Consider the following 229,805-nt stretch of genomic DNA (forward strand, 5'->3'; position numbering starts at 1 on the left):
CGACTGCTGGGCCGTCTCGGCCTCTCCACAGCGCTGCGACCTGACGCGGCGGGGTGGGAGATCGCAGCCGCGCTGCTGGCCGAGACGGACACGCCACCGCCACCAGAGGCCCAGCTCCCCCCTCGTATCGTCGCCGTCTGGGGACCACATGGGGCGCCGGGGCGGTCGACCCTGTCGATCCAGCTGGCCGTGGAGCTCTCCCGCACCGGACGCCGCACGGCCCTGGTCGACGCGGATACCGTCGCTCCTTCGCTCGCGATGCTCCTCGGTCTCGGCGACGACGCTCCCGGCATCGCCGCCGCCTGCCGGAGGGCCGAGCGCGGCGCGCTCGATCCGGCGGAGCTGACGCGACTGGCGACGACGGTGACGACGAGCGCGGGTGAGATCGAAGTGCTGCCGGGGATCAACCGCCCCAGCCGTTGGCCCGAGCTGTCATCCGCGCGCCTCGTCGCCGCGCTCGGCACCTGTCGCGAGTGGATCGACGAGACAGTGGTGGACGTCGCCGGTGCGTTCGACGCCGACGACGAAGTCACGTACGACCTTGCCGGACCACGACGTCACGCGGCGACCACGGCGGCGCTGCAGGAGGCGGATCTGATCGTGGCGATCGCATCGGCCGACCCGCTCGGTATCAGCAGGTTCATCCGCGATCATGCCGAGCTTCGCCACCTCACCTCCCCCACGCCCGTCATCGTCGTGGTGAATCAGGTGCGCCCCGGCCCCCTCGGGATCGATGCGCGCGGGCAGGTGCGACGCACCCTGGAGAGGTTCGCCGGCATCACCGACGTCTTCTTCCTCCCCTTCGACCTGCGCGCGGCGGATGCGGCTCTGCTGCACGCCCGGCCGATGACCGATGTCGCGCCCCGCTCGCCGTTCGCCGCCGCCGTGCGGAGACTGGCGGCATCCCTCTCCCCGCCGGCGACGGCTACTGCCGGTAGCTCGAGAGGAAGTTCCCCAATCGTTCGACGGCTTCGCTCAGCACTCGGGGTTCGGGGAGCGTGACCAGTCGGAGGTGGTCGGGGGTCGCCCAGTTGAATCCGGTGCCCTGGACCAGCAGGATGTGCTCCGAGACCAGCAGGTCGTACACCAGACGGGCGTCGTCCCTGATCTCGTGCACGTTCGGGTCGAGTCGAGGGAACGCGTACAGCGCACCCTGGGGCTTGACGCACGACACTCCGGGGATCGACTCGAGCCCCTTCCACGCGATGTCCCGCTGTTCATGAAGACGTCCCGTCGGCGCGATGAGCGCCTCGATCGACTGCACTCCGGAGAGCGCCGCCTGCACGGCGTGCTGCGCCGGCACATTGGGGCAGAGTCGCGTGGACGCGAGCAGCGTGATGCCCTCCAGGAAGCCCTTCGCGTGATCCTGCGGCCCTGTGATGACCATCCAGCCCGACCGGTATCCCGCGACCCGATAGGTCTTGGAGAGGCCGTTGAAGGTCAGGCACAGCAGGTCGGGAGCGAGCGTGGCCGTGGGGATGTGCACCGCTCCGTCGAACAGGATCCGGTCGTAGATCTCGTCGGAGAGCAGCAGCAGCTCGTGCTCCCTGGCGATCTGCACCAGCCCCTCCAGGATCTGGCGCGAATACACGACGCCGGTGGGGTTGTTCGGGTTGATGATGACGAGAGCCTTGGTCCGCGGTGTGATCTTCGAGCGGATGTCTTCGAGGTCGGGCTGCCACTCGTCTTCCTCGTCGCAGAGGTAATGCACCGGTGTGCCGCCAGCGAGACTGGTCATCGCCGTCCAGAGGGGGTAGTCCGGTGCCGGGATGAGGACCTCGTCGCCTTCGTCCAGCAGCGCCTGCATCGTCATGGTGATGAGCTCGGACACACCGTTTCCGAGGTACACGTCATCGGGGTCGAACCGGGGGAAGCCCTCGATCTCCTCGTACCGGCTCACCACGGCACGTCGGGCCGAGATGATGCCCTTACTGTCGCTGTATCCGTGTGCGGTCGGCAGCGCCGCCAGCATGTCGCGCACGATCTGGTGCGGGGCGTCGAAGCCGAAGATCGCCGGATTGCCGGTGTTGAGCTTGAGGATCTTGTGGCCCTCCGCCTCCAGCCGCGCCGCCTCGACGAGGGCGTTTCCGCGAATCTCGTACAGGACGTTCTTGAGCTTCGACGACTGGTCGAAGTTGCGCGTTGGGGTCATCGGCCAAGCCTACAGCGACGAAAGGAGGGCCAATCCACGCGGACTGGCCCTCCTCTGCGCACGCCCTACTTCTTCTTCTTGCCCTGGGCCCGACGCTGCTCGCGGTTGCCTGCGGCCGGAGTCGCTGCATCGGTGCGCTGGCCGAAGGCTCCTCTCGGCGCCTCCTCCGGCTCGCTCTGCGGAGCCTGAGCGCGGGCAGCGGCCTGGCGTACGCGATCCGTCGCCGCCTGCTGGACCTGGCCGCGGTCGTTGCGGACCTCGACCTCGCCCGCATCGTTGGCCGCCGAGTACTCGAGACGCTGCTCTCCCCCATCGGTGGCGAGCCCCTTGGCTTCGACCTCCGCCGTCTGGGAGTCGCCGGCACGACGCACCTCGACTTCGAGGTTGTAGAGGTAGCCGACCGACTCCTCCTTGATCTGCCCCATCATCGACTGGAACATGGCGTAGCCCTCGCGCTGGTACTCGATGAGCGGATCGCGCTGGGCCATGGCCCGCAGACCGATGCCGTCCTTGAGGTAGTCCATCTCGTAGAGGTGGTCGCGCCAGCGGCGATCGAGCACCTGCAACACGACGCGACGCTCCAGCTCACGCGTCGCCGCTTCACCGAGGGCCTCTTCACGCGCTTCGTACGCGATCTTGGCATCGGAGAGCAGCTCGCGGGTCAGGCCGTCGGCGTCGATACCGCCCTTGCGGTCGGCAGCCTCGGCGACGACCTCATCGATCGTCACCCCCACGGGGTAGAGGGTCTTGAGCTCGGTCCAGAGCGCGTCGAAGTCCCAGCTCTCGTTGTGGCCCTCGCCGGTGTGGTCACGGACGACACCGCTGATGGCGTCCTCGATGAAGTGCTGCACCCGGTCGGCGATGTCGTCGCCCTGGAGGATCTGACGGCGGTCGGCGTAGATGGCCTCGCGCTGACGGTTCAGGACGTCGTCGTACTTGAGGACGTTCTTGCGCATCTCCGCGTTGCGGGACTCGACCTGCGACTGAGCGCTGCGGATCGCACGCGACACGAGACCGGACTCGATCGGCACGTCGTCGGGGAAGTTGGTCCTGGCGAGGATCGCCTCGGCAGCGCCCGACTGGAACAGACGCATCAGGTCGTCGGTGAGGCTCAGGTAGAAGCGGCTCTCGCCCGGGTCGCCCTGACGTCCGGAGCGACCGCGGAGCTGGTTGTCGATACGGCGGGACTCGTGGCGCTCCGTGCCCAGCACGTAGAGGCCACCGGCCTCGATGACCTTCTCGGCCTCCTCGGCGACGACGGCCTTCATCGCTTCGTACGTCTCGTCCCAGGCGACCTCGTACTCCTCGGGCGTCTCCACGGGGTCGAGCCCCTTGCCCTTGAGCTCCTGGACCGCGAGGAACTCGGCGTTTCCACCGAGCATGATGTCGGTTCCTCGTCCTGCCATGTTCGTGGCGACCGTGACGGCACCGAGGCGACCGGCGCGCGCGACGATCTCGGCCTCGCGCGCGTGGTTCTTCGCGTTGAGGACCTCGTGCTTGATGCCCTTCTTGGCGAGCAGACGCGAAAGGTACTCGCTCTTCTCGACGCTCACCGTTCCGACCAGCACCGGCTGGCCTTCGGCGTGCCGTTCGGCGATGTCCTCCACCACCTGCGCGAACTTCGCTGTCTCGTTCTTGTAGACGAGGTCGGACTGATCCTTGCGGATCATCGGCTTGTTGGTCGGGATCGGGATGACGCCGAGCTTGTAAGTCGACATGAACTCGGCGGCCTCTGTCTCGGCCGTACCGGTCATGCCGGCGAGCTTGTCGTAGAGACGGAAGTAGTTCTGCAGTGTGACGGTCGCGAGGGTCTGGTTCTCGGCCTTGACCGGCACCCCCTCCTTCGCCTCGATCGCCTGGTGGATGCCCTCGTTGTAGCGGCGACCGACCAGGATGCGGCCGGTGTGCTCGTCGACGATCATGACCTCGTCGTTCATGACGACGTAGTCGGTGTCCTTCTTGAAGAGCGCCAGCGCCTTGATCGAGTTGTTCAGGAACGAGATCAACGGCGTGTTCGCGGACTCGTAGAGGTTGTCGATGCCGAGGTAGTCCTCGACCTTTTCGATGCCGGGTTCGAGGACGCCGACCGTGCGCTTCTTCTCGTCGACCTCGTAGTCCTCGCCGACCTCGAGGGTGCGGGCGATCTTCGCGAACTCGGCGAACCACCGGTTCGCCTCGCCCGATGACGGGCCGGAGATGATGAGCGGGGTGCGCGCCTCGTCGATGAGGATCGAGTCGACCTCGTCGACGATCGCGAAGAAGTGCTCGCGCTGGACGAGATCCTCCTTGCGCCAGGCCATGTTGTCGCGCAGGTAGTCGAAGCCGAACTCGTTGTTCGTGCCGTAGGTGATGTCGGCGGCATACTGCTCGCGGCGCACTGCCGGAGTCTGACCGGAGACGATGATGCCGGTGGTCATGCCGAGCGCGCGGAACACGCGCCCCATGAGCTCGGCCTGGTAGCTGGCGAGGAAGTCGTTGACCGTGATGACGTGAACGCCCTTGCCGGCGATCGCATTCAGGTACGCGGGCAGCGTCGCGACGAGGGTCTTGCCCTCACCGGTCTTCATCTCGGCGATGTTCCCGAGATGAAGGGCGGCCCCACCCATGATCTGCACGTCGTATGCGCGCATGCCGAGGGTGCGCTTGGCGGCCTCGCGCACGGCGGCGAAGGCCTCCGGCATCAACTGGTCGAGCGTCTCACCCTTCTCGAAGCGCGCGCGCAGCTCGGTGGTCTCGTTGCGCAGCTCGTCGTCGGTGAGCTTGGAGATGTCCTCTTCCAGTGCACCCACTGCCTTGACGACCTGATTCAGGCGGCGGATGACCCGCCCTTCGCCCGCACGCAGGAGCTTCTCAAGAGGATTGGCCACGGATGTCATCTCCCTGTCGGTGGGTGAACCGCCGGTCGTCGGTGAACCCGACGCCAGGCATACTTCGCCATGTTACCGGGCTGTGACCTGCACGTCGCCTGCATAGCCGTCCCGCGCGTCGAATCGGACGTTCGCGCGCCGACCATATACTCGGTATCGCATTCCCGGACGGCCACAGGAGACGAACGATGTCAGTACGCCAGAGTCTGCTCGCGATCCTCGCGCAGGGGCCGTGCTACGGCTATCAGCTCCGCCATGAGTTCGATCGCCGGACCGGTTCCATCTGGCCGCTGAACGTCGGGCAGATCTACAACACGCTCGAACGTCTCGAACGCGACGGCCTGGTCTCGCGCGGAGAGGCAGACGACCGGGGCCATGTGTACTGGCAGATCACCGACGCCGGACGGACGGAGGTCGACCGCTGGCTCTCCTCCCCCGTCATGCGCCCCCAGGGCACCAGAGACGAACTCGCCATCAAGGTCGCGGTCGCCGCCACGTTGCCCGGCGTCGACCCCGCAGCCGCGATCCAGTCCCAGCGATCCGCATCGCTCCGACAGCTGGAGGCGTTGCAGACGCAGCGACGCGCACATCGGGACGTCGACGCCCCTGAGGGACTCGCGTGGTCGCTCGTCGCCGACTCGATGATCTTCGCCGCCGAGGCCGAGATCCGATGGCTGGACCATGCCGCACAGCGTCTGGGCGCCCACCCTCGCCACGCGATGACGCTCGAGCTCACCGCCGATCGCCCGAAGCGGGGACGCCCGACGAAGGCCGAGACGGCGACGGCCGACGCGATCGCGGCGTCCTGACCCGGCCCGATGTCGCCCGGCTCGCTCACGCGGACCGGTTCCGCGTTCGCCCCGAGCGGATGCTCAGCCACCGCCGGCCCCCGGGAAACTAGGATCGGGTCATGGCTGGATTTTGGGGCAGACGCAAACGCGAACAGGAAGAACTCGCCGCTCAGGACGCCGATCTCGCGCGCCGTGCTGAGCAGGCCCTGGTCAGCGCAGACGAGCGGATCCGCACGACCTCCGATGAGCTCGCCTTCGCGGAAGCCGAACTCGGCGAGTCGCTCACAGCCGATCTGCGCAGGGCGCTCGCGGCTGTACGCACCCATCTGCGGGAAGCGTTCCAGCTCCACCAGCTGAACCACGACGAAATCCCCGACACCGACGAAGAGCTGCGCACACGCAACGCGCGCATCCTCCAGCTCTGCGACTGGGCGCAGGACCTTCTCGACGAGAAGACCTCCGTGCTCGCCGAGTCGGTCGCCAAGGTACGCCGCGCACCCGAGATCATCGCCCAGGTGCGGGCAGACGCGGCGGCGCTGAGTGCTCGCATCCCGCAGACCAGCGAAGCCATCTCCCGCCTCTCGTCGCGGTATGCGGACTCCGCCATGCATCAGATCACCGCGAGTGCCGCCGAAGCGGAACAGCTCATCAGCTTCGCGACCCACAGCGCCGACGTGTCGGAGCGCCGTCGGGCCGCGAAGCAGAACGAGGAAGCCAACGTGGCGCTCGAGACGGCAACCGAGGCCACCCGCCGTGCCTCCGCCCTGCTCGACGCCGTGGAGGACTTCGAGATCGAGGCACTTCGCGCGGAATCCACCCTCGCCGAGGTCGTCGCCGACTCGCGCGGCGATCTCATCGCGGCGCGAACAGCACCGAACGTCCCGGCCGTCGCCGACGCCGTCACCGCCCTCCAGAGAGCGTTGGCCGCGCTCACACCCTCTGGGCAGCCGAACGACCCCTTCGCCGAGCTGTCCCAGCTGCGTGACGCCAACTCCGCGCTCGACGAGGCGATCGCCAAGGCCCGTCACAGGGCGGAGAACCCGCTGCCGAGCCTCGCTCAGGTGCAGCATGCCATCGACGACGCCGACCGCCAGCTGGGCGTCGCGCGAGGCCTCATCTCCGGCCATCGGGGGTGGATCGGCGCGGATGCCCGAACCCGACTCGCGGAGGCGGAGCGGCTGCGGGTCGACCTCTCGGACCTGCTGCCCGCAGAGGACACCCGCGAAGCCGCGCTCGTCCAGGCGCGCCGCGTGGCTCATCTGGCTTCCGAAGCACTGCAGCTCGCGCAGCGCGACATCGACTCCTCCCGTCCGCAGGATCAGGACTGGGGCGGCGGTGGCGGCTGGGGCGGCGGCGGACGACGAGGAGGCGGAGGCGGAGACCTCGCCTCCGGCATCCTCGGCGGGCTCGTGATCGGCAGCCTGCTCGACGGCATCTTCGACTGACGCGCCCTTCTCGGCTTTCGCACACCAGAACGGCCCGGTCCCCTGCGGGACCGGGCCGTTCTGCGATTCTGCGATTCCGGATCAGGAAGCGAGCGCCTCGGACGGCGGAGCCTGGGTGCTCAACGCGATCACTCCGTAGTCCCAGCCCTTGCGTCGATAGACGACACTCGGGTGGTCGGTGCGGACATCGACGAACAGGAAGAAGTCGTGTCCGACCAGTTCCATCCTGTCGACGGCTTCCTCGACGGTCATCCACTCGGCATCGAAGCTCTTCGTGCGGATGACGACGGGCGAGTACTCGTCCTCCTCCGCCTGCTGCACCGGCACGCTGCCGGTCGCGACCGCACGGAGGACGTCAGCGGATGCCGGCTGGACGTCGATGCCCTCCAGCACCCCGCTCCCCTTCTCGAAGTGGGCGCCGCGCGGGTGCTGCCGTCCGTCGACCCGCTTCTCCTTCGCGCGACGCAGCTGCTCGGACATCTTGTCCACGGCGAGGTCGAGCGCCACGAACTTGTCGCCGTCCGTCGCCTCTGCGCGGACGACGGGGCCCTTTCCGATCAGCGTGAGCTCGACGGTCTCGTCGGGGATGCGACCGTTGCGATACACACGGTGGGTGACCTTCACATCCAGTCGCTGCGCACGGGACGCGAGCATCTGGATCTTGGCGATCTTCTCTTCGACAACGGTTCGGAAGCGATCGGTGATACCCACTCCGACGCCAACGATGCTTGTTTCCATTGCTGCCTCCTTGTCCCGGTCCTCCCGGCCAAGGGCGGACCGTGGTCGCCTTGTGTCCCCCCACCGTAGTCCGCCCGTCGGCGGATGTCACGGGGTCTTCCCCCTGTGTCGCCGATGCGTTCCCGATGAGGTTCATCCGAATCCGTCACGGCGCGGCGTGGCGGCCAGCGCGACCGCTGCCGAGACGTGGAAGCCCGCCGCGGTCAGCGCCCGTGTCGCCTCGTCGAAGGTCGCCCCTGTAGTGACGACGTCGTCCACGATCACGACCTCGGTGCCTTCGCCTGCCCGACGCACGCGCATCGCGCCGCTCACGTTCGTCGCACGCGCCCGCGCGCCCAGCCCGCGCTGGTCCGAGGTGCCGCCCACGACGCTGAGGAGCCTCTGCGGTTCGGCGTTCGCCCTCCGGATCAGGAGGTCGGGGACACGGTATCCCCGGCGCCGGAAGGCGCTCCGCGACGTCGGCACCGGCACGATCCACCTGCTCGCACTCTCCGTCGAGTTGAGCACGGACGCCAGCGCCGCGCCGAGTGGGCGCGCCAGGAGCGTCTCGCCCTTCCCCTTCAGACGACGGATGCACTGCGCCGCCACCCCTTCGAAGGCGAGCGCGGCCGTCACCGGAAGCCCCTGCGGCGTCGCGAGCCGCTGCGGGTCCGGTTGCAGCGCCTGCCGGCATCGGCCGCACAACAGGGTGCCGGGCTCGTCGCACCCCGCGCAGGTCGCGGCGAGGAGGAAGGCTGCGATCTCGGTGCCCAGATCCAGGAGGTGAGTCTTCGTCCACATCCGACGATTCTGCGGTCTGGCGGTCTGCCCCTCCCAGGATCTCAGGATGTGCGGGCGAAGAGCAGCACATCGCTCTCGCGTGCAGGGAGAGTCACTCCCCGACGCGCGTGGCGAGCACCGCGACGCCGGAGGCGACTTCCCGCCATGCCGACCCCGCGTGGGCGAACAGCTCACCGTTCGCCCCGAGGATGCGCACACCGGACGCCGTGCGCGCCCCGGCGATCGAGACGGCATTGTTCGGTGCGGCCTCCGTCGCCCCCGGCCCCCCGACCATCTGGGTGATCAGTCGCGGGCTGCTCGGATCGGCGAGCACCCCCACCCGGTCGAGTCCGAGCCACACCAGGCCTGTCGCCGGGTCGGCGAGCTGCGTCAGCTGCTTGACCTCTCCGAGTTCGATCGGAACACCGGCCGAGTCCCGGACGACCGCCGCGACGACGACCCACATCTGCTTGCCGACGGTCACGACGGCTGCCACCCTCGCGCCATCCGCCGAGACCCTCAGATGCGAGATCCCCGACGCGCTCGGCCACGCCTTCGCGATCGGATGGGCTACGGCGTCGCTTCCCGACGCCTGCAGGGACGCGGGGGAACCCGTAGGCACCGACCAGGTGTAGCCGTAGGGATCGAGCGAGGGATTGATGAGCCCGGGGCGGGCGTCGAGCTCGTCGAGGCTCCCCGCGCCGACGAGGTAGACGTGCTGGTCGGCGAGTCTGGTGGCGGCGTGGGTGTCGTCGGCGGCCACATCGATCGAGACGATCGGCTGCGGGATCGATGTGATCTCCCCGCTGATCCCGTCGAGCGGCGAGATCTCGTCCCCGACGATGCGCCCGAACGCGCCGTTCTGCAGCACGAGTGTGCCGATCTCGGTGGAGGGCTCCTTGACCTCGGCCTGCCCCGCGTCCAGGTCTCTCCCGTCCACCGTGAATCGCACCTGCGTGACGGCGACGCCGGAGGCCCTGAGGGTAGCCTGGAGCTGCGTGCGCATGCGCGACAGCGTCGTGGCATCCAGTCCGCTGGCCGGGCGCGTGAGCGCGACGTCAGCCACCTGTCCGACGATCGGCACCGCATCCTGCGCCAGCTGCACGTCGGCGGGGAAGGCGTTCTGCACTGCCGGGTCGAGCCATTCGCTGGGGGCACCGCCGATGAGCGCCCGTGTCACCGTCGTCGCGGGGCTCTGCCGCCGCGGGAACCAGCGGATGTCGGGCACCAGGCGCGACCAGCCGAGGTCGAAGTACTGCAGCGGGTACCCCTCGAAGACCTTCGTGAATCGCGTCTCGTCGATCACGACGCCGTCGGGCGCCTGCGTGATGCGCCATTCGCCGTTCTCCATGCGCTGCACGGTGAACGCCACCGCGGACGAGCCGACGGCCTCGGCGTATCCGCCGGAGTCGTCGACACTCGCGACGAGGTCCAGGGTCACCTGGACCTCCGCCGTGTCCGCGTCCTCGACCTCGTCATCCGGGACCGAGGACGTGACGGTCCTGGTGTCGGGGCCGATGTCGATCGACACGCCGGCGGAGGGGCTCCAGCTCCGCTGCAGCGATGGCGCGAGGAAGTCGCGCGCGGTGTCCCAGTTGTCGGTGGTCGTGATGCCGGCTTCGAGGAAGCCGTCGACGATCTCCTCCGGCCCTGCGCCCGTGATCGGCCCGGAGGCCACGGGAAGGATGTCGATGTCCTGTGGGGATTCGCCGAGCTTGAGGCCGACGGCGACGTCGCCGCTGGTCGGCAACCCGGCGCAGGCGGGAAGCAGCAGGGCGACGAGCACCAGCGCGAGTCCCCGCAGCCTTCGCTTACCTCGGTGCTCGGTCACGGCCGATCCTCCTCATCGAACATGCCGGTCGGCGCATCGGTCAGCGAGATCGGCTGGGTCGCGTCCCCGATCTCCGCGAACGGCTCCTGCGGCTCCACGGGGATGGGGCTCGGACCGTCCAGGACCCCCTCGTGTCGAGGAATCGTCAGGACGAAGTTGGTGCCGACGCCCAGCTCCGACCACACATCGAGCGTGCCGCCGTGCAGCGTCGCATCTCCCAGGGCGATGGAGAGCCCCAGCCCCGTGCCTCCGATCGTCCGCTGGCGTGAGGGGTCGGCACGCCAGAACCGGTCGAACACCCGCTCCGCATCCGCCGGATCCATCCCGAGCCCGAAATCCCGCACTCCGGCGGCCACCGCGTGCTGATTGCTGTCGATGGTGACGACCACCGGACGACCTTCTCCGTGCTCGATCGCGTTTCCGATCAGGTTGCGCAGGACACGCCGCACGCGCCGCGGGTCCATGTCCACCGGGGAGTATCCCCCAGGCGCCACGAGCCTCAGCTCGGTGCCGTGCCCCTCGGCGAGAGGACGCATCTGCTCGATGATGTCCTCGGCGAGGTGGGTGAGGCTCGTCGCCTCCAGTTCCAGCTGCACCGATCCCGCGTCGTACCGACTGATCTCGAGAAGGTCGGACAGCAGCGTCTCGAAGCGCTGCACCTGGGCGTGCAGCAGTTCGGCCGTGCGGGCGGTGGTGGGGTCGAACTCCTCGCGCTGATCATTGAGCATGTCGGCGGCGAGACGGATCGTGGTCAGCGGTGTGCGCAGCTCATGAGAGACATCGGACACGAATCGCTGCTGCACCATCGAGAGTTCGCCGAGCTCCTTGATCTGGGATTCGATGCTGTCGGCCATCGCGTTGAACGAGCGCCCGAGCGTGGCGAGCTCGTCCTCCCCGTGTACCTCGAGACGCACACCGAGATCACCTGCCGCCAACCGCGCACTCGTCTCGGCCGCCTGCACGATCGGGGTCGACACGGCACGGAGGACGATCCAGGAGATGGCGGCGACGATCGCCACCAAGCCGATTCCCGCGATCCACAGCGTCCGCTGCACGAAGACGAGGGTCTGGTCGGCATCGCCGAGGTCGTAGGCGAAGTAGATCGCGAAAGCCCCTGCCTCCGGGACCTGCAGCTGCTGCCCGACGATGATGCCCGGCACTTCGCCACCGTCGGCGGCCGGCAGAGCCACCGACTGCCAGGCCTGACGGTCGTCGAACTCGATGACACGCGCCTGGAGCTCAGGGCTCAGCAGACTCCGGCTCAGTCCGGCCTCGAACCCGTTCAGCCGCACGCCCTTGGCATCGTCGACCTTGAAACCGGCGAGCTGATCCGTGCTCGACGTGCGGGTGAGATTCGACTGCACACTGTTCCACAGTTCGGTGAGAGCCGCGGAGTCGTCGCCCACCTCCGCCACATCCAGGATCCCCTGGGCCTGGTCGACCGCGCGGCGGGAATCCTCGAGCGCGACGTCCTTGCGCGAGATGAAGAGATCGTTCTGGATCACCAGCGCCATCGTGACGCACGTGATGAAGATCGCGAGCGAGGTCGCCAGCAGTGTGATCGAGAGCGTACGGAAACGCAGCGAGCGGCGCCACAGGACCCCGAGCATCGTCGGCCAACCGCGCCAGTCGCGCAGGACAGCGACCGTCGTGGTGGTCGCTGTCGTCGCGGCCATCGTGCGCCTAGCCGACGCTCCCGGCGCGATAGCCCACTCCACGCACCGTCATGACGATCTTCGGGTTGTCGGGGTCGAGCTCGACCTTGGCGCGCAGGCGCTGGACATGGACGTTCACCAGCCGGGTGTCGGCCTTGTAGTGGTACCCCCACACCTGCTCCAGGAGCATCTCCCGGGAGAACACCTGCTGCGGCTTGGAAGCGAGCGCGACGAGAAGCTGGAACTCCAGCGGTGTGAGCGCGATCGGCTCGGAGCCGCGACGGACCTCGTGCGCATCGACGTCGACGGTGAGATCACCGACGCGAAGCTGCTCGCTGGTGGTCTGCGGCGTCGGACGGAGACGGGTGCGGATGCGCGCGACGAGTTCCTTCGGGTTGAACGGCTTGACCATGTAGTCGTCCGCACCGACCTCCAGTCCTCGGACGACGTCGGCCGTGTCGCTGCGAGCGGTGAGCATGATGATCGGCACGCCGGACTCCGCACGGATGCGCGTGCAGATCTCGATCCCGTCCATGCCGGGAAGCATCAGATCGAGCAGCACGAGATCGGGCCGCTGGGCTCGCCACTCATCGACGGCGCGCGCGCCGTCGGCGCAGAAAACCGGCTCGAAGCCTTCGGTCCGAAGCACGATCCCGATCATCTCGGCGAGCGCTGTGTCGTCGTCGACCACGAGAATACGTGAGGTCATAAGAGTTACCTTATGGCACCGAGTCCCAGCGATCCCAGGTCTGCGCTCCGTGCAGGGGATATGACACGATGGAGGCGCACGATGGAGAGGGAGTGCCTGTGACCGGACAGACGTGGACGCCTGCCCCGAAGAAGGGCATCATCCCTCTTCACCCGCTGTCGTTCGGGATGCTGCTGGGGAAAGCCTTCGCGGCACTGCGACACAACCCCAAGGTGCTCTTCGGGTTCGCCGTCGTCATCCAGCTCATCGTGGTCGTCATCACCGCTGTGGTGATGGGCGTGGTCCTCTTCACCACGTTCAGCCGCCTGGAGACCGTCTCCCCCTCTTCTCCGGACTTCGAGGCGGTGATGGCGGGCACCATCGCGGTGAACGTCATCGCCGGACTGGCCGTCGGTGTCGCCTCGATCGCCTTCACGGCCATGATGCAGGGGGTCGTCGCCGCGGAGATCGGGTACGCCGCGATCGGTGTGAAGGCCACGCTGCGGATGCTGTGGCGGCGGATGGCGCCCGCCTTCTGGAGACTCGCCGGTTTCGCCTCTCTCTCGGTCGCCGCCGTGTTCGGTCTCTTCATCATCGCCGCCGTCATCATCGCGGGCTTCGTCGCCGGAGGCCTCGGGGGGAGCATGGAGATGGTCGGCGTCGTCGTGCTCGTGGTGATCCTGATCGTGCTCGCCTGCATCCCCCTCGCGGTGTGGCTCACCACGAAGCTGCTGCTCGTGCCGTCGATCCTGGTCCTGGAGCGTGCCCGTTTCCGTGACGCCTTCGTCCGCTCCTGGCGGCTCACCCGCGGGCGGTTCTGGGTCGCGTTCGGCGTGACATTCCTGATCAGCGCGATCATGGGCATCGCGGCACAGGTGGTGAGCGTGCCGGCGACGTTGCTGGGATCGCTCCTCGGCTCCGTCGTCGCCCCCACCGGCGCAGCGGATCCGAGCGCTGTCGTGGCATTCGTCGTGACCCTGATCGCTCCCCAGATCCTGCTCCTGGTCATCCAGGCGATCACGCTCGTGGTGCAGAGCACCGGAGCCGCGCTCGTCTACCTGGACTGCCGGATGCGCTACGAGGGCCTGGATCAGACGTTGATCGCCTATGTGGAGCGCCGCGACCTCGGATGGACCGATGAGCAGCAGGAGGATCCGTTCCGCGTCGATCCCTCACGCGCGGTGACATCGGCTCCTCCGCCCCGCCAGGTTCCGGAACACGTGATGATGTCCCAGGGATACGCATACCCTCCGTCTCCGGCGACGCCCTATCCGACGCCTCCGTACCCGACGCAGGGATACCCGACGCAGCCGGCACACCCGACGCAGCCGGCACACCCGACGCAGCCGATGCAGCCGGCGGCAGGCGCATTCCCGCCGCCGCCACCACCCGCGGTGCCCGCCCCCGGAGACGCTCCGGCCGACAGCGGCTGGACAGCACCCGGCTCCGACGGCGCCGCATGATCCGACGCTTCGACGATCTCTTCGTGCCCGATGGCGACGAGGCTCGACGCTGGGCGGAGGAAGAGCTCTCCAACCCGCGCTACGCGGACGCGAAGCCCACCTGGTTCGATCTGGTGGCCCGCGACATCGGCCGCTTCCTCGCCGATCTGTTCAGCCCGGACAACGGTGCGAACGTCGGTCCGTCCGCCCTCATCATCGTCAGCGTCATCATCGCGGCTGCTCTGATCGCCGCCCTCATCATCTGGGGACGGCCGCGCAGTTCGAGGTCGATCAGGCGGGCGCACGGAGACCTCCTTGGTGCGGCGGACGACCGCACCGCAGCACAGCTGAGATCGGATGCCGAGCGCGCCGCACGCGAAGGCGACTGGGACTCCGCGACCGTCCTGCGCTATCGCGCCATCGCCCGCAGCCTGCGGGAACGCGATCTGATCGATCCGGCACCCGGCGCGACCGCTCAGGGGATCGCCCGCGAGGCCAGCACGGTGTTCTCGGACGAGGCCGAGGCGATGCGACGCGCCGCCCTCACCTTCGACGATGTCCGCTATCTCGGACATCACGCGACGGCGGAGGCGTATCGGGATCTCGTCGACACCGACGATCGGATCCGCGGACGCCGCCTGGAAGTGGTGCCGGCGTGAGCATCACAGACAGCGAGCGCACGCCCCTGCTCCCCGCCGCCTCCGACGCCGAACCGCTCTCCACCGCCGAACGCCGCCCGAGTCGCGCGAAGTCCATCATCGGCTGGGCCATCGTCGCGGCGCTCGTGCTGATCGTCACGGTGGTGGGTCTTCGCGTAGCCGCGACGGCACCCGGTGCGCGCGGCGCCCTCGACCCCGAGGCCCGCGACGATGCCGGCGCACTCGCGCTCGCGAACATCCTGCGCGATCAGGGCGTCGAGGTCGACGTCCATCGGTCACGAGTCGAGGCCCGCGCGGCGATCGACGCCGACACCACACTGGTCATGGCCAACCCCTACACGCTCACCGACGAAGCACTCGCGACGCTCACCGAACCCGCGGAGCGCGTGGTGTACCTGTCCACGAGCACGCATCTGCTGAACGAGCTCCGCATCGGCGACAACGCGCCGGGCACATCGTCGGCCGTGAGCGCGGAGTGCGATGTCGCGGAGTTCGCGAAGGTCGGCACGATCCGCGCCGACCGTCTCTTCGCCGCCGCAGACGGCGTGCAGGCCTGCTTCGGGGATGACGAGGGCGCAGCCGTCCTCGTCGATCGTCGCACCAGTCCTCAGCGCACCGTGGTGGAGGGATCGAGGCTCTTCGGCAACGCCTACCTCGCCGAGAACGGGAATGCGGCCCTCGGACTCGCCCTGCTCGGTCAGACCGACCGCATCGTCTGGTATGTCCCCAGCTTCGCGGACTCCGACATCGAAGCCGAGCCGGTCGACACACTGGGCAGCCTCACGCCCCCGTGGGTGACGCCCGCCATCCTGCTGCTGATCGCGGTGGGGGTCGCGACGGCGATCTGGCGCGGCCAGCGGTTCGGTCCCCTCGTCGCCGAGACGCTGCCGGTCACCGTGCGAGCCTCGGAGACGATGCAGGGACGCGCACGTCTCACGGCCAGAGCCGCGGACTCCGCACACGCCGCGCAGGCGCTCCGCGACGGCACTCGGCGACGTCTCGCCCGTCGGCTCGGACTCGCCGTCCACGCCGACGCGGATGAGGTCGCCGACGCGGCATCGGATCGGCTGCGGGTCCCGCGCGGCACGCTCCAGGTACTGCTGGCCGGGCCCCCGCCCGAGGACGACGCCGCCCTGATCGAACTCGCCAGACGCCTCGACCAGCTCGAGACAGCGGTGGACGAGACCGCCCGCACCGACACGACCGCCCATCCCCGAGAAGCAGAGGGAAACACGTGACCCCTGAGAACCATCCCACCGATGACGCCACGCTGCGTCAGGCCATGCACCGGGTGCGCACGGAAGTCGACAAGGCCGTGGTCGGCCAGGCCGGCACCGTCACCGGTTTGCTCGTCTCCTTGCTCGCTCGCGGACATGTGCTGCTCGAGGGTGTGCCCGGTGTCGCGAAGACGCTGGTCGTGCGCTCCTTCGCGCGGGCACTCGGCCTCGACACCAAGCGCGTGCAGTTCACTCCGGACCTGATGCCCGGCGACGTGACCGGCTCCCTGGTCTACGACGCACGCACCGGCGAGTTCGACTTCCGAGCCGGTCCCGTGTTCACCAACATCCTGCTGGCGGACGAGATCAACCGCACGCCGCCGAAGACCCAGGCTGCACTCCTCGAAGCCATGGAGGAGCGCCAGGTGTCGGCGGACGGGGTCAGTCGCCCCCTCCCCGACCCGTTCCTCGTCGCAGCGACTCAGAACCCGATCGAGCACGAGGGCACCTACTCGCTGCCGGAAGCACAGCTGGATCGCTTCCTGATGAAGCTCGTCGTCGGGATGCCGGAGCGCGACGCGGAGGTCTCGGTGCTGCGTCGGCACGCCTCGGGCTTCTCCCCCAGAGAGCTCACCGGAGTGGAGGCGGTGGTCACCGCCGAGGAGATCCGAGCGGCGCAGCACGCTGCTGCCGCGGTCGAGGTGACCGACGACGTCCTCGGCTACGTCGTCGATCTCGCCCGAGCGACCCGCCAGTCGCCCTCGGTCGAGCTCGGTGCCAGCCCCCGCGCCTCCACCGGACTGCTCGCCGCAGCGAAGGCCTGGGCCTGGCTCAACGCGTCTTCGGCGGTCACGCCCGATCATGTGCAGACGATGCTGGTCCCGGTGTGGCGCCATCGTCTCCAGCTGCGCCCCGATGCGCAGATGGAAGGCGTATCCGCCGATGCGGTGCTGACCTCGGTGGTGCAGCAGACCAGGGTGCCGATCTAGGTGTTCATCACCGGTCGCCTCGCCGTCGCCATCGCCGTCGGTATCGTCCCGCTCGTCATCGCCGGGCTCGCGGGCTATCCGGCGTACGCGGTGCTCGGCGCCTGGATCGCTCTGTGCCTGCTGCTCGTCGCCGTCGACGTCGCCCTCGCCGCGAGTCCTCGCTCCGTCACCGTGAGCCGCCGGCTGCCCGCACGCGCGCGGCTCGGCGAGCCGGTCCCGGTGAGCGTCGCGGTGCACAACCACGGCAACAGGGCACTGAACGCGACGCTCCGCGACGCATGGCAGCCGACAGCGGGCGCTCCGCTCGACCGGCAGCGTCTGCACATCGCTCCTGGCGAACGCGGCCGGGTCGCCATTCCGCTCCTCCCCCGCCGCCGCGGAGAACTCGTGAGCGATTTCGTGATGCTGCGTTCGCGCGGGCCCCTCGGCATCGCCGGTCGACAGGCCCGGCACGTCGTCCGCGGGGCGATCAGAGTGCTCCCGGCGTTCTCCTCCCGCAAGCATCTTCCGTCGCGACTCGCCCGGCTGCGCGAGCTGGACGGCAACACGAGCATCCAGGTGCGCGGTCAGGGCACCGAGTTCGACTCCTTGCGGGAGTACGTGCGCGGAGACGACGTGCGTTCGATCGATTGGAGGGCGACGGCTCGCGCCGGGACCACCATGCTGCGGACCTGGCGGCCGGAGCGGGATCGCCACGTCGTCATCATCATCGACACGGGACGCACGGCTGCCGCACGTGTCGGGGACGGCACCCGCGTGGATGCCTCACTGGAGGCCGCGCTGCTGCTGGCGGCACTCGCCTCCCGCGCGGGTGATCATGTGCACCTCCTGATGTACGACAGGGTGGTCCGCGCGCGGGTGACGGGCGTCGACGGCGCCGCGCTGCTGCCGGCACTCACCGACGCCATGGCTCCGGTGCACGCTCGGCTGGTCGACACGGACTGGCACGGCGCGTTCACCGCCGTCCGCACGCTCACCACACGCCCCTCGCTCATCGTGGCTCTGACCGCGCAGGATGCCGCCGAGTCGGCGCGCGGATTCCTCGGTGCCTTCCCGAACGCGTCACGCGCGACCACCGTGCTGGTCGGCTCCGTGACCGATGACGGCATCTCCGCGCTCGCGCGCCGACGCGACTCCCGGGAGGACGTGTACCTCGCAGCAGCGGCCGAGAGGACCCTCCGCGATGCGGAGAACGTCGCCGATGCGATCCGCAGGGCGGGCGGAGAGGCGATCGCCGCCGATCCGGAGGAGCTTCCTCCCCGGATCGCCGACCGCTATCTGGAGCTGAAAGCGGCTGGTCGGCTCTGAACCCCCGTCCACGATGAGATGTGGCGGCTCACCGTCTGTCAGCCCGCCACCAGACGCGGCGTACCCGCTTCGTACTCGACGAGGTCTCCCGTCTCACCCTGGCGGTGCGCGCGCCCGCCGATGACGAGCATGTAGATCAGGAACACGGCGAGTGCCGCGCCTCCGATACCGATCTTGACCGGCCACGGCAGTGCCCAACCGGTGACGAAACCTTCGACGAGCCCCGCGAGGAAAAGGGCGAAGACCAGACCGATCGCCACGGTCGCGAGCGCTCGGCCCTGCTCGGCGAGCGCTTCACCTCGCGTGCGTCGCCCCGGCGCCACCCAGGCCCAGAACACGTGCAGACCTGCGGCGGCCGCCACGAAGATACAGGTCATCTCGAGCATCCCGTGCGGAAGGATGTACAGCACCATCAGGTCGGCCTTGTCGTGGACGGCCATCACCGCGCCGGTGGTCCCGAGACCCATCGCGTTCTGCACGAGCATGTAGACCGGCCAGATCCCCGTGACGCCGAAGAGCACGCACTGCATCGCGATCCAGGCGTTGTTCGTCCAGACCATGCCCATGAACACGGCGGCGGGGTTCTCGGTGTAGTAGCCCGTGAAGCTCTCGTCCGCATACTGCTCGAGTGCGGACGGCGAGCCCAGAGTCGCCACGAGCGCGGGATCGCTCGCGATCCAGGCCGCGGTGCCGACGGCGACCGCGATGAAGGAGATCGCGATGACCAGGGTCGTCCAACGCAGGCGATACAGCGCAGCGGGAAGCTGCAGGCGGAAGAAGCGTCCGGTCTGCGTGAGGATGCTGTCCGATGCACCGGTCAGACGCAGGCGTGCACGGACCAGGATGGTCGACAGGTAGGCACCCTGCGGCGAATCGCCGACCGAGGTCTTGAGCTCAGCCAGGTCGGCGGAGGCGGCGCGGTATCGGACGATGAGCTCGTCGACCCCGTCCCCGTCGAGACGGGCGCGACTGAGTTGGTCCAGCCGCTCCCATTCGGCGCGGCGTGCATCTGTCAGCGCATCGGCATCCACCTGATTTACTGTACTCATGTCCACCCCGATCGATGCTGCAGACGAGGTGCTCTCCGGCGAGGCCGTGGCGATCGACGTGCAGCCCATCGGCTTCCTGCTCCGAGCGCTCGGCGCCGCGATCGACATGCTCCTCGGATACGCCGTGTTCCTCCTGTGGATCTTCCTGCGCATCTGGCTGCTCGACGCCGGCGTGCTCGACGAGACGACGGATCGGATCGCCGTGGTCTCGGCCTTCGTGGTGAGCTTCGTGGTGCTGCCGATCACGATGGAGGTCGCCCTGAAGGGACGCAGCCTCGGCAAGCTCGCGGTCGGCGGGCGCATCGTGCGCGTGGACGGAGGCGCCGCGGGGTTCCGACACGCCTTCATCCGCGCCCTCCTCGGCGTGCTGGAGATCTACATGACCTTCGGCGGTGTGGCGGTGCTCACCGGCGCGTTCAACGCGCGATCGCAGCGCCTGGGCGACCTGGTCGCCGGCACCTACAGTCAGCGCGTGCGCACCCCCGCTCTCGTCGCGCACGTACCCGTGCTTCCTCCGTCGTTGGGCGGCTGGGCCCAGATCGCCGACGTCGCTCGGCTCCCCGACCGGCTCGCGCGGCGCATCTCCCAGTTCCTGCAGAGCGCCCCCCGCATGATTCCTGCGGCACGGGCACGTGTCGCGCTCGATCTGCTGACCGAGGCGACCCCCTTCGTCTCGCCGCTGCCTCCGGCTCCGCCGGAGCAGGCGCTGATCGGGATCACCGTCCTGCGCCGGGAACGCGAACGCCGGGCACTGGAGAACTCCGACCGTCGCGCCGAACGGCTCACCGGGCGGCGCGTCGGCGTCTGAACGGCGCCGGTCACCGCGGCGTCCTCCGCACCTTCACGCGTGCGTCAGAAGCGGATCGCGTCGATCACCTTGACACGGAGAGCGACCAGCGCGGGGATGAACCCGGACACCGCACCGACGATGACCGACGCGAGGAGGCCGATGAGCGCCGCGCGCATCGGGAAGGGCGGGATGTCCTGGATCCCGTAGAACATCGACGTGATGATCCACTCCGAGCGCAGCACCGCGACGACGATCGCGATCCCGATCACTCCCGCGACCGTGGTGGCCACGAGGCTCTCCAGGAACACCGCGAAGAAGACCCGCCCCGAGCTGGCACCGAAAGCGCGCCTGACCCCGATCTCCCGAACGCGTTGACGCATCGCCACGAGCTGGATGTTGATCAGGCTGAGCGCCCCGAGGGCGAGGATCAGGGCCGCGATACCACCGGTGACCATCTCGAACGTCGCCTGCGCATCCAGAGCCCCCGGCTGCGCAGCCCAGTCGGACCTGCTCACCGACACCGTCTGGCCCTCGGGCAGCCCCGCCCTGAGGTCCATCGCGAGCACCGGCGCGATGCGATCCACCTGGCCGGTCCCCATCCAGATCTCGTACTGCGTCCACGCATCGGTCGGGAGCGCATCCACGCGGGCACGGTAGGAGTCGTACAGCACATCGACGCGCATCTCCTCGTCGCCCATCCCCTGGCGCGGAGTGATGCCGATCACCTGGTACGTCCCGCCGGCCGGGCCGCCGAGCGTCACGGTCGGGTGCTGCGACAACGGCACACGCCCCAGCCGGTCCCACAGGGGCTCCGTGATGACGACGGGCGGGGCCATCGCCTCGCTGTCGGAATCGAGGAACCACCGCCCTTCCAGGAGGCGCTCGCGATGGATCTGCGAGAACGCGGGATCCATGACGCGGGCCGGAACCTGCACGATCCCGTCGGGGAGCTGGACGTCGAGCATCACGCCCTGGGAGATGCGCGCCGTGTGGCTGAACCCGAAGCGCTCGGACACGCGGTCGAAGCGGGCATCGAACTCGTCGGCGTCGACGGGCGTGCCGTCGTCGCTGTTGACCGCGACGACGACGGTGGCCGCTCGTCCGCCCCACCGGTCGGACTGCTCGGCTTGGAACTGTCGCTGGTACTCGGAGATCGCGACGACCGCGGTGAGCGCGCCCACGGACACGGCGATCCCGATGAGGCTGAGCAGCACGCGCAGCTTGTGCACCCGGATCTCGGCCCAGGCGTCGGAGAGGGCGCCGAGGAAACCGGTCATGCGACCACCTCCGGTGCGGCTGAGGGCACGGGGGCGGCGAGCGTCGACGCCTCGAAGGCGCGGCTGAGGTCGGCGATCTCCAAGCGTCCGGCGTCGAGTCGGTAGTGGCGCCGCGCCCGCGCAGCGACATGGAGATCGTGCGTGATGGTCACCAGTGCCGCGTCGGTCTCCGTCGCCACTTCGTCGAGCAGCGACATGACCGACGCCCCGGTGTCGATATCGAGGGCTCCGGTGGGCTCGTCCGCGAGGATCAGGACCGGTCTGCGGACGAGAGCCCTCGCGATGGCGACACGCTGCTGCTCACCGCCGGAGAGCTTGTCGGCGATCTGGTCGACGCGATGCCCCAGACCGACGCGCTCGAGCATGTCGGCCGCGATCTGGCGACGGTTCCAGAACATCCGCCCCTTCGCGTGCCCGAGCGGCATCATCACGTTGTCGATCGCCGTACGCCCCGGCAGGAGGTTGAACTGCTGGAACACGAAGCCGACGTTGTCGCCGCGAAGGCGGTCGAGGCGACCGGAGCGCATCCGGCGCACCTCCCGACCTTCGAACGCGACGGAGCCGGAGGTGGGCGCATCCAACATCCCCAAGATGTTGAGCAGCGTCGATTTCCCCGACCCCGAGCGACCCACGATGGAGACGTGGTCCCCCGCTCCGACCTCGAGGGTGACGCCCCGAAGGATCTCCAGGCGCGAGTCATCGGCGAGCAGGACGCTCTTGGAGACGTCGTCGAGCGCGACCAGGCTCACCAGCTGGTCCCGGTGTCGCACTGCTCCACTCCCGGGGAGACCTCATAGCAGAACTCCTCGACCGGCGCGACGAAGCCGGGCACGAACTGACGGATGGTGTCGCCCTCCGCCAGGCCCTCCGTCACCTCGACCATGACGCCGTCGTTGACGCCGAGAGTCACCGCCCGCTCCTCGGGGTCGGAGCCGTCACCGGCGTCGACCCAGACCTTCCCCGACCCCGCACCGCCCTGGACGGCGGTGACCGGGATCACCAGCGCGTCATCCACCTGGCCGAGAGCGAGATCGATCTTCGCGGGGAGACCTGCGAAGACCGTCTGGTCGACCGGGATCGCGCAGCGCACATTCGCGGTGCCCTCCGCCGTCACCTGGACTCCCACACCGGTGCACGCGAACGGGGCAGGGCCGCCCGTGATGGTGACCGTGGCCTCGGTGGGAGCATTGACGAGCCGGTACAGCTGCACGGGGTCGACGGTGGCGAGCAGGTGGTAGCGCGCTGGCGTGAGCTTGTACGTCTCGGTGCCGACCGTGGTGGCCTGGCCCTTGACGACGGCGAACTCCGACACGTCGCCGGCTTCGGGCGCGAGAACGTCGATGTCCTTGCGCGGCTCCTCCTGACGCACGGTGTACAGCTTCTGCCCCGCGGTCACGGTCGCCCCCTCCCCCACGTGCACGGCGAGGACGGTGCCGTTGAGCTCACCCCGGACGGCGAAGTCGTCGTCGCGCGCCACGTTCCCGCTCAGGCTCAGCGCGTTCACGACCGAACCGCGCTCGACAGCCACGACGGGATCCGTGATCCCGGCCTCCGGACTGACGACGCTCTCCGCGCGGTCGGGGAAGAACGCGATCTTGACGAGAGCCGCGGCGCACGCGCCGAAGACCACGACGAGAAGCAGGGGGAAGATCCAGCGACGCCAGACGATCACGAATGCCTTTCCGGCCGCGCCGCCCTGGCACGCCTGCGGTCAGCGTATCCAGACTTCGGAATTCAGCGCTCGGCTGTGACCGCGTGTCGATCCACCGGTGTCAGGCGCGCAGTGCTTCGTGACGAACGACGAGCCACCCGGCGGGCACCGAGAGCCGGTCGGCGTGGGGCGAGCACAGATCATGCGCCTGAGGATCGTTCGCAGCGCCGAGCGGGCCGAGGGCCGCCATCTGATCGCCGTAGTCGTAGGTGAGGGTGGCCACGGCCTCTCGCGCGCAGCCGACCTTCGAGCACAGTCGTCCGTCCATCTCCGCCAGCGTACGGCGCACTCCGACGCGGCGACGGATGCCGCGCCGGGCGAGCCGCCACCGCCTAGACTTTCGTCATGCCTCGTCGACGCGCCACCCCCGCCACCGCCGCTCCTCGGCGCGGTGCGCGGCATGGGCGACATGGTCGCCTGGGCCGCAGCGAGGTCGTGCGTCCGCCGTTGGCTCCTCTCGACGGACGCATCGACCGGTTCGACCTCACGGTCGGCACGGCCGTCGAGTTCCTCCGCGGTACCTGGCCCGAACTGCAGGACGTCCGGTTCGAGATCGGCGCGATCCCGGGGTTCGACGCGACCGACGAAGTGCCCCGGTGGTATCTCGACCGCGAGAACCGGCGCATCGTGCTGTTCCGACTCCCCATCGAACGGCTCCTGCCCCCTGGGCACGACGATGCTGCGCACCGGCGCATGGCCATCGAGAGCGCGGTCTTCCGGGCAGCGGCCGAGTACGTCGGCCGCGAGCCGTGGGACCTCGGCCACGACCACTGACACCACGACTGACGCCACGACAGTCGTTGCCGGCATGTCGGCCCGAACGCGGTGCGCCGCTCAGGGATAGACCGTGATCGGCTTCTCTCCGCCGGCGCTCGTCTGGACGGGCATCACCGCGATGGCGCCGGGAGCCGTGAGCGCCACCGCAGCGTGCACGGGCGCCGTCGTCTGCATCCGATAGGTCGTACGCCCCGCGACGGCGACCCCGGCGGTCTCGCCTGCCGGGATGACGATCTCCTGCGCTTGCCCCCCGTCCACGGGTTCGAGTGTGACGGTGGCGTCAGCGTCGGACGTGTTGGCGAGCTGCAGTCTGGCCGCCGGACCGGACGGCACGGCGAACACCACATCGACATCGACCTCAGGAGCCGGCATCACCCAGGCGAAGTCCGAGTCGAGCCCGAATCCGTCCTGCTGTCGGACGGCGGCGATGAGCGGCACGTCCGCTTCCACCTCGACCGTGTACCGACCCGGCTCGAGACCGGACAGGGAAACCTGGGACGGGAGATCGGCTTCGATCGGGACGGTGAACTCATCGGCCAGACCCGCCTCCCCCTCGGCGTGGACCTTGACCTGGACGCGAGCGCCGACGCCCGGCGACAGAACGCGAAGAACAGTCATCTCGGAGTCGTCGCCGCTGGCCGGGAACGCCTCCACCCCGGTGAACACGAGCCTCTGCTGCGCCCCGGGGACCGAGTCCTGCAGGTCGATGCCCGCGGGATCGAGAACCCGCACCAGCGATGACTGCAGGGCTGCGCGCACCGGGGCTCCCACCGCGCTCACCTTCACCACGGGCACGTCGTTGCCGGTGGTGAATGAGGTGAGGGGAAGGGCCGTCTGCGAGCGCGCGGGGACGATCACCGTCCGCGTGCTCCGCGCGGGTCCGTACACCGACAGCGTGACCGTGGACGGCACATCGGCCGCATTCGTCAGCGTCACGATGTCCTCCGTCCCGGTGTCGATGCTTCCTCCGACGAGCCACGACTCCAATCGCGGCTGACCACACGGCAGGGCGGCGTATCCCGCGAGGTCGTCGGCCGCGATCGTGATCGACTCCGCTCCGGCGATCAGCGGTGCCGTGCGCCCGTCGACCCGCCCTGTGAGCCGTTCCGGTCCCTCGGCCTCCGGCAGATCCGTCACCGCGAGCCGATCCGCTTCCGGAGCTCCCGCGGTACCTCCTGTCGTCAGGGACGGGGAGGCTGCGGGGAGCATGTCCAGCGGGGCCGCGGCGTCGCGCCCGAGTGCACGGAGGTCACCGTTGCAGACGAGGATGCTGTCACCGGGGACCGGTGTGACCTCGACCTGTGCCGGATCGTGCGCGACGACAGGCCACGGGGCGTGCACCGCCGTCGCGACACCGATCACGCACGCGGCGATGACCGCCACGCCCGTGATGACCCTGGCACCGGTCGCGGCGACTCGGAATGCGCGGTTGCCACTGCTCATCGGTCCTCCTCGGTAGAGGTCGGGCGTCGTTCACCGCGGTCCGTCGACGCTTCTGCGCCAGACGAAGACGGCTCGTCGCTGGTCGGCTGGGCGATCGGCGCGAGGGCATCCTCGTTCAGTGCGGGCTCGTCCTGCGGGTCCTCGATCGTCCCCACCGGAGCTTCGTCGATGAGGTCAGCGTCCTCCCTGTGCCTCGGCAGGACGATCGGCTCGTCCGGCACACGACCGACGATCCGGGAGCGGGAGCGTGCGGCGCGGCGGGATGCCCTCGTCGGGATCGACAGCAGGAGGGCGGCGAACACCGCCATCAGCTGCAGGGTGATCACGAGTCGTGCCGTGCCCTGCTGGGCGGAGGTGAGGGAGGGCTGCTCGGCAGGTTCGGCCTCCAGCCGCCAGAGCACTCCACGGTCGGTGGTCCCCGCGTGCACCAGGCCGGCACGCTGGTCGATCGCTGCGACGGCCTCGGTGCGCAGAGCCCGCGCTTTGTCGCCCTCTCCCCGGACCTGGGCGACGAGCACGTAACTGATGCCCGTCTCGGCGAGGGCACCCGGCGCATCGAAGTCGCGCGCGGAGAGGAGATCCACGGCCAGCGTCGAGATGTCGGCGCCCTGTGGCTCGATGGCTGTGGAGGTCAAGGTCGACTGCGAACCGAGGGTCTCGCTCGCGCCCCACGTCACCTCAGCGGCGAGGCCGCCGTCGTTCTGCGGGGTCAGCACGAGGGTCGCGATCGGGCGATCGCCGGCTGCCTGCGCCGCCACGTACGCCGGCAACGTCGAATCGGGTCCGTTGGTCAGGACCGAACGGCCGGTGTGCTGCGCGCTGAGCGCGGGAACCGCGCACACCGCCAGTGCCACCGCCGCGACGACCGCGGCGGAGATCCGCAGTCGCGGCATGGTGAGAGCGGTGTCCAGGGTGACGACCGCGGCACCGACCACGCCGATCCAGGCCAGGCTGAGCCCTGCCCCTGGCCAGATCGCGACCGGAGTTCCCTGCGCGAAGCTCACGGTGACGCCGACAGCGAGGAAGGCCGTCGCGAGGCCGGATGCAGCGACGACGAGCAGGGTGATCCCCGCACGCCAGCGCGGCGCGACCGCTGCTCCGAGCGCGAGCACGGCGATGGGGGCGCAGAGCAACGGAGCCCATACGGCGATCGACGGCGGGACGATCTCCATCCATCCGGCCAGCGCCGGCGTCGGGAAGCCGCCGGCGAGCGCGAGACGCCCTGCGGCGTCGGCGGCGACCTGCGGGCCCGCCCAGATGAATCCGGGATCGGCCAGCAGTGCCAACGGCGTGCCGTGTGCGAGCTGCCAGAACACGAGCGGCGCAAAGAGGACGATCGTGGGCACCGGCAGCCACAGCAACCGGCCCGCGCCGCGGAACTGCGCGGTTCCCAGCACGATGCCGAGTGCGACGACCCACAGCAGTGCGAGGGCGGGGGCGAGCGAGGGAGCGCAGGCGACGACCGCGGCGAGGAGCAGCGAGGCGCTTCCCGCGGCACCCCAGGAGCGATGCGCGACCACCGCGCTGTGGAAGAGCCACGGGAGCAGGAGGTGTACCAGGACCGCAGTCGGGCGCCCGTCGACGAGCGCGGTGAGGAAGGTCGGGGCGAGAGCCCACGCGACTCCCGCGAAGATGCGCAGGCCCTCACGGTCGGTCACCCGCGTCGCGGCGAACCAGCCGCCGAGCACGGCGAGCGGGAGCGCGAGGATCCACAGCAGAACCACCGAAAACGAGGGGCCGGCCGGCCAGAGCGAGCCCAGCACCGCCACGACCGACGCGAAGGGGTCGGCAGGGCCGACCAGGTCGAGGGCGACGTCCCGCATCCCCCACGCGGCGTCGCTCCACAGCGCACCCACGGTCTGTCGGAGGGGCAGCAGTGCCCCTCCCCCCAGCGTCGGCCATGCCAGCAGGCTCGTGAAGGAGGCGATGCTGACCACCAGCGCTGCGAGCACGGCCCAGGCGCCGCCCCCCGAGAAGAAGCGCAGTTCGCTGACCGCACCGCCCTCGCTCCCGTGGCCGTCGTCCAGCCGTCGCCGCAACTCCGAAGACGTCACTCGCAGCGGCGCGATGCTGGCCCAGCTGGAGGTGCGGAACGCACGAATCGCTGCGCGCGAGCGCACGACGGCGCCAAACCGAGACATCGCCGTGAGCGCGGCACCCCATTCGGGAAGCACGGCTTCCGGGCGCTTCGCGACGAGATCGGTGATCGAGCGCCACAGCGCGAGGGGCAGCAGGCTGAGCCAGTGCAGAGGTACGGCTGCGGCAGGCGCATAAGCCAGGCGCCGATGGAGCTGGGCCAGCCGGGTGACGAAGGCGCGCCGGAATCGGCCGGACGGCAGCGCGGCAGGACCATCGGGGGATACGGAGACGCGCGCGCCTGGAGCGAGCACGACGCGCCCTCCGCCCAAGCGCGCGCGGACTCCGAGGTCGAGGCCCTCGTCTGCGCCGGCGAGCGCGGGATCCGGCCGCAGGGCATCGCGGACCTCGCCCCGGATGAGGAGACCTCGCACGTCCGCACCGAGTGCGTCGTCCGAGCGGTCGTGCTGTCCCTGGTCGAGTTCACCGGCCGCGAGTTCGACCGAGCGTCCGAGAGCGGTCATGCTGACGCCGAGCGACACGATCTCGCGGTCGTTGTCCGAGGCCACGAGCTTGGGAGCGATGATCGCGGCGGAGGGCGAGCGCTCCAGCATCCCGCTCAGGCGCTCGAGTGCCCGCGGGTGCGGCGTGGTGTCCTGAGCGAGCAGCCAGATCGCCGAGCCTTCCGCGACTCGGGGCCTCGCGAGCTCCACGGCCTCGGCGAAGGAGGTGGTGGCGCGCGCTTCGATGATCCCCTCGACGGTGCTCGCGACGGCCTCGCTCTCGCGCACTGACGATGCGTCGCCGCACACGACGAGCGTTACAGCGGCGGCGGGAGTGGTCTGAGCGCGGAGGGCGTCGAGAGTGCGGAGCAGTTGCGCTCGGGAGGACGATCCAGTGCGCGCGACGATGATGGCGTGAACTCGGGCTGGCATGACGTCGTCAGCCTATGCGCGCGACCCCCGACGTCTGCGTACTGGACGCGGCGCGCCCGCGAAGCCACGCATCCCTGCGGTTCTCGCTCCGGGAGCGATGGACGACTCAGCTGGCGCGGCGCTTGAGCTTGCGACGCTCGCGCTCGGAGAGCCCGCCCCAGATGCCGAATCGCTCGTCGTTGTTGAGAGCGTATTCGAGGCATTCGCCACGGACGTCGCACGAAGTGCAGATCCGCTTGGCGTCTCTGGTCGAGCCGCCCTTCTCAGGGAAGAACGCCTCGGGGTCCGTCTGGGAGCAGAGCGCGTCGCTCTGCCAGGCGAGGGCATTGTCGTCCTCTGCAGCGTCCGCGCGTCGCACCCCGGGAACACCGAGGTTGATCGGATCGACGAACCAGTTCTCCGGTACGTCTGAACGGTATCCCGTCATCTCGATCTCCAACCCTGTCTCCGCCCCCCGGCGGGCCGTGCGCATGACTAATTACACCCGTGTCATTCGCTCCGGTCAAGTCGCGGATCGTAAACCCTCAAGGAACTCTTTAAGGTTCTTGACCTGCCACCGGCGTGTCGGATCGCGTCCGATGAGCCCGTGTCAGCGTCCGGGTCCGGCGACGAACGCCTCACCAGCACCCGTGAGGGTGATCCCCTCCTCGGTGGAGTCCGCGAAGGCGACGGTCCCGACCGCGAGTGTGAGCGCCTCGCCCTGTGAAGAGGTCACCGTCACCTCACCGGCCGTCGCGAGGACCATCGTGGGCCCGGAGAGCCCGATCGTGAGCGGGGTGCCGTCGACGATGACCCGTTCGAGGGCGAAGTCGGGCACCGGAACGGGATACGGCGTGACGGGACCCTCATCCCGCGCCCGCAGCACCGGCACTTCTCCGGGGGCGGTGTCGAGGATCGCGAGAAGCTCGGGGACGTCGATGCGCTTGGGAGTGAGTCCGCCGCGGAGCACGTTGTCGCTGGCCGCCATGATCTCCACGCCGAGACCGGAGAGGTAGGCATGGAGGAGGCCGGCACGGAGGAAGATCCCCTCGCCCCGCTCGAGGACGACGTGGTTCATGAGCAGCGCCACCACGACGCCGGGGTCGCCAGGGTACGTCTGCGCCACGCTCGCTATCGCCTGCAGAGTCGTGCTCCACTCCCCTGCGTCTTCGCGGGTGGAGGCAGCGACGACCGCGGCGATGATGTCGTCGACCTCAGCGCGTGCACCGCCACCGAGCAGCCAGGCGATCACGTCGCGCAGGACGTCGCCTTCCGCGCTCAGGCGCGTCCGGAGCTCCTGGACGCCGTGGCTGTCCTCGAGAGCGCCGAGCAACGCGAGCGTCCGGGGAACGGGACGCAGTCCGCTCAGGGACTCGAAGCGCTCGCTGAGTGCGACGAGGAGTTCCGGCTTGTGGTTGGCGTCGCGATAGTTGCGCCGAGGGTCGTCCGCGGCGAGATCGCTCTCCCGCTCCCATCCTGCCTTGGCCTGATCGATCGTCGGGTGCACCTGGATCGAGAGCGGGCTCCCCGCGGCGAGCAGCTTGAACAGGTACGGGAGCGTGCCCCCGGTGATCTGGTCGAGCGTGCCGCCGCCCGCGACGTCGGCGGGGTCGCCGGGATGGTCCCCGAACCACACCTCGGCCTCCGGCGCACCGGTGGGCGTACGCCCCTCGAGTCCGGCGAGAAGCGAGTCCGACCCCCAGGCGTAGTCACGGGGCGTGTTCGAGAGGCGCAGCAGCATGTACCCCAGCGTAGAGCGGTGCTGCGGCGTTCAGCGACGCCCGGAGCACGGCGCGGTAGCCTGAACGCGATGGCCCAGTACACGAAGCATCCGGTGTCTGCCCCGCCCACCGCGCCGGAGCGCGAGTCGACGGGGCATCTGCTGCTGCGCGGGTATGCGATCCTCGTGCTCTTCGTGACCTTCGCCCACTCCGCGGTCTACAACCTGCTCGGGCGGGACGGGGCCGCCGTGACGCTCGCCGTCTTCACGCTCACGACTCTCGGCATCGGCATTCCGATGCTCGCCCGCAATCGCCCCCAGCCTTTCCGCTGGCGGCGCCTGCCCTGGACAGCCCTCGGCTACACCGCCTTCGCGCTCGTCTCCGTTGCGTGGTCGCAGTGGCGCGGTCCCACAGTCGTCACCTGGATCCTTCTCGCCGCCGTCACGGTTAACGCGCTCTTCCTGGCCCACGTGCTCACCTGGCACGAGATCGTCCGGGCCCTCTCGTCGGCATTCAAATGGATCCTCGGCCTCTCGCTGGCGATCGAGCTCTGGGTCTCGCTGGTGCTGCACGGGCCGCTGCTGCCCAACTTCCTCACCCTCCCGGACGGCAAGATCGATCCGCAGTGGTACTGGGTCCGCGACAACCTGTTCGACGGCGGCAGGATCCAGGGCATCGTCGGGAACGCGAATCTGCTCGCGATCATCTCGCTCTTCGCGATCATCACCTTCGGAGTGCTGTTCGCAGCCAAGGCGCGCTGGCGCACCACGCTGGCCCTGTGGATGCTTCTCGCCGCGTACTTCCTGTTCCGGACCGCATCGGCGACGGCCCTCGTGTGCGCGGCGGCGGTCGCCGTCGTGCTCGCTGTCGCGCTGCTGATGCGGCGGGCCCGCACTCCGGGAGCGCGCACCCGCATCTACGTGGTCTCGATCGGCGGCGCGGCGGCCGCCGCGCTGGGGATCTGGCTGCTGCGCGAGCCACTGCTGGGGCTTCTCGGTCGCAGCAGCGACCTCACCGGACGATCCGAGAAGATCTGGACCAAGGTGCTGGAGCGGGCGGCCGAGCACCCGATCGTCGGCAACGGGTTCTCGAGCCCGTGGATCCCCGATGATCCCGCCTTCGACCGGTGGATCACCGATCACGGGATCACCGTGTTCCACGCGCACAACATGTGGCTCGACGTCCTGCTCCAGCTCGGTGTGGTGGGAGTGGTGCTGATGGCGGTCGCCTACGGCACGCTGCTGTGGCGCTCCTGGTTCTTCGCGGTCGATCGTCCCCGCTGGGACCTCGATGACGCACGTCCGTTCTCGCCGTTGACCCTGCTGCCCAGTCTGTTCACGGTGGTCCTGCTCGTGCAGGGCTTGACCGAGTCGACGCCCATCATGCTGTGGGGCTGGATGCTGCTCGTGCTGCTGTCGTTCAAGCTCAAGTCGGTGCCCCTGGTCGGCGTCGGCGAGCGCGACCTGCTGTTCGAACGCGGCACTCGGCAGCGGCGGGTGCCGTGACGCCGGCACGCCCGATCGTGCGACTGCTCGGCTCCGTGGAGTTGGCACGCGCCTTCACGCTCGCAGCGCTGGCTGCCGTGTTCGGTTCCCATGCCATCCAGCAGATGACGTCGGCGACAACGCTGGCGACGATCATCGCCGCGCTCTGCCTGCTGGGCGCGGCCATCCTCTGGATACGTCGCGACGAGCTGTCGCTGCTGCGCATCGCGCCGTCGTCATTGCTCGCCTTCCTCGCCTGGGCGCTGGTGAGCGTCTTCTGGACCACAGACAAGTCCGACACGATCTTCGGATGGATGTCGCTCTTCGGCTTCGCGTTCCTCGCCATCACGATCGGCCACGTCCGCGACACGCTCCAGACGGTGCGCGCGATCGGCGACACGCTCCGGGTGCTCCTGGCCGCGTCCCTCGCAGTGGAGATCCTGTCCGGCGTGCTGCTCGATCTGCCTTTCACCTTCCTCGGGATCCAGGGGAACCTCGCCGTCGGCGGCCCGATCCAGGGCCTCTTCGGCAGCCGCAACATGCTCGGATTCATCGCGGTGATCGCGCTGATCACCTTCGTGATCGAGTGGCGCACGCAGTCCGTGAAAGCCCCGCTCGCCGTGGCGTCGATCGCTCTCGCGAGCTTCCTGGCGGTGCTGTCCTCCTCCCCGACGGTCCTCGTGCTCGCCGGTGCCGTCGGCGTCGTCACGATCGCCCTCACGATCGTCCGCCACACCCCGGCCGACCGGCGCACGATCGTGCAGTGGACGCTCGGCGTCGTCGTCACCCTCGCCCTTGCGGCGGCGTTCGCGCTGCGCCATCAGATCATCGCCGTGCTCGATGCGGGCTCCGACTTCTCGATCCGCGGCTCGCTCTGGAACACGATCCTCGATTTCGTGGCCGTGAAACCGGTCCAGGGATGGGGATGGTTCGGCGACTGGGCACGGGGCGAGTACCCGTTCACCTACATCAACTTCCAACTCGACGACCGCCATCAGAGCGCGCTGAACGCCTTCTTCGACGTGCTGCTCCAGCTCGGCGCCGCGGGACTGGTGCTCTTCCTCCTGCTGGGCGGCGTCGCTCTCATCCGCTCCTGGCTCGTAGCGAGCACGCGCCGCTCCGTCGTGTACGCCTGGACGCCGATCATGTTGGTGACGCTGGCGGTCGACTCCATGTTCGAGAGCTTCACCCTCGTCGGTGCGGGATGGTTCATGCTCGTGCTGTGCGCCCTGCGTGCAGGGCAGTCGCGTTCCTGGCGCGAGAACATCGATGCGGCACACACGGGAGCCATACCGACGCTCCGCCCTCAGGAGTAGCCGAAGGGCGCCGTCAGCGGATGGAGGGCAGCTTCTCCGCCCAGGTGATCGCGTCGCGGACCCCGTCGTCCACCGAGCGCTCGGCACGCCAGTCCAGCACCTCGGCCGCACGATCGACGATCGCGAACGCGCCGGCCTGATCGCCGGGACGCCGCGCGGTCTCGACGACGGCGAGAGCCTCACCCGTGACCCGCTCGAAGGCCGCCACCAGCTCGCGGACGGTCACGCCCTCCCCGGTACCGATGTTGATCACCCGATAGGGGTCATCGCCCGTCGCGACCTCGTCGAATCGCTCGACGGCCGCCACGTGCGCGAGCGCGAGGTCCCAGACGTGGATGTAGTCCCGCAGCCCGGATCCGTCCCTGGTCGGCCAGTCGGTTCCGGTGATCGAGAAGGCCTCGGCGGCGGCATGGGACTGCATGATCTTCCCGAGAGCATGCGAAGGCAGAGGGTTCTGCAACCCGGTGCGCATCTGCGGATCGGCGCCGATGGGGTTGAAGTAGCGGAGAGCGATCGCACGGAAGTCGCCGTTGGAGGCCGCATCCTCGAGGATCTGCTCGACCATCGCCTTCGTCGTGGCATAGGGACTCGAGGGAGCCAGCGGAGCGTCTTCATCGACCCCCGCACCGCTCTCCCCCTCGTAGACGGCAGCGGAAGAGCTGAACACGATGCGGGGGATCCCCGCGTCACGCAGATGCTGGAGCAGCACGATCGTCTTTCCCACGTTGGTCTCGTAGTAGCCGAGGGGATCCGTGACCGACTCGGGCACGACGATACGTGCAGCGCAGTGGATGACCGCATCGATGTCGGGGTGATCGGCGAGCAGACGTTCCAGGACCACCTGGTCGGCGATGTCGCCCTCGTAGAACGCGCGACCCTCGCAGAAGGCTCGGAGCCCCTTGGAGAGGTCGTCGAGGATGACCACGTCGATGCCCGCCTCGATGCACGCGGTGGCGACCGTGGATCCGATGTATCCGGCGCCGCCGGTGATCAGTACCTTCATCGCAGTCAGTCTAACCGTCGCCCCTTCGCCACCGAGGTGAGCCTCTCCGCTGATCCGAAGGGAGCGGACGGTAGGCTACTCTCTGCTCGTCGAGTCCGGCCGCTGTCCCCACGACAACCGCCTGTGACACCAACATCGGAGAAACCAACCCGTGGCATACGTCCTGCAGAACGTCGTCTTCCCCGGTGGCGACGACCCCGATGTGTTCCCGCTCTACGTGGACGCCGAGCATCGACCTGACACCGAGGACGAACGCGCGGCGCGTGCTGCTGTCACACCGATCGAGGGCATCCTCGACCGCTCCGGTGCGCGGGTCCCGGCGAAGAGCACGTGGTCTTTCAGCACCTATTTCAACGCCTTCCCCGCCGCATACTGGCGCCACTGGACGGGCGTGCGGGACGTGCGTCTCACCGTGCGCTCCACGGGATCGGGCACCGTGCTGCTGCATCGTTCGGATGCGCAGGGCGAGTCCCGCCGGATCGAGGCGCGCTCCGTCGTGGGAGACGCCACGACGACCTTCGATCTCGATCTCGGCCCCCACGAAGACGGCGGCTGGATCTGGTTCGATGTCGTCGCGGATGAGGAGCCCGTCGTCCTGGACGGTGCGCGTTGGGAGACCGAGCAGGAGCCGATCCGAACCGGCAAGGCCTCACTCGGGATCACGACGTTCGACAAGCCTGACTACTGCGTCGAGACCCTGCGGACGTTGGCATCGTCCCCCGATGTGCTGTCGCTCGTCGACCGTATCTTCCTCATCGACCAGGGCACGCGGCTGGTCGCCGAGCAGGATGGATACGAAGCCGTCGCCGAGCTCCTCGGCGACACGCTTCACGTGATCCGACAGGACAACCTCGGCGGGTCCGGTGGATTCGCTCGGGCCATGCATGAATCGCTCCTGCGTCCGGAGAGCGAGTTCGTGCAACTGCTCGACGACGATGTCCGACTCGAGCCGGAGGCCCTCCGCCGCTCGATCGTGTTCGCCCGCTACACGAGCGAGCCCACCATCGTCGGTGGCCACATGTTCGACCTGATGGCACGCTGCACACTGCACGGTTGGGCCGAGGTCGTCGACGAGGCGGCCTTCGCCTGGGGCGACGCCAACCCGGAGCGGATGCCCCACGACTTCGCGAAAGCGAGCCTGCGGGACTCCCCCTTCCTGCACGCGCGCATGGAAGCCGACTACAACGGGTGGTGGATGTGTCTCATCCCGCTCGAGGTGATCCGCGGAGTCGGACTCGCGCTGCCGGCGTTCATCAAATGGGACGATGCCGAGTTCTGCCTGCGCGCCCGCGAAGCGGGCTTCCGCACCCTCTCGCTTCCCGGTGTGGCGCTGTGGCACGTGTCGTGGGTGAACAAGGACGACATGATCGACTGGCAGGCGTACTTCCATGCCCGAAATCGGATCGTCGCCGCGCTCCTGCACTCGAACGCGCCCCGCAGCGGACGGCTCCTGGTGCACAGTCGTCGCGTCGACCTCAAACACCTCATGATGATGCAGTACTACCCCGTGGCCCTTCGCGCGAAGGCACTGCGGGACGTCCTGGCCGGGCCGCGTCATCTGCGAGAGAGCCTCGCGACAGCGATGCCCGCAGCCCGGGCGATCGCGTCCGACTTCCCGGAGACGGTCGTGCACCACGACACGTCGAACCTCGGGCGCCCGCGGACGGGACGACGCCGGTACCTGCAGGAACCGATGAGTCCTGAGGGGATGAAGCTGCGGTGGCTGACCCTCTCCACGCTCGTCTCGAACTGGTTCCACCGTCCTGCTCCGGAGAACGTCGCGGCGCCCCAGACGGAGTTCCGGAAGAAGGACGCCGTCTGGTGGCGGCTGGGAAGCGTCGACAGTGCGCTCGTGGAGACGGCGGACTCCACCGGCAAGCTCCTGTACATCCGTGACAGGCGCACGCACCGCCGGATGCTCCGCGATTCCCTCCGGCTGCACGCCGAGCTGCGCTGCCGTTGGCCCGAGCTGCAGAAGCACTACCGTGACGCGCTCCCCGAGCTCGTCTCCTCCACGTCCTGGCAGCAGATCTTCAAGGAGAAGGCATGACCGCGGCACCCGCTGCATTCGACCCGACCACGGCGACGATCGTCATCGTCACCTACAACCGCTCGCACCTTCTCACCGGACTGCTCACGAGCATCACCGCGATGGACCCGAAGCCGGGTCGCATCGTGATCATCGACAACGCGTCGGAGGACGACACCACCGACGTGGTCGACTCGTTCCGTGACGACATCGGTACCGAGATCGTGTACCGCCGTCTCGACACCAACACGGGCGGATCAGGCGGCTTCAGCGAGGGGATGCGCACCGCATACGACCTCGGCGCCGAATGGATCTGGATGATGGACGACGACGTCGAGGTCCTTCCGGACGGCCTGGCCAGGATGGGCTTCTGGACTCCGCGTTTCAAGAGCATCCAGGGGCGCCGGTACGACTACGACGGCAGCGAGTTCTACTGGCAGTACCGCATCGCCGAGCGCATGGGCATCCCGATCCCGTTCGCACCGTCCGGTTTCGACACTTCCGGCTACAAGGAGATGAACAGCGGCTGCTTCGAGGGCATGTTCATCCACCGTTCCGTCGTCGCCCAGATCGGGCTGCCCGACCCACGTTTCTTCATCTACTGGGACGACCAGATGTACGGCTGGCTCGCGTCTCGCAAGACGACCGCGGTGATCGTGGACGAGTTCGTGCTGCGACGCACACGGGAGATCAAGCAGTGGGACATGGGCATCCGGCACATGAACGCGTCGAGCAACGCCTACCGCTTCTACATCATGCGCAATCGCGCCTACATCAAGAACTACTACCGCGTGCACGGCGTCTACAACCCGGTGCTGTTCGGTCTGGGGACGGCGATGACCTTCGCGAAGGAGCTCATCCGACTGGTGTTCGTGGAGCGGACGGTGCGTGGCACCAGCAACCTGTTCCGAGGCCTGAGAGAAGGCGGCAGACTCGCCCGTGATCGGTCCTGGCAGCCGATGGCTCCCCTGGAAGGATGAGGCCATGACAGAGCAACCACAGCCGGAACTGCGTTGGGCGCCTCAGGAGCCGAAGCCGAACACCGCAGGCCGGACCTGGCTCATCGTCGGACTCATCGTCGCGGCTCTGATCATCGTCGGGGTCCTGCTGTTCTTCCTCCTCCCCCGCGGCGGATCCCCCGAGCCGGGCTCATCCGCCTCCGCCTCGCCGACGCAGAGCACGTCACCGTCACCGTCGCCCTCGTCCGAGCCCTCGATGACTCCGATCACCACTCCGCCGGCACCCGTGGACCCCACCGTCGAGGCATTCCGTGGACAGGTCGAGGGCTACCTCGACGACGCGGTCACCGGACTCGACATCGTCGCGGGATCCGACGGGCAAGCGGCGGGCGGCGTGGTCGACTTCCTCCAGGCGGACGCGCAGCGACTGTCCGAGATGGCTCCCCCGTCGTCGATCCAGGATGCGTGGAGTTCCACGCTTCGCGACTATGCGGACGACCTCGTGAAGCTCAGGAGCGCAGTGGATTCCGGCCAGGACCTCACGGGACCGCTCGCTGACGCACGGACGTCGGTCGAAACCGTTCGCCAGACGGTGGGACTCTGACCTGATGTGACCGAGGCTTCCCCCGGCTGGATCAGGCTTCGTCTTCTTCCAGCCGGCGGAGGCGCTCCTCATAGTGCGAGGCGAGCTCGAGGCGCATCCTGGCGCGCTCGTGTTCCTGCTTCGCCATCGCCAGGGCGCTGTCCGCGTCGATCTCATCGATCTGCAGCTGGGACCGGAGCCACTCGAAACGCTGCTCGAGTGCGGCGAGCTGCGGCGCGATGCGATCGAACTCGGACCGCAGGTACGAGAAGTCCGCCTGGGTACCGCCGAGACGGGCGTCGTAGTCTCGCTGCGCATGCTCGATGCTCTCTCGCGCCTCCGCGAGGCGCGGCCCCATGCGGGCGTCTACTCTGGCATCCACTCGGGCCGCGACGGCAGCGTCGAAGCGCCGCCGGAATCGGTTCAGCATTCAGTCCTCAATCATTCGGGTGATTGGCGATATTCGGGTGTTCGGCTCAGCGTTGATAGGAGATTCGACCGGTGTCGATCCAGCGACGGACCAGGACGGACTCGAGGTCGATGCGGTGCTCGGCACCGACCGCCGACGGGTCGCCGTAGGCGTGCTGCCAGGCGGTCTGCTCGGGCGCGTCGACGAATGAGAAGCCCGCCGCGTCGATCTCGGCGTCCGGAAAGAGCCTCGTCGCGATCCACAGCATCATCGTGCCGGTCGTCGCCCACTGCCCGCCGGCGCGGGGGTCGGCGCCGATCGCTTCGCCGAGCGGCAGCACCACTTCGCGGTTGGGCATCGTGACGATTCCGAGATCGGCGGGCCAGAACTCCGGAACCTTCGGGTTCTCCCAGAGAAGACGGCCCGGCTCCACCATGAGGTACAGACGTTCCGTGTAGTCCGCGAAGAACCAGGGCGTGGGTCGCACCCCTCGATTGAAGACGACGATGTCCGCCCTGCGTCCGACGGCAGCGGGTCCGTCGACATCGTCCAGACGGAATCCGTTGACCCGGAAGACCAGGTCGGCGGAATCGATCCGCTCGGCACGCACGGCCGACGGCTCCAGCGGCTGGTTGCCCACCACGGCGACGCGACGAATACGACCTGATGATCCGAAAGAGGCCGCGAGAGGACGGAGGCGATCGTAGAAGGCGACCTCGCCAGCCGTCGCTTGCTCGTCACCGACGAGCTCCGTTACGCGCCCCATAGACCACAGCCTAGGGCAATATGCCGGCTGGACCGGAACTGCACCCGGAGGTGGAGGATCGCATCGCCGGTACGACGCGTGCCGGGATCACGCATGACCGGTGCCGTCTAGAGTTATCGGCGTGACTTCTGCACAGATCATCGATCTCTCCTCGGCGAAGATCGGCACCGGCTCCCCCGTCTTCACCATCGCCGAGATGTCGGGCAACCACAACGGAGACATCGAGCGTGCGCTCGCGATCGTTGATGAAGTGGCCTCGACCGGGGCGCATGCCCTCAAGATCCAGACCTACACCGCCGACACGCTCACGATCGACTCCGACCGCCCCGAGTTCCGCGTGAAGGGCGACCACGATCTCTGGGGTGGACGCAATCTGTACTCGTTGTACCAGGAGGCGCACACGCCCTGGGAGTGGCACGCGCCCATCTTCGAGCGCGCCGCCGCACACGGCCTGATCCCCTTCTCCACGCCGTTCGATCCGACTTCCGTCGAGTTCCTCGAGGGTCTCGGCGTCGAGCTCTACAAGACGGCGTCCGCGGAGATCGTCGACCTTCCCCTCCTCCGCGAGGTCGCTCGCACGGGGAAGCCCATGATCGTATCGACGGGTATGGCCACGCTCTCCGAGATCGACGCCGCGGTCACGGCCATCCGCGACTCCGGCAACACGCAGCTGGTGCTGCTCGCCTGCACCGCGGCCTACCCGGCCATCCCCGAAGAGGCGCGACTGGGCAACATCCGGACGCTGCGCGACGCCTTCGACGTGCCCGTCGGCCTCTCCGACCACACCCTCGGCATCGGGGTCGCCGTGGCGGCGGCGGCTCTCGGGGCCGTGGTGATCGAGAAGCATGTCACCCTCGACCGGGGCGACGGAGGCGTGGACGCCGACTTCTCCCTGAGCCCTGCCGAGTTCGCCTCGCTGGTCAGCGCGTCGGAGCAGGCACGGATCGCCGCAGGAAGCGGAACCGCCTTCGGTCCCACCCCGCAGGAGCAGACCGTCCTCGCACTCCGCCGGTCCCTGTACGTGACGGCGGATGTCCGCGCCGGCGACGTCGTCAGCGCGGCGAACGTCCGCTCTATCCGCCCCGCCGGCGGTCTGGCACCGGAAGCCTACGGGCTGGTCGAAGGGCGCCGTTTCACTCGTGATGCGGACCGAGGCACCCCGCTGTCCTGGGACCTGCTCTAGTCAGCCAGCCGGCGAGAGACGCCACTTCGCGAACGTGGCGAAGCCGCCGGCGTCGGCGGGAAGGTGCGGCAGGTATCCAGCCCGCTGGAACAGCTTCGAAGAGGCCGTGTTCGTGGTGTGGACGGTCGCGAGGAGGCGACTCGGCGCGTCCACGATCAGTGCCTGTTCCGAGGCGGCGAGCACGGCGCCGGCGAGGCCACGTCCGCGCTGTTCCGGGGCCACCGTGATCGACGCCTCCCAGTCCGTCGGGGAACGCCGGTCCCACCGCGTCGAGGCCACCGGTCGTCCTTCCGACTCGATGACCAGGAGCCGGCGGTCCGGATCGGAGAGGGTGCGGTCGAGCCACGAGACGTGCGAATCCCATTCGAGAGCTTCGCTCGACCGGGAGTGCGCTCGAGTGGCTTCGTCGTTGCGCCAGTCGTAGAGCACCCTGACGTCGTCCCGCGTCGCCGGGCGCACGCTGATCGGAGACGAGGGACGGGGCTCGTCGGGCCCTGCATCGACGAGTTGCTCCCAGGATGCGACGATCCGCCATGTCCCGAGCCCGTCGACCGTGTCCCGAAGCGCGGCTGACTGCGCCGCCAGCGCGTCGCCGTCATGCAGAAGAGCACCCAGCTCGACGACCCGTGCCTCCAGATCGGCATGGGGCGGAACACCGAGCCCCACCGCGAGCCCCCGCCTCACGACGTTCGCGTAGCCAGGACGCTGATTGTCGACAGCGCACAGGACGGCCATCGGAACGCCCATGCACGCGAAGTCCCACACGGACGTCCCGGCCGCTGTCACCGCGAGATCATGCTCGCGCGCCAGGGCAGGCAGATCATCGACGAATCCGCGCACCTGCACGTCATGGACGGACGCGGCGGCAGCCTTCCGCACCTCCAGGCGGTCGCGCGGATCGATCACCGTGACACGAAGCGGCGCGGGCACACCGTCGAGCGCTTGCACGACATGCGCCGTGAGCCCCCGGGGGTCGGAGCCGCCCATGACGACGAGCACACGGGGCACTGCGCCTGGCCGGTGTGATGCGGCGCGCTGACGGAGCACCTGCTCGCGTACCACCGCGACATCGAGACCGGCCAGAGGGTGGCGGGTGAGGTCAGGACGCGCGAACGTCTCCTCGGCCCCGAGGTTCGCGTCGATCGAGAGATCGGCTTCCCGGACGCCGTAAGGGCCGTCCTGCATGTTGCTCACCAGAGTCCCGGAACCGCGAACATCGGGCACGTCGGTGTATGCGTCGATGTGCAGGACGTCCACCTCTCCGGCCACTGCGAGGATCGTTTCGGGAAGCTCGGCCGCTCCGACGGATCGGATGGCGAGATCGGGCTCGATGCGGTGCGCGGCGGCCGATCCGGCCTCGTCGATGTCACCGATGAGCAACACCGACCATCCGCGTTCCCTGGCGACGGCGGCGATCGCGAGCGTGCGCATGAGGTGCCCCATGCCGTACTCGACCCCGGCATTGCAATGGAGGAGGGCTCGTCGTCGACTCATCGTTCGCCCTTCATCACCGTCCGCAGGCACGCCCGTACCCACCCGATAGGATAGGCCGGGCGTGATTCAACCCGGGAATCCGCACCATTCCACGACGCTGAGGGAGACAGAGTGTCGGTTCTCGAGGGCTCGAGCATCCTCATCACAGGCGGCACAGGATCGTTCGGCAAGGCGTTCATCCGCCACGCGCTGACGCACCTCGATCCACGGCGCCTCGTGGTCTTCTCCCGCGACGAGCTGAAGCAGTACGAGGTACGGCAGCAGTTCGGCGACGACCCCCGGCTGCGCTGGTTCATCGGCGACATCCGCGACGAGCGGCGCCTCGCCCGCGCCCTGCACGGAGTCGACTACGTGGTGCACGCAGCCGCGCTCAAGCAGGTGGACACCGCGGAGTACAACCCGTTCGAGTTCGTCAAGACCAACGTGCTGGGCAGCCAGAACGTGATCGAGGCATCGATCGATGCGGGCGTGAAGCGGGTCGTCGCCCTGTCGACGGACAAGGCCTCCAGCCCCATCAACCTCTACGGCGCCACCAAGCTCACAGCCGACAAGCTCTTCATCACCGGGAACCACTACGCGGCCGCCTACGACACACGCTTCGCCGTGGTGCGGTACGGGAACGTCATGGGCTCGCGCGGCTCGGTCATCCCGTTCTTCGAGAGGCTCGGAGCCGAAGGCAAGCCGCTGCCGATCACCGACCTGCGCTGCACGCGATTCTTCATCACGCTGCCGCAGGCCGTCGAGATGGTCGTCGACACCTTCGAGCTCATGCAGGGCGGTGAGCTGCTGGTCCCCCGCATCCCGTCGATGAAGGTGACCGACCTCGCGCACGCCGTCGTGCCCGGTGCAGACCTCGTCGACGTGGGCCTGCGCCCCGGCGAGAAGCTGCACGAGGAGATGATCAGCCCCGAGGAAGGCCGTCGTGCCGTGGTGGTCGCCGACGGCAAGTACTTCATCATCCAGCCCGACCTCGCATCGTGGGGCTATCGCGTCCCGAAGGATGCCGTTCCGGTGCCCGAAGGCTTCGCCTACCGATCCGACAGCAACGACCGGTGGTACTCGCAGGCCGAGATCGCGGCCATCATCGAAGCGGGTATCTGAGGATGCTGCCGTACGGGAGACAGTCCATCTCCGAAGATGACATCCAGGCCGTCGTCGACGTCCTCCGCGGCGACTGGCTCACCACCGGACCCCTCGTCTCCGCCTTCGAGTCGAAGATCAGCGAGCTCACCGGCGGCCATCGCGCGGTGACGGCCACCTCGGGCACGGCGGCGCTGCACATGGCGTATGCGGCAGCAGGGATCTCCGAGGGCGACGTCGTCATCTCCACGCCCATGACCTTCATCGCGACGACGTCGACCGCGTCCATGCGCGGTGCACGGATCGTCTTCGCCGATGTGGAGGAGGACACCGCCCTCATCGACCCGGCCGCGGTGGATGCCCTCATCGACGACCGCACCCGGATCATCGCCGCCGTCGACTACGCCGGTCACCCCGCCGACTACGACCGGCTCACGGCGACGGCGGCGCGCTACGGAGCCCTCGTCCTCGACGATGCCGCGCACTCCATCGGCAGCACCTACAACGGCCGGCCGGTGGGCGATCTCGCCGACATCACGACGCTGTCGTTCTTCCCGACGAAGAACCTCACCACCGGCGAGGGCGGAGCGCTCGTCGCCAAGGATCCCGAGCTGGCACAGCGTGCGCACGAGTTCCACAACATCGGTCTCGTGCGGGATGCCTCGCGCTTCCAGGTGCCCGGCGAGGGTGCCTGGCATCAGGAGGTGCACGAGTTCGGCGTGAACTACCGACTCACCGACATCGCCTGCGCGCTCGGCCTGTCCCAGCTCTCCAGACTCGACGCGTTCAAACGTCGGCGCGCGGAGATCACGCGGCGCTACGACGACGCACTGGCCGATCTCGACGGCGTGCGCCGCCCGGTCCAGCGCGAGAACGTCGACGCGATGCGTCACCTCTACCCCGTGCGCATCCTCGACGGGCGACGTCGTGAGGTCTTCGATCGGATGCGGGAACTCGGCGTCGGTGTCCAGGTCAACTACATGCCCGTCTACTGGCATCCGGTGTACGCCAACGCGGGCTACCGGCGAGGGATGTGCCCGAACGCGGAGGCCTTCTACCGCGAGGAGCTGTCGCTTCCGATCCACCCTGAGCTGACCGATTCACAGGTCGACCAGGTCGTCGACGCCCTCGCGGAGGCGCTGCGGTGACACGAGTCGGGATCATCACGCAGGCGCGGATGACCAGCACCCGGCTCCCCGGCAAGGTCCTGCTCGCCGCGGGCGGACGCCCCCTGCTCGACCATCACATCGACAGGCTGCAGAAGCTCGACCTGCCACTGGTCGTCGCCACGACGACGAATGCGAGCGACGATCCGATCGCGGCGCTCGCGGTGTCCCGAGGAGCGCGCCTCTTCCGTGGCAGCGAGACCGACGTGCTGGGACGGTTCGCAGGCGCCGCGCGCGATGCCGGGCTCGACGTGGTCGTGCGCGTCACGTCGGACTGCCCCCTCATCGACCCCGCGCTCGTCAGGCGGGGCATCGAGCGGTTCGCCGAACTCGCGGACCCCACCGCACACGTGTCCAACGTGCTCGAGCGGACCTATCCCCGTGGCTTCGATTTCGAGGTGTTCTCCGCCGTTGCGCTTCTCGAAGCGGACGCACGGGCATCCCTTCCCGCCGATCGCGAGCACGTCACCCCGTTCCTCTACAGCGGCCGGGGAGCCGATACGAGCCTGCACGCCATCACCGGCACGCGCGACGCGTCGCGCTTCCGCGTCACCGTCGACACCCCGGAGGACCTCGCGGTCATCCGCGCCCTCGTCGAGACCTACAGCGCGGCTGACCTCAGCGCCGACGAGATCATCGAGGTCCTCGAAGCCCACCCCGAGCTGGTGGCCCTGAACGCGGACGTGGAGCAGAAGAAGCTCGGGGAGTGACTTCCCGAGCCGACGTGCGTCAGCGCGCGTTGTAGTCCTCGTTGTAACGGTCGAGGACCTCGGCGATCGGCGCGTCGAGGACCAGAGCGCCCTTGTCGAGGTAGAGGCCACGCGTGCAGAAACGGCGCAGGTCGCGTTCGTTGTGGCTGACGAAGAAGAGCGTGCGCCCATCGGCGAGCAGCTCGTCGATGCGTCGATAGCACTTCTCGCGGAACGCCTTGTCCCCCACCGCGAGCACCTCGTCGACGAGGAGGATCGGCTCGTCGAGCTGCGACACGACCGCGAAGGCCAGCCGCACCTTCATGCCGTTCGACAGGTGCTTGTAGGGAGTGTCCTCGAAGCCGGCGAGCTCTGCGAACTCGATGATGCCGTCGTAGCGCCGCGACACCTCCTCGCGGGACATCCCGTGCAGACCAGCGGTGAGTCGGACGTTCTCCCGCACCGTGAGGTCGCCGACGAATCCACCGGTGATCTCGATGAGCGGTGCGACTCCGCCGTTGACGGTCACCGTGCCTTCGTCCGGAAGGAGCACCTTCGCCACGAGCCGGAGCAGTGTCGATTTCCCCTGACCGTTCCGGCCCACCACGCCGATCGATTCTCCGGATCGGACCGAGAAGGACACGTCCCGAAGCGCCCAGAACTCTCCGGGTCGGGAGCGGCGGGAGGCGCCGCCGAACAGATCCTTGAAACTGCGGGACCCGCGTCGGTTGCGACGGAAACGCACTCCGAGGCTGCTGACTTCGATCGCGGTCGCCATCACAGCTCCTTCAGCACGGGTCGCTCGAGCTTGCGGAAGGCCCAGATCCCCAGCGCGAGGATCAGCAGGCTCATCGCGATGCTGATCGTCAGCGTGAACGTGTTCCACTGGTCGGGGAAGAACGGCATCCGGTAGAGCATGAAGATGCCGGCCAGCGGGTTGAAGGCTCCGAGGGTCTGGAAGATCCCCGGCAGATCGGTCACGTTGTAGATGATCGGCGTCGCGTAGAACATCGCCCGCAGGATCAGCGCCGTCGTGCGCTCCAGGTCGACGAAGAGCACGCACAGGGGCGCCACCAGCAGGCCGAGCCCGATGAGGAGGATGGTCTGCAGCACGACGGCCAGGGGAAGCCAGAGGACGCCCCACCCGATCTGCACCGTCCGGTTCGGATCGGCTTCGACCAGAAGGTTCACGACGATGAACAGCACGAGGACCGGCAGCGAGAAGAGGAACTCGATGCCCTTGCTCAGCACGATCCGGTTCACCCAGATCGATCGAGGGATGGCCGTCGAACGCACCAACCGCGAGTCCTTCTTGAAGGCCTTCGTGAAGTCGGAGACCGAGCTGTTGAACCACACCCAGGGCAGCAGCGCGCTGATGAGGAAGATGATGTACGGCTCTTCCCCGACGTCCCGCTTGAACACCTGCGTGAAGACGAACCAGTAGATCACACTCATGACGAGCGGATCGAGCACAGACCACAGGTAGCCGAGGATGCTCGTCGAATAGCGGACCTTCAGGTCTCGGGCCGAGAGCAGCCACAGCGAGTGAAGGTATCGCCGCGGCGTCCCCGGCGCCCCGACAGCAGCGTGACTCACAGTGCCGAGTCTAGGCGAGCTCGTTGTTCCACATCGACAGCGCAGAGCCGATGGCCATGTGCATGTCGAGGTACTGGTACGTGCCGAGGCGACCGCCGAAATGCACGTCGGTCTCGCCCTTGGTCAACTCGCGGTAGGCCAGCAGGCCGTCACGGTCGGTCGGCGTGTTCACCGGGTAGTACGGCTCATCGTCGCGCTCGGCGAATCGCGAGAACTCCCTCATGATGACCGTCTTGTCCTGCGCGTAGACGTCCTTGCGCTCGGGGTGGAAGTGCTTGAACTCGTGGATGCGCGTGTAGGGCACATCCATGTCCGGGTAGTTCATGACACTGGTGCCCTGGAAGTCGCCGACGCTGAGCACTTCCTGCTCGAAGTCGAGCGTGCGCCAGCTGAGCGCACCCTCGGCGTAGTCGAAGTAGCGGTCGACCGGCCCGGTGTACACGACCGGCAGCTGACCGACCGTGGCCTTCTTGTGCAGCGGCTGCGAGTCGTCGAAGTAGTCGACGCCCAGCTTGACCTCGATGTTCGGGTGATCGGCCATCCGCTCGATCCAGGCGGTGTAGCCGTCGGTGGGCAGACCCTCCCAGGTGTCGTTGAAGTAGCGGTTGTCGTAGGTGTAGCGCACGGGCAGACGGCTGATGATGTCGCCGGAGAGCTTGTGCGGATCCGTCTGCCACTGCTTGGCGGTGTAGTCGCGGAAGAACGCCTCGAACAGCGGACGCCCGACGAGGGCGATGCCCTTCTCCTCGAAGTTCGCCGCCGACTTCACGTCGAACTCCCCCGCCTGCTCCCGGACGAGAGCTCGAGCCTGGTCCGGCGTGTACGCCGCCTGGAAGAACTGGTTGATCGTGCCCAGGTTCACCGGCATCGGGAAGACCACGCCCTTGTGCGTGGTGTAGACGCGGTGGACGTAGTTGGTGAACGTCGTGAAGCGGTTGACGTACTCCCACACCGTGGCGTTCGACGTGTGGAAGAGGTGGGCTCCGTAGCGGTGCACCTCGATACCGGTCTGCGGCTCGGCCTCGCTGTAGGCGTTGCCGCCGATGTGGTGACGACGGTCGATGACCGTGACCTTGCGGCCGGCGTTCGCGGCGCGCTCTGCGATGGTGAGGCCGAAGAAGCCCGATCCGACGACGAGGAGATCCATGTTGCTGCTTTCCGATTGATTTTCCCGCCGACACGATCCTTGCGGCCGAGCGGCTTCCGCCTAGCGAGTCTATTCGTCCGCGCCTGACAGCCAACTCCAACCGTCGGGTGTCATAGAGTCTTTGCGGCGGGAAAAGAAGGTGGCGAGATCGACGAGCGCGAGCGCAGCATCGTCCCCCGCCTCACGCCGCCCCGAAGCCGTCGTTCTCTCGAAGGATCCCATGGCACACCACACCGCGACCACCGACGGCCCGGCGACGACGGAAGTCCCCTCGTCGAGCGAGCACGCGCGGGCGGGCGTACGCCCGGAGATCCAGGCTCTGCGTGCCCTCGCCGTCCTCTCGGTCCTCCTGTACCACCTCTGGCCCACCAGATTGCCGGGCGGTTTCGTCGGGGTCGACGTCTTCTTCGTCGTCTCCGGCTTCCTCATCACGGCGCACCTGCTGCGTGAGCACACCCGCACCGGCAGGATCGCCCTGACGAGATTCTGGGCGCGACGTGCCCGCCGGCTGCTCCCGGCCTCGATGCTCGTGCTGCTCGTCACCGCCGGCGCCGTCTATCTCTTCGTGCCCCCATCGCGCTGGCCCCAGTTCGGCGGAGAGATCATCGCCTCGGCGTTGTACGGCGAGAACTGGGCCCTCGCGTGGCAATCGGTCGACTACATGGCGCTTTCCAATGTGAAATCGCCGACGCAGCACTTCTGGACGCTCGGCGTCGAAGAGCAGTTCTACATCTTCTGGCCTCTGCTGCTCCTGCTGATCGCGATGCTCGGGCGATGGGCGGGCCGGCGGCGTTCCCTCGTGATGCCGCTGGGCATCGCCTTCGTCGTCGTCGTGTCGCTCGTGCACTCCGTGCTGTTCACCGCGGCAAGCCAGAGCATGGCCTACTTCTTCACGAGCACGCGTGTCTGGGAATTCGGCGCCGGTGCGCTGCTGTCGATCCTGCTGGCCAGGAAGTCGAGCTTCTCGCTCCGGCCGCTCACCGCCGCCGCCCTGTCCTGGCTCGGCTTCGCCTCATCGTCGCGGCCATCCTGCTCTTCGGCCCCCTGACGCCGTTCCCCTCCTACACCGCCCTGCTTCCGGTGGTCGGGACATGCCTCGTCATCTTGGCCGGCGCGCCTGCCTCGCGGGTCTCGACACGTTGGGCGATGGAACGACGCTCTGTGCAGTTCGTCGGCGACGTGTCCTACGGCGTCTATCTCTGGCATTGGCCTCTCATCGTCCTTCTTCCGTTCGCGCTGGCGCGTGACCTCTCGACCGTGGACAAGATCGTGATCCTGGGCGCTTCGATCCTGCTGGGATGGCTGTCGAAGGTCGTGGTCGAGGACCCGATCCGCACGGGACGAATCTCCTCCGGCTCTCGCCCGAGGTGGGTGTTCGCAGCCGTGGCGGTCGTGATGGCGGTGGTCGTCGCTGTCGCGCTTCCCCTCGCGACGTGGCGCCCCACGCCGGTGCCAGAGCCGGCTGCATCGCCCCAGCAGTGCATCGGCGCACAGGCGATGCTCGAAGTGGGGTGCGAGGACCCGACGTCCATCCCCCTGGTCGCTGACCTCTCCTCCTTCAGCGCCGATACCCCACCGTCCGATGTGCTCGAATGCGAGGTCTCGGCCCAGGCCGAGGCGGTGAAGCGCTGCGACTTCGGCGACGAGTCATCTCCGCGCCTCGCGATCATCGGTGATTCTCACGCCACCCGCTGGGTCGAGGCGTTCCGAAGCGTCGCCGACGACGCGGGATGGTCCACCTCGACGTTCCTGATCTCGGGATGCCCGGCGTTCGTGGATGAGCTCGTCAGCACCGCCTGGGGCTATCCCGAGACCGCGGAGAACTGCCGTCGGCTCTCGGACGATGCGCTCTCCCAGATCACCGCCGATCCTCGCATCAGCGCCGTCATCCTCACGAATCGGACGCGCCTCTACGTCAGCCCTCCCGGTGAAGAGCCCGGACTGAGTGAGACCGCGGTCGCCGCGACGATCAGCCGCCTTGAGCAAGCAGGCAAGTCGGTCGCCGTGCTCAAGGATCCTCCCGAGATGAACAGCGTCCCTCCGAAGGGGGGCGGGAGCGCAGCCGACTGTCTCAGCCGCGCGACCGGCCCCGAGGACTGCACCCTTCCTCGCGCGGATGCCGCCTTCCCCGACCCGGTGACTGCGGCGGCGGAGAAGTCAGCCGCGACTGTGATCGACCTGGACGACGCCTTCTGCGATTCCGCGCGATGCTATTCCCGGATCGGCGGCCTGGTCGTCTACTCGGATGACAATCACGTGACGAGGAGCTTCGCGGCAAGCAGTCGCACCGCGCTGGCCGAGCGGCTGGCTCCGCTTCTCGACCCGGCGAACTGAATCACGGCGAACCGCTCGACGCGTGGCCTTCGGATCACCGGTCACCCAGGATCCTTCGGTAGGCTGTTCAGGATCCGACGCCCGGATCGGTGCTCTCGAAGCGCTCAGAGCACGAAGGACGCGAGAAAGTATCCATGGCACTTCCGGACAACGGTGAGCTCGATCAGGACGCCCCCGACGGCCCGCTCCTGAGGCTCTTCAAAGACCGACGCGTCGCATTCATCATCGTGGGCATCATCAACACGGGTGTCGGTTTCGGATGGTTCATCCTCTTCGAACTCACGATCGGCAAGGTGTGGGGCTACATGGCGACCCTCCTCTTCGCGCATGTGGCCAGCGTCCTGTGCGCGTTCGTGCTCCACCGCCGCTTCGTCTTCAAGGTCCGCGGACACGTCTGGCTCGATCTGGCCCGATTCGAGTCCGTCTACCTCGTCGCGCTCGGGGTCAACGCCGTCCTGCTCCCCGTCCTCGTGGAGTTCGCGAAGATCCCCCCGATTCCGGCACAGGCCCTGATCGTCTTCGTGACGACGATGGTCAGCTGGTTCGGACACTCTCGCTTCTCCTTCCGCAGAAAGGCCGATTCGTGACCGGTCCCCGTGTCTCCGTCGTCATCCCCGCGTACAACAATGCGAAGGTCATCGGTGAGACCATCGATTCCGTCCTCGCCCAGGAGGGCGTGGACCTCGAGCTCGTGATCGCCGACCACTCGTCCACCGACGGCACCAGAGCGGTGATCGAGCAGTACGAATCCGACCCTCGGGTCACGTTGCTCGACACGCCCTCAGGCGGCGGCGCCCCCCGCAACTGGAATCGCGTCACTGCCGAGGCCACCGGTGAGTTCCTGAAGCTCGTCTGCGGCGACGACGTCCTGCGCCCCGGCGTCCTCGCCCGACAGGCCGAGCTCCTCCGCTCGTCGGGAGCAGTGTTCACCGCGTGCCGTCGCGACATCGTCGACGCCGACAGCAAGGTCCTGTTCAAGGGGTGGGGGCTGCGCGGTCTCACCGCGTCCATGCCCGGTAGCTCCGCTGTGCGTCGCGCCGTCCGCGCAGGGTCCAACCAGTTCGGCGAGCCGGCGTCGGTCATGATGCGTACCGCCGCGTTGCAGGAAGCCGGCGGCTGGTACGACCGGTTCCCGTATCTCATCGACCAGGCGTCGTATTCTCGCGTGCTGATGACCGGCGACTTCGTTCCCGATGTCGAGACCGGTGCGACCTTCCGGATGAGCACGACGCAGTGGAGCGTCGCGCTCGTGAAGGATCAGGCGACCCAGGCACATCAGTTCCATCGGTGGCTGCACGAGGAGTACCCCGATGCGGTGAAGGCTGCGGATGTGACCATGGGGAACGTCCGTGCAAGTCTCATGGCACGCGCAAGAAGACTCAGCTACAGGGTCTTGGAACGGAGGATGCGATGAGCGCGATCGACGCTGCGGAATCGCCGTACGTGCACCGGATCTCGATCGTGATCCCCGTCTACCAGGGCGAGCGCACGCTCGAGGCGATCATGGACGAGATCGCGCCGCTGACCGCCCCGTTCCTCACGCCTGATGGGAACCACGCCGTCGTGCACGAGGTGGTGCTGACCTTCGACCACGGGCCTGATGATTCAGCTCGTGTCATCCGTCGACTCGCGGCCGAGCGCTCGTACGTGAAAGCGGTGTGGCTGAGCCGCAACTTCGGACAGCATGCTGCCACGCTCGCCGGTATCGCATCGTCGGGTGGCGACTGGGTGGTCACCCTCGACGAGGACGGCCAGCACGACCCATCGGCCATCGGCTCGCTCCTCGACACCGCGATGTCGAAGCAAGCGGACGTGGTGTACGCCGAGCCGACGAACGCACCGCCCCACGGCTATGTGCGCAACACCGCATCACGTGCCTCCAAGCGGATCCTGGAGACCGTGTTCGGCGGCGGGCGCGCCTCGAACTTCAACAGCTTCCGCCTGATCCTCGGCGAGGTCGGACGCTCGGTGGCTGCGTATTCCGGCACCGGTGTCTACCTGGATGTGGCCCTCTCCTGGGTGGCCGCGAACATCGTGACCTCACCGGTCGAGTTGCGTGAGGAGGGCGACCGGCGATCCGGGTACTCGTACCGCCGGCTGATGGCGCACTTCTGGCGCATGATCCTCACCTCGGGAACCCGCGGTCTTCGGCTCGTCACAGCGCTCGGCGCCCTGTTCGCCGTCGGCGGCATCGTCTTCGCGATCTGGTTGACGATCATGCGGTTCGCCGGCGGCGACGTGCCGGAGGGATGGACTTCGCAGATGGTGCTGACAGCACTGGGCACCGGCGCGATCCTGGTCTCACTCGGCATCATCGCCGAGTACGTCGGCGTCGCCGTCAACATGGCGCTCGGGAAGCCGGCCTACCTCATCGTGCGCGACCCCAAGGCAGGGCCGCTCGGGCGCCAACGTGGCGACCGCTGACTGGGTGATCGGTCGAGGCCTTCTCGGCTCGGCGATCGCGTCACAGCTCGGGAGCACCCCGTTCGCGGCCTCGGTGAACTGGGCTGACCGCACGGCGTCGGAGAACGACCTTCGTGCAGGGCTCGAGAGCTTCATCGCCGGTGCAGACGGCGAGTGGAGCATCTACTGGTGCGCCGGCCGCGGCGTGACGTCGACGCCCCGCGAGCGCATGCTCGCCGAGGGCGCCGTCTTCAGTGCGTTCCTCGACGCCGTCGCCGAGCTTCCTGAAGATGTTCGGGCGCGAGGGCGGGTCTTCCTCGCTTCGAGCGTCGGAGGTGCGTACGCGGGAAGCTCCGCTCCCCCCTTCACGGAGGACACCCCCACGGTTCCGATGTCCGCGTACGGCGAGACGAAGCTGGCCATGGAGCAAGCGCTCCGCGATCAGGCGACGGCGCACGGCTTCCGCGGGTTCATCGCTCGCATCACGAACCTCTACGGCCCCGGTCAGGACCTCGGTAAAGGCCAGGGACTCATCTCGGTGATCGTCGAGAGCTACGTCACCGGACGCCCTGTCTCGATCTACGTCCCCCTCGACACGCTGCGCGACTACATCTACGTCGACGATTGCGCACGCGTCGTGCTCGCCGCGATGTCTCGCATGGCAGCCGAGCCGGCGGGCAGCGTCGTCACCAAGATCGTCGGGGCGATGGATGCCCTCTCCATCGGAGCGCTCATGGGTGAGATGTCGCGACTGCGGCGAAAGCCCGTGCCGATCGTGACGGGACAGGGAGATGCCACCGGCCAGGCCGGCGACCTCCGTGTGCGATCGATCGTCTGGCCGGAGTTGGACGCCTTCGTCTCCACCACCGTGCCCGAGGGCCTCGGCAACATCTATCGGGCGCAGCTCAGCCAGCACATCCTGCCGTCCTGAGCGGTCGCTCGGCCGGAGCCGCCGCTCGGCCGCCTCAGGCGCGCCGGCGGCGGAACCAGATCACTCCTGCGGCGATGGCTGCGAGCACGGCACCGCCCGCGGACGCGAGCTCGAGGTTCCACCCCGGAGGCCGGAAGGTCACCGTGATGTCCTTGCCCGCGTCCTCCTTCGACAGATCGAGCGTGAGCAGGAAGCCCAGGTCGGGGTCCGCGATCTGCCCGCCGTTGGCGGAGTAGCCGGGCCAGGCCAGGCGGCTGAACACGACGGACCCGCCGCGTTCGCCGACGGAGTCGACGTGGACGGTGACGCTCATGTCGTCTCGAGACACCAGGCTGACCTCCGCATCGCCACTGGTGCGTGCGATCCCGCCTGCACGGTCCACCGGCTCGTCACGCGTCAGCAACCAGGTGAACTCCCGGTCTTCCACCGACCACCCGGCCGGGGCGGATCCGATTCGCTCGAGCCCGTCTCCCTTGACGACGACGACGGTGTTCAGCGACATGTCATCTGCCAGGGTCTGGCCGTCCGTCTCCTCGAAGAGCGCGTCGAAGGCGTCAGGGCAGGTCCATCCGCGCAGATCGACACAGAGCTTCTCCGAGAACGCCTTGAACGGAAGCACCGTGTACACACTCGCCGCCTCCTTGCCCGTCACGTACCAGAGGTTCGCGAGGAGCGATTCCTCGTACGACCCCGGCGCTCCGAACTGCAACGAGTAGACGTCTCCGACAGTGAAGATGCCCGGATCCCAATCCGCCGCGACGTCGCGCATCGTCGACACCGACGACGGCACGTTGAAGTTGCCGAGCGGACTCGTCGGGTACTTGACGATCTGCGGCACCATCACGAGCAGCGAGGCCACGAGGAGCACCCCCGCCTTGCGCGGGCCGGACGAGACGAGCACACCGAGACGACCGCGGGCCGCGAGAAGCAGGAAGACCGCGCCCTGCAGGACGGTCGCGAGAAGGACCCATTTCCAGGAGGCCGGCTGGGCAGCCCAGGCGAGCCACCCCGACACCACGGTCAGGCCCACGGCGATCCAGGCCCTCCTCGGGTCGACGCGACGGGGCATTCCGTTCGATGCGACCACGGCGATGATCACGGCGACCGCGAGGACGACGTAGGGCATCATCCGTGCCGGGTACCGCAGCGGTCCGATGACGCTGGGGCCGACCACGAGAGCGACGCTGAAGACGAGCATGATCGCCGGGATCTTCAACGAGGCGAGCGAACGCCGCCAGGAACCGCAGAGCACGAGGAGGGGAATCAACCAGGACACGTACTGCAGCGGTACCGGAACGAGGTCGCCCCAGTATCCGCGGACGGAGCTGGTCGCCGTGGTGATGACGGAGGTGGCGAGGTCACCGAGATCCATGTTCAGGAACTGGTCGTTGAGGATGTCCGCGCTGGCCCTGGCCGTGACGGGCGACGTCAGCAGTCCCGGCAGATAGATCAACACGGCCACCAGCGCGGTGTACACGCCGACGAGAAGCACACGCGTGACGTTCACCCAGTCTCGAACGATCGCCCGCTCGACGACGATGGCGAGGAGCAGGACGGCGAGCTCGATCACGCCGAAGACGTAGCCTGCCGTGACGAGGAGGTAGGCGAAGAGGATGTACAGCCACGGGCCCATCTTGCCGTCGAGATGCCGTCGCAGCGCCCACCAGCTGAGTGCGAACATCGCGATGTTCTGCAGACCGGTCACCCAGGAGGGGGCATCCATGAAGATCGTCTGCCCACCCGTGGCCGCGATCACGCCGGCGAGGGCAGCCCACCAGGGTGCAGCACCGTATGACCTTGCCAGCAGGAAGGCTCCGGTGGCGAGCAGCAGCAGCAGCACGACCTTGACGATCGTCGTGTAGATGAGCGCGTTGTCGACGGCGTGGGTGCCGATGGCGATCAACCAGGTGAGCGGGTTGAAGATCCCCCACTGCCCCTCGGCGAGATAGTTCCCTCCCTGCCAGGAACCCGGCGAGAGCAGCGACAGATCGCCGTTCAGCAGACGGTCTCCGAGGCCGTACCACTGGCCGTACGCGCCCAGTTGCGAGTCGTCCCAGAAGAAGAAGCGCGGTGCTCGGACGACGCGGATGACGCAGATGACCGCGACCGTCAGCAGCGACGCAGCCCACCAGAACGTAGCGCTCGCGGTGACCGACGAGAGAGCCCGCCGCGGGCTTTTCGTGAGGTGGGGGGTTTCGACAGTGTTGAGCACCCTTCGAGGCTAGTCGATGCTCGCGAACAGGCCCCGCAGCCCCGGGTAGGCCGCCCCGCGTCGCGCAGAGACGCGCTGATAAGCTCGACCGGTGCCGAGAACTGATCGCCGACGCTTCCTGTCCCTGACCATAGCCGCCGCGATCACGGCGGGCTTCGCGATGGTCGTCCTGCAGCAGGCGGGCCAGATCGGCCGCGGGCGCAACCCGCTCACGGGTCTGCGCACGAACTTCTGGTACGACCAGCTCGGGTACCTCGCGATCTCGGCAGACGTCGCGAACGGACACCTCGATTCCACCGAACCGGTGTCGATGACCGGAGTCAGCCACTATCCGCGGTTCTACTACTCGATCGTCGGCGCCGTGGCTCGCGTGTTCGGCCTCCCCACCGTGACGGCATGGAATCTCACCTCCTTCGTCCTGCAGATCATGGCGGTGACCGCGATCGGGATCGTCGCCGCCGTCCTCGCCAAGCGCTGGTGGGTGGCGCTGCTCGCGCCCCTCCCCTTCTTCACCGGCACCTTCGCCTACATGCAGCAGGCCGACAGCTGGTACACGGTCCTACAGGCGCACGCGGTGCTGTGGGGCCCATACGGGGCACTGTTCTCCAACAACGGCGAGACCGCAGGGCTCTGCGTCGGTCTCATCGCGGTGTCGGCGTTGATCTGGGCGTGGTCCGGTCAGCGGCGCACGCGTACGCGCGTGATCGTCACACTCGTCGCCGCCGGCCTCGTCGGCATGCTGTCCAGCTTCCAGACATACTCGTTCCTCACCTTCACCTATCTCCTCGCGTACGGAGCAGCCATCGCCGCGATCGTGTTCGTCCGCGAACGCCGGAAGACGACGATCGTCACGGCCGTCCTGCTGGTCGCGGTGGTCTTCGTCGCCGGACCCCTCATCGCCGATCGCATCGGCCAGCTCCCGACCCTGATGTTCGGTCTGATCCCGGCGTTCCCCGGGCTCGTGAGCGCCATCGTGCGCACGCGCGGGCTCGTCGCTCTGGCGGGCACGGTCGCCGTCCTCACTGCGGCACCTCAGGTGCTCTTCACGCTGGGCGGCATGGTGTCGGGTGACCCGTTCCTCACCTACCGCGTCGCCTCGAACCACCAGCTGGGGATCGTGTCCTGGCAGGCGCTGGTCAGCGCCGCGCCCGTGCTCATCCCGCTCGTCCTCGTCCTCGTCCTCGCTTTCCGCCTCCAGGACCGACTGACGATCACCCTTGCGTCCACGGTGCTCTTCGTGCTCCCGTTCCTCTCCGTCAACGACGTCTGGGGCGCGAATGCGGAGCCGTACCGCTTCTGGATCGAGGGGCTGCTCGTCGGCGGAGTGTTCGCACTGTTCGGGTTCGCCCGGCTGTCGGCCCAGTTGACACGGGTGAGGGCGGAGGGCACCGACCGCGCGAAGAACGCGCCGGAGAAGACGATTCTCGTGGCAGCGGTCGCGGTGTCCATCGCCATCTGGGGCGTCTCGGTTCCCGACTGGATCAACTCGGTCAGGGACGGCACGATGCAGGCCTCGTGGAACCCGTCGACCGAACGGGAGTCAGCGATCACCGCGATGGCACGCGAGGGGAGCCTCGACGCGTCCACCGGGCTGCTCGTGACCGAGCGATGCGTCGACAACCGCACCGCCAAGGTGACGTCGGGCTCACCCTTCGCGTACTACCACCTGGGGATGGCGTGGCCCGCGGACAAGGATGCCATCGACGACATCATCAGCGCGCGGGACGCGGGGACCCTCGACTTCGAGGCGATGAAGTCCTCCGACACCCGGTTCGTGCTCACGGACTCCAACTGCGCCACCGATTGGGAAAGCGTCTATGCCGATCGCCTCGAGCGCGTCTCCACTGCCGACTACGGGCTGAGCGACGGCGAAGTCATCCTCGACGGCACGCAGGGAGACGGTCGGATCACGCTCTGGCGGGTCGCCGACTGAAGCCGGCGGCGCGGCGCCCCCGAGCCTGCTGAGGCCACGACCCGGCCCGGGATACGTCTGCGGGGACGCCTCGATGCGAGCGGAAGACAGGCCGGTGGACGCGAGTGCCGTCTTTCCGAGATCTTCGTCATCGGAAGGCCGGCATCCTCCCCCGCGGCCTGCGCCGCTAGCTGAGTGGGTGCCCCTGTCGGGGCACCCACTCAGGTCAGAGGGCAGCGCCCTTCGGGAGCATGGCGAGTGAGTTCGCAGAGAGAGTGAGGATCTGAGGAGACCCGGTGCCGGCCAGGGCGACGAGCTTCGCCCACGAGGTGACGTGCTTCGCCGAGCCGCCCTCGACGACATAGACGTCGCCCGAGGTAGCTGACTTCACGAAGACCCGGTCCTTCGCGCCGCCCGCTTTCAGATCGAGACGGGCGCAGGCCGCCGAGCTCAGCTGGACCACGGAGGTGGTCGGCATCACGGTCGCGGAGATCGGCCAGAGGCCTCCCGATGCCGCCAGATACGTCTGGCCCGCGCACGCGACGATCGGGCCGACATCCGGTCCCTTCGTCATGCCGCTGAACGCTTCGGCCGACAGCAGCGTGAAAGCGAGGCTCACGCCGAGATCGGCCGCGACGCCGGCCGAGGGGATCCGGAACGCGGTCTGTCCGCTGACGAACATGATGTCGGGTGAGGTGCTGAGCTTCACCACCTGTCCGTCTGCCATCGCCGGTCCGGTGGGGAATGCCGCAAGCGTCGCGGGCTGCACGGTCGCGATGCTGGGGGCCGCTCCGCCGTTGGCCTGCACGAGCAGGCTCCAGGCCAGGACCGGCCGCTGCTTGCCTGCTTCGATCACGACGACCGAGGGCGAGGCCGCGGTCTTCACCGCGAGCACGTTCCCCGCGCCGCCGATCGACGGCAGCTGCGCGCAGGTGGCCGCCCCGGCGTCCATGAGCGCGACACCGGCCGACGCCGGCGTGGCGATGGGGGCCAGGGCACCGCTCGCGACGAGGTAGCTCTGGGTGCCGCAGCGCAGCCCTGGCTTGATCGCCAGACCGCTGTCCCGGTAGCGCGACATGCTGCTGGCCGGGACCGTCACCATGGATGCCGGACCGACGCCGTACTCGGCCACCTCGGACCAGTTGCGGATCCACGCGAGCTTGTCGAAGTCGACGGTCAAATACACCTTGCTGTCGTTGTCCGCCTTGACCACGGATACCGGCGCGAAGTACGGAGCCGACTTCGTCAGTTTCGCGAATCGGTCTGCGGAGATGTACGGCGCGTACGGCGGCTTTCCCGGCGTGCTGTTGACCGCTGCGGCCGCCCTGGAGTCGAAGAGAGGCGTCGCCGTGGTCGCGGAGTCGAAACGGCCCCACGTGGACGAGCCGCGCACCTGGAAGTAGGTGCCGACCTCCGCGCCCATCGACAATCGGTTGAAGAGCGTCGACGTCACGGTCGTCGGCGCCGCACACGAGGAACCCCAGTACGCGACGAGTTCGCAGCTCGGAATGCGGTGCATCTGGCCGCCCTGGACCATGGCCATCGTCCCCGTCGCGGGGTCTCGCAGCACCGAACTGGTCGTCCCCCTCAGCGTGAAGGCGCTCAGGGTCGCGTCGCTGACGACTCGCACCGGGCCATACGCCGCGTTGAGCTCGCCGAACGACTCGAGATCGCCGATCCGCCAGCGCGACTTCTCGGAGATCAGGAAGACATCCGCACTGGAGTTGGTCTTCGCGATCGTCATGTTGGAGATCTGCGTGCTGCCGAACCAGTCGACGAAGTTCCGATAGAAGTTCCGGTTTCCGTACGCGGAGCAGCCGTCCCCGTTCCCGTAGGGGTTGTTGAGGGCGGCGGCGTTCGGCTGATACGGGGTGTAGTAGTACAGGGCGGCGGTCGCCTTGTTCGCGACGTACACCGGCGAGGTGCCACAGCCACGCTCCGGGTAGGGGCTGTAGAGGATGTTCCACGTCTTCCCCGGAGCGTAGTAGGTGAAGTAGCGACCCTCCGCATAGATCTGGAACTGTCGAGCCGCGCCGTACACCTGATTCTGGAATCCGGCGAAGCGGGGGTCGCACTTCCTGAAGTCCGGGCAGCCGTGCCCCATCGCGACCACATAGCGCCAATCGCTCGGCAAGCGGTTTGTGACGAGGCTCTGCTCTTTCTCCAGCGTCGCGAGGATGACCTGCGGGTTGATGCCGCACGAGATGGCGGTCTTGTAGATGATCCTGGCAGCCGGCTCGTTGGCCGCACCGGCATAGCCATCGCAGTACGCGTCGGCGGCCTTGGAGACCGTGCTCTGCGTGTAATCCTTCAGACAGACGTACCCGGACTGGCACGAAGGCACCTTGCTGCGCAGGAACGCGGCGATGTCCGACTCGGACATGGTCCCGGGGTTGAAGAAGACCTCGTCGGAGATGATGTTCCCCGCGTTGAACTGGCGGAGGTCCGCCGCGGGCACGATCAACGACTGCGCCGTGCGTTGAGACGCGGACTCGGCAGGAGTCGCAGCGGTCGCGACGCCCGGGGCGAGGGCGACGAGGAAGCCGGACAACACAGCCACGATGGTGACGGCGGCACGCACCCTGGGCGCACGAACGGAATCGGGTACACGCTGTCTCATGGGACCATTGTTGCGCATGTTAACGGGTGGGGCTACTGGGACTTCCGCGACGCGCCCGGACCCAGCGGACTCTCACCCGGGCTCTGACCCGATCACCACAGGTTCCGACACGCATCCCGGGCTCGCGCGCACACACCCCTCCGGGCCGGGCGAACCGCAGGTCAGCGAAGTCACAAGCCCGCTGGCGTGGATGTGGCACGATAGACGGGTGAAAGGCATTATTCTCGCGGGCGGCTCCGGTACCCGACTTCATCCGATCACCCTGGGCGTCTCCAAGCAGTTGATCCCCGTGTTCGACAAGCCGATGGTGTACTACCCGCTGTCGACGCTGATGCTCGCGGGCATCGACGAGATCCTGGTGATCACGACGCCGCACGACGCTCCGTTCTTCGAGCGCCTGCTGGGCGACGGTTCCCAGTTCGGGGTGTCGATCACGTTCGCGGTGCAGCCGTCTCCCGACGGACTCGCGCAGGCGTTCACGATCGGCGCGGATTTCATCGGCGACGACCGCGTCGCGCTCGTGCTGGGTGACAACCTGCTCTACGGCCCCGGCCTCGGCACCCAGTTGAAGCGCTACACCGAGATCGACGGCGGCGCCATCTTCGCCTACTGGGTCGCCGACCCGAAGGCGTACGGCGTCGTGGAGTTCGACGAGGAGGGCAAGGCCATCTCCCTCGAGGAGAAGCCGGCCGTCCCGAAGAGCAGCTTCGCGGTTCCGGGCCTCTACTTCTACGACAACGACGTCATCGAGATCGCGCGCAACCTGCAGCCCTCTCCCCGCGGGGAGTACGAGATCACCGACGTGAATCGCGCCTACCTCGAGCGCGGTTCGCTGCAGGTCGAGGTACTCCCGCGCGGGACGGCATGGCTCGACACCGGAACGTTCGATCAGATGACCGACGCGGCGGAGTACGTGCGGACGATTCAGCGTCGCACCGGCCTCTCGATCGGGGTTCCCGAAGAGGTCGCGTGGCGGCAGGGATTCCTCAGCGACGACGAACTCCGTCAGCGAGCCGAACCGCTCGTCAAATCCGGGTACGGCTCGTACCTTCTCGAGACACTGGAAAGAGGCCGTCGATGACTCGTCTGCTCGTCACCGGCGGAGCCGGATTCATCGGTTCGAACTTCGTTCACCATGTCGTCGAGAACACCGATGCACAGGTCACGGTGCTCGACAAGCTGACGTACGCCGGCAACACGGCTTCCCTCGAGGGGCTTCCGTCCGACCGCGTGCGACTCGTCCAGGGCGACATCGCCGACGCCGAGCTCGTCGACGGGCTCTTCGCGGAGGCGGATGCCGTCGTGCACTACGCCGCGGAGTCCCACAACGACAACTCGCTCCACGATCCGCGCCCGTTCCTCGACACGAACATCATCGGCACCTATACGCTCCTCGAGGCGGCCCGGCGCCATGAACGCCGGTTCCACCACATCTCCACCGACGAGGTGTACGGCGACCTCGAACTCGACGATCCAGAGCGATTCACCGAATCGACGCCGTACAACCCGTCGTCGCCGTACTCGTCGACCAAGGCGGGCAGCGATCTCCTCGTGCGCGCCTGGGTGCGTTCCTTCGGCGTGCAGGCGACGATCTCGAACTGCTCGAACAACTACGGCCCCTACCAGCACGTCGAGAAGTTCATTCCGCGACAGATCACGAACGTCATCCGCGGCATCCGGCCCAAGCTCTACGGAGCCGGTCAGAACGTGCGCGACTGGATCCACGCCGACGACCACTCGTCTGCCGTGCTCACGATCCTCGAGAAGGGTGAGATCGGCGAGACCTACCTGATCGGCGCAGACGGCGAGAAGGACAACAAGTCCGTCATCGAGCTGATCCTCACCGAGATGGGCCAACCTGCCGACGCCTACGACCACGTGACCGACCGCGCCGGCCACGATCTCCGGTACGCCATCGACTCCACGAAGCTTCGCACCGAGCTCGGCTGGGCGCCGAAGTTCGGTGACTTCGAGGCCGGTCTCGCCGCCACCATCGCGTGGTACCGCGAGAACGAGGATTGGTGGGCTCCGTCCAAGGACGCCACCGAGGCGTTCTACGCGGGCAAGGGACAGTAGGCGTGGACGTGGACACCGCATCTGGTGGGGGACATCGGTCGTGACTGAGTACGGAAAGACCCTGGGTTCGACAACGACTCCGATCCCGGGGCTCCTGGTCTGGGACCTCCCCGTGCACGGGGACAACCGTGGATGGTTCAAGGAGAACTGGCAGCGCGAGAAGATGGTCGCTGCCGGTCTCCCCGATTTCGGGCCCGTCCAGAACAACATCTCGTTCAACGATGAGATCGGGACGACCAGAGGGATCCACGCGGAGCCGTGGGACAAGTGGGTCTCCGTTGCGACCGGACGGGTGTTCGGGGCGTGGGTGGATCTGCGCGAGGGCCCTTCGTTCGGCGCGGTCTTCACTGCCGAGATCGATCCTTCGGTCGCGGTGTTCGTTCCGCGGGGCGTCGGGAACTCGTACCAGACCCTCGAAGTCGACACGTCCTACTGTTACCTCGTCAACGACCACTGGTCGCCGGACACCGCGTACAGCTTCCTCAACCTCGCCGACGAGACGGCAGCGATCGACTGGCCCATCGCCCTCGAGGATGCAGCCGTCAGCGACAAGGATCGCGCCCACCCGCGTCTCGCCGATGTGCGTCGCGTCGCACCGCGCAAGACTCTCGTCCTCGGCAGCAACGGACAGCTGGGCCGTGCGCTCCGCGACCTGCTGAGCGACAGGACGGATGTCGAGTTCACCGACCGGACCACGTTGGATCTGCTCGACCCGGAGCTATATCGTGCGCGTGAGTGGAGCGAGTACTCGACGGTGATCAACGCGGCCGCGTACACCGCGGTCGATCATGCGGAGACGCCGTCCGGACGACGGACGGCATGGGCGGCGAATGTGGACGGCGTCCGCCGCATCGCCGAGATCGCCAGGGCGCATCGGCTCACTCTGGTGCACGTGTCCAGTGACTACGTGTTCGACGGCACCAACGACGATGCGTACGCCGAAGGCGATGCGATCGCTCCGCTCGGCGTCTACGGCATGACGAAGGCGGCCGGAGAGACGGCAGCTGTGGTCGCGCCACGGCACTACATCGTCCGGACCAGTTGGGTGGTCGGAGACGGCGACAACTTCGTCAAGACGATGGCATCGCTCGCACGGCGCGGGATCGACCCCCGCGTCGTGGATGATCAGCGCGGTCGTCTGACCTTCGCTGACGAACTCGCTCGCGGAATCCTCCACCTGATCGAGTCGGCTCCGGCCTATGGAATCTACAATCTGACCGGCGCCGGCGATCCGCAGACCTGGGCCGACATCGCCCGCTCCGTCTTCGAGCTGACGGACAGTGATCCGACACGCATCACCGGCGTCACCACGGAGGAATACTACGAGGGGGCGGCACAGCCGGTCTCTCCGCGACCGAGCAACAGCGTGCTGGATCTCGCGAAGATCCGTGCCACAGGCTTCGTGCCGGCTGACATGCGCGCGTCGCTCGAAGCGTACCTCGCAGAGCTGGCTGAGTAGTACGGCTCCTCTTGGGTGGCGCATACGCGGCACCCAAGAGGACCTGTTCAGTGCGGGGTGTTCTCCGGGTACTCGATCTTCGGATTGAACGTGATCCCCCGCAGCCACTTGGCAAGCAGTTTGGCGCGCAGATCGAGAGCCACCCGTCCGCGGTGCAGACTCACGAACAGGCGGGCACCGAACTCGAGGTACTGCAGCAGCCCACGGTGGTGCAGCTGCCAGGAGGCCTCGTTGCGCACGCCGTAGGCGAACTTCCAGAGGCTCTTCCGATCCACCATCGCGAAGTTGACACCGCGATTGTCACCCATGTCGTGGACGACCTTGCTGTCGAGCACCTGCACTCCGGGGCAGCGGTTCGTGAGGCGCAGGGTGTATTCGCGGTCGTCGAACCAGATGAAGTACTCCGAGTACGGGAGCCCGTACTCGGCGATCGCCCACCGCGGAATGAGCACCGACACGAAAGAGCATGCCGTGACCATGACGTTCTGCTGACCTTTGACGAGGAGACGACCCCAGTCCCAGGTCGGCACGGGATTGTTCATCTCGCAGATGCTGCCGTCGGTGAACTCCACGACGGAGCATGCGAAGGGCACGTCTCCCCCGAGCTCTGCGACGGCTCCATCGAAACCGGCGATCAGAGCGGAGAGCGCCTCCGGCCGCGGGTAGCAGTCATCGTCCATGATCCACACGTGGTCCGCACCGGAGGCGTAGCCGCGGCGCATCCCCTCGGAGAAGCCACCCGCCCCGCCCGAGTTCCGGGTCATCGTGACGACCTCGAACGGGACCGCCAGCTCGAGCTCGGCCAGGTAGTCTGCCGTGCCGTCGGTGGAGGCGTTGTCGATGACGAACAGCGTCTCGACCGGATGCGTCTGCGCCGCGACCGAGGCCAGCACCGTCTTCAGCTTCTCCAGTCGGTTGAAAGTCACCACGACTGCTGCGACGCTCACCACGAGCTCACCTCTTCCTTGAACCACGAACTCGCGGACGGCTGCGACAGCAGCTTCTTCTCTGCTTTGCGTTCTTTGCGCCACAGCGCTTCTCTCGCCGTCTCGTCATCGATCAGCGGAGCGACCAGTTCTGCGAGTCGACGGGATCCGCGATGCGCATAGCGTGGGGCGAGCGCCGCCGCGGGGATGACATCGCGCTGCGCACCGACGTCGGTCGAGACGACGGGAACACCGTGAGTGATCGCTTCGAGCGTCGTGAGGGTGAGTCCCTCGTTGTGCGATGAGACGACGAGGACGTGCGCCTCGTCGAGAGTCTCCGTCACCGGAGTCGCCGAAGTGCGGCGCACGATGTCGGCCGTCATGCCTTCGGCGGCGATGACGTCGTCCACCCAGCCGGCGAGCTCCCCATCGCCGTGCATGATGAACCGGAGCCGGAATCCCTGACGCTTGAGGCGAGCGGCCATCGCGACGAAGACCTCCGGCGCCTTCTGCCGAGCCATCCTCCCGATGAACGCCACGGTGAACGGCTCGCCCTCGACACGTGGTCGGAACACCGCGTCCTTGGGTTCGACCGTCAGTCCTCCGAGCGGAGCCATCACGACCCGGTCGGCGGGGACCCCCTGCACCTCGATCATCCACCGCGCGAGACTCGGCGAGATGACATGGTGTGTGGAAATCGCGTTCGCCGCGATCGCGCTGCTGAGCGGGTACCCGCCACCGGTGTACTCGACGATGTGCGTGCTGTCGAGGATCGGAATCCCCGGACGGGACGCCGCGATCCACGCCAGGCGGTCGTAGAGCCACTGATTGTGATGGACGACGACACCGCGGACGTCGAACGTGCGCAGCAACGCGCGAAGGAGCTGCTCGATCCCCGGGGTCTGCGAATCCACGGTGGGCTCGGAGAACGGGATCACGAGTGCTCCGTCGAGTTCGGCTCGCGTGATCCAGGGCTGGTGCGATGCGCGGTTCGACAAGACGATGGGAAGGAATCCCGCTTCGCGGACCAGTCTGACGGCCTCGAAGGCCCAGATCTCCGCGCCGCCGAGCTGGAACCAGTGCAATCCCAGGATGACGGCCTTCGTCGCCCCCTCGGGTGCCGGCGCGGCCGGGACGATGACATCGTCCTCATGAGCGCCGCCGGGCAGGAACTCGGCCTCGTATGTCCGCGGAATCACCGGCGTGTTCAGACGCCGTCGGTGCCGAAGCAGCGCCAGGTCGCGGAGGTCGTCGTAGATGAGCGGGGCTCGTGCTTTGACCCGCCGGGCAAGACCACCGATGAGCCCACGGCGCGGCGGCTGGTAGGGGTCGTGGCTGAGAACCGCGTCGGACGAGACGTGGAGGTGACGCGTCGTGGATTCCACCAGTGCGGTGGAAAGGGCTTCGGAGGTCTCGACAGCACGGGTCTCGGACGCGACCGTGCTGGTGATCTCGAACGATTCGAGGCGGTGACGGTTGAACCGCGACATCCCGTCGAACGTGCTGTCATCGGTCAGGCGAGGGAAGGTCTCGGGCGTGCCGTCGTACAGGTGGACGCGAAGCGTGCGCCCTGGAGCCATCAGGGAATGGAAGTTGAGCGCTCCCACCAGCAGGCGTCGCTCGCGTTCGGACAATCCGGCACCGGTGTTCTCATCGGCGAACCGGAAGAGCGCAGGCTGATCGAGAGCTTGAAGAACTGTCACGGATACTGGTTGCTTTCGGATCGACGGAGGCACGAGGCTTTTCACCCTACCAGCGGGGTGCACGCGCTCCCTGGGGATCGCTGTCAGCGTCGGTGACGCACCGCGTTCATCGTCCTGCCAGGCAGCGAGGACGGTCACTCGTATGATTGTCTGCGGTGCGCGCGAGACGGTCGGCGCATACGGAAGGTGGATCCGCGGTGCAACAGGCTCGCACGCTCGAGGCGCAGAGGTTGACGACCCCCGGCGCGAATCGAGGACTTCTCGAAGTCTTCCGACAGCGCTATCTCCTCTCGCTCATCGTGCGGAAGGAAGTGCAGATCAGGTACCGGGGCTCGATCTTCGGCTGGCTCTGGTCGTACGTGAAGCCGCTCGTCCAGTTCGTCGTCTTCTTCGTCGCCATCGGCGTCTTCCTCGGTCTGAACGATCGAGTCGAGTTCTTCCCGATCTATCTGCTGTCGGGGATCACGGTCGTCACCTTCTTCAACGAGGCCTTCTCGAACGGCACCCGCTCCCTCGTCGACAATGCAGCACTCATCAAGAAGATCTATCTCCCCCGTGAGATGTTCCCCGTCGCGAGCATGATGATCGCCGCCGTCAACACGGTTCCGCAGATCATCGTCGTCGTGGGGATCTCCCTCTTCTTCGGGTGGGCGCCCTCCCTGGCGTCGGTGGCCGCGATCGTGCTCTCGCTGGTGATCATCGCCGTGCTGGCGAGTGGTCTCGGGCTGTTCTTCGGCGCGATCAACGTCACGTTCCGCGACGCGCAGAGCTTCGTCGAGATCATCGTCATGGTCGCGATCTGGGCGTCGCCCGTCATGTACGAGTGGACGCAGGTGGCCAGCGTCGCACCGGAGTGGCTCTTCGTGCTCTACCGACTGAACCCGATCACGGCGGCCGTCGAGCTGTTCCACTACGGCATCTGGTTCCCCCTCGGCCCCGACAACGCCTCCCCACTCCCCGACCTCTGGATGTACGGGCTGATCGCCCTCGTGACGTCTCTCGCCGCGCTGGTGATCGGCCAGCTCGTCTTCCGCCGACTGGAGGGCCGTTTTGCCCAAGATCTCTGAGCCTCTGACCCAGACGCTCCCCCGCGTCGTGATCGACGACGTGCACAAGACTTTCAAGCTTCGTCACACGCATTCGATCAAGGAGACAGCCCTCGCTGCCATCCGCCGCAAGCCGCTCACGACGAACTTCCACGCGCTCGACGGAGTGTCGTTCGAGATCGGCGAGGGCGAGTCGGTCGCACTCCTCGGCTTCAACGGCTCCGGCAAATCCACCATGCTCAAGCTGATCTCCGGAGTGCTCGAGCCCGACACCGGCACCGCCCTCACGCGTGGTCGAGTAGCCGGACTCATCGAGGTCGGCGCCGGGTTCCACCCCGATCTCTCCGGCAGGGAGAACATCTTCCTGAATGCCGCGATTCTCGGCATGAGCAAGAAGGAGACCGAGGCTCGCTACGACGAGATCGTCGCCTTCAGCGAGATCGAGAAGTTCATCGACACCGAGGTCAAGCACTACTCCTCCGGGATGTTCCTGCGCCTGGCCTTCTCCGTGGCGATCCACACCGAGATGGATGTGCTCCTCATCGACGAGATCCTCTCGGTGGGCGACGAGCCTTTCCAGAAGAAGTGCCTCGCCCGCGTCCGAGAGCTGCACGCGCAGGGGAAGACCCTCGTCGTGGTGAGCCACGACCTCAACATGGTGTCGAATCTCTGCGAGCGCGGCATCCTGCTCAAGGGCGGGAAGGTGCACTTCGACGGTCCGAGCAAAGACGCCGTCGAACTGATGCGAGCCTGATTCAGAGGTCCGCGTGCAGTCCCCAGAGGCGTTCGGCTGAACTCGCCCAGGAGAAGGCTCGCGACCGATCGGACGCGAGCACCTTGAGGCGTTCGGCGGATCCGCCTGCCGCATCCTCGACCGCCTCCGCGATCGCATCGACGGGGACGATCCGCCCGCCGTCGGCGATGACATCACGATGCGAACCGCTGTCGACGGCGACGACCGGCAGTCCCAGCGTCATCGCCTCCACGGCACGCCAGGGCCATCCTGCCGTGGCGTCGGCGGCCACATACACGGAGGCACCCTCGAGGACACCAGCACGGTCTTCGGCCGAGAGGGCGCCTCGCACATGCACACGGCGCTCCGGGAGTCCCGAGGCGGAGGCCGCCTCCACGTAGCGGGGCTCGGATCCCTCCGGTGCATCGATGACGAAGGCATCGAGACCGGCCGCCACCGCTCCGCGGAAGCCTTCCGCCGCTTCGGCGACAGACCCTGTGAGCACCAGGTACCCGCTGGTCGGCGACAGTGCACCGCGGGGAGCGGCACCCTCGGCGGCACCGCCGAAACCCTGCGGCGGGGCACCTGCGATCACGCGGATGCGGTCGCCGAGCTTCGCGATCTCGGTGAGTCTCTCGGCGACGGCATGAGAGGGCACCACCACGGCGTCGGCGTGTCTCACGGCACGTCTGAGCATGCCGCGCTGCCACGCAACGTTCCCCTTGGACAACTGCTCCGGAGCGTCCCAGGCACGCAGATCCCACACCGTGACGGTCGTCTGATCGTTGTCGTGCAGCCGGTCGTGTCTGACGAGCGGCGCCATCAGGGTCGGCGAGTGGATGAGCCCTCCGCCGACACCGGGGGCGATGCCGAGCTGCCAGGCCGCGGCGAGCTCACGCCGGCCCATGGCGAGCGTGCGCACGTCGGCGATCCCCGCCACCGGCACGGAAGCACCTGCGGGGACGATCGCATCGACCGCACATCCCGACGGCGCCGTGGCGACCAGACCGCCGACCAGCCCGACCGCTGCCTCGGCGTGGTCGGGATCGACGACGCTCGCGAGCTGATCCAGAACAACGCGTAGCCGAGCACCCATGGCCCCAGGCTATCCTCGCCATACCTCTCCCCCGCGGAGCACACAGCCGGAGACGCGCGAATGTCAGCGTTCGCACAGTTTCCGCCCACCACGGCAGCAGAGGTTCGTGCTTGAATGCTCGAGTGAGCGATGGTCGACTTCCCGTCCGACGCCGATGGATCGGGTGGACCGTCGGCGTTCTTCTGTCCCTTCTGGTCGTCGCGATCGGCTGGGTCGCCATCCGAGGGTTCGGCGCGGTGAGCGATCTTCAGCAGGTGGCCAAAGGCAGCGCGCAGCTGAAGGCGGCGATCGCGGCCGGTGACCTCGACGCAGCCAAGCCCCTCGCCAGGAGCATCGCGCACAATGCGGACTCCGCGCACGACCTCACCTCCGACCCGGTCTGGCACGCTTTCGGCGCACTGCCATGGGTCGGCCCCAACTTCAGTGCCGTCAGCGACATCGCCGAGATCGCCGACGACGTGTCATCCGACGCGCTGACGCCGCTCCTCGACGTGGCGGCGGACTTCGATCTGGCGAGCCTCGGCTTCACCGGCGGCTCCATCGACCTCGCACCGTTCGCAGAGATCGCGGGCCCACTGGGAACCGCCGAGACCGCGCTCACGGCCGCGCAGCAGCAGGCACGTCGCATCGACGCCGATGCGACGCTCCCCCCGCTGGCCGATGCCATCCGCACGATGCGTTCCTCCGCCACCGAAGCCGCGACGGTGGTCGGCTCACTGCACGGTGCTGCCGTGCTGCTGCCGACCATGCTCGGCGGCGAAGGCCCCCGTACCTACGTGCTCGCGATGCAGAACAATGCGGAACTGCGCTCCTCGGGCGGAATCATCGGGGCGATCGCGCTGCTGCACGCCGAGAACGGAAGGATCACCCTCCAGACTCAGGCATCGACTCGCGACTTCCCCCCGCTCGACACGGCCCTGCCGCTCAGCGACTCGACGACCGCCCTGTTCGAGGACCGTCCAGGTCGCTATCTGCAGAACATCACGAGCATCCCGGACTTCCGCGAAGCAGGTGCCGCGATCGCCACCCGGTGGCAGGGCCGATTCGGCGGAACCGTCGACGGTGTCGTCGCCGTCGACGCGGTCGTGGCGAAGCACCTGCTCGCTGCCACCGGCGACCTCACGTTCGGACCTTTCACGGCGAGCTCCGACAACGTCACCGACATCCTTCTCTCGCAGATCTACGCCGCGGTCCCCGACCCCGCGGTGCAGGATGAGATCTTCGCGCAGGCCGCAGGGGCGTTGTTCGGCGCTGCGCTCTCCGGCGCAGAGCCACGAGCTCTGCTGGGAGCACTCGCGGACTCCGCGGCAGAAGGACGCATCCGCATCTGGAGTGCTCACGAAGATGAGGAGGCCGTGCTCGCCGACTCCGACCTCGGCGGCACGATCCCCGCGGACACCGGCGATGCGACCTACGTCGGCGTGCTGATGAACGACACGACCGGCGGGAAGATGGACTACTACACCAGGGCGTCCCTCTCGACGTCGGTCGGCACCTGCCAGGGCCAGCCGACGACCCAGGTGCGCGTGACGTGGACCAACACCGCGCCCGCCGACGCCGCCACCTCGCTGCCCACCTACGTCACAGCCGACGGCTTCTACGGCGTGCCCGCCGGCACGGTGCGGACCCTGATCGCCGTGTACGGCCCGGAAGGAGCGACGCCTTCGCACATCGATCGTGACGGAGCGGAAGAGGGCGTTCAGACCGCGATGATCGGCGACCGCTCGGCGGTTCAGCACGAGGTGTCACTCGCGCCTGGCGAGTCGACGACGATCACCGTCGAGTTCCAGGGCACGGGTGCAGGGCAGAGACTCACCGAGGTGCTGCACACCCCCCTCATCGACACCCCCGAGACGACACGGGAACCGCTGCGATGCGCTTCGTGACTTTCGCCGCCCGATAGGGTATCGTCGACTCACTGGGGAATATCTGGCGTCTGTCATCCTGCCGTGGGGGCAGGAAGACGCCACGCAGTTGGATGCAGGGGTGTGTCCAAAGGCGATTCCGCGTGAAATTCTGGGGAGAAATCATGCTGAAGAAACTGGCTGCCATCAGCCTTGCCGCCGGCGCGCTCGTCTTCGTCGCGCCAACCGTGGCCACCGCTGCGCCGACTGCACCTGTCGCGTCGTCCGATTCCTATCCGACGCCTCCCGGCGCCAAGGTCGGCGACCCCATCATCGACATCTGCGAAGCGTCGACGATCGTGTTCGGCCCCGGCTACTTCGTTCCGTCCGAGAACGTCAACGTGGCGGTGTCCGGCTACAACGCCGCGAAGGCGGCGATCTCGGGCAACACCGCGGCCGCTGACGGGAGCATGACGCTCACGTTCCGCCCGCCGTCCGACGGCGAAGGCTCCTACGCGGTCGCCTTCAACGGCTCGCGCTCGTACACCGCGACCATCACCGTGTCGCACGGACACGATGCCGCGGCCAGCTGCGACCACGATCCCGGCGTCGCGGCTGCGGGCTCCGAGCTTCCCCTCACCGGGGGCGGCATCGAGCTGGCCCTGACCGGTGGAGACGTGTCGCCGTGGATCCTCGGCGGCGGAGCAGCAGCTCTGGTGGCCGGCGGAGCCCTCGTCGCAGTGGGAGCCTCGCGCCGCAAGCGCGCCTAGGTCCGGCTGCCGCCTCGTGCGGTGGTCGACTGGACGACGGTGATCCCTCCCCCTCCGATCACCGTCGTCTGGTGCATCCGGCGGAAAATCGCCGGAAGCCCACGGCTGTCCTCCTCCGGGAGGTGGCCGTGGGCTTTGTCGCGCGTGCGCTCAGGAGCGCCGGTGCCGACGGTGCCCGGGTACACGGCTTCGCCCTGGCCGTCGTGGGAAGTCCAGCACGCCTCGCCCGGGACTCTCGATCAGGGCTCGGGCGTCGGCGTCGCCGTCGGGGGGTGCAGCTTCTGCTGGATCATGTCGCGGATGAACGCGTAGTCCGGCTGGTGCTCGTCGACGCCCGAATCGGGCGTGAGCTCGATCGTGGTGACCGGCTGCTCCTTCGCCTTCAGCATCAGGTCGAAGAACTCGGGCAGCTTGTCGGAGGGAAGGTCGGTGCTGATCAACGCCGTACCCGCCGCCGCCACTTCGTTGAAACGTGTGAGCACCGTCTGCGGGGTGAACTGCGCGAGGATGGCCGCCTGCAGTTCCCGCTGACGCTTCATCCGATCCCAGTCGCTGGTGGTGTACCGCGAGCGGGCGTACCACTGCGCCGTGTCGCCGTCCATGCGCTGCTTGCCGGGCTCGATCCACCCGATGGCCCACTCGTTCACATCGCTGCCCGTCCACCCCTCGGGCGGACCGCCCTTGGGCAGGCGCTCCGTGACGTTGATCTCGACCCCACCCAGCGCGTCGACGAGCTCAGCGAACCCGTGCATGTCGACGAACACGTAGTACGGGATCTCGATCCCGAGGACTCCCTCTGCGGCGTCCTTCGTGGCCTCGATGCCCGGTTCCGAGCCTTTGGCGACGGCGTCGGGGTAGAGCCCCTTGCCGCCGTCCTCCCGGCAGACCTCTGCGGCGTTGCGTACGTGGTTCATCCACCCGTTCCAACCGCAGGTCGAGGAGCCGTGCCCCTCGAAACCGTCGGGATACAGCTCCTGCATCGGGCTGCCGTCGCTGAACGGTGCGTTCGGGAGTTCTCGCGGGATGCCGGTGATCGTCACGGCACCGGTGTCGGCATTCACCGAGACCACAGAGATGCTGTCGAAGCGCATCGAGTCACGACCGTCGCCGCTGTCCGCTCCGAGGAGGAGGATGTTGTAATAGCCGTCGCTGGGTGCGACGCTGGGACCGCTCTGACCGAAGATCGATCCGATGGTGTTGCGGACGGACCCCACGGCCGTGGCCGCATAAGCTGCCCCGCCGCCCACGAGTCCCAGGAGGACCAGCGCGACGACCGGGATTGCGAGCCGGGACGCGGTGGGCAGCTTGACGAGCCTCACCATGCGCAACGTGTCGAACGTCAGCACCACCCAGAGCACGACGTAGCCGACGAGCAGCGCCTGCACGAGTGTCAGGACCACGGTGGAGAAGAATCCCCCACCGATCGTGAGCCACAGCAGGACGGGACGGGCGAACAGGGCGAGCGCCATCGTGACGATCGCGAGGAACCAGGCGAGAAGGGTGGCGCCGAGCCCGAATCGACCGAGTCGCCGATTGCCCGCGACGACCTGCGCCGAGCCCGGCACCAGGAGGTTCATCACGAGCAGCCACCAGCCGCGCTTGGTCATCACGCCGGGGTCGGCGGAGTCCGGGTGCCGTAGCGGCCGGGTCTCGATGAGCGGGCGCTGTGATGCGCGCGGAGGCGCAAGGGTCACAGCGAGCCCTTCAACCGTTCGTTCTTCTCCTCGACCTGCGCCTCGAGGTCGCGGGCATACTGTTCGACGCGATCCGCGAGCGCGACATCCGAGGTCCCGAGGATGCGTGCGGCGAGCAGACCGGCGTTGCGGGCTCCGCCGATGGAGACCGTCGCCACCGGGATACCTGCGGGCATCTGCACGATGGACAGGAGCGAGTCCATGCCGTCGAGGAAGGCGAGCGGCACCGGCACTCCCACCACGGGTAGCGGCGTCATCGAAGCGAGCATCCCGGGAAGGTGAGCAGCTCCCCCGGCACCGGCGATGATGACGCGGATGCCGCGGGAGCGTGCGTCGCGCGCGTACGACATGAGCTTGTCGGGGGTCCGGTGCGCCGACACCACCTCGACCTCGTGCGGTACTCCGAAGTCCGTGAGGGCCTGAGATGCGTCGCTCATCACGCGCCAGTCGGAGTCGGATCCCATCACGACGCCGACGAGAGGTGCGGCGGAGGAGTGCAGTGGCTCAGTCACCAGATCAGGGTACGGTCTGGTGCTGTGAGATTCCCCGAACGGCACACCTCTGGTCCCGCATGTTTCCGGGATCAGGCCCTACCGTCCGCTGCTCAGTCGAAGTGGGCGGCGACGGCGCGCGCGACGTACACCGCATCGTCGAGGTCCGCATCAGCGACGTTCACGTGACCGACCTTGCGGCCGGGCCTCGGAGCCTTCCCGTACGTGTGGATCTTCGCCTGCGGGTGCTCAGCCATCGCCGCACCGAACCGCTCCTCGATGGTGCCCTCAGCCGGTCCCCCGAGGATGTTCACCATGACGGACCAGGGCGCCCGCGGTGCAGTGCTGCCGAGCGGAAGGTCGGCGACTGCGCGCAGGTGCTGTTCGAACTGGCCGGTGACGGCACCGTCCTGGCTCCAGTGCCCGCTGTTGTGCGGACGCATCGCGAGCTCGTTCACGAGGATTCGCTCGTCGTCGGTCTCGAACAGTTCGACCGCGAGCATCCCGGTCACCCCCAGCCCCTCGGCGATGGCGCGGCCGATCCCCTCGGCGACCTCCGCGAGTCGTTCCGTCGCAGCGGGAGCGGGAGCGATGACCTCGGCGCACACGCCGTCACGCTGCACCGTCTCGACCACCGGATACGCGACCATCTCGCCACCGGCGCGACGCGCGACCTGCTGCGCGAGCTCACGCACGAACGGGACGAGTTCCTCGACGAGGAGCGCGTCACCTTCGGCGAGCGCCACCAGCCAGTCCTGCGCCTCCGCGGCCGCACGCACGACGCGCACACCCTTGCCGTCGTACCCGCCGCGTGGCGTCTTCACCACACCGGCGCCTCCGTGCTCGTCCAGGAAGGCTTGGAGTTCGGGCTCCGTGCGCACCACAGCCCATTCGGGCTGAGGCACTCCGAGTTCCGCGAGGCGCCTGCGCATCACGATCTTGTCCTGGGCGTACTGCAGCGCGTCCGGTCCGGGGTGGACGACCACACCGCCGTCGACCAGCTGACGAAGGACATCCTGCGGAACGTGCTCGTGGTCGAAGGTGACGACGTCGACATCGGCCGCGAATGCGCGCACGGTCTCCAGATCGCGATAGTCGCCGACGGCCGTGGCCGCGAGCCCTGCGGACATCCCCTCATCCTCGGCGAGCACTCGCAGATCGAGTCCGAGCTCGACCGCCGGAGCGATCATCATCCGTGCCAGCTGTCCTCCGCCGATCACGCCCACACGCAGCGCCATGTGCCGCCTCCATTCGTCCTTCCCATTCTCGCTCACCGATCATGGCGCGCACGACAGGTTGCGGATATGGCGGCGCGATGGTGCAGCTCTACCGTGCACCCGCCGCCGTCGACGCGCGGTTCAGTCGCCGACGGCCTGTGCGTCGCGATGGGCGAGGATCTGCCCGACCTCGATCTGGTCTGCGAGCGTCTCGTGCACGAGGGTCACGTTGGGGACGTTGGGCAGTCGGAGGGGAGCATCGACACCGTTCGAGAGGATGATGGTTCCCGAGCCCCACAGGCGCTGCAGCGGACCGCGACGCACGGCGATGGTGTAGCCGCGCGCATGGGACATCTCATGACGACTCCGGGCTCCGAGCCCCTGACGAGCGATGACCCGTCTGGTGGTGACCGTGGTGGTCCGGGAGTACCAGATGATGAACGGCAGCACGACGGCGAAGAGCACCAACGCCCCGGCGGCGGCGAGGAGCATCCAGTCCTCGAACCCCTCCGGCAGGTTGCCGAAGAAGTAGCCGGTGGCCCCGAACGCCGCGATGAGCACGACGGCAGACCAGAACAGGCGCCGCGCGTGGCTCCGGAAGCGCGCGATCAGCAACTCCTCCGAAGGCGTGCCGGGCGGCGGCATCAGAGGCCGTCCACCGAGCGTCACAGGCTGGGTCACCCCACCATTGTGCCTGTGATCTGCGACAAAGCCGTCTGTGCGACGGCGTGTCAGCTTCCGGCAGGCCGCACGTGCACGACGTCACCGGCCGAGACAGCATGTTCCCGGCCGTCCGACACGACGAGAAGACGGCCTTCCGCGTCGATCGACGACGCCACGCCCTCCAGTACCGCTCCGGCAGGCATCGACACCCGCACCGCCTGTCCGATGGTCGCGCACAGCGCCGAGACGACACCGTGCAGACCGCTCGCGACCGCGTCCTCCGAAGCGGTGAGCGCGGCCAGATGGCGGTCGAGCGTCTCCAGGTACACCGACAGCAGTAGGTCCTCGTCCACGGCAGCGCCCAGCGCGGCGAACGACGTCGCGGTGGGCAGAGGAAGCTGCTCGCGTGTCATCTCCGTGTTGACCCCGGCACCCACCACCACCGCGTCCGCGGTCGCCTCCGCGAGGATGCCGCAGATCTTGTGCGCGTCGACGAGCACATCGTTCGGCCACTTCATGGAGACGTCGTGACCGGGAAGCTGCGCGCCGATCGCCTTCACCATCGCGGCGCCGGCGGCGAGTGGAATCCACCCGCGCGCCGTGGGCTCCGCCGGCAGTGTCCGCAACAGCACCGAGACGGCGAGCGCCGAGCCGGCTGGAGCGACCCAGGTGCGGTCGAGACGGCCACGTCCGGCACGCTGATCGCGGGTCACCAGAGTCGCCAGGTGCGGCCACCCCTCGACCTCAGCAACGTGCGCCCGCAGGTCGGCGTTGGTGGAACCGGTGTGATCCACCTGCACGAAGCGGGGCACGAACGCGCTCGACAGCGGGAACCGCATGCTCAGGCGTCCTCGTCATCGGCTTCTTCGTCGTCATCGTCCTCGTCGTCACGGACGCTCCCGACCTCGCGGGAATGCCAGTGCTCCCACTCCTGCATCAGCCGTTCGACAGCGGCATGGAACTTCGCCGTCGCCACCCCCTGCGTGGTGTCGCCGAAGTAGTGCTGCACCCACATCCGGAGTCGGGCGATCGCCGCCTCGTCGGCCCGGACCCTCTCGACCTCCGCCACGATATCGTCGGCACCCTCGACGGTGAGCCACTCGCAGTCCGACAGGTAGCCCTGCGTGTCGATCGACGCCTGCTCGTCGGCCGGCCGGGTGATCATGAGGGGCTTCCCCGCCGCGAGCCTGTCGTAGACCATGGCGGAGATGTCGACGATCGCGACATCGGCGGCCGTGAGCTGCCAGCCGAGTTCGGGGGCGGCGTCATAGACGTGATGAGCGGTAGCGTCGGCGGCGTTCGCAGCCTCGATGGCCGCCACGATGCGCCGATGCGCCGCACCGTACTCCTCGTCGACCACCCCGCTGCGCGGGTGGGGACGGTAGATCACGCGGTGCGCGCCGGTCGCCAACAGTCGGTTCACGAGGCTCTCGCCGTGCGAGGCGATGGAGCCGTAGTGGGCACTGGGACGATCGCCCTCCCACGTGGGGGCATACAGCACGACGGTGCGCTCGTCCGGCGTGTAGGGAAGGGTCCCGGAGTAGTGATCCGCCTGCGGACGGCCGATCTCGATCGTGCGGCGGTCGACGTCGTAATCCCAGAGCGTTCGTGAGAGCCGGTCCCGCGCGGCCTGCCCGGCGACGAAGGCGTAGTCGTACGCCTTGTACTGGTTCGTCGTCATGTACATCTTGTCGGACTCGCCGTGATTGATGAAGACGTGCCAGCGCCGTCCGTAGCGGAACATCTGGAAGTTGCGGGTGTTCTGGTTCACGTAGAGCACGACACGGATGTCCTGCGTCGCGATGAAGCGCTCCAGATCACGCACCGTCGGCACGAACGCCACCGGTGGCGAGTCCTCCTCGAGCAGCTTCTCGGCCCCGGTCGCCTGCCGGGAGAGCACCACGACGGGCCAGCGCTTCGAGAGCTCGATGAGCGGGCGGTACCACTGGCGCATCTGGTACATGTTCACGGCGCCGTCGGCGAAGTAGACAGCGACCTTGAAGTGACCGGCGGGAAGCGGTTGCTGCTCCGCGAGGTGCCGCCGCACGCGCTGCACCGCCGAGCGTGACGCGAGCGCCCGCTTCAGCAGACGGTATGCCTTCTTCGCGTCAGACAGTGCACCCATCCCTCCAGGATAGTTCGTCCTGATCGTGCCCACCGGCGTAGGTCGCCGCGTCCAGCTGACCGAGAAGCGCCGTTCCCGCGCCCCTCAGGGAACGTCCGTCGGCGCCGTGCCATGATCGTCATGTGTCCGCATCCGAATTCCCCGCTCCCCCTTCCGGGGTGTCGTTCGTGATGCCGGTGCTCAACGAGCGCGCCTACCTCGAGCATGCGATCGCCTCGGTGCTCGCGCAGGACGTCGATGCGCCGACGGAGCTGGTGCTCGCGCTGGGACCGTCGACGGACGGCACCACAGAGCTCGCACGCCGACTCGCCGAAGCAGATGACCGGATCCGGTTGGTCGAAAACCCCGCCGCGCACATCCCGGTGGGCCTGAACGCCGCCATCCGCGCGAGTCGCTATGACACGATCGTGCGCGTCGACGCGCACTCCGAGCTCTCCCCCGGCTACGCCGCCCGCGCGATGGAGACCCTGGAGCGGACCGGGTCGGCGAATGTCGGCGGGGTGATGCACGCCGAAGGGCGCACCCCGTTCCAGAAGGCGGTCGCGCGGCTCTACAACTCCCCGGTCGGACTCGGCGGCGGCGCCTACCACGGGAGCGCGCACGAAGGTGAGGCGCAGTCGGCCTACCTCGGTGTGATGCGACGCGAGGTGCTCGACGAGGTCGGCCTGTTCGACGAGTCGATCCGACGAGGCGAGGACTGGGAACTCAACCTGAGGATCCGTCAGGCCGGACACCGCGTGTGGTTCGACCCCGCCCTCTCTGTGACCTACTGGCCGCGGGAGAGCTGGCTGCGCCTGGCTCGACAGTTCCGGGCGACAGGCGCTTGGAGGGGTGAGCTCGTACGCCGATTCGGCAGGAGCAACGGAATCCGCTACTTCGCTCCCCCGGCGCTGGTCGTGGTCATCGCTCTCGCGGTCGTCCTCGCTGTGCTGCAGGTGACGGGGGTGCTCGCCGGAGCAGCCTCCCTCGTCGCGTCGATCCTCGTCTACGGACCGCTCGCGCTGTACCTTCTTCTCGTCCTCGGGGTCGCTCTCGCACCAGGCGGCGGCGGCTTCCGCCAACGACTCTGGACGATCCTGGTGCTCCCGACCATGCACGTCTCGTGGGGACTGGGCTTCCTCGGCGGGGTCCTGCGCGGCGCCCGCGACACCGTGGATGCCTCGCGTCTCGGCACCCGCAACACGCCTCTTCCCTGAGCCGGCGGCAGACACCAGCCCACACCACCGGCGCTATCAGCGCGTGACGAACCCCAGATCGAGGATCCGGTCGACCACGCGCTCGGCGGCGTGACCGTCGTCGCGTGAGTTGAACTGCCTCCGCCAGGCGGCGTACCGCGCCGCGTAGACGGCCTCGTGCCCTGAATCGGCGAGAGCGGCGGTGAGCTCCTCCTGCGTGCGCACGAGCGGCCCTGGTGCCCTCTCCGCGAGATCGAAGTAGAAGCCCCGCAGCTGTCCGCGGTAGTGATCGATATCGGGAACCAGGAAGTACATGGGCTTGCCGGTCACGCTGAAGTCGAACATGACAGAGGAGTAGTCGGTGATCAGTGCGTCGGCGGCGAGGAGCAGCCGCGCGGTCTCCGGGTACCCGGTCACGTCGATGACACGCGCACCTGCGCGGTCCCGCCCCTGCTCCAGGGTGCGCGAGTGCCCGCGGACGAGGACAACGGCGTCGGCCTCGCGTGCCAGCAGCTCAGCGTCGATGAAGTCCACCATCTCCGCGCGGTCGTCCCGCCACGTCGGCGCGTAGAGGAGCACGCGCTCATCCGCCCCGATACCCAACGATGCGCGGACCGCGACGGGATCCCCCGTGGTGAGCGCGTCGTTCCGCGGGTAGCCCTCCACCCAGATCGGGCGTCCGAAGAAGGCGTAGGCCTTGCGGAGGATGCGTTCGGAATAGGTGTTCTGCGCCAGCAGGACGTCCCAACGCCGTGACTCCTTCACGACGGCGGCCATGCGCCGCGGGTCGAAGCCGGGGCGGTGCAGGGCCAGTCGCTTGAGCGGCGTGCCGTGCCATGTCTGGAGCACTTTCTGTCCCGGCTTGCGTGCGAAACGTCGGCGCAGCCAGTCGTTCACCACGAGCAGCCGGGCCGCCCCGCGAGCGCGCCACCACTGCGGACTGCCCTCGACGACGGCGATCGCTCCTTCCGGGACCTCGACGGAGAGGTCGACGACGCTCCAGTACCGGCGCACCTCTGGAGCACGCTCCGCGAGTTCGCGATCGATGGCCCGCGGGTTGCACCCCACGCTGCGGCCGTAGAAGCTCTCGAAGAACACCGCGTTCTCGGTGCCGCCCGCCTGGGCGACGTAGCGCTCCTCCAGGGTCGAGCGGCCTTCCGCGGTCTCGTAGACCGGGTCGATCGGAGCGGCGATGCGGACGGTGCCCGCGTTGACGGCGACGCGGACCCCCGTGAGCACCGTGGACGGCAGCTGCAGCTCATCCAGATCGACGCCGGGGATGCGCAGCTCGTATGCTCCGGTCGGCAGCGGGAGGGAAGGGCCACCCCACCGCGACGCCTGCAGAGGGAAGGTCGCCTTCCAGGTCCTCCCTCCGCCGGTGAGGCGGGCATCGACCTGCGCTCGCGGACCCACGAGCTCTGCCACTTCCGGTCGCTGACCGGTCCCTTCGATGATCAGGGCCTCCGCCGCGTCATCGATGCGGGCCGTTGTCATACTGCTCCCTTCGGCGCGGGTATCCCCCGCGCGCGGATGACCTGGTACACACGCTCGGTGTTCCGTCCGTCCCGATATGCATGCATCTCCGCGCTGAGCGTAGCGGAACGCTCGGACGCCGCGTCACGCACGGCATCATCGCCGAGGAGCGCGTCGAGCTGCATCAGCAACTGCGTCCAGTCGGAGGCCGCATCGGGCCCCGCGACGTCCTCAAACCGGCCGTAGAACCCGCGGGTGCGGCCGTACTCCTCCGCATCAGGAGCCAGGAAGAGCACGGGCATCCGCAGCAGACCGACGTCGTACGCGAGCGAGGAGTAGTCGGTGATGAGCACGTCGACCGCGGGAAGCACGGGGGTCACGTCCGCCAGCAGAGAGGAGCCCAACGCGCGCACCCGCCTGCTCGGAAACGGCGGCGCATACCCGCCCTCGCCCAGCGGATGGGAGCGCACGAACAACACGGCGTCGTGTTGTTCGAGAACCCGCAGGATGCGGATCCACTCGTCGCCGGTGGGGACCGCGGGGTCGGCGGCACCGTCGCGCCAGGTCGGCGCGTACAGGATGATGCGCGAGGTCTCGGGGATATCACCCGCGACTCGACGGATCAGGGCGGACGCGTGCGACCGCACCTCATCGGCCGGTCCGGAAGAGAGCACGTCGACGCGAGGCTCCCCCGTGACGACGACGCGCTCGTCGCCGAGGCCGAACGCCGACTCCAGGCGCCCTCTCGCGCGATGCGAGGCCGCAGGGAGCACACGGATGCGCTGGGCGGCCGCACGGTACAGGACACCGACCGCGCGACTCAGCAGCGCCGCTCCGGGGACGGCGGGAACCTCCGTCGTCGCCCGGGAGTCCAGCCCGATCCGCTTCAACGGGATCCCGTGCCAGAGCTGGACGACGAACCCGCCCCCGTTCGCGTAGCGGTTCACGTCGCCCAGTCCGTGGGTCACGACGAGCACGCCCGCCCGCGCTGTCGCCCACCACCCTCGCAACCCGCTCTTGCGGACGAAGCGGATGCCGAGTGCGGCAGCGTCGTGGTCCTCGCGCTCCGACGACGTGAGCCATACCGTGTCGTGGCCGAGCCGCGCTGCGTGGCGCTGCAGCGCGAGAGCGCCGTCACCGACCCCGGCTCCACAGCCGAAGACCCAGCGCCGTCCACGCGGCAGCACGAGCGTGCCGATGCGTCCGACGGCATACAGCGGGATCCGGAGCAGCTTGGCCGCATTGCCGGTGCCGAAAGAGAAGGACGCCACTCCGCGAGCCTATCGCGGGGTGGCGTCCTTCTCTGTGTGTGAGGCGTACTCAGCCGGCGAGTTCGCCGAGCGTCACGTCGACGTCGTAGTCCTTGCCTCCGCGCACGTACGTGACCTTGGCATCGCTGCCGGCCGCAGCCGCACGGACCTGGGCGGTGAGATCGCTCGCACTGGTGATGGGGACACCGTTGAACTCGGTGACCACGTCACCCTCCTTGATGCCCGCGGCCGCCGCTGCGCCGCCCTCGTTCGCCTTGGCGATGTAGGCCCCGGAGACGGTCGCTCCCTGCACGCTCGAGGCGTCCCGCACAGAGGCGCCCAGCAGACCGTGCGTCGCGACCCCGTCGGCGATGATCTCGTCCGAGACGCGCTTGGCGATGTTCGACGGGATGGCGAATCCGATGCCGATCGAACCCGACTCCTCGGAGCTTCCCGAACTCGCGATCGCCACGTTGATGCCGATCAGCTCGCCCTTGCTGTTCACCAGAGCACCACCGGAGTTGCCGTGGTTGATCGCCGCGTCCGTCTGGATCACCGCGATCGAGATGGAGTCGGAGGTCTGCGGCGTGCCGCTGCCCGGGATATCGAACTGGAACGGTCCCTGTCCCTGCCCCTGATCGGGCGTCTGCTGCTGATCCGGCGCATCCTGCGACGAGGAGTCGGGCAGCGCGGAGGAGGCGATCTGGATGCTCCGGTTCAGGGCGCTCACGATGCCGGTCGTGACGGAGTTCGCCAGTCCCAGCGGTGCGCCCAGCGCGACGGCCGTGTCTCCGACGTTGAGCTTCGAGGAGTCGGCGAACTCCATCGGGGTGAGCCCCTTGGCATCCTTCAGCTTGATCACGGCAAGGTCGTAGATCGGGTCGGTCCCGACCACGGTCGCCTCGAAGATGCGCCCGTCCGACGTCGTCACGCGGATCGTCGGATCGGCGACCGCGCCGCCCAGCGTCACGACGTGCGTGTTGGTGAGCACGTATCCGTCGTCGCTGATGATGACGCCGGACCCGCTGCCCGCCTGGTCGGAGCCGGCGACCTCGATGGTCACGACGGAGGGAAGGGCTGCCGTGGCGACGGCGGTCGTCTCGTTGACGGATCCGGGGTTGTTCACCGTCACGGTCTGCGGCCCTGTGGCCGTGCCCGACGACGGGCGGTCCTGGATGCCGTTGAGCAGCGCCCCTCCGCCGAATCCGGCGACTCCGCCGACCAGGGCTGCGGCCACGATGAAGGCGGCGAACTTCGCGCCGCCACGAGGCTTCTGCTCCTTGGTCTTCGTCCCGTCGCCGTGGGCGCCGTACGGAGCGCCGTCGCCGAGAGGCTGGGTGGGCTGCGTGTGCGCGGTCGCGGTGGGGATGCCGAACGCGGCTCCCTGCGCAGTGGCCGTTCCCGGTGCGCCGGCGGCCGGTGCCGCGTAGCCGTGCGGAACTGGGGCGATCACGGGCGCGGCCGGGGCCTGCGAAGTGAAGGACGACGGCATCTCGTGGCCCTGTGTCGGCGCGGCAGCGGCCGGAGCGACAGGCGCCGACGGCACGGATGGCGTCGCGACGGAGGGCGCGGTCGAGTCAGCGGCGGCGTTCGTCGCCGGCTGTGCGGCGACCTCTGCGGCCTCGGTGGACGGCACGGCGTCGTTCGACGCGGGTACCGACTGGTCCTGGGGGTTGTCTTCGTTCATGGTGTGTGCTCCTTCGACGACCATTTCAGAATGACGCCTGTATCTGTGCGTTCCTTATGTCGAGGATGAGTTTCAGCTATGGCCTTAGCCTGTTCTTCATGAGTGTCATTCCCGGCGCATGGCGGCGCACGGCAGCGGGTGCAGGTCTGCTCGCTGCGGACGGAACCGTCGCGCCCACCATCTTCGCAGAGATGTCGGCGGCAGCGGCCAGAACCGGTGCCATCAATCTCGGGCAGGGCTTCCCCGACGAGGACGGTCCCGCCGAGGTTCTGGAGGCCGCACGAGCGGCCATCGCGAGCGGAGCGAATCAGTATCCGCCCGGTCGCGGCATCCCTGATCTCCTCGAAGCCATCAGCGCGCATCAGCAGCGCTTCTACGGGCTCTCGGTCGATCCGGCCACCGAGGTGATCGTGACCGCAGGGGCGACCGAGGCTCTCACCGCGACCCTCCTGGCGCTCATCGACGGCCCCGAGGACGAGGTGGTCGTGTTCGAGCCCTACTACGACTCGTACGCGGCCGCCGTGGCCCTCGCAGGGGCAGCCCTTCGCACGGTGCCGTTGCGGGCTCCGGACTTCCAGCCCGACCTCGAGCGCCTCGCCGCGACCGTGAACGACCGCACCAGGATCGTCCTCGTCAACAACCCGCACAACCCCACGGGCGCGGTCTTCGGGCGCGATGTGCTCGAGGAGGTGGTGCGCCTGGCGGAGAAGCACGATGCGATCATCGTCACAGACGACGTGTACGAGCATCTGGCGTTTCATGCCCCGCACACGCCGATCGCCACCCTTCCCGGGGCCGCCGACCGCACGCTCACGATCTCGTCCGCCGGGAAGACCTTCTCCGCGACGGGATGGAAGATCGGGTGGGTGCACGGGCCTTCCGCCCTGATCACCGCAGTACTGACCGTGAAGCAGTATCTGACGTATGTGAACGGCTCGCCCTTCCAGCCCGCCGTCGCGGTGGGGTTGCGGATGGACGACGCGTACTTCGCCGACTCCGCAGCGTTGCTTGCACGCAAACACGGGATCCTCGGCGATGGTCTGCGCGCGGCGGGCTTCACCGTGCACGCCCCGCAGGGCGGCTACTTCACCGTCGCCGACGCGACCGGCCTGGGCGGAGGAGACGCCGCTGCATTCTGCCGGGCCCTGCCGGAGCGCGCCGGTGTCGTGGCGATCCCGCTCACGGCGTTCGTCTCCGCTGCACACAGGAGCGAGTACTCGGGTCTGGTGCGATTCGCCGCCTGCAAGCGCGTCGAGGTGCTCGAGGAGGCGGCGACCCGCCTCGCCGGTCTGTCCGGCCGCTAGGCCCGCACGGGCTCGACGACATACCGTCGTGCCCGCAGCGAGGGGTTGGTCACGCGGACGCGCTCGATCATGTCCCGCTCCACGGCGGCGACCGCGATCCCCGGGCCGGTGCCCACTCCGGCGAGCACGACGCCCTGGGGGTCGACGATCTGCGAGTGCCCGACACCGATCGGCGTCGGATGGTCGGCCGCGAGCACGTACACGGTGTTCTCGATCGCGCGCGCGGCGAGCAGTGTCGTCCAGTGGTGCTCCTTGAGCGGACCTCTCACCCACTCCGCCGGCACGACCAGGACGTCGGCCTCCGCATCGACGAGAGAGCGGGCGACCTCCGGGAACCGGAGGTCGTAGCAGGTCATGAGCCCGAACCGCAGACCGCCCAGGTCGAAGGTGGCCGCGACTCCCACCTCGCCGGGCTCGACCCAATCGGACTCCGTCTGCCCGAACGCGTCGTAGAGGTGCTGCTTGCGGTACACCGCGAGCACGCCGTCGCCTCGCACCGCCACGACCGTGTTCCGGACCCGCCGCTCGTCGGATGCCCGTTCGGCGAGGCCGGCGACGATCACGACCGCGTACTCCCCCGCCAGCGCCGTCAGCGTCGAGACGAACTCCCCGTCGAGTTCTTCCGCGTTCGCCACCAGGCTCTCGTCCATCGGGTCCACGAAGTAGCTGGAGTACTCCGGGAACACGATCAGCTTCGCGCCGCGCGCAGCCGCAGCTGATGTCAGCTCGGCTATCCGTTCACGATTGTCGGCTCGGGATGCGGTCGGCGCGAACTGGCACACGGCGACGGGGACGGCTGCGGTCTCGGACATGTCTCCATCCTCGCGCATCGACACGCCCGGGACCCCGTCCGGAGGGCCCCTCGATTAGACCGACCCCGGAATCCGTGATAAGTTTCTTCTTGTGCCGCGGGGTGGAGCAGTTCGGTAGCTCGCCGGGCTCATAACCCGGAGGTCGCAGGTTCAAATCCTGTCCCCGCAACAAGATAGGCCCCGAGATCACTACGATCTCGGGGCCTTCACCTTTTGAATCGCGCACGACTCGACAGATTCGGTCGAAAATATGCAGCCATCGGCTCACGGTCCGGGTGGACAGCAGCGAAGTGCAGCACAGCGAGATCAGCAGGCTCCTCCACTCCGTGATGTTCCCGATCCAACGCATCGTGCAGGGCGAGAGTCATCTTCAAACGATTCTGGCTGAGATAGTCACATGCTTCCGTGAACGCGCGACACGGCGACTCGACGGAACGTTGTATAGCTGCTGGCCGACCTCAGGCGGTGCGCCCGTCGCGGGTCTGGGGTCCCCTGAGCGGCGGACGCACCTTGCGAGAACAGGGTTTGCAAACAGCGGAAGGGCCCTCACGAGGAGAGCTCCATCGCACTGCCAGTAAGAGCCCCGCCGACCAGAACGACGCCTCCAAACTCCCCAGAAGTTCGGGCCGCGCTCTAGTCCGAACCGTACACCCGCGATACCCCCCGTGATCAACGCCTTCCAACTACTGCCGGGGACTTGGGTGGCACCGTAGGGTGTGCCTGCGGTGCGAAACCCTTCGAGGTGGCACCTCGGGGTGGCCGGAGAAACGTACCTGTGAGCGCGTACAGCTTGAGAGCGTACCGTCGGCAAATGAGTACACAACTGAAGAACGATTCCCCACTCGGGCTGGGGACGGTGCTCGTCGGATCTCTGCCGGCGAAGCTGATGACCGACGAAGCGCCCGACCGTTACACCGTGGAAGCGGTGTTCACCCGCCAGGCAGATCGCGACGAAGTCACCGCGATCCATGACGGCACCACCCGCGATTACTTGTCGACGAGGGGGTATCCCACCGTCGAGTTGCACGTCTCCGATCGACGCCTCGAGATTTACAACACGAACCTGGAAGAGCTCCGTGACGGCCTCGCACAGGTCATCGCCGAACACCTGTCGGAGATGACTGCAATGATTCGCGCCGAGCGCGAGGTCGCGTCCGCGAGGCTCAACGATGCATCCGAGCGGGAGCAGGCACGCGCTGCCGCCGTTGCGGCGTTGGCGGAGTCGGTCACTTTCTCCTCCAGCACCCCGAACGCGGATGTCGATACCTCAGCGCGTGCAGATGATTGGATCAGCGAGGGCGGCGCCGCCCGCAGCTAGCGGACACATCCGCCTGGAGGTCATCATGACTACCGTCCGCAGCACATCTCCCCGCGACCGTTCGGACGCGGGACAACGGGTCGCGAGCCCGTTTACAGATCTCGCACAGCAAGTCCGGGACCGAGGTCTCCTACGACGCCGCTATGGGTACTACTGGACGAAGCTGATCGCAGCTCCGGTGGTCGTCGCGGCGTGCCTCGCAGCGTTTGTGTGGATCGGTGAGTCGTGGTGGCAGCTGGTCACCGCGGCGGCACTGGCGGTCGTGTTCACTCAGATCGCGTTCTTGGGGCATGATGCCGCGCACCGGCAGATCTTCTCTTCAGGGAAGTGGAACGATTGGGTGAGCATCGTCCTCGGGGACCTGCTCGTGGGCATGAGCTACGGGTGGTGGCAGCACAAACACACTCGCCACCACGCCAACCCGAACAAGCTCGACGCTGATCCGGATATCGAACTGCCCGTGATCGCCGTCACGCCGGAGACTACGGCGAGGCACCGCAGTCCCGTGTTGCGATGGTTGCGCGGGCATCAAGGCCTGCTCTTCTTTCCGATCCTGCTGCTTGAGGGGCTGTCGTTGCATGCGTCGGGCGTTCGGCGCGTTCTCTCGGCTGGCAAGCTTCCGCGGCGGTGGGCGGAGATCCTCTTCCTGACAGTCCGGATCGGAGGGTACTTGCTGCTGGTGTTCATGGTGCTCTCCCCAGGGATAGCGTTTATGTTCCTTGCTGTCCAGCTGGGGTTGTTCGGGTTCTACATGGGCATCTCGTTCGCGCCGAACCACAAGGGCATGCCCATCGTGCCGCGCGACATGAAACTGGACTTCCTCCGCCGTCAAGTGATGATGAGCCGCAACGTTCACGGAAGCCGTGCCCTAGACGTGCTCATGGGGGGGCCTGAACTATCAGATTGAACACCACCTCTTTCCCTCGATGCCGCGCCCGCATCTGCGTCGCGCGGCCCCCATCGTCGCCGCGTACTGTCACGACAACGGGGTGCCGTACGCTCAGGTCGGACTGCTCACGTCTTACAGAATCGTGGTCCGCTACATCAACCGTGTCGGACTGGGAGAACGCGACGTCTTCACCTGCCCGCTCATCCAGACGCGGACTGCCATCGGCGCGTAGACCACATCATCGACGCCATCGACAACAACGGCCTCGCGCTCTCGGGGAGGTTTTGAATGGCGAAGTATCGATATCAGGCCGTGCGTGCGCTCCAGCCATCCCCAGAACACCGGACGACTGAAGATGTGTTCAGCTCCAGTCGAATCGTGCGCCAGTGCGAGTAGGGTCCTAGCCAAGCGCGTTCCGCGCGTCCGAGAAGATCGACGGATGCGGAACCTGTCGACATCACCAACGCTGAGCGCCATGTCTGGGGCGAGGTGTCTGATGGGTGGCGGCTGCTCGATAGCCCGCAGTTCTCCGTGATCGAGGCGCGAGTGCCAGCGGGGGCTCTTCAACGCTGGCGAGGCAGAAACTCGATTCCTGGTGATCATCACTCCGAATATGAGGGGTGATGCCTCAGTGGGCCCAGGGGACGCCGCTGACGCGCGAGGCCGAAAGCTCGACACATTCGCTCGACAGAAATCGGACGCTATGCCTGATTCGCGGTGATCTGCGCTGATTGGATGAACGCACGAAAAGACCAGGTCAGCCAAAGATTGCGCAAACCAGCACAAGCTTTGTCGCAGGGGCGCCTGGCTCCCGGAGGTCGCAGGTTCAAATCCTGGCCCCGCAACAAACGAAAGGCCCTCTGACTCGGAGAAATCCACGTCAGAGGGCCTTTCGCTTTCTCGGTTCATCCTGAACCGCATCAGCCGCAGCGGGCAGCGGGTCAGAGGAGTTCGGCCACCAGGCGGTCGATCCGGGTGCGGATGCCGTCGTGGATGGGACGGACCGCTTCGATGCCCTGCCCTGCGGGGTCATCGAGCTTCCAGTCCTCGTAGCGCTTCCCTGGGAAGAGGGGGCAGGCATCTCCGCATCCCATCGTGATCACGACGTCCGACGCCTGGACGACTTCGGTGGTGAGCACCTTCGGCGCCTCCGCCGTGATGTCGATACCGAGCTCAGCCATGGCGTCCACCGCGATCGGATTGATCTGATCGGCCGGCATGGACCCGGCGGGGGTCGAGACACGAATGGGCGCCCCGAGGGACGCCCATTCGAATCGTTGCCGCAGGTCAGTTGCCCGCGGAGTCCAGCTCGATCAGCTTCTGGACCGCGGCAGTGAGGCGCTCGTCGGCCTCGGCGAACTTCGCGAGGTCACCCGCTTTGAGCGCGGTCTCGCGGTCGACCAGGGCCGCCTGAGCGGCCGCCAGTGCGTCCGCCTGGGCGTCCGTGGGCTGCGAGGGCTCCGTGGGGACCTCTCCGGTGTCCGGGACCTCGGCGTTCGGATCCGGCTCCACCGTGTCGTCACCGCCGGTCGCACCGGAATCACCGCCGAACAGCGTGTCGAGCGCTTCCGTGAGCGTGTTCTCGAACGCGACGCGATCACCGAACGCCACGAGCACCTTCTGCAGTCGCGGCAGCTGGGTTCCCTCGGACGACTGTACATAGACGGGCTGCACGTAGAGCAGACCGCCACCGACGGGCAGCGTCAACAGGTTTCCGTAGATGACCTCCGACTCCCCCTGCTGGAGCAGGTTGAGCTGGGGAACCACCGACGTGTCGGAGTTGTACGTGTTCTGCACCTGGCCGGGACCGGGGACTGTGGTGTCGGTGTCGATCTCGAGCATGCGCAGCTGGCCGTAGCCGTCCGCTTTCACGCCCTTCTCCGACCCCGCATCGGAATCCACCGCGAGGTAGCCCATGAGCACGTCACGGCTTCCTCCCGCGCCCTGCGAGTTCGGGATGAACGTGGAGAACATCGAGAATCTCGGGGCGTCCTGACCCGGCATCTGCATGGTCAGGTAGTACGGCGGCTGCAACATCGACTCGCTGCGCGGATCGTTCGGCGTCTGCCAGCGGTTGTCCTGCTGAGCGAACGATCCGGCCTTGTCGACGTGGTAGACGCCGAGGATGTCGCGCTGCACCTTGAACAGGTCTGTCGGGTAGCGCACGTGACTCATGAGCTCACCGGACATCTCGCTGATCGGCTTCAGCGTCGACGGGTAGACCTTCTGCCAGGTCTTCAGCACCGGGTCCTCGTCGTCCCACGCGTACAGCGTCACCGAACCGTCATACGCGTCCACGGTCGCCTTGACCGAGTTGCGGATGTAGTTGATGTCGTCGATGGCGAGCGTCGGCGACGGGATGTTGGAGTCGGCGATCGCGTCCGACAGGCTCACGCTCGTCGAGTACGGGTAGGTCTGGCTGGTCGTGTAGCCGTCGACGATCCAGACGATGCGACCGTCCACCACGCTCGGGTACGGGTCGCTGTCGAGCTCGAGGTACGGCGCGACCTTCTGGACGCGCGTCTTGGGGTCGCGGTCGTAGAGGATCTGCGAGTCCTCGTTGACGAGGTTCGAGAACAGGATCTGCTCGGACTGGAACTTCAGCGCGTAGAGCAGCTTGGTGAAGGTGTCGCCGATCTTCGGACCGCCGTCGCCCTCGAAAGTGGTCTTCGTCTCGCTCGAGCCGTCCTTGCCGCGCGGGTAGTCGATCTCCGCGGGCTCGGAGCCCTTGGGAGCGCCGACGATCGAGTACTCGGGCGAGTTCTCGCCGAAGTACACACGCGGTTCGAAGTTCTCGCGGTCGGACAGGAAGCCCGAGGTCGGGATGCCGCGCTCGAGGAACACGGGCTCGCCGTCGGTGGTGCGCTGGTTGCCCGCGGCGGCCACGAGACCGTAGCCGTGCGTGTACACCGCGACACGGTTGTTCCAGTTGTCGCCGTCGCCGAGGCCCGACATGTCGAGGTCGCGCACGGACACCACGGTGTCCTGCATCTTGCCGTCGATCTCGTAGCGGTCCACGTCCATCGTGGTCTGGAACTGGTAATAGCCGCGGTACTGCTCGAGCTGACGCACCGTCGGCGGGATCACCTTCGGGTCCATGATGCGCGTCGAAGCGGTGGTCTCGGCGTCTGCGCGCAGCTGGCCGGCCTCGGCGTCCGTCTTGGCGGCGAACGGCGTGGTCTCGAGGTCTGCGACCCCGTACGCCTCCTTGGTGCCGTCGATGTTCCGCTGGTAGTACTCGGCCTGGTAGGCGTTCTGGTTCGGCTTCACCTGGAACGTGGTGACGACCCAGGGGTAACCGATGCCCACGACGAGCGATGCCACGATCAGCAGGGCGGTCGCCGCCAGCGGGAAGCGCCAGCGCCCGATGACGGCGGTGACGAAGAAGAGGATCGCCACGACGGCGGCGATGATGGCGAGGATCGCGAGACCGGGGATCGTCGCGTTGACGCCCGTGTAGGCCGCACCGGTGATGCGGTCATCGGGCTCGACGAGGGTCTTGTACTGGTCGAGCCAGAGGCTGGCAGCCTGCACGAGCAGGTAGAGGCCGGCGATCACCGCGAGCTGGATGCGGGCGGGCTTCGAGATGCGCAGCTCGCCCTGGCCGATGCGCACAGAGCCGTACAGGTACGACACCAGCGCGGTCACCAGCAGCGAGAGCAGGAGCACCGCGGAGACGAACGCGAGCAGGATCGAGTAGAACGGCATCGCGAACATGTAGAAGCCGGTGTCGATGCCGAACTGGGGGTCGACGTCGGACGTCGCCACACCGTTGGCCCAGAGCCAGACCGTCTTCCACTGCCCGGCGGCAGCGAAACCGGCGAAGAGACCGAAGAAGATCGGCATGCCCCACATCGCCAGGCGACGGAGCGGTTCGATGACCTCCTGGTAGCGGTCCAGCTGCGAACTGAGCCGGACGTACACGGGACGGAGCCGGTAGGCGAGCTGGATGACGACGAACAGCGGCACGGCCATCCCGAGGAAGCCGACCACGAACATCACCGCCGTGGCGATCCACTGCGTCGTGAGGACGCCGGTGAAGCCCACCTGGTCGAACCAGAGGAATTCCGTGTAGAGGGAGGCGAACACGAAGAAGACCGCGATCAGTGCGGCGATGATCACTAGGGAGATGCCGAGGATACGTCGGGACGTTCGAGGCGTGGCCGGATTCGGAGCTGAGGGCGAGGAGGTCACCCCTCCATCCTAGGCATCGCTCACTGTGCGCAGGCTGTCATCCCGGTCACGGGGCGGTCACGGCGTGGTCGCAGCAGCTTCCGCGCTCACCGGTCGGCGACGTCGCACGTCGGGAGCGCAGCGACGTCTCCGTCGTCGGCGATCACCTGCAGGGCGGCCAGAGACTCGTCGAGGGTCGCCGTGCGGATCACCTGAAGCCCGTCGGGCACATGACCCACGACCTCGTCGCAGTTGTCGGCCGGCGCGAGGAAGTACTCCGCTCCGGCATCTCTGGCGCCGTAGAGCTTCTGCCGGATGCCGCCGATCGGGCCGACGGTGCCGGCCGCGTCGATCGTTCCGGTACCGGCGATGTCCTTGCCGCCGTTGAGCTCGCCCTCGGTGAGCGTGTCGATGATGCCGAGTGCGAACATCATCCCTGCGCTCGGCCCGCCGACGTTGTCGAGCTGGATCGTCACGTCGATCTCGAAGTCGTAGTCGGTGCGGAGGGTGATGCCGATGAGCCAGGCGGTCTTGTCCCCCTCGGTGTGCTCCTCCGGGGTGACCTCGACGGTCTGCTCGGCGCCGTCGCGCACCACGGTGAGCTGCACCGGGGCTCCTCCCGCCGCCTGGATCGCCTCTCTCAGCTGGGTGGCCGAGGTGAGGGCCGTGCCGTCGATCGCGGTGATCACGTCGTCGGCTTCCAGGACGCCGTCGGCCGGCGAGTCCGCGACGGCATCGACCACCACGACCTGCGCGCCGGTGTCATAGCCGAGCTCGTTCAGCGCTGCCGCCGTCGCCTCGTGCTGGGAGTCGACCATCAGCGTGGCGTTGCGCTCATCGCGCTGTTCGGTGGTCACGCCCTGGGGGAACACGGAATCGAGCGGGACGACCGCCTTCGAAGAGTCCATCCAGGCCAGAGCGAGCTCGAACCAGCTCGGAGTCCGCTCACGGTTGCCGACGACCTGCACCGTGGTCAGATCGAGGGTGCCGGCGGTCTCGAACGTCTCCGCGCCTTCGACGCTGATGAGCGGCACCTGCTCGCCGTCCGCGCCCTTCGCGGTGCCGAGCGTGTCGTACACCGGCCCCGGCCGCTGGATCACATAGGGCGACGGAAGGAAGGTGAGCAGGACCAGCGCGAGGAGCGCGACGATCAGCGCCCAGACTCCGAGTCCGAGCTTCCCAGACCGCGTTCGATCCACTGCATTCCTCCGTCGTTCGCGAGCGGCGTACACCGATCTGCCCGCATCGGGTTCGCGCGCAGAAACCTGTGACTAGCGTAGATGCCACGGCAACAGAACTGCTGAGAGGGCGAGTGACATGGCAGACAACGACCCGACACCCGAGGACTTCCAGGAGTTCCTGCGGAAGATGCTCTCGAACCAGGGCGGCGGGGACATCGACCCCGAAGCGCTTCGAGGCGCGTTCGAGGGGATGGACGGATTCACCCTCGACCCGGCGATGATGCAGACCATCATGTCGCAGCTCCAGGGCGCCTTCGGCGGTGATCCGTGGGAGAACGCCCTGCGCCAGGCCCTGTTCATCGCCAACCGCGACGGGCAGGGAGTGACCGACGGTTCCCGCACCTCGCTCGCCGATTCCTTCGCGCTCGCGAACCTGTGGCTCGGCGAGGCGACGACGATCTCGGAGCTCTCCGAGGCTCCGACGGCGATGACCAGGGGTGAGTGGGTCGAGAAGACGCTCCCGGTGTGGAAGGAGATCGCCGACCCGGTGTCGACGAGCATCGCCGACGCCCTGACCTCGGCGTTGGACACGCAGGTGCCCGAGGACATGCGCGGCGTCGTGCAGGGAGCGGGGAAGCTCATGCGGGGCCTGGGCGGCTCGGTGTTCGCCGCGCAGTTCGGGCAGGTTCTGGGAAACCTCTCGCTCGAGGTCGTCTCCGGTGGCGACGTGGGGATCCCCGTGCTCCCTGCGGGGACCGCGGCCATCATCCCGCAGAACCTCACGGCGTTCGGGGAGGGGCTCGAGATCCCGGAAGACCAGATCGCGCTGTACCTCGCCACCCGCGAACTCGCCTACGCGCGGCTCTACCGTCACGCGAAGTGGCTGCACCTGCACGTGATGGCGCAGATCACCGACTTCGCACGGGGAGTCACCGTGGACGTCGACGCTCTGGAAGACGTGGCCAGTCGCCTCGACCCCTCCGATCCCGAAGAGCTTCGCGCGGCCATCGAGGGCGGCGCGCTCCTCCCCGTGCAGAGCGAGGCGCAGCGCGAAGCCCTGACCCGTCTCGAGAACCTCATCGCGACGATCGACGGCTGGGTGGACGTGGTGACCGCCGAGGCGACCTCCCGTCTGCCGGACGGCGCCCGTATCGCGGAGGCCGCTCGACGCCGTCGTGCCGTGGGCGGACCGGCCGAGGACGCGCTCGGCGCGCTGGTCGGGCTCAAGCTCCGCCCCCGTCGGATGCGCGAGGCATCCGCGATGTGGCAGGCGGTGACGGATGCTGTCGGCATCAGCGGCCGCGACTCGCTGTGGGACTACCCGGACCTCATGCCGACCGCCGAGGACATCGACGACCCGAGCGGGCTCGTGGCTCGCCTCCAGGCCGCAGAGCGCGGCGAGCAGCCCGTCGCCGACGAGTTCGATGAAGCACTGGCCCGCCTGCTCGACGGCGACGACTTCTCGCAGGACAGGCCCGCGGACCAGAACTCCGCGGATTCGGACGGAGACGACGACGCAGCGCCGGAGGGCGACCGACCGGTCTGAGCACGACGGGTGCGGCCGAGGGAGCTCCCTCGACCGCACCCGCCCTCCCCCGTCTGGCGGATACGGAGGAGTTCTCCACCGATGCCCGCAGACGGCCCCGCACCGCCCGGTTCCTCTCCACAATCGGAGAGATGCCGCTGACTCCTCCACTCCTCACCCGCCTGGACCCGGGCTCTCCGCTGCTCTGGCGAGACGAGCGCACGCTCCAGCTCGGCGACGATGACGGTCCCCGCTTCGACGCCGCGGAGCCCTGGGTGGAGCGGTTGCTCAGCCGGCTGCGCTCCGGGTTCCGCCGCGGCTCCTTCGACGTGATCGCCCATGCGGCCGGCGCACCGCGGGAGGCGGCACGGATGCTCCTCGCTCGACTCGACGCGCTCCTGGTCGACGACCCCGCGCCCGCCCGATCGGCCTGGGTGGAGAGCATCGGTCTCTCGGACGGCCGCGGCGAGTATCGCATGCGGGAAGCGCTGACGGACGAAGGAATCACCCTGGTCGAGATCGGTCGGCGACCCGGTGTCGGTGTCGTGCTCGTGAACGGAGCGACCGCCGCGCTGCAGTTCGCCCGCTTTCTGCGCGAGGACACCGCGCACCTGCCCGTGTCGTTCGAGCCGGGCAGGGTCACCGTCGGGCCGCTCGTGGTTCCCGGCGCATCGGCGTGCCTCGCATGTCGCGACGCCCATGCCCGAGACCTCGAGCCGGCCTGGCCGCTGCTGCACGCACAGATGATCGGCCGAGACTCCGGTCCGATCAGGGCTGCGCAGGTCGCCGAGGCCGGGCGACTCGCGGCTGTGCTTCTCGCCGACGACGCCACGGCCATCGGACGCACGGTGCGGGTCAGCGCTGACGGCTCGCTCGCGTGGCGTTCGGTGACGTTTCACGAAGAATGCCGGTGCCGCGGCCCGTGGTTCCCATCTCGGCGAGGAACCGAGACGGTGCGCGCTCTCCCCGACCCGCCGATCTCGACCATGACAGCGCCAGCGTCCGCGCGGCGCGCGTGACACCGACGTACGCCAGGCGGCGCTCCTCGTCGACGGCCTCGAACGTCGTCGCGTAGGAGATGGGCAGCGACCCCTCCGCCCACCCGGCCAGGTAGACGTGCGGCCACTCCAGGCCCTTGGCCGCGTGCAGAGTCGACAGGGTGACCGTGCGCATCGTCGGCTCGTGCTGATCCTTCGCCCGCGCCATCAGGGCGTCGCTGAAACTGCGCAGGTCCGAGTCGGGACCGGCTTCTTCCGCGAGCCGCAGAATCGCTCGCCGGGCCTCCCACCCGTCCCGTTGCGCTCCTCCGGCAGCGGGCGGCTGTTCCGTGAGTCCGAGCTCGCGGAGCACGCGCTCCACTCCGGCGAGGAAACCCTGCTCCGTCGGGGCGACGGCCGCAGCGCGAAGGGCGAGGATCGCCTGGCGGACCTCCGGCATCGAGAAGAACCTCGTCCCCCCGAGGACCGTGGTCGCGATGCCCTCGGCGGCGAGCGCCTGCTGCAGCACGGCGGACTGGGCATGAGCGCGATAGAGCACTGCGATCTCGTCGGGAGAGGTGCCGGCTTCGATACGGGCGGAGATGCCGGCGGCGATCCCCGCAGCCTCCTCGCCCTCGGTGTCGTACGCGGTGATCGTGGGCGCGTCCGCAGTGAACTGCTCTCGCGCCGGTACGAGTTCGAGCGCGCCGGGACGACCCCGCATCAGCGCATTCGCCGCGGTGAGGATCGGCGGCTGCGAGCGGTAGTTGGTCTCCAGTCGCACCACCGTGGCGTCGGGGTGGCGGCGCTCGAACTCGAGGAGGAACCGCTGCTCGGCCCCGGCGAACGAGTAGATCGTCTGGCTGGCGTCGCCCACGACGCAGATGTCGTGCCGGTCCCCGAGCCACAGCTCGAGCAGACGGTTCTGCAACGGAGACACGTCCTGGAACTCGTCGACCGTGAAGTGACGGTACTGCTCATGGACGGACGCGGCCACGCGCGGCTCGGCCTCGAGCATGCCGGCACAGGCCAGGAGCACGTCTTCGAAGTCGAGCTGACGGCGGTCGTCCTTGAGCGCCTCGTACCCGCGCATCAGCTCGACCAGCTGCGTCGCGTCGACCCCGGAGACCGGCCGACCCAGCGCGGCGTACTGGTCGATCGAGAGCATCGAGACCTTGCGCCACTCGATCTCCGAGGCGATGTCCCGCAGCGTCGCGGTGCTGGGCCGGAGGCGGATCGCATCGGCAGCCTGCCCGAGCATCCGCACCTTGTTGTCGATGATCGACGGTGCGGGCGAGCCGGCCAGAGTGGGCCAGAAGAAGTTCAGCTGCGCGAGTGCCGTCGCGTGGAAGGTGCGAGCGGCGACGCCCTCGACGCCGAGCGCGCGCAGCCGTCCGCGGAGCTCCCCCGCAGCCTTCGCCGTGAAGGTCACGGCCATCACACGCGACGGCGAGTAGGCCCCGGTGTCGACACCGTGGGCGATGCGGTGGGTGATCACCCTGGTCTTGCCTGTTCCGGCTCCCGCGAGCACGACGACGGGACCACGCAGCACGGATGCCGCCGCCCGCTGCCGCTCATCGAGGGCATCGAGTGCGCTCACGCCCTGTCCTCGTACCAGTCGACGATCAGCGCCCGAGCGATCGATGCAGGTCCTGGAAGCCCGACCGGTCCGTCTCCGGCGAGCGCGGATCCGATCTCGGCACGTGTGAACCAGCGGACCTCGATGATCTCCTCGCCGTCGGCGCGCGCGGTCGTCTCGTCGTCGACGACGGCGCGGAAGCCGACCATGAGCGACCGCGGGAACGGCCAGGGCTGCGAGGAGACGTATCGGAGGGCGGACAGACGCACACCCGACTCCTCCTCGATCTCACGGTAGGCGGTGGATTCGAGGGACTCCCCCGCTTCCGTGAACCCCGCGAAGCAGGAGAACATCCGCCCGCCCCAGTTCGCGTTGGCGCCCAGCAGCAGGCGCTGGCCATCCCTGCTCTCGACGGCGACGATCACGGCGGGGTCGGTGCGGGGGAAGTGCTGCCGTCCGCAGACGAGACAGCGCCGGGACCAGCCCGCCTGTCGGAGCTCGGTCTCCCCTCCGCACGTGGGGCAGAACGCCGCGTCCTGAAGCCAGCCGGCAAGCGCGATCGCGCTGATGAGCAGCTCGGATTCCCGGCCGTCGATGCGACCACCCAGATCGCGCAGTCCCAGCCAGATCTCGTCCGGCGCCGTGTCGAGAGCATCGTTCTCCGGCGGGGCGGCCGCGAGGAGCAGCAGGGTGCCGTCGAGATCGCGCCCCAGAACCGCCCAGCTCGCCTCCACGACGGCATCGGGTGCGACGCGCACGAGTGCGGAGTCGACGACTCTGACACGACCTTCACGGACCACGATGACGCGCGTCGCCGGGTCGTCGCGGAGACGGGCGAGCACATCCGGTTCTTCGCGGAGTTCGGCCGCTCGGTCGAGGGACGGGCGCTGAATGGTCATCGACTCCCTCTTTCACGGGCGTGGCGGAGGCGGGACCGCCCCTGAGCCGACCTAACCTGGGGGCATGGGACGCTCTCCTTTCACTCTAGCCGCGGCAGTGACCGCCGCACTGCCCGGGGCGGAGGTCACGGGTGCCCGTGGTCTGAGCGCGGACGGCGAGGGCCGGTTCGATTCGGCCATCGCCACCCTGGCCGATGGCCGTGAGCTCGCGATCCGCGTCGCAGACGACGACGAGACGGCGCGCGAACTCGCCGCCGAGGCGATCGCGCTTCGTGCTCTCACCGACGGCGCTCGAGCGATGCTGCCGTTCCGGGTGCCGGCCTACATCGGGGAGACCCGACTCGGCGAGGGACGCGCGCTCGTCACCGAGCTGCTGCCCGGGTTCCAGATCGACGCGGCCCACGTGCCGGCGGGGCGCGGCGCTGCCCCGTCGATGGGGTCAGCGATCGCCGCGGTGCACAGCATGCCCACCTCGGTGGTCCGCGGGGCGGGACTGGCCACACGCACGGCCGAGGAGAGCCGCGCCGAGCTGGATCGCCTGATCGACACGGCCGCATCGACGGGGAGGGTTCCCGCGCGTCTCACCGTGCGATGGCGCGACGCCGTCGCCGACGACGACCTGTGGCGCTTCGAGTCCACCGTCGTGCTCGGCGGCTTGCAGTCGACGTCCTTCCTGTTCGAGGACGACCCGGAACGCGGCCCCGAAGTCATCGGGCTCCTGGGCTGGCATGGACTGTCGATCGGTGATCCTGCGGTCGATCTGTCGTGGCTCTCCGCGGCACCCGAGGCGTCCGACGATGTCCACGCCGCGTACTCCGGCGCACTCGACCGCGCACCGGACGCCGGCCTCGAAGTGCGTGCTCGTCTGCTCGCCGAGCTCGAGTTCGCTCGGTGGCTCGTGCACGGCGACGCCATGCATCGACCGGATATCGTCGACGACGCGGCCGCGCTGCTCGAGGCTCTCGCCGAGGGTCTGCGTACCGATGACCTGAGCGTGATCGATGCCCGCAGCGCCGGAGTCGACTCTGCCATGGACGCACTCGACCGCGTGCCCCGAGACGCCGTGACCGAGGTCGACACGTCGATGCAGACCGACGCCTACAACCCCGAGGAGCTGTGGATCGACGTTCCGGCCGAATCGGTGGAAGGCGCGACCGACGCGACTTCCACCGATGTCGTCGAACCGCTTCGCAGCGGTGCCGAAGGCCAGGGACAGGAGCGGGACGACAGCTCCCACCGCGCCGGGATGCTCGACCGCGAGACCGAGGACCTCTCCGAAGCGCGGAGCATCTTCGCCGGCACCCACCGCACCGATGCCGGGGACAGGCATGGCATTTCCGGGGCGCAGTCGGAGACCGCGTACGACGAGGATGACTCCGAGGAAGCTCAGCGCGCCGCGCGAGCGGCACTCCAGCGTTGGAAGAGCTCTTCCTCCGAGTAGATCCGATCGTCGCGGATGATCAGGTCGTCGGCCACGTAGTACAGCGCGACATCGATCTCCTCCAGCGGTACGTCGAATCTGCGGTGGTACGCGAGACGGTAGAGCGCGAGCTGCAGCATGCGCTCCTCCCGCTCGGCGGCGGTGCGCGGGGCCTTGCCGGTCTTCCAGTCGACGATCTCGACGCGGCCGCCGCGGTCGGAGCGCCGGTACACGGCATCGAGCTTGCAGATGACGATGTGACCCCCCGCAGCCTCGTCCGCGGAGAGGCCTGCACCGAGCACGAAGTCGATCTCGATCTCGACGGCGATGGGCTGCAATCCTCCCCACTCGCTGCGCTCGAACGTCGCCTGCAGCACGGCGAGGTCGGCGGCGTCGGCGGTCGTTCCGCGCCCCTCCCCCGACGCCCTCGTCAGGTGCTCGGCCTCGATCGGCGCCTCCTCCTCATCGAGCTCCCAGAGCGCCTCATCCACACGGCTGCCGACGCCCACGAGCTCGGACCGCTGCTCCACCCAGGCGTGGAACAGCGTGCCGAGGCGGGTCTGCCGGTAGGGCCGCTCCGGCATCGGCCTGACGATCGACGAGAGGGTTCCGGAGAAGTCGGTGACATAGTCCTTGAACCTCGAGGCCGGCACGCGCGTCGGCGCTTCCGCATCGGCACCGCGCTGTCTGGCCGCACGCTCGGCGAGCAGACGAGCGAGCTCGATCGAGGGTTCTGCCGTTCCCCGGAGCGTGGCCTCTTCGACAGCCGCTGCCGCTGCGGACACGACACCCCGCCGAGCGCCCAGCGGGTCGAGGGGCCAGCGGAGCGTGGAACCGGGGCCCTCATACGGATTGTCGTCCGGATCGACCTGATCGATTTCCTCGAACCCCTGCGCCTCGATGGCTTCGAGCAGATAGGGACTCGGCGTGCGCGGGGACTTCTGCCCCGCCCAGTGGGAGCCGCTCAAGAGCAGATCGGTCCGCGCACGGGTGACCGCGACATACGCCAGACGTCGCTCTTCCTGCTGCTGATACGCCCGGTACGCGTCTTTGAAGCGCTTGATCGCGCCCCCCTGCGGATTCGCCTTGGTCGCGCCGCCGGAGAGCGATGCCTGCGCGAGCTTCTGACGCTTGACGGGGTCGGTCTCGTCGCCCATCGCCCCGACGGGGTCCCACTCGAAGCGGGGCAGCGCATCTCGGTCGCCGCGCAGAGCGAAGGGAACGACGCCGAACCCGAACCACCCTGAGGTGTCGGAGACACGGCTCGGAAGCTCGTCGACCACGACTCGGACGACCGCGACGGCATCCCACTCCAGGCCCTTCGAGCCGTGGATCGTCAGCAGCTGCACGACGCCGGGTTCCGGCGGTTCCGGCCGAGGCATGAGCTCGTCCGTGCTCTCCGCCTTGTCGAGCCAGGCCAGCAGGCTGCCGATGCTCCCCCGGTCGTCGGCGGCGAGGAAGGCCCTGACCTCGTCGGAGAACGCGCGCAGCTGCGTCGCGGCGATCCGGGCAGGCCCTCTGGTCTCGTTCGCCGCCAACTCGATGTCCAACCGCAGTTCGAGCTCGATCAGGCGGATCAGCTCCGGGATCGGCTGCGAGGACGCTCGTCGCAGACGCTCCAGCATCTCGCCCGCGGCGCGCACGCGTGCCCGCCCGTCCGGGGTGATCGCTTCGAGCAGTCTGTAGTCGTCGCGCACGGCCCTGACCACGTCGACGGCGTCGATGATCGACACCGCCTCGTCGGCGCCCCGCGACCCGCGCAGCCGCGAACGGATCTCCTCAGGCAGCGGAGCCATCGCGGGGTCACGCTCCGAGAGCGTGCGCCCGAGGTCGTAGAGCGCCGCCATGTCGGCCACCCCCACGCCGAATCGCGGCCCGGTGAGCAGTCGGATGAGCGCCGATCCCGCCGTGGGGTCGTGCACCACGCGGAGCGTCGAGACGACGTCGACGACCTCCGGCGTCGCCAGCAGTCCGCCGAGACCGAGGATCCGATGCGGGATCCCCCGGGCTGCAAGCGCAGCCGCGAACGTCTGCATGTGCCGCTTCGAGCGGAACAGGATCGCGCCGGTGTGCGGCTTCGTCGCGTGTGCCGCTGCCGTCTCGCGGGCATCGTGTGCCGCTCGACGCTCGGAGAACCACTCCGCCACGGCTGCTGCCTCCTCGTCGACCGTGAAGGGGTACTCCACGGTCACGGTGCCCTCTCCCGCCCCAGGACGGGGTTCGAGCGGGGGCACGTCGAGCCCGGGCCGCTGGAGCGGCTCGAGCACCCGGTTCGCGATCCCGAGGATACGGCGGTCGTTGCGCCAGCTGGTCATGAGGCTGTAGGTATGCGCCGCGCCCGTGCTCGAGAACGTGCCGGAGAACGCGTAGAGATTGTCGGCGCTCGCCCCTCGCCAGCCGTAGATCGACTGGTGCGGGTCGCCCACGGCCATCACCGCCGAGTCACGGAAGAGCTCCGCGAGGAAGCGGGTCTGGATGACCGACGTGTCCTGATACTCGTCGAGCAGCACCACGCGATGCTGCTCGCGGAGCTCGGCGCGCACATCGGGCGCCGACTCGACGATGTCGTACGCGCCGCCGACCTGATCGGCGAAGTCGAGCACGCCGCGACGATGCTTCTCCGCGATGTAGTCGCGCACCAGGCTCGACAGCGTCGGAAGACTGAGCAGGTTCACGGCCGCCTTCTCGACATCGCCGTTGCTCCGATAGGGCTCGAAGGCGAGGGCCTGCTCCCGGGCGATGCGCTCGGCGAGATCCAGGTCCACACGGTGGTCGAGGGCGTCTCCGGCGAGCCGCTGCACCGCATCGATGACCGTGCCGAGCGCGAAGTCGATGTTCTCCAGCTCAGGGAGATCGCTACGCAGCACGACCTCGCGCGCGAGCATCCAGGAGGCCGCCTGGCTGAGCATCGCCACGTCGGGGTCTCGCCCGATGCGTGCAGCGTGCTCGCGGACGATGCCGTCCGCGAAGGCGTTGTAGGTCGAGACCCGAGGCCGGATCATCAGGTCCTCCGCCGCCCGAGGGATCACCGGGTCCCACCCGGTCCCGCGCTGGGCGGCGAGCTCGTCGAGCACGTGTGCACGGACCACCTCGCGCTGGCGGCCGGGCGCCGCCTCCTCCACCCTGCGCAGTGATCCGTCCGCCACGATCGCCGGGAGATGGGGCAGGAGTCCACGACGACCGTACTCGTCGATGACCGCGAGCCGATGGCCGATCCGCTCCGCGAGCTCACCCGCAGCCTTGCGCGTGAAGGTGAGGCCGAGGATCTCGTCGCGGCGCACGTGCCCGTTGGCGACGAGCCACACGACGCGCCCCGACATCGTCTCGGTCTTCCCGCTGCCGGCACCCGCGACCACGAGCGCAGGTTCCGGGGGCGCCTCGATCACACGCTGTTGGGCGGGGGTCGGCGAAGGCTGGCCCAGCGCGGCGGCGATGTCGGTCGCGGAGATCGAGACGCCGACGCTCCACCGTGCGCCGTTCTCCCCCGTCACGAGCTCACCGCCGGCACCGTGTGAATACGGCAGGGATGCACCCGACGCTGGGTGTCGGCACAGTGCGATTCGACCTGCGCTGTGAAGCTCGAAGCCGACATGCCACGCGCCGCATCCGATACGCGCATCAGGAAGGCCGAGCGCGACTCGTCGTCGAGCGTGTGCTGATGGGCGATGCGGTAGTCGCTCTTCGCGAGGGTCTTCGAGACGATCACGAGCCGCGCTCCGGCGAGTGAAGCCGGCGGCGCCCCCTCGACGAGTCCCTGCTGCACCGCGATCTGATAGGCGGCCAGCTGCGCATGCTCGAGCACGCCGGCGTCGGATTCCGGATCGTTCTTGCCCGTCTTCAGATCGACGACGACCGTCGGGCCCTCCGGACCGCCCGACATGGGCTGCCATCCGCGGCCTCGCGCCGCCGCATGCTCACCCGCGCCGGCGGGGTAGGCCTCCACCCGATCGATGTAGCCGTGGATGATCGCCTGATTCGCCCTGCTCTCCCCCACCGCATGCACGGTCGGCACGACATCCTCATCCTCGCCGCTCGCCCCCGCCACGTCGACGGCGAAGCGGAACTCGACCTCGCTGCCGATCACCCTTCCGCCTTCCCGACGGACGTCGCCCAGGTAGGCGTGCAGCCTGTCGACGAGCAGATCGGCACGGCGTCGCTCCTTGCGTCCGATCCATTCGGTCTCGAAGTCGAGCTCCGGCCACTGCTCGGCCACGATCGCCCGCATCTGCTCCAGGTCTCCGTCGGGAACCCGCTCCATCGCCTCGTGCACGATCGTGCCTATGCCCGCCGTCGGCGGCATCACGGTGTCGCCGCCGAGTGCCGAGACGACCCAGTTGAGACCGCACTCCTCGTAGGACTCCATCTTCGAGGGCGAGACCCGCGCACCCGTGACCGCGAGGTCGCGCAGCGGCGCATCGGTGGAGACGGGCGTCACTCCGTACCATTCGGCGGGGTCCGCACCCGGGACCCCCTCGCGGGCGAGGACGGCGAGCTGCGCAGCGGCGACTCGCCGCACGGGTTCGGCGGATGTCGTGGTGAGGGCGCGTCGGTGCCGTGCGACCAGGCCTCGCAGGGTGAGCGGATGCTCCGCCGAGGCATGCCGCTCAGGCGGCTCGGGAGCGGGCAGGAAGCCGAAGAACGGACTGGGAGTCAGATCGTCGTCGTCCACCGCAGTGATCAGGAGCCGATCGCGCGCACGTGACACGGCACGGACGAACAGACGCAACTCGTCGTGGAGCGCAGCCCGTCGCCGGTCGAGGACGCCCGGCGGCTCGATCGCCATCCCCGTGCGGACGGCCTGGATCGCGTCGGGCAGACGCCACGTCTGCAGCAGTCCACCGCGAAGGCGCACATTCGGCCAGATGCCGTCCTGCACGCCGGCGACGACGACCGCATCGAACTCGGTGCCGAGCGCCGTTGCAGGGGTCAGCAGCGTGACCTTTCCCGGCCGATCGGGAGTCGACAGCGAGTCCTCGGGAACTTCGCTGTCGAGGATGTCCCGCACGAACACCTCCGGCCTCTCGTTGGGGGTGCGTTCGACGAAGCGCTTGGCCGCGTCGAACAGCGACACGAGCGCGTCGAGCGAACGCGCGGTCTCCGCCCCCGTCGGCAGCAGCGAGATCTCGCGCCAGGCGACCTGCAGTCGACGCCCGTCGACGGCTCGGGCCTGGTCCCACACCCGCCAGAGCAGGTCGTGGATCGTCTCGCCGGCATCCGCACCGCTGGCGAGAGCCTGGATGGTCTCGGCGAACCTCTCCGCAGTGCGCGACTCCGGAGCGTCGATGAGAGTGAGGTGGGCAGGATTCGCCATCGCCTGCCGCAGCAGCTCCCGCGCGGGGGTGGAGCCGCCCTGCTCGAGCTCGACGTGTCGGAGCCGGGCGCGCAGGCGCCGCAGCCCGATGGCGTCCATCCCCCCGAACGGGGTGCGCAGCGCCTCCTCGAGCGCGGTCGAGGTGCGCTCTTCGACGGGCGTGAGAGCCAGACGAACGATGCCGACGATGTCGCGCACGATCCCCTCGCTGCCGAGCGGGCGTTGCACACCGGCTGCGCGCGTCGGGATCTCCCTGGCGGCGAGCTCGGTCTCGAGCGTGGTCACCTGCCGGGTGTCGTGGGCGATGACCGCCATCCGATCCCACCGGATCCCTTCGGAGAGGTGCCATTCGCGCATGACACCGGCGATGCGATCGAGCTCTTCGTAGGGAGACGGGGCGATGAACGTGGAGACTCCGGCGTCGACGTCATCGGCCGTCGCCGGCACAGGCGCCCGCCGATGCTCCACCCGCCCCGACACGCCGATCGCCTGCGTCACCGTGCGGGTGAGCGCCGTGAGCGCCGGACGTTGACGATGGGGGCCATCGAGCACGTGCACATCCCCCAGCACCCCGGCGAGCTGCGCGAACAGCTCGGGGCTGGCTCCGCGGAAGGAGCCGGAAGAGATATCCGGATCGCCGAACGCCAGCACGGCGATCCCCCGACTCCGCAGGGCCTTCACGACCGATATGCCGCCGCGGGTGAGCTCCTGAGCGTCGTCGATGAGCACCACGCGCAGCGGTGCCAACGGGCCGAGAGTCGCCGGATCGGCCGTGTGCAGGATGGCGCTCGCCTCGCTGAGCAGGTCGGCGGCATCGCGATGTGCGGATCTTAGGGCGTCGAGCACGGCTCGGTACTCCACGAGGAACTCCGCCGTCGCCGCCCACACGGCGTTGCCCGATGCACGAAGCTCCGCAGCGTCCACCCCGAGTTCGGTGCACTCGGCGAGGAAAGCGCGCAGCTCGGAGCGGAATCCCTTCGACGCCCGCACCGACGCGCTCAGGCTCTCCGGCCACGGGATGCGCATGTCCTCCGCGTCACCGGCGAGGAGCTCGGCGATGATGCGGTCCTGATCCGCGCCCGTCAACAACGCCGGCGGCTCGGACCCCTCCTTCACCATCGCCCCCCGCACGAGCTGGAAGGCGAACGAGCCGAGCGATCTCGCGAGCGGACCCGGCGTGGCCTGCCCGATCCTGACTCCGATCCGGTCGCGCAGCGCCGTCGCCGCCTGACGGTTCGGGGTGAGGGCGAGCACCTCTTCGGGGCGCAGGGCGTCTGCATCGAGAAGGTGGACGACGCGGTCGATGAGGGTGCGGGTCTTCCCCGTGCCCGGTGCGCCGATGATGACACCGGACGCGTGCGACTCCGCGGCGATCACAGCACGCTGAGCGGAATCCGGTGTCATGACATCAACGCTATCCGGACGCGCGGACATCACCGTCCCCACCCGCCTGAGGCCGCCCGCAGCCATGGTGCCTTCCCCCTGTGCGCTCACGGCGAAACAGGCCGCGACCGCCGATCCCGGCCTGTACTCCCGGGGTAGAGTTGGCGCAGTCCCCGAACTTCAAGGAGCACGCGTGGAAATCCGCATCGGCATCATCAACACCGGCCGTGAACTGAGCTTCGACACCAGCGCAAGCGCCGAAGAGGTGCGCACCCAGGTCGCCACCGCCCTCGAGCAGAGCGCGTCGCACGTGAGCTTCGCCGACGTGAAGGGCAACTCCTACATCGTCCCGACCGCGAACCTCGCGTACATCGAGCTGGGCACCGAGGAATCCCGCCGCGTCGGCTTCGTCGCCTGACCCGACGATGTACATCCTCCTCGCACTCATCGGCGCGTGCGCTCTCGGGATCGCCGCACATTTCCTGATCGGCGGTCGTGAGCTGCGCGGTGTCGCTCTGACCCCCGCCATCGCGACCGCGGTGGCTGCGGTCCTGTACACCGCGCTGCAGTGGGCGGGCGTGGGCGAGGACAGCATCTGGCTGTGGCTCGCGAGCGTCCTCGGAGCCCCCATCGTCGCTGCACTGGCGACCGTGGCGATCACCGGGATGCGCAAGCGCGCCGACGCCCAGAAGCGAGTCGCGCTGGGAATCTGACCGCCGTCGGAATCTGACCGCCTCGAACCGACCGCGCGTGTGGCGATGTCGGGTCAGGACGCGAGTCCCATGGCGTCCATGCGCCGTGCGTGAGCGCCCATGAGCTCGGTGTACACCGGCTCGATCCGCTCCTCGTCGACGTCGAGACGCTCCGGCCGCAGCGCCGAGCGACAGACGAGGATGGTGTCGCCGACGAGACGGCGGGCCCACATCGACAGCAGCGACCGCCACTCCTCATCGCTCTCGATGGTCTCCTGCACGATGGCGACGATCTCGTGCCTGGCATCGTCCTCGCGCAGGATCTGCGCCACGCGGTGCCCGGTCTCCCCGTAGCTGGAGGCGAGCGCGAGGTAGAAGTCGTCCAACATCCCTGCGGTGATGTAGACGGCGAGCAGCGTCTCGCGAGGGCGGGCGCCGATGGTCTTCCGACGGAACGCATCGAGGTTCTCCCGGAACGGCAGCATCAGCTGCGTCGGGTCGTCCCCCCGCTCCGCGATGAGCTCCACGATCCCGCGGTGCTTGGTGAGCGCGGCTCCGGCTGCGCGCGAGAGCGACTCCTTCTCGGAGAGCTCGGGGGTGCCGCGGATGAGACGCGTCAGCGTCTCGAAGTAGCCCAGCTGCAGATAGGCGGCCTGTCCGAGGAAGCGGTTCAGCTCGGGGGCGAGCTCGGCGAAGTCGATGCGCGTCGCATCTCCCTGCTCTCCCCTGCCGCGCAAGGCGAGGGTGCGTCGCGGCGCCGCATCGCGCTGCCAGAACCACTTAACCACGAGGTCGTCCTCCCGAGTCCACCACGACGTTCACAATACTCGTGCGGAAGCCCTCTTCCCGGCCTGCGGCACCCCTCGGGTAGGCTGGGCGTGTCCCCGCCGTCGGAGCGGGGCCCCGCGCCTGTGGCACAAGAGACGGCGTGGATCCGTGAACGTGGCGATCCCGCAGGGTCGCCGGACAGGCAATCTGAACAAAGTGACAACTTTCGCCGATCTCGGCATCGATCAGGACATCGTCGACGCACTCGCCGCCAAGGGCATCGTGGACGCGTTCCCCATCCAGGAGCAGACCATCCCCCTCGGCCTTCCCGGCCAGGACATCATCGGTCAGGCCAAGACGGGAACCGGCAAGACCTTCGGCTTCGGCATCCCGGTCGTCCAGCGTCTCGGCAAGAACCCGGAGCACGGCGTCAAGGCGCTCATCGTGGTGCCGACCCGTGAGCTCGCGGTGCAGGTGTACGAGGACATCGACCTGCTCACCAGCAACCGCTCCACCAGCGTCGTCGCCATCTACGGCGGAAAGGCCTATGAGGGCCAGATCGACCAGCTGAAGGCGGGAGCGCAGATCGTGGTCGGCACCCCCGGCCGACTGATCGACCTCGCCGGCCAGCGCCTGCTCGACCTCTCGAACGCGACCGAGGTCGTGCTCGATGAGGCCGACAAGATGCTCGACCTCGGCTTCCTCGCCGACATCGAGAAGATCTTCCAGAAGGTGCCGGCCGTCCGCCACACGCAGCTGTTCTCCGCGACCATGCCCGGTCCGATCGTCGCCCTCGCGCGTCGCTTCATGTCGAACCCGATCCACATCCGCGCCAACGACCCCGATGAGGGCCTCACGCAGGCCAACATCAAGCACCTCGTGTACCGCGCTCACTCCATGGACAAGGACGAGGTCATCGCCCGCATCCTGCAGGCGGAGGGGCGCGGCAAGACCGTGATCTTCACCCGCACCAAGCGTGCGGCGCAGCGGCTCGTCGACGAGCTGAGCGACCGCGGTTTCAACGTCGGCGGCGTGCACGGAGACATGGGCCAGGACCAGCGTGAGCGTTCGATGGCCGCCTTCAAGGCGGGGAAGAAGGACGTGCTCGTCGCGACCGACGTCGCCGCTCGAGGCATCGACGTCGACGACGTCACCCATGTGATCAACCACACCATTCCGGACGAGGACAAGACGTACCTGCACCGCGCCGGCCGTACCGGCCGCGCGGGCAAGACCGGGATCGCGGTCACCTTCGTCGACTGGGAAGACCTGCACAAGTGGGCCCTCATCAACCGGGCCCTCGAGTTCGGTCAGCCCGAGCCCATCGAGACCTACTCGTCGAGCCCGCACCTGTACGAGGACCTCGACATCCCCCACGGCACGAAGGGCCGCCTGGTGTCGGCGCCCAAGACGGAGTCCGTCAAGACCGAGCGCAGCCGTCGCCCCGAGCGGGCGACCGACGCCGCGGCGGAGGGCACCGACGAGAGCGGTACCCGTCGTCGCCGGCGTCGCCGCAACAGCTCGACGCCCGTGGGCTCGACGTTCGCCGAGGGCGCCGCGTCGTCGTCCAGCGGCGAGGGAGAGACCGCGCCATCGTCCGATCGCGGAGCCGAGGGCGCAGGGACCCACGATGGCGCTGGTAAGGAGCACCACGACGGCAAGCCGGCGCCCGCACGCCGTCGCCGCCGTCGCCGCGGGGGTTCCGGAGCAGGGGCCGCTCCCGTCGCGGGAGCCTGAGTCGTCACACCGAGAGGGCGCATGGGTCGGGAACCCCCCGAACCATGCGCCCTCTCGCATGCACGGGCGACGACGTCAGGCGCGACCCTCGCCGCCCCCTTGCACTCTCCTGGCGGTTCCGCTCCCCGTCGTACGCAACAGCGCTCCGGGAACCTGCGGCGGATACACCCAGGCCACCAGGACGACCGAGATGATCATCAGCAGGAACCACGAGCTCAGCTTGCTCAGCGAGACCGGTTGCCACCCTCCGGCCTGATCCGGATAGGCCCACGCGCCCGCCCAGGTGCCGATGTTCTCGGCGAGATAGATGAACACCGCCACACCCGCGAAGACGGCCAGCAGGGGAAGGCGGATCGTACGCCGCCAGACGCGCGCGTGCATCACGGTCGGGAGCCACAGCAGCACCACTCCGACGAGCAGCACCCACCGCGCATCCCACCACCAGTGGTGCGTGAAGAAGTTGACGTAGATCGCCCCGGCGAGGATCGCCGTCATCCAGCGTCGCGGATACCGCGTGAACCCGAGATCGAACAGCCGGTAGACGCGGACCATGTACGACCCGACCGCCGCGTACATGAAGCCGCTGAACAGCGGGACCCCGCCTATTCGGAGGATCCCGTCTGCGGCATACGCCCACGAACCCACATCGGTCTTGAACAGCTCCATCACGGTGCCGGTGATGTGGAACAGGACGATGACCCACAGCTCACGGCCGCTCTCCAAGCGGAAGACGAGCATCGCGATCTGGATCAGCACCGCAGCGATCGTCAGCGCGTCGTTGCGGGCCAGCGCCGCGTCGTCGGGATACCACAGGCGCGCGGCGACGATGAGGACCAGGAGCGCTCCACCGAAGATGCACGCCCACGCCTGCTTGACCACGAACACCGAGAACTCGATGAGGCCGGCGCGGACACCGTTCGACGGGGCGTCACGGAGGAGCCGGTGAGCCCACGCGTCGACGCGCCGCTCCAGGGAAGTCGCTCGCTGCATGCCTCGGACGGTATCGGTCCGGTTCGACAGCCCGCAGGGAAGTCGCCGACAGAACGCCGAGGGTCAGGGAAAACGCGGGGCGATGCCGGTGCCTCGTGCTATGAGCCTGGACACCATCTCCTCGGAGGTCGTGTTCTCGCCAGGGCGGTTCGGTTTGCCGGTGCCGTGATAGTCGCTCGATCCGGTGACGATGAGGTCGTGCTTCGCGGCGATCTCACGCAGCACCCGCTTGCCCGACTCCGTGTTCTCCCGATGCTCGACCTCGAATCCGCCGAGCCCCGCGGCGATGAGTCGCTCGATGAACGGCACGGGCATCATGCGGTCGCGACCCGCCGTCACGGGGTGGGCGATGATCGCCACTCCCCCCGCGTCCGTGATCAGACGCACCGCCGTCAGCGGATCGGGCGCGTAGTGCGGCTCGTAGTAGCCCTCGCGAGGGTGCAGGATGCCGTCGAAGGCCTCCGTCCGGTCCCGCACGATGCCGCGCGCGATGAGGGCGTCGGCGATGTGCGGGCGCCCCACGGTGGCATCCCGCGTTGTCTGCGCGACCACGTCGTCCCACTGCAGGTCGTAGTCCCGCCCGATGTTGCGCACGATGCGCTCGGCCCGGCCGATCCGATCGCCGCGGATGCGATCGGTCTCCGCACGCAGCGCCTCGTCCTCCGGGTCGAAGAGGTACCCGAGCACGTGGACGCTCCGCCACTCGTGCTTCGCGGAGAGCTCCATACCCGGGATGAACGTCATACCGAGCTCGACAGCCGCATCTCCGGCCTCGCTCCACCCCGTGGTGCGGTCGTGATCGGTCAGCGCCAGAGTACGCACCCCGTGCGCATGCGCCTGGGCCACCACCTGGGCCGGCGACTCCGTGCCATCGGAATGGTTGGAGTGCAGGTGCAGGTCGACGGGACCGGCGAACCCGGGGGACGAAGTGGCCATCCTCCGAGCGTACCGAGCATCCGCGGCCCCAGGCCCGCTCAGGCGCGCCCCATCCCGCTCAGGCTCGGCACGGATGTCGAGGCAGGGACTTCCCAGGCGGCGCTCCTAGGCTGGAGGGGATGTTTCGTCTCCTGGGGATCCTCTTCACCGTGCTTCTCGCGATCGCGACGGCGATCGTGGTGTGGCCGCAGTTCTTCCGTCTGGAACAGACGTACCCGTTCGCGCAGCTGGTATCGGCGCGCGGTCTCGTACTCGGCGGATTCCTCGTCGTCGCGGCCCTGGCGCTCCTCCTCCTGTTCGCCCGCCCGCTGAGGGGGTTCGCCGCATCGATCCTCATCGTGGCGCTGCTGGGCGCGGGTGCGACCGCGGCCATCGGAGCCGTGCGCGGCTTCGGATCATCCGCGCTCCCGGAGAAGACCGACGGCAGTGTGCGCGTGCTCACCTGGAACACCGCGGGCGAGGCCGTCTCCGCGGAGGTGATCGCGCAGCGGATCCTCGATCAGGGAGCCGACATCGTCGCGCTCCCTGAGACGACCGAGGCCGTCGGCGAGCGCATCGCCATCATGCTGCGCGAGCAGGGACATCCGATGTGGGTGCATCACGTGCAGTTCCGACCGGATGTGCAGGACGGCCCGCAGTCCTGGCACACCACCGTGCTCGTCGCTCCAGACCTCGGCGAGTATTCCGTGATCGAATCGGCCAAGGACGGCACGAGCAACACCGGCTCCGTTCCCAGCGTCGTGCTCATGCCGACCGATGGGACCGGCCCCACGATCGTCGCGGTGCACGCGGTGGCCCCGCGTATGGAGGAGATGCAGCAGTGGCGGAGCGATCTGCAGTGGATCGCCGATCAGTGCCCGCAGGGTGACTTCATCCTCGCCGGCGACTTCAACGCCACCGTCGATCACATGGCTCCGCTCGGAGTTGAGGGCGGCGACATCGGATACTGCCGCGATGTGGCCGCCCGCACCGGGAACGGACTCACGGGCACGTGGCCGAGCTCGCTGCCCGCCCTCGCCGGTGCACCCATCGATCATGTGATGGCGTCGCAGAACTGGTCGCCGAGCGGTTCCGTCGTGCTCGACGATGCCGGCGGAAGCGACCACCGCGCCCTCGTCGTGCAGCTCGAGCCCGCCGGCTGAGTCCCACGCCGGCCCACCAGGTGACAGACTGGAGGGATGAGCACAGGAGAGCGCGACACGATCGCAGAGCCCACCGTCGAAGCGTCTGCCGAGAACGGCACGACGAACCGCAAGCAGCCGTTCCCGCAGGGCTTCCTCGACACCATCTCCACCGGCTGGGCCGAGCGTCCGGAGACGCTCCCTGCCCCGCGTGCGCAGGCCTCATACGCAGCCATCCGCCGCGCCGCCGTCTCCGCCGCGTTCCCCGGCAAGCGTCTGGTGATCCCGGCAGGCTCGCTCAAGCAGCGCAGCAACGACACCGACTACGTCTTCCGGGCGCATTCCGCCTTCGCGCACCTGACGGGGTGGGCTTCCGATGCCGAGCCCGACTCCGTCCTCGTCTTCGCGCCGACCGAGAACGGTCACGACATCACGCTCTTCTTCCGCGAGCGTGCCGACCGCACCACCACGGAGTTCTACGCCGACGCGACGGTCGGCGAGTTCTGGATCGGACCGCGCCCCTCCCTCGCCGGCGTCGCCGCCGACCTCCAGATCACGACGGCGCACCTCGACGAGCTCGAGGCGGTCGAGGGCGAGCTCGTGCTCGACGAGGACGAGGCGCTCACCCGTTTCGTCTCCGAGCTGCGTCTCATCAAAGACGAGTTCGAGATCGCAGAGATGCGCCGCGCGGTCGAGATCACGGCGAACGGCTTCGACGACATCATCCGTGAGCTCCCCGCTGCGACGGCGCACGCCCGCGGCGAACGCGTCGTGGAGGGTGTCTTCCACCGCCGCGCACGCGAGGACGGGAACGGCGAGGGGTACGACACGATCGCCGCATCGGGGCCGCACGCCTGCTACCTCCACTGGACCCGCAACGACGGGACCGTGGTTCCCGGTGATCTGATCCTGGTGGACGCCGGCGTCGAGGCGGACAGCCTGTACACCGCCGACATCACCCGCACCCTGCCGGTCTCCGGCACGTTCACCGAGGTGCAGCGCCGCGTCTACGAGACGGTCCGCGAAGCAGCGGATGCCGCGTTCGCCGCTGCCCAGGTCGGGGTGCGCTTCCGCGATGTGCACGGTGCCGCAATGAAGGTCATCGCCGAGCGCACGGCCGAGTGGGGTCTGCTCCCCGTCACAGCGGAAGAGGCTCTGGACGCCGACAAGGGCGGTCAGCACCGGCGCTACATGGTGCACGGCACCTCGCACCACCTCGGAATCGACGTGCACGATTGCGCGCAGGCCCGCCGCGAGATGTACTACGACGGCATCCTCGCACCGGGCATGGTGTTCACGATCGAGCCGGGGCTGTACTTCCAGATCGACGATCTCACCGTGCCCGCCGAGCTCCGCGGCATCGGCGTGCGCATCGAGGATGACATCGTGATGACCGAGGACGGTCCGGTGAACCTCTCGGCCGGCATCCCGCGCACGGCCGACGAGGTCGAGGCGTGGATCGCACGCCTGCAGAGCTGACATCGGCGGATGCATGAAGGGGAACTCGCGCTCGACACGGCGGCGGCGGCACGCCTGATCGCCCGGCGGTTCCCCGAACTGCGCGGAGAGCCGGTGCGACCCGTGCCTCTCACGGGGACCGTGAACAGGATCATCCGCGTGGGCGGGGAACACGTCGCCCGGTTCCCGCTGCTCGGGGCCACGGAGACCGAGCTCGCGGGCGAGGCCGCCGCTCTCGACGAGTTCGCCGCCGCCAGTCCCTACCCCGCGCCGCGACCGTACGGGATCGCCGCGCCGTCGCCGGAGTTCCCCTCGGCCTGGGCGATGCAGACCTGGGTCGAGGGCGAGACGGCGGACCCTGCGCGCTCCGCCGCCGCCCCGGCGTTGGCGCGCGACCTGGCCTCGCTGATCCTGGCACTGCGCGCCGTCGACCTCCGCGGACGCACCTTCGACCGCAACGGTCGCGGCGGTCGCCTCGGCGATCACGACGAGTGGGTCGCGCACTGCCTCGCCAGGAGCGCGCACCTGTTCGATGCGCCACGCGCCGAGAGGCTCTGGGCCGTGCTGCGGGAGCTCCCGTCTCCCGTCGCGGAGGTGATGAGCCACAGAGACCTCACCCCGTTCAATCTCCTGGTCGCCGAGCGTGCGGATGAGACGCGACTGGCCGGCGTGCTCGACGGCGGAAGCTTCGGACCCGCCGATCCTGCCCTCGACCTCGTCGTGGCCTGGCATCTCTTCGACGCACCGACACGGCGCATCCTCCGTGACGACGTCGGCGCGGACGACGTCGAATGGCACCGGGGCGCGGCATGGGCGCTCCAGCAGGCGCTCGGGCTCGGCTGGTACTACGAGGCCTCGAACCCGATCATGAGCGCACTGGGCATCTCGACGGTGCGACGTCTGCTGGCCGATGCAGGTCTCTCCGCGCTCATCGACTGACCGCTCTCAGCCGGATCGGCGAGCGCGGACGAACTCCGCGACGATCGGCGCGAGTGACGCTCCGATCTGCTCCGCCGGGCGCTTCCGCCCCTTGACCTCGAAGGTGTGCCCGCCGCCATCGACCCAGACGACGCGCGCATCCCGACAGCTCGCGACCGCCTCCTCGAACTGCGAGAGGGGCTGGATGAACGGATCGTTGGTCCCCTCGACGAAGAGCTGCGGCACCGTGATGTCCGGCAGATGCTCGATGCGCGGCTTCTCGGGCCGCCCCGGCGGATGAAGCGGGTAGCCGAGGTAGACGAGCCCGTTGACACGCAGACCTTCGGCGACCGCCATCGACGCCATCCGCCCGCCGTACGACTTCCCCGTCGCCCAGACGGTCGCCGCGGGGTCGGCCGAGCGGGCGAAGGCCACGACGGCATTCCAGGTGGCGATCGCATGCGGGGCGGGACCGGGCATGCGTCGTCCCTGCTCGACGTAGGGGAAGTTGAACCGCAGAGTCGAGAAGCCGCTCTCGCTCAGCGCATCGACGTAGCCCGTCAAGAACGGATGGTCCTTGCCCGTCCCGGCGCCGTGCGCGACGATCACCGTCGCGCCGTTGTCGCCGGGGGCCCAGTCGGCGGACACCGCCGCAGGTCCGGTCGGCAGCTCGACCTGGATCTCGACCATCAGGCGGCGGAAACCGGCACCGACGTCATGCCCGCTCGCCCTGGACTCCGTCGGAGTCCGGGCGGGGATCGGGAGCGGGAGTGTGCTCCGGCTGCACCGGCTCCGCCACCGGGTCTGCCGGGCGCGGCGGGATGACGGGTTCCTCGGGCGCAGGGACGGGCTCGGGCGCCGGCGTGGCTTCCGGCACCGTTGCCCCAGGGGTGATCCGCTCGCCGTAGCGGGGCGGTTCATCGAGGTTGACGGGGGGACGCACCGGTGCGACCTTGTTGGCCCCGAGCACCTGACGGGCCTTGCCCAGCGAGGAGGAGAGCACGGTGACCTCGTAGTGATCGGCGGCGAACTGCGTGACACTGGCGAAGTCTCGGCGACGACGCACGATCGCATAGGTGATCAGGCTCAGGAGCATTCCGACCGCGACGCCGATGAGCACGAAGCCCAGGAAGAGCTGGATCGGCACCTCGGGGTTGCCCAGCACGAGGATCGCGGCGAGGAAGAGACCGATCAGCACGCCGTTGATCGCGCCGGAGCGCGCTGCGGCGGCATAGCCGAGCTTGCCGGTCACCCGCTCGACCGTGCGCACGCTCTGTCCGACGATGGCGATGTCGCGCGCGGGCACCTCCCCCGCGATCAGCTTCGAGACCGTCTTCTGCGCGCTCTCGTAGTCGCGCATCGACGCGACGATCTCGCCGGTGTCTGTGCCGCTCGCGGGCCGGTTCAGCATGCTCATCCGGCTATTCTTCCACGCGCGCCGATGGACGGCCCGAGGCGCGGCCATCCCGCCGGAGACCTGAGCCGCCGACTACTCTGGAGAGGTGAGCACACAACGGGTATTCGCCGCGCGCCTCGCCGGGTGCGCCGTCTTCGATCCCGTCGGCGACCGGCTCGGCAAGGTCCGGGATGTCGTCGTCGTGTATCGAAGTACCGCGGCACCCCGCGTCATCGGCCTGGTCGTGGAGATCCCCGGGCGACGACACGTGTTCCTCTCGATCGGACGCGTCACCTCGATCCGCTCCGGCCAGGTGATCACCACGGGCCTGATCAACGTGCGCCGCTTCTCCCCCCGCGCCGGTGAGGTCCGCGTGCTGGCGGAGATGCTCGGGCGACGGGTGAGCTTCGTCGACGGCAGCGGCACCGCCGTGATCGAGGACATCGCGATCGAGCCCAACCGGCTCGGCGAGTGGGCGATCAGCCAGCTGTTCCTCCGCCGACCCAAGACCAGCGCCTCTCCCTTCGCGAAGGGCCCGACGACCTTCGCCGCCTGGAGCGAGGTGACGGAGCAGCGTGCTCCCGGCGAGTCGCAGTCGGCGGAGCAGCTCGTCGCCTCGTACTCCGAGCTGCATGCGGCCGACCTCGCCAACACCCTCCTCGATCTCCCGCAGCAGCGCATGATCGAGGTCGCGGAGGAGCTCTCCGACGACCGCCTCGCGGACGCCCTCGAGGAGATGCCCGAAGACGAGCAGGTGCACATCCTCGATCGCCTGGGAGACGAGCGCGCGGCCGACATCCTCGACCAGATGGAGCCGGACGACGCGGCCGACCTCCTCGCGCAGCTGGCACCGGACCGTCTGGAGCAGCTCCTCGAGCTCATGGAGCCGGAGGAGGCCGAAGACGTCAGGATGCTGCTGCGCTACGGCCCGGACACGGCCGGCGGTCTGATGACCCCGGAACCGATCATCCTGTCCGCCGATGCCACCGTGGCCGAAGCGCTCGCGCTGATCCGCCGCCACGAGCTGCATCCGGCCCTGGCCGCCGCGGTGTTCGTGACGCTCCCCCCGTTCGAGACGCCGACGGGGCGCCTGCTGGGGCTCGTGCACTTCCAGCGGATGCTGCGCTACCCGCCGCATGAACGGCTCGGCGCGATCCTCGACGACAGTCTCGAACCCGTGCCCGTCACCGCCTCCGCCGCCGAGGTGGCACGCCTCCTGGCCAGCTACGACCTGGTGTCGCTCCCGGTGATCGACGCGGCGCACCGCCTGGTCGGAGCGATCAGCATCGACGACGTGCTCGACTACCTGCTGCCCGACGACTGGCGCTCGCACGACAATGACGACGCCGCCGCTCCGGCGAAGGAGGTGCGCTGATGCCCCGCTCCCCCCGCCTCGACGCGCCAGGGCGCACGACCACACGCCCCAGGGCGACCTCACGCGACCGCTTCGGCCGTTTCACGGAGTGGGTCGCGCGGGCGATGGGGACGCCGGCGTTCCTCCTGATCCTCACCCTGTTCTGCGTGCTGTGGATCGTGTGGAACACCCTGATGCCGGACGAGTTGCGCTTCGACGACGCCGCGCTCGGGTTCACGGCTCTGACGCTCATGCTCTCGCTGCAGGCCTCCTATGCGGCACCCCTCATCCTGCTCGCGCAGAACCGTCAGGACGACCGCGACAGGGTGCAGATCGAACAGGACCGCCAGCGTGCAGAGCGCAACCTCGCCGACACCGAGTACCTCGCCCGCGAGATCGTGGCGCTGCGGATGTCGCTCGAGGAGCGCAATTCGCAGGTCGTGACGCGCGACGTGCTCCGTCAGGAGCTCAAGGCTCTTCTCGCCGAGCTCGAAGAGTCTCCTGAGAAGACCCGATCCGGCTCCGCATCGTGACGGCGGTGGAGCGCGTCCGATCCGCCGTCGCCGCTGTGACGGATCCCGAGCTGCGTCGTCCCATCGGCGATCTCGACATGGTCCGCGACATCTCGGTGGAGGGTGATCGCGCACACGTCGGCATCGTCCTGACGATCGTGGGCTGCCCCGCCGCTGCCAGGATCGAGACGGATGTGCGCGAGGCTGCAGCGTCCGTTCCCGGTATCGCCGAGGTCGAGGTCGAGGTCGGCGTGATGACTCCGACCGAGCGGAAGGCGCTCACGGAGAAGCTCCGCGCGGGCAGGCCAGCACGGCACATGCCGTTCGGCCCCGACTCCCTCACCCGCGTGATCCTCGTCTCCAGCGGCAAGGGCGGCGTGGGCAAGTCGACGGTCACGGCCAACCTCGCGGTCGCCCTCGCCGCGCAGGGTCTCTCCGTCGGGCTCGTCGACGCCGATGTGCACGGCTTCTCGATCCCTGGCCTGCTCGGCATCCCGGCAGGCACGCAGCCGACGCGCATCGACGACCTCATGCTCCCCCCTGTCGCACACGGCGTGAAGACGATCTCCATCGGGATGTTCCTCCGCGACGGCGAATCCGTCGTCGCGTGGCGCGGTCCGATGCTGCACCGCACGGTGTCGCAGTTCCTCACCGACGTGTTCTTCGGCGACCTCGATGTGCTGCTGATCGACATGCCACCGGGAACGGGCGACATCGCCATCTCGATCGGCCAGCTCCTCCCCCATGCGGAGGTGCTCGTGGTCACGACGCCGCAGACCGCCGCCGCCGACGTCGCCATCCGCAGCGGACTCGTCGCCCGGCAGACGGGCCAGCGCGTCATCGGCGTCATCGAGAACATGGCGGCGTACACCCTCCCCGACGGCACTGTCGTCGACCTGTTCGGCTCCGGAGGCGGCGCGGCCGTCGCCGAAGCACTCTCCGAACCGGAAGCCGCGGTCCCGCTGCTGGCATCCATCCCGCTGAGCCCCGCCCTGCGCGAAGGCGGAGACACCGGACGGCCGATCGTCTCCGACGACACGGACGATGCCGCAGCCGTGACCATCCGCGGCCTCGCGAGCGCGCTCGCGCACCGGGGCAGGGGTCTCTCCGGCCGATCCCTGCCCATGTCGATCCGCTAGGGACTGGGAGGATGCTCGGATGCCTGCACGTTCCCTGACCGTCGACGAGAGCCTGCTGCGACGGATGGCACGCGACGCCGCGATCTACTCGCTGACCCGTCCTGCGGCCATCGTCATGTGGGTCGCACTCGCGGCGGCGCTCGTCTTCAGCGTCGTCAACCTCACCGCGCCGGTGGCTCCGGGGGAAGAGGGACCTTACGGGGCAGGCTGGATGCCCGTGCTCATCGTCGCGCTCGCAGGTTTCGCCGTGTTCATGTCGGTGTCGGGGGCGCGCACCGCCGTGCGGATCGCGATGCCCGTCGGGACACGCGTGTGGGTGTCACTGGAAGACGAGGGTCTGCAGATGGGAAGCGGGCGACGTCGCTCCGACATCGCGTACCGCACGTTCCAGAGGATGCACGTGGGAAGGGACGCGGTGCTGTTGAAGCTGCGCGACACCTCGGCCGCGACCGCGATACCCCGCGAGCTGCTGACGGACGACGACATCGCCGCTCTCCGCTCCCGGATCTCCTAGCCCTCTCCCGCGGACCCCTGACGTCGCGACCGGGTCAGGTCGCCTCGGGATCGAACGGCGGGCGGTTGGTCGCGCTGAACTCCTGCGGGACCGCGCGCGTGGTGGCGATGGAGCCTGCGACCGGCTCCGCGATCGTCGCTGTGGCCTGCATCGGGGTCGCCGGCTGCGGCTCTTCCATGAGGGCATCGCGGATGATCCGACGCGGGTCGTACTGGCGGGGATCGAGCTTGCGCCAGTCGACGTCGTCGATCTCGGGGCCCATCTCCTCGCGCACCCTCGACTTGGTCGCACGAAGGTACTCGCCGGCCTTGCGGACCATACGGGAGAAGCTCTCCGCTGCGCGCGGGAGACGCTCGGGGCCGATGATCAGAACCGCGATGAGGCCGATCAGCAACAGCTTCTCGAAGGTGAGCCCGAACGTCATCTCTACAGGCTACCGCCGCGCCTGCGGTCCCCGCACTCGCGGACCGAATACGCTGGAGAAGATCACAGGCAGGCAGGGAGATACAGGCCATGAGCGAGCATGACGCGAACGCGCGTTTTCTGCGCGAGTCCATCGTGGAACCCGACGCCATCGCTCGCGCCCGTGCGCACGCGCTCGAGCTCGGGGCCATGCCCGTCAGCGCGTCCGTCGGCTCTCAGATCGCTGTGCTCGCCGCCGCGACCGGCGCCAGGTCGATCGTCGAGATCGGCACCGGTGCCGGTGTCTCCGGACTCTGGCTGCTCCGCGGCGCGCCCCAGGCCGTGCTCACCTCGATCGACAACGAACCGGAGCACCTCGCCGCCGCGCGGCAGGCCTTCTCCGACGCGAAGATCCCCTCCACGAGAGCACGTTTCATCACGGGGCGTGCGATCGACGTGCTCCCGCGCATGAACGAGAACTCCTACGACATCGTGCTGGTCGACGCCGACCCCGAGCACGTCATCGAGTACGTCGAGCACGGTCTGCGTCTCGCACGCACCGGTGGCCTCGTGCTCGTGCCGCGTGTCCTGGCGGGCGGCCGCGTCGCCGACCCGGTGCAGCGCGACGAGGTCACGGCCGCCTACCGATCCCTCGTGCAGGAGACGCAGGAGTCTTCGGCCGTGCTCGCGACGCTCTCCCCCGCGGGCGAAGGCCTGCTGCAGCTGATCAGCCTCGCAGAGCGCGGCTGATCGCCCGGATTCCCGATGGAGGCGGTGCCGACCACGCAGGTGCCGACCCAGGAAGAAGGGCGGTGGTTCCGAGGAACCACCGCCCTTTCGGATCCGCTGACGCGGATCCCTGGTCGATCAGGCCGGTGCCACGACGGCGCCAAGCACGTCGTGAAGCTCCTTGGCCTCGGCGTCGTTCACGGAGACGACCAGGCGGCCGCCGCCTTCGAGTGGAACGCGCACGATGATGAGTCGTCCTTCCTTCACGGCTTCCATAGGCCCGTCTCCGGTCCTCGGCTTCATCGCTGCCATCGTGGCTCCCTTTCCTCCGGTGGTATGGGATGAGTTTATCGGGTGTCACCGGGACCTGGAGGTCACGGAGCAACAATTGGGTCGAGCTCCACGGTCACGGGACCTGCCAGAACGTGTTCCCGAGCCCATACACGTGATATATCCACACCCATTGACCGACCAGACATGCCGCCAGGACGCCGAGGCGCCAGAGCCGAGTCCGCGGCACGGCGACCGCGCCCCACAACGGACTGAGCGGGAGCAGCAGGCGGAAGGTGCTCGACTGGGGGAAGAAGACGGCGAGCAGGTAGAGCAGATAGCTCGCGCTCCAGAGGCGAAGATCGACGCCGAGCGCCCGTACCTGCGGTGAAAGCAGGAGCACTGCGGCGGCACCTGCCACGATGAGCACCAGGGCGATGGGCCCCCACCACTGCGGCAAGCCCCAGAGACCGAACCAGAACTGCGACGCCTGGATCCACCCCTCGAAAGGGATGAACCCTTCGACGCCGCCGGTGATCCAGTGCTGACGCCAGGCGAGCTCGGTCGCGAGATACGCCCCCGCATCCCCTGTCGCGATGCCGGCGATCACCTGCCAGGCGAATCCGCAGGCGGTCGCGAGCGTCCCGAGCGCGAGGATGTGTGCGATCTCCCTCCCCACCAACGGATCGTCGCGGCGACGGACCCAGCGCACCACCCCGTGCAATCCGAGATAGAGCGCGAAGGCGAGGACACCGGGGCGGGTGAAGGCCATCGCCGGGATGAGCAGATACAGCCAGGCGTACTTCCGCCGCGCCGTCATGTCGAGGGCGAGGAAGAGCAGCAGGAGGAACAGCGTTTCGGCGTATCCCACCTGGAACATCGCCGCGATCGGGCCGGCCGCGAAGAACACCACTGCCCACAGCGCAGCGGAATCACCGATGCGCTCGCGCAGCAGCCGGTGCAGCACGAGGCACGCCAGGTATCCGGCCCCGAGAGAGAGGAGGAGGGCGCCTGCTCCCCAGGAACCGAGCACGAGACCGATCCCCTTGGCCGCATATGCGAACACCGGCATGAAGGCCCAGGCATTCTCGGCGACGTCGCCCGCATCCGTGAGCGGCAGCTCTGTCGGGTACCCGTTCTCGGCGACGAGCCAGTACCACTGCGCGTCCCAGCCGAGCACGAAATCGATCAGGCCCGCCCCGGCGCCGAAGCGCGAGGAGGAGGTCGACAGCGATGCGGCGATGATGAGGAACACCGTCGTCACGACCCGCGCCCCGAGGTAGATCAGCGCGACGCGCAGCGCGATCGGCGCCTTCGCCCAACGGCGCGCTGCGCTCAGTGCGAGGTGAGCCATGCGCGCAGGCCCCGCTCCACGGCGTCGATCTGCGCGAGCGGCACGCGCTCCTCATCGTGGTGGGCCAGGTGCGGGTCGCCGGGACCGTAGTTGACGGCGGGGATCCCCAGAGCGGAGAAGCGGGCGACATCCGTCCAGCCGTACTTCGGCCGCGGCTCCGCACCGACGGCGGCGACGAACTGCTTCGCGATCTCCGCGTCGAGGCCGGGACGCGCACCCTCGGCGGCGTCGGTGATCTCGACGTCGAACCCCGCGAGGACTCCGCGCAGATGTGTCTCGGCCTCCGCCGCGGACTTGCTCGGCGCGAAGCGGTAGTTGACCTCGACCTCGCAGGCATCGGGGATGACGTTCCCCGCGACGCCACCTGCGATGCGCACGGCGCTCAGACTCTCGCGGTACAGCAGCCCCTCGACCGGCACCTCCCTGGCCCGGTACTCCGCGAGCCGGGTGAGGATCGGCGCGGCACGATGGATCGCGTTCTCCCCGATCCATGCCCTCGCGCTGTGCGCCCGGACGCCCGACGTGCGCACGATCGCCCGCATCGTGCCGTTGCATCCGCCCTCGACCTCGCCGTTGGAGGGCTCACCGAGGATCGCGAAGTCGGCCTCGAACAGGTCGGGGCGGACGGCGGCGAGCAGCCCGAGGCCGTTCTTCGACGCCTCGACCTCCTCGTTGTCGTACCACATCCAGGTGATGTCGATCGCGGGTTCGACCAGCTCCGCAGCGAGCTTCAGCTGCACCGCGGTCCCTGCCTTCATGTCGACGGTCCCACGACCCCAGAGGTACGGCACACCGTCGATCTCGATGTCGCGGGTGGGGAGGTTGGCATTGATGGGCACCGTGTCGATGTGCCCGGCGATCGCGACGCGCTGCGCGCGACCGAGATCCGTGCGCGCGATGACGGTGTTGCCGTGGCGGAAGACCTGCAGGTGCCCCAGCGGCGTGACGGCCGCCTCGATGGCGTCGGCGAGCGTCTTCTCGTCTCCGGAGACGCTGGGGATATCGCAGATCGCACGGGTGAGGTCGACGGAGGACGCGGTCAGATCGAGCACCATGGGTCAAGACTACTTACCCCGTCATGCGTGCAGTCACCGCGCTGCGGGCGCGATAGCGTGGAGGGATGAGCGACGCGCGCACGGTATGGGGTATCGGACTGACCACGATCGCCGGAGACGGCACCGTCCTGGATGCGTGGTACCCCGAGGTGCGGACCGGAACCGCGGAGGCGGATGAGGCCGCCGTCACCGCGCTCGCGGATCTCACCGGAGCCGACCAGCGACGCAACGTCACGGTGGAAGTCGTGCAGCTGCAGATCGACCTCGACGCCGCACCGGCTTCGACCGCGGACGCCTATCTTCGTCTGCACGCGCTCTCCCACCTGGTGGTGCGCCCCAACGATGTGAACCTCGACGGCGTCTTCGCTCATCTCCCGAACGTCGCCTGGACCAACGCGGGACCCGTCCTGCCCTCGGACGCCGCCCGCCTGCGTCCGCTCCTCCAGCGGTCAGGCATCCAGGTCCAGGGTCTGGACAAGTTCCCCCGTCTCACGGACTACGTGCAGCCGACCGGTGTCCGCATCGCGGATGCTTCCCGCGTGCGCCTCGGCGCATACCTCTCCCCCGGCACCACTGTCATGCACGAGGGTTTCGTCAACTTCAACGCCGGAACGCTCGGCGCGTCGATGGTGGAGGGCCGCATCTCCCAGGGGGTCGTCGTCGGCGACGGCAGCGACATCGGCGGGGGCGCCTCCATCATGGGCACGCTCTCGGGCGGAGGGACGCACCGCGTCGCGATCGGCGCGCGCACGCTGCTGGGCGCCAACGCCGGCATCGGCATCTCCCTCGGTGACGACTGCGTCGTCGAAGCAGGCCTCTATGTGACGGCCGGCACGAAGATCGTCCTGGTCGACGGCCCCGTGACCGCCGGTGGCGGGCGGAGGACGGTGAAGGGCGGAGAGCTCTCCGGTCAGGACGGACTGCTGTTCCGCCGCAACTCGCTCAGCGGTGCCGTCGAGGCCGTCCGCCGCGCCGGCGTCGGGGTGACGCTGAACGAGGCCCTGCACGCCTGAGACCCCCGGGCGGCGGGTGTCAGTGCGCGCAGGTGGCCTCGGCGACCCGCGCAGGAGCCGACATGCAGCCGAGCTCATGCATGCACTGGTAGACTGACTCCGTTGCGTGTACCGCCGGTACCCAACATCGTCGTCGTCACGGGGTCTCCGAGGACCGAAGCGAGCGGAACCGCTCCCACCACCAGCACGAGCTGGCCTTTCGAACGGCGAACCGATGCGCTATTCCGCGCCGTCGCCCACCTCACCCCCTATCTCGCGCCGTTCATTCGTGCGCTGACGGAGTTTCTGCATGTCTACTTTCCTTGAACTCGGCGTTCCCGCCGAGCTCGCCGCCGTTCTCGCCGACTCGGGTAAGACCGAGGCGTTCGCCATCCAGCGCGACACGCTGCCCGACTCTCTCGCCGGACGCGACCTCCTGGGTCGCGGACGCACCGGCAGCGGCAAGACCATCGCCTTCGCGCTCCCCCTCGTCGCCCGCCTCGCCACCTCCGGCGGTCAGCGCCGCGCCGGCCTGCCGCGTGGTCTCGTCCTCGCCCCCACGCGTGAGCTCGCGACTCAGATCGCCGCGACGATCACTCCTCTCGCCGAGGCCGCCGGCCTTCGCGTCACGACCGTCTTCGGCGGCGTCAGCCAGCGCCCGCAGGAGCAGGCACTGCGCGGCGGTGTCGACATCGTCGTGGCCTGCCCCGGCCGCCTGGAGGACCTCATGAAGCAGCAGGTCCTCCGTCTCAGCGCGATCGAGGTCACCGTGCTCGACGAAGCCGACCACATGGCCGACCTCGGCTTCCTCCCCGGCGTCACCCGCATCCTCACGGCCACGCCCGCCGGCGGACAGCGCCTGCTGTTCAGCGCGACGCTGGACCGCGGTATCGACACCCTGGCGCGCCGCTTCCTCTCGAACGCGGTCAGCCACGAGGTCGATGAGGAGAGCGTTCCCGTCGGCGAGATGACGCACCGCGTGCTGGTCGTCGACTCCACCGACAACAAGACCGTTCTCGTGCGCGAGCTCGCCTCCGGCACCGGTCGGCGCATCCTCTTCACGCGCACCAAGCACCAGGCGAAGAAGCTGGCGAAGCAGCTCACCGCCGCGGGGATCCCCGCCGTCGACCTGCACGGCAACCTCTCGCAGAACGCGCGCGAGCGCAACCTCGGTGCGTTCTCGACCGCCCCTGAGGACGGCGGCGTGCGGGTGCTCGTCGCGACCGACGTCGCCGCGCGCGGCGTCCACGTCGACAACGTCGACCTCGTCGTCCACGTCGACCCGCCGGTCGAGCACAAGGCATACCTGCACCGTTCCGGCCGCACAGCCCGCGCCGGTGCTGCCGGAACCGTCGTCACGGTCGTGCTCCCTGAGCAGCGCCGCGACGTCAAGGATCTTCTGCGCAAGGCTGCCATCACGGCGCCGCTCGAGGATGTCACCGCCGCTGCGGTCGCCGAACTCGTCCCCGAGCGCGCGCCGCACGTGCGCCCGGCACCGGTGCAGGCACCGCAGCAGCAGCAGCGTCAGTCCTCGAAGCAGCGTCCGGCCGGCGGCGAGAGGAACAGCGCGGCCAACCCGCCGTCGCGTCGCCGTCGTCGCCCCCGTCCCGGCGCAGGCCAGGGTGGCGGGTACTCCACGCAGAGCGGTCAGTCCCGTCAGGGCGGTCGCGGCTCGCAGGGTCGCTGACCCCGCTGCACGGCGAAGAAGAAAGCGCCCCTTCCGCTACGGCGGGAGGGGCGCTTTCTCGTCACGCGCTCAGCGCGTGGGGAACTGACGTTCCGGCGATCCTGTGTACAGCTGCTGCGGACGACCGATCTTCGTCTGGGGGTCGAGCTGCAGCTCGCGCCACTGCGCCAGCCAGCCGGGCAGGCGTCCGATCGCGAACAGCACGGTGAACATCCGCGTGGGGAAGCCCATCGCCTTGTAGATGACCCCGGTGTAGAAGTCGACGTTCGGGTAGAGACGGCGCTCACGGAAGTAGTCGTCGGCCAGCGCCAGCTCTTCGAGCTCCTTGGCGAGGTCGAGGAGCGGATCGGTGACGCCCAGCGACGAGAGCACCTCGTCGGCCGCGTCCTTGACGAGCTTGGCGCGGGGGTCGTAGTTCTTGTAGACCCGGTGCCCGAAGCCCATCAGCTTCACGCCCTCTTCCTTGTTCTTCACCCGCTCGACGAAGCGCGAGACGCTCTGTCCGGAGTCGCGGATCTGACCGAGCATGGTCAGCACGGCCTCGTTCGCCCCGCCGTGGAGCGGACCGGAGAGAGCCTGGATACCGGCGGACACGGATGCGAACTGGTTGGCTCCTGTCGAACCGACCAGGCGGACCGTGGACGTCGACGCGTTCTGCTCGTGGTCTTCGTGCAGGATGAGGAGCAGCTCGAGAGCCTTCGACATCACCGGGTTGACCTCGTACTCCTCACTGTGAACGCCGAAGTTCAGCTTCAGGAAGTTGTCCACGAAGCTCAGGGAGTTGTCGGGGTACAGGAAGGCCTGACCGACGCTCTTCTTGTGCGCGTAGGCCGCGATCACGGGGAGCTTCGCGAGCATGCGCACCATGTTCAGCTCGACGTGCTCCGGGTTGTGCGGGTCGGTCTGACCCTCGTAGTAGGTCGAGAGCGCCGCGACGGCCGAGGACAGCACCGACATCGGGTGCGCCGTGTGCGGAAGCGCCGAGAAGAAGCGCTTGAGGTCTTCGTGCAGGAGGGTGTGCCGGCGGATCTTCTCGTCGAATTCCGCCAGCTCGGAGGCGGAGGGCAGGTCGCCGTAGATGAGGAGCCACGCGACCTCGAGGTAGCTCGTCGAACCCGCGAGCTGCTCGATCGGATATCCGCGGTACCGCAGGATGCCCTTGTCGCCGTCGATGAATGTGATCTCCGACTTCGTCGACGCCGTGTTGACGAAACCGTAGTCCAGGCCGGTGTAGCCCGTCTGCCGCGTCAACGTCGAGAAATCGATGCTGTCGTGCCCCGCCGTGCCGCGCAGCACCGGGAATTCAGCGGTCGTGTCGCCGATCGTCAGCTTCGCCGTCTGGTCTGCCGCTGCACTCACGCGGACCTCCTCGTAGTGTCCGCCCCCGCTCGTCGCGGTGGGTTCGAACAAGATGTTGATCAAGCCTGAACTGGCGATCTCACGGCGCTCAGGCGCCAGGTCGGGTCACGACCGAATCGCCTTTACAGCCTAGTAGTCGCACAGGCCTACTGTGACATCCGCCAAAGGGACGCCCCCTCCGAGGAGGGAATCTACATGTCGGCCACAGTGAGACGGCGCGCAGCCTCGGCCACATGAGCCGTCGAAGCGGTGAGGGCCAGGCGGACATGCTGCCCGGAGTCACCGCCGTAGAACGGACCTGGACCGGCCAGGATGCCCAGATCGGCCAGCCGTCCCATCGATTCCCAGGAGTCCCGCCCCTCGGTCGCCCAGAGGTACAGCCCGGCCTCCGAACCGTCGATGCGGAAGCCTGCGGCCTCCAGCGCGGGACGCAGGGCATCGCGGCGGGTGCGGTAGAGAGCCTTCTGGACGGCGACGTGCTCGTCGTCCGCGAGCGCCACCGCCATCGCGTGCTGCACCGGTGCCGGGGGCATCAGCCCGAGATGCTTGCGGGCAGTGAGAAGCTCGCCGACGACACGAGCGCACCCGGCCACGAACGCCGCACGGTAGCCGGCGAGGTTCGACTGCTTGCTCAGCGAGTAGACACTGAGCAGGTTCGCACGACTTCCGCCCGTCACCCGCGGGTCGAGGACCGACGGGATCGACTCGGTCGCCCAGACGCCGTCCCAGCCCAGCTCGGCGTAGCACTCGTCGCTCGCGAGCACGGCACCGAGCTCACGAGCACGACGCACGGCAGCGGCGAGCTCATCGACGGTCCAGGTGCGTCCGTCCGGGTTGCCCGGGGTGTTGATCCAGATGAGCTTGGTGCCCTCCGGCCAGTCGGCTGGATCGTCCGCGGGAAGGGGCGTCGCTCCAACCACGCGTGCGCCGACCTCGTAGGTCGGGTAGGCCACGCGCGGGTGGACGACGATGTCTCCGGCCCCCAGACCGAGCAGTGTGGGCAGCAGCGCGACGAGTTCCTTGGACCCGATCGTCGGGAGCACGTTGTCGACCCGGAGGTCGGGCACTCCCCTGCGCCGGGCGTACCACTCGACGATCGCCTCCCGCAGGGTGGGCGTGCCCACCGTCTGCGGATAGGCATGCGCATCCGTGGCCTCGGCCAGGGCGCGGCGGATGATGTCGGGGGTGGGGTCGACCGGAGAACCGACCGAGAGGTCGATCAGTCCGTCGGGGTGCTGCTGCGCGCGCTCACGGAACGGGACGACGGCATCCCACGGATAGTCGGCGAGATCGCGGACGCTCACGGAGCCAGCGCCTACTCGCCCTGAGGCGGCAGAGCCGCGACGATCGGGTGATCGAACGAGTAGACACCCACCTTGGCGGCGCCACCGGGCGACCCGATCTCGTCGAAGAACTCGACGTTGGCCTTGTAGTAGTCCTGCCACTCATCGGGCAGATCGTCTTCGTAGTAGATCGCCTCGACGGGACACACCGGCTCGCAGGCGCCGCAGTCCACGCATTCGTCCGGGTGGATGTAGAGCGAGCGTTCGCCCTCGTAGATGCAGTCAACGGGGCACTCGTCGATGCAGGCGCGATCCTTGACATCGACGCACGGGAGGGCGATCACATACGTCACCCCCTCAGTCTACGACTCGCGCGGCTCGGGTTCCTGCGCGGCAGGCGCCTCCGTGCGCACCGGGAGGCGTCGGACGGAGGGCCAGGCGACGACGAGCAGGACGATTCCGGCGACCAGATAGGTCCAGATCTGCCCGAGGAACGAGGCGGGCACGACGACGGATCCGCCCGGCCCCTCCCCGGAGATCAGCACCAGCATGCCGATCATCCCGAGTCCGGCCGCGACAGCGGCGCCCCTGTCATGCGTGAGGGTTCGGACGGCGATGAGGATGGCAGCGCACGCGATGGCCGCGATGATCATGCCGATGGGGATGGGGCCCCACATCACACTGTGACTGATAGTGCCGGCGACGCCGTAGACACCGCCGACGAGGGCGGCAGCGATCCACGACAACACTCTCGACACCCAGCTCACGCGCACCTGTCGATCTTACCGACGAGCCCCCGCCGGACGGGATCGGGGAGGTCGGTCATGCGGCGATCCCGAACAGACGCAACAGGGCTGCGACCGCCGCCGCCGCGACGACGACCACGAGGAAGGACTGCCGCAGCCACAGGAGGCCGCCGGCGACCAGCAGCGCGGGCACGCGAGCATCGACCGTGATCGCCTGACCGTCGCCGAGGGTCTGCACGGCCACGAGAGCCGCGAGCAGACCCACTGTCAGCAGATCGGAGATGCGGGCGGTGCGCGGCGCCTCCAGCACCCGAGGGGGCACCAGGTATCCGGCCGCCTTGAGGGCGAGGCAGATCAGGGCGGCGAGGAGGATCGCACTCCACACGGTCACGAGGCCGCCCCCGCACCCCGGTCCGCTCCACCGTCGGTCGAGGCCGCGGGACGACCCCACCAATCGAACCAGCCGACGGCGATCGCGACGACCGCAGCCACCAGAACCGGAAGGCCCGGCATCAGGAACGGCGTGAAGGCCGCGGCGACGACAGCCGCGGCGACGCCGACCGCGACGGCCTGCCGCTGCCGGAGCCGAGGCCAGAGGAGAGCGAGGAACGCCGCGGCTGCGGCCGCATCCAGTCCCCACGTCCTGGGGTCGCCGAGCACGTCGCCCACGAGCGCCCCGACGAGGGTGGTGATGTTCCACCCGACGAAGATGCCGATCCCGGTCACCCAGAAGCCGACCTGCCGCAGCCGAGGATCACCCTGTGAGATCGCCACGGCCGTCGACTCGTCGATCGTGAAGTGCGCAGCTGCGGCCTTGCGAGCCGGTCCGCCCCCGATGATGGGTGACATCCGCATGGCGTAGGCGACGTTGCGGACACCGAGGAGCGCCGCCGAGGCGATCGCGGAAGGCAGTGCCGACAATCCCCCGGCGGTGAAGACGCCGACGAAGGCGAACTGGGACCCCCCGGTGAACATCAGCAGACTCAGCACACAGGTCTGCCAGACGTCGAGCCCCGACGCCACGGCGAGCGCGCCGAAAGAGACCCCGTACGCACTGGTCGCCAGCACCACGCCGAGTGCCTCACGCCAGACCTCACGCTCCGCGGTCATCGCGCCGCCCAAGAGCTGCCGTTCGCTTCGGTGAACACATGGTCATAATTCTGAACACGTTCTGCGGCATAGTCAAGCGAACGATCGTTTGACATGATGAACGTATGGAGGAACTTCGTACGCGCATCGCCCGCACCCTGCGCCGGGAACGTGAGGCGGCGAGCCTGTCGGTGTCCGAACTCGCTCGACGGGCCGGGGTCTCCAAGGCGACGGTGTCCCAGCTCGAGAGCGGCTCGGGCAACCCCAGCGTCGAGACGCTGTGGGCCCTCGGCGTCGCACTGGGGGTGCCCTTCGCCGTGCTCGTCGACCAGCAGTCCAACGCACCGAAGCTGATCCGCGCAGACGATTTGTCCGGGGTGCCGTCCTCCGCTGCCGCCTACAGCGCGACCCTGCTGTCTGCGAGCCCGCCCGGCGCACGCCGCGACGTCTACCTGATCCAGGCCGAGCCGGGCGACGCACGCCGGTCGGATCCCCATCACCCCGGGACGATCGAGCACGTGGTCCTGATGGCCGGCCAGGCGCGCATCGGTCCGGCGGAGAATCCCGTCCTCCTAGACCCCGGCGACTACCTGACCTACGCCGGCGATGCGCCCCATGTCTTCGAGGCGACCGTGGCGGGCACCAGAGCCGTGCTCATCTCGGAGCTGCGCTGAGCTTCACTCCCCTCCCGAGACCGGCGACGGATCGGGGATCTCGTGCGGCCGATACTGCGGTAGCCGCGAAGCCGGAAGGATCGCGAGCGCGCTGATCCCCGCCAGCAGAAGGAGTCCGAGCTTGAGAGTGCCCAGGCGCGACTCCTCGTTCACCACCACCGCGGCGTCGATCTGCTCGGGCGTCGCGTCCGTCGCCTCGAGCGCCGCGCGCAGATCGTCGTTGCTGATGAAGTTGATGTTGTCCATGTCGACCTGGGCGACGAGGGACGGCGGCAGCTCGGGATGCTCGACGACCGCACGACCGACGCTGAGACCGAGGAGGGACACCAGCAGCGCTCCGGCCAGCGCGGTGCCCACCGCCGAGGCGAGGTTCTGCGTGGTGCCTCGCAGCGACCCCACATCCCCCGCGAGCTCGGCCGGAGCCGCCGTCACCAACACGTTGAACACCAGGGTCACCAGCGCCCCCTGCCCGATGCCGAAGACGATCAGGCCCAGGATCGTCGGGATCGTCTCCCAGTTGTTGTTGACCACGAACGACAGCCACACCAGGGCCGCCGTGGTGAGGATGAACCCGACGACGCCGATCGTGCGCGGTGGGAACCGCTTGTACAGCCGCACCACGAGGGTGGCGGTGACGAAGACCGTCAGGTTGAACGGCATCATGGCCATCGAGGTGTCGAACGGCGTCCTGCCCTGCACGATCTGGATATAGAGCGGGATCGTGAAGTTCACGCACGCTTCCAGCGCCACCACGATGAACATCGCGTACACGGCGGCGCGCTCGCGAGAGGATCCGAGGACGCTCAGGTCGATCAGGGGCACCTTCCCCTCCGCCATCCGCTTCCTCGTCCACAGGAAGAACGCCTGGCCGAGCACGAGGCCGACCACGATGAATACGGGGGCCGGCGAGAGGCCGAGCACCGAGAACGGGGCATCGGCCGTCGCCGCCACGGCACCCCACGAGTTCAGGTTGTTGAACCCGAGGGTCAGCAGCACGATCGCCGCGCCGATGAGCAGCGAGGTGACGAGGTCGATGCGGATCGACGCATCGCCGCGATCGCCGCGCAGGGTGAAGCTCAGGGCGAACACCACCACGGCGATGCCGAGAACGATGAAGAACATCGGTCGCCAGCCCACCAACGTGCCCAGCGTCCCTCCGATCAGGAATGCGCTGACGCCCGAGATCGCGCGCGCCGAACCGATGGCGCCGATGGCGGTCGCCTGCTGAGGCCCCCGGTAGTTCTCGGCGATGAGAGCGACGATCGACGGCACGATGATCGCGGCAGCCGCTCCGGCCACGGCCTGCCCCGCGATGGCCCACCACACGGTGGGGGCGAGGATCATCATGATCGATGAACCCGCGAACAACGCGATCACGATCCGGAAGATCACGACCCAGCCGATCCGCTGCCCGAGCTTCGCGCCGGTCATCACGAGCGCCGCGACGGCGAGGCCGTACATGACGATGGTCGTGCTCGCGACCGTCGGCGGCACTCCGAACTCGCTCACCATGCCCCCGAGCGAGATCGGCAGCGCGGCGACGTTGAACGACATCAGCACCTGCGCGAGGAAGAGGCTGACCATCGGCAGCCACGAGGTCTTGATCGGGGTCTGCGGTACGGGGATCTGGGTCATGACAGCTCCAGGGATGCGGAGGGCGAGGCGGGAGAGGACCCAGGATGGGGGACGGCCGACGAGGCGAACAGGTTCAGCCCGAGCGCCCGCGACAGGTAGCCGATGGCCATCTGCGAGCGGACGGAGTTGCCCGCCTCGTCGAGTCGAGGAGAGAACCCCGCGACAGCGCCCTTTCCCGGCGCGATGGCGACGATGCCTCCCGCGACTCCGGACTTCGCGGGGAGTCCGATCTCGAACAGCCAGTCGCCGGAGCGTTCGTAGAGGCCCGTCGATGCGACGACCGCGAGCGTGTCGCGGCACACGTCCGCCGAGACGATCCGCTCGCCCGTGACGGGGTTCACTCCCCCGTCGGCGAGTGTGGCACCCATGACCGCGAGGTCGTGAGCCGTGACCCCGAGCGCGCACTGGCGCGTGTACACATCGACCACCTCGTCCGGGTCACCCGCGAGTCGCCCGTAGCTGCGCATCAGACGTCCGAGAGCACGGTTGCGGTCGTTGGTCGCGGCCTCCGAGGCGTACACGACGCCGTCGAGGCTCAGCGGCCGGCCGGCGAACGCCGAGAGCCCCTCCCGCATCCGCTCCCACTGCTCCACGGGTGTCGCACCGGGCATGAGCGCTGTCGTGGCGATCGCCCCCGCGTTGACCATGGGGTTCATCGGGTGGCCGTCGTTGAGCTCCAGCGCCATCACGGAGTTGAAGGCCAGGCCGGTGTTGTTCACCCCGACGATTTCGCGCACGCGCTCATGGCCGTGCTCCTGGATGGCCAGGGCGTACACGAACATCTTCGAGATCGACTGGATCGAGAACGGATGCAACGCATCACCGGCGTCGTGCAGCCCGCCGCCGACCTCGATCACCGCCAGACCGAACAGCTCCGGATCGACCTCCGCGAGCACCGGGATGTAGTCCGCGACGCTCCCGCGGCGCTCGTCGGCGTAGCGGGCGTGAGCATCGCGCACCACCTCCTCGACGCGGTCCCACCCCGGCAGCGCGCCGGTGGACGCCTCCTGCGGGACGCCGTGCCATGCTGCGGGGTCGAGCACATCTCCTCCTCGGATCCGTGACGTCCCCCAGCCGTCAGAGTCACCGTAGCGCTCGACGACCGCCTTCACCTAGAGCATGTGCAGCGTTGCGGAGGGGATCAGTACCAGTTCATCGCCTGGGAGTGCGACCATGCGCTGCAGGGGGTGCCGTACACCGACGAGATGTACCCGAGACCCCACGCGACCTGCGTGGCCGCGTTCGTCTGCCAGTCGGAGCCGGCGGAGGCCATCTTGCTTCCGGGGAGCGCCTGCGGGATGCCGGTGGCACCGCTGGGGTTGTACGCCTTGTAGTTCCAGCCGGACTCCTTGTTCCACAGGGAGTTCAGGCAGGAGAACTGGTCACCGCCCCATCCGTACGTGCTCGACATGATCTGCTGTGCGGCCGCCTTCGCCCCCTCGGGAGTGTTCGCTGCAGCCAGCGCGGCTGCGGCCTGCTGTTCCGCGGCGGCCTGGGCCGCCGCCTGCTCCGCTGCGACCCGCGCTGCCTCCTCCTCGGCCTGCTTCTGCTGGGCGGCGGTCAGCGCCCCGCGCAGCTCCGCGGTGTCGGCGACCACGCTCGCGGTCTCATCCTGCGCCTTGTCGGCGAGGACGCCTACGAGCAGCACCGGCGTCACCTCGGTGTCATCGAGCTTCTCGATGTCGCTTTCGAGATCGGAGGTGTCGACGGAAGTCACTGCTCCCACATCGAGGCCGGCGGCGGCGACCTCAGCGCTCAGGGTCTCGGCTGCGGTGACCGCGTCCTTCGCCTGTGCCAGAGTGGCGGAGGCATCCTCCGCGATCTCTGCCAGCGGCTGAGCGCCCGCCAGTGCGGGTGCGGTGACGGCCGCAGCAGGGCTCATGGCTCCCACCGCGGGGGTGGAGGCCAGACCGACGCTCAGCGTGATGCCGACCAGCGTCGCCGATGCGACGCCGAGGATGGTCATGGGACGGTGGGCCGCGTTACGGGCTGATGCCGCCGCGGAGGCGCGCCGAAGCGCACGGGTCTTCTGAAGCATTGGGTTCGACTTTCGGGTTGTCGTACGCCCTTTAAGGAGACTCATCGGGAGCTCGTCCCAGGCGCAAGTGAACCACTCTGAACGATGAACCTGAACGAAAACAATCCCTCACCTGGGATTTACATGAGAAGAGGGCCCCGCGCACGCCTTTCGGCGGCACGGGGCCCTCTCACTCGGAGCGTGTCCGAGGCTGTTCTCAGACGCTCGCGTCCTGGCGCTTCAGGCGTGCGGTCTCACGTGCACGCGTGTTCGCGTCGAGGTTCACCTTGCGGATGCGCACGACCTCGGGAGTCACCTCGACGCACTCGTCGTCGCGGGCGAACTCGAGGCTCTCCTCCAGCGTCAGCTGGCGTGGAGGCGTCATCGACTCGAAGGTGTCGGAGCTCGCTGCACGCATGTTGGTGAGCTTCTTCTCCTTGGTGATGTTCACGTCCATGTCGTCGGCGCGCGAGTTCTCGCCGATGACCATGCCCTCGTAGACCTCCTGCGTGGGCTGCACGAAGAACGACATGCGCTCCTGCAGAGCGATCATCGCGAACGGGGTGACGACACCCTGACGGTCAGCGACGATCGAGCCGTTCTGACGCGTCGTGATGGAGCCGGCCCACGGCTCGTAGCCGTGCGAGATCGCATTCGCGATACCGGTGCCGCGGGTCGTGGTCAGGAACTCGCTGCGGAAGCCGATGAGGCCGCGCGACGGGACGATGAACTCCATGCGCACCCAGCCGGTGCCGTGGTTGGTCATGTTCTCCATGCGACCCTTGCGGTTCGCGAGCAGCTGCGTGATCGCGCCGAGGTGCTCTTCCGGAGTGTCGATCGTGAGGTGCTCGAACGGCTCGTAGGTCTTGCCGTCGATCTTCTTCGTGACCACCTGCGGCTTGCCGACGGTGAGTTCGAAGCCCTCGCGACGCATGTTCTCGACGAGGATGGCGAGAGCGAGCTCGCCTCGGCCCTGCACCTCCCACGCGTCCGGACGGCCGATGTCGACGACCTTGAGCGAGACGTTGCCGATGAGCTCCTTGTCGAGACGGTCCTTGACCATGCGAGCCGTGAGCTTGTGCCCCTTGACCTTGCCCATGAGCGGCGAGGTGTTGGTTCCGATCGTCATGGAGATGGCGGGGTCGTCGACCGTGATGGCCGGAAGCGGACGGACGTCCTCGGGGTCGGCGATGGTCTCGCCGATCGTGATGTTCTCGAAGCCGGCGATGGCGACGATGTCACCGGGGCCTGCGGACTCGGCAGGGTAGCGCTCGAGTGCACGGGTCTTCAGGAGCTCGGTGACACGCGCGTTCTGGTGCGTGCCGTCAGCGCGCACCCAGGCGACGGTCTGCCCCTTCTTGAGGGTGCCGTTGAAGATGCGGAGCAGGGCGAGACGGCCGAGGAACGGGCTGGAGTCGAGGTTCGTGACCCAGGCCTGCAGCGGGTGCTCGTCGTCGTACTCCGGCGCCGGCACGTGCTCGAGGATGGCTTCGAAGAGCGGCTCGAGGTCGTCGTTGTCCGGAAGCGTGCCGTCGGCGGGACGGTTCTGCGAGGCGGCGCCGGCACGACCGGAGGCGTAGACCACCGGCACGTCGAGAAGAGCGTCGACGTCGAGGTCGGGCACGTCGTCGACCAGGTCGGAGGCGAGACCCAGCAGCAGGTCGTGCGCCTCTTCCTCGACCTCGGCGATGCGCGCGTCAGGACGGTCGGTCTTGTTGACCAGGAGGATGACGGGCAGCTTGGCCTCGAGAGCCTTGCGCAGCACGAAGCGGGTCTGCGGCAGCGGACCCTCGCTGGCGTCGACGAGCAGCACGACGCCGTCGACCATCGACAGGCCGCGCTCGACCTCGCCACCGAAGTCGGCGTGGCCGGGGGTGTCGATCACGTTGATCGTGATCTCCTTGCCGCCGGCGTGCTTGCCCTTGTAGGTGATCGCCGTGTTCTTGGCGAGGATCGTGATGCCCTTCTCACGTTCCAGGTCGTTCGAGTCCATGGCGCGCTCATCGACGTGAGCGTGTTCGCCGAAGGAACCCGTCTGACGCAGCATGGCGTCGACGAGAGTGGTCTTGCCGTGGTCGACGTGCGCCACGATTGCGACGTTGCGGAGGTCAGAACGGAGGGCGTGCGCCATGCAGGTGTCCTAAAAGATGTGGGGTTTCGCCGGGAAGCCGACGTTCCAGGATAACGCAAGCTCGCGGCCGGTTCCTGAAAAGCAGGTCGTAGCATCGAGATCGTGACCCGACCGCAGGCTCCGTGGGACCTCCCCGACCTCTCCCCCGCCCCCTCCCGTGCTCGACTGTGGTGGGAGATCGCGATCGTCTTGGCGCTGGGTCTCGGCCAGTCGGCGGTCTACGCGGTAGTCCAGCTCGCCTACCGCCTCACGGACGACGTGCCGATCGCCGATCAGGTGGCGAAGCTCAACCCGTCTCGGAGCGACAGGGAGATCTTCGACCTCATCTACCAGGTGCTCGCGATCGGGTTCTCGCTCGTCCCCGTCGTGCTGGTGTGCTTCCTGCTGTGGCAGTCGCGACGCCCCCATCTGGCGCGTCTGGGGCTGGATGGCACCGGTGTCGCGAAGGATGCGGGCCGCGGCATCCTGCTCGTGCTCGCGATCGGCATCCCCGGGCTCGGTCTCTATCTCGCCGGCCGGGCGCTCGGACTGACCGTGGCCATCGATCCTGCCGGGATGGACGCGTATTGGTGGACCGTCCCGGTTCTCCTGCTCGCGGCGGCCCGCGCTTCCCTGCAGGAGGAGTTCGTGGTGCTCGGATACCTCTTCACACGGCTGCGACAACTCGGGTGGAGTCCGTGGACGATCATCATCTCCACGTCGGTCCTTCGGGCGAGCTACCACCTGTACCAGGGGTACCCGGCGTTCGTCGGCAACCTCGCGATGGGGCTGCTCTTCGGCTGGCTGTATCACCGCAGCGGGCGGCTGATGCCCTTCCTCGTCGCGCACTTCCTGATCGACGCGGCCGCGTTCGTCGGGTATCCATGGGCCGCGTCCCTGTGGCCCGAGCTGTTCGGTCTCCCCGGCTGAGTGACGACGGGTGGGATGGCTCTCCCCCTTCGCTGACGGGGTGCTCTAGCCTGAAGGCTTCCAACGACGGAAAACGGAGGGAAGTCTCATGAAGATGAACAGGATGACCAAGGCGGGGGCCGCGATCGCCATCGCAGCAGGGATCACGCTGCTCAGCGTCGCGCCCGCATCGGCAAGTGTTTTCGGGCCCTACTCGTCGGCGGCGCAGTGTAACGCCGATCGCACCGACTATGTCAGGGGCGGGGGGAAGGCCGCCCCCTGCATCCCCGGCACCGGAGGCTGGTACTTCCAGACGTACTGAGCATCATCGAGGATCGAGGCGGCGGGCATCAGCCCGTCGCCTCGATCCGTTGACACCCGTCGGACCTCGCCCCTAGGCTCGGGGCACCCACGACGACGTGGGTACGACAATCCGGGGGGATTCGAATGAAGAAGAAACTGTCCGCAACGGCCGCAGGCATCGTCCTCGTCACAGGAATGGTGTTCGGCGGGGCCGCTGCAGCGCAGGCCGCCAGCTGGTTCGGCCCGTTCACCGATCTGTCCTATTGCCAGGCCGAACGACGGATCTTCATGCAGGAGGGCTACAGCGTCGGCTCCTGCGTGCACCGCAGCGGCCAGCCGGGGTACTGGTTCTCCTACTCCTGAACCGGCCCCGAACCGTATTGCAACGTGCCCCCTGTCCTCGTGAGACGGCAGGGGGCACGTGTGCGGGGAAGTGGGAAGTATCTCAGCCTGCGGAGGCGATCATCACGGCGACGACCGCCCACACGATGATGATCCCGAGCGCTGACAGCGCCCTGGCGTCCCAGGAGCGACGGATCGGCGCACTCGCGGCGTGACCCGCAGCAGCCTGCCAGCGGTCGCGGATGTCCGTCAGGCCGCGCAACGACGCGGAGACCTGCACTTCCTCGTCGCGCATCTTGCTTCGTCTCGGACGCGCGTGCGCCGGTCCACCCCAGCAGGTGAGCTCCGTGTCATCGTCGAGCGAGAACCGCAGCTGCCACTGCAGGTCGATGTCACGGACCCGGTGCCAACCGAACTCGGTGCGCCGCAGCATGTTCTGGACGAGTGCCCCGTCGTCGCTGATGCGGACCATCGACACGAAGCTGATCTCGTAGATGATCCACAGGCCGAGAAGCACCCACGGTGCGAGGAGCAGCGTCTGCCCCCAGCCTCCGCGCACGACGGCGTCGCCGAGCAGGAACACCGCCAGAGCGAGGCTCACGACCATGACGACCGTGCCCGAGGACGAGCGGAAGGTCCGCCCGTCCTCGGGAGAGTTCGGCATCGCCACGATCAGAGGCCACCCAGAGGGATGGACGCACCGGGGATCGCTTCGAGCAGACGGCTCGTGTACTCCTGCTTCGGGTTCGCGAAGGTCTCGTCGACCGTGCCCTGCTCGACGATCCGGCCGCGCTCCATGACGCAGACCAGATCGCTCGAGACACGCACCACCGCGAGGTCGTGCGTGATGAACAGGTAGGTGAGGCCCAGCTCCGTCTGCAGGTCGGCCAGCAGCCTGAGGATCTGCGCCTGGACGAGCACGTCCAGAGCGGAGACCGCCTCGTCGAGCACCACGATGTCCGGCTTGAGCGCCAGAGCACGCGCGATCGCGACCCGCTGGCGCTGTCCACCCGACAGCTCGCTCGGGTAGCGGGTCGCCAGATCCTGCGGCAAAGACACCTGATCCAGAAGCTCACGCACGCGCTCGCGACGCGAAGTGCGATCACCCACACCGTGGATCTCGAGCGGTTCGGCGATGGTGTTCTCGAGATTGCGCAACGGATCCAGAGAACCGTACGGGTCCTGGAACACCGGCTGCATGCGCCGGCGCAGACCGAAGGACTGTGCGCGGGAGAACCCGGACACGTCCATGCCGTCGATCTCGATCGTCCCCGACGTCGGGTCCTCCAGCTTGAGGACCATCTTGGCGACGGTCGACTTGCCCGAGCCCGACTCGCCGACGAGAGCCAGCGTCTTCCCGCGCGGGATCTCGAACGACACGTCGTCTACGGCGCGGAACATCTCGCTGCGGAAACCGCCCTGTCGGATGCGGTAGTCCTTGGTGAGGCCGGCCACTCGCACCGTAGGAGGGATGGCGGCGAGATCCTCGAGCGTCTCCACACCGCGGTCCTCGACCACGGCCTGGATGCGCTGGGATGCCACGCTGGGGGCGGCGGCGACGAGGCGCTTGGTGTACGGATGCTGCGGGTTCTGCAGGATCTCCCGGCTCGGTCCCGACTCCACGATCGTCCCGTTCTGCATCACGATCAGGCGCTCCGCGCGCTCGGCAGCGAGACCGAGGTCGTGCGTGATCAGCAGCATCGAGGTTCCGCGGTCGCGGGTCAGGCTCGCCATGTGGTCGAGGATGACGCGCTGCACCGTGACGTCGAGGGCCGAGGTGGGCTCGTCCGCGATCAGGAGCCGGGGGTCCGCGGCCAATCCGATCCCGATGAGCGCTCGCTGGCGCATACCGCCCGAGAACTGGTGAGGGAACTGGCGCAGTCGCTTGGCCGCGTCAGCGAGCCCCGCCTGCTGGAGCACCTCGATCGCCCGAGCCCGGACCGCCGCGCGTCCCTGGGCGAGGCCGTTGGCACGGACCGCCTCCTCGACCTGGAAGCCGATGCTCCAGACGGGGTTGAGGTTCGACATCGGGTCCTGCGGCACGTAGCCGATCGCCTTGCCGCGGATGCGCTCCATCTCCCGCTCGGAGAGGTGCGTGAGCTCCTCGCCGTCCAGGGTGATGCTCCCGCCGGTGACCTTTCCGGTGCCGGCCAGCAGTTTGATGATGGACGTCGCCGCCGTCGACTTGCCCGAACCGGACTCGCCGACGATCGCGACCGTCTCCCCTGCCATGACATCGAAGCTGATCCCATGCAGGACCTGTCGTGTGCCGTTCTGCGTGTCGAACGCGACCGTGAGATCGCGGACGCTCAGCAGCGGGGTCGTTGCTTCACTCATCGGCGTGCCCTCGCCCTCGGGTCGAGGGCGTCTCGGATGAGCTCCCCCAGAAGGATGAACGCGAGCACCGTGATGGTGAGCGCGATCGACGGATAGATCAGTGCCATCGGCGCGACACGCAGCGAGCGTTGTGCCTGGCTGATGTCGTTGCCCCAGGACATGACGTCGCTTCCGAGACCGACACCGAGGAAGCTCAGGGTCGCCTCCGCGACGATACCGCCGGCCAGTGCCAGGGTCGCCAGTACGAGCAGCGGAGCGAACGCGTTCGGGATCACGTGGGACAGCAGGGTGCCGAAACGCCCCTTCCCCAGCGCGGCCGACGCCATCACGAAGTCCGCTTGTTTCACTCTGAGCACTTCCGCCCTGACGACACGCGCCGTCGCGGCCCAGGCGAACCCACCGATCGCGAGGGCGAGGGTGAAGACGTTGCGGTACTGCGCGAACACCGTCATCACGACGACCGCCGCGAGGATGTAGGGGATCGAGAAGAAGATGTCGCCGACGCGGGAGAGCACGGCATCGAGCCATCCTCCGTAGTATCCCGCGAAGGCACCCATGATCAGACCGAGAGTCGAGCTGATGATCGTCGCCAGCAGACCGACGCTGATCGAGGTGCGCGAGCCCCAGACGATGCGCGACCAGATGTCGCACCCCTGGAACGTGTAGCCCAGGGGGTGGCCGGCGGCCGGTCCCGCATTGGAGTTCCCGAGCTCACACTGGTTGTTCGGAGGTGTCTGCGTGAAGAGCGTCGGCCACAGGGCCATCAGCAGGATGAGCGCGACGATGCCGAGCGAGATCCAGAACGACGGGCGACGGCGCAGATCTGTCCACGCGTCCCGCCAGAGACTCGCAGGCTTGCCTTTGACGTTGATGGCATCCGTCGGCGGCTGTTCGGCCACCACCGGTGCGACGTAATGGGAGGGACGGTCACTTGACATAGCGGATCCTCGGGTCGAGCAGCCCGTAGAGCAGGTCCACGAGCAGGTTGACGAGAACGTAGATGATGACGAACACCGTCACGAAGGAGACGATCGTCGGTCCTTCGTGCCTCAACGTCGCCTGGAACAGGGTCTGCCCCACGCCGGGAATGTTGAAGATGTACTCCGTCACGGTCGCTCCGACGAGGAGCACACCGAAGTTCGTCGCCGAGTTGGTGATCACCGGGATCAGGGAGTTGCGCAGCACGTGCACGGGGATCACGCGATTACGCGACAGCCCCTTGCCGTATGCCGTGCGCACCCAGTCCTGGTTGAGGGTGTCGAGAACAGACCCGCGCATGAGCCGCATGCTGGTCGCGTACAGGCTCAGCCCCAGCACGATGGCGGGAAGCCACAGATCGCCCCAGTCGTTCTGGCCACCGACGGTCGGACGGAACCAGCCCAGTTTGATCGCGAGGAAGTACTGCGCGAGGAAGGCGACGACGAAGATCGGCATCGACAGGAAGACGAGCGAGACGATCAGCGAGGCGTGGTCGAACAGCTTGCCCTTGCGGAGCGCGGAGAGCGTTCCGATGATGATCGCGAGCGTGAACTCGATCGCGATCGCCATGATGGCCAGACGTCCCGTGATGGGGAGCGTGCGTGCCAGCACGGTGCTCACGGACTCACCGGAGAACGTCGTTCCCATGTCGCCCTTGAAGACGCCGGTGATGTAGTAGAAGTACTGGACGAGGAACGGGTCGTCCAGGTGGTACTGCGCTCGGATCGTGGCGAGCAGCTGCGGGCTCGGCGGTTTGTCACCGAAGAGCGCCGCGATCGGGTCACCCGGCATCAGGAAGACGAGCGCGTAGATGAGAAGCGTCGCACCGAAGAAGACCGGGATCAGCTGAAGAAGTCGCCGCAGGGTGTAGGCGAGCATCCTTGCTCCTTTCGTGGAGTCGGAGTCAGCCGGAGTGCACGACGCGAGGCGGTGACGTCGCCGCCACCGCCTCGCTGCCGTTCACTCCAAGGGCCTACTCGGCCTTGGTGATCTCGTAGTAGAGCGGAACCGAGTTCCAGCCGACGGTGACGTTGTCGACCGAGTCGCCGAAGCCACCGATCGAGTTCTGGTACCAGAGCGGGATGACCGGGAGGTCGTTGAAGAGGATCTCCTGGACCTTCTCGTAAGCCGCGTTCGCGTCGTCCGCGCTCGTGGCCGCTGCACCCTCTGCGAGCAGAGAGTCCACCTCGGGGTTCGAGTAGTCACCGTCGTTCGACGATGCACCCGTGCCGTAGAGCGGCTGCAGGAAGTTGTAGACGGCGGGGTAGTCGCCCTGCCATCCGGAACGGTTCGCCGTCTGGATCGTGCGCTTGCCCGCGTCGTCACGCGCGTTGACCGCTGCGCGGAGAGTGGCGAGGTCGACGTACGGTGCGCCCGACGCCTCGATGCCGAGCGTGTTCTTCAGCGAGTTCGAGACCGCATCAACCCACACCTGGTGTCCACCGTCGGAGTTGTACGCGATCTGGAAGGTGCCGGACCACGGGGAGATGGCGTCAGCCTTCGCCCACAGCTCCTTGGCCTTCTCCGGGTCGTACTTCAGGACGTCGGAACCGGGAACGCTGTCGCTCCAGCCGTCGATGACGGGCGTCGTGAAGTCGCTCGCCGGGGTACGGGTGTCGGCGAAGATCTTGCTCGTGATCTCGTCGCGGTTGATCGCCAGCGAGATGGCCTGGCGGCGCAGGGTGCCCTCTTCGCCCGAGAAGTGCGGGAGCTGCCCACCGATGGTGAACGACTGGAAGATGGCCGCGGGCTGGTTGGTCGCCCGCTCGCCGAGCTCGTCCTCGAAGACCGCGAGCGAAGCCTCGGGGATCTGGTCGATGACGTCGATGTTGCCGCCGAGCAGGTCGGCGTACGCGCCCTCGGGAGCCGTGTAGAACTTCAGCGTCAGGCCGCCGTTCTGAGCGACGCGCTCACCCTTGTAGTCATCGTTCTTGACGAGGTCGATCTGGACGTCGTGCTGCCATGCTCCCTCCTTGGCGAGCATGTACGGACCGTTGCCGATCGGGTTCTCGCCGAAGGCGTCCATGTCCTCGAAGGCGACATCGGGCAGCGGGTAGAACGCCGAGTAGCCGAGGCGGGTCACGAAGTCGGAGGCGACGTCGCTGCTCAGGTCGATCGTGAAGGTCTGGTCATCGACCTCGGTGAGACCTGTGAGCTCGGAGTCTGCGTCGGGGTTGAAGCCGACGATGTCGGCGAACCAGGACTGGTTCAGCTGCGCGTTGGAGAGCTGCGCACCGTAGTTCCACGCATCGATGAAGTTGTGGGCGACGACGTCTTCACCGTTGGTGAACTTGTTGCCCTCCTTCAGCTTGACCGTGACCTTGTTCGGTGCGTCGACCGTGATCGACTCGGCCATGTCGTTGACGAGGGCACCGTCGCCGTCGTAGAAGGCGAGACCTGCGAAGACGGAGTCGAGAATCTTGCCGCCGTTGACCTCGTTGGTGTTGGTCGGGATCAGCGCGTTCTCCGGCTCGCCTCCGTTCGCCGAGATGATCGCCGACGCCGAGCCCTTGGAGCCCTCATCGCCGGAGTCGTTCCCGCCTGCGCAACCGGCCAGCGCCAGGGCGCCGACCACGAGCAGAGCGCTGCCCGCGAGGGCAATCCTGTTTCGTTTCACTTTTCGTCCTCCTGTGGACAGTGCTGAGTCTGCGCGCTCACCATCGAGCACGCAGGGATACCTGAGCGTAACCCGCCGCTTGACCCCCCGCCGCCTTCAGCTAACGAACTGTTACTGAGTGGTGACCATCCGTAACACCCGCGAAACACCTGGAAACACCGGGAAACACAGGACGGTGTCGCGCTTCCGCACGGAAGCGCGACACCGTCTGCTCAGATGCGCACCGGCTCAGGCGAAGGCCTCCACCGGCGGGCAGGCGCACACGAGGTTCCGGTCGCCGTACGCCTGGTCGATGCGACGCACGGGCGGCCAGTACTTGCCGGCGACGAGCGCATGGACGGGGTAGGCGGCTTCCTCCCGCGTGTAGGGGTGCTCCCACTCCCCCGCGATGAGGGATACCGCGGTGTGCGGTGCATGCACCAGCGGATTGTCGTCCGCGGGCCAGCGCCCCGCCGCCACGGCTTCCGCCTCGGCCTTGATCATGATCATGGCCTCGATGAAGCGCTCGATCTCATCGAGGTCCTCCGACTCCGTCGGCTCGACCATGAGCGTGCCCGCGACGGGGAACGACATGGTCGGAGCGTGGAAGCCGTAGTCGATGAGGCGCTTGGCCACGTCGTCGACGGTGATTCCGGTCGCCTCCTTGAGCGGACGCAGATCGAGGATGCACTCGTGCGCGACGCGACCGTTCTCCCCCGTGTAGAGCACCGGGAAGTGGCCGCCCAGACGCTCGGCCATGTAGTTGGCGGAGAGCACGGCTGCCGCCGTGGCACGACGAAGACCGTCGGCACCCATCATGCGGACGTACGCCCACGAGATCGGCAGGATCCCCGCGGAACCGTAAGGAGCGGCCGAGATCACACCGCCATCGAACGTGTAGCCGCCGAAGTGCTCGGCGCGCTGTGCGAGCGGGTGCGAGGGAAGGTAGGGGGCGAGGTGCGACTTCGCCGCCACCGGACCGATGCCAGGACCTCCCCCACCATGCGGGATGGCGAAGGTCTTGTGCAGGTTGAGGTGCGAGACGTCGCCGCCCAGGTCACCGAAGCGCGCGTAGCCGAGCAACGCGTTGAGGTTGGCCCCGTCGACGTACACCTGTCCGCCCGCGTCGTGCACGGCGGCCGTGATCTCGACGACCTGCTCCTCGTACACACCGTGCGTCGAGGGGTAGGTGATCATCAGAGCCGAGAGGTCGTCGGCGTGCTGGGCGATCTTCGCGCGCAGGTCGTCGAGGTCGACGTTGCCGAGCTCGTCCGTCGCGACCACGACGACCTTCATGCCCGCGAGTACGGCCGATGCCGCATTCGTGCCATGGGCCGACGAGGGGATGAGGCACACGGTGCGGTGGGTGTCGCCGTTCGCGTGGTGGTACCCGCGGATGGCGAGGAGACCCGCGAGCTCACCCTGCGAACCGGCGTTCGGCTGCAGCGAGACCGCGTCATAACCGGTGACCTCGGCGAGCCAGCCCTCGAGCTGGTCGATGAGCTCGAGGTAGCCCTGCACATCGGCCGCCGGGGCGAACGGGTGGATGCCGGCGAACTCGGGCCAGGTGATGGCAGCCATCTCGGTGGCGGCGTTGAGCTTCATGGTGCACGAGCCCAGCGGGATCATGCCGCGATCGAGTGCGTAGTCTCGGTCGGAGAGACTCTTCATGTACCGCATCATGGCGGTCTCCGAGCGGTGCGAGTGGAACACCGGGTGCGTGAGGTACTCGTCCTGACGGAGCAGGTCTTCCGGGAGCCCCCGCAGCTTGTCCCCGCCGAACATGCCGAACGCGCGGTCGTTCTTGCCGCCGAAGACAGCCGTGACGTGGTGCAGCTCGCCGAGGGTCGTGGTCTCGTCGACGGCGATGCCGACCGTGTCGGCGTCGGCGACGTGCAGCAGGATCCCGTGATCGTCATGGGCCCGAGCGGCGAACTCCGCCGCACGACCGGGCACGCGCACCTGCAGGGTGTCGAAGAAGTCCGCGTGCACGACCTCCACCCCTGCCTCGGTCAGCCAGTCACGCAGCAGCGCCGCCTTCGCCGTGGTCTGGGTCGCGATCTCCCGCAGCCCGTCCGGACCGTGGTACACGGCGTACATCGACGCCATGACGGCGAGCAGCACCTGGGCGGTGCAGATGTTCGACGTGGCCTTCTCGCGGCGGATGTGCTGCTCGCGCGTCTGCAGCGAGAGACGATACGCGGGCTTGCCGTCGGCATCGACCGACACTCCGACGAGGCGACCGGGGAGCTGACGCTCGAGGCCGGAGCGGACGGCCATGTAGCCGGCGTGCGGACCGCCGAAGCCCATCGGCACGCCGAAGCGCTGGGTCGTGCCGACTGCCACGTCGGCGCCGAGTGAGCCGGGAGAGGCGATGAGGGTGAGAGCGAGCAGATCGGCGGCCGCGACCGCGAGAGCGCCGGAGAGGTGCGCGGCGTCGAACACGGCCGACGGGTCCCAGACGCGCCCGGAAGCGCCGGGGTACTGCACGAAGACACCGAACAGGTCGGCGGGCAGCTCCTCACCCGCGGCGAAATCGACCGTGACGATGTCGATACCGAGAGCTTCCGCGCGCGTGGCGAGCATCGCCTTCGTCTGCGGGAGGGCATCCGCGTCGACCGCGAACACGGTCGACGCGGACTTCGACGCGCGCCGCGAGAGCAGCATCGCCTCGACCACCGCGGTCGACTCGTCGAGCATGGACGCATTGGCCGTCGTGAGCCCGGTGAGTTCGGCGACCATGGTCTGGAAGTTGATGAGCGCTTCCAGACGCCCCTGGGAGATCTCCGGCTGGTACGGCGTGTAGGCCGTGTACCACGACGGGTTCTCCAGCACGTTCCGCTGGATCACCTGCGGCGTGATGGTGCCGTAGTACCCCAGGCCGATCATCGGTCGGTTCACGGTGTTGCGCGAGGCGAGCACCCGCAGCTCGGCGAGAGCCTCGGTCTCGCTCGCGGCAGAGGGGATGCGCGAAGGCGCGTCCGACGAGTCGGACGACGGCCCGGTGTAGATCGACGCGGGCACGGCCTGGCGCATGAGCGCTTCGACCGGGCTCAGCGCGCCATCGGCCCCTGGGGTGTCGAGACCCAGGGCCGCGAGCATCGTGCGCTGCGCGGCATCCGTGGGTCCGATGTGACGATCGGCGAAAGTGACCACTGGTGAATCAGCCCTCCGTGAGTGCGACGTATGCGTCGCGGTCGAGCAGTCCGTCCAGCGCACCGGCTGCAACGGAGACCTTGAGCAACCAGCCGCCCTCGAAGGGCGCGGCGTTCACCAGCGACGGATCGTCGACGGCCGCGTCGTTGATCTCGACGACGGTTCCCGAGACCGGCGCGTAGAGTTCGCCGACCGACTTCGTCGACTCGATCTCGCCGACGACGGCACCTGCGGTCACCTCGGTGCCGACGGCGGGGAGCTCGACGAACACGACGTCTCCCAGCTTCTCGGCAGCGTAGTCGGTGATGCCGATGGTCACGGTGTCGCCGTCGGCGGCGATCCACTCGTGCTCTTCGGTGTAGTGGAGTGCGGCGAGGTCGGTCATTTGGTCCTCCGATAGAAAGGCAGGGCGGTCACGGTCGCGGGGATCTTGGTTCCCCGCACGTCAAGGAATACTGCGGTTCCCTCTTCCGCGGAAGATGGGGTCACGTAGGCCATCGCGATCGGGTGGCCGAGAGTCGGGCTGAGAGCGCCGCTCGTGATCTCTCCGAGCACGGATCCGTCTTCGTCGACGACGGCGTATCCAGCGCGTCCTGCCCGCTTGCCCTCGGCGACGAGGCCGACCAGGACCGGCGCTTCCGATGCCTCTGTCGAGTCCTCGAAGGACGAGAGCGCCTCCTTGCCGACGAAGTGCTCCTTCGCCGTCACGACGACACGGCCGAGTCCGGCCTGCGAGGGGCGGGTGTCGGTGCTGAGCTCGTGGCCGTAGAGAGGCATCCCGGCCTCCAGACGCAACGTGTCCCGGGCGGCGAGGCCCGCAGGAACGAGACCATGCGGTTCGCCGGCAGCCAGCAGAGCGTCCCACAGGGCTGCGGCGTCGCCGGAAGGAACCAGCAGCTCGAAGCCGTCCTCTCCGGTGTAGCCCGTGCGTGCGATGAGCAGAGGCTCCCCGCGGAAGCGCGCGTCCGCCCATGCGTAGTACTTCTGCTCCGCCCAGGGCGTGCTCAGCTCGTCGATGCCCGGCGTCGCAGCGAGAATCGCCTCGGCGGCCGGTCCCTGCACGGCGAGCAGCGCGAACAGGTCGGACACATCCTCCACATCGACACCGCGGTCGCCCAGGAATCCGGCGAAGGTGCGGTCCTCCCCCGGAGCCAGCGGCGGAAGCGCCCGCTCGACGAGCGACGGAAAGTCCCGCACGCGCTTGGCGAATCCCGAGTCCACGAAGCCCCGGTTGCCGGCGTTGGCGATGACGAGGTAGCGGTCCTCCGCGAGCCGATACGCGATGACATCGTCGACGATTCCGCCGTTCTCATTCAGCATCAGCGAGTACTTCGCCTTGCCGACCGTCATGGCGGAGATGCGACCTGCGAGCGCGAAGTCGAGGAACTCGGCCGCCTTCTCGCCCGTGACGAGGAACTCGGCCATGTGCGAGATGTCGAAGATCCCCGCGTTCTGGCGCACGGCGTGGTGCTCGGCGAGGTCGGAGGTGTAACGCACCGGCATCTGCCAGCCACCGAAGTCGGTGAACGACGCGCCGAGTGCCTCATGGCGTTCGCGCAGCGGGGTGTAGCGGGGGTCGGACATGGAGTTCTCCCGGGCTGTGTCGGGCGGAACGGCGGCATCGCCGTTCCTCGGAACTCCCCCTCTGTCATGGGCCTGAGAGCTTCACCCGTGCACGGAGGCGGGGTTTTCACCGTCGGCGGATCCGCACATGAGACGGATCGCTTTTCAGAGTGGCCGGAACCGCGCGGTACGCGTACCTGAGAGATTGGCGGGGAGGCTTGCTCCTTCGGTGCCCGGCTGCGTTCGCCGGGGCTCTCCCGCGTGGGTCATTCGGCCTGTCTTCAGTTGTGGGTTCAGTCTAGCCGGTCGGCCCGTCGGTGCCGGATTCGCTCGACGCGCGTTCGAATCGCGATTCGAAAGCGCGATTCGAAAGGGGGGGTGCGGTGCGGCTATCCGCTGATGCCGAGTTCGGTTCGGACCTCGTCGCGGAGGCGGCCGAGGTTGTCGGGCTCGGGCGCGGCTCCGAGGAGGGTCTTGGTGTACTCGTGCTGCGGGTTGAGGATGACTTCGTCCGCGGGGCCCCGCTCGACGACATCGCCCTTGTAGAGCACCATGATCTCATCGGAGAAATGCCGTGCGGTCGCGAGGTCGTGCGTGATGTACAGCACCCCGAGGTTCTCCTCCCGCTGCAGATCCGCGAGCAGGTTCAACACGCCCAGCCGGATCGACACGTCCAACATGCTCACCGGTTCGTCGGCGACGATGAACCGCGCCCCCGGGGCCAGTGCCCGTGCGATCGCGACGCGCTGCCGCTGCCCACCCGACAGCTCATGCGGGCGACGCTCCGCAAAGCTCTCCCCCGGGCTGAGCCGCACCCGCTCCAACAACTCCACCGCCCTGGCACGCACCTGCGCACTGGAGAGCTGCGGGTGATGCAGGCGGATCGGCCGCTCCAAATGATGCACGATCGTGTGGAACGGGTTCAACGACGCGAACGGGTCCTGGAACACCATCTGCACATCCGCGCGATACGCCTCCAACGCCCGCCCCCGAGTCCCGGACGGTTTACCGTCGAGGAGGATCTCCCCACTGGTGGGGGTCTCCAACTTCATCAGCATCCGCGCGATCGTCGACTTCCCCGACCCCGACTCCCCCACCAGAGCGACCGTCTTCCCGGCCTCGATCGTGAACGACACATCCTTCACCGCATGCAGGATGCTCGTCCTGAACCCGGAACGCAGGTGGAAGTCCTTGACGAGGTTCCGCGCCTCCAGCGTCGCCTTCTCCGGCACCGTCGTCCCGGTGCTATTCGTATGGGTGGTCATCGGACGCCCTCCTGGCTCACACCGGTACGCACGAAATCGCCCCGCTCACCCTTCAACGACGGGAAACTCGACAACAACCGTCGCGTGTACTCATGCTGCGGGGAACGATAGATCTCCTCCGCCGTCCCCTCCTCCACGATCTGCCCCTGCAACATGATCGCGATCCGGTCACTGATCTCGATCAACATCGGCAGATCATGCGTGATGAAGATCACCGCGAACCCGAGCTTCTCCCGCAACCGCATGATCTCCCGGATGATGCCGCGCTGCACGACCACATCCAACGCCGTCGTCGGCTCATCCATGATCATCACCTGCGGATCCAACGCCAGAGCCATCGCGATCATCATCCGCTGACGCATACCCCCGGACAACTCATGCGGGAAACTCGACAACCGGGACGGATCCACCCCCACCAACGTGAGCAGCTCCTCCGCCCGCGCCGTCTTCGCCTTCTTACTCATCCCAGGACGATGCGTGTCGAAGATGTCGAAGATCTGCGCCCTCACACTGATCACCGGATTCAACGAGTTCATCGCGCCCTGGAACACCATCGAGATCTTGTCCCACCGGAACGCCCGCAGACCCTCCCCATCCAAACCCACGATGTCGATGTCATGACCGTCCCGATCATGGAACACGATCTCCCCGCCCGTCATCAACGCCGGCGCCTTCAACAACCGGTTCATGCCGTACGCGAGAGTCGTCTTCCCACACCCCGACTCCCCCGCCAACCCCAGAATCTCCCCACGATTCAACGTCAGCGAGACATCCCGCACGGCCTTCACCGGCGGATCCACCTCATACTCGATCGACACATTCCGCGCCGTCAGCACTGGCTCGCTCATGCGGTGACCCCCTTGGTCTTGGCGGCCTTGCGCACGCGGCGCGCGGCTTCTGGCGCATTGCGCAGCTTCGGGTTGATGACCTCGTCGATGGCGAAGTTGATCAGAGACAGACCGGCGCCGAGGAGCGCGATCATGAGTCCCGGCGGGACGAACCACCACCAGGCCCCACGTCCGAGCGCCTGCCCCGACTGGGCGTCGTTGAGGATCGATCCCCAGGTGATCGACGAGTTGGGTCCGAGGCCGAGGTACGACAGGCCGGCCTCGCCGAGGATCGCGAAGATGATCGCGAAGAGGAACTGGGCCGTCAGCAGCGGCAGCAGGTTCGGCATGATCTCGACGAGGATGACGCGGAACGACCGCTCGCCCGCGACCTTCGAGGCGTAGACGTAGTCGCGTGTGCGGAGCGAGCGCGTCTGCAGCCGGAGCACGTACGCCGCCCCGGCCCAGGAGGTGATGCCGAGCACGAAGGCGACGAGCTGCCAGCTGCGCTGCGGGACGAACGAGGCGATGACCATCACCAGCGGCAGTCCGGGGATCACGATCATGACGTTCGTGAGCAGGGCGAGGCCGTCTTCACGCCACCCACCCAGGTAGCCGGCGAGCACGCCGAACAGGAGGGAGAGGACGATCGCGATGCTGCCGGCCGTCACGCCGATGAGCAGCGAGCCCTGGGCACCGGTCGCGAGCTGGGCGAACATGTCGTTGCCGAGCTTGGTCGTGCCGAGCCAGTGCTCGGCCGACGGCGGCTGAAGCGCTGGGTTGGCCGTGCTCCGCGGGTTCTGGGAGAAGATCGGCGCGATGATCGCGAACAGCACGATCGCCAGCACGATGCACACGCCCACGATGAACTTCGGCGAGGTGCTGGGCAGGACGCGGCGACGCTTTCGATCCTGACGCTGTGTGGCGAGAGCGACGGTGCCCTCAGGGGCGACGGTGGGTGGCTCCTCCGTGAGGAGCGGGTTCTTCGTGTCAGACATTCTGGCGAGCCCTCGGGTCGATGAAGCCATAGACGAGGTCCATGATGAAGTTGGCGGCGAGCACCGTGAGCGTGATGACGAGGAACAGCCCCTGCATCAGCGCGTAGTCGTTGTTGGTCACGGCCTGGAACATCAGCTTGCCGATGCCGGGGTAGGTGAACACCTGCTCCATGACGATGGAGCCGGCCACGACGAAACCGAGCGTGATCGAGAAGCCGGCGATCGAGGGGATCGCGGCGTTGCGGGCAGCGTAGGCGGTGAGCACCCGGCGCGGGCGCAGGCCCTTGGCCTCGGCCGTGAGCACGTAGTCCTCGGCGAGCGTCGAGACCATCATGTTGCGCATGCCGAACATCCAGCCGCCGACCGAGCTGATCACGATGGTGACGGCGGGAAGGATGGCGTGGGCGACGGCGTCGCTGAAGAAGGCCCACGTCGGCTCGGGGCCGTCGGGGAAGTCGAACACGTCGTAGCCGCCGAAGATGGGGAACCAGCCGAGGCCGACCGCGAACACCGCCACCAGGATCAGCGCCATCCAGAAGTACGGGATCGACTGCAGCACGGTCGTTGCCGGGATCAGGTGGTCGACCCAGGTGCCGCGCTTCCAGCCGGCCCAGGCCCCGAGCACGACGCCGAGGACGAAGGAGATGACCGTCGCGGTGCCGACGAGGATGAGCGTCCAGGGAAGAGCACCGGCGATGAGCTCCGTCACCGGGGTGGGGAACTTCGTCACCGAGACGCCGAGGTCGCCCTGGAACATCCGCCCCCAGTACGCGAGGTACTGATCCCACAGCGACGAGTCGTCGCCGCCGAGCAGGAGCCTGATATTGCGGATGGTCGTCTCTGAGACGTCGCCGCCCGCCCGCTGCATCTTGGCGATCATGATGTCGGCGGGGTTTCCCGGCATGAGCCGGGGAAGAAAGAAGTTGATGGATATCGCGGCCCAGAGCGTGAACGCGTAGAACCCGATTCTTCGTGCATAGAACTTCATGTCACTGTTTCCTGACTTCCTTCTTCCCCGACTCCTCTCGTGTTACTTGACCGGCTGCAGCTGCGTCAGGACGTAGCCTGCCGCGATCGCACCCCAGGACGGCGGGAAGGCGTAGAGGTCTTCCTCCGTCGGCCAGCCCGTGTAGTCCTTCGTGTTGTAGAAGGTCTGCGTCGCGTTGATGACGAGCGGGATGTAGGGCAGGTCACGCACGATCTCGGTCTGGATCGTGGCGTACAGCTCCTTCTTCGTCGCCTCGTCGTTCGTGCTGATCGCCGACTGGATCGCCGTGTCGACGACCGGGTTGCTGTAGCGGCTGAAGTTCCAGCGTCCTGCGGGGATCTCGGTGCCGACCGGGGTCGTCGACTCGACGGCCGTGCCGCCGAACCAGTCGCGGTAGATCTGGAACGGGTCGGCGACGGACGTGCCGATCACACCACCCATGATCAGCTGGAACTCGCCACCCTGACGGGAATCGGAGAACTCCTGCCACTGCACCGTCGATGCCGTGATCTTGATGCCTGCGGCCTCGGCCTGCTCGGCGATCAGCTTCGCGGCGTCGTTGTAGTCGGTCCAGCCGTCGACCGAGGTGAGCGTGAGCTCGAGCGGAACCCCGCCCTTCTCGTAGATGCCGCTCGAACCCTTGGTGTAACCGGCGGCCTCGAGGATCGAACCGGCCTCGGCGGCGTTGGCCTCCTGCGGGCTGACCTCGTTGGCCGGGTCGGCGAGCCACTTCTCGTCACGCGGCAGCAGCGTGAAAGCCGGCGAGATGTCGCCCGTGAGGCCGACGAATGCCTTGTCCTTGATGATGCCGCGGTCGATCGCCACGTTGAGCGCCTGACGCACCGCGACGTCCGTCTGCGGGCCGGTGCAGCCGAGCTCGGCGTTCGAGCAGGTGTAGAGCACCGTCGGGTCCTGCGGGGTGTTGATCCAGTCGATCTTGCCGTTGCCGGTCACGTCATCCGGGTTGGGGATGAACATGCCGGTCCAGTCGAGCTTGCCGGCGGCGAGCAGGTCCTGTGCCGTCTGGTTGTTGTCGACCGCGATGTACTGGACCTTCTTGACGCCGAGCTTGTCGGCATCGCGGTAGTTCTTGTTCGCGACGAGGGTGTAGGACTCGCTCGTGGTCTTGTCGACCACGTAGGGGCCGGATCCGACGGGCTCTTCGTTCGTGAAGTTGGCGAAGTCCTTGACGTCCTTCCAGACGTGCTCGGGGAGGATGTAGCTCGACCCCATCCGCTGGAACTCGGTCGTGTACTGGGCAGACGAGTACGTCAGCACGGCGGTGGTGTCGTCCGTGGCCTCGGCGGAGATCAGACCGTTGCCCTCGGGGTTGTTGGCCTCGTAGTTGAACGAGAACGCGACGTCCTTGGCGGTCAGGGGCTCACCGTCGCTCCACTTGAGGTCGGGCTTGATGGTGACCGTGATCACCGTGCCGTCCTCGTTGTACTCGAACGAGTCGCCGATCAGGCCGACCGGCTCGGAGTCCGCGGTCTTGTTGTAGAAGAACAGCGGCTCGTAGATCGGTCCGAGCGCGCCGTGGAGCACGGTCGGAGCGAACGGGTTGTAGTTCGCGGCGATGGGGGTCTGGCTGCCGGCCCAGACACGCAGGGCCTTGTCGCCATCGGCGTTGCCACTGTCGCTGCCGCCGCCACAGGCGGTGAGGCCTAGGGCGAGGACGGATGCACCGGCAATCGCGGTGAGCGCGATCTTGCGCCTTCCGTTACGGATCATTTCTCTTGTTTCCTCTCGGTGCTGCACTGCAGGAGGGATCGCTCCGGATGGAGCAGAACCCCGGAGGTGGGGTTCTCGGGCCCGGGGAGACGACCGGCGGCCACTCCCGACGGGGTTTGTTAGGACAGTAACCTAACAAACCCCGTCCTCGTGGACAAGCCTCCTCGCGCTCCCCAGATAACGTTTCGGACTCAGCCCGAATCCTCGTCACAGAGGACCACTAAGAGTCTCGATGACACTAAGATCGACATCGGAGGTTAAGGTGCGAATGACTCAAAGCGGTGACATCCGAGTCGCCGTCTCGACGGTGATCCTGACGCTGCGGAGGACCGACGACGGACGGGCGGTGCTCTCCCTGCCCCTCGTGCTGCGCACGCGCGAGCCCTTCGCCGGCCAGTGGGCACTCCCCGGAGGTTGGCTCACCTCGACGGAGTCTCCCGTCGACGCCGCGGCCCGCACCCTCGCCGAGACAACGGGACTCGCCCCCAGCTACCTCGAGCAGCTGTATGCCTTCGGAGCGGTCGACCGCTCCCCCACGCGGGTCGTCTCCATCGTGTACTGGGCCCTGTTGCGGCAGGACGACGTGACCGCGCAGAGCGCCGCACATCGCGCAGCCGGCCACTATCCCGAGAACGTCCGCTGGTTCGACATCGAGGAGCTGCCGGACCTCGCGTTCGACCATGACCGGATCGTCGAGTACGCGCTGTGGCGACTGCGCAACAAGGTGGGGTACAGCCGAGTCGCACAGGGGTTCCTCCCCGCCGAGTTCACGCTCGCCGAGTTGCGCGAAGCCTACGAATCGATCCTCGGACGCGCCCTCGACCCCGCCAACTTCCGTCGCCAGGTGGAGGCGGCGGGCAATCTGCTCCCGACCGACCGGTTCCGCACCGGAAGCCACCGGCCCGCACGTCTGTATCGCGACAACACCGACATCGAGCTCGCCGATCGCGGCCCGCTCCGACCCGAGGAAACGAGCATCCGATGAGCATCACCTTCGTCCCCGCTCCCGCCGTACCACCGCTGGACCCCTCCGTCGACCATGCGATCCGGGCGATCGTCACCGGCGCGTCCACGGACGCCACGTGCGCGACGGATCTCGCCGCAGGACCGTGGGACTTCGACGCGCGGCCCGGATACGGACCGGGCTCATCGATGGGAGACGTGATCCCGACCGGTGCCCCGCGACAGGGCGAGCTGCCTTCCGAGTACCGCGAGGCTTCGGAAGAGGAACTCGACGGGAGGATCCGGGCGGCGAAGGCCACGCTCGGCGACCGGGTGCTGATCCTCGGGCACTTTTATCAGCGCGAAGAGGTCGTGCAGCACGCGGACTACGTCGGGGACTCGTTCCAACTGGCGACGGCGGCGAAGGGCAGAGCCGATGCCGAGGCGATCGTGTTCTGCGGCGTGCACTTCATGGCCGAGACCGCCGATCTGCTCTCGCAACCCGATCAGGCGGTGATCCTCCCCAATCTCGCCGCGGGGTGCTCGATGGCCGACATGGCCGACATCGACCAGGTCGAGGAGTGCTGGGAGCAGCTCGAGGACGTCTTCGGAGACCTCGCGGCCGCAGACGCCGACGGCCGCGTGCCCGTGATCCCCGTGACGTACATGAACTCCTCGGCGGCGATCAAGGGCTTCGTCGGGCGACACGGCGGGATCGTGTGCACGTCGTCGAATGCGCGGACCGTGCTGGAGTGGGCATTCGAGCGGGGGCGGCGGGTCCTGTTCTTCCCCGACCAGCATCTGGGCCGCAACACCGCCAAGGCCATGGGAGTGCCGCTCGATCAGATGCCCATGTGGAACCCGCGGCGAGCGCTGGGCGGCTCGTCCGCCGAGCAGTTGCTCGACTCGCGTGTCATCCTGTGGCACGGGTTCTGCTCCGTGCACCGACGCTTCACGGTCGACCAGATCGACCAAGCGCGCACCGATCACCCCGGTGTACGCGTGATCGTGCACCCCGAATGTCCGATGGAGGTCGTCGACGCCGCCGACGAAGCAGGGTCGACCGAGTACATCCGCCGGGCGATCGACACGGCGACCGAACCGACCACCTTCGCGATCGGCACCGAGATCAACCTCGTCCGTCGACTCGCTGCGCAGTATCCGCAGCACGAGATCTTCTGCCTCGACCCCGTGGTGTGCCCGTGCTCGACGATGTACCGCATCCACCCCGGCTACCTCGCGTGGGTGCTGGAGGAGCTGGTGGCCGGTCGCACGCCGAACCGCATCACCGTGTCCGACGACGTCGCCGCCCCCGCTCGGGTGGCGCTGGAACGGATGCTCGCGGCGAAGCCCCCCGGCGGCCGCGGGCACACGATGAAGGTCATCATCGTCGGGTCGGGCATCGCGGGGCTCACCGCGGCGCTGCACGCGCACGAGTCGGGTCACGACGTGACGATCGTCACCAAGGGTGACCTCGGCGACGGCTGCACCGGGTTCGCTCAGGGGGGTGTCGCCGGAGCGTACGGCCCGGGCGACTCCCCGTCGTCGCATGCCGCCGACACGCAGATCGCCGGCGCCGGGCTGTCCGATCCGGACGCGGTGAGTGTGCTGGTCGCCGACGGCGCGGAGCGGATCGCCGAGCTGATCGCACGGGGTGTCGGCTTCGACCGCGACGACGACGGTTCACTGCGACTCGGACGCGAGGCGGCGCACAGCCATGCCCGCATCGCGCATGCGGGCGGCGATGCCACCGGGGCGGCGATCTCCGCGGCCCTCGTCGAATGCGCACGTCGCGCGCGCATCCCCGTTCTCACCGGCGCTTTCCTTGTCGACCTCGTGAAGCGCGACGGTGTCGTTCGGGGTATCCGAATCCGTCGCGACGGTGTGCTCTCGACCCTCCAGGCCGACGCCGTGATCCTCGCCACCGGCGGTGCCGGCCAGCTCTACGCGCACACCACCAACCCCGGAGGAACGACGGGTGACGGCATCGCCGCCGCGCTTCGCGCAGGTGCAGCGGTCGCCGATCTGGAGTTCGTCCAGTTCCATCCCACCGTCCTCGCCTCCGGCCCGGCGTTCCTGATCTCCGAGGCGGTGCGCGGTGAGGGCGCGGTTCTGGTGGACGACCGTGGCCGCCGGTTCGTGTTCGACAGCCACCCCGACGGTGAGCTCGCGCCGCGGGACGTGGTGTCGCGAGCGATCGCACGGCGTGCCGCGGCTCAGGCTGCGCCCGTCAGGCTCGACGCCACGATGCTCGGAGCCCGCACGCTCGCGCTCCGCTTCCCGACCATCGACCGCGTCACGAGAGAGCGTGGCTTCGACTGGGCGAAGAGCCCCCTACCCGTGACCCCGGCGGCGCACTACCTGATGGGCGGCGTGGTCACCGACCTCGACGGACGCACCACGGTGCCAGGGCTCTTCGCCGTAGGAGAGGTCGCCCGCACGGGCGTGCACGGGGCCAACCGGCTGGCATCGAACTCCCTGCTCGAGGGCGCGGTCTTCGGGGCTCGCGCGGCGGCAGCGCTCACGATGCCCTGGCCTCTTCCGGGACACGAGCACACCCCTTCCGAGGTGAGCCTCGACGCGAACCTCGTCGACGCCGAACCGGGGTTCACCCGCTCTGGACTACAGCGGCTGATGTGGGACGAAGTGGGCCTGCTGCGCACGGGCGAGGGCCTCACCCGGGCGCTCGGAGTGCTGCAGGGGTGGGCCGGCGTCCCCACCACGCCCACGACCGTGACGGAGCACGAGGATGCAAACCTGCTGCTCCTCGCGCAGGCGACGGCGGCGGCGGCTCTGAAGCGCACCGTTTCCGTCGGAGCACATCATCGTGTCGACACGGATGCGACAGGTGCCCCTTCTTCATCCCCCACACCCTCATCGATCCTGGAGACCGTCTGATGCTGACCCCCGCCACTCTGCACCGCGTCGTCGGCGCCGCACTGGAGGAAGACGCTCCGTGGGGCGACCTCACGAGCACCACGCTGCTGCCCGCCGAAGCCACGGCCACGGCCGATCTCGTCGCACGAGAAGCCGGGGTCTTCAGCGGAGGCGATGTCTTCGCCGCCGCCTTCCGTCTCACCGATCCGTCCGTCCAGGTGGATCTGCACGTCGGCGACGGTGACGAGTTCGTTGCAGGAGACGTCCTCGCCTCGGTATCCGGTGCGGCGCGCAGCGTACTGACCGCGGAGCGCGTCGCCTTGAACTTCACGCAGCGGATGAGCGGCATCGCCACGCTCACCGCCGCCTACGTGGCGGCCGTCGACGGCACCGAGACGCGGATCGCCGACACCCGCAAGACCACTCCCGGTCTGCGCGCCTTCGAGCGTCACGCCGTCGAGTCGGGCGGCGGCCGCAATCACCGGCACTCCCTGTCCGACGCGGTGATGGCGAAGGACAACCACCTCGCGGTGCTGAAACGCTCGGGCCTCGACCCCGCGGCCGCCCTGCGCGCGGCCCTGTCCCGGCTCCCCCATACGACCCACGTCGTCGTCGAGGTCGACCGTCTCGACCAGATCGACGCCGTCCTGGACGGTGGAGCGGACACCGTGCTGCTCGACAACTTCTCGCTGGACGACCTGGAGCGGGGCGTGGCCCTCATCGGCGGTCGAGCCATCGTCGAAGCCTCAGGCGGTGTCACCCTCGACACGGTCGGCGAGATCGCACGCACCGGCGTCGACGTGATCTCGGTCGGAGCTCTGACGCATTCCGCCCGCGCCCTCGATCTCGGCCTGGATCTGCGGATCGACTGACGGTCATGCTCTACCTCGATCACGCGGCGACCTCACCGGTGCGTCCAGAAGTGCTCGAAGCGATGCGTCCCTTCCTCACCGGGGTGTTCGGCAATCCGTCGAGTCACCATACGGCGGGCGAGGCCGCGGCGAGCGCCCTCGACGGCGCCAGGGCACGGGTGGCCCGCGTGCTGGGGATGCGGACGAACGACGTCGTGTTCACCGCAGGAGGAACAGAGGCGAACAACCTCGCGGTCAAGGGCATCGCGCTCGCCGCTCTGGAGGCGGGACGGCGCCACCTGGTCATCTCGCCCATCGAGCACGAGTCGATCCTCGAGTCCGCCGGGTATCTCCGACGCTTCCACGGCGTCGAGGTGACGATGATCCCGGTGGACTCCCGAGGGCGTATCGCCCCGGATGCGCTGACCGCGGCCATCAGGGAAGACACGTCGCTGGTGTCGTTCGGTCACGCGAACAACGAGATCGGGACGGTGCAGGACGTCACAGCCCTGGCAACCGTCACGAGCGCGGTGAAGGTCCCCCTGCACCTCGATGCCGTGCAGTCGGCCGGGTGGCTTCCCCTGCGGGATCTCGGTGCCGATGCGTTGTCGATCGCTGGTCACAAGCTGGGTGCCCCCAAGGGCATCGGTGCGCTCGCGGTCCGCGGACGCGTTCCCGTGGAGCCCCTGCTGCACGGCGGCGGTCAGGAACGCGGTCGACGATCCGGCACCGAGAACGTCGCGGGAGCGGTGGCGTTGGCGACGGCCCTGGAACTCGCCGAGCGGGAGCGAGAACTCGTGGCGGCGCGGGTCGCCGCCACGAGCCTACGCTTCGCCGCCGTGGTACTCGCCGCCGTGCCTGCAGCAGCACTCACCGGCGACCCGGTGCATCGTCTGCCCGGCACCGTGAGCTTCACGTTCGCCGGCACCAGCGGGGAGGCCGTGCTGCTCGAGCTCGAGCGCCGCGGAGTGATCTCCTCGAGCGGATCGGCGTGCGCGGCGGGTAGCGACGACCCCTCGCACGTGCTGCTCGCCTGCGGAATCGCCCCCGAGGTCGCACAGACGTCGGTGCGCTTCACGTTCGGTCGCGAGGAGCTGGCAACGGACGCTCCCGAGCGCCTGGCGGCGCTCGTCGCGGAATCCGTGCGCGCGGCCCGGGGCTGATGCCCGGCCATAGACTCGGCACGTGACTGCCTCCGCCCCGATCGTGACGCTGATCGTCCCCGGACGCGACATCGCCGCCTTCGCCCCCGCTGCGCTCGACTCGCTCCGCGCACAGACCGAACCCCGCTGGCGGGCGATCCTGATCGACGACGGTTCGACCGACGAGACGGGCGCGATCTTCGATAACGCGACCTCCGCTGACCGACGTTTCACGACGATCCGCCATGACGCCTCCCGTGGCCTCGGCGCCGCCCGCAATGCCGGTCTCGCCCTGGTGGACACCCCCTACCTCGGCTTCCTCGACGGCGACGACGAACTGCGGCCGGACGCCCTCGCCCGGATGACGCACACACTCGAACGGACCGGAAGCGATTTCGTCGCCGGAGCCTACGTGCGCGCACGTCCTCAGGGAGATGCGTACCTCGCCGGTCGCGTGCAGCCCTGGGTATCCGCGGCCACCTCCCCGGAGAGGCTGGGCACCACGCTCACCGCACATCCCCGGGCGGTGTCGAACATCGTCGCCTGGTCGAAGCTGAGTCGCACTCCTTTCTGGCAGGATCTCCGCTTCCCGGAAGGCGTCGCCTACGAGGACCAGATCGTCGCCCAGCAGATGTACACCCGCGCACGGGCGTTCGACGTCATCCCGGATGTGGTCGTGCACTGGCGTCTCCGCGCCGACGGCACCTCGATCACCCAGGGCAAAGGTCGGCTCCCCGTACTGCGCGACTACCTGGCAGCTCTGCGCGGCGGCGTCCGCGTGCTGCACGACGCCGGCGCACGTGCCTCGGTCGTAGCGCGGATCGAGCTGATCCTCGCCATGGACATCCCCTCACTCCTCGACATCGCGGAGCAGCACATCGACCCGGCATACGCCGCCGAGGTCGATGCCTTCATCGCCGAGCTCCGGGCACTCCCCGAGTTCGCCGATGCCACTCCAGACCCCTCCCTCGCCGCGGCTCTCGCCTGGTGAGCGCGGACCACCGATCGGCGGACATATGAACGACTACCTCTCCTCGCTGTTCTCCCTCGAGGGACGCACCGCTGTCGTGACGGGCGGCAGCTCCGGCATCGGGCGAGGGATCGCCGCCGCGCTCGCTCGTGCCGGCGCGGCCACGGTCGTGGTCGCCCGCGGTGAGGAACGCATCCGCGAGACCGTCGATGAGCTGCGTGCGCTCGGCTGCCGGGCGACCGGTGTCGTCGGCGATCTCAGCACGAGGCAGGGAATCCACGCCGTCGCCGCAGCGGCTGTCGAGCCCTTCGGGGAACCGGACATCCTCGTCAACTCGGCAGGCATCAACATCCGGCCGCCCTTCCCCGACATCACCGAAGAAGACTGGGACGCCACGATGACGGTCAACGCGCTCGCACCGTTCCTGCTCGGCCAGCAGTTCGCGAAGGGCATGGCCGCACGCGGATACGGCCGCCTCATCCACATCAGCTCCCAGCAGGCGCACCGGGCCTTCGTGGGCAGCGGTGTGTACGGTGCGTCGAAGGGTGCCGTGGAGTCGCTCATGCGCTCGGAGGCCGAGGCCTGGGGCGGGACGGGCGTCACGAGCAACACGCTGGTGCCGGGGTTCGTGCTCACGCCGTTGAACGCCCGCCTGCAACAGGACCCGGAGAAGGTCGCCGAGCTCGCGGCCCGCACGATGATCGGACGCAACGGTCTGCCGAGCGACTTCGCGGGTGCGGCGGTGTTCCTGGCCGGGGCAGGATCGGGCTACGTCACCGGTCACTCGCTGTTCGTCGACGGCGGACTGTCGGTGCACTGACCTGAGACTGCACTGGCCTGAGACTGCTCAGGGCCCCGGCGGGTAGACCCGCTCGTCGAGTCTCGGCTCGGCCAGCAGAGGCACAGCGGCGGTGATGGTCGCGACGGCGTCTTCGCCGGCGGAATCGGCAGGCGCTCTGTCGGCGCGGCGCTCAGCGAGAGGAGCCGCAGCGCCGCCCGTCACCGCCTCGTCGACCGCTGCCTCGGTGTCGAGCACCCGCGATGCCGCCACCTGCTCAGCCGCGAGCTCGGCATAGAGTCCACCGAGCGCCAGCAGCTCGGAGTGAGTGCCGGACTCGATGATGCGCCCCGCTTCGAGCACGTGGATCACGTCCGCTCCCATCACGGTCGAGAGCCGGTGGGCGATGGAGAGCGTCGTGCGCCCCTTCGCGGCCTCGTCGAGCGCTTCCTGCACCACGCGCTCCGACACCGTGTCGAGCGCCGATGTCGCCTCGTCGAGGAGTAGCACCGGCGGGTCCTTCAACAGCACGCGGGCGATCGCGATGCGCTGCTTCTCCCCGCCGGAGAGCCGATACCCGCGCTCGCCCACCACGGTGTCGTACCCCTGCTCGAAGCCGGCGATGATGTGGTGGATGTTGGCGGCCGTGCACGCCGCGATCAGCTCTTCCTCGGTGGCATCGGGCTTCGCATAGCGGAGGTTGTCACGGATGGTCGCGTGGAACAGGTAGGTCTCCTGGGACACGATGCCCACGTTGTCGATGATCGACTCCTGCGTGAGGGTGCGCACGTCGGCGCCCGCGAACATCACGGCCCCTCCCTTCGCCTCGTACAACCGCGGCGCCAGGTACAGGATCGTGGTCTTGCCCGCGCCCGACGGGCCGACGAACGCGACGTGCTGACCCGGTTCCGCCGTGAACGACACACCGTCGAGAGTCGGCCTGGCGTCAGCCGAGGCATCGGGGTAGCGGAACACGACCTCGTCGAACTCGATGCGCCCGCGGGGTCCAGGAGCCTGATCGACGGTGATCGCGTCGGGGGCGTCCTGGATCTCCGGCACGAGGTCGAGGTACTCGAAGATGCGCGCGAACAGCGCGGACGAGGTCTGCAGATCGAGCGAGACCCTCATGAGGCCCATCAACGGCATGAGCAGCCGCGCCTGCACGGTGGTGAAGGCGACGACGGTTCCCGCGGTGATGGCTCCGGTCCCGCCGGCGATCAGATAGCCGGAGACGAGATAGATCACGGCGGGCACACTCGCCATGATCACCTGCACGACGGCGAAGAACCCCTGGCCGCTCATCGCACGCCGCACCTGGAGCACGACCTGGTTGCGGTTCTCCGCCTGGTACCGCTCCGACTCGGTGCGCTGCCGGTTGAACGCCTTCGACAGCAGCATGCCCGACACGCTCAGGGTCTCCTGGGTGATCGAGGTGAGCTCGGACAGCGACTCCTGCGTCTCCCCCGCGATCCTGGCGCGCACCTGCCCCACCTTGCGCTGCACGACGATCAGGAACGGCATCATGACAACGGCGATGAGCGTCAGCCGCCAGTCGATCAGGATCATCGCGACGAGCGAGGCGATCACGGTCACGACGTTGCCGAGGATGCTGGTGACGGTGTTCGTCAGCACGCCGGACACGCCGCCCACGTCGTTCTGCAGCCTCGACTGGATGACGCCCGTCTTGGTGCGCGTGAAGAATCCGAGCTCCATCGCCTGCAGATGCTCGAAGAGCTTCACGCGCAGATCGCCGGTGACGCTGTTGCCGACGGTCGAGGTGAGCCAGGTCTGCGCCACCCCCAGCCCCGCGGAGACCAGGAACAGCGCGACCATAGCGGTGACGAGCCAGGCCAGCAGTTCGAGGTGCGGGCTTCCGCCGTCCACCGGGAACAGCGCGTCGTCGAAGATGCGCTGCACGATCAGCGGCGGGATGACCGCGATCGCGGCGCCCAGCACGACCAAGATGCCCGTGAAGAGGATGCGCCAGCGATAGGGGCGGAACAGGGAGACCACCCGCGCCCCGAGACCGTTGATCCGCGGCGCCTCGGCGTTCAACTTCCGCTGCGCGTCTTCATCGACTCCGCGGAAACCACCTCCCCGCGGGCCACCGCCCATGCCGCCGCCCATGCTCATTGCGCCAGCGTACCCACGCGCGCGGACATCGGGCCGCGTGTATCCGCCTTCAGCGGATATCTGTGAATACGGAATGAAATGTCCGCGGCTGCCGTTACGCTGAATGACTCTTGCGAACTCTCGCGATATCCATTTCTTCTTCGCCCTGGAGGCCGCCCATGTCTGCCGTCGATACCGGCTCCATCTCGACGACTCCCGCCGCGGCAGGGGGCGAGATCCCCCGCAAGGACATGCGGGTGATCTGGCTGCTGCTCGTCGCCGCCTTCGTCGCCATCCTCAACGAGACCACGATGGGGATCGCGATCCCCCATCTGAACACCGACCTCGGCATCCCGCCCGAGCTCGGCCAGTGGCTCACGAGCGCCTTCATGCTCACCATGGCCGTGGTCATCCCCACGACCGGGTTCATCCTGCAGCGGTTCACGACGCGCCAGGTCTTCATCGCCGCGATGATCGCGTTCTCCCTCGGCACGCTCGTCGCTCTCGTCGCCCCCGGCTTCGCCGTGCTGCTCGTCGGCCGTGTCATCCAGGCCGCAGGTACCGGCATCATGATGCCGCTGCTGATGACCACGATCATGAACGTCGTGCCGCCGCAGTCCCGCGGTCGCATGATGGGTCGCGTCGGTCTCGTCATCTCGCTCGCTCCCGCGATCGGCCCGACCCTCGCCGGAGCCGTGCTCGAGCTCGCCAGCTGGCGCGCGCTCTTCGGCATCATCCTCCCCATCTCGCTCATCGCCCTCTTCATGGGTGTGAAGTGGATGACGAACCTGGGTGAGACGCGGTCCGTGCCGCTCGACGTGCTCTCGATCCCGCTCGCGGCTCTCGGGTTCGGCGGGATCGTGTTCGGTCTCAGCCAGTTCGGCGGCGAGGGCGGATCCGGCGAGACCGCAGGGATCATCTCCCTCGTGGTCGGTGCCGTCTCACTGGGGCTCTTCGTGTGGCGTCAGCTCGTGCTGCAGCGCATCGACGACGCACTGCTCGACCTGCGCGTGTTCCGCTCGAGCAACTTCACGCTGTCCGTGATCATCATGTCCATCCTGGCGCTGTCGATGTTCGGCACGCTGACCCTGCTCCCGCAGTACCTGCAGAACGTGGCGGGGCTCAACCCGCTCCAGTCCGGCCTGATCCTGCTCCCCGGTTCGCTGCTGATGGGCCTGCTCGGACCGATCATGGGTCGTGTCTACGATGCGCGCGGCACCCGCCCGCTGCTCATCCCCGGCACGATCATGGTGTCGGCGTCGCTGTTCTTCTACTCGACCGTCGGTGAGCACACCGTGTGGTGGGTGCTCATCATCGTGCAGGCTGTCATGTCCGTCGGTCTCGCGATGTCGTTCACACCGCTGTTCTCGGCATCGCTGGGTTCGCTCCCGCGGTCGCTCTACTCGCACGGTTCGGCCGTCCTGAACACACTGCAGCAGGTCGGTGGCGCGGCAGGTGTCGCACTGCTCCTCGTGACCTACTCGTCGATCCTGCACGCGGGCGAGCAGGAGGGCCTGACGACTGCGGTCGCCGGCGCTCCCGGCGCACGCATGGCATTCCTGATCGCGGCGATCATCTCGCTGGCGACTGTGGCGCTCAGCCCGTTCGTCCGCAAGCCTGCAGACGATGCGGGCGAAGGGTTCCACGGCGGGCACTGACCGCGCCGGGATGGCCTGAGATGGCGTCTGCTGCTTACTCGCTCTTCGGGGCGGGGAAGTGGCAGACGCCATTGGTGCAATAGCCGGCCGCTTCCCCCTCGAGCAGGTTCAGAGAATCCAGGAGCGGCTGCAGCCCGACGGGCGCGTCCTGCTGCACGGAGTCCTGCTGCGTTTTCTTCATCCCTCGATCGTACGCCTGCCTGGAGGGAGTGGCACCGAAGGCGCCCGTAGCACGTCGACAGCAGATCGACAGCCGTTCTCCCCTACGGTTGAGCCATGCTCAAACGACTCCTCGCCCGCGTGTTCTGGGCGTTCAGCAGATGGAAGCTCGTGAGCGAGTCGGCGCCGACGCGTCCGACGGTGCTCGTGGGAGCACCCCACACCTCGAACTGGGACTTCATGCTGATGCTCGCCATCGCGTGGAAGCTCGACATCAGCGTGCACTGGCTCGGGAAGAAGAGCCTCTTCCGCGGTTGGCGGGGTCCGATCATGCGGCGTCTCGGCGGTATCCCCGTCGACCGCACCGACCCGGCGCGCGTGGTGAAGGATGTCGTGGGCCAGGTGCACGACGGCACCGTCTTCGGACTGGTGGTCACCCCCGACGGAACACGCGGGGGCAACGAGTACTGGAAGTCGGGTTTCTACCGGATCGCACGAGAGACGGGCATGCCGGTCACTCTCGGTTTCGTGGATCGGACGACCATGACCACCGGCCTCGGACCGACGATCGATCTCACCGGAGACGTCGCAGCCGACATGGACCGGATCCGCGCGTTCTACGCCGACAAGGCGGGCGTGCGGCCCGACCGACGTACCGAGCCGCGGCTGCGCGAGGAACTCCCCACGACCACCGAACCCGAGTCTCCTCAGGACGCGCCGGCGCCGTGACCTCAGTCCTCGGCCTCGCTGTGCTTTCGCGCGTAGGCGAGGTCTGAGTCACTGAGGGACTCCACCATCCCGACCACGGCGCCGGTGATCACCCGGATCTCCTCGCGCACGGCATCGTCCAGATGAGAGGTGTCGCTGTTCAGCACGGCGCGGCGCCCGTCCTGCGAGAGCTCAGGCCACCAGTCGCGGATCGGTGGGAGCGTCATCTTGCACTCCTTCGTTCGGGGGACGCAAGCGGCTGGACAGCGCCAGGTCGGGAAATCCACACTGAGACCATGACATCAGACCCATCGCGTGGAGAACACGAGCGCGACGACCGTGTCGACGGACGCGACGAGACCGCCAACGAGCGGGCGGATCGCAACTGGGACGAGTTGCTGCAGGAGTTGCGGGTAATGCAGACCGGCACCCAGATCCTCACCGGCTTCCTTTTGGCTGTCGCCTTCCAGCCGCGGTTCACCGACATGGACGAGCTCCAGCGTGACCTGTATGTCGTCCTCGTCGCTCTCGCAGCTGTGGCGACCATCTTGGCCCTCGCGCCGGTCGGAATGCACAGGGCGCTGTTCGGACGTCGTCGCAAGCCCGATCTCGTCCGCATCGCCGCCCGGATCGTGCGTATCGATCTGGTCGTGATCGGTGCGTTGACCGTCGGGGTGACCACGCTGATCGTCGACTTCACGGTGAATCGGACGGCGGGTGTCATCGCTCTCTTCGCGGCGCTCGTCCTGATCGGAGCCCTATGGCTCGCTCTGCCCCGAGTCATGCGCGGAAGGCCCCTCACCCGCGGAGCAGGACCCGAATGAAGAGGGCGTGGTCCGCGGGTGAGAGGACGCTCAGCGTCCCGCGGGGCTGCGGTTCTCCGCGCTGACCATCCAGGCGAACTGTTCGAGCCGCTCGATGATCGCGTGCAGCAGGTCCGCCGAGGTCGGATCCTCCTCGTCGACGGCATCGTGCACGTCGCGAGCGGTGGCCACGGCCGCCTCCAGGCGCTCGGTGACCAGGTCGATCGTCTCGGTGGTGGACACCTCTCCCGCCGGGAACTCGGGAAGCGAAGAGGTCTTCGCGATGGTGGCACTGCGCCCGTCCGGCACAGCGTGCAGGGCACGCATGCGCTCGGCGATCGTGTCGCTGAAGGTGCGAGCGTCGTCGATGATCTCGTCGAGCTGCCGGTGCGTATCGCGGAAGTTGCGTCCCACGACGTTCCAGTGGGCCTGCTTGCCCTGGATCGCGAGATCGAGCAGGTCGACCAGCACCGCCTGCAGGTTCTTCGCGAGCGTGGTCGAGGCGGTGAAGCCTTTCTCCGCGTTCTGCTGCCTGGTCGTCTTGACCGCGCCCTTCGTCGAGCCGCCGGTCTTCTTGGTGGTTGTGGTTTCAGCCATGGTGTGACCTCCTGATCGCGACGCTAGCCTTGGCGATCCTCCACGGCGAGGGGGTTGACACCGCGGGCGCCCACCCCGGAATGTGACTCGGGTGAGTGACGCAGACATCGTGAACGAAGAGCACCGCCCCGACCAGCACGCCGCACCGGGTGAGGTGGTCATATCTCCCATCAGCGACCGCGACGCCGGCGAGGTGCTGACCGTGCAGAGGGCGGCCTTCGTGTCGGAAGCGGCGATCTACGGGAGCGTCGACATGCCACCGCTGACGCAGACGCTCACCGAGCTGGAAGCGGAACTCCGCTCCGAGTCCGGGTTGACAGCGCGCGTCGACGGGCGGCTCGTCGGCGCGATCCGGTACGTGGAGCAGGACGGGCTGTTGCTGATCGGCAGGATCGCGATCGCACCGGACATGCAGGGCGAGGGAATCGGCCGCCTCCTGCTCGAGAGCGCCGAGAAGGCGTCGAACGCGGATGTGGCCGAGCTGTTCACGGGCAGTCTGAGCGAAGCGAACATCCGCCTCTACGAGTCGTGCGGGTATGAGGAGCACGAGCGTGTACCTGACGGCGACGGCACCGCGCAGGTGTTTCTGCGCAAGAACCTGCGAGCAGGGTAAGAGCCTCCTCCGAATCCCCGCAAGGGGGTTGAGACACTCGCCGAGGTTCGGCATCGTAGCCCGGACATGTCGCGACCGTGACATGCCCCAACCGGAAGGAGAGTCTCGTGCTCACCCTCACCGACAACGCCTCCGCCATCGTGACGACTCTGGTGAGCCGTCAGACCGACGCCCCGGATGCCGGGCTCCGCATCCACTCGACAGAGCCTCAGAACGCCGAGGGCGGGGCGCGCCTCGCCGTGCTCGTCGCCGCCGACCCTGAGCCGCAGGACCGGGTCGTGGAAGTGGCCGGCACCCGGCTCTTCCTCGATGAGTCGGCAGTCGCCGCTCTCGACGACAAGATCCTCGATGCCGGCGTGGACGACGAAGGCTCCGTGTCCTTCGCCGTCACCCCACAGGTCGCCTGACCGAAGGATTCCGGATGCCGCGGCCGAATCGGTCGCGGCATCCGTCTGTCCGGAATATCACGATTCGACCCCGTCGGCCTGCCCGCTGCTGCGTCGTCGCCCCCTATCGATACCGTGAGACCATGCGACGTTCACTTCTGCCTGCGCTGGCTCTCGCCGGCGCGGCTCTCCTTCTCGCCGGCTGCACCTCAGCTCGCCCCGCAGCCGAGCCCACCACCGTGCCCAGTTCTGCACCCTCGTCGCCGACCCCGACTCCGACTCCGACTCCGCCCCCCACGGTCGAGCCACGGATCGTCGTGTCCCTCGACGGCATCGCCGTCACCGGCGAGACCGGCACCCGCGACGCCGCGTTCGACGGTCCCGACGCGGTGCTCGACCTGTTGGAAGAGACGACGGGAGAGCTCCCGGAGCCGGAGAAGGTGGAGACCCTCCCCGGGTACGACTTCTCGTTCGTGAACTACACATGGGACGGGTTGCGGGTGCTCACCGACACCGAGCACGAACGCGCCGCATCCGCGGCGATCACCGGAGCATCGGTCGGCGGTGTTCCGATCACCACCGAAGAGGGTCTCTCCGTGGGATCCACGCGTGCCGAGCTGCTCGATGCGGGCGCCTGGGCGCTCGACGACGCCGAGGATCCCGCCACCGCCGAGTTCCTCGGCCTGGGAGGACGCGAAGCGCCAGGGACCGAGTCGCTCAGCCACCCTGGCTCCACCGGCATCATCTACACGCTCTTCTGGTTCGACGGCGACACGGTGAAGCAGATCCAGGTCCCCGCGAACGACTACAGCGACCTCTGAACGACACCACGTACCCTGGAAGCAGTCCGCAAGCCCGTGCGGATCATCGAAAGGCTCCCGTGAAGATCTCCCTGCTCCGCCGCTTCGTCGTCCTGGCGGATGAACTCCATTTTCCGCGCGCGGCGGACAAACTCGGGATTCCGCTGGCTTCGCTCTACACCTCGATCGACAAGCTCGAAGCCGAGGTGGGCCACCCCATCGTGCACCGCGAAGGTCCGACGCGGCTCACTTCCGTGGGCGAGCTGCTGCTCGTGGAGGCGCGTGCCGAGGTCGCGGCTGCGCCGGAGCCGGTTCGCAGCGCCCCTGCCCCCGCCGGAGGCAAAGCCAAGGCGTCGAAGGGCAAGGGGCGTGCGCCCGCGGTGAAGGGCCAGCCGAAGCCCTACAAGAAGCGACAGGGCCGGTAGACGAACGGGTCGCTCAGTCCCAGTCGAGGTACTCCTCGATCACGACGGCCGTCTCGATGGGGAAGGTCATCGGGAACATGTGGTCGCCACCTTCGATGGTCTTCACGCTCGCGCGCTCGGGCGCCGTGGACTGCAGCTGCTCGCCGTTCGCCGGAGGCGTCTCGATGTCCTTGCTGCCCTGGATGATGAGAACGGGCATCACCGGCGCGAGCGGCGTCGCGTCGTCTTCGACGGCCAACAGGGCCAGGCCGTTCACGCGGTCGGCGTGGGCGACGGCGAAAGCACGCGCCACCGTACCGCCGAAGCCGTGTCCGCCGATCCAGGTGTCTCCGAGGCCCACGTGGTCGATCACGGCGAGCGCGTCGTCAACCCGCGCAGCCAGCGTCGCCTCGTCGTGCTTACCCTCGGCACGGTGGCCGATCCGCAGCACATGGAAGCCCGCTTCCTCCGCAAGGTAGTGCGCCACGACGCCGAGCACATCCGCCGCCACGTCGCGCTCCTGGATCAGGACCAGCTTGACGGGTCCGTCTCCCTCGTCGACGAAGGGGATGGCGCGGCCGTCGGGCTCGAAGATCTGGGTCTCGGTCATCGGCGTCAATCTCCTCGTGCCGTCAGGGTCAGGAACTCAGGCGGAACGCCCACGGCGGACACCAGCGACCGGACCGCGACCGGAGCCGCCGTGCTCCAGCGTATCCCGACCCGGCCGTCGACGGGCTAACTGGGATTGGGAGCTTCCTCGATGGGACGAGGTCCTGAGTCCGGGTTGTACCGATTCCTGGACAAGACGACTTCCATACCGAGAGCAGGCGTAAACCTCTCGAGCACGGCAGAGCCTGAGCCGTCAGCAAAAACGCCGATGTTATCGAGCGCTCTGAATGCCGTGGCGGCCGTAAGCGGCCTATCTATGGCGGCCACGGCGGCTTTTAATGCGATCTTGAGGAGTCGAGCAAGCCTCTGGTTCTCTACGGCTGGTGCGAGCAACCAAGCCATTTCCAGATCGTTGCCATGCTCGCGGCCAAGGCGCTGAATCAAGAACTCGGCAACCGCCTCAGTCTCAGCCTCAACTGCAGCACGCGCTCTAAGGTACGCAGACACATCGCGCACAAGCGTCGGATGCCAGTCGATAACGGCATGGGTGTCATGCAAATCAATCCGCCCGACATCAGTGCTCATGAAGAGAAAACACTCTTTCAGATCGCCGGCAGAGAGAGCCTCGGGGGCGTCCGGGTAGCCCCCTCCAGCGAGTCGTCGTGCTTCGGCCGAGTAAACGCGTTCATACGCTCTAATCCATGGCGGAAGCGTGCGGTCGCTAATCTCGGCAAGCACTTCTTCCCAAGAGACCGACTGATGGTAAAGGACATCCCATTGCAACTGCTCCGGGAGTTCCATAGCGTCGACGATGCCTTCGTATCGAGGGTCGGGATGCTCGTCAAACCACCTAGCGACCTCCTTGTGAACCTTCTCTCGTAAACGACGTGACTCTTCCGAGTCGAGAGCCCCGCGATAGGTCGAAGTTCGCAGAATCCGGGTCTTCTCGTTGGCAAGGCTGAGCCCGCGCTCGCGGAGAAGGCCTTCGAGATCGCGGAGGCGAGCCCGAGCCTGCTCGATCGAACTCGCACCGATGAGGATGTCGTCGGCGTACCTCGCGATGGGCCAATTTCGACGGACCAATTCCTGGTCGATGTCCACGAGGTACGCACTAGCCAGAACATCGCTTCCCAATGGCCCCTGAGGCAGACCGACCTCAGACCGCATGACAGAATTGAGAAAGGCTTCTAGCGCGATGGGAAAGGCACCACGCAGACCAAGGTGATTGCCGATCACCACGCTCAAATAGGCATGGTCGACAGACTCATAGAAGTTTGAGATATCAGTCCGGATCACGAATTCTGAATCCCAGGCTTGCGGTGCATTCACGAAATCAGAATGAGTGCCCGATGTGTCTCTTCCCCGCGGCCAGACTACGTGAGGGGGTAAAACCGTCGACGAAGCAATTGCAACAGCCTCCGCGAGCCCCTCGTAGACGAGGCGATCCCCCGGCGAAAGCAAGGCCGCGGGCCGTGTCGTCAGCCCTGCTTTCGGTGCCCGAAAGAAGTCAGCGGTAGTTGGCTTGTATTCGCGTTTAACCAGCAACTCCCACTGCCGATCAACAAGCCCCTGGTGCACGACACCTGCTCGCATGACGGGTCTCGAGGGGAGGAGGTCACTCGCGGACAGCGCATGGACCGCCCCGGCCTGTAGTTGAGAAAATTTGACGGCAAGCGGAACCCAGGCGACCGCCGTTTGAACGGCATCCCATGACAAACCTAGATGAGACGCGCCCTCTACCAACTCAAGCGCTAAGGTCGCATTCTCTTCCGTCTGTTCATCTTCATTCTGCGCATCGTTCCGGGCACGGATGCGCTCAAGCTGGACTACCAAATCCAGCTTAGAGAGCCCGCGTCGCTGAAGGGTTCTCAGCTGGAGCGACATCTGCGCGGGTTCCGCCGATGCATCGGTGAGCACCAATCTGCGCAGCTCGGTGAGAGCGCTGGCAACCATCAGATCACTCATGCGTCAGTTCCCAATCAGCAGCAGTGCCATGCACTCGTGACGTAAAATCGCCGAGCGTCGTGCGCTGCACCGGCAGAATCGTCTCGTGGGCCGCAGTGTCTGATCGGCTTCTCAAACGATGAGGCAGCAACTCATCCCGTTCGATTGACCACATTGGGTGCTTGCTTGTGCCGCCGAGCGATTCGGGACGACGGTGCGGCAGGAGGAGCATTGGGTCGTCCGCAGCCGCACTCATCCCACCCCCGTCGGGAGCGACTTCCTCATCATCTTCACGGGCAAGGACATCCACGCCTGGCCGGATGTGAAGCCCGCCCGGTCCAACCGCGGGTCGATCGCCATCTCGTTTCATGCTCCTAAAAAGTGCCATCCGGATGACAGTACCGAAACTTGTCCCGTTCGAGGCTAAATCCCTGCGGGGGGGGTTCTGAGGCAGCGCATCGGCACCCGGGCGCGCGTGCCGATGTTAGAAACGTAGCGGAGCACGGCTGCCGCCGCTGCCCGTGTCCGGATCACGAAGCAGTGACTTCGAACAGTTCCCGCAGCCGCGCCACGTCATCCTCGGTCAGACGCTCATGGGGGACGGTCTCGATGACGAAGGTCGTCACGCCTCGACCACCTGCCCCGCCTCCACTCTCCAGTGGCGGTCGGTCTTCACGGTCGCGAGCATCCGCCGGTCGTGGGTCACGAGCAGCATGGCTCCTTCATACGACTCGAGGGCCTGTTCGAGCTGCTCGATCGCGGGCAGGTCGAGGTGGTTTGTCGGCTCATCCAGGACGAGGAGGTTGATGCCACGGGCCTGGAGCAGCGCGAGTCCTGCGCGGGTGCGCTCTCCTGGCGAGAGTTCGTCGACCGCACGGGTGACGTGGTCGGCCTTGAGCCCGAACTTCGCAAGGAGGGTGCGGATCTCGCCCGAAGCCATCTCGGGGACCAGAGCCTCGAACGCCGTCGCGAGCGGTTGCGAGCCGGTCAGTTGCGCACGGGCTTGGTCGATCTCACCGATCTGCACGCTCGCGCCGAGGCTCGCCGTCCCCTCATCGGGAAGCTGACGTCCGAGCAGCCCGCGAAGGAGCGTCGACTTGCCCGCACCGTTGGGGCCGGTGATGCCGATCCGCTCCCCCGCGTTGACCTGCAGCGACACCGGGCCGAGTTGGAACGTCCCCTGTCGGAACACTGCGGAACTCAGCGTCGAGACGACGGAGCTGGAGCGCGGCGCCGAGCCGATCGTGAACTCGAGCTGCCACTCCTTGCGCGGCTCGTCGACTTCTTCGAGCCTGGCGATCCTGCTCTCCATCTGGCGCACCTTCTGCGCCTGCTTCTCGCTCGACTCGGCCGAGGCTTTGCGCTTGATCTTGTCGTTGTCTGGCGCCTTCTTCATCGCATTGCGCACACCTTGGCTCGACCACTCGCGCTGAGTTCGCGCACGGGAGACGAGGTCGGCCTTCTTGTCGGCGAACTCGTCGTACTTCTCGCGCGCGTGTCGACGGAGCGTGGCCCGCTCCTCCAGGTACGAGTCGTACCCGCCCCCGAACACCCTGTTGCTGCCCTGCGCCAGGTCGAGTTCCAGCACGCGGGTCACACACCGCGCCAGGAACTCGCGGTCATGGCTGACCACCACGGCACCGCCACGGAGCCCCTGCACGAACGCTTCGAGTCGCTCGATGCCGTCGAGGTCGAGGTCGTTCGTCGGCTCGTCCAACAGCGCGATGTCGAAGCGCGAGAGCAGCAGGGCGGCGAGTCCGACCCGCGCAGCCTGCCCACCCGACAGCGACGTCATCATCGTGTCGGCGCGATCATCGCCGAGGTCGAGTCCGAGCTCGGCAAGCACCGCCGGAAGCCGCTCGTCGAGGTCGGCGGCACCGCTCGCCAGCCAGCGATCCAGCGCGACCGAGTAGGTGTCAGCGGGGTCCGTGCCCGGAGGCGCGAGGTTCGGGTCGCCGAGAGCAGCGGCAGCGGCATCCATGTCCCTGGTCGCCGCTGCGCATCCCGTACGGCGACCGATGTACTCGGCGACACTCTCGCCGGGGACGCGCTCGTGCTCCTGCGGAAGCCAGCCGACGAAGGCATCTGAAGGTGAGAGACGGATCGTCCCGGCCTGCGGTTCATCGACGCCGGCCAGCAGCTTCAGGAGGGTCGATTTCCCTGCCCCGTTGACCCCGACGAGGCCGACCACGTCGCCTGCCGCGACGGTCAGATCGAGCGAGTCGAAGAGGGTGCGGTGGCCGTAGCCGCCGGCCAGCCCTTGTGCCACGAGAGTTGCGGTCATCCGTCAATCCTGTCACCCGTGCGGGTGGTGCACGGACGCGTCAGCCGTCGAGGCGCTCGGCGAGCCATCCCTCCAACTGATCGGCATACGCGCGCGCTCGGTAGCGGCGAATGCGCGCCATATCCTCGACGTCGGTCGTCTCGTTCAACGCCCGATCGTTGCCTGCTTCGACGATCTCGACGACCTTCGCAAGCATGCCGTCCTGCAGGACACGCTTGAGATAGGCGTGATCGCCGGTGATGCCACCGCCACGTTTCATGGACATCGCCCCCGCCGGCTGGAGGATCTGCAGGAACCTTCCCAGGTGCCGGTCATCAGTGACGAAGACGCATGGAACCTCGAACGCGCCGCGGAACTCGGGGAGAGAGGGCATCGTCGCGACTCGCGAATGCGTCAGGTCAAAGCTCGTGTTCCACAGTGCGTCGAGCGTTGAGGCGAGGTCCTTCTGCTCGCGCAGCTTCATGATGTTCAACGCCATCTCACGCCCTGTGTGGTTGCCTGCCAGCAGCAGCGCGCCCAGCAACACCTCGCGCGAGCCACGGGCGAACAGCTCCTCGGCGAACCCGGCGAGGACACGGAAACCGGACTCGGGACTCCTCCCCTGCAAGTACAACTGATATGCCTTCAGCATCACGGCGTAGGACGGAATGAGGAGGTTCTCTCGAACGATCTCGAACTCCTCTGTGCCTATCTCGCTCGGATGTTCAGCGTCCCCGGGAACACGAGGGTCGGGTAGAGCCTCACCTTCGAGCCACGCTGTGATCCGCGAGCGGTCACCGGCGAGCAGCTCCTGCGCGTTCTCGCTCCGGCGCCGGTAGTTCGACACGTCTTGCAGTCCCGCCCGCCGCATGACCCCCTCGCCTGCACCGAGGCCGGGCAGGACCCGTGCGTCAGCATCGAGACGGCGGACAAGATCCGCCATGCGTCGATTCACCACTCCGTCGGCGTACTCCGTGCCCTTACGCGCGATGGTATCCAGGTGCGCCGTCACGTTCGCATCCAGGAGGAGAGTCCTGATGGGGCCCTCGTATCGGGCGGGAAAGTACTGGTACGTGGGCATCTGTCGTCCTCTCGTCCTTGTCCACGACGCTATCGTGACGGTGCGGACGAGCACGGATTCGCGTGCGCAGTGACAGGTGTCCGGGGCTTCCCCGCCGAACTCAGTTGTTGAAGCGGAACTCCACGACGTCGCCGTCCTGCATGACGTAGTCCTTGCCCTCGAGGCGGGCCTTGCCCTTGGCGCGGGCCTCGACGACGGAGCCCGTCTCGACCAGATCGTCGAACGAGACGATCTCGGCCTTGATGAAGCCCTTCTCGAAGTCGGTGTGGATGACGCCCGCAGCCTGTGGCGCCTTCGATCCCTTGGGGATGGTCCAGGCGCGGGCTTCCTTCGGACCGGCGGTCAGGTACGTCTGCAGGCCGAGCGTGTCGAAGCCGATGCGGGCGAGCTGGTCGAGACCGGACTCGTCCTGGCCGGTCGAGGCGAGGAGCTCGGCTGCGTCTTCCGGGTCGAGGTCGATGAGCTCGGACTCGATCTTCGCGTCGAGGAAGATGGCCTTCGCCGGGGCGACGAGGGCGGCGAGCTCCGCCTTGCGCGCGTCGTCGGTCAGCACGGACTCGTCGACGTTGAAGACGAAGATGACGGGCTTCGCGGTGAGCAGACCCAGCTCGCGGATCGGCGTCAGGTCGATGCCGGCGACCGACAGCAGCACACCGCGCTCGAGAGCATCCTTCGCCGCCTTCGCGGTCTCGAGCACGATGGGCTCGATCTTCTTGCCGCGCACTTCCTTCTCGTACCGTGCGATCGCCTTGTCGACGGTCTCGAGGTCGGCGAGCATGAGTTCCGCGTTGATGGTCTCCATGTCGGATGCAGGGTTAACCGTGCCGTCGACGTGGACGACATCGTCGTCGGCGAAACCGCGCACGACCTGAGCGATGGCGTCGGCCTCACGGATGTTCGCGAGGAACTTGTTGCCCAGACCCTCACCCTCGCTCGCCCCACGCACGATGCCGGCGATGTCGACGAACGACACCGCTGCGGGCAGGATGCGCTCGCTGCCGAAGATCTCCGCGAGCTTGTCGAGGCGAGGATCGGGCAGGTTCACCACGCCGACGTTGGGCTCGATCGTCGCGAACGGGTAGTTCGCCGCGAGCACGTCGTTCTTGGTGAGTGCGTTGAAGAGGGTGGACTTGCCGACGTTGGGCAGGCCGACGATTCCTATGGATAAGTTTGGCATGGCATGGACAGCTTATCGGGTGCCCTTTCCAGCGTGGCCACTCATGCCATTCACCTCAAGCTCAGTAGCATTCGAACATGCGCACACGAATCGGCCTCGCGGCGATTTTCGCCCTCGTCGCCCTGACCGGCTGTACTGCGACCGGACCCAACAATTCTCCGGCACCGGTCGGGTCGGCCACCAACGACTCCGCCGCGACCGCGACCCCCACCTCTTCCCCGACGTCAGCTCCGGCTGCTGAGGCGGAGTTCACGGACTCACTACTCGTCGATCTCTGCGTCGAAAAGACCACGCAAGACCACGGCGGCTCGCCGGAGTTCAAGAAGGACCAAGCGACGGTGGAAGCAATCGAAGCCGACCCACCGTGGCTGGTCATCGTACCCGCCACATCTGCAGTTGGCGACGCCATCTCGTACTGCACCATTGGCGGCACGCCCGCGGCCCCCGTATACGAACTCCACGGCGCTGCTGACCCATCGATGGAGGCCGAGATACGAAGTTGGGCGACGTCCTAAACCACTGGTGGGGCGGCATGTCATGTGCTGCCCCGCGATAGAAGTGGACTCACTCAGACGTTGCAGTCACCGACGATACCGATAGTGAGAGCCACGGGGCACGAGTCTACCTCGCTGAAGACGCACGATCCTGCGGGATGCTGTGCGAGCGAGGCGCGAGATCAGGCGAACGCGCGAGATCAGGCAGACGCCGGGCCGTTCGGCCTGATCCGGCGCGAACGCCTGACGCGGCGCAGCGGCCCGAGCCGCAGAGCCGCGCAACGGACCTCAGTCGCGAACGGCTCGATACGCCCGCGTGACGTACGGAAGGTCGATCGTGGCGTCCCCGTGCAGGTCGAGCTCGTCGAAGAGCGCGTCGAGCTCGCGCGCGATGCGTGCCTTCTCCTCGTCCGAAGCGGTGATGATGTAGCTGCGTGACGCCGCCATCCGGTGCAGCACGTCGCGCGTCACGGGGCGGGCCCATTCCCAGCGCTCCTGCTCGAGTCCGCTGAACGGCGCGGAGACAGTCGGGTCCCCCTCGGCGAGCATGTTCTCGGCGTGGCTGCCGTGCATGATCTCGGTGAGCCTGCGCACCCAGTCGACACGGTCGTCGCGGATGTTCCAGATGAGGCCGAGCACTCCCCCGCCGCGCACGGCGCGCCCGATCTCGGCTGAGCCGGCCACCGGATCCACCCAGTGCCATGCCTGCCCCAGCACGACGGCATCGACACTCGCGTCCGGAAGCGGCAGTTGCTCGGCCGATCCCTGGAACGTCGGCACGCCGGGCACCGCACCGCGGAGCGTCGCGAGCATCACGGGGTCGGGATCGACGGCGACGACCTCGGCGTCCGGCGCCTCCGCGAGAACCCTGGTGAGCTTTCCTGTGCCGGCACCGACATCGGCGATCCGACGTGAGCCGTGCGGCATGCGCTCCAGCATCCATGCCACGGCCTCGAAAGGATAATCAGGTCGACCGACCTCGTAGTTTCCCGCCTGCGCTCCGAACGACGTCGCCATGTCCTCAGCCATGTCGCCAGCATACGGCGAGTCTCCGAGACGTCTTCGAGGGACCGGGGGAAGGTGGGGATGTGCCACTGGACTTCACTGCGATCGACTTCGAGACCGCGAACTCCAGCCCGGCCTCTGCGTGCTCGGTCGGACTGGTCCGCGTCCGCGACGGCCAGGTCGTCGCCACCACCGGTTGGCTGATCCAGCCGCCGCCTGGCCATGACGAGTTCCAGGAGTGGAACGTGCGCATCCATGGCATCCAGCCGGAGGACGTGCTGTCGGCCGCGACCTGGGTCGACCAGTTCGACCGCCTGTGCGCCTTCGCGGGTGCCGATGTGCTGGTCGCGCACAACGCCGGCTTCGACCTCAATGTGCTGCGCCGCGCGTCCGAGGCCACGGGCCAGCTGTGCCCGCCCTACCGGTCGCTGTGCAGCCTGCAGGTCGCCCGCAAGACCTACACGCTCGACTCGTACCGGCTGCCGGTCGCCGCTGCTGCCGCGGGGTTCGAGGAGTTCTCGCACCACGATGCCCTGGCCGATGCCCGTGCGTGTGCCCAGATCGTGATCGACGCCGCCTACAGAGCCGGTGCAGGCGACGTCTTCGCTCTCGCCGACGCGCTGAGTCTGCGGGTCACCGCTCCGGTTGCTCCTGTCGCACCCGCACTGGAGCGTGCGGTCGCCTGACCCGCACCTCGACCGCTCCGTGCGCGGCGACCTCCGAATGTCGGAGGCCGGCCCCATCATGAACACATGGATGCTCTGGCTGTCGTTCTCCTGCTCGTCGCACTCGCTGCGGGCATCGCCGTCGGCTGGTTCCTGCGCGCCGGCCGAGGCGCCGCCGATCTCGCGCGCGCTCAGGCCGAGCTGGCCGCTGCGCGCGACGACCGAGACCGTCAATACGACCTGTACCGCGATGCCGTCGAGCACGCGCGAAACGAGCAGCGCGCCGAGGCGCAGCGGGTGCAGCAGCAGAATGCGGTGCTCACCGCGCTCGCCCCCGTGCGTGAGAGTCTGCAGCAGATGCAGACCAAGGTCACCGCGATCGAGCGGGAGAGGCACGCTCAATTCGGCACGCTCGAGGAGCAGCTGCGCCGAGCGCAGGAGTCCGATGAAGCGCTCCGGGCGACCACCGAGTCCCTCGCGGGAGCTCTGCGCTCCAGCGCCACGAGAGGCGTGTGGGGCGAGACGCAGCTCCGCCGTGTCGTCGAAGCCGCGGGCCTCACCCGACACATCGACTTCGACCTGCAGGCGACGATCTCCAGCGACCGGGGCCAGGGCCGTCCCGACATGGTGATCCGGCTCGCGGGTGGCAGCTCGATCGCGGTCGACGCCAAAGTGCCGCTCGACGCGTACCTCGAGGCATCTGCGCTTCCGGGCGGCGACGCCCAGGAGCCTCAGCGTCGAGCATTGATGCAGAAGCACGTGAAAGCAGTCCGAGCGCACATCGACGCCCTGGCGAAGAAGGCTTATTGGGCGGGGCTCGATGCGAGCCCCGAGTTCGTGATCTGCTTCCTGCCGAGCGAATCGCTGCTGGCCGCCGCGATCGACGAAGACCCGACGCTGCTCGACTACGCATTCGGCCGACGAGTCGCGCTCGCCTCCCCCGTCAACCTCTGGGCCGTGCTCAAGACCGTGGCGTTCACCTGGACACAGCAGGAGGTCTCGACCGAGGCTCGCACATTGCTCGCACTCGGCACACAGTTGTACCACCGGCTGGGAACCCTGGCCGGACACGCCGACGATCTGCGCCGCGCCCTGGAGCGCACCGTCGACAGCTATAACCGGTTCGCCGGTTCGCTCGAGACACGCGTGCTCGTGACCGCTCGCCAATTCCCCGGGGTCGACGCGTCGGCGCTCTCGACAGCCCCCGCGGTGACGACAGGGGCGGCCAGACGATTCACGGCACCGGAGCTGATCGCCTCTGAGGAGAGCACCCACGAACCGGAGTCAGGCGACGCGGTGGCTGACGCGGCGCGCGACGAGTCGGTGCTCCGCGCAGACGTGGGCGACGTGCGGATCAGACTCGACGAAGAACGCTGATCCAGCGCTCACCGAGCAAGAAGGCGCCGTGATCAGGCGATACCGGGAACGCCGCTGAGCAGCAGGATCACCAGACCGCTGGTTGCCAGGAACGCGCCGATCATCCACCATGCGCTGAGCTCGTGCCCCTCATCGCGCCGGACGCGGAAGAGAACATCCGCACGTCGGGCCGGGTCTACTGCCGGTGCGACGGGGGCCACGGTCGGGGGCTTCGGAGCGGATTCCGCGTCCGCGCTCACCCGGAGGATGCGCCCTGTGTTCGTCGTGACGATCCTGGTCGCGGCGGCTTTCGAACCGCTCGTGTGCTGCGTTGTCATCTGTTCGCCCTCCTGTGCCTGCGGTGCCTGGCGGCTCCGTCGACGGCGACAAACCCAGTGACAATTGTGACACGGGGGCCCGGCGAACCGTGGATCGTCGGGGTGTGAGGCGATACCGGCTCGATAACGATGCCGACAGCCTCAGCGCCGACGATCACACGACGGCGAACACGAGAAGCGTCAGAGCCACTTCGAGACGAGGTGCTCGGACGCGATGCGACGGAGCGTCCCCGAGGCGCCTCTGAGCACGACGCTCTCGGTGTACACATAGCCGCGCTCGCGCCGGACACCCGCGACGAGCTGGCCATCGGTGACACCGGTCGCGACGAAGATCGTGTTGTTGCCCTGCACCAGATCGTCGGCCTCGTACACCTTGTCGATGTCGAGCCCCGCGTCGATGCCGCGCTGGCGCTCGTCGTCGTCACGCGGCCAGAGCCGACCCTGGATGTGGCCGCCGAGCGCCTTGATCGCACAAGCCGTGACGATGCCCTCGGGGCTGCCTCCGATGCCGACGCACATGTCGGTGCGGGCGTCGTGGCGTGCCGCATTGATGCCGCCGGCGACGTCTCCGTCACTCATCAGACGGGTGCCGGCGCCGGCATCGCGGATCTCCTGGATGAGCTGCTCATGACGCGGACGGTTCAGCACCGAGACGACGATCTCGTCGACGGGCTTGTCGAGAGCGCCGGCCAGCTTGCGGATGTTCTCCCCGATGGGCAAGCGGATGTCGACGACACCGACGCCGGCGGGCCCCGTCACGAGCTTGTCCATATAGAAGACGCTCGAGGCGTCGAGCATGGTGCCGCGGTCCGAGACGGCGATCACCGACAGGGCGTTCTGTCGACCGGCAGCGGTCAGCGAGGTCCCGTCGATGGGGTCGACGGCGATGTCGCACAGCGGCCCTCGGCCGGTTCCGACGATCTCGCCGTTGAAGAGCATCGGGGCGTTGTCCTTCTCGCCCTCACCGATGACGACCCGTCCCTGGAAGTCGACCGTGCCGAGGAAGGCCCGCATGGCGTCGACAGCCGCGCCGTCCGCAGCTTCCTTCGCGCCGCGACCGATGAACGGCACAGCGCGGATGGCCGCAGCCTCCGTCGATCGCACCAACTCCATCGCCAGGTTGCGGTCGGGACGAAGCGGGCTCAGATCAGCAGTAAGACTCACCATGCGGTCAGCCTAGCCATCGTGCGCTCCGAATCCGCCGCTTTTCGGGCACGATCCGCCGAAGGAATCGCTGTTCTTAACAGCTACGCAGAAGCGAACGTGCTCGCCCCCGGCGGCGACTGCGGTATCGGCGCGTGCGCCCCGATAGAGTGGCAGCTGTCCCGGCTTCCCCTATCGCAGGAGTTCTCATGCCCGTCGCCACCCCGGATCAGTACGCCGAAATGCTCGACCGCGCGAAGGCCGGCGGCTTCGCGTACCCCGCATTCAACGTCTCCAGCTCGCAGACGATCAACTCCGTCCTCCAGGGCCTGACCGAGGCCGGCTCCGACGGCATCATCCAGGTCACCACCGGTGGCGCCGACTACTTCGCCGGCCACACGGTGAAGGCTCGCGCCACGGGCGCTCTCGCATTCGCGCGCTTCGCCACCGAGGTCGCCAAGAACTACCCGATCACCGTCGCCCTCCACACCGACCACTGCCCGAAGGACGCACTCGCGGGCTTCGTCGAGCCGCTGATCGCCGCTTCGGAGGAAGAGGTCAAGGCCGGTCGCAACCCGATCTTCCAGTCCCACATGTGGGACGGCTCCGCTGTTCCCCTCGCGGAGAACATCGAGATCGCGAAGGATCTGCTCCCCCGCATGAAGGCCATCAACGCCATCCTCGAGGTCGAGATCGGCGTCGTCGGCGGCGAGGAGGACGGCGTACAGCATGAGGGGTCGAACGAAGCTCTCTACACGACCTTCGCCGACGTCGACCAGGCTGTGCAGGCGCTGGGTCTCGGTGAGCAGGGGCGTTACATCGCGGCCCTCACCTTCGGCAACGTCCACGGTGTCTACAAGCCCGGTGGAGTGAAGCTGCGTCCCGAGCTGCTCGGCGAGATCCAGGCGGAGGTCGCCGCGAAGTACAACACCGGCCCCAAGCCGCTCGACCTCGTGTTCCACGGTGGCTCGGGCTCGACCGATGAGGAGATCGCCCTCGCGGTCGCCAACGGCGTCATCAAGATGAACATCGACACCGACACCCAGTACGCCTACACGCGTGCCATCGCCGACTACATGTTCAAGAACTACGACGGCGTGCTGAAGGTCGACGGCGAGGTCGGCAACAAGAAGCAGTACGACCCGCGTGCCTGGGGCAAGATCGCCGAGTCGGCCATGGCCGCCCGCGTGGTCGAGTCGACCCGCCAGCTCGGCTCGTACGGCCAGTCCAAGAGCTGATCGGTCGCGAGACACAGAAGGGGCCCGGCATCCTGCCGGGCCCCTTCTCGTTCTCCGTGGGAATTGCGCCCGCGCAGACCTCACGGAACGTCCTCAGGGACGCGTCATCTGCTCGAGGTGCGCGATGAACGCCGGATCGCCCATCATCGGCACGGCGATGCAGACCGACACCACACCCATGGTCACGATGGCCCCGACGATCGGAACCCACCACGTCACACGTCCACGGCGGAGGCGACGGATCGAGAGCGCGGCGGTGACCGACCACCCGACGGCGAGCAGGATCGCGGCGATCGTGCCCCAGGTCCTCGCGGACGCGAAGTTCGTGAACTCGCCTTCGATGCCGATGATCTTCATCGTCTGGTTCATGACGCTCGGCAGGTCCAGGTACGACAGCCCGGTGACGACGACGTTGATCAGTCCGTACGCCAGCATGGCGATCGTGGCGAAACGATCGAGCGGATGCGCCCGCTTCGCGGGGGAACCGCCCGAGGGGCTCGACGCCGCGACCGCTGCCGGCACGGCCGGCGGTGGTGACGCTGCAGCGGCTGGAGCGATCACAGACTCATCGATCGGAGGCAGACCCGCGGCCCGTCGCTGCTCCTCCGGGGTCGCGAGTTCTCCGTACTGGGGCCGCTGATCGCTCATCTCGCCATGCTAACGGCACACCCTCATGCCGCCTCCCAGCAACTGCGTGCCGAAAACGATAGCGGCCCCGGAGAAGTGGGGACTTCTCGGGGCCGCGGACGTGAAGCGCTGGGGACGCTTCTCATCCAGGTCGACCGCCAGCGCTGGGGACGCTCGAGGCGGTCGGTAGCGCTCTTGTATGCCGCTACTCCCCCCATAGTAGGAAAACGCATGCCGCCGCGCCAGGGGTCTGACTTCAGATAGTGAAATCCTCGTCGGATGACCCGCTGTCCAGAGCATCCGCGCCGAGTTGCAGCGAGAGGCGCCTCGCGGCGACCTGCAGCTTCGACACCAGCTCCCTGTCGACCACATCGCGCTCGGCGTTCAGCGAGATCGCGAGCGACGCGGTGACGCCAGGGGCGATGACGGGCACAGCGAGGCAGGTCGCACCGATGGCGTACTCCTCGTGGTCGACAGCCCACCCCGGCGAGCGCTCCAGCTGTGTGAGCAATGTCCTGCGATCGGTGATCGTGCGCGGGGTGAGCTCGGGCAGCCGATGGCGGGACAGGTAGTCGAGGCGATCCTCCTCCGAGAGGTCGGCGAGGATCTGCTTGCCTAGCGCAGTCGCGTGGGCGCTGGACTGCAGCCCCACCCAGAGCTCGATCCGAGGGTTCCGGACCGCGTCGACGATGTCGACCAGATGCATCTCCCCGTCGTCGAAGCGCGAGAGGTAGGCCGTGGCTCCCACCTCCTCGGTCACCTCGCGCAGCGCCGCGCGCACTCGAGCGAGGAAGACGCCCCTGGAGCCGATCTGCTGCTGGAACGACGGAAACCGACTGCCGAGCACCACGCCGTCCGGCTCCGACGACAGATACCCCTCATGCACGAGCGTGCGCACCAGGTTGTAGGTCGTCCCTGGCGTCAGTCCGGTGATCGCCGCGAGCATCTTCGGCGGAAGCGGGCGGGGGGAGTTCGCGACGATGTCGACCAGTCGCAGCGCGCGTTGCACCGACCCGATGAGGGTTGGCTCCGCCTCCGCGGCGCTCAACGCTACGCGCCTCCTCCGGATGCACGACCGCCGAGAGCCCGGGCGTCCCGCTGACCTGCAGCGTCCTGACGCAGTTCCTTGGGCAGGGAGAACATCAGATCCTCCTCAGCGGTCTTCACCTCTTCGACATCGCGGTAGCCGGCGTCGCCGATCGCATCGAGCACCTCGCGGACCAGAACCTCGGGCACGGATGCGCCGCTGGTCACACCGACCGTCTCGACGCCGTCGAGCCACTCCTGCTGGATCTCCTCGGCATAGTCGACGCGGTAAGCGGCCTTCGCTCCGTACTCGAGGGCGACCTCGACCAGACGCACGCTGTTGGACGAGTTCGACGAGCCGACCACGATCACGAGGTCTGCCCCGGCGGCGACCTTCTTGATCGCGACCTGACGGTTCTGCGTGGCGTAGCAGATGTCGTCCGACGGCGGATTCTGCAGTTCGGGGAATCGCGTGCGCAACCGGTTGACCGTCTCCATCGTCTCGTCCACCGACAGCGTGGTCTGCGACAGCCAGACGACCTTGTTCGGATCCTTCACCACGACGGTGTCGGCTTCTTCGGGAGAGTTCACGACGGTCACGTGGTCCGGCGCCTCTCCGGCCGTGCCCTCCACCTCTTCGTGCCCGTCGTGACCGATGAGCAGGATCTCGAAGTCGTCGCGCGCGAAGCGCACGGCCTCGCGGTGCACCTTGGTGACCAGAGGACAGGTGGCATCGATCGCGTGGAGTCCCCGATCGGAGGCCGCGTTCACGACCGCGGGTGAGACACCATGGGCGCTGAAGACGATGTGCGCACCCTCGGGGACCTCGTCGACCTCTTCGACGAAGATCGCGCCCTTCTCCTCGAGCTCGGTGACGACGTGGATGTTGTGCACGATCTGCTTGCGCACGTAGACGGGGGCGCCGTAGCGTTCGAGAGCCTTCTCCACCGCGACGACCGCGCGGTCGACACCCGCACAGTAACCGCGCGGGGCGGCGAGCAGAACACGCTTGTGTCCGGCCACCGGGTTATCCTGAAGCCGCCCGGCCGCCGCACGCACTCGTGGGAGGCGGGGCACGGGGAGATGAACGGCAGTCGAAGTCACCCTTGAATTCTACCGTCGCGCACCTGTGCACGGCCGGGGAGGTTCGAGGGCAGGGAACGGGAGCGGATGACAGTCTTCGAAGCGACGACGGGCCAGGGCGAGACGCCGCCGGCCGACTCGGTCGCACCCCGCGATTCCACCGCAGGCGCCCCCACCTCCGTCACCCGCCTCAACGCGACGATCCGCGACTTCATCGCGCGGTGGAACACGGTCTGGGTCGAAGGCGAGATCACCTCGTGGAACGTGCGAGCCGGCAACGTGTTCGCGCGCCTGAAGGACACCAGGTCCGACGCGCAGATCTCCATCCGCGTGTGGTCGAGCGTGCGTGCGCGCATCCCGTCCGACATCGGCGTCGGCGACCATGTGGTCGCCGCGGTCAAGGCCGACTACTTCGTCAAGGCGGGCGACTTCAGCTTCGCTGTCTCCGCGATGAAGCACGTCGGGCTCGGCGATCAGCTGGAACGCCTCGAGAAGCTCCGCGTGCAGCTGCGGCAGGAGGGGCTCTTCGATCCTTCGCGCAAGAAGCGCCTCCCCTTCCTCCCGCACGTGATCGGCCTCATCACGGGCGAGCGCTCGGACGCCGAGAAGGATGTGCATCGCAACGCCGAGCTGCGCTGGCCGCAGGTGCGCTTCCGCACCGAGTACGCCGCCGTGCAGGGGGACCGCTGTGTCCCGGACACCCTCGCCGCGCTCGCTCGGCTCGACGCTGATCCCGAGGTCGACGTGATCATCATCGCCCGCGGCGGCGGCGACCCGCAGACGCTGTTGGGCTTCAGCGACGAGAGACTCGTGCGTGCGGTCGCCGCGGCATCGACGCCCGTGGTGAGCGCGATCGGGCACGAGAACGACCACCCGCTTCTCGATGACGTCGCCGATCTCCGCGCCTCGACGCCGACCGATGCCGCGAAGCGCGTCGTGCCCGACGTGGGAGAGCAGCGAGCCCTCATCGCGCAGCTGCGGTCGCGAGCGACCTCACGGCTCACCCAGCGCCTCACGCACGACATCGCCCAGCTGGAGCAGCTGCGCTCGCGACCGGTGCTGCGCTCGCCCGCACCGATCATCGATGCCCGCGCCCAGGAGACGTGGCTGCTGCTCGGGCGTGGACGGGACGCCGTGAACCGACAGCTCGACGACGCCGGGCGCCGCACGGGAGAACTCCGCGCATCCCTGCGAGCCCTCTCCCCCGCGGCGACCCTGGCTCGCGGCTACGCGATCGCCCACCTCGACGGTGGTGTGATCCTCCGCGATGCCACCGACGCTCCCGCCGGGAGCGGCCTCACGATCACGCTGGATCGTGGATCGCTGGCAGCCCGCTCCGAGGGCGAGATCCCCGAAGGGGACTGAGCAGAGCGTCGGCATCGATCGACGTAAGATGGAGGAGTGAGCGCCCTGAACGACACCCCCGTGGACACGCTGTCGTTCGAGGCGGCCCGTGACGAACTCGTCAAGGTGGTCGCAGAGCTCGAGCAAGGCTCCCCGACACTCGAGCATTCGCTCGCGCTGTGGGAGCGCGGAGAGGCGCTGGCCGCACGCTGCGAGGAGTGGCTGTTGGGAGCGAAGCGGCGTCTTGACGCTGCTCGTGCCGCGGCTTCCGATGCCGACGACGCCGGAGAGTCATGAGCAAGCAGCCCCCCATCATCGCCGAGCTCGGCCGTCCGGAGACACCCGACGAGACCGCCGCCAGGAAGGCGGCGTCGAGCAAGGCGTACCGATCGAGCCAGACGGTGCGGAACCTGGTCGCAGCGCTTCTCGTGACACTCGCCGTGGTCGCCGTCATCATCTTCGCGGTTCCCCGCGGCGCACCCGTCGAGCAGAAGCCCCTCGACGTCGCCGCGGTGGCCGAGGGGGTGGAGTCCTCGATGGACCGCCCCGTCCTCATCCCGGAACTCGGCGACTTCTGGCGCGCGAACGGGGCCGAGATGCAGGGTGGCGCGACCGTCGTCTGGGAGGTCACGCTCGCCCCCAAGTCGGACAAGGAGCGCGGGTTCATCAAGGTGGACCAGGCCTTCGACGCGGATTCGTCCTGGGCTCCGCAGCGCTTGAACGGCATCGCGCCGACCGACACGGTGCGCATCGGCGGGCTCGACTGGGACGTCTACAAGCCGGGTAGCGCGGAGTCGAACGCCAACGTCACCTACGCCATCGGCACGCAGGCCGGCGCCGACTACATCCTGCTCTACGGCTCACGGTCGGCCGATTCCACGGCCGAACTCGCCGAGAGCCTCATCCCGCAGATCCGCACCATCTCGGAGACCCCATGACCCACCCCCTCACCCCCGCCGCCGCCTGGACGCAGATGCAGGACGGCAACCGCCGTTTCGTGCAGGACGAGCCTCGCCACCCTAATCAGGACGTCGCTCGCCGCAAGGACTTGACCGCGGCGCAGCACCCGGTCGCCACGCTCTTCGGATGCTCCGACTCCCGCCTGGCCGCCGAGATCATCTTCGACCTCGGGCTCGGCGACCTGTTCGTGGTGCGCAACGCCGGGCAGGTCATCGGAGAATCGATCGTCGCGAGCCTGGAATACGCCGTCGCCGTTCTCGAGGTTCCTCTGATCGTGGTGCTGGCGCATGACTCGTGCGGTGCGGTGCGCGCCGCCATCGACGGCACGGCGATCGATGCCGCTCCCCTGCCGCCGCACATCTGGAAGCTGATCGCCCCGATCGTGCCGGCCGCGCGCAAGGTGCTGGCGGCGAGCGGGGGCACCACCGTCGCCGAGATCGACTCGGAACTGGTCGGCATCGAGCACCTGCGCAACACGGTGAACGATCTGCTGCAGTCGTCCGAGATCATCAGCGATGCCGTCGCGGCTGGTCGCCTCGGCATCGTCGGCGCCAACTACCGTCTGGCCGAGGGCACCGCCGTGCCCGTGATCACGGTCGGCATCGACACCGACGACGACATCCAGGGGATCGACCCCGCAACCAAGGAGGGTTCGGAATGACCGAGCAGGACTACCGCATCGAGCACGACACCATGGGCGAGGTGCGGGTGCCCGTGAATGCGCTCTACGGCGCTCAGACGCAGCGCGCCGTGGAGAACTTCCCGATCTCGGGCAAGGGGCTGGAGTCGACGCAGATCGCCGCCCTCGCTCGCATCAAGAAGGCCGCCGCACTCGCCAACAAGGAGCTCGGCACCCTCGACGGCGCCATCGCCGACGCCATCGCCCAGGCCGCCGACCAGGTCGCTTCCGGCGCGCACGACGGTGAGTTCCCGGTCGACACCTACCAGACCGGCTCCGGCACCTCGTCGAACATGAACATGAACGAGGTGCTGGCAACGCTCGCCACGCGCATCCTCGGTTCGACCGTGCACCCCAACGACCACGTCAACGCCTCGCAGTCGTCGAACGACGTGTTCCCGACCTCGGTGCACATCGCGGTCACCCAGGCACTCATCGACACGCTCATCCCCGCACTCGACCACCTCGCCGTCGCTCTCGAGGCGAAGGCGGAGCTGTGGAAGGACGCGGTCAAGTCCGGCCGCACGCACCTCATGGACGCGACGCCCGTCACCCTTGGACAGGAGTTCGGCGGCTACGCGCGTCAGATCCGTCTGGGCATCGAGCGCGTGCAGTCGGCTCTCCCCCGCGTGGCCGAGGTCCCCCTGGGCGGCACCGCCGTCGGCACGGGCATCAACACGCCGCTGGGCTTCCCGCAGAAGGTCATCGCGCTGCTCGCGGCCGAGACCGAGCTGCCCATCACCGAAGCCAAGGACCACTTCGAGGCACAGGCGAACCGCGACGGTCTGGTCGAGGCCTCCGGTGCTCTCCGCACCATCGCGGTGTCGCTGACCAAGATCAACAACGACCTGCGCTGGATGGGCTCGGGCCCCAACACGGGCCTCGGCGAGCTGCACATCCCCGACCTGCAGCCCGGATCCTCGATCATGCCGGGCAAAGTCAACCCCGTCGTGCCCGAGGCCGTGCTCATGGTGTGCGCGCGCGTGATCGGCAACGACGCCACCGTCGCGTGGGCCGGCGCATCCGGTTCGTTCGAGCTGAACGTCGCCATCCCGGTCATGGGCACCGCGGTGCTCGAGTCGATCCGCCTGCTGTCGAACGCCTCGCGCGTGCTCGCCGACAAGACGATCGACGGTCTGCAGGCGAACGTCGAGCGGGCGGCGGCCTTCGCGGGCATGAGCCCGTCGATCGTGACGCCGCTGAACAAGCTGATCGGCTACGAGGCGGCGGCGAAGATCGCCAAGCACTCGGTCGCCAAGGGCATCACGGTGCGCGACGCCGTGATCGACCTCGGCTACGTCGAGCGCGGCGAGCTCACCCTCGAGCAGCTGGACGAGAAGCTCGACCTGCTGTCGATGACGCACGCGGGCTGACCCGCCCACGATGAAGCGGATGCCGCGAGGACTCGATCCTCGCGGCATCCTCTGTCTCCGGGCGCCGCGTCTCGGGTTCTCAGCGCAGACGCATGACCAGCCGACGATTGCATGAGCGTTCGGCGGGACGGCACCTGCATCCGGCATCGCCTCATGCAGGTGCACCAGTTCACGCACGAGCCCGAGCGAGCGCAGCCAGAATCGCTGCTGCGACCACGTCCCACGAGTACACGATCATCGAGTAGTCGAAACGGAGTGTCTCGAAGCCGAGGTCGGATGCGACTGCGTCTCGCATGAGATCGCGATGCCGTTTCGCAGCATCCTCGTGGTTGTCGCGACCGTCGGCCTCGAGGATGACGCGGCCCTCGATCACGAAGTCGACCCGCCCGACCCCGCCGACGGTCACCTGGGTGCGCACAGCCACTCCGATCAGATGGAGCCGCAGCCGCACCAGGGATTCCAAGCCGCTCTCCGCGTCCGGACGTGCGAGGTCGACGAGCCAGCGCGCCGTCGCAGGAAGGGCGGAGCGGACGTGCGCACGCGCCGCAGCAGTCAGCATCCGCTTGTTCCAGGCCGACTCGTACGCGGCGAAGAAGAACTCCTCCCCGTAACAGGCGTATGCGTGTGTCAGCGCGACCTCGATCGGCGCGATGCCGACATCCATGCGTCCGCGGGTGAAGTGGGCGACGCAGCCGCACTGCTTCGGATGATGCCGTCGCCCGCCGAGCCCCATCCAGACATGCACCTCAGCGGGAACCTCCAGCGTCCACACCTCTCGAATCCTCAAGGCGCTCCCGCAAGTGAGGGCTCCCCCGTGGGCCGCTGCTGTGACCACCTCGGTCGCGGCTCCTCGAGATGCGAACACACCAGAACGCACTCGGACGATACGACCGGCCCTGCACTCCGCTCCCAGGCGTGAGCGTGAGCATCCGAAGCCCTGAAGCCGGGTGCCGCGTGCGACCCCTCCCAAGCGTCCGAGGAGCATATTGACGTCGATCATCGTTCGATTCTGGGGGCCCACGCCCGCTCGGCCGGCCCACCTTCACGCGATCGGTGAACACGAGCGCAGAACAGGCCGCTGTGCAGTCCGACTGACCTGCCCCCCCTCTCACCCGCATGACCATCCGACGATCGCATGACCAGGAACGGCGAATCATCATGCAAGCGGACGGGGTTCATGCACGCGGACGGGGTTTATGCGATCGGGGGCTGCACCGAGACCAAGAAGCGGATGCCGCGAGGACCGAGCCCTCGCGGCATCCGCTGTTTCCGTCGTCAGCTGAGCTCTCCACCCTCCAGGAGCTCGGTGACGAGGGCTGCGATGGCCGAACGCTCCGACCGCGTCAGGGTCACGTGTCCGAAGAGATCATGTCCCTTCAGCGTCTCGATCACGCTGGCGATGCCGTCATGACGACCCACGCGGAGGTTGTCACGCTGACCGACGTCATGGGTGAGGATGACGCGCGAGTTCTGTCCCATGCGGCTCAGCACCGTCAGGAGCACGTTCCGCTCGAGCGACTGGGCCTCGTCGACGATCACGAACGCGTCGTGCAGGGACCTTCCGCGAATGTGGGTGAGCGGGAGCACCTCGAGCAGTCCGCGCTCGACGACCTCCTCGATGACGTTGCCCGACACCACCGAACCCAGCGTGTCGAACACCGCCTGACCCCAGGGCCCCATCTTCTCGCCCTGGTCGCCCGGGAGGTAGCCGAGCTCCTGCCCACCGACCGCGAACAGGGGCCGGAACACGATGATCTTCTTCTGCTGCTGCCGCTCGAGCACCGCTTCGAGTCCTGCGCACAGCGCGAGCGCCGACTTGCCGGTGCCCGCACGCCCGCCGAGCGAGACGATGCCCACCTCTTGGTCGAGGAGCAGATCGATCGCTATGCGCTGCTCCGCGGAGCGGCCGTGCATGCCGAAGATGTCCCGGTCGCCGCGCACGAGCCGGTACTCGCCGTCTCCCGTGACGCGACCGAGCGCCGACCCGCGCTCGGAGTGGATGATCAGGCCGGTGTTCACCGGGAGCCCCCGAGCCTGCTCGCTGATGCCGACCTCGCTCTCGTACAGGTCGCTGATGTCATCACCGGAGAGGTCGAGCGTCGAGATCCCGGTCCACCCCGAGTCCACCGCCTGCTCGGCGAGGTACTCCTCGGCGCGCAGACCGAGAGAGGCGGCCTTGACGCGCATCGGCAGGTCCTTCGACACGATCGTGACGTCCTGGCCGTCCTGTGCGAGATGCATGGCGACGGAGAGGATCCGGGTGTCGTTGTCGCTGAGGCGGATGCCCGCGGGAAGCACCGAGGAGTCGGTGTTCGCGAGTTCGACCCGGAGGGTCCCGCCCTCGCCCACCTCGACGGGGAAGTCGAGACGCCCGTGCTCGATGCGCAGATCGTCGAGGTGGCGAAGGGCCTGTCGCGCGAAGTAGCCGATCTCCGGATCGTGGCGTTTGCCCTCGAGCTCCGTGATCACGACGACGGGGAGGACGACCGAGTGCTCGGCGAACCGGAAGAACGCCTGCGGATCGCTCAGCAGCACGGACGTGTCGAGGACATACGTGCGCAGATCCTGATCCGGATCGGCGGAGGATGCTCGTCTCGTCGTCTTACGGGTGGACTGCTGCGCGGTGCTGGTGGCCTGCTGCGCTGTACGTGTGGTCACGACCCACTCCCGACCCGGGGAATCCCGGTAGTTCGAACGGGTCGACCAGGGGGTCACGAGTCGTCAACCTGAGGCCGACCCGACCGGGCGCCTTGCCCGATGCCTAGAACGTACGACTGTGCGGACGATTAACCCGAACTCGACACGCCAGCGATTCGTTACGCGCTGATGAACGTCTCGTTGCCGAACGCACGCAGGGTGTCGTCGAGGAGCTCGAAGCTCGCGGCATCCGTACCTGCGTGGGGAGCGATGCGCACCGCCGCACCCCGCGCCGTCACGACGATCCCGGCGTTCGCGAGCGCGGCGGCCAGGCGCCCGGGTTCCGCCGGAGCGAGAGACACGATGCCGGCACGCTGATGGCGCTCACGCGGGGAGCTCACCTCGATGCCGTGACGGTCGGCGATCTCGATCACGGTGTCGACGTTCTCGGCCAACCGTGCCTCGACGGCGGCGACACCGGCGTCGCGGACATCCCGCACCCCGATCGCGAGTCGCCCTGCCGCAAGCGTGTCCGGCTGGCTGACGGTGAAGGCGCGCGCGGACGGAGCGGGTGCCGGCAGCTCGTCGACGAACAGACCGGGAGACGTCGTACCGGTGATCCCGGACAGCACCGGGGCGATGCGCTCCCGTGCGCGCGGGGAGAACCACCCGAACGCACTGCCGCGGCCGGCGCGCAACCACTTGTAGCCGTGCCCCACCACCACGTCCGCCGCAGAGTAGTCGGTATCGATCACCCCGAACGACTGGACGGCATCGACGATGAGCAGCCGATCGGGACCGATCGCCTCGCGGAGAGCGGCGAGATCGGTGCGGAAGCCGGTGCGGAAGTCGACGTGGCTCACAGCGAGTGCGACGACATCGTCGTCGAGGGCATCGGTCACCGCATCAGGGGTCACGCGGCCGTCACCGGGCGTGATCCAGCGCGGCGTGACGGCGCACTGCGATGCCGTCGACGCGCGCTCCACCGTCAGGCTCACGCTCGGGAACTCGGCGGTGCTCGCGATCACTCCCCCGGTGAGACCGAACAGCGCGTGCATGAGCCCGTGCGTCGAAGACGGCTGCAGCGTGACGTCGGCCGCATCGGCGCTCAGCAGCTCGGCGACGAGTTCCTGTGCCTGGCCGATGCGCTCTCCGACGAGAGCGAGTGAGGAGGGCCGCCCGCTTGCCAGCAGGTCGGCATCGGCGAAGACCTCTTCCCGGACGGACGGCGACAGCGGCCCGAAGGCGGCCCAGTTCAAGTAGCCGGACTCGTTGTTGAAGGAGTCGACATAGTCCTGGAAAGTGCTCACTGCGTCATTGTGGCACGGCTCCGCTCGGACCCGTCGCCGCGTCAGCGCCCGAAGCGCCTGTCCCGATCGGCATAGTCCCGGATCGCACGCAGGAAGTCGACCTGACGGAGGTCCGGCCCCAGCGCCTCCACGAAGTAGAACTCGCTGTGCGCACTCTGCCAGAGGAGGAAATCGCTCAGCCGCTGCTCTCCACTGGTGCGGATCACGAGATCGGGGTCGGGCTGTCCCCCGGTGTACAGGTGCTCGCCGATCATCTCGGGCGTGAGGTGGGCTGCGAGGTCTTCGAGCGTGCCGCCTGACGCCTCGTGCTTCGCGATGATGCTCCGTACCGCATCGACGATCTCGTTGCGCCCGCCGTACCCGACCGCGAGGTTCACGTGCAGCCCGGTGTGATCCTTCGTGCGCTGCTCCGCGTCAGAGAGCACTCGCGCGAGCTCGGCGGGGAGGATGTCGGAGCGGCCGACGTGCTTCACCCGCCAGTTCCCCTCCAGGGACAGCGCCTCCGCCAGCTCCGCGATGATCTCGATGAGGTCGGCGAGCTCCGCGGAATCCCGCTTCCTCAGATTGTCGCTCGAGAGGAGGTAGAGCGAGACGACCCGCACACCGAGCTCGTCGCACCACTCCAAGAACTCGCGCATCTTCGCCGCACCCGCCCGGTGTCCCTCCGCGGGCGTGTCCAGCCCGAGCTGACGGGCCCACCGGCGATTGCCGTCGATCATCATCGCGACGTGGTGCGGCACACGAGCCGGATCGAGGTGACGACGCAGCCGACTCGTGTAGAGCCGGTACAGCGGCCCGCGTACCGGGCTCTCGCGTGGAATCACCCACCTACGCTACCGTGCCGCGGCCGTCCGCACCGTGTGGGAACGCTGGATATATGTGCCGTGAGCGGTATGCGGGGCCGCCTAGAGTGAGCACGTGAGCACTCCCGAGCACTCCGGTCCCGACGTCCCTCAGCTGCCCCTTCTGGACGCAGCCGCCGCGGATGCGGCCACCGACGTGAAACCGACCTGGCGAGGGTGGATCCACGCCGGCACCTTCCCGGTCGCCGTGGTCGCCGGAATCGTCCTGATCGTCGTGGCCGAGGGAGCCGCGGCGAAGTGGGCCTCCGCTGTGTTCATGCTCACGTCGCTGCTGCTCTTCGGCAACTCCGCGCTCTACCACCGCATCGACTGGAGTCCGAAGGTGAAGGTGATGCTCAAGCGCATCGACCACGCCAACATCCTGCTGCTCATCGCCGGTACCTATACGCCTCTGGCCGTGCTGGCGCTGCCACCGCAGAAGGGCATCCTGCTGCTCTGCCTGGTCTGGGGCGGCACCCTCGTCGGCATCCTCTTCCGCGTCTTCTGGATCAATGCGCCGCGTTGGCTCTACGTGGCTCTCTACCTGCTGCTGGGCTGGGCCGCCGTGATGTACATCGTCGATCTGATGAACGCGAACGTCGCGATGATGGTGCTGGTGATCGTCGGCGGTCTGCTCTACACGGGCGGCGCGATCGTCTACGCGCTCAAGAAGCCGAACCCCTGGTCGGGCCATTTCGGGTTCCACGAGATCTTCCACGTGTGCACGGTTCTCGCGTTCCTGTGCCACTGGACGGCGTGCCTGCTGATCGCGCTGGCGCCGCTTTCTCCCTCGCTGGGTGCGCCGTGACGCACGGTCAGCGCGTGGGCGAGTCGTCTTCGGGAGCGTCGGGCCGGTCCGAGGTCGACGGCTCCGCACCGGGGGCGGCCGTGCCGTCGGCGTGACGCGCCGCCTCTTCGGCATCCAGCTCGTCGCGCACCTCTTCGCGGTAGCGGACACGGCGGATGCGACGGTTCATGTCCCAGATCAAGAGGATGACCGCGATCACGACCACGACGATCGCGGCGAAGCCCACGAACCCCGGGGTGACCGAAACCGGATCGACGGTCATGCTCGGCGTCGGCATCGGGGTCTCGGACAGAGAGAACATGAATCGGCCTTTCGTACGCAGGTCGCATAACCTGGTAACACCAGCCTAACGACCGGAAGACTCCCCTGTGACGACCGCACGAGACCTCGACGAACGCTATGGCCGAACCCGACGGCGGCGCACGCCCTGGATCGTCGGCGGCGCGGTCGCCGTGATCCTGCTCGGCGCGTTCGGCTGGATGACCGTCGCTCAGTCGATGGCGTCCGTCGACGCCGACGATCTGGGCTTCGAACTCGTCGACGAGCACTCGGTGAACATCACCTTCCAGGTCACCGGAGTGCAGGGCAAGAACGTCGTGTGCGCCGTCGAAGCGCTGGACGAGGAGTTCGGCGTCGTCGGCTGGAAGATCGTCGAGATCGAAGCAGGAGACAGCCACTCGCAGGCGCGTTCGGTCACCATCCCGACCGTCGCGGAAGCCACGACAGGTTTGGTGAACGCCTGCTGGGTCGCCTAGACTCGTGCCAGACAGACGACGCCCCGGCACCGTGCCGGGGCGTCTTGGCATATCCCCCGCAGCATGCCGGAGGGATCCCGAAAGAAGGAGCTTCGTCATGTCCACCGATGCTCAGGTTCCCTTCCTCACGCAGGAAGCGTACGACCGGCTCGTCGCCGAGCTGGAGCACCTGTCCACTGTCGGCCGCGACGAGATCGCCAAGCGCATCGAGGCGGCCCGCGAAGAGGGCGACCTCAAGGAGAACGGCGGGTACCACGCCGCGAAGGACGAGCAGGGCAAGCAGGAGGCCCGCATCCGCACTCTGGAGGGTCTGCTGAAGACCGCCAAGGTGGGCGAGGCTCCCGCCAGCCGCGGGATCGTCGAGCCCGGAACCGTCGTCACGGCCCTCGTCGCCGGCGGCGAAGAGGTCTTCCTCCTCGGCAGCCGCGAGATCGCCGCAGGCAGCGACCTCGACGTGTACAGCGAGGCCAGCCCCCTCGGCCAGGCCATCCTCGGCCTCAAGGTCGGCGAGAAGTCGTCCTACGAGGCTCCCAACGGTCGCGACATCAGCGTCGAGATCGTGAACGTCGAGACCTACACCGGCTGAGACGCCATACGGAAGCGCCCCCTCCTCCGCTCGGACGAGGGGGCGCTTCCGTATGCGCGATCGGTCGTGCTCAATCCGGGACGAGGATCGGCTCGAAGCCGGCCAGACGCAGAGTGTCGAGCGTGTGCTCGGAGTGCTCGGGACCGCGGGTCTCGACGCTGAGTTCGAGGATCACCTCGCTGATCTGCAGCCCGTGCCCGTGACGCGTGTGCATGGCCTCGATCACGTTCGCTCCGGCCTCCGCGATCAGCTCGGACACGCGGGCGAGCTGGCCGGGCCGGTCGGGCAGCGGGATGCGGATCGTGAGGTATCGACCGGACGCGGCGAGTCCGTGCGAGACGACCCGCTGCAGCAGGAGCGGGTCGATGTTCCCACCTGACAGCACGGCCATGGTGGTCCCCGTCGCGGTGACCTTGCCGGCGAGGATGGCTGCGACGCCCGCGGCGCCCGCGGGCTCGACCACGACCTTCGCCTGCTCGAGGAGGATGAGGATGGCTCGCGCCAGATCATCGTCCGAGACCGTGACCACCTCGTCGACGAGGTCCTTGATGATGTCGAACGGGATCGCACCGGGGCGCGCGACCAGGATGCCGTCGGCGATGGTCGGCCTCGTCACGATGTCGACGGGCTCTCCCGCCTCGAGCGATGGCGGCACGGCGGCGGCGTTCTCCGCCTGCACGCCGATGATCCTGACCGAGCGTCCGAGCTCGGCGGCACGGGCCTTGACAGCTGCGGCGACCCCGGCGATGAGACCTCCACCGCCGATGCCGAGCACGACGGTGTCGACCTCGGGCGCATCCTCCAGGAGCTCGAGCCCGAGCGTGCCCTGCCCGATCACGACGTCGCGGTGATCGAACGGGTGGATCAGCACCGCGCCGGTGCGCTCGGAGAACTCGGCGGCGAGACGCAGCGATGTCGCCACCGTCTCCCCCTCCAGCACCACTTCCGCTCCGTAGCCGCGAGTGGCGAGCAGCTTCGGCACCGGCACACCCAGAGGCATGAAGATCGTCGCGGGGATCCCGAGCGCTTGGGCGGCGAGGGCAACCCCCTGGGCATGGTTGCCGGCGGAGGCCGCGACCACTCCCCTGGCGCGCTCCTCGGCGCTCAGCTTGGACAGCCGGTAGGCCGCCCCGCGGATCTTGAAGGAGCCCGTGCGCTGGAGATTCTCCATCTTGAGCAGGACGGGTGCCCCGAGGATGTCGGAGAGGGCCCGCGACGGCAGCGATGGCGTGTGCGAGATCACCTCAGCCAGACTCTGAGCGGCGTGCTCGAACTCGGTCAGGCTGGGGACTGCGCTCATCGATTCCTCCGTCTCCGCTCGCGCGGAACTGTGCTCCAGATCAGATCCCCGCTCGGTCCGACGCCGGTGCGCCAGGAACCCGAGCTGATGGTCACGGCGGCGACGTTGACGAACGCCGCCAACGGGACCGCGAACAGGGCGCCGGGGATTCCGGCGATCATCGCTCCTCCGGCCACGACGAGCACGACGGCGAGCGGGTGTACCTTGACCGCGGAACCCATCATGATCGGCTGCAGGATGTGTCCCTCGATCTGCTGGACCGCCAGCACCACGACGAGCATCCACAGAGCGATCCACGGCCCGTTGTAGACGAGGGCGAGGAAGACGGCGACCGCGCCGGTCACCACGGCACCGACGATCGGGATGAAGGAGCCCAGGAACACGAGCACCGCCACAGGGAGCGCGAGCGGAACCTGCAGCAGGAAGGCGCCGAGGCCGATGCCGATCGCATCGATGGTGGCCACGAAAAGCTGCGTGCGCGCGTAGTTGACGATCGTCGTCCAACCGTTGCGGGCGGCGCCGTCGACGGCCGGACGGGCGCGACGCGGGAAGATCTTGAGGGTCCAGCGCCAGATCCCGGCTCCATCGGCCAGCAGGCAGATGAGGATGAAGAGTGCGAGCAGGGCGCCCGTGGCGACGTGACCGACGGTCGTGCCGATCGCGAGTGCGCCCGTCCAGAGCACCTGTGCCTGTTCGCTGATGAGGTCGAGACCCTGCTGGAGGTAGTCGGCGATCTGGGTGTCCGAGAGATTCAGCGGCCCGTCGTGCAGCCACACCTGGAACTGATCGAACGCCTCGGTCGACCGCTCCTGCACGTCGGGAAGCTGGGCGCGCACCTGCCAGACGACGAGCCACATCAGCCCGGTGACGATGGCGGCCGTCCCGATGAGCGAGATGGCGATCGCCAGCCATCGCGGGAGGCCGCGTCGCAGCATCCACGAGAACGCGGGCCACAGCAGCGCCGTGATGAGGATGCCGACCATGAGGGGGATGACCAGGAGCTTGAGCAGCATCACGAGCCAGATGAAGACGCCGATCGCAGCGGCGATGATCAGCAGCCGCCAGGCGTAGCTCGCGGTGATCCGCAACGGCAGGGGCACGGTCTCGTCGGCCTCGGTCGTCACGGTGCGGTCGGTGGAGACCGGGCGTGGACGGAAGAGATCACGCAGCCGGGGTCGCTGGTCGTCGCTCATCGCCCAAGTCTAAGGTCATGCCGTATGCCCTCGAACGCATCTTTCCGAGCGCGGAGCGATGTCGGCGCGCGGCGCTACCCTGGCGAGGTGACAGACACCCTCAGCTCGACCCAGGCACGTCGCATCGCGCTGGCCGCTCAGGGATTCACCCGAGCACGACCGGCGACGGTCGCGGGGCGGCACGTGCACCGGGTCATGGACCGGCTCGGAGTCCTGCAGATCGACTCCGTGAACGTGTTCGCGCGATCGCACTACCTCCCGCTGTTCTCACGGCTCGGCGCGTACGACCCCGCGCTGCTCGACCGCATCTTCCTCTCCCGCACGACGCACTACGTCGAGTACCTCGCCCACGAGGCCACTTTCATCCCTGTCGAGGACTGGCCGTTGTGGCGCTTCCGCATGGACGACTTCCGCCGGCGCTGGGCGGGGGAGGACTCGTGGATGAGCAGCAACGCCCGCACCGTGCAGTGGGTGACGGACGAGCTGCGTGCGCGCGGCCCGCTGCGACCGGCCGACCTCCGCGAAGACGCACCGCGGGAGCGCGGCACCTGGTGGGACTGGGACGATGTGAAACTCGCGCTCGAGCACCTGTGGCGCACCGGTGACGTCGCGATCAGCGGGCGTCGCGGATTCGAGCGCACGTACGCGCTGGCGGAGCATGTCATTCCCGACACCATCCGCTCACGGGAGGTGTCCCGCGCCGAGGCCATCCTCGAGCTGAGCCGGCGCGCGGCGCGATCGAGTGGCGTCGCCACACAGTCGGATCTCGCCGACTACTACCGCATTCGCGACCGCGCCGCAGTCGCCCGCTCGATCGCCCAGCTCGTGGATTCGGGTGAGCTGATCCCGGTGAAGGTGCGGGGTTGGGAACGTGGCGGGCGCCCGCTCCCGGCCTGGCGGCATCAGGATGCGGTGCTGCCGCGCAGAGTGGATACGGCGGCGATCCTGACGCCGTTCGACCCGGTGGTGTGGTTCCGGGACCGGGCCCTCCGTGCATTCGACCTCGACTATCGCATCGAGATCTACGTGCCGGCCGAGAAGCGGCGATTCGGCTACTACTCCCTGCCTGTGCTCGTCGGCGACCGCATCGTCGCACGGGTGGACCTCAAGGCCGATCGGACCACATCGACTCTGCAGGTGCAATCCGCGTGGTGGGAGCCGCAGGCGCGTCCCGGCGACGCGGAGCCGATCGCCCGGGAACTCGCACTCGCCGCCGCCTGGCAGGGTCTGGAGCACATCTCGGTGTCCGGTTGGGGTGACGCCACGGCGGCGCTTCACACCGCCCTGGCCGCGGGCACGGGAACAGGTCCGGCCGTGCGCCGCCATCTGCATCCCCGAGAGAGTCCCGCATGAACAAGGAGTCCCGCAGGAGCAGAGTGCGGCGGCGCTGGGTGATCAGCGGCGCGGTCGTCGTCGTCCTCCTCGCCGCAGGGGTGTGGATCTGGCAATCCTCCGCGCGGTCGACCACCCCGGAGGAAGCGGCACTCGAGTACCTGCAAGCCCTGGAGTCCGGCGATGCCGATACCGTGCGGGCCACCGGGATCGTGGTCACGGAGGCCGCACTCGACGCCTTCGACGCCGCGAGCGCGCTGGTGCGAGACCCCGAGGTCACGCGCGTGCGACACAGCAACGGCAGCACGTCGGCGGCGGTGGAGGTGTCGTTCGAGCTCGATGGAGATGCCCACGACGCAGTGCTCGCGCTCGACATGGTCGACGGCCGCTGGCGTGTCGACTCCTCGGGGCTCGGCAGGGTGACCCTCGACTCGACCATCGGTGCTTCCGTCGCGATCGGCACCACCGCTGTCCCCACGGGCGAAGCGGTCGCTCTCCTCCCCGCGCTGTACACGGTCTCTGCGATGCCGGCGACGCTGCTCGAAGGCGAGAGCGCTGTGACGGTCATGCCTGCCGTCGAGGTCACGACCGTGGTCGATGCCACGCTGCGCCCGGAGGCGACGGCGGTCGCCCAAGACCACGTGGACGACATCGTCGAAGCGTGCACCGTCCCCGGGACCGAGACGCCGGACGGTTGCGGACTGCGCATCCCCTGGGGAACGGAGTTCCGTGATGTCGACGGGTTCCGCTACCGGGTCGAGGAGGCTCCCGCCGTCACTCTCACCCCGGCAGGCTTCACCGCGGACGGCGGGGTGCTGGTCGTCACCGTGACGGGGACCGGCGCAGACGGCGCCGGGCTGACGACGACGTATCGCACGGACTCCTGGACGCTTCGCGGCGACGTGTCCTTCACCGCCGACGACCTCATGCTCTCACCGTGGTGACGAACGCCGTCGCCGAACCGTGCGTCAGAAGTGCACGCGTCAGAACTGCACGCGGGGAGGCTCCGAGATGGCGCTGCTGTCGGCGACCTCGAAGAACTCGCGCTCGGTGAACCCCAGCCCCTTGGCGAACAGGTTGTTGGGGAAGACCTTGATCTTGGTGTTGAGCTCGCGCACGCCGCCGTTGTAGAACCGACGCGCCGCCTGGATCTTGTCCTCGGTGTCGACCAGGGCCTGCTGCACCTGGAGGAAGTTGGTGCTCGCCTGCAGCTGCGGATACGCCTCAGCGACCGCGAACAGGCTGCGCAGAGCCTGCTGCAGGTGCCCCTCGGCGATACCGGCTTCTCCGGGCCCTCCCGCCGACAGCGTCTCGGCACGCGCACGGGTGACGTTCTCGAAGACCGCCTTCTCGTGCGAGGCGTAGCCCTTCACCGTCTCGATGAGGTTGGGGATGAGGTCGGCTCGTCGCTTGAGCTGCACGGTGATGCCGCTCCACGCCTCGTCGACACGCACATTCAGCTGCACCAGCGAGTTGTACGTGGCCCACAGATAGATGCCGACGAGCAGGATCACTCCGACAACGATCAGTACCGGCACGAGCCATTCCATCAGAGGCCCACCCTTCCTCGTGTTTCTCTCATCCTAGACGCGCAGCCTGCACGTGGACTGGGCGTACGCGGCGTCCGCCGCCGTCGGTTCAGCTGCCGAGCACCCGTTCGAGATAGCGGTTGCCGAACCGACGTTCCGGGTCGAGCCGGTCGCGCAGGGCGATGAAGTCGTCGAAGCGCGGATACCGCTCCCGGAGCGTCTCCGCGGTCAGCGTGTGGAGCTTGCCCCAGTGCGGACGTCCGCCGAACCCGTGCATGATCTCCTCCACCGCTCCGAAGTACTCCGTGGGGTCGGCTCGCCAGTATCGATGCACGGCGATGTACGCACTGTCGCGCCCGTGAGCGGTGGAGAGCCAGCGATCGTCGGCTGCGGCGAAACGCACTTCGATCGGGAACTCGATCCGCCACCCGCGCCGGTCGATGAGAGCCCTGACTGCCTGGAACGCCGCCACGACGTTCTCGGCCGGGATCGCATACTCCATCTCCCGGAAGCGCACGGTCCGGCTCTGGATGAGCACGCGGTGCGACAGCTCGGTGTACTCGCGATCGCCGGTGAGCTTGACCGCGAGCCGGCTGAACGACGGCGTGATCGCCGGGACGACCTGGCCGGCTGCGCACACGACGCGGTAGACGCCGTTCGAGAGCACCGTCTCGTCGATCCATCGCCCGACCACAGGGAGCGGCTTGCGGACCGTCGCTTCCGGGAGACGCGCCTGGCGCTTCGTCAGGGCGACGTCGGTGTGCGGGAACCAGTAGAACTCGAAGTGATCGGATGAGGCGACGCGCTCGTCGAGGGTGGCGAGCACGTCGTCCAGGGCGACCGGCTCGTCGATGGCGTGCATCACGAACGCGGGCACGCATTGCAGCGTCACCTCGACGATGATGCCGAGGGCGCCGAGTCCCAGTGCCACCGCAGGCAGGAGCTCGCTCTCGTGCTCCTCGTCGATCCGCAGGAACTCGCCAGCGGCCGTGACCATCGTGACGCCGACGACCTGGGTGGCGAGGCCGCCGTATCCGGCTCCCGTGCCGTGGGTGCCTGTGGAGATCGCTCCGGCGATGGATTGGCGATCGATGTCGCCGAGGTTCTCCATCGCGAGCCCGTACGGCGCCAGGAGCCCGGGGATGCGGTGCAGCCGCGTTCCGGCGAGCAGAGTCACCCGGCCGGTCTCGGCGTCGGCGGAGACGAGGCCCTGCAGGTCGTCGAGCTCGAGCAGCACACCAGGAGCGATGGCGATGCCGGTGAAGCTGTGACCGGCGCCCACCGCCTTCACGGGCAGTCCGTGCTTGACCGCGGCGATCACCGCGCGCTGCACGCCCTCCGGGCTGCGCGGCCGCTCCACGCGCACCGGACGCACGGACGCCGAGCGACCCCAGTTCTGCCAGGTGCCGCCGATTCTCGTCACAGGAAGGCCTTTCCCTCGCCGCGGTATGTCGGCAGCTCGTCGACGATCTCGTCGCCCGAGATCAGGTGATAGCTCTCGATGCGCTCTGCCGGCTCACCGCTCTTGGCATGGCGGAACCAGACACGGTCTCCCACGCCGAGCGACGCGGCCGCCGGCCCCTGCAGCGGCGTCTGCACCTCGCCGGCGGCTTCGCGGGAGAGGGTGTGGAGTCCCTCGGGCCACACAGCACGCGGCTGCCGGGAAGCCACAGCGGGGCCGGAGGCTATCCACCCGCCTCCGAGCACCGTGGCGATGTCGGCGGCGGGGCGGCGCACCACATCGAACGCGAATGCGGAGGCGGGCGCGGGACGGAACGACCGATAGCCGTCGAAGAGGTGTCCGCCGAGCAGCCCGCTGCCCGCGCTCGCCTCGGTGAGGGACTCGTCGCTGCCCGTGAACTCGAGCGATCCCGTTCCCCCGCCGTTGAGGATCTCCAGGGGTGCCACGGACCCGACTGCGGCGACGATCTCGGCTCGACGCTCACGCAGCTCGTTGCGCGAGCGCGCCTGCACCATGCGGATGAGCGGCGCATCGGGACCGGCGTCGTCGCCCTGACCGGCGATCTGCGCGTCGTACATCTGCAATCCGACGAGGCGGAACCCGGGGCGGGCGACGACCTTTCGGGCGAAGGCGGCGACCTCGCCCGCGCTGAACAGAGCAGAGCGGCGCACTCCGATGTGGCCGAGGATCGAGGACCGCCAGGAGGCATCCACGTCGATGGCGACGCGGAGCTCGGGGCGCGACCGGGGACCCGCGACGCTGTCGATCAGATCGAGGTGCACGAGGTCGTCGACCATCAGCGTGATACGCCGCGCGGCCTGCTCGTCGGCGAAGAGCCGCGCCAGTCCCGCGCGGTCCACGGTCGGGTAGCCCAGCATGATGTCGTCGTGGGTCTCGGCGAGCCAGAGCGCCTCTTCGAGCGTGAAGGCGAGGATGCCGCGGAACCCCGGCAGCTTCAGCACGGCGTCGAGCACGGAGCGCACCCGCACGGACTTCGAGGCGACGCGGATCGGGAGTCCACCGGCCCGCACCAGAAGGTCCATCGCGTTGTAGCGGAGCGCCTCGCGGTCGATCACCGCCACCGGTGCCGGGAGGTGTCCTGTCGCCGCGGACAGGCGCGGCCAGTAACGGGCCGGGTCCTCCCACTCAGGGGCGACCGCGGAGGCACCGTGGACGGGGCTCAGTTCATCGATGAGGTCGAGCACTCCCCCACCCTAAGGCCTCGCGGACTCCGGTTCACCCCTGACGGCACGGCGTCGCAGTCGAGCGCGGCGATAGGCTGACCGGGAGGCCCCCGTAGCCCAATGGCAGAGGCAGGCGACTTAAAATCGCTTCAGTCTGGGTTCGAGTCCCAGCGGGGGCACCGCCGACGCTCAGTCCTCCCCCTGCGCGACCGCCTTCCGCTCACCCGCTGCCTCCCGTATCCGGCGCACGATCAGGACGACGAGAGCTATCGCGATGGCGGAGTAGACGGCGTAGTCGAGATAGCCGAGGTACTGCTCCAGCTGCTCGTGCTGGGTGCCCAACGCCGCTCCGACGCCGAGGAGAAGCGCGTTCCACAGTCCGCTCCCGATGATCGTGTAGACGCTGAAGGTCACGAGGTTCATCCGCGACGCGCCGGCGGGGATCGAGATGAGGCTGCGGACACCGGGAACCATCCGTCCGACCAGGACGGTCCAGCCGCCACTGCGCACGAACCACTCGGATCCACGTTCGAGGTCGGAGCGACTCACCAGTTTCGTGGCAGCGAGCATCCGCACCGCCCGGTCCATGCCGATCGCCGCACCGAGCCAGTACAGCAGCAGCGCGCCCAGCCACGACGCCAAGGTGCTCCAGAAGATCAGCCACCCGAGATTCAGGGAGCCGCTCTGGCTCAGGTATCCCGCAAATGGCAGGATGACCTCGCTCGGGATCGGCGGCACGAGCACCTCGAGAAAGACGAGCACGCCGACGCCGACGTCTCCGAGGGCTGTGAGGACATCGGCGGCGAATCCGGTGAGGCCGGTGAAGCCGTGTTCGGCGGCAGCAGTGGGAACCATGCGGGGTCAGCGCCCGAAGATGTCGCCGATGCCGGGGAGGCCGAGATCGCCGAGCTGCTCGCCCCATCCACTCGCTGCCTCTCCGACCCCGGATACCGTCTCGCCGGCGGCCCCCATCAGCTCGCCTGCGCCGCCGGCGAGCGACTCGATGTCGACGCCCTCTGCGAGCGCTCCGAAGTCGACGCCGATGTTCGCCGCCTGCTCCAACAGAGGCCCGGCCACGGTGCTGACCACCGCACCTCCGGCCACGACGCCGAGAAGACCGACGGCCGCGCCCCCTGCGGCGACGGCAGCGCCACCGACGCCTGCGCCCCGCACGCGCGAGAGCAGTCCGCGCATCCGTCCGGGGTTCATGGCCTCTGCACGACCCGCCGCTCTGGCGAGGTCGTCGGCTGATGAGGAGCGCGGGCGCTCTCCTGGCGCAAATTCCTGTCGCATTCGAGCCTCGACGAGCGCACGCTGCTCGGGCGAAAGTCGCGCGAACGCCTCGCGGTGGATCTGCTCGACACGCTGCGGATCGGCCGTCTGCAGAAGGTAGTCGTAGCGGGCGATGGCCGCCCGATCGGCATCGGTCACGGACTGCGACGCGCGCGAGGCACCAGCCGCGGGCGGCGTGTACGGGTCACCGGCCGCCGGCGTCGTGTACGGGGCACCGGCTGCGGGACCGGGCAGCGAAGTCCGTCCGGCATCCCCCTGCCCGCGCACGGCGTCGACGGCGCCGCGCAGCATCCCGCTCCAATCCGTCGACCGGGATTCGTCGTGCGAGCGCGATCCGCCGGCCGAGTGGCCGTTGCGCCCCGAGGAGGCATTCTTCTCCAGCGCTTCGGAGGCCATTCCGATCAATCGGGAGAGCTTTCCCATGAGTGGTCCCTTTCGTGGTGCGGACCACCGGGGATCCACGACGTCGGGACGACGGCAGGGTTCACTCAGCAGCCCGCGATGCGGGTGCCAAGGTCTCCTCCACCCTCACGGGCCGGCGGGCCGGAGCACGATCTCGTGCTCGTAATGACGACTTCGCCGCATTCGGGAGTACTCCCCTTGCCCGCGAGACGATACCGACCGCACCTATGCGTCGCCTCGGAACGACCCGCCACGACGACGATCGGCCCCGGCGCAGTGCGCTCGGGGCCGATCGTCGTCGTGCGGAAGGTGTTACTTCGCCGCTGCTTCCGCCGTCTCGGGAGTCTTCTCCGCGACGGGCTTCTTCGCAGCCGGCTTCTTGGCAGCAGGCTTCTTCGCGGCGGGCTTCTTTTCCGCCGGAGCGGCCTTCTCCGCCGGAGCGGCCTTCGCCGCCGGGGCGGCCTTCGCCGGGGCATCAGCCACGGGCGCAGCGGGAGCGGCCGGGCGCGGACGCGCGGCGAACTCCTCGAAGACGTAGCGCGGGTTCTGCACCGTCTCGAGGTTCACGAGATCGCGGCCGAGCCACAGGTTGTTCCACCAGCCCCACAGCACGCGCCACTTGCGCTCCCACGTCGGCATCGCGAGACCGTGGTAACCGCGGTGCGCGAGCCAGGCGATGAAGCCCTTGAGCGCGATCTTGCCGGACTGGAAGACGCCGTTGTACAGGCCGAGACCTGCGACAGCGCCGAGGTTCTTGTGGAAGTAGTCCTTGGGCTTCTCGCCCCGGAGCACGGCCACGAGGTTCTTCGCGAGGAGCTTCGCCTGGCGGACCGCGTGCTGGGCGTTCGGCACGCAGAAGCCTCCGACGCCACCACCCGAGAGGTCGGGGACAGCGGAGACGTCTCCGGCTGCCCATGCACCCTCGACGAAGGCCTCGGGTGTGCCGACGCGCAGATCGGCGCGGGTCTGGATGCGACCGCGCTCCTCGACCGGCAGATCTCCGCCGCGCACGACGGTCGGGTTGGCCATGACGCCGGCTGTCCACACGATGACGTCGGTCGGGATGACCTCGCCGGTGGAGAGCTCGACGTTGCCGTCGACCGCACTGGTGAGCTGCGTGTCGAGGTGCACGTTCGCGCCGCGCTTGGCGAGGTCCTTGAGCACCCACTCGCTCGTCTGCAGCGAGACCTCGGGCATGATGCGGCCCATCGCCTCGATGAGGTGGAAATGCGTGTCCTCGAAGCTGATCTGCGGGTACTTGCCGACCAGAGCGGACGCCAGCGAGCGGAGTTCGGCGAACACCTCAATGCCGGCGAAGCCACCACCGACGACCACGACGGTCAACAGACGGTCGCGCTCGGGACCGGCGGGGAGCGAGGCGGCCTTGTCGAAGTTCGACATGACCTTGTCGCGGATCGCGACGGCCTCTTCGATCGTCTTCAGTCCGATCGCGTTGTCGGCGATGCCGGGGATCGGGAAGGTGCGCGAGACGGCGCCCGCCGTGACGACGATCTGGTCGTATGCGAACTCGTACGGCTCTCCCAGCGGCGGCGTGATGGTCGCGACCTTCTGGGCGTGGTTGATGTTGGTCACCTTGGCGGTGAGCACGTTGGTGCGCTTGAGGTGACGGCGGTGCGCGACCACCGAGTGACGAGCCTCGATGGAGCCCGCGGCGACCTCGGGGAGGAACGGCTGGTACGTCATGTACGGCAGCGGGTCGACCATGGTCACGTCGGCTTCGCCCTTGCGCAGGTGCTTCTCGAGCTTCCACGCGGTGTAGAAACCCGCGTACCCTCCGCCGACGATCAGGATCTTGGGCACAGTGCTGTTCTGAGGCACAGAAGAACTACTCCTCGGAGTCGGGGGTGTGGCGTACGGAAATGCGCGCCGATCGGATGCGCCGGGCAGCAGCGGTGACGCCAAGCGCTATCAGGATACCAGGGACTGTGAGCGCAATGAGCGGCAGGGTACCGTAGCGCAATGAATCCGCGCTGGGAAGCAGCGGTGAGCCGGGATCGGTGGGTGCGTCGGCCGCCGGCAGAGGCGGGATGTCTACCGGCGTGACGGGCGCGGCCGTCTCGGGCTCCGTCTGTGCACGGCGGAAGACGCGGATCCACTCGGCGAGATCCCCCATCGGGTTCTCGCTCACCGCCGGAAGGTTCGCGGAGATCGCCGCAGCGGCGTCGACCAGCCCATACCCGTACAGCGGGTCCTGCGGTTTGACCGCGTCGGGGACGGGGATGGCGGTCTTGATGATGCGGTTGATCACGTCGATCGCCTTGATCTCGGGGTGTGCCGAGCGGATCAGGGCAGCGACCCCTGCGACGATCGGGGCTGCGCCGCTCGTGCCGCGCCACGGCGTGACGGTCCCGTCGGCCGAGACTCCGATGAGTCCTTCGCTGGGCGCGGAGATGCCGATCGTGATGCCCTGTGTCGAGGCCTCGATGCTGGCCGTGCCGGTCTGGTCGACGCCGCCGACCGTCAGCACCCCGGGGATGGTCGCGGGAGCACCGATGATGTTCGTGCCGCTCCCCCTGTTCCCCGCCGCGACGACCACCACGACGTCGTGCTGGAACGCGTAGAGGAATGCCTCATCCCAGCTCTCATCCCAATCGAGCGTGTTCGTGGTGAAGGAGAGGTTGATGATGTCGGCGCCGTTGTCGACGGCCCACTTCATGCCCTTCGCGACCTGCTCCGTGAACGGCACGGCCGCGGCGGCGCCGAATCCGACGGAGATCGAGAGCAGATTCGCCTCCGGAGCGACGCCGATCATCCCGGTGCCGTCGGGAGCGCCTCGTCCGGCCGCGAGCGACGCCACCCAGGATCCGTGATTGCCGTCGACGGCACCCAGAGGGGTGCGGCCATCCGGCGTTCCGGTTCCCGATACGTCGGTTCCGCCGACCACGGCGTCGCCGAAGACGGAGGGCACCTTGGCGATACCCGTGTCGATCACGGCGATCGTCACGCCCTCGCCACGTGTGGTCTGCCAGGCTTCGCGGATACGCGCGCCGTCGAGCCAGTACTCCGAGGCCCGGACCGGGTCGGCCGGGTCGTCCGGGACCGGTGGCGGGGTGGCCGTGGCCCCGATGAGCAGCACGGACGCTGCGACCACCACGATGGCGGCAGCGCTGCGCAGCGTCCGGCGCACGGTCATGCCGTGGAGGCCGCCGTGTCGCGGGTGGCAGCGCCGGGGTCTTCGCAGCGGCAGACGGCGGGCGACCAGGAGGAACGCGCGAGCGCCGCGTCGCCGATCGGGTTCACTCCAGGACCGGCGGCCAGGGCATGCCCGGCCAGGGCGTGCAGGCACTTGACGCGCGTGGGCATGCCACCCGCGGAGATGCCGTCGATCTCGGGGACCTCGCCGAACTCGGCACGATCCGCCAGGTAGGCCTCGTGGGCTGCGAGATAGGCCGCAGCCATGTCCTCGTCCTCGGCGATGAGTGCGGCGAGCTCGGGCATCACCTGGGTGGCTTCCAGCGTCGACATCGCCGCCGTCGCCGCGGGGTGCGTGAGGTAGTAGAACGTGGGGAACGGCGTGCCGTCCGGCAGGCGCGGCGTCGTGGCGACCACCGTCGGGTTGCCGCAGACGCAACGGGCAGCGATACCCACCACACCCCGGGCGGAACGGCCGAGCTGGGCCGATACGACGGCGAGTTCGGCGGGCGTGGGGGCGGGGAAGGGCGGCGTGGTCACCCCACCAGCGTAGGGGAGGCTGCAGGGAAGATGCTCGGAGCGGATGCTCAGCGAGTGACGGCGGCGGTGTCGCTGAGCCCGGACGACACGAGGGTGCGCAGCAGCTGCGGCATCCAGTCCGTCGGCTTCTCGACGAGCGTGTCGCTCACCGGCTCCTGCTCCCGCGGGAGTGCAGCAGGATCGAGGTCGTTGTCGATCAGGTAGACGACCTCGCCTGGTTTCACGTAATAGAGGCGCTCGCGGGCCTGCGTCGTGATGTACGCGGGGTCGTTCCAGCGCTCGCGTTCGGCTTCGAGCGCCGCGATCTGGTCTTCGCTCACCTGCACGGAGGCCTCGAGGGCTGCGATCTTCTGGCGCTGGTCGATGAAGGTCCCGAGCGTCGGCACCAGCACCCACGCGCCGAGCACCACCAGCGAGAGCATGATGACGGAGAAGGCGGAGAGGCGGATGCCGGAAGCCCACTCGCGCACATCGACGCGGGGGGCTCCGCCTCGGCTCCCCGCCGCCGCGCGCGCGGTCGAAGGCGCCGTCGCGCGGGCCTTCGGCGTCGCCCTGCCCTTGCCTTTCGCCGCGGGTTTCGGCGTGTGCGCTCCCGGAGACGGCGAAGGAGGAGCCGGTCGTCGTGCCACGGCTCCTCCTTCGTCGTGCCGCATCAGCGGCGGTGTTCACCGCCCGCAGGCGGCTCTGCGTGCGTGTGTGCGCTCAGGCCTGGTAGCGCGGGAACGCGGAACGGCCGGCGAAGACCGCGGCGTCGCCCAACTCCTCCTCGATGCGCAGCAGCTGGTTGTACTTCGCGACGCGCTCGCTGCGAGCGGGCGCGCCGGCCTTGATCTGACCGGCGTTGGTCGCGACGACCAGGTCGGCGATCGTGGTGTCCTCGGTCTCACCCGAACGGTGCGACAGCATCGCGGTGTAGCCCGAGCGCTGTGCGAGGCTGACCGCGTCGAACGTCTCGGTGAGAGTGCCGATCTGGTTGACCTTCACGAGCAGCGAGTTGGCGACACCGCGCTTGATGCCGTCGGCGAGACGCTGCGGGTTGGTGACGAACAGGTCGTCGCCGACCAGCTGCACCTTCGAGCCGAGCGCCTCGGTCAGGTGCTTCCAGTTGTCCCAGTCGTCCTCTGCCAGAGCGTCTTCGATCGTGACGATCGGGAAGTCGTTGACGAGTCCGACGTAGTACTCGGTGAGAGCGGCGGCGTCCCAGTCCTTGTTGTCGAGGCGGTAGACGCCGTCCTTGAAGAACTCGGTGGCGGCGACGTCGAGGCCGAGCGCGATGTCGGTGCCCGGCGTGAAGCCGGCCTTCTCGATCGCCTTCACCAGGAAGTCGAGGCCCTCGCGGTTGCTGGGCAGGTCGGGGGCGAAGCCGCCCTCGTCGCCGAGGCCGGTCGCGTAGCCCGCGGCCTTCAGCTCGGCGCGCAGCACGTGGTAGGTCTCCACGCCCCAGCGCAGTGCCTCGGAGTAGGTCTCCGCACCGATCGGCGCGAGGAAGAACTCCTGCATGTCGATGCCGTTGTCTGCATGCTCGCCACCGTTGATGACGTTGAACAGCGGAACGGGGAGCACGTGGGCGTTCGGACCGCCCAGGTAGCGGAACAGCGGAAGGTCGGCCGAGTCGGCCGCGGCCTTCGCGACCGCGAGGCTCACGCCGAGGATGGCGTTGGCGCCGACGCGCTTCTTGTTCTCGGTGCCGTCGACCTCGATGAGGATCTCGTCGACGATGCGCTGCTCGCTGGCCTCGACGCCTTCGATCGCCGGTCCGAGCTCGTCGATGATGGCCTCGACGGCCTTGAGCACGCCCTTGCCGCCGTAGCGGCTCTTGTCGCCGTCGCGGAGCTCGTACGCCTCGAACGCGCCGGTGGATGCACCGGACGGCACGGCCGCCCGCTGCACGATGCCGTCGTCGAGGAGGACCTCCACCTCGACGGTCGGGTTTCCGCGCGAGTCGAGAATCTCGCGTGCGCCTACAGCCTCGATCAGTGCCACTGATGTGCTCCTTGCTCAGGGGGAAAACGTTGTGTGGAGCGTCGTCGATCCGCGCCCAGTCTAGCCCGGCCTCCCGACGGCTCCGAGGACCCGCCCGTCAGACGACGACCGCGATCGCGAAGCCGTCCCATCCCTTGGCTCCCACGGTCTGCAGTGCCGTGGCATCGAAGCGCGGGTCCTCCCCCAGCATGCGCAGACCTTCGCGCGTGCCGACGACCTTGGGGTCGTCGGAGTCGTCACGGACGATCTCGCCCTCGCGCCCGATGTTGTCGAGAACGATGACGGTGCCGGGATGACCGAGCTTCGCCGCCCAGTCGAGGTAGATCGTGTTGGACTCCTTGTCGGCGTCGATGAACACCAGGTCGAATCCGCCGACCAGGGTCGGAAGCACGTCCGCTCCCCTGCCCACCCGGATGTCAACGCGGTCTCCGACGCCCGCGGCGTCGATGCTGGCGCGTGCGACCGCCGCGTTGTCCGCCTCCGCCTCGACCGTCACGACGCGACCCTCGGAGCCCACGGCGCGGGCGAGCCAGATCGTGGAGTACCCGCCGAGGGTGCCGATCTCGAGCACCCTGCGCGCGCCGCTGATCCGGGCCAGCAGATGCAGGAGCTTGCCGGCCACCGGAGCGACCTCGATCTCGGGCATGCCCGCGTCACGCTGGGCGGCGAGCGCCGACTCCAGGTCGGGGTCGGGACCGACGAGCAGGTCGGCGAGGTAGGAGTCGGCATCGGACCAGGCGGCGGGGGTGGATTCCATGGCCTCAGCCAACCCCCGCCACTGCCCTCCGTCAAGGGCGCGGCGTGGAGAGCAGACGACCGGGCGCGTCAGCGAGCTCGGGCTGCCGTCGGAACTGGCCGGTCGACACGAGCACGAGCACGACCGCGGCGATCACGACCCAGCTGGCGACCCCCAGGGGACCTGCGAGAGCGAGGTCCGGCTGCGCAGCGGCGAAGATCATGACCATCCCCGCAGCCGCGTTCAACGAGCCGTGCGCGATCACGGCCGGCCACACGGAGGCCGACCGCAGACGCAGCCAGCCGAGCAGGATGCCCCAGGCCACGCATCCGCCGACCATGAACAGCACCCCGGTGATGTCAGTGCGCCCGAAGTTGTAGCCGAGCAGGATGACCGGACTGTGCCAGAGGCCCCAGATCACGCCACTGAGGATCAGCGCAGGCCAGGTCCCGAGCGGGCGCAGCGCCGGCAGCAGCCAGCCCCGCCACCCGAGCTCCTCTCCGAATGCGAAGAGACCGTTGAACAGCCCGCCGACCGGGATCATCGCCAGCTGCGCGAACACGATGACCTGGACGGGAGGAAGCGGCATACCGGCCGGGACGGCCTTCTCCAGCTCGGCGGCGAAGGCCGCGAACGTCAGGTCGAGCTGCACGAAGCCGAGAGCCGCGGACAACAGGATGCCCAGTGCCACCAGGAGCGGCGGCGCGAGCCAGCCAGCCACCATGAGCCAGATCACGCGTTTCGCGGGGCGCAACGGCCACAGTCCGAGGAAGCGGGCGCGCCGCCCTGGCGCGGGGACGCGCATCAGGAACGTCACCACCAGCGCGGCGATCGCAGGGGTGAACATCATGATCGGCAGCAGGAAGACCGACATCGGCTCGGCGAGACCGTCGCCCAGCCACAGTGGCAGCGCCACGAGCCAGGCGAGGGCGAAGGACACCGCCACGAAGACGATCACCGCGGCCCAGGGCACGCGACGCGCGTGCAGGATCCGGTCGTTCATGAGGTCGCCTTTCCGTCGTCGGTCGAGGGGGAATCCGGTGTTCGCGAGCGGTCGACATAGGACTGCAGCAGTGCGGCAGCTTCTTCCGCACCGTCGATCGTCGCGATGAAGGGCCGTCGACCGCGGCGGGACACCTCGATCGCCGCGCCACGTCGCATGACGATGCCCGTGCGGCCGTCGACGGCGATGCGCCATCCCCATCCGCCGAACTCACCGAACGGCGAGATGTCCACGGCGCGGGCGGACTCCACCTCATCGAGAGGGATGCGAACGCGCGGCCACCCCAGTAGGGAGCGGGCGGAGAAGCCTTCGGGCGTGACCTTGATGCGGAAGGACGTGGTCGCCGCCACCGCGAAGCCCACGACGAGCGCGACCACCGCGACGATCCAGCCGCCCTCGACGCCGGTGCCCAGCATGAACGCGGCGACTACGACGAGGCCGAAGAGCACGACGAAAAGGAGCAGGAGCGCCCCGCGCGGCATCGTGGTCGTGGCGACCCACACGACGCGCTCCCCCTTCGCGACGTGCACGGCGTACCGAGGCTCGAGTGTGCGTCCCTGTTCCGCTCGCACTCGCGGCTGCACGACCCACGCGATGGCACCGACCACCGCGAGCGCTCCGAAGGCCAGGGCCATGACGCCGCCGATCCCCGGAGCGTCAGCCGGGTCGGCGAGGTCGCGCTGGATCGCGAGCGAACCGAGGCTCAAGACGGCGGCGAGGGACGACATACCGGCGGCGAGCGCACCCATCAGCCGTGCAGCGCCGCCCCAGTGCGCACCGACCGCGGCGAGTGTCACGATGGCCATCAGCACGGGCAGCCCGAGGCCGACACCGAGGAGGATCCAGAGGTACGTGGCCGGAGCTCCGAAACCGTCGGCACCGTTCAGCCCCCAGTGCGTCGCGACCTCCGGCGGCAGCGCGGGCAACCACGTCAGCAGGACCACGACGGCGATCGCCGTGATGACGACCGGCAGGATCACCGCGACGAGGAAGAAGGCCAGCCGGGCGCGTCGCAGCAGTGGAGGCGGTGTGCGCGTGAGGTCGTGGGTGGTTTCGTGATCGGTCATGGCGAATCCTCCTCGGGGTTCTCGATCGGGTGCCTACCGGTGCCGGCGTCGCGGCGGGCGCGGACGATGCCGGCGAGCGTGTCGGCGGAGACGCCGAGCGCTGCGGCGCGACGCACCAGGTCGTCGATGTCGTGCGCCAGGTCGGCCAGGGGCGCGGCCGAGGCCGCGATGACCGCTCCCCTGCCGCGGCGGAGGTCCACCAATCCCTCGTCACGCAGCTGCTGGTACGCGTGCAGCACGGTGTGCTGGTTGATGTCCAGCGCTTCGGCGACGTCGCGCGCCGCGGGAAGGCGATCGCCGGGCGCCAGCACGCCGGCGAGGATGTCGGAGCGCACCGAAGCCGCCACCTGGTCATACAGTGCGCGAGGGCTGTCGGGATCGACGCGGATCAGCATCCGGTCCTCCTCTCGTGGAATCTCTATTTATTCTATGCGAACTATAACAACTGTGACAACCCTCCAGACGTCTTTGTCGGACTCGGTCGGGTGCTCCACACTGACCTCATGCGCATCACTCCCCGCCGTCTCGCGATCGGCATGAGCCTGTGGATCCCCAACCTCTTCAGCGGGATCCGCGTCCGTCGTTTCCGCGAGGACTGGACGCACGCGACCGTCGAGCTCCACGTCAACGTCTTCACCCGCAACTACGTCAAGACCGCGTTCGGCGGTTCCATGTCGGCGATGACCGACCCGTACTTCTTCATGCTGGTCATGCATCAGCTCGGACGCGACTACGTCGTGTGGGACACCCGAGGCGAGATCGAGTTCCTCAAGCCGGGACGTGGAGTGCTGACGGCCGAGTTCGAGGTGTCGAAGGAGAAGGCCGCAGAGATCCGGGAGCGGGCGCACGGGGGCGCCAAGGTGCTCGAGTGGTTCGAGACGGTCATCACCGACCGGGAAGGCGACGTCGTGGCGAAGGTGCGCCGCGAGGTCTACATCCGGGAGAAGAAGCGGGTCACCGCCTCGCGGGGTTGAACCCGGGGCCGAGCGTCGACGACCTCGCGATCAGGGTGGGGGCGAGTCGCACGGTGTCGTGCGCGGTCGACGCCCCCGACACCAGACCGAGGACGAGCTCGAGGGCCGTGCGTCCACTCTCCTCGAACGGCTGGCGGACGGTCGTGAGGTCGAGCGCATCCGCGACCTCGCCGTCGTCGTAGCCGACGACCGCGAGCGGCGGGGTGTCGACGTCGGAGCGCAGGGCGGACAGGACGGCGACGGCGAACTGGTCGTGATTCGCGACGATCGCCGTCGCTCCTGCGGCTCGGGCTGCGGCGATCACGCGATCGTCGACCGAGGACGGATGCGCCACCGCCAGGTCGGTCACCCCCAGGTGCTGCGTCAGCCCCTCGATGCGGAGCATCCCGGCCGACACGTACGCCGGCGAGCGCTGCGGCTCATGGACGAAGAGCACACGGCGATGCCCGAGCCCGGCGAGGTGGCGGCCGATCTGCGCACCGCCGTCGCGGTCGTCGACGAGGACGACCGGACCGCCCACGTCGGACCGCGTCGGCACCACGTCGACATAGACGACCGGGATGCGCGCCGCCTTGCTCGCCCGCCGCGCTGCTCCCCCGAGCGGAACCCCCATCACCACCAGACCGGTCGCGTCCGTGCGCGTGGGCAGCACGTCGAGCAGCGGCTCATCCGCGGCTGCCGCGGAATCGAGGTCGTAGGGGATGATGTCCACCGCCGCGTCCCTGGCCCGCCGGAGCATTCCGGAGAGGCGGCGCAGATACGACGGGTAGGTCGTGAACGGCGCGGCCACCGCGATGCGGGCGGCACCGACCCGGCGGCCCTGCGTCATCCGATAACCGAGGGTCGTGGCCGCCGCGACGATGCGTTCGCGGGTCTCCGGTCGCACCCGGTGCGGGGCGCTCACCGCCAGCGAGACGGTGGAGATGCTCACCCCCGCGCGCTCCGCGACGTCGTAGATGGTGACCCTGCCCGGTCGTGCGCGCATCGCCCGTGATTCTCTCTTCATCGAAGTTCTTCGATTGCCCAGACTAGGTCGGAACTCGTCTCGCGGGAACCCCGCCGAGACGCGAACCCATCGAAGGAGATGCCCGATGCCGACAGCACGGTCCCGGTTCCGACGCCCCGCGCTCGACAGCGCGGTGGCGGCGTGGGAGGAACGCGTCGCTCCGCTGCTCGCCCCGGAGCCCGCAGACCCCGCGGGCCGCCGCCGGGTCGCGGCTCAGAATGACGACGCCGTGAGCGCCGCGCTGGGTATCACCCCGCTGCCGACCGCCACCGAGGACCACATCGTCCCGGTCGACGGGCACCCCGACGTGCGCGTGCGGGTCTACTGGCCCGGTGAGGAGCGCACACCGCCAGGGTCGGGGCTCCCCGTGCTCGTGTACTTCTACGGCGGCGGGTTCACCATCGCGGGCATCGACTGGGTCTCGTGGGATGCGCGCTTCCGGGTCAGAGCACACGACGCCGGCATCGTGATCGTCGCTGCCGATTACGCCCATGCGCCGGAGGAGCGCTTCCCCACGCAGCCGGAGCAGTGCTGGTCGGCGTTCGAATGGACCCACGCGCACGCGGAGGAGCTGGGGGCGTCGCCCGAGAGGATCGCCATCGGCGGAGCATCGTCGGGAGGCGACCTCGCCGCGGCCGTGACGCTCATGAACCGTGATCGCTCCGCGCATCCGATCGCGCTGCAGCTGCTGGAGAATCCCGCCCTCGATCTGACCATGGGACATGCCGACATGAGTGGCATCGATGCCCGCATGCCTGGCGTCATCGTGCGCGCGGTCGGCCGGACGCTCGTGCGTCAGTACGTCGGAGACGATGCCGCGGCGGCACGCCGACCGTACGCCTCCCCGCTGCGGGCCGCCTCTCACGAAGGCCTGCCGCCGGCACTGATCCTCACCTCGGAGCTCGACCCCCTGCGTGGTGACGGGGAAGCCTATGCGCGCGCACTCTCGGCGGCCGGCGTGCCGGTGACGGCGATGCGCTTCATCGGACAGACCCACGGCTCGCTGGGATCGACCGGGTTCGTGCCCTCCGCAGACGTCGCACACCGTCTCGTCGTCTCCGAGCTGCGCACGCTCCACCCAGGAGCGACCGCATGAGCGCTCCCGAGTACCTCGAGCCGCCGTTGGGTCCCGAGATCCGCGATTGGATCCAGCGCATCGGCGAACTCTCCGCGACGCTCCCCGACCTCGAGTCTCGCGAGATGGCAGCCCGTCGCCGGGCGCAGCGCGAGTTGAGCGACCGCCTCGCCGTCGAGTTCACCGCTCCCGTTCCCGCCGAGGTGGAGATCGACGATCTCGTGGTGTCGGGCGGAGCGGAACCGCTGCGTGCCCGTCGGTTCCGCCCGACGTCGGCGATCGGGGCGATGCCGACGATGCTGTGGCTGCACGGCGGCGGGTGGACGGGCGGCACGATCGACGAGATCCTCAACGACCGCCTGTGCGCGGATCGCGCGCTGCGGTCAGGAGTGCAGATCGTCGCGCTCGAGTACCGTCTGGCTCCCGAGCACCCGTTCCCCGCCCCCGTCGACGACGCCGTGGCCGCTCTCGCCGACCTCCGCGAGCGCGCCGCCGAACTCGACGTCGATGCCGACCGGCTCGGTGTCGGAGGCAACTCCGCGGGGGCGACGATCGCGGCGACCACCGCTCTACGCCTGCGCGACGCCGGAGAGCCGCTGCATCACCAGGCGCTCGAAGTGCTGCCCGCGGCACTGCGGCTGTTCGGCGACTCGATGCACCGCCGCCTTCGGCCCGCCGAGCGCACGGGCATCGAGCACCTCGCCGGGCTGTATCGCGCGGGAGCGCCGCTCGCCGAGGCCTCACCACTTGATGCGCCGGATCACCGCGGGCTCGCGCCCGCACTCATCCTCGCCGCCGAGTACGACCCGCTCCGCGACGGTGCCATCGCGTACGCCGACAGCCTGCGTGAAGCAGGCGTCCCCGTCGTGCTGCACATCGGACTCGGGCACGACCACGCGTCTCCCGGGCTCACCGGATGCTGGGAGGGAGCCCGCGAATGGCGCGACGCCTTCGTCGAAGAGCTCGCCGGTGCCTACCGCGCCGACTCCCATCCGATGCCCCGACCGTCCGCCGGAGCCGTGACCACCACCGGCACGCGGCCATGAACAGTTCCCACCCCGACCGAGACCAGGAGACGAAGATGTCCACCCACGCCGTCGATCCCGTTTTCCCCGCAGATCCCGCTCCCCCGCTCACCGCCGACGCGATCCCCGGACAGCGCCAGACGCGCCTGTTCTGGATCACCTTCGTGCTCGCGTGGTTCGGCTCCGGCATCGCCCAGGGCGTCGCCGGTGTCGCGATCCCGCAGCTGCTCAAGGAATGGGACCCCGACCAGGCGACGGGCAACCTCAGCATCATCCTCACCCTCGGCGGCGCCGCCATCCTCATCACGACGCCGATCTTCGGTCGGCTCAGCGACCGCTCGATGTCCCGCCTCGGCATCCGCCGCCCCTGGATCCTCTCCGGCGCGCTGATCGCCCTGATCGGCTACGTGATCCAGGCGACCGCGCCGAACCTCCTCGTGCTCGGCGTCGGCACGATCCTGGTCCTCGTCGGATGGGGCGCCGTGTCGATGACCGTGCACACCCTGTTCGCGGATCAGATCCGCCGCAGCATCCGCGCGATCATGTCCGCCGTCACCGGAGCGGCCACCGCCATCGGCATCCTCGGCGGAGTCTCCCTCGCGGGCATCGTCGCGCCCATGGGCCAGATCGGCATGTTCCTGATCCCCGGCGGCCTCTCCGTGGTCCTCGCACTCACCCTGTTCTTCACGCTGAAGGACATCCGGCGACTGCTGCCAGCCGAGCCGCTCGACTGGAGCGGGGTGCTCGCCACCTTCTGGTTGAGTCCGCGTCGCTACCCGGACTTCGCATGGGCGTGGGTGTGCCGCTTCTTCATGACCGCGTCGATCGTCTCGGTCACGAGCTATCTCTACCTCACGATCTCCGGCCGCTTCGGCATCGACGACCCGACCGAGATCGCCGCCGTGCAGACTCAGGCCACAGCGGCCTTCACGCTGATGAACCTGGTCATGGCGTTCGTGTTCGGCGTGATCTCCGATCGCACGGGTCGCCGCAAGCCGAGCGTCATCATCGGCGCCCTCGCGAGCGCCGGAGGGCTCATCCTCGCGATCTCCTTCGGCGACATCGCCTTCTTCCTCGTCGGCATCGCGATCGTCGGGGCGGGGCAGGGCGCCTACATCGCCGCCGACGTCGCACTGATGACGGAGTGCCTCCCCTCGGTCGAGGACGCAGGCAAGGACCTCGGCATCGTGGCTCTCGCCTACCTGCTGCCGGGCATCCTCGTCCCCGTTTTCGGATTCTTCGCGACCCGCATAGGCTCGCCCACAGGTGAGAACTTCGCGGCCCTCTACATCGGCGCGGTCGTGATGGCCGTGATCGCCGCGTTCACGGTCACCCGAGTGAAGGGCGTGCGATGACCGATGCTCCCCGCCTGGGCGGCGCCGCGCGGCGCGAGTACCGGCGGCTCGCCCGCGTCGCCGACATGCCGGCGAAGACGCACCAGGACGTCGTCCGGACGACCGGCATCCGGGTGGCGTCGGACGACGGCGCCGCGCTCCTCACCGACCACTGGCACGCGGAAGGATCCGGAGGCGACACCATCCTGATCCGCACGCCGTACGGCCGCGACGGGATCGCCGGCGTCGCGCTCTTCCTGGCCGAGCGAGGGCACCATGTGGTCGTGCAGAGCTGTCGCGGCACCTTCGGCTCCGGCGGGACGTTCGATCCGCTGCACGACGAGGTCGCCGACGGGCAGGCGACGATGCGGTGGCTGCGCGCGCAGCCGTGGGCGACCGGACGCGTGCGCTCGTGGGGCGGGAGCTACTTCGGGGTGACCCAGTGGGCGTACTGCGACGGCGACGACCGCCCCGACGCGCTCGGCATCGCCATCTCCGCGCGGCGCTTCGACGATGCCATCCTCTACCCGGGCGGCGGATTCTCGATCGACACCCCGCTCACGTGGGCATACGCCCTCGACATCCAGGAGCGAGCGCTGCCGTCGAAGGCCTGGGCGCTGCTGCGTGCCCGGCGCGGATTCCGTCGCGGCGCGCTCGCCGTCCCGCCGGCGGATGCCGTGCGCGTGGCCCGAGGCGCCGATCCGCAGTTCTACCGCGACTGGGTCGAGCACAGCGATCAGGGGGACCCCTGGTGGGAGCCGATGCACTTCGCGCAGGACGTCGACTCCATCCCGCCCGTCACGCTGGTCGCCGGCTGGCAGGATCTGTTCCTCGTGGGCCAGCTCGACGACTACGCGGCCCTGCGCGATGCGGGTCGTCCGGTGCGCCTCATCGTCGGCGACTGGGTGCACGGGGCGCCCGACATCACCGTCATCGGCGTCCGCGAGGTGCTGCGCTCGTTCACCGGAACGGCGCAGACCGAAGGGGTGCGCATCGACGTGACAGGTGGCGGCGGCTGGCGGGAGCTGGACAGCTGGCCCCCGCCGTATACGGCCGTGGAGCTGGAGCTCACCCGCGACGGGCGCCTCGACGGCACGGGCGTCGCCAGCCCCGCGGCCGACCTCACGTACCGCTACGATCCGGCGGCCCCGACCCCGGATGCGGGCGGCAGGACCCTCAATCCGTTCTCCGCCGGGCGCCGCCCCCAGCACACCCGCGAACGCCGGGCGGATGTGCTCGTCTTCACGGGCGACCGGCTTCCCGACGACCTCCTCGTCATCGGCACGCCCACGATCACGCTGTCCTTCGCGTCCTCGAACCCGCGCGCCGATCTGTTCGTGCGTCTGTGCGAGGTGGACGCGCGAGGGGTCTCGCGGGCGCTGACCGACGGGTACCGGCGCCTTCGGCCGGAAGAGGTGCACACGGACGAGACGCACACAGACGAGGCGGGCCGGATCCGTCTCGAACTCGCGCCTCTCGCCCACCGGTTCGCGGCGGGGTCACGCCTGCGCGTGCAGGTGTCGTCGGGCGCGCACCCGCTGCACCTGCGCAACCCCGGAACGGAGGACCCGGTGCGCGACCACTCGCGGCTCATCCCCAGCGATCAGACCGTCCGCGTCGGCGGCACGGCGCCGGCGACCCTCACGCTGCCCGCACTGGCCGTCGTGCCGTCACGCTCGCACGCCTCTTCACCCGCCGTTCACCGGCGGGTGACACGATGACGGGATGCCCCTCGCCCGTCGCCTGACGCTCGGAGACGCGGTCGCCATCGGTCTCGGCTCGATGATCGGCGCCGGTGTCTTCTCCGTGTGGGCTCCCGCGATCGGGGTCGCTGGCAGCGGCGTCCTCATCGCCCTCGCGATCGCCGCGGTCGTCGCATACGCCAATGCCACCTCATCAGCGCAGCTCGCCGCCGCCCACCCGGTCGCGGGTGGCACCTATGCCTACGCCCGCGCGGAGATAGGCCCCTGGTGGGGCTTCATCGCGGGATGGAGCTTCGTGATCGGCAAGATCGCGAGCTGCGCGGCGATGGCCATGACGTTCGCCGCCTACGCGGCACCGGCCGGCTGGCAGCTGCCCGTCGCGGTCGCCGCTGTCGTGCTGCTCGCCGCCGTGAACTGCCTCGGCGTGACCCGCACCGCCCTGGTCACCCGCATCCTCGTGGTGTGCTCCCTGCTCGGCCTCGCGGTCGTCGTGGTCTTCGGGTTCGCCGGCGCTCCGGCGGCGAACCCGACCCCCCTCCCCGATGCCACGGCCTACGGAGTGCTCCAGGGGGCCGGCCTGCTGTTCTTCGCATTCGCGGGGTACGCCCGGATCGCGACCATGGGTGAGGAGGTCGTCGATCCCGGACGCACGATCCCCCGTGCCATCGTGCTGGCGCTGGGCGGCACGGTCGTCGTGTACGCGCTGGTGGGACTCGTCGTCGTCCTGGTGCTCGGCGCTGGTGCGACCGATTCGACCGCTCCTCTGGTCGATGTACTGGTGGCCGCCGGGGCATCTGCCTGGGCGCCCGTGATCCGCGTCGCTGCTGCCGCCGCCTCCCTCGGTGCCCTGCTGGCTCTGCTCACCGGGATCGGTCGTACGGCCCTGGCCATGGCTCGCGAGGGTGACGTCCCTCGATTCCTCGCGAAGATCGATCGGCGCCATCAGGTCCCGCAGCGCGCGGAGATCGCCATCGCGCTCATCGTGGTCGCGATCGTCCTCATCGCCGACCTGCGCGGCGCCATCGGCTTCTCCTCCTTCGGCGTGCTGCTGTACTACCTGATCGCGAACGCCGCCGCATTCCGTCAGAGCGGGTCCGCGCGTCGGTATCCACGGGTGCTGCACGTGCTCGGAGCGCTCGGCTGCCTGGTGCTGGTGAACACTCTTCCCGTGCTGGCCTCACTGATCGGTGCGGGGGTCGTCCTCCTCGGGGTCGGATACCGGCTGCTGCGGCTGCGGTTCGAAAGAGCCTGAGCCCGGCGCACGCCTGAGCTCGACGCGCCGCGGTCAGCCCCGCGCCTGGGAGCGGTACATGCGCGGTGCGATGCCGAGGACCGCCTGGAAGTCGCGCGTGAGATGCGAGTGATCCGCGTAGCCGAGCTCGGCGGCGATCGAGGCCAGGTCGGTCTCCGGGTTCTCTCGCACTCGCTGCGCCGCCTCCTGCAGCCGCCGACGTCGGATCATCGCGGCGGGCGAGAGCCCCACGTGGCGGTGGGTCATCCGCTGCAGGGTGCGCACCGAGACGGCCAACCTCGTGGCGGCCTCCTCGGGGGTGAGCGCGGCGCCATCGCCCATCAGGACTTCCATGAACGCGTTGGCCTGGCGTGCCGGTTCGCCGACCGGCCCCGCACGATCCTCGAGCCACTGAGAGAAGGCCTCGACCGCCCGCTCGCGTCGCCCCTCGCCCGAGCTCATCGTCGACACGACGGCAGCGCGCAGCGCGCCGGTACCGCTCCCGTCGTCGAGTTCCCGCTCGTCGTCGACGAGAGACGCCGGATCGTCGATCAGCACGGCGACCGCTGCCGGACGCAGCAGCGCCCCGACGGCCCAGCCGCTCCCCCGCAGATCGCGGTGCGACGCCCGCGTCGTCGCTCCGGCGAGCGTGACGGTGTTCGCGTCGACGACCAGGTTCAGCGCCGGATACGCCACGATCTCCTGCCGTGACGAACGCCCAGGCTCGATGTCCCACTCCGGGATCCAGAACCACTCCACCAGCTCCGCGGCTGCCGGCGGCGGTGGCAGCCGGTGGAACTGCGGAAGGCGAGCGGGGTAGAGCACCCCGCGGGTCGGGTTCACCATCGGCCCAGCGTAGGCCCCGACGCCGACAGGGCGAGGCTGTCGCGGATCTTCAAGCCGCCGCCGCATCGCCCGTTCTACCGTGGCGTCATGAGCACAGACCACACCACGACGCACACCCCCACGGCCGGCGCGAACGGCACGTACACGACGAACGGGCGCCCGCACAGCGCCACCTCGCTCACCCCCTTCCTCGCCATCCCCGACGCGAAGCAGGCCATCGCGTTCTACCGCGACGTCTTCGGGGCCAGAGTCGTCGACGTGACCGAGTTCGGCGGCGTGGTCGCGCACGCCGACCTGGACTTCGGCCTCGGCCTGCTCCAGCTCGGGGAGCCCAATCCCGAGTACCACCTCGTGCGCTCCCCCGGTGGCGACGACGACTGCTACTCGATGGGGCTGTACGTCGCGGACGTCGATGCGGTCGTCGAGAAGGCGGTCGCCGCGGGAGCGACCGTGCGCGAAGCACCCGCACCCTTCGTCTCCGGTGATCGCTTCGCCAGCATCCGCGATCCGTTCGGGGTGCGCTGGTCTGTGATGACGCGCGTCGAGGACATCTCGGACGAGGAGAGCAGTCGTCGAGTGGCGGAGTGGGCGGCGTCGTTCAGCGGGTCTCCTGCGGACGAGGCGAGCTGAGCGACCGCTCCGCCGCGCGGCACACCGCCGGAAGCAGTGCCTCGGCCGTACGGCGGTAGCCCAGGGCGCTCGGGTGGAAGCGGTCGAGGCTGAACATCGCCTCGGGCTCGTCGAAGAACATCGGACCCACCGCTCGACGCAGATCGACCGGCTCCGCGCCCGCCCGCCGCGCCGTCTCGGCCTGGATCTCGGCCAGGCGGCGCGACAGACCGGAGGCGATCCGCCGCAACGGCTGCGGCACGGCGCGGAGCGCGCCCAGGTCGGGACACGTGCCGACGACGACCTCGGCATCCATGCCGCGCAGCCTGCGGATCGCCTCATGCAGATGCTGTTCCGACAGCGCAGGAGGCAGTCGGTGCGTCACGTCGTTGCCGCCGACGACGATCACGGCGACGTGCGGAAGGTACCCATCGGGGAGCGCATCGAACTGGCTCGGCAGATCGGGAGACTCCGACCCTACGACGGCCACCGTGCGCAACCGCACCGGTCGCTGCAACCGGCGCCCCGTCGCCTTCGCGAGTCGAGCGCCGAGAGTCTCCTTGCGGCGCTCGGCACCGAGCCCGGCCGCGATCGAGTCGCCGAGCACCAGCAGCTCCAGCGGCTCGCCGCCGAGGGAGCGGCGCCAGACACGATCCGCATCGAGGGAGTGCTCCCCCAGCGGCTTCCCGATCCGCCGTCGGGCGAGCGCGGCCTGCTGCACCAGCACGACGCGGACGACACCGAGCACGACGGCCAGAGCGGCACCCGCCAGGACGATGCGGACGACGAACGCGGTGCCGATGCGACTCACCCCACGATTGCACCCCGTCGGCGTGAACGCGGCGTGAACGCGCATCGGCCCGGGAGGTTCCGGATGCCGACCGCAGGAGGCTCAGGACAGGGGCTTGAGCTCCAGGTCTGCGGCACCGGCGGACACGATCGCGAACGAGGTGTAGCCGTCGACCGCCGAACGCTCGAGCAGCGCCTTGACGTTCTTGGTGCGGCGCTCGAGTCGGACCCTGGCGCCGTCCGCGATGAGCGCGGCCTTGTGCGTGACGAGCTCGTGCACCGGAACGTCGGCGTCGTGGATCAGCACGACCGCGTTCGTCGTGACGTCCGACTCCTCGGCGATCAGGTCGACGAGGCGCTCGAACCCGAGCGAGAAGCCCACCGCGGGCACCTGCTGCCCGAGGAACCGACCGATCATGCCGTCGTAGCGTCCGCCACCGCCGAGGGAGTAGCTGACGGACGGATGCGCGAGTTCGAAGATCGTGCCCGTGTAGTACCCCATGCCGCGCACGAGGAATGGGTCGAAGACGAGCGGGATGTCGGACTGTCCCCGTCCCGCAGCCACGGCCTCGCCGATGCCGACCAGGTGCTCGACCAGGTCGGCCGGAGCTCCGTCGGGCAGCGCCTTGCGGATCTGCCGCTCGCCGAAGGGGTTGTACTCCAGCGTCTGCGGGCGGCGGAGGAAGGCGTCGAACGCGTCGGCGGCTGCGGTCGATGCGCTGCGCTCACGGAGCTCCGTCGCCACTCCCTCCGGACCGATCTTGTCGAGCTTGTCGATCGTGATGAGCACGCCGGGACGCTCCTCGGCGGTGAACCCGAAGCTGTCGAGCATCCACTCCAGCACCCGGCGATCGTTGATGCGCACGGTCGCCCCGTCGAGGCCGAGGGCGTCGACCGCGTCGAGCGAGGCGACCATCAGCTCGGCCTCGGCGCGTGCGGTGTCGTCCCCCATGATGTCGATGTCGCACTGCACGAACTGGCGGTAGCGGCCCTTCTGCGGGCGCTCCGCCCGCCAGACCGGTCCGATCTGGATCGAGCGGAAGACGGTCGGCAGTTGACCGCGGTTGCTCGCGTAGAAACGCGCGAGCGGCACCGTCAGGTCGTAGCGGAGGCCGAGGTCGGAGAGCGCTGCGGGGTCGTCGGCGGCGGCGCGGATCGCGTCGGCATCCAGGCCACGGCGGAGGATGTTGTACGAGAGCTTCTCGTTGTCGCCACCGATGCCGGCATGCAGACGGTCGTACTCCTCGACGACGGGCGTCTCGATCTCGTCGAATCCATGCGCGAGATAGCGCTCGCGGATGACGGAGAGCACACGCTCACGGCGGGCCTTGTCGGCGGGGAGGATGTCGCGCATGCCGCGCGGCGGGTTCACGGTAGCCACGGTTCCATCTTTCCAGGTCTGCCGACTCGGTCGTGCCGGGATGGGGTCGCGCCGGGATCAGCGCGCGGCTTCGGCGGCGCGCACGTCGTCTTCCAGCGCACGCAGCCGCTCGCGGAGGGCGCGCTCGGCGTCCCACCCCTGCTCGCGGGCGGTCGCCACCAGCGCGAGGAGCGCGTCCCCCAGCTCTTCCTCCGAGGCGGGGGCGGCGGCAGAGGCGACCCGCTCGACGGGCACTCCTGCGCCGATGGCACGCCCGGCGATCTTCTGCGCGAGCGCGAGCGCCGGCATCCCGCGCGGCACTCCGTCGAGCACGCTGCGTCGGGTGCGCTTCTCCGCGGCCTTCGCGGCGTTCCAGTGCACCAGCACCTGCTCGGGAGTCTCAGCCACCTCCCCGGCGAACACATGCGGATGACGACGCACCATCTTCTCCGTGAGCGTCTGCGCCACGTCGTCGATGTCGAACGGATCGTCCGGGTCCTGCGCGGCGATCGCCGCGTGGAACAGCACCTGCCAGAGCAGATCCCCCAGCTCCTCGCGCAGGTCGTCGCGAGAGCCGACCTCGACGGCATCGATCACCTCGTGCGACTCCTCGATCAGATAGGGCACGAGGTCGCGATGCGTGATCTGCTGCGACCACACGCAGCGCTCCCTGACCGCGCGCATGGTCTCGGCAGCCTCGCGCAGCGGGTCCTCCCCGGGCGAGCGGACCTCGGATTCAACGCTCACGGTTCCTCCTTCTCCCGATGACCGGTTCACGACGGCGACCGATCACGACGCGCGATCACGACGCGCGATCACGACGATGCGGATGAGAGCCGACGGTACCAGCGCGCACGCAGCGACACGATGATGCCGGAGAGCACCAGCGCGATCAGCGAGCCCACCAGCACACCGAGGATCGCCTGATCCCTGATGCCGCCGTCCTCCGCGAAAGCGAGGTTCGCCAACAACAGGGACACCGTGAACCCGATGCCGCCGAGAGCGCCGGCCGAGAGGATGTCGGCGAACGGCAACGCCGGGTCCGATCCCTTCGGGCGGATGCGCATCGCGATCCAGCCGAACAGCGAGATGCCGATGATCTTGCCCACCGGCAGGGCGACCACGATCGCCCAGAATGCCGGGGACAGCTGCGTGATCGAGACGGCGGGGATCACGACGAACGCCGCGACGAAGGCGAACAGCGGCAGGATCGCCCCGTTCACCGTCGGCTCGAGCGCGTGTCTCGTGCGCTCGGCGGGGACGGGTGCCATCACGAGTCCGAGCAGCACGCCGGCGATCGTCGCGTGGATGCCGGAGGAGGCGACCAGACCCCAGGTGACGACGCCGACCAGGACCATGGCAACGGCGATCAGTGGGTGGCCCTTCGCATGCAGGAGTCGGCTCAGCGCCCAGAACACGGCCACGCCAACGATCGCGAGTCCGAACAGCAGCCACTGCACATCGACGGCGAACAGCACGGCGATGAAGACGATCCCGATGATGTCGTCGAGGATCGCCAGGGCGAGCAGGAAGACGCGCACCCGGGACGGGAGTCCCTTGCCGAACATCGCCAGCACCCCGAGCGCGAAGGCGATGTCGGTCGCCGTCGGGATGGGCCAGCCCGGTGCCGTGACGCCGTCCCCACCGGCGATCAGCAGGTAGACCGCGATCGGGACGAGCACTCCTCCGGTGGCCGCGATGGCAGGCTGCACCGCCTTGCGCGGGGAATCGAGTTCACCGTGGGTGAGCTCGTGGCGCAGCTCGATGGCCACGACCAGGAAGAAGACGG

208 protein-coding genes, 2 tRNA genes, 2 pseudogenes and 2 riboswitches (2 of these 214 cut by a window edge) are annotated in these 229,805 nt (G+C 68.3%); of the genes and pseudogenes, 93 read left to right on the plus strand and 119 right to left on the minus strand.

What is annotated here, in order from left to right; all coding sequences use genetic code 11:
* Nucleotides 1-1,002 carry the 3' portion of an AAA family ATPase gene (locus tag AAY78_RS17020; protein ID WP_046749484.1) on the plus strand. The gene continues 234 nt to the left of window position 1, outside the view, so the window shows 1,002 of its 1,236 coding nt (coding positions 235-1,236); its start codon lies off the left edge, out of view; the stop codon is at nt 1,000-1,002.
* Here AAY78_RS17020 and AAY78_RS17025 read toward each other — a convergent pair.
* Together AAY78_RS17025 and secA are read right to left on the minus strand one after the other, a co-directional pair.
* A complete protein-coding gene (locus AAY78_RS17025; protein ID WP_046749485.1) occupies nt 926-2,152 on the minus strand; it encodes a pyridoxal phosphate-dependent aminotransferase in 1,227 nt (408 codons plus the stop codon). The two genes, AAY78_RS17020 and AAY78_RS17025, sit on opposite strands and share 77 nt — an antisense overlap.
* 65 nt (nt 2,153-2,217) lie before the next feature.
* On the minus strand, nt 2,218-5,019 hold the full coding sequence (secA, locus tag AAY78_RS17030) for a preprotein translocase subunit SecA (protein ID WP_046749819.1): 2,802 nt from the start codon (nt 5,017-5,019) through the stop codon (nt 2,218-2,220).
* A 188-nt stretch (nt 5,020-5,207) separates the two neighbouring features.
* On the opposite strand from secA, the gene AAY78_RS17035 reads away from it, so the two are divergent.
* Together AAY78_RS17035 and AAY78_RS17040 are read left to right on the plus strand one after the other, a co-directional pair.
* Nucleotides 5,208-5,828: a PadR family transcriptional regulator gene (locus tag AAY78_RS17035; protein WP_046749486.1), complete on the plus strand. Its 621-nt coding sequence runs from the start codon at nt 5,208-5,210 to the stop codon at nt 5,826-5,828.
* 101 nt (nt 5,829-5,929) lie between these two features.
* Nucleotides 5,930-7,255, plus strand: a complete 1,326-nt coding sequence (locus tag AAY78_RS17040) for a hypothetical protein (RefSeq protein ID WP_046749487.1) — start codon at nt 5,930-5,932, stop codon at nt 7,253-7,255.
* Between the two features lie 81 nt (nt 7,256-7,336).
* Here AAY78_RS17040 and hpf read toward each other — a convergent pair whose 3' ends face one another.
* The 5 genes from hpf to mtrA all read right to left on the minus strand — a co-directional run bounded on the left by hpf (nt 7,337) and on the right by mtrA (nt 12,947).
* Complete coding sequence (gene hpf, locus AAY78_RS17045) at nt 7,337-7,993, minus strand: ribosome hibernation-promoting factor, HPF/YfiA family (protein ID WP_046749488.1); 657 nt, start codon at nt 7,991-7,993, stop codon at nt 7,337-7,339.
* A gap of 132 nt (nt 7,994-8,125) precedes the next feature.
* A complete protein-coding gene (locus tag AAY78_RS17050) occupies nt 8,126-8,773 on the minus strand; it encodes a ComF family protein (protein ID WP_052748822.1) in 648 nt (215 codons plus the stop codon).
* Nucleotides 8,774-8,864: 91 nt separating this feature from the next.
* Nucleotides 8,865-10,583, minus strand: coding sequence for an LpqB family beta-propeller domain-containing protein (locus tag AAY78_RS17055; RefSeq protein ID WP_046749489.1), 1,719 nt, complete (start codon nt 10,581-10,583; stop codon nt 8,865-8,867).
* Nucleotides 10,580-12,259, minus strand: a complete 1,680-nt coding sequence (gene mtrB / locus AAY78_RS17060) for an MtrAB system histidine kinase MtrB (protein ID WP_046749490.1) — start codon at nt 12,257-12,259, stop codon at nt 10,580-10,582. The genes AAY78_RS17055 and mtrB overlap by 4 nt, the downstream gene beginning before the upstream one ends.
* Before the next feature lie 7 nt (nt 12,260-12,266).
* On the minus strand, nt 12,267-12,947 hold the full coding sequence (gene mtrA, locus AAY78_RS17065) for an MtrAB system response regulator MtrA (RefSeq protein WP_046749491.1): 681 nt from the start codon (nt 12,945-12,947) through the stop codon (nt 12,267-12,269).
* A gap of 98 nt (nt 12,948-13,045) precedes the next feature.
* Between mtrA and AAY78_RS17070 the strand changes: the two genes are divergently transcribed.
* The 5 genes from AAY78_RS17070 to AAY78_RS17090 are packed head-to-tail and all read left to right on the plus strand — an operon-like array spanning nt 13,046 to nt 18,541.
* Nucleotides 13,046-14,389, plus strand: a complete 1,344-nt coding sequence (locus AAY78_RS17070) for a glycerophosphoryl diester phosphodiesterase membrane domain-containing protein (protein WP_046749492.1) — start codon at nt 13,046-13,048, stop codon at nt 14,387-14,389.
* Nucleotides 14,386-15,027, plus strand: coding sequence for a DUF4129 domain-containing protein (locus AAY78_RS17075; protein WP_046749493.1), 642 nt, complete (start codon nt 14,386-14,388; stop codon nt 15,025-15,027). Before AAY78_RS17070 ends, AAY78_RS17075 begins: the two co-directional genes overlap by 4 nt.
* Entirely contained in the window at nt 15,024-16,265 is a 1,242-nt protein-coding gene (locus AAY78_RS17080; RefSeq protein WP_052748823.1) for a DUF4350 domain-containing protein, read from the plus strand. The genes AAY78_RS17075 and AAY78_RS17080 overlap by 4 nt, the downstream gene beginning before the upstream one ends.
* Before the next feature lie 44 nt (nt 16,266-16,309).
* On the plus strand, nt 16,310-17,233 hold the full coding sequence (locus tag AAY78_RS17085) for an AAA family ATPase (RefSeq protein ID WP_218867656.1): 924 nt from the start codon (nt 16,310-16,312) through the stop codon (nt 17,231-17,233).
* Complete coding sequence (locus AAY78_RS17090; protein WP_046749495.1) at nt 17,234-18,541, plus strand: DUF58 domain-containing protein; 1,308 nt, start codon at nt 17,234-17,236, stop codon at nt 18,539-18,541. It abuts the gene before it with no gap.
* A gap of 38 nt (nt 18,542-18,579) precedes the next feature.
* Here AAY78_RS17090 and AAY78_RS17095 read toward each other — a convergent pair whose 3' ends face one another.
* Nucleotides 18,580-19,572, minus strand: coding sequence for a stage II sporulation protein M (locus tag AAY78_RS17095; protein ID WP_046749496.1), 993 nt, complete (start codon nt 19,570-19,572; stop codon nt 18,580-18,582).
* A 16-nt stretch (nt 19,573-19,588) separates the two neighbouring features.
* Here AAY78_RS17095 and AAY78_RS17100 point away from each other — a divergent pair, with 16 nt between their 5' ends.
* Nucleotides 19,589-20,398, plus strand: a complete 810-nt coding sequence (locus tag AAY78_RS17100; RefSeq protein WP_046749497.1) for an RDD family protein — start codon at nt 19,589-19,591, stop codon at nt 20,396-20,398.
* 44 nt (nt 20,399-20,442) lie between these two features.
* Here the strand turns inward: AAY78_RS17100 and AAY78_RS17105 are convergent, their stop codons facing one another.
* From AAY78_RS17105 to AAY78_RS17120, 4 genes are all read right to left on the minus strand, one after another.
* Entirely contained in the window at nt 20,443-21,657 is a 1,215-nt protein-coding gene (locus AAY78_RS17105) for an ABC transporter permease (protein ID WP_046749498.1), read from the minus strand.
* Nucleotides 21,654-22,427 carry an ABC transporter ATP-binding protein gene (locus AAY78_RS17110; RefSeq protein ID WP_197077719.1) on the minus strand — a complete coding sequence of 258 codons (774 nt, stop codon included), beginning with the start codon at nt 22,425-22,427 and terminating at the stop codon, nt 21,654-21,656. Before AAY78_RS17110 ends, AAY78_RS17105 begins: the two co-directional genes overlap by 4 nt.
* Complete coding sequence (locus AAY78_RS17115; protein ID WP_046749499.1) at nt 22,403-23,329, minus strand: efflux RND transporter periplasmic adaptor subunit; 927 nt, start codon at nt 23,327-23,329, stop codon at nt 22,403-22,405. The genes AAY78_RS17110 and AAY78_RS17115 overlap by 25 nt, the downstream gene beginning before the upstream one ends.
* Before the next feature lie 100 nt (nt 23,330-23,429).
* Nucleotides 23,430-23,636 carry a DUF3499 family protein gene (locus AAY78_RS17120; RefSeq protein WP_021199833.1) on the minus strand — a complete coding sequence of 69 codons (207 nt, stop codon included), beginning with the start codon at nt 23,634-23,636 and terminating at the stop codon, nt 23,430-23,432.
* A 77-nt stretch (nt 23,637-23,713) separates the two neighbouring features.
* Here AAY78_RS17120 and AAY78_RS17125 point away from each other — a divergent pair, with 77 nt between their 5' ends.
* Nucleotides 23,714-24,142 (plus strand): hypothetical protein, encoded by a 429-nt coding sequence (locus tag AAY78_RS17125; protein WP_227750927.1) that lies wholly within the window; start codon nt 23,714-23,716, stop codon nt 24,140-24,142.
* Nucleotides 24,143-24,202: 60 nt separating this feature from the next.
* Here the strand turns inward: AAY78_RS17125 and AAY78_RS17130 are convergent, their stop codons facing one another.
* From AAY78_RS17130 to manA, 4 genes are all read right to left on the minus strand, one after another.
* Nucleotides 24,203-25,588 (minus strand): DUF5719 family protein, encoded by a 1,386-nt coding sequence (locus AAY78_RS17130; protein WP_046749501.1) that lies wholly within the window; start codon nt 25,586-25,588, stop codon nt 24,203-24,205.
* Nucleotides 25,585-28,599: a glycosyltransferase gene (locus AAY78_RS17135; protein ID WP_046749502.1), complete on the minus strand. Its 3,015-nt coding sequence runs from the start codon at nt 28,597-28,599 to the stop codon at nt 25,585-25,587. Before AAY78_RS17135 ends, AAY78_RS17130 begins: the two co-directional genes overlap by 4 nt.
* Before the next feature lie 106 nt (nt 28,600-28,705).
* Nucleotides 28,706-29,026 carry a WhiB family transcriptional regulator gene (locus AAY78_RS17140; protein WP_082108760.1) on the minus strand — a complete coding sequence of 107 codons (321 nt, stop codon included), beginning with the start codon at nt 29,024-29,026 and terminating at the stop codon, nt 28,706-28,708.
* 162 nt (nt 29,027-29,188) lie between these two features.
* Nucleotides 29,189-30,319: a mannose-6-phosphate isomerase, class I gene (gene manA / locus AAY78_RS17145; RefSeq protein WP_046749503.1), complete on the minus strand. Its 1,131-nt coding sequence runs from the start codon at nt 30,317-30,319 to the stop codon at nt 29,189-29,191.
* A 69-nt stretch (nt 30,320-30,388) separates the two neighbouring features.
* On the opposite strand from manA, the gene AAY78_RS17150 reads away from it, so the two are divergent.
* On the plus strand, nt 30,389-31,804 hold the full coding sequence (locus AAY78_RS17150; RefSeq protein WP_046749504.1) for an O-antigen ligase family protein: 1,416 nt from the start codon (nt 30,389-30,391) through the stop codon (nt 31,802-31,804).
* Nucleotides 31,801-33,099, plus strand: a complete 1,299-nt coding sequence (locus AAY78_RS17155; RefSeq protein WP_046749505.1) for an O-antigen ligase family protein — start codon at nt 31,801-31,803, stop codon at nt 33,097-33,099. Before AAY78_RS17150 ends, AAY78_RS17155 begins: the two co-directional genes overlap by 4 nt.
* Before the next feature lie 13 nt (nt 33,100-33,112).
* Here AAY78_RS17155 and galE read toward each other — a convergent pair whose 3' ends face one another.
* Nucleotides 33,113-34,102: a UDP-glucose 4-epimerase GalE gene (gene galE / locus AAY78_RS17160; RefSeq protein WP_046749506.1), complete on the minus strand. Its 990-nt coding sequence runs from the start codon at nt 34,100-34,102 to the stop codon at nt 33,113-33,115.
* 151 nt (nt 34,103-34,253) lie between these two features.
* On the opposite strand from galE, the gene AAY78_RS17165 reads away from it, so the two are divergent.
* The 3 genes from AAY78_RS17165 to AAY78_RS17175 are packed head-to-tail and all read left to right on the plus strand — an operon-like array spanning nt 34,254 to nt 37,694.
* Nucleotides 34,254-36,152, plus strand: a complete 1,899-nt coding sequence (locus AAY78_RS17165) for a glycosyltransferase (RefSeq protein WP_046749507.1) — start codon at nt 34,254-34,256, stop codon at nt 36,150-36,152.
* Nucleotides 36,149-37,111, plus strand: a complete 963-nt coding sequence (locus AAY78_RS17170) for a glycosyltransferase family 2 protein (RefSeq protein ID WP_046749508.1) — start codon at nt 36,149-36,151, stop codon at nt 37,109-37,111. The genes AAY78_RS17165 and AAY78_RS17170 overlap by 4 nt, the downstream gene beginning before the upstream one ends.
* Before the next feature lie 4 nt (nt 37,112-37,115).
* Nucleotides 37,116-37,694, plus strand: coding sequence for a hypothetical protein (locus tag AAY78_RS17175; protein ID WP_046749509.1), 579 nt, complete (start codon nt 37,116-37,118; stop codon nt 37,692-37,694).
* Nucleotides 37,695-37,725: 31 nt separating this feature from the next.
* Here the strand turns inward: AAY78_RS17175 and AAY78_RS17180 are convergent, their stop codons facing one another.
* Nucleotides 37,726-38,103 carry a hypothetical protein gene (locus tag AAY78_RS17180; RefSeq protein ID WP_127012357.1) on the minus strand — a complete coding sequence of 126 codons (378 nt, stop codon included), beginning with the start codon at nt 38,101-38,103 and terminating at the stop codon, nt 37,726-37,728.
* Between the two features lie 46 nt (nt 38,104-38,149).
* A complete protein-coding gene (locus AAY78_RS17185) occupies nt 38,150-38,848 on the minus strand; it encodes a hypothetical protein (protein WP_197077720.1) in 699 nt (232 codons plus the stop codon).
* 121 nt (nt 38,849-38,969) lie between these two features.
* Here AAY78_RS17185 and pseI point away from each other — a divergent pair, with 121 nt between their 5' ends.
* A complete protein-coding gene (gene pseI / locus AAY78_RS17190) occupies nt 38,970-40,031 on the plus strand; it encodes a pseudaminic acid synthase (RefSeq protein WP_231589745.1) in 1,062 nt (353 codons plus the stop codon).
* Here the strand turns inward: pseI and AAY78_RS17195 are convergent, their stop codons facing one another.
* A complete protein-coding gene (locus AAY78_RS17195; protein WP_082108741.1) occupies nt 40,032-41,525 on the minus strand; it encodes a bifunctional UDP-2,4-diacetamido-2,4,6-trideoxy-beta-L-altropyranose hydrolase/GNAT family N-acetyltransferase in 1,494 nt (497 codons plus the stop codon).
* Nucleotides 41,526-41,636: 111 nt separating this feature from the next.
* Between AAY78_RS17195 and pseB the strand changes: the two genes are divergently transcribed.
* From pseB to AAY78_RS17210, 3 genes are read left to right on the plus strand one after another with little or no spacing between them, the layout of a single operon-like run.
* Nucleotides 41,637-42,626 (plus strand): UDP-N-acetylglucosamine 4,6-dehydratase (inverting), encoded by a 990-nt coding sequence (gene pseB / locus AAY78_RS17200; protein WP_046749512.1) that lies wholly within the window; start codon nt 41,637-41,639, stop codon nt 42,624-42,626.
* A gap of 2 nt (nt 42,627-42,628) precedes the next feature.
* Nucleotides 42,629-43,753 (plus strand): UDP-4-amino-4,6-dideoxy-N-acetyl-beta-L-altrosamine transaminase, encoded by a 1,125-nt coding sequence (pseC, locus tag AAY78_RS17205; RefSeq protein ID WP_046749513.1) that lies wholly within the window; start codon nt 42,629-42,631, stop codon nt 43,751-43,753.
* Nucleotides 43,750-44,481 (plus strand): cytidylyltransferase domain-containing protein, encoded by a 732-nt coding sequence (locus AAY78_RS17210; RefSeq protein WP_082108742.1) that lies wholly within the window; start codon nt 43,750-43,752, stop codon nt 44,479-44,481. The genes pseC and AAY78_RS17210 overlap by 4 nt, the downstream gene beginning before the upstream one ends.
* Nucleotides 44,482-44,500: 19 nt before the next feature.
* Here AAY78_RS17210 and AAY78_RS17215 read toward each other — a convergent pair whose 3' ends face one another.
* From AAY78_RS17215 to glf, 3 genes are read right to left on the minus strand one after another with little or no spacing between them, the layout of a single operon-like run.
* Nucleotides 44,501-45,238 carry an ABC transporter ATP-binding protein gene (locus tag AAY78_RS17215; RefSeq protein WP_046749514.1) on the minus strand — a complete coding sequence of 246 codons (738 nt, stop codon included), beginning with the start codon at nt 45,236-45,238 and terminating at the stop codon, nt 44,501-44,503.
* Nucleotides 45,238-46,056 carry an ABC transporter permease gene (locus AAY78_RS17220; protein ID WP_046749515.1) on the minus strand — a complete coding sequence of 273 codons (819 nt, stop codon included), beginning with the start codon at nt 46,054-46,056 and terminating at the stop codon, nt 45,238-45,240. Before AAY78_RS17220 ends, AAY78_RS17215 begins: the two co-directional genes overlap by 1 nt.
* Nucleotides 46,057-46,066: 10 nt before the next feature.
* Nucleotides 46,067-47,203 carry a UDP-galactopyranose mutase gene (gene glf / locus AAY78_RS17225; RefSeq protein ID WP_046749516.1) on the minus strand — a complete coding sequence of 379 codons (1,137 nt, stop codon included), beginning with the start codon at nt 47,201-47,203 and terminating at the stop codon, nt 46,067-46,069.
* A gap of 220 nt (nt 47,204-47,423) precedes the next feature.
* On the opposite strand from glf, the gene AAY78_RS17230 reads away from it, so the two are divergent.
* From AAY78_RS17230 to AAY78_RS17255, 6 genes are all read left to right on the plus strand, one after another.
* The gene (locus AAY78_RS17230) at nt 47,424-48,251 is read left to right on the plus strand and encodes an acyltransferase family protein (protein ID WP_046749517.1); all 828 of its coding nucleotides are present in this window, start codon (nt 47,424-47,426) and stop codon (nt 48,249-48,251) included.
* 98 nt (nt 48,252-48,349) lie between these two features.
* A complete protein-coding gene (locus AAY78_RS17235) occupies nt 48,350-49,537 on the plus strand; it encodes an acyltransferase family protein (protein ID WP_046749518.1) in 1,188 nt (395 codons plus the stop codon).
* 134 nt (nt 49,538-49,671) lie between these two features.
* On the plus strand, nt 49,672-50,124 hold the full coding sequence (locus AAY78_RS17240) for a GtrA family protein (protein ID WP_046749519.1): 453 nt from the start codon (nt 49,672-49,674) through the stop codon (nt 50,122-50,124).
* Nucleotides 50,121-50,951 carry a glycosyltransferase family 2 protein gene (locus tag AAY78_RS17245; protein WP_046749520.1) on the plus strand — a complete coding sequence of 277 codons (831 nt, stop codon included), beginning with the start codon at nt 50,121-50,123 and terminating at the stop codon, nt 50,949-50,951. Before AAY78_RS17240 ends, AAY78_RS17245 begins: the two co-directional genes overlap by 4 nt.
* Complete coding sequence (locus AAY78_RS17250) at nt 50,948-51,961, plus strand: glycosyltransferase (protein WP_171010963.1); 1,014 nt, start codon at nt 50,948-50,950, stop codon at nt 51,959-51,961. Before AAY78_RS17245 ends, AAY78_RS17250 begins: the two co-directional genes overlap by 4 nt.
* Entirely contained in the window at nt 51,948-52,871 is a 924-nt protein-coding gene (locus tag AAY78_RS17255; RefSeq protein WP_052748824.1) for an NAD-dependent epimerase/dehydratase family protein, read from the plus strand. The genes AAY78_RS17250 and AAY78_RS17255 overlap by 14 nt, the downstream gene beginning before the upstream one ends.
* 34 nt (nt 52,872-52,905) lie before the next feature.
* Here the strand turns inward: AAY78_RS17255 and AAY78_RS17260 are convergent, their stop codons facing one another.
* Entirely contained in the window at nt 52,906-55,083 is a 2,178-nt protein-coding gene (locus AAY78_RS17260) for a hypothetical protein (protein WP_046749521.1), read from the minus strand.
* Between the two features lie 91 nt (nt 55,084-55,174).
* Between AAY78_RS17260 and AAY78_RS17265 the strand changes: the two genes are divergently transcribed.
* Complete coding sequence (locus AAY78_RS17265) at nt 55,175-57,016, plus strand: hypothetical protein (RefSeq protein WP_046749522.1); 1,842 nt, start codon at nt 55,175-55,177, stop codon at nt 57,014-57,016.
* 205 nt (nt 57,017-57,221) lie between these two features.
* On the opposite strand, the gene AAY78_RS19345 is transcribed toward AAY78_RS17265, so the two are convergent.
* Nucleotides 57,222-59,615, minus strand: coding sequence for a hypothetical protein (locus AAY78_RS19345; RefSeq protein WP_127012363.1), 2,394 nt, complete (start codon nt 59,613-59,615; stop codon nt 57,222-57,224).
* Between the two features lie 208 nt (nt 59,616-59,823).
* Between AAY78_RS19345 and rfbA the strand changes: the two genes are divergently transcribed.
* From rfbA to AAY78_RS17285, 3 genes are read left to right on the plus strand one after another with little or no spacing between them, the layout of a single operon-like run.
* On the plus strand, nt 59,824-60,696 hold the full coding sequence (gene rfbA / locus AAY78_RS17275; RefSeq protein WP_046749523.1) for a glucose-1-phosphate thymidylyltransferase RfbA: 873 nt from the start codon (nt 59,824-59,826) through the stop codon (nt 60,694-60,696).
* A complete protein-coding gene (gene rfbB / locus AAY78_RS17280; protein WP_046749524.1) occupies nt 60,693-61,691 on the plus strand; it encodes a dTDP-glucose 4,6-dehydratase in 999 nt (332 codons plus the stop codon). The genes rfbA and rfbB overlap by 4 nt, the downstream gene beginning before the upstream one ends.
* 40 nt (nt 61,692-61,731) lie before the next feature.
* Nucleotides 61,732-63,150: a sugar nucleotide-binding protein gene (locus tag AAY78_RS17285; RefSeq protein WP_046749525.1), complete on the plus strand. Its 1,419-nt coding sequence runs from the start codon at nt 61,732-61,734 to the stop codon at nt 63,148-63,150.
* A gap of 47 nt (nt 63,151-63,197) precedes the next feature.
* On the opposite strand, the gene AAY78_RS17290 is transcribed toward AAY78_RS17285, so the two are convergent.
* Both AAY78_RS17290 and AAY78_RS17295 read right to left on the minus strand, forming a co-directional pair.
* Nucleotides 63,198-64,097, minus strand: coding sequence for a glycosyltransferase family 2 protein (locus AAY78_RS17290; protein ID WP_231589746.1), 900 nt, complete (start codon nt 64,095-64,097; stop codon nt 63,198-63,200).
* Nucleotides 64,094-65,779: a glycosyltransferase gene (locus AAY78_RS17295; RefSeq protein ID WP_052748827.1), complete on the minus strand. Its 1,686-nt coding sequence runs from the start codon at nt 65,777-65,779 to the stop codon at nt 64,094-64,096. Before AAY78_RS17295 ends, AAY78_RS17290 begins: the two co-directional genes overlap by 4 nt.
* 197 nt (nt 65,780-65,976) lie before the next feature.
* Between AAY78_RS17295 and AAY78_RS17300 the strand changes: the two genes are divergently transcribed.
* Together AAY78_RS17300 and AAY78_RS17305 are read left to right on the plus strand one after the other, a co-directional pair.
* Nucleotides 65,977-66,846, plus strand: a complete 870-nt coding sequence (locus tag AAY78_RS17300; RefSeq protein WP_046749527.1) for an ABC transporter permease — start codon at nt 65,977-65,979, stop codon at nt 66,844-66,846.
* Entirely contained in the window at nt 66,839-67,579 is a 741-nt protein-coding gene (locus tag AAY78_RS17305) for an ABC transporter ATP-binding protein (RefSeq protein ID WP_371861874.1), read from the plus strand. The genes AAY78_RS17300 and AAY78_RS17305 overlap by 8 nt, the downstream gene beginning before the upstream one ends.
* 1 nt (nt 67,580) lies before the next feature.
* Here AAY78_RS17305 and AAY78_RS17310 read toward each other — a convergent pair whose 3' ends face one another.
* Nucleotides 67,581-68,654 carry a glycosyltransferase gene (locus AAY78_RS17310; protein WP_046749529.1) on the minus strand — a complete coding sequence of 358 codons (1,074 nt, stop codon included), beginning with the start codon at nt 68,652-68,654 and terminating at the stop codon, nt 67,581-67,583.
* Nucleotides 68,655-68,776: 122 nt separating this feature from the next.
* Here AAY78_RS17310 and AAY78_RS17315 point away from each other — a divergent pair, with 122 nt between their 5' ends.
* Both AAY78_RS17315 and AAY78_RS17320 read left to right on the plus strand, forming a co-directional pair.
* A complete protein-coding gene (locus AAY78_RS17315) occupies nt 68,777-70,540 on the plus strand; it encodes a DUF4012 domain-containing protein (protein WP_046749530.1) in 1,764 nt (587 codons plus the stop codon).
* Nucleotides 70,541-70,683: 143 nt separating this feature from the next.
* On the plus strand, nt 70,684-71,268 hold the full coding sequence (locus AAY78_RS17320) for a hypothetical protein (RefSeq protein ID WP_046749531.1): 585 nt from the start codon (nt 70,684-70,686) through the stop codon (nt 71,266-71,268).
* Nucleotides 71,269-71,507: 239 nt separating this feature from the next.
* On the opposite strand, the gene AAY78_RS17330 is transcribed toward AAY78_RS17320, so the two are convergent.
* From AAY78_RS17330 to AAY78_RS17355, 6 genes are all read right to left on the minus strand, one after another.
* Entirely contained in the window at nt 71,508-72,962 is a 1,455-nt protein-coding gene (locus AAY78_RS17330) for an LCP family protein (RefSeq protein WP_046749533.1), read from the minus strand.
* The gene (gene purE / locus AAY78_RS17335) at nt 72,959-73,426 is read right to left on the minus strand and encodes a 5-(carboxyamino)imidazole ribonucleotide mutase (protein WP_046749831.1); all 468 of its coding nucleotides are present in this window, start codon (nt 73,424-73,426) and stop codon (nt 72,959-72,961) included. The genes AAY78_RS17330 and purE overlap by 4 nt, the downstream gene beginning before the upstream one ends.
* 140 nt (nt 73,427-73,566) lie before the next feature.
* Complete coding sequence (locus AAY78_RS17340; RefSeq protein WP_046749534.1) at nt 73,567-74,691, minus strand: 5-(carboxyamino)imidazole ribonucleotide synthase; 1,125 nt, start codon at nt 74,689-74,691, stop codon at nt 73,567-73,569.
* A gap of 120 nt (nt 74,692-74,811) precedes the next feature.
* Nucleotides 74,812-75,315 (minus strand): PH domain-containing protein, encoded by a 504-nt coding sequence (locus AAY78_RS17345; RefSeq protein WP_046749535.1) that lies wholly within the window; start codon nt 75,313-75,315, stop codon nt 74,812-74,814.
* A gap of 86 nt (nt 75,316-75,401) precedes the next feature.
* The gene (locus AAY78_RS17350) at nt 75,402-76,172 is read right to left on the minus strand and encodes a biotin--[acetyl-CoA-carboxylase] ligase (RefSeq protein ID WP_046749536.1); all 771 of its coding nucleotides are present in this window, start codon (nt 76,170-76,172) and stop codon (nt 75,402-75,404) included.
* Nucleotides 76,173-76,174: 2 nt separating this feature from the next.
* Entirely contained in the window at nt 76,175-77,458 is a 1,284-nt protein-coding gene (locus AAY78_RS17355) for a CDP-glycerol glycerophosphotransferase family protein (protein ID WP_046749537.1), read from the minus strand.
* Between the two features lie 122 nt (nt 77,459-77,580).
* On the opposite strand from AAY78_RS17355, the gene AAY78_RS17360 reads away from it, so the two are divergent.
* Complete coding sequence (locus AAY78_RS17360) at nt 77,581-78,654, plus strand: glycosyltransferase family 2 protein (protein WP_267901489.1); 1,074 nt, start codon at nt 77,581-77,583, stop codon at nt 78,652-78,654.
* A gap of 36 nt (nt 78,655-78,690) precedes the next feature.
* Here AAY78_RS17360 and AAY78_RS17365 read toward each other — a convergent pair whose 3' ends face one another.
* Genes AAY78_RS17365 through AAY78_RS17375 form a run of 3 tightly spaced genes read right to left on the minus strand, consistent with a single transcriptional unit; the run spans nt 78,691 to nt 83,043 of the window.
* Nucleotides 78,691-80,127, minus strand: coding sequence for a CDP-glycerol glycerophosphotransferase family protein (locus AAY78_RS17365; RefSeq protein ID WP_046749538.1), 1,437 nt, complete (start codon nt 80,125-80,127; stop codon nt 78,691-78,693).
* Nucleotides 80,124-81,377 (minus strand): CDP-glycerol glycerophosphotransferase family protein, encoded by a 1,254-nt coding sequence (locus AAY78_RS17370; protein WP_046749539.1) that lies wholly within the window; start codon nt 81,375-81,377, stop codon nt 80,124-80,126. Before AAY78_RS17370 ends, AAY78_RS17365 begins: the two co-directional genes overlap by 4 nt.
* 49 nt (nt 81,378-81,426) lie before the next feature.
* A complete protein-coding gene (locus tag AAY78_RS17375) occupies nt 81,427-83,043 on the minus strand; it encodes a S1C family serine protease (RefSeq protein WP_046749833.1) in 1,617 nt (538 codons plus the stop codon).
* A gap of 98 nt (nt 83,044-83,141) precedes the next feature.
* Between AAY78_RS17375 and AAY78_RS17380 the strand changes: the two genes are divergently transcribed.
* On the plus strand, nt 83,142-84,347 hold the full coding sequence (locus AAY78_RS17380) for an aminotransferase class I/II-fold pyridoxal phosphate-dependent enzyme (RefSeq protein WP_046749540.1): 1,206 nt from the start codon (nt 83,142-83,144) through the stop codon (nt 84,345-84,347).
* Here AAY78_RS17380 and AAY78_RS17385 read toward each other — a convergent pair.
* Nucleotides 84,344-85,159: a carbon-nitrogen hydrolase family protein gene (locus AAY78_RS17385; protein WP_046749834.1), complete on the minus strand. Its 816-nt coding sequence runs from the start codon at nt 85,157-85,159 to the stop codon at nt 84,344-84,346. The genes AAY78_RS17380 and AAY78_RS17385 overlap by 4 nt on opposite strands.
* A 95-nt stretch (nt 85,160-85,254) precedes the next feature.
* On the opposite strand from AAY78_RS17385, the gene AAY78_RS17390 reads away from it, so the two are divergent.
* The 3 genes and pseudogenes from AAY78_RS17390 (at nt 85,255) to AAY78_RS17400 (ending at nt 87,598) form a co-directional block, all read left to right on the plus strand.
* A tRNA-Met gene (locus AAY78_RS17390) sits at nt 85,255-85,328 on the plus strand.
* Nucleotides 85,329-85,934: 606 nt separating this feature from the next.
* Nucleotides 85,935-86,477 carry a hypothetical protein gene (locus tag AAY78_RS17395; protein ID WP_231589747.1) on the plus strand — a complete coding sequence of 181 codons (543 nt, stop codon included), beginning with the start codon at nt 85,935-85,937 and terminating at the stop codon, nt 86,475-86,477.
* 25 nt (nt 86,478-86,502) lie between these two features.
* Nucleotides 86,503-87,598 (plus strand): annotated as a pseudogene (locus AAY78_RS17400) (fatty acid desaturase family protein).
* A 709-nt stretch (nt 87,599-88,307) separates the two neighbouring features.
* Here AAY78_RS17400 and AAY78_RS17405 read toward each other — a convergent pair.
* The 3 genes from AAY78_RS17405 to AAY78_RS17415 all read right to left on the minus strand — a co-directional run bounded on the left by AAY78_RS17405 (nt 88,308) and on the right by AAY78_RS17415 (nt 92,738).
* The gene (locus tag AAY78_RS17405; RefSeq protein ID WP_046749542.1) at nt 88,308-88,652 is read right to left on the minus strand and encodes an arsenate reductase/protein-tyrosine-phosphatase family protein; all 345 of its coding nucleotides are present in this window, start codon (nt 88,650-88,652) and stop codon (nt 88,308-88,310) included.
* Between the two features lies 1 nt (nt 88,653).
* A complete protein-coding gene (locus tag AAY78_RS17410) occupies nt 88,654-91,560 on the minus strand; it encodes a UPF0182 family membrane protein (RefSeq protein WP_046749543.1) in 2,907 nt (968 codons plus the stop codon).
* 86 nt (nt 91,561-91,646) lie between these two features.
* Nucleotides 91,647-92,738, minus strand: coding sequence for a YlbL family protein (locus AAY78_RS17415; protein WP_082108744.1), 1,092 nt, complete (start codon nt 92,736-92,738; stop codon nt 91,647-91,649).
* Nucleotides 92,739-92,856: 118 nt separating this feature from the next.
* On the opposite strand from AAY78_RS17415, the gene AAY78_RS17420 reads away from it, so the two are divergent.
* Entirely contained in the window at nt 92,857-94,266 is a 1,410-nt protein-coding gene (locus AAY78_RS17420; protein WP_046749545.1) for a zinc-dependent metalloprotease, read from the plus strand.
* Nucleotides 94,267-95,100: 834 nt separating this feature from the next.
* Here the strand turns inward: AAY78_RS17420 and AAY78_RS17425 are convergent.
* Both AAY78_RS17425 and nudC read right to left on the minus strand, forming a co-directional pair.
* Nucleotides 95,101-96,822 carry an ATP-dependent helicase gene (locus AAY78_RS17425; protein WP_046749546.1) on the minus strand — a complete coding sequence of 574 codons (1,722 nt, stop codon included), beginning with the start codon at nt 96,820-96,822 and terminating at the stop codon, nt 95,101-95,103.
* Nucleotides 96,819-97,700, minus strand: coding sequence for an NAD(+) diphosphatase (nudC, locus tag AAY78_RS17430; RefSeq protein WP_046749547.1), 882 nt, complete (start codon nt 97,698-97,700; stop codon nt 96,819-96,821). The genes AAY78_RS17425 and nudC overlap by 4 nt, the downstream gene beginning before the upstream one ends.
* Before the next feature lie 64 nt (nt 97,701-97,764).
* On the opposite strand from nudC, the gene AAY78_RS17435 reads away from it, so the two are divergent.
* Entirely contained in the window at nt 97,765-99,141 is a 1,377-nt protein-coding gene (locus tag AAY78_RS17435; RefSeq protein ID WP_046749548.1) for a phosphotransferase, read from the plus strand.
* Here the strand turns inward: AAY78_RS17435 and AAY78_RS17440 are convergent.
* Both AAY78_RS17440 and AAY78_RS17445 read right to left on the minus strand, forming a co-directional pair.
* Nucleotides 99,087-102,611 carry an ATP-dependent DNA helicase gene (locus tag AAY78_RS17440; protein WP_082108745.1) on the minus strand — a complete coding sequence of 1,175 codons (3,525 nt, stop codon included), beginning with the start codon at nt 102,609-102,611 and terminating at the stop codon, nt 99,087-99,089. The two genes, AAY78_RS17435 and AAY78_RS17440, sit on opposite strands and share 55 nt — an antisense overlap.
* Nucleotides 102,608-105,835, minus strand: a complete 3,228-nt coding sequence (locus tag AAY78_RS17445; protein WP_052748830.1) for an ATP-dependent helicase — start codon at nt 105,833-105,835, stop codon at nt 102,608-102,610. Before AAY78_RS17445 ends, AAY78_RS17440 begins: the two co-directional genes overlap by 4 nt.
* 172 nt (nt 105,836-106,007) lie before the next feature.
* Between AAY78_RS17445 and AAY78_RS17450 the strand changes: the two genes are divergently transcribed.
* Nucleotides 106,008-106,232, plus strand: a complete 225-nt coding sequence (locus tag AAY78_RS17450; RefSeq protein ID WP_046749549.1) for a DUF3107 domain-containing protein — start codon at nt 106,008-106,010, stop codon at nt 106,230-106,232.
* Nucleotides 106,233-106,239: 7 nt separating this feature from the next.
* Nucleotides 106,240-106,527: a hypothetical protein gene (locus AAY78_RS17455; RefSeq protein WP_046749550.1), complete on the plus strand. Its 288-nt coding sequence runs from the start codon at nt 106,240-106,242 to the stop codon at nt 106,525-106,527.
* A gap of 53 nt (nt 106,528-106,580) precedes the next feature.
* Here the strand turns inward: AAY78_RS17455 and AAY78_RS17460 are convergent, their stop codons facing one another.
* The gene (locus AAY78_RS17460) at nt 106,581-107,294 is read right to left on the minus strand and encodes a ferritin-like fold-containing protein (RefSeq protein WP_046749551.1); all 714 of its coding nucleotides are present in this window, start codon (nt 107,292-107,294) and stop codon (nt 106,581-106,583) included.
* A gap of 196 nt (nt 107,295-107,490) precedes the next feature.
* Between AAY78_RS17460 and AAY78_RS17465 the strand changes: the two genes are divergently transcribed.
* Nucleotides 107,491-109,011, plus strand: a complete 1,521-nt coding sequence (locus tag AAY78_RS17465) for a DEAD/DEAH box helicase (RefSeq protein WP_046749837.1) — start codon at nt 107,491-107,493, stop codon at nt 109,009-109,011.
* A gap of 75 nt (nt 109,012-109,086) precedes the next feature.
* On the opposite strand, the gene AAY78_RS17470 is transcribed toward AAY78_RS17465, so the two are convergent.
* Nucleotides 109,087-110,001, minus strand: a complete 915-nt coding sequence (locus AAY78_RS17470; RefSeq protein WP_046749552.1) for a DUF817 domain-containing protein — start codon at nt 109,999-110,001, stop codon at nt 109,087-109,089.
* A 63-nt stretch (nt 110,002-110,064) separates the two neighbouring features.
* A complete protein-coding gene (locus tag AAY78_RS17475) occupies nt 110,065-110,937 on the minus strand; it encodes a PHP domain-containing protein (protein ID WP_046749553.1) in 873 nt (290 codons plus the stop codon).
* Between the two features lie 119 nt (nt 110,938-111,056).
* Here AAY78_RS17475 and AAY78_RS17480 point away from each other — a divergent pair, with 119 nt between their 5' ends.
* From AAY78_RS17480 to AAY78_RS17490, 3 genes are read left to right on the plus strand one after another with little or no spacing between them, the layout of a single operon-like run.
* Complete coding sequence (locus tag AAY78_RS17480) at nt 111,057-112,079, plus strand: endonuclease/exonuclease/phosphatase family protein (protein WP_046749554.1); 1,023 nt, start codon at nt 111,057-111,059, stop codon at nt 112,077-112,079.
* 36 nt (nt 112,080-112,115) lie between these two features.
* A complete protein-coding gene (locus AAY78_RS17485; RefSeq protein ID WP_046749555.1) occupies nt 112,116-113,537 on the plus strand; it encodes an aminopeptidase P family protein in 1,422 nt (473 codons plus the stop codon).
* A 9-nt stretch (nt 113,538-113,546) separates the two neighbouring features.
* Complete coding sequence (locus tag AAY78_RS17490; RefSeq protein WP_046749556.1) at nt 113,547-114,455, plus strand: phosphotransferase; 909 nt, start codon at nt 113,547-113,549, stop codon at nt 114,453-114,455.
* 6 nt (nt 114,456-114,461) lie between these two features.
* Here AAY78_RS17490 and AAY78_RS17495 read toward each other — a convergent pair whose 3' ends face one another.
* Nucleotides 114,462-115,124 carry an alpha/beta hydrolase family protein gene (locus AAY78_RS17495; RefSeq protein WP_046749557.1) on the minus strand — a complete coding sequence of 221 codons (663 nt, stop codon included), beginning with the start codon at nt 115,122-115,124 and terminating at the stop codon, nt 114,462-114,464.
* A 25-nt stretch (nt 115,125-115,149) separates the two neighbouring features.
* Nucleotides 115,150-115,851, minus strand: coding sequence for a general stress protein (locus tag AAY78_RS17500; RefSeq protein WP_046749558.1), 702 nt, complete (start codon nt 115,849-115,851; stop codon nt 115,150-115,152).
* Nucleotides 115,852-115,936: 85 nt separating this feature from the next.
* Between AAY78_RS17500 and AAY78_RS17505 the strand changes: the two genes are divergently transcribed.
* From AAY78_RS17505 to AAY78_RS17520, 4 genes are read left to right on the plus strand one after another with little or no spacing between them, the layout of a single operon-like run.
* Complete coding sequence (locus AAY78_RS17505) at nt 115,937-117,205, plus strand: magnesium transporter MgtE N-terminal domain-containing protein (protein WP_046749559.1); 1,269 nt, start codon at nt 115,937-115,939, stop codon at nt 117,203-117,205.
* Entirely contained in the window at nt 117,205-117,717 is a 513-nt protein-coding gene (locus tag AAY78_RS17510; protein ID WP_045263089.1) for a DUF1003 domain-containing protein, read from the plus strand. Before AAY78_RS17505 ends, AAY78_RS17510 begins: the two co-directional genes overlap by 1 nt.
* The gene (locus tag AAY78_RS17515) at nt 117,714-118,835 is read left to right on the plus strand and encodes an Mrp/NBP35 family ATP-binding protein (RefSeq protein WP_046749560.1); all 1,122 of its coding nucleotides are present in this window, start codon (nt 117,714-117,716) and stop codon (nt 118,833-118,835) included. Before AAY78_RS17510 ends, AAY78_RS17515 begins: the two co-directional genes overlap by 4 nt.
* Before the next feature lie 19 nt (nt 118,836-118,854).
* Nucleotides 118,855-119,349, plus strand: coding sequence for a YcxB family protein (locus AAY78_RS17520; protein ID WP_046749561.1), 495 nt, complete (start codon nt 118,855-118,857; stop codon nt 119,347-119,349).
* A gap of 34 nt (nt 119,350-119,383) precedes the next feature.
* On the opposite strand, the gene AAY78_RS17525 is transcribed toward AAY78_RS17520, so the two are convergent.
* Nucleotides 119,384-119,773, minus strand: coding sequence for a twin-arginine translocase TatA/TatE family subunit (locus AAY78_RS17525; RefSeq protein ID WP_046749562.1), 390 nt, complete (start codon nt 119,771-119,773; stop codon nt 119,384-119,386).
* A gap of 89 nt (nt 119,774-119,862) precedes the next feature.
* Here AAY78_RS17525 and AAY78_RS17530 point away from each other — a divergent pair, with 89 nt between their 5' ends.
* Complete coding sequence (locus AAY78_RS17530) at nt 119,863-120,501, plus strand: O-methyltransferase (RefSeq protein WP_046749563.1); 639 nt, start codon at nt 119,863-119,865, stop codon at nt 120,499-120,501.
* Nucleotides 120,502-120,618: 117 nt separating this feature from the next.
* On the opposite strand, the gene AAY78_RS19605 is transcribed toward AAY78_RS17530, so the two are convergent.
* From AAY78_RS19605 to dapE, 3 genes are all read right to left on the minus strand, one after another.
* On the minus strand, nt 120,619-120,792 hold the full coding sequence (locus AAY78_RS19605) for a DUF3117 domain-containing protein (RefSeq protein WP_071328210.1): 174 nt from the start codon (nt 120,790-120,792) through the stop codon (nt 120,619-120,621).
* A 94-nt stretch (nt 120,793-120,886) separates the two neighbouring features.
* Nucleotides 120,887-122,104, minus strand: coding sequence for a hypothetical protein (locus tag AAY78_RS17535; protein WP_046749564.1), 1,218 nt, complete (start codon nt 122,102-122,104; stop codon nt 120,887-120,889).
* Nucleotides 122,086-123,159, minus strand: coding sequence for a succinyl-diaminopimelate desuccinylase (gene dapE / locus AAY78_RS17540; RefSeq protein WP_046749565.1), 1,074 nt, complete (start codon nt 123,157-123,159; stop codon nt 122,086-122,088). Before dapE ends, AAY78_RS17535 begins: the two co-directional genes overlap by 19 nt.
* Nucleotides 123,160-123,224: 65 nt before the next feature.
* Here dapE and dapD point away from each other — a divergent pair, with 65 nt between their 5' ends.
* Entirely contained in the window at nt 123,225-124,172 is a 948-nt protein-coding gene (dapD, locus tag AAY78_RS17545) for a 2,3,4,5-tetrahydropyridine-2,6-dicarboxylate N-succinyltransferase (RefSeq protein WP_046749566.1), read from the plus strand.
* 289 nt (nt 124,173-124,461) lie between these two features.
* Complete coding sequence (locus AAY78_RS17550; protein WP_046749567.1) at nt 124,462-125,838, plus strand: DEAD/DEAH box helicase; 1,377 nt, start codon at nt 124,462-124,464, stop codon at nt 125,836-125,838.
* A 69-nt stretch (nt 125,839-125,907) separates the two neighbouring features.
* Here the strand turns inward: AAY78_RS17550 and AAY78_RS17555 are convergent, their stop codons facing one another.
* The 6 genes from AAY78_RS17555 to AAY78_RS17580 all read right to left on the minus strand — a co-directional run bounded on the left by AAY78_RS17555 (nt 125,908) and on the right by AAY78_RS17580 (nt 130,336).
* A complete protein-coding gene (locus AAY78_RS17555) occupies nt 125,908-127,197 on the minus strand; it encodes a citrate synthase (RefSeq protein ID WP_045263168.1) in 1,290 nt (429 codons plus the stop codon).
* Nucleotides 127,198-127,388: 191 nt separating this feature from the next.
* The gene (gene dapC, locus AAY78_RS17560) at nt 127,389-128,501 is read right to left on the minus strand and encodes a succinyldiaminopimelate transaminase (RefSeq protein ID WP_046749568.1); all 1,113 of its coding nucleotides are present in this window, start codon (nt 128,499-128,501) and stop codon (nt 127,389-127,391) included.
* Between the two features lie 11 nt (nt 128,502-128,512).
* Nucleotides 128,513-128,833, minus strand: coding sequence for a ferredoxin (gene fdxA / locus AAY78_RS17565; RefSeq protein ID WP_045263079.1), 321 nt, complete (start codon nt 128,831-128,833; stop codon nt 128,513-128,515).
* A 9-nt stretch (nt 128,834-128,842) separates the two neighbouring features.
* Nucleotides 128,843-129,253, minus strand: a complete 411-nt coding sequence (locus tag AAY78_RS17570) for a hypothetical protein (protein ID WP_046749569.1) — start codon at nt 129,251-129,253, stop codon at nt 128,843-128,845.
* A 49-nt stretch (nt 129,254-129,302) separates the two neighbouring features.
* Nucleotides 129,303-129,617, minus strand: coding sequence for an AzlD domain-containing protein (locus tag AAY78_RS17575; protein WP_046749570.1), 315 nt, complete (start codon nt 129,615-129,617; stop codon nt 129,303-129,305).
* The gene (locus AAY78_RS17580; protein WP_046749571.1) at nt 129,614-130,336 is read right to left on the minus strand and encodes an AzlC family ABC transporter permease; all 723 of its coding nucleotides are present in this window, start codon (nt 130,334-130,336) and stop codon (nt 129,614-129,616) included. The genes AAY78_RS17575 and AAY78_RS17580 overlap by 4 nt, the downstream gene beginning before the upstream one ends.
* A gap of 104 nt (nt 130,337-130,440) precedes the next feature.
* On the opposite strand from AAY78_RS17580, the gene AAY78_RS17585 reads away from it, so the two are divergent.
* Nucleotides 130,441-130,989 (plus strand): helix-turn-helix domain-containing protein, encoded by a 549-nt coding sequence (locus tag AAY78_RS17585; RefSeq protein WP_046749572.1) that lies wholly within the window; start codon nt 130,441-130,443, stop codon nt 130,987-130,989.
* A 3-nt stretch (nt 130,990-130,992) separates the two neighbouring features.
* Here the strand turns inward: AAY78_RS17585 and AAY78_RS17590 are convergent, their stop codons facing one another.
* From AAY78_RS17590 to typA, 4 genes are all read right to left on the minus strand, one after another.
* The gene (locus tag AAY78_RS17590; RefSeq protein WP_046749573.1) at nt 130,993-132,624 is read right to left on the minus strand and encodes an MFS transporter; all 1,632 of its coding nucleotides are present in this window, start codon (nt 132,622-132,624) and stop codon (nt 130,993-130,995) included.
* Entirely contained in the window at nt 132,621-133,667 is a 1,047-nt protein-coding gene (glsA, locus tag AAY78_RS17595) for a glutaminase A (protein ID WP_046749574.1), read from the minus strand. The genes AAY78_RS17590 and glsA overlap by 4 nt, the downstream gene beginning before the upstream one ends.
* 98 nt (nt 133,668-133,765) lie before the next feature.
* Nucleotides 133,766-134,662 (minus strand): hypothetical protein, encoded by an 897-nt coding sequence (locus AAY78_RS17600; protein WP_052748831.1) that lies wholly within the window; start codon nt 134,660-134,662, stop codon nt 133,766-133,768.
* A 196-nt stretch (nt 134,663-134,858) separates the two neighbouring features.
* The gene (gene typA / locus AAY78_RS17605) at nt 134,859-136,772 is read right to left on the minus strand and encodes a translational GTPase TypA (protein WP_046749575.1); all 1,914 of its coding nucleotides are present in this window, start codon (nt 136,770-136,772) and stop codon (nt 134,859-134,861) included.
* Between the two features lie 102 nt (nt 136,773-136,874).
* Here typA and AAY78_RS17610 point away from each other — a divergent pair, with 102 nt between their 5' ends.
* The 3 genes from AAY78_RS17610 (at nt 136,875) to AAY78_RS17620 (ending at nt 138,326) form a co-directional block, all read left to right on the plus strand.
* Nucleotides 136,875-137,681, plus strand: coding sequence for a CPBP family intramembrane glutamic endopeptidase (locus AAY78_RS17610; protein WP_046749576.1), 807 nt, complete (start codon nt 136,875-136,877; stop codon nt 137,679-137,681).
* 88 nt (nt 137,682-137,769) lie between these two features.
* On the plus strand, nt 137,770-137,982 hold the full coding sequence (locus tag AAY78_RS17615) for a hypothetical protein (RefSeq protein WP_046749577.1): 213 nt from the start codon (nt 137,770-137,772) through the stop codon (nt 137,980-137,982).
* Between the two features lie 125 nt (nt 137,983-138,107).
* Nucleotides 138,108-138,326: a hypothetical protein gene (locus tag AAY78_RS17620; protein WP_046749578.1), complete on the plus strand. Its 219-nt coding sequence runs from the start codon at nt 138,108-138,110 to the stop codon at nt 138,324-138,326.
* 82 nt (nt 138,327-138,408) lie between these two features.
* Here the strand turns inward: AAY78_RS17620 and AAY78_RS17625 are convergent, their stop codons facing one another.
* From AAY78_RS17625 to AAY78_RS17685, 13 genes are all read right to left on the minus strand, one after another.
* Nucleotides 138,409-138,969, minus strand: coding sequence for a PH domain-containing protein (locus AAY78_RS17625; protein WP_046749839.1), 561 nt, complete (start codon nt 138,967-138,969; stop codon nt 138,409-138,411).
* 8 nt (nt 138,970-138,977) lie between these two features.
* Complete coding sequence (locus tag AAY78_RS17630) at nt 138,978-140,642, minus strand: dipeptide ABC transporter ATP-binding protein (protein WP_046749579.1); 1,665 nt, start codon at nt 140,640-140,642, stop codon at nt 138,978-138,980.
* The gene (locus AAY78_RS17635; protein ID WP_046749580.1) at nt 140,639-141,580 is read right to left on the minus strand and encodes an ABC transporter permease; all 942 of its coding nucleotides are present in this window, start codon (nt 141,578-141,580) and stop codon (nt 140,639-140,641) included. Before AAY78_RS17635 ends, AAY78_RS17630 begins: the two co-directional genes overlap by 4 nt.
* A complete protein-coding gene (locus AAY78_RS17640; RefSeq protein WP_046749581.1) occupies nt 141,570-142,499 on the minus strand; it encodes an ABC transporter permease in 930 nt (309 codons plus the stop codon). The genes AAY78_RS17635 and AAY78_RS17640 overlap by 11 nt, the downstream gene beginning before the upstream one ends.
* Nucleotides 142,500-142,593: 94 nt before the next feature.
* Entirely contained in the window at nt 142,594-144,237 is a 1,644-nt protein-coding gene (locus AAY78_RS17645; RefSeq protein WP_046749582.1) for a peptide ABC transporter substrate-binding protein, read from the minus strand.
* Nucleotides 144,238-144,465: 228 nt separating this feature from the next.
* Nucleotides 144,466-147,318, minus strand: coding sequence for an aminomethyl-transferring glycine dehydrogenase (gcvP, locus tag AAY78_RS17650; RefSeq protein ID WP_046749840.1), 2,853 nt, complete (start codon nt 147,316-147,318; stop codon nt 144,466-144,468).
* Between the two features lie 61 nt (nt 147,319-147,379).
* The gene (gene gcvH / locus AAY78_RS17655) at nt 147,380-147,757 is read right to left on the minus strand and encodes a glycine cleavage system protein GcvH (RefSeq protein WP_046749583.1); all 378 of its coding nucleotides are present in this window, start codon (nt 147,755-147,757) and stop codon (nt 147,380-147,382) included.
* A complete protein-coding gene (locus tag AAY78_RS17660; protein WP_046749584.1) occupies nt 147,754-148,956 on the minus strand; it encodes a glycine cleavage system aminomethyltransferase GcvT in 1,203 nt (400 codons plus the stop codon). Before AAY78_RS17660 ends, gcvH begins: the two co-directional genes overlap by 4 nt.
* A 54-nt stretch (nt 148,957-149,010) precedes the next feature.
* Nucleotides 149,011-149,109, minus strand: a riboswitch (glycine riboswitch).
* A 1-nt stretch (nt 149,110) separates the two neighbouring features.
* Nucleotides 149,111-149,205, minus strand: a riboswitch (glycine riboswitch).
* Between the two features lie 119 nt (nt 149,206-149,324).
* Nucleotides 149,325-150,200, minus strand: coding sequence for an ABC transporter ATP-binding protein (locus AAY78_RS17665; RefSeq protein ID WP_046749585.1), 876 nt, complete (start codon nt 150,198-150,200; stop codon nt 149,325-149,327).
* Entirely contained in the window at nt 150,197-151,048 is an 852-nt protein-coding gene (locus AAY78_RS17670; protein WP_046749586.1) for an ABC transporter ATP-binding protein, read from the minus strand. Before AAY78_RS17670 ends, AAY78_RS17665 begins: the two co-directional genes overlap by 4 nt.
* Nucleotides 151,045-152,025: an ABC transporter permease gene (locus AAY78_RS17675; RefSeq protein ID WP_046749587.1), complete on the minus strand. Its 981-nt coding sequence runs from the start codon at nt 152,023-152,025 to the stop codon at nt 151,045-151,047. Before AAY78_RS17675 ends, AAY78_RS17670 begins: the two co-directional genes overlap by 4 nt.
* Nucleotides 152,018-153,013: an ABC transporter permease gene (locus AAY78_RS17680; protein WP_046749588.1), complete on the minus strand. Its 996-nt coding sequence runs from the start codon at nt 153,011-153,013 to the stop codon at nt 152,018-152,020. Before AAY78_RS17680 ends, AAY78_RS17675 begins: the two co-directional genes overlap by 8 nt.
* A gap of 42 nt (nt 153,014-153,055) precedes the next feature.
* The gene (locus AAY78_RS17685) at nt 153,056-154,744 is read right to left on the minus strand and encodes an ABC transporter substrate-binding protein (RefSeq protein ID WP_046749589.1); all 1,689 of its coding nucleotides are present in this window, start codon (nt 154,742-154,744) and stop codon (nt 153,056-153,058) included.
* A gap of 268 nt (nt 154,745-155,012) precedes the next feature.
* On the opposite strand from AAY78_RS17685, the gene AAY78_RS17690 reads away from it, so the two are divergent.
* The 7 genes and pseudogenes from AAY78_RS17690 (at nt 155,013) to AAY78_RS17720 (ending at nt 162,346) form a co-directional block, all read left to right on the plus strand.
* A complete protein-coding gene (locus tag AAY78_RS17690; RefSeq protein WP_046749590.1) occupies nt 155,013-155,729 on the plus strand; it encodes an NUDIX hydrolase in 717 nt (238 codons plus the stop codon).
* Nucleotides 155,726-157,039 (plus strand): annotated as a pseudogene (gene nadA, locus AAY78_RS20295) (quinolinate synthase NadA); the annotation flags it as partial. The gene AAY78_RS17690 and the pseudogene nadA, both read left to right, overlap by 4 nt.
* 21 nt (nt 157,040-157,060) lie before the next feature.
* The gene (gene nadB, locus AAY78_RS20300; protein WP_046749842.1) at nt 157,061-158,584 is read left to right on the plus strand and encodes an L-aspartate oxidase; all 1,524 of its coding nucleotides are present in this window, start codon (nt 157,061-157,063) and stop codon (nt 158,582-158,584) included.
* Complete coding sequence (gene nadC, locus AAY78_RS17705) at nt 158,584-159,435, plus strand: carboxylating nicotinate-nucleotide diphosphorylase (protein WP_046749591.1); 852 nt, start codon at nt 158,584-158,586, stop codon at nt 159,433-159,435. Before nadB ends, nadC begins: the two co-directional genes overlap by 1 nt.
* 5 nt (nt 159,436-159,440) lie before the next feature.
* Nucleotides 159,441-160,577, plus strand: coding sequence for a cysteine desulfurase family protein (locus tag AAY78_RS17710; RefSeq protein ID WP_046749592.1), 1,137 nt, complete (start codon nt 159,441-159,443; stop codon nt 160,575-160,577).
* 22 nt (nt 160,578-160,599) lie between these two features.
* The gene (locus AAY78_RS17715; protein WP_046749593.1) at nt 160,600-161,547 is read left to right on the plus strand and encodes a glycosyltransferase family 2 protein; all 948 of its coding nucleotides are present in this window, start codon (nt 160,600-160,602) and stop codon (nt 161,545-161,547) included.
* 25 nt (nt 161,548-161,572) lie between these two features.
* Nucleotides 161,573-162,346: an SDR family NAD(P)-dependent oxidoreductase gene (locus AAY78_RS17720; protein ID WP_046749594.1), complete on the plus strand. Its 774-nt coding sequence runs from the start codon at nt 161,573-161,575 to the stop codon at nt 162,344-162,346.
* 27 nt (nt 162,347-162,373) lie between these two features.
* Here AAY78_RS17720 and AAY78_RS17725 read toward each other — a convergent pair whose 3' ends face one another.
* A complete protein-coding gene (locus tag AAY78_RS17725; protein WP_046749595.1) occupies nt 162,374-164,431 on the minus strand; it encodes an ABC transporter ATP-binding protein in 2,058 nt (685 codons plus the stop codon).
* Nucleotides 164,432-164,595: 164 nt separating this feature from the next.
* Here AAY78_RS17725 and AAY78_RS17730 point away from each other — a divergent pair, with 164 nt between their 5' ends.
* Complete coding sequence (locus tag AAY78_RS17730) at nt 164,596-166,074, plus strand: MDR family MFS transporter (protein ID WP_046749596.1); 1,479 nt, start codon at nt 164,596-164,598, stop codon at nt 166,072-166,074.
* A gap of 34 nt (nt 166,075-166,108) precedes the next feature.
* Here the strand turns inward: AAY78_RS17730 and AAY78_RS19970 are convergent, their stop codons facing one another.
* Nucleotides 166,109-166,255, minus strand: coding sequence for a hypothetical protein (locus AAY78_RS19970; RefSeq protein WP_164734100.1), 147 nt, complete (start codon nt 166,253-166,255; stop codon nt 166,109-166,111).
* A gap of 95 nt (nt 166,256-166,350) precedes the next feature.
* Here AAY78_RS19970 and AAY78_RS17735 point away from each other — a divergent pair, with 95 nt between their 5' ends.
* Complete coding sequence (locus tag AAY78_RS17735; protein ID WP_046749597.1) at nt 166,351-166,962, plus strand: 1-acyl-sn-glycerol-3-phosphate acyltransferase; 612 nt, start codon at nt 166,351-166,353, stop codon at nt 166,960-166,962.
* Nucleotides 166,963-166,964: 2 nt separating this feature from the next.
* Here AAY78_RS17735 and AAY78_RS17740 read toward each other — a convergent pair whose 3' ends face one another.
* Nucleotides 166,965-167,168: a hypothetical protein gene (locus AAY78_RS17740; RefSeq protein WP_046749598.1), complete on the minus strand. Its 204-nt coding sequence runs from the start codon at nt 167,166-167,168 to the stop codon at nt 166,965-166,967.
* A gap of 69 nt (nt 167,169-167,237) precedes the next feature.
* Between AAY78_RS17740 and AAY78_RS17745 the strand changes: the two genes are divergently transcribed.
* On the plus strand, nt 167,238-167,765 hold the full coding sequence (locus tag AAY78_RS17745) for a DUF6328 family protein (RefSeq protein WP_046749599.1): 528 nt from the start codon (nt 167,238-167,240) through the stop codon (nt 167,763-167,765).
* A gap of 30 nt (nt 167,766-167,795) precedes the next feature.
* On the opposite strand, the gene AAY78_RS17750 is transcribed toward AAY78_RS17745, so the two are convergent.
* Nucleotides 167,796-168,341: a Dps family protein gene (locus AAY78_RS17750; protein ID WP_046749600.1), complete on the minus strand. Its 546-nt coding sequence runs from the start codon at nt 168,339-168,341 to the stop codon at nt 167,796-167,798.
* 154 nt (nt 168,342-168,495) lie between these two features.
* On the opposite strand from AAY78_RS17750, the gene AAY78_RS17755 reads away from it, so the two are divergent.
* The 4 genes from AAY78_RS17755 to AAY78_RS17770 all read left to right on the plus strand — a co-directional run bounded on the left by AAY78_RS17755 (nt 168,496) and on the right by AAY78_RS17770 (nt 170,565).
* Complete coding sequence (locus AAY78_RS17755; protein ID WP_046749843.1) at nt 168,496-168,954, plus strand: GNAT family N-acetyltransferase; 459 nt, start codon at nt 168,496-168,498, stop codon at nt 168,952-168,954.
* Nucleotides 168,955-169,061: 107 nt separating this feature from the next.
* Nucleotides 169,062-169,361 carry a Fe-S cluster assembly protein HesB gene (locus AAY78_RS17760; protein ID WP_046749601.1) on the plus strand — a complete coding sequence of 100 codons (300 nt, stop codon included), beginning with the start codon at nt 169,062-169,064 and terminating at the stop codon, nt 169,359-169,361.
* A gap of 122 nt (nt 169,362-169,483) precedes the next feature.
* On the plus strand, nt 169,484-170,161 hold the full coding sequence (locus tag AAY78_RS17765; protein ID WP_046749602.1) for a hypothetical protein: 678 nt from the start codon (nt 169,484-169,486) through the stop codon (nt 170,159-170,161).
* Nucleotides 170,162-170,220: 59 nt separating this feature from the next.
* Complete coding sequence (locus AAY78_RS17770; RefSeq protein ID WP_046749603.1) at nt 170,221-170,565, plus strand: helix-turn-helix domain-containing protein; 345 nt, start codon at nt 170,221-170,223, stop codon at nt 170,563-170,565.
* Nucleotides 170,566-170,578: 13 nt separating this feature from the next.
* On the opposite strand, the gene AAY78_RS17775 is transcribed toward AAY78_RS17770, so the two are convergent.
* From AAY78_RS17775 to ychF, 5 genes are all read right to left on the minus strand, one after another.
* Entirely contained in the window at nt 170,579-171,154 is a 576-nt protein-coding gene (locus tag AAY78_RS17775; RefSeq protein WP_046749604.1) for an alpha/beta fold hydrolase, read from the minus strand.
* Nucleotides 171,155-171,279: 125 nt separating this feature from the next.
* Nucleotides 171,280-173,118, minus strand: coding sequence for an RNA-directed DNA polymerase (locus tag AAY78_RS17780; protein WP_046749605.1), 1,839 nt, complete (start codon nt 173,116-173,118; stop codon nt 171,280-171,282).
* A 601-nt stretch (nt 173,119-173,719) separates the two neighbouring features.
* Nucleotides 173,720-175,381 carry an ABC-F family ATP-binding cassette domain-containing protein gene (locus AAY78_RS17785; RefSeq protein WP_046749606.1) on the minus strand — a complete coding sequence of 554 codons (1,662 nt, stop codon included), beginning with the start codon at nt 175,379-175,381 and terminating at the stop codon, nt 173,720-173,722.
* A 40-nt stretch (nt 175,382-175,421) separates the two neighbouring features.
* The gene (locus AAY78_RS17790) at nt 175,422-176,441 is read right to left on the minus strand and encodes a hypothetical protein (RefSeq protein ID WP_046749607.1); all 1,020 of its coding nucleotides are present in this window, start codon (nt 176,439-176,441) and stop codon (nt 175,422-175,424) included.
* 100 nt (nt 176,442-176,541) lie between these two features.
* Nucleotides 176,542-177,618 carry a redox-regulated ATPase YchF gene (ychF, locus tag AAY78_RS17795; RefSeq protein ID WP_046749608.1) on the minus strand — a complete coding sequence of 359 codons (1,077 nt, stop codon included), beginning with the start codon at nt 177,616-177,618 and terminating at the stop codon, nt 176,542-176,544.
* Nucleotides 177,619-177,695: 77 nt separating this feature from the next.
* On the opposite strand from ychF, the gene AAY78_RS17800 reads away from it, so the two are divergent.
* Nucleotides 177,696-178,133 carry a hypothetical protein gene (locus tag AAY78_RS17800; RefSeq protein WP_046749609.1) on the plus strand — a complete coding sequence of 146 codons (438 nt, stop codon included), beginning with the start codon at nt 177,696-177,698 and terminating at the stop codon, nt 178,131-178,133.
* Between the two features lie 267 nt (nt 178,134-178,400).
* On the opposite strand, the gene AAY78_RS17805 is transcribed toward AAY78_RS17800, so the two are convergent.
* Nucleotides 178,401-179,141, minus strand: a complete 741-nt coding sequence (locus AAY78_RS17805) for a class I SAM-dependent methyltransferase (RefSeq protein WP_046749610.1) — start codon at nt 179,139-179,141, stop codon at nt 178,401-178,403.
* Between the two features lie 59 nt (nt 179,142-179,200).
* Here AAY78_RS17805 and AAY78_RS17810 point away from each other — a divergent pair, with 59 nt between their 5' ends.
* Together AAY78_RS17810 and AAY78_RS17815 are read left to right on the plus strand one after the other, a co-directional pair.
* Nucleotides 179,201-179,803, plus strand: coding sequence for a 3'-5' exonuclease (locus tag AAY78_RS17810; protein WP_046749611.1), 603 nt, complete (start codon nt 179,201-179,203; stop codon nt 179,801-179,803).
* A gap of 66 nt (nt 179,804-179,869) precedes the next feature.
* The gene (locus AAY78_RS17815; RefSeq protein WP_046749612.1) at nt 179,870-181,159 is read left to right on the plus strand and encodes a DNA recombination protein RmuC; all 1,290 of its coding nucleotides are present in this window, start codon (nt 179,870-179,872) and stop codon (nt 181,157-181,159) included.
* A 32-nt stretch (nt 181,160-181,191) separates the two neighbouring features.
* Here AAY78_RS17815 and AAY78_RS17820 read toward each other — a convergent pair whose 3' ends face one another.
* Both AAY78_RS17820 and glpX read right to left on the minus strand, forming a co-directional pair.
* Nucleotides 181,192-181,476: a hypothetical protein gene (locus AAY78_RS17820; RefSeq protein ID WP_046749613.1), complete on the minus strand. Its 285-nt coding sequence runs from the start codon at nt 181,474-181,476 to the stop codon at nt 181,192-181,194.
* A 180-nt stretch (nt 181,477-181,656) separates the two neighbouring features.
* Nucleotides 181,657-182,643, minus strand: coding sequence for a class II fructose-bisphosphatase (gene glpX / locus AAY78_RS17825; RefSeq protein ID WP_046749614.1), 987 nt, complete (start codon nt 182,641-182,643; stop codon nt 181,657-181,659).
* Nucleotides 182,644-182,828: 185 nt separating this feature from the next.
* On the opposite strand from glpX, the gene fbaA reads away from it, so the two are divergent.
* A complete protein-coding gene (gene fbaA / locus AAY78_RS17830; RefSeq protein WP_046749615.1) occupies nt 182,829-183,857 on the plus strand; it encodes a class II fructose-bisphosphate aldolase in 1,029 nt (342 codons plus the stop codon).
* Between the two features lie 93 nt (nt 183,858-183,950).
* Here fbaA and AAY78_RS17835 read toward each other — a convergent pair whose 3' ends face one another.
* From AAY78_RS17835 to AAY78_RS17845, 3 genes are all read right to left on the minus strand, one after another.
* Entirely contained in the window at nt 183,951-184,505 is a 555-nt protein-coding gene (locus AAY78_RS17835; protein ID WP_046749616.1) for a DUF6264 family protein, read from the minus strand.
* Nucleotides 184,506-184,740: 235 nt separating this feature from the next.
* Entirely contained in the window at nt 184,741-185,532 is a 792-nt protein-coding gene (locus AAY78_RS17840) for an IclR family transcriptional regulator (protein WP_046749617.1), read from the minus strand.
* 2 nt (nt 185,533-185,534) lie between these two features.
* Complete coding sequence (locus AAY78_RS17845; RefSeq protein WP_374168981.1) at nt 185,535-186,587, minus strand: 4-hydroxy-3-methylbut-2-enyl diphosphate reductase; 1,053 nt, start codon at nt 186,585-186,587, stop codon at nt 185,535-185,537.
* Between the two features lie 93 nt (nt 186,588-186,680).
* On the opposite strand from AAY78_RS17845, the gene xseA reads away from it, so the two are divergent.
* Genes xseA through AAY78_RS17870 form a run of 5 tightly spaced genes read left to right on the plus strand, consistent with a single transcriptional unit; the run spans nt 186,681 to nt 190,949 of the window.
* Nucleotides 186,681-187,958 carry an exodeoxyribonuclease VII large subunit gene (gene xseA / locus AAY78_RS17850; protein WP_046749619.1) on the plus strand — a complete coding sequence of 426 codons (1,278 nt, stop codon included), beginning with the start codon at nt 186,681-186,683 and terminating at the stop codon, nt 187,956-187,958.
* Nucleotides 187,959-187,994: 36 nt separating this feature from the next.
* Entirely contained in the window at nt 187,995-188,234 is a 240-nt protein-coding gene (locus AAY78_RS17855; protein WP_046749620.1) for an exodeoxyribonuclease VII small subunit, read from the plus strand.
* On the plus strand, nt 188,231-188,875 hold the full coding sequence (locus AAY78_RS17860; protein WP_046749621.1) for a DUF4245 family protein: 645 nt from the start codon (nt 188,231-188,233) through the stop codon (nt 188,873-188,875). Before AAY78_RS17855 ends, AAY78_RS17860 begins: the two co-directional genes overlap by 4 nt.
* Nucleotides 188,872-189,558, plus strand: a complete 687-nt coding sequence (locus AAY78_RS17865) for a carbonic anhydrase (protein ID WP_046749622.1) — start codon at nt 188,872-188,874, stop codon at nt 189,556-189,558. The genes AAY78_RS17860 and AAY78_RS17865 overlap by 4 nt, the downstream gene beginning before the upstream one ends.
* The gene (locus AAY78_RS17870) at nt 189,555-190,949 is read left to right on the plus strand and encodes a class II fumarate hydratase (RefSeq protein WP_046749623.1); all 1,395 of its coding nucleotides are present in this window, start codon (nt 189,555-189,557) and stop codon (nt 190,947-190,949) included. Before AAY78_RS17865 ends, AAY78_RS17870 begins: the two co-directional genes overlap by 4 nt.
* A 169-nt stretch (nt 190,950-191,118) precedes the next feature.
* Here the strand turns inward: AAY78_RS17870 and AAY78_RS17875 are convergent, their stop codons facing one another.
* The 4 genes from AAY78_RS17875 to AAY78_RS17890 form a co-directional block, all read right to left on the minus strand.
* The gene (locus tag AAY78_RS17875; protein ID WP_052748833.1) at nt 191,119-191,721 is read right to left on the minus strand and encodes an endonuclease domain-containing protein; all 603 of its coding nucleotides are present in this window, start codon (nt 191,719-191,721) and stop codon (nt 191,119-191,121) included.
* A 503-nt stretch (nt 191,722-192,224) separates the two neighbouring features.
* Nucleotides 192,225-193,607: a PhoH family protein gene (locus AAY78_RS17880; RefSeq protein WP_046749845.1), complete on the minus strand. Its 1,383-nt coding sequence runs from the start codon at nt 193,605-193,607 to the stop codon at nt 192,225-192,227.
* Between the two features lie 158 nt (nt 193,608-193,765).
* Complete coding sequence (locus AAY78_RS17885; RefSeq protein ID WP_046749624.1) at nt 193,766-194,896, minus strand: aminotransferase class V-fold PLP-dependent enzyme; 1,131 nt, start codon at nt 194,894-194,896, stop codon at nt 193,766-193,768.
* Nucleotides 194,897-194,937: 41 nt separating this feature from the next.
* Nucleotides 194,938-195,717, minus strand: coding sequence for an isoprenyl transferase (locus AAY78_RS17890; RefSeq protein WP_046749846.1), 780 nt, complete (start codon nt 195,715-195,717; stop codon nt 194,938-194,940).
* 97 nt (nt 195,718-195,814) lie between these two features.
* Between AAY78_RS17890 and trhA the strand changes: the two genes are divergently transcribed.
* On the plus strand, nt 195,815-196,546 hold the full coding sequence (gene trhA / locus AAY78_RS17895) for a PAQR family membrane homeostasis protein TrhA (RefSeq protein ID WP_046749625.1): 732 nt from the start codon (nt 195,815-195,817) through the stop codon (nt 196,544-196,546).
* Between the two features lie 7 nt (nt 196,547-196,553).
* Here the strand turns inward: trhA and AAY78_RS17900 are convergent, their stop codons facing one another.
* The gene (locus tag AAY78_RS17900; RefSeq protein WP_046749626.1) at nt 196,554-196,847 is read right to left on the minus strand and encodes a hypothetical protein; all 294 of its coding nucleotides are present in this window, start codon (nt 196,845-196,847) and stop codon (nt 196,554-196,556) included.
* Between the two features lie 67 nt (nt 196,848-196,914).
* Between AAY78_RS17900 and AAY78_RS17905 the strand changes: the two genes are divergently transcribed.
* Together AAY78_RS17905 and greA are read left to right on the plus strand one after the other, a co-directional pair.
* Nucleotides 196,915-197,301 carry a DUF4307 domain-containing protein gene (locus tag AAY78_RS17905; RefSeq protein WP_046749627.1) on the plus strand — a complete coding sequence of 129 codons (387 nt, stop codon included), beginning with the start codon at nt 196,915-196,917 and terminating at the stop codon, nt 197,299-197,301.
* Between the two features lie 97 nt (nt 197,302-197,398).
* A complete protein-coding gene (greA, locus tag AAY78_RS17910; protein ID WP_045262727.1) occupies nt 197,399-197,887 on the plus strand; it encodes a transcription elongation factor GreA in 489 nt (162 codons plus the stop codon).
* A gap of 70 nt (nt 197,888-197,957) precedes the next feature.
* On the opposite strand, the gene ilvA is transcribed toward greA, so the two are convergent.
* Complete coding sequence (gene ilvA / locus AAY78_RS17915; RefSeq protein WP_046749628.1) at nt 197,958-199,187, minus strand: threonine ammonia-lyase; 1,230 nt, start codon at nt 199,185-199,187, stop codon at nt 197,958-197,960.
* Nucleotides 199,184-200,380 carry an AI-2E family transporter gene (locus AAY78_RS17920; protein WP_046749629.1) on the minus strand — a complete coding sequence of 399 codons (1,197 nt, stop codon included), beginning with the start codon at nt 200,378-200,380 and terminating at the stop codon, nt 199,184-199,186. The genes ilvA and AAY78_RS17920 overlap by 4 nt, the downstream gene beginning before the upstream one ends.
* Before the next feature lie 87 nt (nt 200,381-200,467).
* Here AAY78_RS17920 and AAY78_RS17925 point away from each other — a divergent pair, with 87 nt between their 5' ends.
* Complete coding sequence (locus AAY78_RS17925; RefSeq protein WP_046749630.1) at nt 200,468-201,733, plus strand: winged helix-turn-helix domain-containing protein; 1,266 nt, start codon at nt 200,468-200,470, stop codon at nt 201,731-201,733.
* Entirely contained in the window at nt 201,730-202,656 is a 927-nt protein-coding gene (locus tag AAY78_RS17930; protein ID WP_127012410.1) for a hypothetical protein, read from the plus strand. The genes AAY78_RS17925 and AAY78_RS17930 overlap by 4 nt, the downstream gene beginning before the upstream one ends.
* 39 nt (nt 202,657-202,695) lie before the next feature.
* Here AAY78_RS17930 and AAY78_RS17935 read toward each other — a convergent pair whose 3' ends face one another.
* The 3 genes from AAY78_RS17935 to AAY78_RS17945 form a co-directional block, all read right to left on the minus strand.
* The gene (locus AAY78_RS17935) at nt 202,696-203,262 is read right to left on the minus strand and encodes a LemA family protein (RefSeq protein ID WP_046749632.1); all 567 of its coding nucleotides are present in this window, start codon (nt 203,260-203,262) and stop codon (nt 202,696-202,698) included.
* Between the two features lie 88 nt (nt 203,263-203,350).
* On the minus strand, nt 203,351-204,664 hold the full coding sequence (locus AAY78_RS17940; RefSeq protein ID WP_046749633.1) for a D-arabinono-1,4-lactone oxidase: 1,314 nt from the start codon (nt 204,662-204,664) through the stop codon (nt 203,351-203,353).
* Complete coding sequence (locus AAY78_RS17945) at nt 204,661-205,908, minus strand: alanine racemase (protein WP_046749634.1); 1,248 nt, start codon at nt 205,906-205,908, stop codon at nt 204,661-204,663. Before AAY78_RS17945 ends, AAY78_RS17940 begins: the two co-directional genes overlap by 4 nt.
* 85 nt (nt 205,909-205,993) lie before the next feature.
* Between AAY78_RS17945 and AAY78_RS17950 the strand changes: the two genes are divergently transcribed.
* A tRNA-Leu gene (locus AAY78_RS17950) sits at nt 205,994-206,066 on the plus strand.
* 10 nt (nt 206,067-206,076) lie between these two features.
* Here the strand turns inward: AAY78_RS17950 and AAY78_RS17955 are convergent.
* The 11 genes from AAY78_RS17955 to AAY78_RS18005 all read right to left on the minus strand — a co-directional run bounded on the left by AAY78_RS17955 (nt 206,077) and on the right by AAY78_RS18005 (nt 216,459).
* A complete protein-coding gene (locus tag AAY78_RS17955; protein WP_046749635.1) occupies nt 206,077-206,742 on the minus strand; it encodes a DedA family protein in 666 nt (221 codons plus the stop codon).
* A 6-nt stretch (nt 206,743-206,748) separates the two neighbouring features.
* The gene (locus tag AAY78_RS17960; RefSeq protein WP_046749636.1) at nt 206,749-207,603 is read right to left on the minus strand and encodes a hypothetical protein; all 855 of its coding nucleotides are present in this window, start codon (nt 207,601-207,603) and stop codon (nt 206,749-206,751) included.
* A 291-nt stretch (nt 207,604-207,894) separates the two neighbouring features.
* Nucleotides 207,895-209,403, minus strand: a complete 1,509-nt coding sequence (locus AAY78_RS17965; protein ID WP_046749847.1) for an NAD(P)/FAD-dependent oxidoreductase — start codon at nt 209,401-209,403, stop codon at nt 207,895-207,897.
* 25 nt (nt 209,404-209,428) lie between these two features.
* Nucleotides 209,429-210,736 (minus strand): S8 family serine peptidase, encoded by a 1,308-nt coding sequence (locus AAY78_RS17970; protein ID WP_046749637.1) that lies wholly within the window; start codon nt 210,734-210,736, stop codon nt 209,429-209,431.
* Nucleotides 210,733-211,275 (minus strand): DUF501 domain-containing protein, encoded by a 543-nt coding sequence (locus AAY78_RS17975; RefSeq protein WP_046749638.1) that lies wholly within the window; start codon nt 211,273-211,275, stop codon nt 210,733-210,735. Before AAY78_RS17975 ends, AAY78_RS17970 begins: the two co-directional genes overlap by 4 nt.
* A 47-nt stretch (nt 211,276-211,322) precedes the next feature.
* Entirely contained in the window at nt 211,323-211,904 is a 582-nt protein-coding gene (locus tag AAY78_RS19610; protein WP_231589748.1) for an FtsB family cell division protein, read from the minus strand.
* A gap of 73 nt (nt 211,905-211,977) precedes the next feature.
* On the minus strand, nt 211,978-213,258 hold the full coding sequence (eno, locus tag AAY78_RS17985) for a phosphopyruvate hydratase (RefSeq protein WP_046749639.1): 1,281 nt from the start codon (nt 213,256-213,258) through the stop codon (nt 211,978-211,980).
* Nucleotides 213,259-213,355: 97 nt separating this feature from the next.
* Nucleotides 213,356-214,015 (minus strand): O-methyltransferase, encoded by a 660-nt coding sequence (locus tag AAY78_RS17990; RefSeq protein ID WP_046749640.1) that lies wholly within the window; start codon nt 214,013-214,015, stop codon nt 213,356-213,358.
* A gap of 31 nt (nt 214,016-214,046) precedes the next feature.
* The gene (locus AAY78_RS17995; RefSeq protein WP_046749641.1) at nt 214,047-214,997 is read right to left on the minus strand and encodes a CPBP family intramembrane glutamic endopeptidase; all 951 of its coding nucleotides are present in this window, start codon (nt 214,995-214,997) and stop codon (nt 214,047-214,049) included.
* Entirely contained in the window at nt 214,994-216,064 is a 1,071-nt protein-coding gene (locus AAY78_RS18000; protein ID WP_046749642.1) for a DUF1648 domain-containing protein, read from the minus strand. Before AAY78_RS18000 ends, AAY78_RS17995 begins: the two co-directional genes overlap by 4 nt.
* A complete protein-coding gene (locus tag AAY78_RS18005; protein WP_046749643.1) occupies nt 216,061-216,459 on the minus strand; it encodes a GntR family transcriptional regulator in 399 nt (132 codons plus the stop codon). Before AAY78_RS18005 ends, AAY78_RS18000 begins: the two co-directional genes overlap by 4 nt.
* 108 nt (nt 216,460-216,567) lie before the next feature.
* Here AAY78_RS18005 and AAY78_RS18010 point away from each other — a divergent pair, with 108 nt between their 5' ends.
* Nucleotides 216,568-217,038 (plus strand): PaaI family thioesterase, encoded by a 471-nt coding sequence (locus tag AAY78_RS18010; protein ID WP_046749849.1) that lies wholly within the window; start codon nt 216,568-216,570, stop codon nt 217,036-217,038.
* On the opposite strand, the gene AAY78_RS18015 is transcribed toward AAY78_RS18010, so the two are convergent.
* Nucleotides 217,019-218,023, minus strand: a complete 1,005-nt coding sequence (locus AAY78_RS18015; RefSeq protein ID WP_046749644.1) for a LacI family DNA-binding transcriptional regulator — start codon at nt 218,021-218,023, stop codon at nt 217,019-217,021. The genes AAY78_RS18010 and AAY78_RS18015 overlap by 20 nt on opposite strands.
* Before the next feature lie 106 nt (nt 218,024-218,129).
* Between AAY78_RS18015 and AAY78_RS18020 the strand changes: the two genes are divergently transcribed.
* Genes AAY78_RS18020 through AAY78_RS18040 form a run of 5 tightly spaced genes read left to right on the plus strand, consistent with a single transcriptional unit; the run spans nt 218,130 to nt 224,433 of the window.
* On the plus strand, nt 218,130-219,140 hold the full coding sequence (locus AAY78_RS18020) for an alpha/beta hydrolase (protein ID WP_046749645.1): 1,011 nt from the start codon (nt 218,130-218,132) through the stop codon (nt 219,138-219,140).
* Nucleotides 219,137-220,165, plus strand: coding sequence for an alpha/beta hydrolase (locus tag AAY78_RS18025; RefSeq protein ID WP_052748834.1), 1,029 nt, complete (start codon nt 219,137-219,139; stop codon nt 220,163-220,165). The genes AAY78_RS18020 and AAY78_RS18025 overlap by 4 nt, the downstream gene beginning before the upstream one ends.
* Nucleotides 220,166-220,200: 35 nt before the next feature.
* Entirely contained in the window at nt 220,201-221,499 is a 1,299-nt protein-coding gene (locus AAY78_RS18030; protein ID WP_052748835.1) for an MFS transporter, read from the plus strand.
* Nucleotides 221,496-223,199 (plus strand): CocE/NonD family hydrolase, encoded by a 1,704-nt coding sequence (locus AAY78_RS18035; protein ID WP_052748836.1) that lies wholly within the window; start codon nt 221,496-221,498, stop codon nt 223,197-223,199. The genes AAY78_RS18030 and AAY78_RS18035 overlap by 4 nt, the downstream gene beginning before the upstream one ends.
* A gap of 4 nt (nt 223,200-223,203) precedes the next feature.
* The gene (locus AAY78_RS18040; RefSeq protein ID WP_046749646.1) at nt 223,204-224,433 is read left to right on the plus strand and encodes an APC family permease; all 1,230 of its coding nucleotides are present in this window, start codon (nt 223,204-223,206) and stop codon (nt 224,431-224,433) included.
* Nucleotides 224,434-224,466: 33 nt separating this feature from the next.
* On the opposite strand, the gene AAY78_RS18045 is transcribed toward AAY78_RS18040, so the two are convergent.
* A complete protein-coding gene (locus tag AAY78_RS18045; RefSeq protein ID WP_046749647.1) occupies nt 224,467-225,258 on the minus strand; it encodes a helix-turn-helix domain-containing protein in 792 nt (263 codons plus the stop codon).
* Nucleotides 225,259-225,345: 87 nt separating this feature from the next.
* On the opposite strand from AAY78_RS18045, the gene AAY78_RS18050 reads away from it, so the two are divergent.
* On the plus strand, nt 225,346-225,888 hold the full coding sequence (locus tag AAY78_RS18050) for a VOC family protein (RefSeq protein ID WP_046749648.1): 543 nt from the start codon (nt 225,346-225,348) through the stop codon (nt 225,886-225,888).
* Here the strand turns inward: AAY78_RS18050 and AAY78_RS18055 are convergent.
* From AAY78_RS18055 to nhaA, 4 genes are all read right to left on the minus strand, one after another.
* Nucleotides 225,857-226,678 (minus strand): SGNH/GDSL hydrolase family protein, encoded by an 822-nt coding sequence (locus AAY78_RS18055; protein WP_231589749.1) that lies wholly within the window; start codon nt 226,676-226,678, stop codon nt 225,857-225,859. The genes AAY78_RS18050 and AAY78_RS18055 overlap by 32 nt on opposite strands.
* Nucleotides 226,679-226,759: 81 nt before the next feature.
* Entirely contained in the window at nt 226,760-228,010 is a 1,251-nt protein-coding gene (gene hisS, locus AAY78_RS18060; protein WP_046749854.1) for a histidine--tRNA ligase, read from the minus strand.
* Nucleotides 228,011-228,094: 84 nt separating this feature from the next.
* Entirely contained in the window at nt 228,095-228,700 is a 606-nt protein-coding gene (locus AAY78_RS18065) for a MazG family protein (protein WP_082682688.1), read from the minus strand.
* 131 nt (nt 228,701-228,831) lie between these two features.
* A protein-coding gene (nhaA, locus tag AAY78_RS18070) for a Na+/H+ antiporter NhaA (RefSeq protein WP_046749650.1) crosses the window boundary here: on the minus strand, nt 228,832-229,805 show its 3' portion. It continues 196 nt past the right edge of the window; only the last 974 of its 1,170 coding nucleotides appear in the window; its start codon lies beyond the right edge, outside the window; the stop codon is at nt 228,832-228,834.

The sequence above is a fragment of the Microbacterium sp. Ag1 genome (genome assembly GCF_001005635.1).
In the GTDB taxonomy this organism is placed as follows: domain Bacteria; phylum Actinomycetota; class Actinomycetes; order Actinomycetales; family Microbacteriaceae; genus Microbacterium; species Microbacterium oxydans.

Bases quoted from the DNA above. Each gene is read 5' to 3' on its own strand.
- AAY78_RS17025 (WP_046749485.1), bottom strand. From the start codon at position 2,152: ATGACCCCAACGCGCAACTTCGACCAGTCGTCGAAGCTCAAGAACGTC.
- AAY78_RS17035 (WP_046749486.1), top strand. From the start codon at position 5,208: ATGTCAGTACGCCAGAGTCTGCTCGCGATCCTCGCGCAGGGGCCGTGC.
- AAY78_RS17040 (WP_046749487.1), top strand. From the start codon at position 5,930: ATGGCTGGATTTTGGGGCAGACGCAAACGCGAACAGGAAGAACTCGCC.
- hpf (WP_046749488.1), bottom strand. From the start codon at position 7,993: ATGGAAACAAGCATCGTTGGCGTCGGAGTGGGTATCACCGATCGCTTC.
- AAY78_RS17050 (WP_052748822.1), bottom strand. From the start codon at position 8,773: ATGTGGACGAAGACTCACCTCCTGGATCTGGGCACCGAGATCGCAGCC.
- mtrB (WP_046749490.1), bottom strand. From the start codon at position 12,259: ATGGCCGCGACGACAGCGACCACCACGACGGTCGCTGTCCTGCGCGAC.
- mtrA (WP_046749491.1), bottom strand. From the start codon at position 12,947: ATGACCTCACGTATTCTCGTGGTCGACGACGACACAGCGCTCGCCGAG.
- AAY78_RS17075 (WP_046749493.1), top strand. From the start codon at position 14,386: ATGATCCGACGCTTCGACGATCTCTTCGTGCCCGATGGCGACGAGGCT.
- AAY78_RS17085 (WP_218867656.1), top strand. From the start codon at position 16,310: ATGCACCGGGTGCGCACGGAAGTCGACAAGGCCGTGGTCGGCCAGGCC.
- AAY78_RS17100 (WP_046749497.1), top strand. From the start codon at position 19,589: ATGTCCACCCCGATCGATGCTGCAGACGAGGTGCTCTCCGGCGAGGCC.
- AAY78_RS17105 (WP_046749498.1), bottom strand. From the start codon at position 21,657: ATGACCGGTTTCCTCGGCGCCCTCTCCGACGCCTGGGCCGAGATCCGG.
- AAY78_RS17120 (WP_021199833.1), bottom strand. From the start codon at position 23,636: ATGGACGGACGACTGTGCTCGAAGGTCGGCTGCGCGCGAGAGGCCGTG.
- AAY78_RS17125 (WP_227750927.1), top strand. From the start codon at position 23,714: ATGCCTCGTCGACGCGCCACCCCCGCCACCGCCGCTCCTCGGCGCGGT.
- AAY78_RS17130 (WP_046749501.1), bottom strand. From the start codon at position 25,588: ATGAGCAGTGGCAACCGCGCATTCCGAGTCGCCGCGACCGGTGCCAGG.
- AAY78_RS17135 (WP_046749502.1), bottom strand. From the start codon at position 28,599: ATGCCAGCCCGAGTTCACGCCATCATCGTCGCGCGCACTGGATCGTCC.
- AAY78_RS17140 (WP_082108760.1), bottom strand. From the start codon at position 29,026: ATGACGGGATACCGTTCAGACGTACCGGAGAACTGGTTCGTCGATCCG.
- manA (WP_046749503.1), bottom strand. From the start codon at position 30,319: ATGCTGCTGCGCCTCTCGAACACGCCCCGTGACTACGCCTGGGGGTCG.
- AAY78_RS17150 (WP_046749504.1), top strand. From the start codon at position 30,389: ATGGCCCAGTACACGAAGCATCCGGTGTCTGCCCCGCCCACCGCGCCG.
- galE (WP_046749506.1), bottom strand. From the start codon at position 34,102: ATGAAGGTACTGATCACCGGCGGCGCCGGATACATCGGATCCACGGTC.
- AAY78_RS17170 (WP_046749508.1), top strand. From the start codon at position 36,149: ATGACCGCGGCACCCGCTGCATTCGACCCGACCACGGCGACGATCGTC.
- AAY78_RS17175 (WP_046749509.1), top strand. From the start codon at position 37,116: ATGACAGAGCAACCACAGCCGGAACTGCGTTGGGCGCCTCAGGAGCCG.
- AAY78_RS17180 (WP_127012357.1), bottom strand. From the start codon at position 38,103: ATGCTGAACCGATTCCGGCGGCGCTTCGACGCTGCCGTCGCGGCCCGA.
- AAY78_RS17185 (WP_197077720.1), bottom strand. From the start codon at position 38,848: ATGGGGCGCGTAACGGAGCTCGTCGGTGACGAGCAAGCGACGGCTGGC.
- AAY78_RS17195 (WP_082108741.1), bottom strand. From the start codon at position 41,525: ATGAGTCGACGACGAGCCCTCCTCCATTGCAATGCCGGGGTCGAGTAC.
- pseC (WP_046749513.1), top strand. From the start codon at position 42,629: ATGCTGCCGTACGGGAGACAGTCCATCTCCGAAGATGACATCCAGGCC.
- AAY78_RS17215 (WP_046749514.1), bottom strand. From the start codon at position 45,238: ATGGCGACCGCGATCGAAGTCAGCAGCCTCGGAGTGCGTTTCCGTCGC.
- glf (WP_046749516.1), bottom strand. From the start codon at position 47,203: ATGGATCTCCTCGTCGTCGGATCGGGCTTCTTCGGCCTCACCATCGCA.
- AAY78_RS17230 (WP_046749517.1), top strand. From the start codon at position 47,424: ATGGCACACCACACCGCGACCACCGACGGCCCGGCGACGACGGAAGTC.
- AAY78_RS17235 (WP_046749518.1), top strand. From the start codon at position 48,350: ATGGAACGACGCTCTGTGCAGTTCGTCGGCGACGTGTCCTACGGCGTC.
- AAY78_RS17240 (WP_046749519.1), top strand. From the start codon at position 49,672: ATGGCACTTCCGGACAACGGTGAGCTCGATCAGGACGCCCCCGACGGC.
- AAY78_RS17250 (WP_171010963.1), top strand. From the start codon at position 50,948: ATGAGCGCGATCGACGCTGCGGAATCGCCGTACGTGCACCGGATCTCG.
- AAY78_RS19345 (WP_127012363.1), bottom strand. From the start codon at position 59,615: ATGAGACAGCGTGTACCCGATTCCGTTCGTGCGCCCAGGGTGCGTGCC.
- rfbB (WP_046749524.1), top strand. From the start codon at position 60,693: ATGACTCGTCTGCTCGTCACCGGCGGAGCCGGATTCATCGGTTCGAAC.
- AAY78_RS17310 (WP_046749529.1), bottom strand. From the start codon at position 68,654: ATGGGTGCTCGGCTACGCGTTGTTCTGGATCAGCTCGCGAGCGTCGTC.
- AAY78_RS17320 (WP_046749531.1), top strand. From the start codon at position 70,684: ATGCTGAAGAAACTGGCTGCCATCAGCCTTGCCGCCGGCGCGCTCGTC.
- purE (WP_046749831.1), bottom strand. From the start codon at position 73,426: ATGGGATCCGACTCCGACTGGCGCGTGATGAGCGACGCATCTCAGGCC.
- AAY78_RS17340 (WP_046749534.1), bottom strand. From the start codon at position 74,691: ATGGCGCTGCGTGTGGGCGTGATCGGCGGAGGACAGCTGGCACGGATG.
- AAY78_RS17345 (WP_046749535.1), bottom strand. From the start codon at position 75,315: ATGCCGCCGCCCGGCACGCCTTCGGAGGAGTTGCTGATCGCGCGCTTC.
- AAY78_RS17350 (WP_046749536.1), bottom strand. From the start codon at position 76,172: ATGCGGTTCCCGCTGTCGAGCGCGTTCGTGCCCCGCTTCGTGCAGGTG.
- AAY78_RS17355 (WP_046749537.1), bottom strand. From the start codon at position 77,458: ATGGGTGCACTGTCTGACGCGAAGAAGGCATACCGTCTGCTGAAGCGG.
- AAY78_RS17365 (WP_046749538.1), bottom strand. From the start codon at position 80,127: ATGACAACGGCCCGCATCGATGACGCGGCGGAGGCCCTGATCATCGAA.
- AAY78_RS17375 (WP_046749833.1), bottom strand. From the start codon at position 83,043: ATGAACGAAGACAACCCCCAGGACCAGTCGGTACCCGCGTCGAACGAC.
- AAY78_RS17380 (WP_046749540.1), top strand. From the start codon at position 83,142: ATGAGTGTCATTCCCGGCGCATGGCGGCGCACGGCAGCGGGTGCAGGT.
- AAY78_RS17385 (WP_046749834.1), bottom strand. From the start codon at position 85,159: ATGTCCGAGACCGCAGCCGTCCCCGTCGCCGTGTGCCAGTTCGCGCCG.
- AAY78_RS17420 (WP_046749545.1), top strand. From the start codon at position 92,857: ATGGCAGACAACGACCCGACACCCGAGGACTTCCAGGAGTTCCTGCGG.
- nudC (WP_046749547.1), bottom strand. From the start codon at position 97,700: ATGACCATTCAGCGCCCGTCCCTCGACCGAGCGGCCGAACTCCGCGAA.
- AAY78_RS17435 (WP_046749548.1), top strand. From the start codon at position 97,765: ATGGGACGCTCTCCTTTCACTCTAGCCGCGGCAGTGACCGCCGCACTG.
- AAY78_RS17445 (WP_052748830.1), bottom strand. From the start codon at position 105,835: ATGACACCGGATTCCGCTCAGCGTGCTGTGATCGCCGCGGAGTCGCAC.
- AAY78_RS17455 (WP_046749550.1), top strand. From the start codon at position 106,240: ATGTACATCCTCCTCGCACTCATCGGCGCGTGCGCTCTCGGGATCGCC.
- AAY78_RS17470 (WP_046749552.1), bottom strand. From the start codon at position 110,001: ATGCAGCGAGCGACTTCCCTGGAGCGGCGCGTCGACGCGTGGGCTCAC.
- AAY78_RS17475 (WP_046749553.1), bottom strand. From the start codon at position 110,937: ATGGCCACTTCGTCCCCCGGGTTCGCCGGTCCCGTCGACCTGCACCTG.
- AAY78_RS17480 (WP_046749554.1), top strand. From the start codon at position 111,057: ATGTTTCGTCTCCTGGGGATCCTCTTCACCGTGCTTCTCGCGATCGCG.
- AAY78_RS17485 (WP_046749555.1), top strand. From the start codon at position 112,116: ATGAGCACAGGAGAGCGCGACACGATCGCAGAGCCCACCGTCGAAGCG.
- AAY78_RS17490 (WP_046749556.1), top strand. From the start codon at position 113,547: ATGCATGAAGGGGAACTCGCGCTCGACACGGCGGCGGCGGCACGCCTG.
- AAY78_RS17495 (WP_046749557.1), bottom strand. From the start codon at position 115,124: ATGGTCGAGATCCAGGTCGAGCTGCCGACCGGACCTGCGGCGGTGTCC.
- AAY78_RS17500 (WP_046749558.1), bottom strand. From the start codon at position 115,851: ATGAGCATGCTGAACCGGCCCGCGAGCGGCACAGACACCGGCGAGATC.
- AAY78_RS17510 (WP_045263089.1), top strand. From the start codon at position 117,205: ATGCCCCGCTCCCCCCGCCTCGACGCGCCAGGGCGCACGACCACACGC.
- AAY78_RS17520 (WP_046749561.1), top strand. From the start codon at position 118,855: ATGCCTGCACGTTCCCTGACCGTCGACGAGAGCCTGCTGCGACGGATG.
- AAY78_RS17525 (WP_046749562.1), bottom strand. From the start codon at position 119,773: ATGACGTTCGGGCTCACCTTCGAGAAGCTGTTGCTGATCGGCCTCATC.
- AAY78_RS17530 (WP_046749563.1), top strand. From the start codon at position 119,863: ATGAGCGAGCATGACGCGAACGCGCGTTTTCTGCGCGAGTCCATCGTG.
- AAY78_RS19605 (WP_071328210.1), bottom strand. From the start codon at position 120,792: ATGGCAGCGATGAAGCCGAGGACCGGAGACGGGCCTATGGAAGCCGTG.
- AAY78_RS17535 (WP_046749564.1), bottom strand. From the start codon at position 122,104: ATGGCTCACCTCGCACTGAGCGCAGCGCGCCGTTGGGCGAAGGCGCCG.
- dapE (WP_046749565.1), bottom strand. From the start codon at position 123,159: ATGGTGCTCGATCTGACCGCGTCCTCCGTCGACCTCACCCGTGCGATC.
- dapD (WP_046749566.1), top strand. From the start codon at position 123,225: ATGAGCGACGCGCGCACGGTATGGGGTATCGGACTGACCACGATCGCC.
- AAY78_RS17550 (WP_046749567.1), top strand. From the start codon at position 124,462: ATGTCTACTTTCCTTGAACTCGGCGTTCCCGCCGAGCTCGCCGCCGTT.
- AAY78_RS17580 (WP_046749571.1), bottom strand. From the start codon at position 130,336: ATGACCGCGGAGCGTGAGGTCTGGCGTGAGGCACTCGGCGTGGTGCTG.
- AAY78_RS17585 (WP_046749572.1), top strand. From the start codon at position 130,441: ATGGAGGAACTTCGTACGCGCATCGCCCGCACCCTGCGCCGGGAACGT.
- AAY78_RS17590 (WP_046749573.1), bottom strand. From the start codon at position 132,624: ATGACCCAGATCCCCGTACCGCAGACCCCGATCAAGACCTCGTGGCTG.
- AAY78_RS17600 (WP_052748831.1), bottom strand. From the start codon at position 134,662: ATGCTTCAGAAGACCCGTGCGCTTCGGCGCGCCTCCGCGGCGGCATCA.
- typA (WP_046749575.1), bottom strand. From the start codon at position 136,772: ATGGCGCACGCCCTCCGTTCTGACCTCCGCAACGTCGCAATCGTGGCG.
- AAY78_RS17615 (WP_046749577.1), top strand. From the start codon at position 137,770: ATGAAGATGAACAGGATGACCAAGGCGGGGGCCGCGATCGCCATCGCA.
- AAY78_RS17620 (WP_046749578.1), top strand. From the start codon at position 138,108: ATGAAGAAGAAACTGTCCGCAACGGCCGCAGGCATCGTCCTCGTCACA.
- AAY78_RS17625 (WP_046749839.1), bottom strand. From the start codon at position 138,969: ATGCCGAACTCTCCCGAGGACGGGCGGACCTTCCGCTCGTCCTCGGGC.
- AAY78_RS17630 (WP_046749579.1), bottom strand. From the start codon at position 140,642: ATGAGTGAAGCAACGACCCCGCTGCTGAGCGTCCGCGATCTCACGGTC.
- AAY78_RS17635 (WP_046749580.1), bottom strand. From the start codon at position 141,580: ATGTCAAGTGACCGTCCCTCCCATTACGTCGCACCGGTGGTGGCCGAA.
- AAY78_RS17640 (WP_046749581.1), bottom strand. From the start codon at position 142,499: ATGCTCGCCTACACCCTGCGGCGACTTCTTCAGCTGATCCCGGTCTTC.
- gcvP (WP_046749840.1), bottom strand. From the start codon at position 147,318: ATGCTCGCGGCCCTGGGTCTCGACACCCCAGGGGCCGATGGCGCGCTG.
- gcvH (WP_046749583.1), bottom strand. From the start codon at position 147,757: ATGACCGACCTCGCCGCACTCCACTACACCGAAGAGCACGAGTGGATC.
- AAY78_RS17660 (WP_046749584.1), bottom strand. From the start codon at position 148,956: ATGTCCGACCCCCGCTACACCCCGCTGCGCGAACGCCATGAGGCACTC.
- AAY78_RS17665 (WP_046749585.1), bottom strand. From the start codon at position 150,200: ATGACCACCCATACGAATAGCACCGGGACGACGGTGCCGGAGAAGGCG.
- AAY78_RS17670 (WP_046749586.1), bottom strand. From the start codon at position 151,048: ATGAGCGAGCCAGTGCTGACGGCGCGGAATGTGTCGATCGAGTATGAG.
- AAY78_RS17675 (WP_046749587.1), bottom strand. From the start codon at position 152,025: ATGTCTGACACGAAGAACCCGCTCCTCACGGAGGAGCCACCCACCGTC.
- AAY78_RS17680 (WP_046749588.1), bottom strand. From the start codon at position 153,013: ATGAAGTTCTATGCACGAAGAATCGGGTTCTACGCGTTCACGCTCTGG.
- AAY78_RS17685 (WP_046749589.1), bottom strand. From the start codon at position 154,744: ATGATCCGTAACGGAAGGCGCAAGATCGCGCTCACCGCGATTGCCGGT.
- AAY78_RS17690 (WP_046749590.1), top strand. From the start codon at position 155,013: ATGACTCAAAGCGGTGACATCCGAGTCGCCGTCTCGACGGTGATCCTG.
- nadB (WP_046749842.1), top strand. From the start codon at position 157,061: ATGAAGGTCATCATCGTCGGGTCGGGCATCGCGGGGCTCACCGCGGCG.
- nadC (WP_046749591.1), top strand. From the start codon at position 158,584: ATGCTGACCCCCGCCACTCTGCACCGCGTCGTCGGCGCCGCACTGGAG.
- AAY78_RS17710 (WP_046749592.1), top strand. From the start codon at position 159,441: ATGCTCTACCTCGATCACGCGGCGACCTCACCGGTGCGTCCAGAAGTG.
- AAY78_RS17720 (WP_046749594.1), top strand. From the start codon at position 161,573: ATGAACGACTACCTCTCCTCGCTGTTCTCCCTCGAGGGACGCACCGCT.
- AAY78_RS17725 (WP_046749595.1), bottom strand. From the start codon at position 164,431: ATGGGCGGCGGCATGGGCGGTGGCCCGCGGGGAGGTGGTTTCCGCGGA.
- AAY78_RS17730 (WP_046749596.1), top strand. From the start codon at position 164,596: ATGTCTGCCGTCGATACCGGCTCCATCTCGACGACTCCCGCCGCGGCA.
- AAY78_RS19970 (WP_164734100.1), bottom strand. From the start codon at position 166,255: ATGAAGAAAACGCAGCAGGACTCCGTGCAGCAGGACGCGCCCGTCGGG.
- AAY78_RS17735 (WP_046749597.1), top strand. From the start codon at position 166,351: ATGCTCAAACGACTCCTCGCCCGCGTGTTCTGGGCGTTCAGCAGATGG.
- AAY78_RS17740 (WP_046749598.1), bottom strand. From the start codon at position 167,168: ATGACGCTCCCACCGATCCGCGACTGGTGGCCTGAGCTCTCGCAGGAC.
- AAY78_RS17745 (WP_046749599.1), top strand. From the start codon at position 167,238: ATGACATCAGACCCATCGCGTGGAGAACACGAGCGCGACGACCGTGTC.
- AAY78_RS17750 (WP_046749600.1), bottom strand. From the start codon at position 168,341: ATGGCTGAAACCACAACCACCAAGAAGACCGGCGGCTCGACGAAGGGC.
- AAY78_RS17765 (WP_046749602.1), top strand. From the start codon at position 169,484: ATGCGACGTTCACTTCTGCCTGCGCTGGCTCTCGCCGGCGCGGCTCTC.
- AAY78_RS17775 (WP_046749604.1), bottom strand. From the start codon at position 171,154: ATGACCGAGACCCAGATCTTCGAGCCCGACGGCCGCGCCATCCCCTTC.
- AAY78_RS17780 (WP_046749605.1), bottom strand. From the start codon at position 173,118: ATGAGTGATCTGATGGTTGCCAGCGCTCTCACCGAGCTGCGCAGATTG.
- AAY78_RS17785 (WP_046749606.1), bottom strand. From the start codon at position 175,381: ATGACCGCAACTCTCGTGGCACAAGGGCTGGCCGGCGGCTACGGCCAC.
- AAY78_RS17790 (WP_046749607.1), bottom strand. From the start codon at position 176,441: ATGCCCACGTACCAGTACTTTCCCGCCCGATACGAGGGCCCCATCAGG.
- ychF (WP_046749608.1), bottom strand. From the start codon at position 177,618: ATGCCAAACTTATCCATAGGAATCGTCGGCCTGCCCAACGTCGGCAAG.
- AAY78_RS17800 (WP_046749609.1), top strand. From the start codon at position 177,696: ATGCGCACACGAATCGGCCTCGCGGCGATTTTCGCCCTCGTCGCCCTG.
- AAY78_RS17805 (WP_046749610.1), bottom strand. From the start codon at position 179,141: ATGGCTGAGGACATGGCGACGTCGTTCGGAGCGCAGGCGGGAAACTAC.
- AAY78_RS17815 (WP_046749612.1), top strand. From the start codon at position 179,870: ATGGATGCTCTGGCTGTCGTTCTCCTGCTCGTCGCACTCGCTGCGGGC.
- AAY78_RS17820 (WP_046749613.1), bottom strand. From the start codon at position 181,476: ATGACAACGCAGCACACGAGCGGTTCGAAAGCCGCCGCGACCAGGATC.
- glpX (WP_046749614.1), bottom strand. From the start codon at position 182,643: ATGGTGAGTCTTACTGCTGATCTGAGCCCGCTTCGTCCCGACCGCAAC.
- fbaA (WP_046749615.1), top strand. From the start codon at position 182,829: ATGCCCGTCGCCACCCCGGATCAGTACGCCGAAATGCTCGACCGCGCG.
- AAY78_RS17835 (WP_046749616.1), bottom strand. From the start codon at position 184,505: ATGAGCGATCAGCGGCCCCAGTACGGAGAACTCGCGACCCCGGAGGAG.
- xseA (WP_046749619.1), top strand. From the start codon at position 186,681: ATGACAGTCTTCGAAGCGACGACGGGCCAGGGCGAGACGCCGCCGGCC.
- AAY78_RS17860 (WP_046749621.1), top strand. From the start codon at position 188,231: ATGAGCAAGCAGCCCCCCATCATCGCCGAGCTCGGCCGTCCGGAGACA.
- AAY78_RS17865 (WP_046749622.1), top strand. From the start codon at position 188,872: ATGACCCACCCCCTCACCCCCGCCGCCGCCTGGACGCAGATGCAGGAC.
- AAY78_RS17870 (WP_046749623.1), top strand. From the start codon at position 189,555: ATGACCGAGCAGGACTACCGCATCGAGCACGACACCATGGGCGAGGTG.
- AAY78_RS17900 (WP_046749626.1), bottom strand. From the start codon at position 196,847: ATGTTCTCTCTGTCCGAGACCCCGATGCCGACGCCGAGCATGACCGTC.
- greA (WP_045262727.1), top strand. From the start codon at position 197,399: ATGTCCACCGATGCTCAGGTTCCCTTCCTCACGCAGGAAGCGTACGAC.
- ilvA (WP_046749628.1), bottom strand. From the start codon at position 199,187: ATGAGCGCAGTCCCCAGCCTGACCGAGTTCGAGCACGCCGCTCAGAGT.
- AAY78_RS17920 (WP_046749629.1), bottom strand. From the start codon at position 200,380: ATGAGCGACGACCAGCGACCCCGGCTGCGTGATCTCTTCCGTCCACGC.
- AAY78_RS17930 (WP_127012410.1), top strand. From the start codon at position 201,730: ATGAACAAGGAGTCCCGCAGGAGCAGAGTGCGGCGGCGCTGGGTGATC.
- AAY78_RS17935 (WP_046749632.1), bottom strand. From the start codon at position 203,262: ATGGAATGGCTCGTGCCGGTACTGATCGTTGTCGGAGTGATCCTGCTC.
- AAY78_RS17955 (WP_046749635.1), bottom strand. From the start codon at position 206,742: ATGGTTCCCACTGCTGCCGCCGAACACGGCTTCACCGGCCTCACCGGA.
- AAY78_RS17960 (WP_046749636.1), bottom strand. From the start codon at position 207,603: ATGGGAAAGCTCTCCCGATTGATCGGAATGGCCTCCGAAGCGCTGGAG.
- AAY78_RS17970 (WP_046749637.1), bottom strand. From the start codon at position 210,736: ATGACCGTGCGCCGGACGCTGCGCAGCGCTGCCGCCATCGTGGTGGTC.
- AAY78_RS17990 (WP_046749640.1), bottom strand. From the start codon at position 214,015: ATGGAATCCACCCCCGCCGCCTGGTCCGATGCCGACTCCTACCTCGCC.
- AAY78_RS17995 (WP_046749641.1), bottom strand. From the start codon at position 214,997: ATGAACGACCGGATCCTGCACGCGCGTCGCGTGCCCTGGGCCGCGGTG.
- AAY78_RS18000 (WP_046749642.1), bottom strand. From the start codon at position 216,064: ATGACCGATCACGAAACCACCCACGACCTCACGCGCACACCGCCTCCA.
- AAY78_RS18005 (WP_046749643.1), bottom strand. From the start codon at position 216,459: ATGCTGATCCGCGTCGATCCCGACAGCCCTCGCGCACTGTATGACCAG.
- AAY78_RS18010 (WP_046749849.1), top strand. From the start codon at position 216,568: ATGCGCATCACTCCCCGCCGTCTCGCGATCGGCATGAGCCTGTGGATC.
- AAY78_RS18015 (WP_046749644.1), bottom strand. From the start codon at position 218,023: ATGCGCGCACGACCGGGCAGGGTCACCATCTACGACGTCGCGGAGCGC.
- AAY78_RS18020 (WP_046749645.1), top strand. From the start codon at position 218,130: ATGCCGACAGCACGGTCCCGGTTCCGACGCCCCGCGCTCGACAGCGCG.
- AAY78_RS18025 (WP_052748834.1), top strand. From the start codon at position 219,137: ATGAGCGCTCCCGAGTACCTCGAGCCGCCGTTGGGTCCCGAGATCCGC.
- AAY78_RS18030 (WP_052748835.1), top strand. From the start codon at position 220,201: ATGTCCACCCACGCCGTCGATCCCGTTTTCCCCGCAGATCCCGCTCCC.
- AAY78_RS18035 (WP_052748836.1), top strand. From the start codon at position 221,496: ATGACCGATGCTCCCCGCCTGGGCGGCGCCGCGCGGCGCGAGTACCGG.
- AAY78_RS18040 (WP_046749646.1), top strand. From the start codon at position 223,204: ATGCCCCTCGCCCGTCGCCTGACGCTCGGAGACGCGGTCGCCATCGGT.
- AAY78_RS18045 (WP_046749647.1), bottom strand. From the start codon at position 225,258: ATGGTGAACCCGACCCGCGGGGTGCTCTACCCCGCTCGCCTTCCGCAG.
- AAY78_RS18050 (WP_046749648.1), top strand. From the start codon at position 225,346: ATGAGCACAGACCACACCACGACGCACACCCCCACGGCCGGCGCGAAC.
- hisS (WP_046749854.1), bottom strand. From the start codon at position 228,010: ATGCGCGACATCCTCCCCGCCGACAAGGCCCGCCGTGAGCGTGTGCTC.
- AAY78_RS18065 (WP_082682688.1), bottom strand. From the start codon at position 228,700: ATGCGCGCGGTCAGGGAGCGCTGCGTGTGGTCGCAGCAGATCACGCAT.